Annotated in this window: 230 protein-coding genes, 13 tRNA genes, 4 pseudogenes and 1 other annotated feature (2 of these 248 running past the window's edge); of the genes and pseudogenes, 98 read left to right on the top strand and 149 right to left on the bottom strand. The window is 40.8% G+C overall.

What is annotated here, in order from left to right; all coding sequences use genetic code 11:
- On the bottom strand, positions 1-930 hold the 5' portion of the coding sequence (gene glpD / locus AC4CVD_RS05150; RefSeq protein WP_490752282.1) for a glycerol-3-phosphate dehydrogenase. Its footprint begins 588 nt before the window's first position; the window shows 930 of its 1,518 coding nt (coding positions 1-930); it begins with the start codon at positions 928-930; its stop codon lies beyond the left edge, outside the window.
- A 538-nt stretch (positions 931-1,468) separates the two neighbouring features.
- Here glpD and AC4CVD_RS05145 point away from each other — a divergent pair.
- Positions 1,469-2,788: an MFS transporter gene (locus AC4CVD_RS05145; protein WP_490752280.1), complete on the top strand. Its 1,320-nt coding sequence runs from the start codon at positions 1,469-1,471 to the stop codon at positions 2,786-2,788.
- Positions 2,789-2,960: 172 nt separating this feature from the next.
- Positions 2,961-3,389 (top strand): hypothetical protein, encoded by a 429-nt coding sequence (locus AC4CVD_RS05140; protein ID WP_242760237.1) that lies wholly within the window; start codon positions 2,961-2,963, stop codon positions 3,387-3,389.
- A gap of 25 nt (positions 3,390-3,414) precedes the next feature.
- Here AC4CVD_RS05140 and AC4CVD_RS05135 read toward each other — a convergent pair whose 3' ends face one another.
- Positions 3,415-4,101 carry a class I SAM-dependent methyltransferase gene (locus AC4CVD_RS05135; RefSeq protein WP_490752278.1) on the bottom strand — a complete coding sequence of 229 codons (687 nt, stop codon included), beginning with the start codon at positions 4,099-4,101 and terminating at the stop codon, positions 3,415-3,417.
- 272 nt (positions 4,102-4,373) lie between these two features.
- Entirely contained in the window at positions 4,374-5,222 is an 849-nt protein-coding gene (gene folD, locus AC4CVD_RS05130) for a bifunctional methylenetetrahydrofolate dehydrogenase/methenyltetrahydrofolate cyclohydrolase FolD (RefSeq protein WP_010326278.1), read from the bottom strand.
- A gap of 152 nt (positions 5,223-5,374) precedes the next feature.
- On the opposite strand from folD, the gene AC4CVD_RS05125 reads away from it, so the two are divergent.
- Together AC4CVD_RS05125 and AC4CVD_RS05120 are read left to right on the top strand one after the other, a co-directional pair.
- Positions 5,375-5,448: transfer RNA gene (locus AC4CVD_RS05125), tRNA-Cys, on the top strand.
- A gap of 10 nt (positions 5,449-5,458) precedes the next feature.
- Positions 5,459-5,544 (top strand) — tRNA-Leu (locus AC4CVD_RS05120).
- 140 nt (positions 5,545-5,684) lie between these two features.
- On the opposite strand, the gene AC4CVD_RS05115 is transcribed toward AC4CVD_RS05120, so the two are convergent.
- The 6 genes from AC4CVD_RS05115 to AC4CVD_RS05090 all read right to left on the bottom strand — a co-directional run bounded on the left by AC4CVD_RS05115 (position 5,685) and on the right by AC4CVD_RS05090 (position 9,517).
- Positions 5,685-6,590, bottom strand: coding sequence for a helix-turn-helix transcriptional regulator (locus tag AC4CVD_RS05115; RefSeq protein ID WP_490752276.1), 906 nt, complete (start codon positions 6,588-6,590; stop codon positions 5,685-5,687).
- Between the two features lie 146 nt (positions 6,591-6,736).
- The gene (locus AC4CVD_RS05110; RefSeq protein WP_238953681.1) at positions 6,737-6,967 is read right to left on the bottom strand and encodes a hypothetical protein; all 231 of its coding nucleotides are present in this window, start codon (positions 6,965-6,967) and stop codon (positions 6,737-6,739) included.
- 201 nt (positions 6,968-7,168) lie between these two features.
- Positions 7,169-8,161 (bottom strand): NAD(P)H-quinone oxidoreductase, encoded by a 993-nt coding sequence (locus AC4CVD_RS05105; RefSeq protein WP_490752274.1) that lies wholly within the window; start codon positions 8,159-8,161, stop codon positions 7,169-7,171.
- A gap of 230 nt (positions 8,162-8,391) precedes the next feature.
- Entirely contained in the window at positions 8,392-8,652 is a 261-nt protein-coding gene (locus tag AC4CVD_RS05100; protein WP_004694355.1) for a DUF2798 domain-containing protein, read from the bottom strand.
- A gap of 22 nt (positions 8,653-8,674) precedes the next feature.
- Positions 8,675-8,986 carry a DUF3861 domain-containing protein gene (locus AC4CVD_RS05095; protein ID WP_151836904.1) on the bottom strand — a complete coding sequence of 104 codons (312 nt, stop codon included), beginning with the start codon at positions 8,984-8,986 and terminating at the stop codon, positions 8,675-8,677.
- Positions 8,987-8,995: 9 nt separating this feature from the next.
- Positions 8,996-9,517: a PadR family transcriptional regulator gene (locus AC4CVD_RS05090; protein ID WP_151836905.1), complete on the bottom strand. Its 522-nt coding sequence runs from the start codon at positions 9,515-9,517 to the stop codon at positions 8,996-8,998.
- A 241-nt stretch (positions 9,518-9,758) separates the two neighbouring features.
- On the opposite strand from AC4CVD_RS05090, the gene AC4CVD_RS05085 reads away from it, so the two are divergent.
- A complete protein-coding gene (locus AC4CVD_RS05085) occupies positions 9,759-10,922 on the top strand; it encodes a sterol desaturase family protein (RefSeq protein WP_159128214.1) in 1,164 nt (387 codons plus the stop codon).
- A 119-nt stretch (positions 10,923-11,041) separates the two neighbouring features.
- On the opposite strand, the gene AC4CVD_RS05080 is transcribed toward AC4CVD_RS05085, so the two are convergent.
- The 5 genes from AC4CVD_RS05080 to AC4CVD_RS05060 form a co-directional block, all read right to left on the bottom strand.
- Positions 11,042-11,314, bottom strand: coding sequence for a hypothetical protein (locus AC4CVD_RS05080; protein ID WP_490752271.1), 273 nt, complete (start codon positions 11,312-11,314; stop codon positions 11,042-11,044).
- A 142-nt stretch (positions 11,315-11,456) separates the two neighbouring features.
- On the bottom strand, positions 11,457-13,073 hold the full coding sequence (gene cysN, locus AC4CVD_RS05075) for a sulfate adenylyltransferase subunit CysN (RefSeq protein WP_490752269.1): 1,617 nt from the start codon (positions 13,071-13,073) through the stop codon (positions 11,457-11,459).
- Positions 13,074-13,239: 166 nt separating this feature from the next.
- The gene (gene cysD / locus AC4CVD_RS05070) at positions 13,240-14,154 is read right to left on the bottom strand and encodes a sulfate adenylyltransferase subunit CysD (protein ID WP_004694369.1); all 915 of its coding nucleotides are present in this window, start codon (positions 14,152-14,154) and stop codon (positions 13,240-13,242) included.
- Positions 14,155-14,646: 492 nt separating this feature from the next.
- Positions 14,647-15,675, bottom strand: a complete 1,029-nt coding sequence (locus AC4CVD_RS05065) for an IS701 family transposase (protein ID WP_490752267.1) — start codon at positions 15,673-15,675, stop codon at positions 14,647-14,649.
- 56 nt (positions 15,676-15,731) lie between these two features.
- Positions 15,732-17,177, bottom strand: a complete 1,446-nt coding sequence (locus AC4CVD_RS05060) for a capsule assembly Wzi family protein (protein ID WP_490752265.1) — start codon at positions 17,175-17,177, stop codon at positions 15,732-15,734.
- A gap of 106 nt (positions 17,178-17,283) precedes the next feature.
- Here AC4CVD_RS05060 and AC4CVD_RS05055 point away from each other — a divergent pair, with 106 nt between their 5' ends.
- Positions 17,284-17,985: an IS1 family transposase gene (locus tag AC4CVD_RS05055; RefSeq protein WP_004282344.1), complete on the top strand. Its 702-nt coding sequence runs from the start codon at positions 17,284-17,286 to the stop codon at positions 17,983-17,985.
- Between the two features lie 125 nt (positions 17,986-18,110).
- Here the strand turns inward: AC4CVD_RS05055 and lysS are convergent, their stop codons facing one another.
- The gene (gene lysS / locus AC4CVD_RS05050) at positions 18,111-19,637 is read right to left on the bottom strand and encodes a lysine--tRNA ligase (RefSeq protein WP_078390160.1); all 1,527 of its coding nucleotides are present in this window, start codon (positions 19,635-19,637) and stop codon (positions 18,111-18,113) included.
- 277 nt (positions 19,638-19,914) lie between these two features.
- On the opposite strand from lysS, the gene AC4CVD_RS05045 reads away from it, so the two are divergent.
- Positions 19,915-20,430, top strand: coding sequence for a YqiA/YcfP family alpha/beta fold hydrolase (locus AC4CVD_RS05045; protein WP_078390161.1), 516 nt, complete (start codon positions 19,915-19,917; stop codon positions 20,428-20,430).
- Between the two features lie 27 nt (positions 20,431-20,457).
- Here AC4CVD_RS05045 and AC4CVD_RS05040 read toward each other — a convergent pair.
- A protein-coding gene (locus AC4CVD_RS05040) for an IS3 family transposase (protein ID WP_101495500.1) occupies positions 20,458-21,695 on the bottom strand; the annotation gives its coding sequence in 2 pieces (ribosomal slippage) (positions 20,458-21,359 and positions 21,359-21,695; 1,239 coding nt in all).
- 73 nt (positions 21,696-21,768) lie between these two features.
- Between AC4CVD_RS05040 and AC4CVD_RS05035 the strand changes: the two genes are divergently transcribed.
- Complete coding sequence (locus tag AC4CVD_RS05035) at positions 21,769-22,701, top strand: IS5 family transposase (protein WP_081405714.1); 933 nt, start codon at positions 21,769-21,771, stop codon at positions 22,699-22,701.
- A 134-nt stretch (positions 22,702-22,835) separates the two neighbouring features.
- On the opposite strand, the gene AC4CVD_RS05030 is transcribed toward AC4CVD_RS05035, so the two are convergent.
- Positions 22,836-23,378 (bottom strand): adenine phosphoribosyltransferase, encoded by a 543-nt coding sequence (locus AC4CVD_RS05030; protein WP_058869209.1) that lies wholly within the window; start codon positions 23,376-23,378, stop codon positions 22,836-22,838.
- A gap of 514 nt (positions 23,379-23,892) precedes the next feature.
- Here AC4CVD_RS05030 and rubA point away from each other — a divergent pair.
- The 4 genes from rubA to oxyR all read left to right on the top strand — a co-directional run bounded on the left by rubA (position 23,893) and on the right by oxyR (position 27,216).
- Positions 23,893-24,057, top strand: a complete 165-nt coding sequence (gene rubA, locus AC4CVD_RS05025) for a rubredoxin RubA (protein WP_004694381.1) — start codon at positions 23,893-23,895, stop codon at positions 24,055-24,057.
- 68 nt (positions 24,058-24,125) lie between these two features.
- Complete coding sequence (locus tag AC4CVD_RS05020; RefSeq protein ID WP_490752263.1) at positions 24,126-25,304, top strand: NAD(P)/FAD-dependent oxidoreductase; 1,179 nt, start codon at positions 24,126-24,128, stop codon at positions 25,302-25,304.
- 57 nt (positions 25,305-25,361) lie between these two features.
- Positions 25,362-26,300, top strand: a complete 939-nt coding sequence (locus tag AC4CVD_RS05015; RefSeq protein ID WP_004694383.1) for an alpha/beta fold hydrolase — start codon at positions 25,362-25,364, stop codon at positions 26,298-26,300.
- Between the two features lie 13 nt (positions 26,301-26,313).
- Complete coding sequence (gene oxyR / locus AC4CVD_RS05010) at positions 26,314-27,216, top strand: LysR family transcriptional regulator OxyR (protein WP_490752261.1); 903 nt, start codon at positions 26,314-26,316, stop codon at positions 27,214-27,216.
- Positions 27,217-27,303: 87 nt separating this feature from the next.
- Here the strand turns inward: oxyR and ppk1 are convergent, their stop codons facing one another.
- The gene (gene ppk1 / locus AC4CVD_RS05005) at positions 27,304-29,388 is read right to left on the bottom strand and encodes a polyphosphate kinase 1 (RefSeq protein ID WP_348959611.1); all 2,085 of its coding nucleotides are present in this window, start codon (positions 29,386-29,388) and stop codon (positions 27,304-27,306) included.
- 110 nt (positions 29,389-29,498) lie between these two features.
- Positions 29,499-30,173: a monofunctional biosynthetic peptidoglycan transglycosylase gene (gene mtgA / locus AC4CVD_RS05000; protein WP_490752259.1), complete on the bottom strand. Its 675-nt coding sequence runs from the start codon at positions 30,171-30,173 to the stop codon at positions 29,499-29,501.
- Between the two features lie 77 nt (positions 30,174-30,250).
- Between mtgA and AC4CVD_RS04995 the strand changes: the two genes are divergently transcribed.
- Complete coding sequence (locus AC4CVD_RS04995; protein ID WP_317110325.1) at positions 30,251-31,066, top strand: rhomboid family intramembrane serine protease; 816 nt, start codon at positions 30,251-30,253, stop codon at positions 31,064-31,066.
- Positions 31,067-31,096: 30 nt separating this feature from the next.
- Here the strand turns inward: AC4CVD_RS04995 and AC4CVD_RS04990 are convergent, their stop codons facing one another.
- Both AC4CVD_RS04990 and AC4CVD_RS04985 read right to left on the bottom strand, forming a co-directional pair.
- Complete coding sequence (locus AC4CVD_RS04990; RefSeq protein ID WP_490752256.1) at positions 31,097-33,586, bottom strand: ABC transporter permease; 2,490 nt, start codon at positions 33,584-33,586, stop codon at positions 31,097-31,099.
- A gap of 1 nt (position 33,587) precedes the next feature.
- Positions 33,588-34,316 (bottom strand): ABC transporter ATP-binding protein, encoded by a 729-nt coding sequence (locus tag AC4CVD_RS04985; RefSeq protein ID WP_279665997.1) that lies wholly within the window; start codon positions 34,314-34,316, stop codon positions 33,588-33,590.
- Positions 34,317-34,339: 23 nt separating this feature from the next.
- Between AC4CVD_RS04985 and AC4CVD_RS04980 the strand changes: the two genes are divergently transcribed.
- Positions 34,340-34,969 carry an arylesterase gene (locus AC4CVD_RS04980; protein WP_078425433.1) on the top strand — a complete coding sequence of 210 codons (630 nt, stop codon included), beginning with the start codon at positions 34,340-34,342 and terminating at the stop codon, positions 34,967-34,969.
- Between the two features lie 30 nt (positions 34,970-34,999).
- On the opposite strand, the gene AC4CVD_RS04975 is transcribed toward AC4CVD_RS04980, so the two are convergent.
- Complete coding sequence (locus AC4CVD_RS04975; protein WP_078425432.1) at positions 35,000-35,614, bottom strand: carbonic anhydrase; 615 nt, start codon at positions 35,612-35,614, stop codon at positions 35,000-35,002.
- A gap of 310 nt (positions 35,615-35,924) precedes the next feature.
- Between AC4CVD_RS04975 and AC4CVD_RS04970 the strand changes: the two genes are divergently transcribed.
- Together AC4CVD_RS04970 and AC4CVD_RS04965 are read left to right on the top strand one after the other, a co-directional pair.
- Positions 35,925-36,956 carry an alpha/beta fold hydrolase gene (locus AC4CVD_RS04970; protein ID WP_062034416.1) on the top strand — a complete coding sequence of 344 codons (1,032 nt, stop codon included), beginning with the start codon at positions 35,925-35,927 and terminating at the stop codon, positions 36,954-36,956.
- Positions 36,957-36,971: 15 nt separating this feature from the next.
- Complete coding sequence (locus tag AC4CVD_RS04965; protein WP_490752253.1) at positions 36,972-37,973, top strand: hypothetical protein; 1,002 nt, start codon at positions 36,972-36,974, stop codon at positions 37,971-37,973.
- 49 nt (positions 37,974-38,022) lie between these two features.
- On the opposite strand, the gene AC4CVD_RS04960 is transcribed toward AC4CVD_RS04965, so the two are convergent.
- On the bottom strand, positions 38,023-40,083 hold the full coding sequence (locus tag AC4CVD_RS04960) for a TonB-dependent receptor domain-containing protein (protein ID WP_490752251.1): 2,061 nt from the start codon (positions 40,081-40,083) through the stop codon (positions 38,023-38,025).
- A gap of 174 nt (positions 40,084-40,257) precedes the next feature.
- The gene (gene nfuA, locus AC4CVD_RS04955; protein WP_004981041.1) at positions 40,258-40,896 is read right to left on the bottom strand and encodes a Fe-S biogenesis protein NfuA; all 639 of its coding nucleotides are present in this window, start codon (positions 40,894-40,896) and stop codon (positions 40,258-40,260) included.
- Positions 40,897-41,056: 160 nt separating this feature from the next.
- Between nfuA and AC4CVD_RS04950 the strand changes: the two genes are divergently transcribed.
- From AC4CVD_RS04950 to AC4CVD_RS04940, 3 genes are all read left to right on the top strand, one after another.
- Positions 41,057-41,674, top strand: coding sequence for a rhomboid family intramembrane serine protease (locus tag AC4CVD_RS04950; RefSeq protein WP_058869197.1), 618 nt, complete (start codon positions 41,057-41,059; stop codon positions 41,672-41,674).
- Positions 41,675-41,803: 129 nt separating this feature from the next.
- Positions 41,804-41,971 (top strand): hypothetical protein, encoded by a 168-nt coding sequence (locus tag AC4CVD_RS04945; RefSeq protein WP_004694400.1) that lies wholly within the window; start codon positions 41,804-41,806, stop codon positions 41,969-41,971.
- A gap of 144 nt (positions 41,972-42,115) precedes the next feature.
- A complete protein-coding gene (locus AC4CVD_RS04940; protein WP_490752249.1) occupies positions 42,116-43,663 on the top strand; it encodes a hypothetical protein in 1,548 nt (515 codons plus the stop codon).
- Between the two features lie 89 nt (positions 43,664-43,752).
- Here AC4CVD_RS04940 and AC4CVD_RS04935 read toward each other — a convergent pair whose 3' ends face one another.
- Positions 43,753-45,372 (bottom strand): inorganic phosphate transporter, encoded by a 1,620-nt coding sequence (locus AC4CVD_RS04935; protein ID WP_005399885.1) that lies wholly within the window; start codon positions 45,370-45,372, stop codon positions 43,753-43,755.
- Positions 45,373-45,799: 427 nt separating this feature from the next.
- On the opposite strand from AC4CVD_RS04935, the gene metH reads away from it, so the two are divergent.
- Positions 45,800-49,486, top strand: a complete 3,687-nt coding sequence (gene metH / locus AC4CVD_RS04930) for a methionine synthase (protein ID WP_490752247.1) — start codon at positions 45,800-45,802, stop codon at positions 49,484-49,486.
- 147 nt (positions 49,487-49,633) lie between these two features.
- Here metH and AC4CVD_RS04925 read toward each other — a convergent pair whose 3' ends face one another.
- Complete coding sequence (locus AC4CVD_RS04925) at positions 49,634-50,203, bottom strand: hypothetical protein (RefSeq protein ID WP_490752245.1); 570 nt, start codon at positions 50,201-50,203, stop codon at positions 49,634-49,636.
- Between the two features lie 20 nt (positions 50,204-50,223).
- Here AC4CVD_RS04925 and AC4CVD_RS04920 point away from each other — a divergent pair.
- Positions 50,224-51,443 (top strand): IS3-like element ISAba19 family transposase gene (locus AC4CVD_RS04920; RefSeq protein ID WP_490752243.1). Its coding sequence is split into 2 segments (ribosomal slippage): positions 50,224-50,500 and positions 50,500-51,443, totalling 1,221 coding nucleotides; the frame shifts between segments, so codons are not numbered across the junction.
- Positions 50,499-50,615, top strand: a sequence feature (AL1L pseudoknot). It overlaps the preceding gene by 117 nt.
- A gap of 36 nt (positions 51,444-51,479) precedes the next feature.
- Here the strand turns inward: AC4CVD_RS04920 and AC4CVD_RS04915 are convergent.
- Both AC4CVD_RS04915 and AC4CVD_RS04910 read right to left on the bottom strand, forming a co-directional pair.
- Positions 51,480-53,267, bottom strand: coding sequence for an AAA family ATPase (locus AC4CVD_RS04915; protein WP_490752241.1), 1,788 nt, complete (start codon positions 53,265-53,267; stop codon positions 51,480-51,482).
- Positions 53,268-53,443: 176 nt separating this feature from the next.
- Positions 53,444-53,812, bottom strand: a complete 369-nt coding sequence (locus tag AC4CVD_RS04910) for an endonuclease domain-containing protein (protein WP_490752239.1) — start codon at positions 53,810-53,812, stop codon at positions 53,444-53,446.
- Between the two features lie 80 nt (positions 53,813-53,892).
- Here AC4CVD_RS04910 and AC4CVD_RS04905 point away from each other — a divergent pair, with 80 nt between their 5' ends.
- Positions 53,893-54,096 carry an amino acid transport protein gene (locus AC4CVD_RS04905; RefSeq protein ID WP_148826465.1) on the top strand — a complete coding sequence of 68 codons (204 nt, stop codon included), beginning with the start codon at positions 53,893-53,895 and terminating at the stop codon, positions 54,094-54,096.
- A gap of 2 nt (positions 54,097-54,098) precedes the next feature.
- Here the strand turns inward: AC4CVD_RS04905 and AC4CVD_RS04900 are convergent, their stop codons facing one another.
- Positions 54,099-54,557 (bottom strand): hypothetical protein, encoded by a 459-nt coding sequence (locus AC4CVD_RS04900; protein WP_490752237.1) that lies wholly within the window; start codon positions 54,555-54,557, stop codon positions 54,099-54,101.
- Positions 54,558-54,693: 136 nt separating this feature from the next.
- Positions 54,694-55,914 carry an MFS transporter gene (locus tag AC4CVD_RS04895; RefSeq protein ID WP_490752235.1) on the bottom strand — a complete coding sequence of 407 codons (1,221 nt, stop codon included), beginning with the start codon at positions 55,912-55,914 and terminating at the stop codon, positions 54,694-54,696.
- Between the two features lie 104 nt (positions 55,915-56,018).
- On the opposite strand from AC4CVD_RS04895, the gene AC4CVD_RS04890 reads away from it, so the two are divergent.
- Positions 56,019-56,801, top strand: a complete 783-nt coding sequence (locus AC4CVD_RS04890) for an AraC family transcriptional regulator (RefSeq protein WP_490752233.1) — start codon at positions 56,019-56,021, stop codon at positions 56,799-56,801.
- A gap of 14 nt (positions 56,802-56,815) precedes the next feature.
- Here the strand turns inward: AC4CVD_RS04890 and def are convergent, their stop codons facing one another.
- Positions 56,816-57,301 carry a peptide deformylase gene (gene def / locus AC4CVD_RS04885; RefSeq protein ID WP_004694417.1) on the bottom strand — a complete coding sequence of 162 codons (486 nt, stop codon included), beginning with the start codon at positions 57,299-57,301 and terminating at the stop codon, positions 56,816-56,818.
- Between the two features lie 213 nt (positions 57,302-57,514).
- Here def and AC4CVD_RS04880 point away from each other — a divergent pair, with 213 nt between their 5' ends.
- On the top strand, positions 57,515-58,792 hold the full coding sequence (locus tag AC4CVD_RS04880) for an MFS transporter (protein ID WP_114837784.1): 1,278 nt from the start codon (positions 57,515-57,517) through the stop codon (positions 58,790-58,792).
- Between the two features lie 70 nt (positions 58,793-58,862).
- On the opposite strand, the gene AC4CVD_RS04875 is transcribed toward AC4CVD_RS04880, so the two are convergent.
- The 3 genes from AC4CVD_RS04875 to pnuC all read right to left on the bottom strand — a co-directional run bounded on the left by AC4CVD_RS04875 (position 58,863) and on the right by pnuC (position 60,360).
- Positions 58,863-59,372 (bottom strand): DUF2505 family protein, encoded by a 510-nt coding sequence (locus AC4CVD_RS04875; RefSeq protein WP_490752231.1) that lies wholly within the window; start codon positions 59,370-59,372, stop codon positions 58,863-58,865.
- Between the two features lie 134 nt (positions 59,373-59,506).
- A complete protein-coding gene (locus AC4CVD_RS04870) occupies positions 59,507-59,776 on the bottom strand; it encodes a hypothetical protein (protein ID WP_114837785.1) in 270 nt (89 codons plus the stop codon).
- An 8-nt stretch (positions 59,777-59,784) separates the two neighbouring features.
- On the bottom strand, positions 59,785-60,360 hold the full coding sequence (gene pnuC / locus AC4CVD_RS04865; protein WP_005399896.1) for a nicotinamide riboside transporter PnuC: 576 nt from the start codon (positions 60,358-60,360) through the stop codon (positions 59,785-59,787).
- 199 nt (positions 60,361-60,559) lie between these two features.
- Here pnuC and AC4CVD_RS04860 point away from each other — a divergent pair, with 199 nt between their 5' ends.
- The 3 genes from AC4CVD_RS04860 (at position 60,560) to AC4CVD_RS04850 (ending at position 62,924) form a co-directional block, all read left to right on the top strand.
- Positions 60,560-61,357: a crotonase/enoyl-CoA hydratase family protein gene (locus tag AC4CVD_RS04860; protein ID WP_004694428.1), complete on the top strand. Its 798-nt coding sequence runs from the start codon at positions 60,560-60,562 to the stop codon at positions 61,355-61,357.
- Positions 61,358-61,424: 67 nt separating this feature from the next.
- The gene (locus AC4CVD_RS04855; protein ID WP_114837786.1) at positions 61,425-62,333 is read left to right on the top strand and encodes an alpha/beta hydrolase family protein; all 909 of its coding nucleotides are present in this window, start codon (positions 61,425-61,427) and stop codon (positions 62,331-62,333) included.
- 6 nt (positions 62,334-62,339) lie between these two features.
- Positions 62,340-62,924 carry a TetR/AcrR family transcriptional regulator gene (locus AC4CVD_RS04850; RefSeq protein ID WP_078425416.1) on the top strand — a complete coding sequence of 195 codons (585 nt, stop codon included), beginning with the start codon at positions 62,340-62,342 and terminating at the stop codon, positions 62,922-62,924.
- 8 nt (positions 62,925-62,932) lie between these two features.
- Here AC4CVD_RS04850 and AC4CVD_RS04845 read toward each other — a convergent pair whose 3' ends face one another.
- A complete protein-coding gene (locus tag AC4CVD_RS04845) occupies positions 62,933-63,451 on the bottom strand; it encodes a hypothetical protein (RefSeq protein WP_078388432.1) in 519 nt (172 codons plus the stop codon).
- A gap of 295 nt (positions 63,452-63,746) precedes the next feature.
- Here AC4CVD_RS04845 and AC4CVD_RS04840 point away from each other — a divergent pair, with 295 nt between their 5' ends.
- The gene (locus AC4CVD_RS04840) at positions 63,747-64,193 is read left to right on the top strand and encodes a GNAT family N-acetyltransferase (RefSeq protein ID WP_078388431.1); all 447 of its coding nucleotides are present in this window, start codon (positions 63,747-63,749) and stop codon (positions 64,191-64,193) included.
- 32 nt (positions 64,194-64,225) lie between these two features.
- Here AC4CVD_RS04840 and AC4CVD_RS04835 read toward each other — a convergent pair whose 3' ends face one another.
- The 4 genes from AC4CVD_RS04835 to AC4CVD_RS04820 all read right to left on the bottom strand — a co-directional run bounded on the left by AC4CVD_RS04835 (position 64,226) and on the right by AC4CVD_RS04820 (position 68,223).
- Positions 64,226-66,100 carry a sensor domain-containing diguanylate cyclase gene (locus AC4CVD_RS04835; protein ID WP_490752228.1) on the bottom strand — a complete coding sequence of 625 codons (1,875 nt, stop codon included), beginning with the start codon at positions 66,098-66,100 and terminating at the stop codon, positions 64,226-64,228.
- A 131-nt stretch (positions 66,101-66,231) separates the two neighbouring features.
- A complete protein-coding gene (locus AC4CVD_RS04830; protein ID WP_004981094.1) occupies positions 66,232-66,570 on the bottom strand; it encodes an FKBP-type peptidyl-prolyl cis-trans isomerase in 339 nt (112 codons plus the stop codon).
- 49 nt (positions 66,571-66,619) lie between these two features.
- Entirely contained in the window at positions 66,620-67,150 is a 531-nt protein-coding gene (locus tag AC4CVD_RS04825; protein WP_004694442.1) for a YaeQ family protein, read from the bottom strand.
- 71 nt (positions 67,151-67,221) lie between these two features.
- Positions 67,222-68,223 carry a CobW family GTP-binding protein gene (locus AC4CVD_RS04820; protein ID WP_490752226.1) on the bottom strand — a complete coding sequence of 334 codons (1,002 nt, stop codon included), beginning with the start codon at positions 68,221-68,223 and terminating at the stop codon, positions 67,222-67,224.
- A gap of 475 nt (positions 68,224-68,698) precedes the next feature.
- Between AC4CVD_RS04820 and AC4CVD_RS04815 the strand changes: the two genes are divergently transcribed.
- Complete coding sequence (locus AC4CVD_RS04815) at positions 68,699-68,902, top strand: hypothetical protein (RefSeq protein WP_004694446.1); 204 nt, start codon at positions 68,699-68,701, stop codon at positions 68,900-68,902.
- A gap of 245 nt (positions 68,903-69,147) precedes the next feature.
- Here the strand turns inward: AC4CVD_RS04815 and AC4CVD_RS04810 are convergent, their stop codons facing one another.
- Together AC4CVD_RS04810 and AC4CVD_RS04805 are read right to left on the bottom strand one after the other, a co-directional pair.
- Positions 69,148-69,669 carry an acyl-CoA thioesterase gene (locus tag AC4CVD_RS04810; protein WP_004694449.1) on the bottom strand — a complete coding sequence of 174 codons (522 nt, stop codon included), beginning with the start codon at positions 69,667-69,669 and terminating at the stop codon, positions 69,148-69,150.
- A gap of 303 nt (positions 69,670-69,972) precedes the next feature.
- A complete protein-coding gene (locus tag AC4CVD_RS04805; protein ID WP_114837458.1) occupies positions 69,973-70,971 on the bottom strand; it encodes a patatin-like phospholipase family protein in 999 nt (332 codons plus the stop codon).
- A gap of 138 nt (positions 70,972-71,109) precedes the next feature.
- Here AC4CVD_RS04805 and chrA point away from each other — a divergent pair, with 138 nt between their 5' ends.
- The gene (gene chrA / locus AC4CVD_RS04800; protein WP_114837459.1) at positions 71,110-72,300 is read left to right on the top strand and encodes a chromate efflux transporter; all 1,191 of its coding nucleotides are present in this window, start codon (positions 71,110-71,112) and stop codon (positions 72,298-72,300) included.
- 49 nt (positions 72,301-72,349) lie between these two features.
- Here the strand turns inward: chrA and AC4CVD_RS04795 are convergent, their stop codons facing one another.
- The 3 genes from AC4CVD_RS04795 to AC4CVD_RS04785 all read right to left on the bottom strand — a co-directional run bounded on the left by AC4CVD_RS04795 (position 72,350) and on the right by AC4CVD_RS04785 (position 76,981).
- Positions 72,350-73,825 carry an alanine/glycine:cation symporter family protein gene (locus tag AC4CVD_RS04795; RefSeq protein WP_078388425.1) on the bottom strand — a complete coding sequence of 492 codons (1,476 nt, stop codon included), beginning with the start codon at positions 73,823-73,825 and terminating at the stop codon, positions 72,350-72,352.
- A 74-nt stretch (positions 73,826-73,899) separates the two neighbouring features.
- Positions 73,900-75,141 carry a sodium/glutamate symporter gene (gene gltS / locus AC4CVD_RS04790; RefSeq protein ID WP_004981109.1) on the bottom strand — a complete coding sequence of 414 codons (1,242 nt, stop codon included), beginning with the start codon at positions 75,139-75,141 and terminating at the stop codon, positions 73,900-73,902.
- A 505-nt stretch (positions 75,142-75,646) separates the two neighbouring features.
- Positions 75,647-76,981: a DcaP family trimeric outer membrane transporter gene (locus tag AC4CVD_RS04785; RefSeq protein WP_114837460.1), complete on the bottom strand. Its 1,335-nt coding sequence runs from the start codon at positions 76,979-76,981 to the stop codon at positions 75,647-75,649.
- A 586-nt stretch (positions 76,982-77,567) separates the two neighbouring features.
- On the opposite strand from AC4CVD_RS04785, the pseudogene AC4CVD_RS04780 reads away from it, so the two are divergent.
- A pseudogene (locus tag AC4CVD_RS04780) lies at positions 77,568-78,018 on the top strand (nitroreductase family protein); the annotation flags it as partial.
- Between the two features lie 75 nt (positions 78,019-78,093).
- Here the strand turns inward: AC4CVD_RS04780 and AC4CVD_RS04775 are convergent.
- A pseudogene (locus AC4CVD_RS04775) lies at positions 78,094-79,292 on the bottom strand (multidrug effflux MFS transporter).
- A gap of 142 nt (positions 79,293-79,434) precedes the next feature.
- Here AC4CVD_RS04775 and yccS point away from each other — a divergent pair.
- The 4 genes from yccS (at position 79,435) to AC4CVD_RS04755 (ending at position 85,969) form a co-directional block, all read left to right on the top strand.
- Positions 79,435-81,609 (top strand): YccS family putative transporter, encoded by a 2,175-nt coding sequence (gene yccS, locus AC4CVD_RS04770; protein ID WP_005399911.1) that lies wholly within the window; start codon positions 79,435-79,437, stop codon positions 81,607-81,609.
- A gap of 85 nt (positions 81,610-81,694) precedes the next feature.
- On the top strand, positions 81,695-82,255 hold the full coding sequence (locus AC4CVD_RS04765; protein WP_490752223.1) for a hypothetical protein: 561 nt from the start codon (positions 81,695-81,697) through the stop codon (positions 82,253-82,255).
- Positions 82,256-82,428: 173 nt separating this feature from the next.
- A complete protein-coding gene (locus AC4CVD_RS04760) occupies positions 82,429-85,095 on the top strand; it encodes a PepSY domain-containing protein (RefSeq protein ID WP_114837462.1) in 2,667 nt (888 codons plus the stop codon).
- Between the two features lie 94 nt (positions 85,096-85,189).
- Positions 85,190-85,969, top strand: a complete 780-nt coding sequence (locus AC4CVD_RS04755) for a YdcF family protein (protein WP_278344900.1) — start codon at positions 85,190-85,192, stop codon at positions 85,967-85,969.
- A 17-nt stretch (positions 85,970-85,986) separates the two neighbouring features.
- On the opposite strand, the gene AC4CVD_RS04750 is transcribed toward AC4CVD_RS04755, so the two are convergent.
- From AC4CVD_RS04750 to AC4CVD_RS04690, 13 genes are all read right to left on the bottom strand, one after another.
- Complete coding sequence (locus tag AC4CVD_RS04750) at positions 85,987-86,448, bottom strand: DUF2750 domain-containing protein (protein WP_004694470.1); 462 nt, start codon at positions 86,446-86,448, stop codon at positions 85,987-85,989.
- Between the two features lie 85 nt (positions 86,449-86,533).
- A tRNA-Val gene (locus tag AC4CVD_RS04745) sits at positions 86,534-86,609 on the bottom strand.
- Between the two features lie 88 nt (positions 86,610-86,697).
- Positions 86,698-86,774 (bottom strand) — tRNA-Asp (locus AC4CVD_RS04740).
- A gap of 50 nt (positions 86,775-86,824) precedes the next feature.
- Positions 86,825-86,900, bottom strand: a tRNA-Val gene (locus AC4CVD_RS04735).
- A 63-nt stretch (positions 86,901-86,963) separates the two neighbouring features.
- Positions 86,964-87,040: transfer RNA gene (locus AC4CVD_RS04730), tRNA-Asp, on the bottom strand.
- A gap of 11 nt (positions 87,041-87,051) precedes the next feature.
- Positions 87,052-87,127: transfer RNA gene (locus AC4CVD_RS04725), tRNA-Val, on the bottom strand.
- 68 nt (positions 87,128-87,195) lie between these two features.
- A tRNA-Asp gene (locus AC4CVD_RS04720) sits at positions 87,196-87,272 on the bottom strand.
- Positions 87,273-87,285: 13 nt separating this feature from the next.
- Positions 87,286-87,361, bottom strand: a tRNA-Val gene (locus AC4CVD_RS04715).
- 21 nt (positions 87,362-87,382) lie between these two features.
- Positions 87,383-87,459, bottom strand: a tRNA-Asp gene (locus AC4CVD_RS04710).
- 49 nt (positions 87,460-87,508) lie between these two features.
- A tRNA-Asp gene (locus tag AC4CVD_RS04705) sits at positions 87,509-87,585 on the bottom strand.
- Between the two features lie 25 nt (positions 87,586-87,610).
- Positions 87,611-87,686 (bottom strand) — tRNA-Val (locus AC4CVD_RS04700).
- 312 nt (positions 87,687-87,998) lie between these two features.
- Positions 87,999-88,496 carry a cell wall-recycling L,D-carboxypeptidase ElsL gene (gene elsL / locus AC4CVD_RS04695; RefSeq protein WP_010326245.1) on the bottom strand — a complete coding sequence of 166 codons (498 nt, stop codon included), beginning with the start codon at positions 88,494-88,496 and terminating at the stop codon, positions 87,999-88,001.
- A complete protein-coding gene (locus tag AC4CVD_RS04690; RefSeq protein ID WP_058869166.1) occupies positions 88,496-88,888 on the bottom strand; it encodes a YbaN family protein in 393 nt (130 codons plus the stop codon). The genes elsL and AC4CVD_RS04690 overlap by 1 nt, the downstream gene beginning before the upstream one ends.
- Positions 88,889-88,985: 97 nt before the next feature.
- On the opposite strand from AC4CVD_RS04690, the gene AC4CVD_RS04685 reads away from it, so the two are divergent.
- The 3 genes from AC4CVD_RS04685 to dapE all read left to right on the top strand — a co-directional run bounded on the left by AC4CVD_RS04685 (position 88,986) and on the right by dapE (position 91,418).
- Positions 88,986-89,864: a DUF1853 family protein gene (locus tag AC4CVD_RS04685; protein WP_078388414.1), complete on the top strand. Its 879-nt coding sequence runs from the start codon at positions 88,986-88,988 to the stop codon at positions 89,862-89,864.
- Between the two features lie 157 nt (positions 89,865-90,021).
- Positions 90,022-90,168, top strand: coding sequence for an entericidin A/B family lipoprotein (locus tag AC4CVD_RS04680; protein ID WP_010326244.1), 147 nt, complete (start codon positions 90,022-90,024; stop codon positions 90,166-90,168).
- A 116-nt stretch (positions 90,169-90,284) separates the two neighbouring features.
- Positions 90,285-91,418 (top strand): succinyl-diaminopimelate desuccinylase, encoded by a 1,134-nt coding sequence (gene dapE / locus AC4CVD_RS04675; protein ID WP_490752220.1) that lies wholly within the window; start codon positions 90,285-90,287, stop codon positions 91,416-91,418.
- 65 nt (positions 91,419-91,483) lie between these two features.
- Here the strand turns inward: dapE and AC4CVD_RS04670 are convergent, their stop codons facing one another.
- The 3 genes from AC4CVD_RS04670 to AC4CVD_RS04660 form a co-directional block, all read right to left on the bottom strand.
- Positions 91,484-91,939 carry a hypothetical protein gene (locus AC4CVD_RS04670; protein ID WP_114837795.1) on the bottom strand — a complete coding sequence of 152 codons (456 nt, stop codon included), beginning with the start codon at positions 91,937-91,939 and terminating at the stop codon, positions 91,484-91,486.
- Positions 91,940-91,943: 4 nt separating this feature from the next.
- Positions 91,944-96,398 carry a hybrid sensor histidine kinase/response regulator gene (locus AC4CVD_RS04665; protein ID WP_490752218.1) on the bottom strand — a complete coding sequence of 1,485 codons (4,455 nt, stop codon included), beginning with the start codon at positions 96,396-96,398 and terminating at the stop codon, positions 91,944-91,946.
- Positions 96,399-96,563: 165 nt separating this feature from the next.
- Positions 96,564-98,636 (bottom strand): methyl-accepting chemotaxis protein, encoded by a 2,073-nt coding sequence (locus tag AC4CVD_RS04660; protein WP_490752216.1) that lies wholly within the window; start codon positions 98,634-98,636, stop codon positions 96,564-96,566.
- 149 nt (positions 98,637-98,785) lie between these two features.
- Between AC4CVD_RS04660 and AC4CVD_RS04655 the strand changes: the two genes are divergently transcribed.
- On the top strand, positions 98,786-99,667 hold the full coding sequence (locus tag AC4CVD_RS04655; RefSeq protein ID WP_019767920.1) for an IS982 family transposase: 882 nt from the start codon (positions 98,786-98,788) through the stop codon (positions 99,665-99,667).
- On the opposite strand, the gene AC4CVD_RS04650 is transcribed toward AC4CVD_RS04655, so the two are convergent.
- The 3 genes from AC4CVD_RS04650 to pilG are packed head-to-tail and all read right to left on the bottom strand — an operon-like array spanning position 99,638 to position 100,992.
- Positions 99,638-100,204 (bottom strand): chemotaxis protein CheW, encoded by a 567-nt coding sequence (locus AC4CVD_RS04650; protein ID WP_490752214.1) that lies wholly within the window; start codon positions 100,202-100,204, stop codon positions 99,638-99,640. The genes AC4CVD_RS04655 and AC4CVD_RS04650 overlap by 30 nt on opposite strands.
- Positions 100,205-100,209: 5 nt before the next feature.
- A complete protein-coding gene (locus AC4CVD_RS04645; protein WP_004694491.1) occupies positions 100,210-100,578 on the bottom strand; it encodes a response regulator in 369 nt (122 codons plus the stop codon).
- A gap of 30 nt (positions 100,579-100,608) precedes the next feature.
- Complete coding sequence (gene pilG, locus AC4CVD_RS04640) at positions 100,609-100,992, bottom strand: twitching motility response regulator PilG (RefSeq protein WP_004694493.1); 384 nt, start codon at positions 100,990-100,992, stop codon at positions 100,609-100,611.
- A gap of 280 nt (positions 100,993-101,272) precedes the next feature.
- On the opposite strand from pilG, the gene AC4CVD_RS04635 reads away from it, so the two are divergent.
- From AC4CVD_RS04635 to AC4CVD_RS04620, 4 genes are all read left to right on the top strand, one after another.
- On the top strand, positions 101,273-101,911 hold the full coding sequence (locus tag AC4CVD_RS04635) for a hypothetical protein (RefSeq protein WP_078425398.1): 639 nt from the start codon (positions 101,273-101,275) through the stop codon (positions 101,909-101,911).
- A 57-nt stretch (positions 101,912-101,968) separates the two neighbouring features.
- A complete protein-coding gene (locus AC4CVD_RS04630; protein WP_114837842.1) occupies positions 101,969-103,096 on the top strand; it encodes an efflux RND transporter periplasmic adaptor subunit in 1,128 nt (375 codons plus the stop codon).
- Positions 103,097-103,116: 20 nt separating this feature from the next.
- On the top strand, positions 103,117-106,221 hold the full coding sequence (locus tag AC4CVD_RS04625) for an efflux RND transporter permease subunit (RefSeq protein WP_114837843.1): 3,105 nt from the start codon (positions 103,117-103,119) through the stop codon (positions 106,219-106,221).
- A gap of 95 nt (positions 106,222-106,316) precedes the next feature.
- Positions 106,317-108,035 (top strand): proline--tRNA ligase, encoded by a 1,719-nt coding sequence (locus AC4CVD_RS04620; RefSeq protein ID WP_114837844.1) that lies wholly within the window; start codon positions 106,317-106,319, stop codon positions 108,033-108,035.
- 59 nt (positions 108,036-108,094) lie between these two features.
- Here the strand turns inward: AC4CVD_RS04620 and AC4CVD_RS04615 are convergent, their stop codons facing one another.
- The 6 genes from AC4CVD_RS04615 to AC4CVD_RS04590 form a co-directional block, all read right to left on the bottom strand.
- Complete coding sequence (locus tag AC4CVD_RS04615; RefSeq protein WP_234951385.1) at positions 108,095-109,390, bottom strand: hypothetical protein; 1,296 nt, start codon at positions 109,388-109,390, stop codon at positions 108,095-108,097.
- A gap of 24 nt (positions 109,391-109,414) precedes the next feature.
- Entirely contained in the window at positions 109,415-111,700 is a 2,286-nt protein-coding gene (locus AC4CVD_RS04610; RefSeq protein WP_490752211.1) for a DUF6160 family protein, read from the bottom strand.
- A gap of 26 nt (positions 111,701-111,726) precedes the next feature.
- Entirely contained in the window at positions 111,727-112,410 is a 684-nt protein-coding gene (locus AC4CVD_RS04605) for a hypothetical protein (protein WP_490752209.1), read from the bottom strand.
- A 9-nt stretch (positions 112,411-112,419) separates the two neighbouring features.
- Positions 112,420-113,862 carry a hypothetical protein gene (locus tag AC4CVD_RS04600; protein ID WP_490752207.1) on the bottom strand — a complete coding sequence of 481 codons (1,443 nt, stop codon included), beginning with the start codon at positions 113,860-113,862 and terminating at the stop codon, positions 112,420-112,422.
- A 237-nt stretch (positions 113,863-114,099) separates the two neighbouring features.
- Entirely contained in the window at positions 114,100-114,669 is a 570-nt protein-coding gene (dcd, locus tag AC4CVD_RS04595) for a dCTP deaminase (protein WP_004694514.1), read from the bottom strand.
- A 114-nt stretch (positions 114,670-114,783) separates the two neighbouring features.
- Positions 114,784-115,377, bottom strand: coding sequence for a LysE family translocator (locus AC4CVD_RS04590; RefSeq protein ID WP_490752205.1), 594 nt, complete (start codon positions 115,375-115,377; stop codon positions 114,784-114,786).
- 360 nt (positions 115,378-115,737) lie between these two features.
- Between AC4CVD_RS04590 and AC4CVD_RS04585 the strand changes: the two genes are divergently transcribed.
- Genes AC4CVD_RS04585 through AC4CVD_RS04575 form a run of 3 tightly spaced genes read left to right on the top strand, consistent with a single transcriptional unit; the run spans position 115,738 to position 119,227 of the window.
- Positions 115,738-116,748 carry a TAXI family TRAP transporter solute-binding subunit gene (locus AC4CVD_RS04585; RefSeq protein WP_490752203.1) on the top strand — a complete coding sequence of 337 codons (1,011 nt, stop codon included), beginning with the start codon at positions 115,738-115,740 and terminating at the stop codon, positions 116,746-116,748.
- The gene (locus tag AC4CVD_RS04580) at positions 116,745-117,218 is read left to right on the top strand and encodes a DUF1850 domain-containing protein (protein ID WP_490752201.1); all 474 of its coding nucleotides are present in this window, start codon (positions 116,745-116,747) and stop codon (positions 117,216-117,218) included. The genes AC4CVD_RS04585 and AC4CVD_RS04580 overlap by 4 nt, the downstream gene beginning before the upstream one ends.
- Positions 117,215-119,227, top strand: coding sequence for a TRAP transporter permease (locus tag AC4CVD_RS04575; protein WP_490752199.1), 2,013 nt, complete (start codon positions 117,215-117,217; stop codon positions 119,225-119,227). The genes AC4CVD_RS04580 and AC4CVD_RS04575 overlap by 4 nt, the downstream gene beginning before the upstream one ends.
- Before the next feature lie 56 nt (positions 119,228-119,283).
- Here AC4CVD_RS04575 and apbC read toward each other — a convergent pair whose 3' ends face one another.
- Complete coding sequence (apbC, locus tag AC4CVD_RS04570) at positions 119,284-120,561, bottom strand: iron-sulfur cluster carrier protein ApbC (RefSeq protein ID WP_490752197.1); 1,278 nt, start codon at positions 120,559-120,561, stop codon at positions 119,284-119,286.
- Positions 120,562-120,877: 316 nt separating this feature from the next.
- Between apbC and AC4CVD_RS04565 the strand changes: the two genes are divergently transcribed.
- Entirely contained in the window at positions 120,878-121,207 is a 330-nt protein-coding gene (locus tag AC4CVD_RS04565; RefSeq protein WP_490752195.1) for a hypothetical protein, read from the top strand.
- Between the two features lie 44 nt (positions 121,208-121,251).
- Here AC4CVD_RS04565 and AC4CVD_RS04560 read toward each other — a convergent pair whose 3' ends face one another.
- From AC4CVD_RS04560 to AC4CVD_RS04545, 4 genes are all read right to left on the bottom strand, one after another.
- Entirely contained in the window at positions 121,252-121,716 is a 465-nt protein-coding gene (locus AC4CVD_RS04560) for a hypothetical protein (protein WP_201950644.1), read from the bottom strand.
- A gap of 149 nt (positions 121,717-121,865) precedes the next feature.
- Positions 121,866-122,666, bottom strand: a complete 801-nt coding sequence (locus tag AC4CVD_RS04555; protein WP_490752193.1) for a hypothetical protein — start codon at positions 122,664-122,666, stop codon at positions 121,866-121,868.
- A gap of 52 nt (positions 122,667-122,718) precedes the next feature.
- Positions 122,719-122,991 (bottom strand): hypothetical protein, encoded by a 273-nt coding sequence (locus tag AC4CVD_RS04550; protein ID WP_490752192.1) that lies wholly within the window; start codon positions 122,989-122,991, stop codon positions 122,719-122,721.
- A 5-nt stretch (positions 122,992-122,996) separates the two neighbouring features.
- Positions 122,997-123,422 (bottom strand): hypothetical protein, encoded by a 426-nt coding sequence (locus tag AC4CVD_RS04545; RefSeq protein WP_490752190.1) that lies wholly within the window; start codon positions 123,420-123,422, stop codon positions 122,997-122,999.
- 148 nt (positions 123,423-123,570) lie between these two features.
- Here AC4CVD_RS04545 and metG point away from each other — a divergent pair, with 148 nt between their 5' ends.
- Entirely contained in the window at positions 123,571-125,631 is a 2,061-nt protein-coding gene (metG, locus tag AC4CVD_RS04540; protein WP_490752188.1) for a methionine--tRNA ligase, read from the top strand.
- Positions 125,632-125,697: 66 nt separating this feature from the next.
- Here metG and AC4CVD_RS04535 read toward each other — a convergent pair whose 3' ends face one another.
- Both AC4CVD_RS04535 and AC4CVD_RS04530 read right to left on the bottom strand, forming a co-directional pair.
- On the bottom strand, positions 125,698-126,372 hold the full coding sequence (locus AC4CVD_RS04535) for a restriction endonuclease (RefSeq protein WP_490752186.1): 675 nt from the start codon (positions 126,370-126,372) through the stop codon (positions 125,698-125,700).
- A complete protein-coding gene (locus AC4CVD_RS04530) occupies positions 126,369-126,554 on the bottom strand; it encodes a hypothetical protein (protein WP_490752184.1) in 186 nt (61 codons plus the stop codon). The genes AC4CVD_RS04535 and AC4CVD_RS04530 overlap by 4 nt, the downstream gene beginning before the upstream one ends.
- A 193-nt stretch (positions 126,555-126,747) precedes the next feature.
- Between AC4CVD_RS04530 and AC4CVD_RS04525 the strand changes: the two genes are divergently transcribed.
- The 3 genes and pseudogenes from AC4CVD_RS04525 to AC4CVD_RS04515 all read left to right on the top strand — a co-directional run bounded on the left by AC4CVD_RS04525 (position 126,748) and on the right by AC4CVD_RS04515 (position 128,579).
- The gene (locus AC4CVD_RS04525) at positions 126,748-127,071 is read left to right on the top strand and encodes a helix-turn-helix domain-containing protein (RefSeq protein ID WP_171406382.1); all 324 of its coding nucleotides are present in this window, start codon (positions 126,748-126,750) and stop codon (positions 127,069-127,071) included.
- A 37-nt stretch (positions 127,072-127,108) separates the two neighbouring features.
- Positions 127,109-127,501 (top strand): annotated as a pseudogene (locus AC4CVD_RS04520) (transposase family protein); the annotation flags it as partial.
- A gap of 112 nt (positions 127,502-127,613) precedes the next feature.
- A complete protein-coding gene (locus tag AC4CVD_RS04515) occupies positions 127,614-128,579 on the top strand; it encodes an MBL fold metallo-hydrolase (RefSeq protein WP_490752182.1) in 966 nt (321 codons plus the stop codon).
- Between the two features lie 104 nt (positions 128,580-128,683).
- Here AC4CVD_RS04515 and AC4CVD_RS04510 read toward each other — a convergent pair whose 3' ends face one another.
- From AC4CVD_RS04510 to AC4CVD_RS04495, 4 genes are all read right to left on the bottom strand, one after another.
- On the bottom strand, positions 128,684-129,364 hold the full coding sequence (locus AC4CVD_RS04510) for a DUF799 domain-containing protein (protein WP_151837190.1): 681 nt from the start codon (positions 129,362-129,364) through the stop codon (positions 128,684-128,686).
- Positions 129,361-129,738 carry a DUF4810 domain-containing protein gene (locus tag AC4CVD_RS04505; RefSeq protein ID WP_490752180.1) on the bottom strand — a complete coding sequence of 126 codons (378 nt, stop codon included), beginning with the start codon at positions 129,736-129,738 and terminating at the stop codon, positions 129,361-129,363. The genes AC4CVD_RS04510 and AC4CVD_RS04505 overlap by 4 nt, the downstream gene beginning before the upstream one ends.
- A gap of 13 nt (positions 129,739-129,751) precedes the next feature.
- Positions 129,752-130,423 carry a CsgG/HfaB family protein gene (locus tag AC4CVD_RS04500; RefSeq protein ID WP_058869141.1) on the bottom strand — a complete coding sequence of 224 codons (672 nt, stop codon included), beginning with the start codon at positions 130,421-130,423 and terminating at the stop codon, positions 129,752-129,754.
- A gap of 110 nt (positions 130,424-130,533) precedes the next feature.
- Positions 130,534-131,157 carry a LysE family translocator gene (locus AC4CVD_RS04495; protein WP_005399945.1) on the bottom strand — a complete coding sequence of 208 codons (624 nt, stop codon included), beginning with the start codon at positions 131,155-131,157 and terminating at the stop codon, positions 130,534-130,536.
- A gap of 445 nt (positions 131,158-131,602) precedes the next feature.
- On the opposite strand from AC4CVD_RS04495, the gene AC4CVD_RS04490 reads away from it, so the two are divergent.
- Positions 131,603-133,222 carry an oleate hydratase gene (locus tag AC4CVD_RS04490; RefSeq protein WP_490752178.1) on the top strand — a complete coding sequence of 540 codons (1,620 nt, stop codon included), beginning with the start codon at positions 131,603-131,605 and terminating at the stop codon, positions 133,220-133,222.
- Positions 133,223-133,368: 146 nt separating this feature from the next.
- Positions 133,369-133,824, top strand: a complete 456-nt coding sequence (locus AC4CVD_RS04485) for a DIP1984 family protein (RefSeq protein WP_490752177.1) — start codon at positions 133,369-133,371, stop codon at positions 133,822-133,824.
- Between the two features lie 206 nt (positions 133,825-134,030).
- Here AC4CVD_RS04485 and AC4CVD_RS04480 read toward each other — a convergent pair whose 3' ends face one another.
- Complete coding sequence (locus AC4CVD_RS04480; RefSeq protein WP_004694549.1) at positions 134,031-134,234, bottom strand: NF038215 family lipoprotein; 204 nt, start codon at positions 134,232-134,234, stop codon at positions 134,031-134,033.
- Positions 134,235-134,780: 546 nt separating this feature from the next.
- Between AC4CVD_RS04480 and AC4CVD_RS04475 the strand changes: the two genes are divergently transcribed.
- The 5 genes from AC4CVD_RS04475 to AC4CVD_RS04455 all read left to right on the top strand — a co-directional run bounded on the left by AC4CVD_RS04475 (position 134,781) and on the right by AC4CVD_RS04455 (position 140,381).
- On the top strand, positions 134,781-135,329 hold the full coding sequence (locus AC4CVD_RS04475) for a TetR/AcrR family transcriptional regulator (protein WP_058869137.1): 549 nt from the start codon (positions 134,781-134,783) through the stop codon (positions 135,327-135,329).
- A 13-nt stretch (positions 135,330-135,342) separates the two neighbouring features.
- The gene (locus tag AC4CVD_RS04470) at positions 135,343-136,992 is read left to right on the top strand and encodes an MFS transporter (protein WP_114836888.1); all 1,650 of its coding nucleotides are present in this window, start codon (positions 135,343-135,345) and stop codon (positions 136,990-136,992) included.
- Between the two features lie 32 nt (positions 136,993-137,024).
- Positions 137,025-138,185 (top strand): HlyD family secretion protein, encoded by a 1,161-nt coding sequence (locus AC4CVD_RS04465; RefSeq protein ID WP_114836864.1) that lies wholly within the window; start codon positions 137,025-137,027, stop codon positions 138,183-138,185.
- A 62-nt stretch (positions 138,186-138,247) separates the two neighbouring features.
- A complete protein-coding gene (locus AC4CVD_RS04460; RefSeq protein WP_490752174.1) occupies positions 138,248-139,117 on the top strand; it encodes a 1-aminocyclopropane-1-carboxylate deaminase/D-cysteine desulfhydrase in 870 nt (289 codons plus the stop codon).
- A 64-nt stretch (positions 139,118-139,181) separates the two neighbouring features.
- Positions 139,182-140,381, top strand: coding sequence for a BaiN/RdsA family NAD(P)/FAD-dependent oxidoreductase (locus AC4CVD_RS04455; RefSeq protein WP_490752172.1), 1,200 nt, complete (start codon positions 139,182-139,184; stop codon positions 140,379-140,381).
- Positions 140,382-140,403: 22 nt separating this feature from the next.
- Here the strand turns inward: AC4CVD_RS04455 and AC4CVD_RS04450 are convergent, their stop codons facing one another.
- From AC4CVD_RS04450 to AC4CVD_RS04435, 4 genes are all read right to left on the bottom strand, one after another.
- The gene (locus AC4CVD_RS04450; RefSeq protein ID WP_490752170.1) at positions 140,404-140,556 is read right to left on the bottom strand and encodes a hypothetical protein; all 153 of its coding nucleotides are present in this window, start codon (positions 140,554-140,556) and stop codon (positions 140,404-140,406) included.
- Between the two features lie 167 nt (positions 140,557-140,723).
- Positions 140,724-140,915 carry a hypothetical protein gene (locus AC4CVD_RS04445; protein WP_490752168.1) on the bottom strand — a complete coding sequence of 64 codons (192 nt, stop codon included), beginning with the start codon at positions 140,913-140,915 and terminating at the stop codon, positions 140,724-140,726.
- 60 nt (positions 140,916-140,975) lie between these two features.
- On the bottom strand, positions 140,976-142,682 hold the full coding sequence (locus tag AC4CVD_RS04440; protein WP_490752166.1) for a mechanosensitive ion channel: 1,707 nt from the start codon (positions 142,680-142,682) through the stop codon (positions 140,976-140,978).
- Between the two features lie 163 nt (positions 142,683-142,845).
- The gene (locus tag AC4CVD_RS04435; RefSeq protein WP_490752164.1) at positions 142,846-143,124 is read right to left on the bottom strand and encodes a hypothetical protein; all 279 of its coding nucleotides are present in this window, start codon (positions 143,122-143,124) and stop codon (positions 142,846-142,848) included.
- Positions 143,125-143,411: 287 nt separating this feature from the next.
- Between AC4CVD_RS04435 and AC4CVD_RS04430 the strand changes: the two genes are divergently transcribed.
- From AC4CVD_RS04430 to AC4CVD_RS04410, 5 genes are all read left to right on the top strand, one after another.
- Positions 143,412-143,834, top strand: a complete 423-nt coding sequence (locus AC4CVD_RS04430; protein ID WP_004694572.1) for a hypothetical protein — start codon at positions 143,412-143,414, stop codon at positions 143,832-143,834.
- Positions 143,835-144,403: 569 nt separating this feature from the next.
- A complete protein-coding gene (locus tag AC4CVD_RS04425) occupies positions 144,404-145,348 on the top strand; it encodes a transporter substrate-binding domain-containing protein (protein ID WP_010326225.1) in 945 nt (314 codons plus the stop codon).
- A gap of 68 nt (positions 145,349-145,416) precedes the next feature.
- Positions 145,417-146,160 (top strand): amino acid ABC transporter permease, encoded by a 744-nt coding sequence (locus AC4CVD_RS04420; RefSeq protein ID WP_004981232.1) that lies wholly within the window; start codon positions 145,417-145,419, stop codon positions 146,158-146,160.
- On the top strand, positions 146,160-146,843 hold the full coding sequence (locus AC4CVD_RS04415; protein WP_490752161.1) for an ABC transporter permease subunit: 684 nt from the start codon (positions 146,160-146,162) through the stop codon (positions 146,841-146,843). Before AC4CVD_RS04420 ends, AC4CVD_RS04415 begins: the two co-directional genes overlap by 1 nt.
- Before the next feature lie 14 nt (positions 146,844-146,857).
- A complete protein-coding gene (locus AC4CVD_RS04410) occupies positions 146,858-147,583 on the top strand; it encodes an amino acid ABC transporter ATP-binding protein (RefSeq protein ID WP_010326224.1) in 726 nt (241 codons plus the stop codon).
- Between the two features lie 63 nt (positions 147,584-147,646).
- On the opposite strand, the gene AC4CVD_RS04405 is transcribed toward AC4CVD_RS04410, so the two are convergent.
- Complete coding sequence (locus tag AC4CVD_RS04405) at positions 147,647-148,369, bottom strand: carbonic anhydrase (RefSeq protein ID WP_010326223.1); 723 nt, start codon at positions 148,367-148,369, stop codon at positions 147,647-147,649.
- A gap of 725 nt (positions 148,370-149,094) precedes the next feature.
- Here AC4CVD_RS04405 and AC4CVD_RS04400 point away from each other — a divergent pair.
- Entirely contained in the window at positions 149,095-150,282 is a 1,188-nt protein-coding gene (locus AC4CVD_RS04400; RefSeq protein WP_058952170.1) for an ammonium transporter, read from the top strand.
- A gap of 70 nt (positions 150,283-150,352) precedes the next feature.
- Here the strand turns inward: AC4CVD_RS04400 and AC4CVD_RS04395 are convergent, their stop codons facing one another.
- Complete coding sequence (locus AC4CVD_RS04395; RefSeq protein WP_005399962.1) at positions 150,353-151,045, bottom strand: HAD family hydrolase; 693 nt, start codon at positions 151,043-151,045, stop codon at positions 150,353-150,355.
- A 164-nt stretch (positions 151,046-151,209) separates the two neighbouring features.
- Here AC4CVD_RS04395 and AC4CVD_RS04390 point away from each other — a divergent pair, with 164 nt between their 5' ends.
- On the top strand, positions 151,210-151,920 hold the full coding sequence (locus AC4CVD_RS04390; protein WP_005399963.1) for a phosphatase PAP2 family protein: 711 nt from the start codon (positions 151,210-151,212) through the stop codon (positions 151,918-151,920).
- Here the strand turns inward: AC4CVD_RS04390 and AC4CVD_RS04385 are convergent.
- The 5 genes from AC4CVD_RS04385 to AC4CVD_RS04365 all read right to left on the bottom strand — a co-directional run bounded on the left by AC4CVD_RS04385 (position 151,910) and on the right by AC4CVD_RS04365 (position 158,204).
- Positions 151,910-153,226, bottom strand: a complete 1,317-nt coding sequence (locus AC4CVD_RS04385) for an ATP-binding protein (protein ID WP_490752158.1) — start codon at positions 153,224-153,226, stop codon at positions 151,910-151,912. The two genes, AC4CVD_RS04390 and AC4CVD_RS04385, sit on opposite strands and share 11 nt — an antisense overlap.
- A 1-nt stretch (position 153,227) precedes the next feature.
- Positions 153,228-153,908, bottom strand: coding sequence for a response regulator transcription factor (locus AC4CVD_RS04380; RefSeq protein WP_490752156.1), 681 nt, complete (start codon positions 153,906-153,908; stop codon positions 153,228-153,230).
- A 3-nt stretch (positions 153,909-153,911) separates the two neighbouring features.
- Entirely contained in the window at positions 153,912-155,570 is a 1,659-nt protein-coding gene (locus tag AC4CVD_RS04375; protein WP_010326219.1) for a phosphoethanolamine transferase, read from the bottom strand.
- A gap of 111 nt (positions 155,571-155,681) precedes the next feature.
- On the bottom strand, positions 155,682-156,806 hold the full coding sequence (locus tag AC4CVD_RS04370) for a porin (RefSeq protein ID WP_490752154.1): 1,125 nt from the start codon (positions 156,804-156,806) through the stop codon (positions 155,682-155,684).
- A gap of 141 nt (positions 156,807-156,947) precedes the next feature.
- Positions 156,948-158,204, bottom strand: coding sequence for an MFS transporter (locus AC4CVD_RS04365; RefSeq protein ID WP_490752152.1), 1,257 nt, complete (start codon positions 158,202-158,204; stop codon positions 156,948-156,950).
- Positions 158,205-158,340: 136 nt separating this feature from the next.
- On the opposite strand from AC4CVD_RS04365, the gene AC4CVD_RS04360 reads away from it, so the two are divergent.
- From AC4CVD_RS04360 to AC4CVD_RS04345, 4 genes are all read left to right on the top strand, one after another.
- On the top strand, positions 158,341-158,970 hold the full coding sequence (locus AC4CVD_RS04360; RefSeq protein ID WP_005399968.1) for a 1-acyl-sn-glycerol-3-phosphate acyltransferase: 630 nt from the start codon (positions 158,341-158,343) through the stop codon (positions 158,968-158,970).
- A gap of 65 nt (positions 158,971-159,035) precedes the next feature.
- Positions 159,036-159,953, top strand: coding sequence for a patatin-like phospholipase family protein (locus AC4CVD_RS04355; RefSeq protein ID WP_004981268.1), 918 nt, complete (start codon positions 159,036-159,038; stop codon positions 159,951-159,953).
- A 97-nt stretch (positions 159,954-160,050) separates the two neighbouring features.
- Entirely contained in the window at positions 160,051-160,524 is a 474-nt protein-coding gene (locus AC4CVD_RS04350; RefSeq protein WP_005399969.1) for an NfeD family protein, read from the top strand.
- Between the two features lie 15 nt (positions 160,525-160,539).
- Positions 160,540-161,397 (top strand): SPFH domain-containing protein, encoded by an 858-nt coding sequence (locus AC4CVD_RS04345; RefSeq protein WP_005399970.1) that lies wholly within the window; start codon positions 160,540-160,542, stop codon positions 161,395-161,397.
- Between the two features lie 141 nt (positions 161,398-161,538).
- On the opposite strand, the gene AC4CVD_RS04340 is transcribed toward AC4CVD_RS04345, so the two are convergent.
- Together AC4CVD_RS04340 and prpF are read right to left on the bottom strand one after the other, a co-directional pair.
- Positions 161,539-162,450: a polyprenyl synthetase family protein gene (locus AC4CVD_RS04340; RefSeq protein WP_005399971.1), complete on the bottom strand. Its 912-nt coding sequence runs from the start codon at positions 162,448-162,450 to the stop codon at positions 161,539-161,541.
- A gap of 315 nt (positions 162,451-162,765) precedes the next feature.
- Positions 162,766-163,956: a 2-methylaconitate cis-trans isomerase PrpF gene (gene prpF / locus AC4CVD_RS04335; RefSeq protein WP_490747938.1), complete on the bottom strand. Its 1,191-nt coding sequence runs from the start codon at positions 163,954-163,956 to the stop codon at positions 162,766-162,768.
- Between the two features lie 331 nt (positions 163,957-164,287).
- Between prpF and AC4CVD_RS04330 the strand changes: the two genes are divergently transcribed.
- The 3 genes from AC4CVD_RS04330 (at position 164,288) to AC4CVD_RS04320 (ending at position 167,207) form a co-directional block, all read left to right on the top strand.
- Positions 164,288-165,640, top strand: a complete 1,353-nt coding sequence (locus AC4CVD_RS04330) for an amino acid permease (protein ID WP_005399973.1) — start codon at positions 164,288-164,290, stop codon at positions 165,638-165,640.
- Between the two features lie 79 nt (positions 165,641-165,719).
- A tRNA-Arg gene (locus AC4CVD_RS04325) sits at positions 165,720-165,795 on the top strand.
- A gap of 167 nt (positions 165,796-165,962) precedes the next feature.
- Positions 165,963-167,207, top strand: coding sequence for a tyrosine-type recombinase/integrase (locus tag AC4CVD_RS04320; protein ID WP_490752149.1), 1,245 nt, complete (start codon positions 165,963-165,965; stop codon positions 167,205-167,207).
- A 53-nt stretch (positions 167,208-167,260) separates the two neighbouring features.
- Here AC4CVD_RS04320 and AC4CVD_RS04315 read toward each other — a convergent pair whose 3' ends face one another.
- The 6 genes from AC4CVD_RS04315 to AC4CVD_RS04290 form a co-directional block, all read right to left on the bottom strand.
- On the bottom strand, positions 167,261-168,253 hold the full coding sequence (locus AC4CVD_RS04315; RefSeq protein ID WP_490752147.1) for a phage late control D family protein: 993 nt from the start codon (positions 168,251-168,253) through the stop codon (positions 167,261-167,263).
- Positions 168,244-168,453 carry a tail protein X gene (locus AC4CVD_RS04310; RefSeq protein WP_119064391.1) on the bottom strand — a complete coding sequence of 70 codons (210 nt, stop codon included), beginning with the start codon at positions 168,451-168,453 and terminating at the stop codon, positions 168,244-168,246. The genes AC4CVD_RS04315 and AC4CVD_RS04310 overlap by 10 nt, the downstream gene beginning before the upstream one ends.
- Entirely contained in the window at positions 168,454-168,912 is a 459-nt protein-coding gene (locus tag AC4CVD_RS04305) for a phage tail protein (protein ID WP_490752145.1), read from the bottom strand. It abuts the gene before it with no gap.
- Positions 168,912-171,272, bottom strand: coding sequence for a phage tail tape measure protein (locus AC4CVD_RS04300; RefSeq protein WP_490752143.1), 2,361 nt, complete (start codon positions 171,270-171,272; stop codon positions 168,912-168,914). Before AC4CVD_RS04300 ends, AC4CVD_RS04305 begins: the two co-directional genes overlap by 1 nt.
- Before the next feature lie 91 nt (positions 171,273-171,363).
- On the bottom strand, positions 171,364-172,257 hold the full coding sequence (locus AC4CVD_RS04295; RefSeq protein WP_428871822.1) for a KilA-N domain-containing protein: 894 nt from the start codon (positions 172,255-172,257) through the stop codon (positions 171,364-171,366).
- Between the two features lie 111 nt (positions 172,258-172,368).
- Positions 172,369-172,533, bottom strand: a complete 165-nt coding sequence (locus AC4CVD_RS04290; protein WP_428871823.1) for an Arc family DNA-binding protein — start codon at positions 172,531-172,533, stop codon at positions 172,369-172,371.
- A gap of 110 nt (positions 172,534-172,643) precedes the next feature.
- Here AC4CVD_RS04290 and AC4CVD_RS04285 point away from each other — a divergent pair, with 110 nt between their 5' ends.
- Positions 172,644-172,895 carry an Arc family DNA-binding protein gene (locus AC4CVD_RS04285; protein WP_428871825.1) on the top strand — a complete coding sequence of 84 codons (252 nt, stop codon included), beginning with the start codon at positions 172,644-172,646 and terminating at the stop codon, positions 172,893-172,895.
- Between the two features lie 40 nt (positions 172,896-172,935).
- Positions 172,936-173,166 carry an excalibur calcium-binding domain-containing protein gene (locus tag AC4CVD_RS04280; RefSeq protein ID WP_428871826.1) on the top strand — a complete coding sequence of 77 codons (231 nt, stop codon included), beginning with the start codon at positions 172,936-172,938 and terminating at the stop codon, positions 173,164-173,166.
- Positions 173,167-173,228: 62 nt separating this feature from the next.
- Here the strand turns inward: AC4CVD_RS04280 and AC4CVD_RS04275 are convergent, their stop codons facing one another.
- The 34 genes from AC4CVD_RS04275 to AC4CVD_RS04110 all read right to left on the bottom strand — a co-directional run bounded on the left by AC4CVD_RS04275 (position 173,229) and on the right by AC4CVD_RS04110 (position 196,007).
- Positions 173,229-173,840, bottom strand: a complete 612-nt coding sequence (locus AC4CVD_RS04275; RefSeq protein WP_428871827.1) for a hypothetical protein — start codon at positions 173,838-173,840, stop codon at positions 173,229-173,231.
- Between the two features lie 270 nt (positions 173,841-174,110).
- The gene (locus AC4CVD_RS04270; RefSeq protein WP_348958082.1) at positions 174,111-174,386 is read right to left on the bottom strand and encodes a phage tail assembly protein; all 276 of its coding nucleotides are present in this window, start codon (positions 174,384-174,386) and stop codon (positions 174,111-174,113) included.
- Between the two features lie 3 nt (positions 174,387-174,389).
- Positions 174,390-174,899: a phage major tail tube protein gene (locus AC4CVD_RS04265; protein WP_163123752.1), complete on the bottom strand. Its 510-nt coding sequence runs from the start codon at positions 174,897-174,899 to the stop codon at positions 174,390-174,392.
- A gap of 12 nt (positions 174,900-174,911) precedes the next feature.
- Complete coding sequence (locus AC4CVD_RS04260; RefSeq protein ID WP_490752139.1) at positions 174,912-176,105, bottom strand: phage tail sheath subtilisin-like domain-containing protein; 1,194 nt, start codon at positions 176,103-176,105, stop codon at positions 174,912-174,914.
- A 76-nt stretch (positions 176,106-176,181) separates the two neighbouring features.
- A complete protein-coding gene (locus AC4CVD_RS04255; RefSeq protein ID WP_490752137.1) occupies positions 176,182-176,592 on the bottom strand; it encodes a hypothetical protein in 411 nt (136 codons plus the stop codon).
- The gene (locus tag AC4CVD_RS04250; protein WP_490752135.1) at positions 176,589-177,548 is read right to left on the bottom strand and encodes a phage tail protein; all 960 of its coding nucleotides are present in this window, start codon (positions 177,546-177,548) and stop codon (positions 176,589-176,591) included. Before AC4CVD_RS04250 ends, AC4CVD_RS04255 begins: the two co-directional genes overlap by 4 nt.
- Positions 177,548-178,078: a phage tail protein I gene (locus AC4CVD_RS04245; RefSeq protein ID WP_490752133.1), complete on the bottom strand. Its 531-nt coding sequence runs from the start codon at positions 178,076-178,078 to the stop codon at positions 177,548-177,550. Before AC4CVD_RS04245 ends, AC4CVD_RS04250 begins: the two co-directional genes overlap by 1 nt.
- Positions 178,075-178,992, bottom strand: a complete 918-nt coding sequence (locus AC4CVD_RS04240) for a baseplate assembly protein (protein WP_490752131.1) — start codon at positions 178,990-178,992, stop codon at positions 178,075-178,077. Before AC4CVD_RS04240 ends, AC4CVD_RS04245 begins: the two co-directional genes overlap by 4 nt.
- Positions 178,989-179,321 carry a GPW/gp25 family protein gene (locus AC4CVD_RS04235; RefSeq protein WP_250316196.1) on the bottom strand — a complete coding sequence of 111 codons (333 nt, stop codon included), beginning with the start codon at positions 179,319-179,321 and terminating at the stop codon, positions 178,989-178,991. The genes AC4CVD_RS04240 and AC4CVD_RS04235 overlap by 4 nt, the downstream gene beginning before the upstream one ends.
- 5 nt (positions 179,322-179,326) lie before the next feature.
- The gene (locus AC4CVD_RS04230) at positions 179,327-179,851 is read right to left on the bottom strand and encodes a phage baseplate assembly protein V (protein ID WP_490752128.1); all 525 of its coding nucleotides are present in this window, start codon (positions 179,849-179,851) and stop codon (positions 179,327-179,329) included.
- Complete coding sequence (locus AC4CVD_RS04225; protein ID WP_490752127.1) at positions 179,848-180,423, bottom strand: hypothetical protein; 576 nt, start codon at positions 180,421-180,423, stop codon at positions 179,848-179,850. Before AC4CVD_RS04225 ends, AC4CVD_RS04230 begins: the two co-directional genes overlap by 4 nt.
- Positions 180,408-180,917, bottom strand: a complete 510-nt coding sequence (locus AC4CVD_RS04220) for a phage tail protein (RefSeq protein WP_119064371.1) — start codon at positions 180,915-180,917, stop codon at positions 180,408-180,410. Before AC4CVD_RS04220 ends, AC4CVD_RS04225 begins: the two co-directional genes overlap by 16 nt.
- Positions 180,914-181,243 (bottom strand): head-tail joining protein, encoded by a 330-nt coding sequence (locus tag AC4CVD_RS04215; protein ID WP_119064369.1) that lies wholly within the window; start codon positions 181,241-181,243, stop codon positions 180,914-180,916. The genes AC4CVD_RS04220 and AC4CVD_RS04215 overlap by 4 nt, the downstream gene beginning before the upstream one ends.
- The gene (locus AC4CVD_RS04210) at positions 181,243-181,551 is read right to left on the bottom strand and encodes a hypothetical protein (RefSeq protein WP_279698862.1); all 309 of its coding nucleotides are present in this window, start codon (positions 181,549-181,551) and stop codon (positions 181,243-181,245) included. Before AC4CVD_RS04210 ends, AC4CVD_RS04215 begins: the two co-directional genes overlap by 1 nt.
- A 45-nt stretch (positions 181,552-181,596) precedes the next feature.
- Positions 181,597-183,576 (bottom strand): phage major capsid protein, encoded by a 1,980-nt coding sequence (locus tag AC4CVD_RS04205; protein ID WP_490752124.1) that lies wholly within the window; start codon positions 183,574-183,576, stop codon positions 181,597-181,599.
- On the bottom strand, positions 183,577-185,136 hold the full coding sequence (locus AC4CVD_RS04200; protein ID WP_490752122.1) for a phage portal protein: 1,560 nt from the start codon (positions 185,134-185,136) through the stop codon (positions 183,577-183,579). It lies immediately after the preceding gene.
- Between the two features lie 3 nt (positions 185,137-185,139).
- Entirely contained in the window at positions 185,140-185,685 is a 546-nt protein-coding gene (locus AC4CVD_RS04195; RefSeq protein WP_348958063.1) for a hypothetical protein, read from the bottom strand.
- A gap of 111 nt (positions 185,686-185,796) precedes the next feature.
- Complete coding sequence (locus tag AC4CVD_RS04190; protein ID WP_490752120.1) at positions 185,797-186,126, bottom strand: hypothetical protein; 330 nt, start codon at positions 186,124-186,126, stop codon at positions 185,797-185,799.
- The gene (locus AC4CVD_RS04185) at positions 186,119-186,958 is read right to left on the bottom strand and encodes a hypothetical protein (protein ID WP_490752118.1); all 840 of its coding nucleotides are present in this window, start codon (positions 186,956-186,958) and stop codon (positions 186,119-186,121) included. Before AC4CVD_RS04185 ends, AC4CVD_RS04190 begins: the two co-directional genes overlap by 8 nt.
- Before the next feature lie 2 nt (positions 186,959-186,960).
- On the bottom strand, positions 186,961-187,206 hold the full coding sequence (locus AC4CVD_RS04180; protein WP_131230003.1) for a hypothetical protein: 246 nt from the start codon (positions 187,204-187,206) through the stop codon (positions 186,961-186,963).
- 76 nt (positions 187,207-187,282) lie between these two features.
- Entirely contained in the window at positions 187,283-189,283 is a 2,001-nt protein-coding gene (locus AC4CVD_RS04175) for a phage terminase large subunit family protein (RefSeq protein WP_490752116.1), read from the bottom strand.
- Positions 189,276-189,779 carry a terminase small subunit gene (locus AC4CVD_RS04170; RefSeq protein WP_279698867.1) on the bottom strand — a complete coding sequence of 168 codons (504 nt, stop codon included), beginning with the start codon at positions 189,777-189,779 and terminating at the stop codon, positions 189,276-189,278. Before AC4CVD_RS04170 ends, AC4CVD_RS04175 begins: the two co-directional genes overlap by 8 nt.
- Before the next feature lie 62 nt (positions 189,780-189,841).
- Positions 189,842-190,435: a hypothetical protein gene (locus AC4CVD_RS04165; RefSeq protein WP_490752114.1), complete on the bottom strand. Its 594-nt coding sequence runs from the start codon at positions 190,433-190,435 to the stop codon at positions 189,842-189,844.
- Between the two features lie 6 nt (positions 190,436-190,441).
- Positions 190,442-191,059 (bottom strand): lysozyme, encoded by a 618-nt coding sequence (locus tag AC4CVD_RS04160; protein ID WP_490752112.1) that lies wholly within the window; start codon positions 191,057-191,059, stop codon positions 190,442-190,444.
- Complete coding sequence (locus tag AC4CVD_RS04155; protein WP_279734059.1) at positions 191,059-191,427, bottom strand: hypothetical protein; 369 nt, start codon at positions 191,425-191,427, stop codon at positions 191,059-191,061. The genes AC4CVD_RS04160 and AC4CVD_RS04155 overlap by 1 nt, the downstream gene beginning before the upstream one ends.
- Before the next feature lie 60 nt (positions 191,428-191,487).
- A complete protein-coding gene (locus AC4CVD_RS04150) occupies positions 191,488-191,907 on the bottom strand; it encodes a Mor transcription activator family protein (RefSeq protein WP_490752109.1) in 420 nt (139 codons plus the stop codon).
- 88 nt (positions 191,908-191,995) lie between these two features.
- Positions 191,996-192,430 carry a hypothetical protein gene (locus tag AC4CVD_RS04145; protein WP_119064341.1) on the bottom strand — a complete coding sequence of 145 codons (435 nt, stop codon included), beginning with the start codon at positions 192,428-192,430 and terminating at the stop codon, positions 191,996-191,998.
- The gene (locus AC4CVD_RS04140; RefSeq protein ID WP_490752107.1) at positions 192,423-192,785 is read right to left on the bottom strand and encodes a hypothetical protein; all 363 of its coding nucleotides are present in this window, start codon (positions 192,783-192,785) and stop codon (positions 192,423-192,425) included. Before AC4CVD_RS04140 ends, AC4CVD_RS04145 begins: the two co-directional genes overlap by 8 nt.
- A complete protein-coding gene (locus tag AC4CVD_RS04135; protein ID WP_078388967.1) occupies positions 192,782-193,045 on the bottom strand; it encodes a hypothetical protein in 264 nt (87 codons plus the stop codon). The genes AC4CVD_RS04140 and AC4CVD_RS04135 overlap by 4 nt, the downstream gene beginning before the upstream one ends.
- Positions 193,042-193,650 carry a restriction endonuclease gene (locus AC4CVD_RS04130; protein ID WP_490752105.1) on the bottom strand — a complete coding sequence of 203 codons (609 nt, stop codon included), beginning with the start codon at positions 193,648-193,650 and terminating at the stop codon, positions 193,042-193,044. The genes AC4CVD_RS04135 and AC4CVD_RS04130 overlap by 4 nt, the downstream gene beginning before the upstream one ends.
- A complete protein-coding gene (locus AC4CVD_RS04125; RefSeq protein ID WP_201951271.1) occupies positions 193,647-194,489 on the bottom strand; it encodes a phage replication initiator YdaU family protein in 843 nt (280 codons plus the stop codon). Before AC4CVD_RS04125 ends, AC4CVD_RS04130 begins: the two co-directional genes overlap by 4 nt.
- Positions 194,486-195,217 carry a phage antirepressor KilAC domain-containing protein gene (locus AC4CVD_RS04120; RefSeq protein ID WP_224466545.1) on the bottom strand — a complete coding sequence of 244 codons (732 nt, stop codon included), beginning with the start codon at positions 195,215-195,217 and terminating at the stop codon, positions 194,486-194,488. The genes AC4CVD_RS04125 and AC4CVD_RS04120 overlap by 4 nt, the downstream gene beginning before the upstream one ends.
- Before the next feature lie 45 nt (positions 195,218-195,262).
- Positions 195,263-195,754, bottom strand: coding sequence for a phage regulatory CII family protein (locus tag AC4CVD_RS04115; RefSeq protein WP_063454637.1), 492 nt, complete (start codon positions 195,752-195,754; stop codon positions 195,263-195,265).
- 58 nt (positions 195,755-195,812) lie between these two features.
- Complete coding sequence (locus AC4CVD_RS04110) at positions 195,813-196,007, bottom strand: helix-turn-helix domain-containing protein (protein ID WP_063454636.1); 195 nt, start codon at positions 196,005-196,007, stop codon at positions 195,813-195,815.
- A 113-nt stretch (positions 196,008-196,120) separates the two neighbouring features.
- On the opposite strand from AC4CVD_RS04110, the gene AC4CVD_RS04105 reads away from it, so the two are divergent.
- The 3 genes from AC4CVD_RS04105 to AC4CVD_RS04095 all read left to right on the top strand — a co-directional run bounded on the left by AC4CVD_RS04105 (position 196,121) and on the right by AC4CVD_RS04095 (position 197,707).
- A complete protein-coding gene (locus AC4CVD_RS04105) occupies positions 196,121-196,813 on the top strand; it encodes a LexA family protein (protein WP_490752101.1) in 693 nt (230 codons plus the stop codon).
- 68 nt (positions 196,814-196,881) lie between these two features.
- Positions 196,882-197,064, top strand: coding sequence for a hypothetical protein (locus AC4CVD_RS04100; RefSeq protein ID WP_279734069.1), 183 nt, complete (start codon positions 196,882-196,884; stop codon positions 197,062-197,064).
- Between the two features lie 94 nt (positions 197,065-197,158).
- Positions 197,159-197,707 carry a PH domain-containing protein gene (locus tag AC4CVD_RS04095; protein ID WP_297424345.1) on the top strand — a complete coding sequence of 183 codons (549 nt, stop codon included), beginning with the start codon at positions 197,159-197,161 and terminating at the stop codon, positions 197,705-197,707.
- 147 nt (positions 197,708-197,854) lie between these two features.
- Here the strand turns inward: AC4CVD_RS04095 and AC4CVD_RS04090 are convergent, their stop codons facing one another.
- Positions 197,855-198,178: a hypothetical protein gene (locus AC4CVD_RS04090; protein WP_317455338.1), complete on the bottom strand. Its 324-nt coding sequence runs from the start codon at positions 198,176-198,178 to the stop codon at positions 197,855-197,857.
- A 156-nt stretch (positions 198,179-198,334) separates the two neighbouring features.
- Between AC4CVD_RS04090 and AC4CVD_RS04085 the strand changes: the two genes are divergently transcribed.
- The 13 genes and pseudogenes from AC4CVD_RS04085 to AC4CVD_RS04025 all read left to right on the top strand — a co-directional run bounded on the left by AC4CVD_RS04085 (position 198,335) and on the right by AC4CVD_RS04025 (position 207,506).
- On the top strand, positions 198,335-198,706 hold the full coding sequence (locus AC4CVD_RS04085; RefSeq protein WP_178904635.1) for a YfdP family phage-associated protein: 372 nt from the start codon (positions 198,335-198,337) through the stop codon (positions 198,704-198,706).
- 271 nt (positions 198,707-198,977) lie between these two features.
- A pseudogene (locus AC4CVD_RS04080) lies at positions 198,978-199,487 on the top strand (DUF2303 family protein); the annotation flags it as partial.
- 223 nt (positions 199,488-199,710) lie between these two features.
- A complete protein-coding gene (locus tag AC4CVD_RS04075; protein WP_490752098.1) occupies positions 199,711-199,983 on the top strand; it encodes a hypothetical protein in 273 nt (90 codons plus the stop codon).
- A gap of 23 nt (positions 199,984-200,006) precedes the next feature.
- Complete coding sequence (locus tag AC4CVD_RS04070) at positions 200,007-200,690, top strand: hypothetical protein (RefSeq protein WP_490752096.1); 684 nt, start codon at positions 200,007-200,009, stop codon at positions 200,688-200,690.
- A gap of 120 nt (positions 200,691-200,810) precedes the next feature.
- Entirely contained in the window at positions 200,811-200,960 is a 150-nt protein-coding gene (locus AC4CVD_RS04065; protein ID WP_490752094.1) for a hypothetical protein, read from the top strand.
- A gap of 109 nt (positions 200,961-201,069) precedes the next feature.
- Positions 201,070-201,417, top strand: coding sequence for a hypothetical protein (locus tag AC4CVD_RS04060; RefSeq protein WP_490752092.1), 348 nt, complete (start codon positions 201,070-201,072; stop codon positions 201,415-201,417).
- Positions 201,414-201,722, top strand: a complete 309-nt coding sequence (locus tag AC4CVD_RS04055) for a hypothetical protein (protein WP_490752090.1) — start codon at positions 201,414-201,416, stop codon at positions 201,720-201,722. Before AC4CVD_RS04060 ends, AC4CVD_RS04055 begins: the two co-directional genes overlap by 4 nt.
- Positions 201,722-202,216 carry a hypothetical protein gene (locus tag AC4CVD_RS04050; protein WP_490752088.1) on the top strand — a complete coding sequence of 165 codons (495 nt, stop codon included), beginning with the start codon at positions 201,722-201,724 and terminating at the stop codon, positions 202,214-202,216. The genes AC4CVD_RS04055 and AC4CVD_RS04050 overlap by 1 nt, the downstream gene beginning before the upstream one ends.
- On the top strand, positions 202,209-202,598 hold the full coding sequence (locus AC4CVD_RS04045) for a hypothetical protein (protein ID WP_490752086.1): 390 nt from the start codon (positions 202,209-202,211) through the stop codon (positions 202,596-202,598). Before AC4CVD_RS04050 ends, AC4CVD_RS04045 begins: the two co-directional genes overlap by 8 nt.
- The gene (locus tag AC4CVD_RS04040) at positions 202,595-202,798 is read left to right on the top strand and encodes a helix-turn-helix transcriptional regulator (RefSeq protein ID WP_119064304.1); all 204 of its coding nucleotides are present in this window, start codon (positions 202,595-202,597) and stop codon (positions 202,796-202,798) included. The genes AC4CVD_RS04045 and AC4CVD_RS04040 overlap by 4 nt, the downstream gene beginning before the upstream one ends.
- Positions 202,799-203,623: 825 nt before the next feature.
- Positions 203,624-204,685, top strand: coding sequence for a 4-hydroxyphenylpyruvate dioxygenase (gene hppD / locus AC4CVD_RS04035; protein ID WP_087010368.1), 1,062 nt, complete (start codon positions 203,624-203,626; stop codon positions 204,683-204,685).
- Between the two features lie 164 nt (positions 204,686-204,849).
- Positions 204,850-206,250, top strand: coding sequence for an amino acid permease (locus AC4CVD_RS04030; RefSeq protein ID WP_004981288.1), 1,401 nt, complete (start codon positions 204,850-204,852; stop codon positions 206,248-206,250).
- Positions 206,251-206,279: 29 nt separating this feature from the next.
- Positions 206,280-207,506 (top strand): amino acid aminotransferase, encoded by a 1,227-nt coding sequence (locus AC4CVD_RS04025; RefSeq protein ID WP_490752083.1) that lies wholly within the window; start codon positions 206,280-206,282, stop codon positions 207,504-207,506.
- A 252-nt stretch (positions 207,507-207,758) separates the two neighbouring features.
- Here AC4CVD_RS04025 and AC4CVD_RS04020 read toward each other — a convergent pair whose 3' ends face one another.
- A complete protein-coding gene (locus AC4CVD_RS04020; RefSeq protein WP_490752081.1) occupies positions 207,759-208,547 on the bottom strand; it encodes an IclR family transcriptional regulator in 789 nt (262 codons plus the stop codon).
- Positions 208,548-208,765: 218 nt separating this feature from the next.
- On the opposite strand from AC4CVD_RS04020, the gene fahA reads away from it, so the two are divergent.
- The 3 genes from fahA to AC4CVD_RS04005 are packed head-to-tail and all read left to right on the top strand — an operon-like array spanning position 208,766 to position 211,306.
- Positions 208,766-210,049: a fumarylacetoacetase gene (fahA, locus tag AC4CVD_RS04015; protein WP_490752079.1), complete on the top strand. Its 1,284-nt coding sequence runs from the start codon at positions 208,766-208,768 to the stop codon at positions 210,047-210,049.
- Positions 210,050-210,070: 21 nt separating this feature from the next.
- Complete coding sequence (maiA, locus tag AC4CVD_RS04010) at positions 210,071-210,709, top strand: maleylacetoacetate isomerase (RefSeq protein WP_426977296.1); 639 nt, start codon at positions 210,071-210,073, stop codon at positions 210,707-210,709.
- A 21-nt stretch (positions 210,710-210,730) separates the two neighbouring features.
- On the top strand, positions 210,731-211,306 hold the full coding sequence (locus AC4CVD_RS04005) for a VOC family protein (protein WP_490747942.1): 576 nt from the start codon (positions 210,731-210,733) through the stop codon (positions 211,304-211,306).
- A gap of 277 nt (positions 211,307-211,583) precedes the next feature.
- On the opposite strand, the gene AC4CVD_RS04000 is transcribed toward AC4CVD_RS04005, so the two are convergent.
- The 9 genes from AC4CVD_RS04000 to AC4CVD_RS03960 all read right to left on the bottom strand — a co-directional run bounded on the left by AC4CVD_RS04000 (position 211,584) and on the right by AC4CVD_RS03960 (position 220,718).
- Complete coding sequence (locus tag AC4CVD_RS04000) at positions 211,584-212,648, bottom strand: ArsO family NAD(P)H-dependent flavin-containing monooxygenase (RefSeq protein ID WP_490747943.1); 1,065 nt, start codon at positions 212,646-212,648, stop codon at positions 211,584-211,586.
- Positions 212,649-212,804: 156 nt separating this feature from the next.
- The gene (gene arsH, locus AC4CVD_RS03995; protein WP_490752077.1) at positions 212,805-213,509 is read right to left on the bottom strand and encodes an arsenical resistance protein ArsH; all 705 of its coding nucleotides are present in this window, start codon (positions 213,507-213,509) and stop codon (positions 212,805-212,807) included.
- Positions 213,510-213,514: 5 nt separating this feature from the next.
- Positions 213,515-214,558, bottom strand: coding sequence for an ACR3 family arsenite efflux transporter (gene arsB, locus AC4CVD_RS03990; protein WP_490752075.1), 1,044 nt, complete (start codon positions 214,556-214,558; stop codon positions 213,515-213,517).
- A gap of 4 nt (positions 214,559-214,562) precedes the next feature.
- A complete protein-coding gene (locus AC4CVD_RS03985; protein ID WP_490752074.1) occupies positions 214,563-215,036 on the bottom strand; it encodes an arsenate reductase ArsC in 474 nt (157 codons plus the stop codon).
- Positions 215,037-215,042: 6 nt separating this feature from the next.
- Positions 215,043-215,363 carry a metalloregulator ArsR/SmtB family transcription factor gene (locus tag AC4CVD_RS03980; RefSeq protein ID WP_004981310.1) on the bottom strand — a complete coding sequence of 107 codons (321 nt, stop codon included), beginning with the start codon at positions 215,361-215,363 and terminating at the stop codon, positions 215,043-215,045.
- Between the two features lie 57 nt (positions 215,364-215,420).
- On the bottom strand, positions 215,421-215,855 hold the full coding sequence (gene arsC / locus AC4CVD_RS03975) for an arsenate reductase (glutaredoxin) (protein ID WP_490752072.1): 435 nt from the start codon (positions 215,853-215,855) through the stop codon (positions 215,421-215,423).
- Between the two features lie 228 nt (positions 215,856-216,083).
- Positions 216,084-217,112, bottom strand: coding sequence for an IS701 family transposase (locus AC4CVD_RS03970; protein ID WP_007116247.1), 1,029 nt, complete (start codon positions 217,110-217,112; stop codon positions 216,084-216,086).
- A 327-nt stretch (positions 217,113-217,439) separates the two neighbouring features.
- The gene (locus AC4CVD_RS03965) at positions 217,440-219,158 is read right to left on the bottom strand and encodes a GMC oxidoreductase (RefSeq protein ID WP_490752070.1); all 1,719 of its coding nucleotides are present in this window, start codon (positions 219,156-219,158) and stop codon (positions 217,440-217,442) included.
- A gap of 114 nt (positions 219,159-219,272) precedes the next feature.
- Positions 219,273-220,718: a coniferyl aldehyde dehydrogenase gene (locus AC4CVD_RS03960; protein ID WP_490752068.1), complete on the bottom strand. Its 1,446-nt coding sequence runs from the start codon at positions 220,716-220,718 to the stop codon at positions 219,273-219,275.
- 153 nt (positions 220,719-220,871) lie between these two features.
- On the opposite strand from AC4CVD_RS03960, the gene AC4CVD_RS03955 reads away from it, so the two are divergent.
- The gene (locus AC4CVD_RS03955; protein ID WP_490752066.1) at positions 220,872-221,891 is read left to right on the top strand and encodes an AraC family transcriptional regulator; all 1,020 of its coding nucleotides are present in this window, start codon (positions 220,872-220,874) and stop codon (positions 221,889-221,891) included.
- Positions 221,892-221,992: 101 nt separating this feature from the next.
- Here the strand turns inward: AC4CVD_RS03955 and AC4CVD_RS03950 are convergent, their stop codons facing one another.
- The gene (locus AC4CVD_RS03950; protein WP_490752064.1) at positions 221,993-222,817 is read right to left on the bottom strand and encodes a transporter; all 825 of its coding nucleotides are present in this window, start codon (positions 222,815-222,817) and stop codon (positions 221,993-221,995) included.
- A gap of 699 nt (positions 222,818-223,516) precedes the next feature.
- On the opposite strand from AC4CVD_RS03950, the gene AC4CVD_RS03945 reads away from it, so the two are divergent.
- The gene (locus tag AC4CVD_RS03945) at positions 223,517-224,743 is read left to right on the top strand and encodes an OmpP1/FadL family transporter (RefSeq protein ID WP_490752062.1); all 1,227 of its coding nucleotides are present in this window, start codon (positions 223,517-223,519) and stop codon (positions 224,741-224,743) included.
- A 329-nt stretch (positions 224,744-225,072) separates the two neighbouring features.
- Positions 225,073-226,230, top strand: coding sequence for an OmpP1/FadL family transporter (locus AC4CVD_RS03940; protein ID WP_419381336.1), 1,158 nt, complete (start codon positions 225,073-225,075; stop codon positions 226,228-226,230).
- Between the two features lie 81 nt (positions 226,231-226,311).
- Here the strand turns inward: AC4CVD_RS03940 and thrH are convergent, their stop codons facing one another.
- On the bottom strand, positions 226,312-226,929 hold the full coding sequence (thrH, locus tag AC4CVD_RS03935; protein ID WP_078426022.1) for a bifunctional phosphoserine phosphatase/homoserine phosphotransferase ThrH: 618 nt from the start codon (positions 226,927-226,929) through the stop codon (positions 226,312-226,314).
- A 202-nt stretch (positions 226,930-227,131) separates the two neighbouring features.
- Here thrH and AC4CVD_RS03930 point away from each other — a divergent pair, with 202 nt between their 5' ends.
- On the top strand, positions 227,132-227,866 hold the full coding sequence (locus AC4CVD_RS03930) for a phosphoadenylyl-sulfate reductase (protein ID WP_058869094.1): 735 nt from the start codon (positions 227,132-227,134) through the stop codon (positions 227,864-227,866).
- Positions 227,867-228,028: 162 nt separating this feature from the next.
- Positions 228,029-229,408, top strand: coding sequence for a WS/DGAT/MGAT family O-acyltransferase (locus AC4CVD_RS03925; RefSeq protein WP_125274523.1), 1,380 nt, complete (start codon positions 228,029-228,031; stop codon positions 229,406-229,408).
- 66 nt (positions 229,409-229,474) lie between these two features.
- On the opposite strand, the gene AC4CVD_RS03920 is transcribed toward AC4CVD_RS03925, so the two are convergent.
- Positions 229,475-229,507 carry the end of a PA1571 family protein gene (locus tag AC4CVD_RS03920; RefSeq protein ID WP_162841312.1) on the bottom strand. It continues 141 nt past the right edge of the window, so 33 of the gene's 174 nt are visible here — the last part of the coding sequence; its start codon lies beyond the right edge, outside the window; its stop codon occupies positions 229,475-229,477.

Below are 229,507 nucleotides of genomic sequence, written 5' to 3'. Positions count from 1 at the left end.
ATCTTCTGGCTGTAATTGAAGCTTGAAGTGGTCATTAATCACATCAATCAAATAAGCCATTTCCTGCTCGGTAATGTGGACATAATTTGCATCACCCTCAAACTCTACGTCAGTGGTACCAATCAGGCTGTATTCATCTAAATAAGGAATCACAAACACAATGCGTTGATCATCATTTTGCAAAATAAACGCATGCTGCTCCAGGTATAAACGCTTCACGATAATATGACTGCCCTGAACTAATCGAATGCCTGCCTTTGGGGTTTGGGACAGTTGTTGTTGAATAAAATCTGTGACCCATGCACCCGTTGCATTAACTAAAGTTCGAGCTTTAATTTGGTAATGTTGTTTTTGATGCTCCAACGTTAGGCACCACACACCCTCCTGCTGAACCGCAGAAACGCATCGCGTTTGTGTCCGAATTTGAGCTCCTAGCTCATGTGCCTGGATTGCATTAACCACCACTAACCGTGCGTCATCTACAGTACAGTCTGAATATTCGAAACCACGTTTAATGGTGTCTTTTAAGGGGCTGTCGACATTAAAATGAACAAGCTCTGAACCCTCTAATGTTTCTCGTTTTGCCAAATAGTCATAGATAAATAAGCCTGAACGAATCAGCCACGCCGGACGTAAATAAGGTAAATGCGGCATAATAAAACGCATAGGATGGATCAAATGTGGGGCTTTTTTTAACAGTACTTCACGCTCTAATAACGCTTCACGCACCAAACGAAATTCTTTCTGTTCGAGATAACGCAATCCACCATGAATGAGCTTACTACTGGCTGAAGACGTATGACTGGCTAAATCATCTTTTTCACAGACAAAAACACTTAAACCACGCCCTACAGCATCATTTGCAATGCCCACCCCATTGATGCCCGCGCCCACAACGGCAATGTCATAAATGGCATCTGTGTCTTGCATATTCACCTCTCTCGTTGAGTTATTGTGTTATTTTTGTTCTTCCCGCTAAACTTAACATCAAAATCCAATCTTATCATATTCCAAAGCCAGTCAAATCAGAGAAAATGCGCTACTTTAAATAAATTAATAACCTTAATCTGTTTTTACAATTTAATTTTTAATTTTCACTATTTAGTGAAAAATTAACCAATTTCCAAACCAAAAAACAACTTTCTCTTTAAAAAAACAACATTTACCATAAAAGAAAAAGCACGATAACTCTTTGTATTTTAATTGACTATTCACATATTACAAAATCACAAGGCTTTGTTTTAGATAAGTAAAATGATAATTTCCCATTAAAATAAAGATATTCATTAGAAAAACTTAACAGCATACAAATCATACCAACATTTAGACTAAAGTCGAATGAAGTCCAAGGATAAGGGGCGTATAACGAAACAGAATTTTTTGTTTAATCTTAAAATATATTGTTTTAACTTTTTCTACTTAAAAAGTTAAAAGATGTATTTTCCGAACTTCTCTTTGGGAAATTTTTGTGACTGATCTATCTCCCCAAGCTGCTCCGGTAAGCATCGATAAAAAGACCCGCTTAAAATCGATTCTCGGTGGTTCAGCTGGCAACTTAGTTGAATGGTACGACTGGTATGTCTATGCCGCATTTACCTTATATTTCGCGCCACAGTTTTTCCCTGAAGGGGATGACACGGTAAAACTTTTACAAGCTGCTGCCGTCTTTGCACTGGGCTTCCTGATGCGTCCTATTGGCGCGTGGATCATGGGCATTTATGCAGACCGTAAAGGACGTAAATCAGGTCTTACCCTGTCTGTATCTTTAATGTGTGTGGGATCTTTGATTATTGCCTGTGCACCTACCTATGCCAGTGTGGGTATGCTCGCACCTGCCTTATTACTCTTTGCCCGTTTATTGCAAGGTTTAAGTGTTGGTGGAGAGTACGGTTCAAGCGCAACCTATTTAACAGAAATGGCTGGAAAAAACCATCGTGGTTTCTTCTCTAGTTTTCAGTATGTGACCCTCATTTCTGGTCAGCTCTTGGCGCTGTGTGTGTTGATCATTTTACAACGCACCATGAGCGAAGCACAGTTATCTGAATGGGGCTGGCGTATTCCATTTTTCATTGGCGCTGTACTTGCTATTGTGGTGTTCTGGATTCGTCGTGGCTTGGTCGAAACCCAATCCTCAAAAGATGCACAAGAACAAGCTAAAAATGGTGGCCCAAAATCAAGTGCACTTGCTTTATTTACCAAATACCCAAAGCAAGCGTTCACCGTAATTATGCTGACCGCAGGTGGAACACTGGCATTCAATACCTTTACTACGTATTTACAAAAATACTTGGTTAACACCTCAGGTTTTGAGAAAACCACAGCAACAGAGATCACCACAGCAGCAATCTTTGTCTTCATGCTACTACAACCTGTGGTGGGTGCACTGTCTGATAAAATTGGTCGTAAACCAATTATGATCACTTTTGGCGTATTGGGTGTACTGTTCACAATACCAATTTTCAACGGTCTAGGTTCAACCAGCAGTCCAACAACCGCATTTATGCTATGTATGAGCGGTATGGTAATTGTAACGGGTTATACCGCAATTAATGCCGTAGTCAAAGCAGAGCTCTTTCCAGCACATATTCGTGCACTAGGGGTTGCCCTACCTTATGCAATTGCTAATACCATCTTTGGTGGCACAGCAGAGCTTGTGGCGTTGAGCTTTAAAAATGCAGGACATGAAAACTACTTCTTTTACTACATCACCTTCATGATTGGTTTATCTCTACTGACCTACATCTTTATGAAAGACACCAAAAAGCACAGCATGATTACCGATTATTAATGCTTAAAGTAAGCATGTAAGTTAAGAAGCTAAACATAAAAAATGCCTTCTCGAATGAAGGCATTTTTTATGTTTGATCAATTTTTTTACCAAAACTTGATCGATTGAATTATCGTGAATTACACCCGTGTATGGCATACTAAGAACAAGAATAATGTTAGGAACTTTTTATATGAAAAATACGTATAAACTTTTAGGCTTAAGCTGTATCGTTTTAGCAGTATCTGCATGTCAAAGCACGCCTCGCCAATACAATGGCAATGTTGGTTATCAAATTGAACATCAATCAGCGTCGAGCGCTACCCTTGCTTATACGCTTGCTGCTCGTAAGAACCAGCAACTCGATGAAAACAAATTACAACGTGCTTGCCAAAAAGTTTTAGGTTCACAAAAAAATTATAAATTGGCGATTTTAAGTATTAATGAAATACCAAACACCGCAGCGGATGTTCCCGAATATGGCCGCCAAATTGGTCAAAGCCGTGCCACTTTTGGATTAAGCAATACACCCGACTTACACCAAGGTGAAAACTTTGCAACACGCGAGTCACTTGAAGCACGACCAAGCACACTCCATGTTGTACGCTATACCTGCTCTTAAGACCTTCTGATATATAAAAAAGGGCTTAGTGCCCTTTTTGAACATTCAAAGTTCGATAAAAACTCACATTGCGAAACTCTGGTGACTCATCTAGATCTGGCCAAGTTGTGGCACTACGCTCATCGAGCTTTATGTATTGCGGATGACTAAAATTTTTAACACGACTATCTGCCACCCACACATCAGGTGCAAACTTTAAAAATTCATCTAAAAAGAATCGATTACATTGGTCATATAAAACATCGGCAGCCAATAGAACATCGACCTGTTCAGATTGATACAAGTCATCCAAATACTCTAGCTCTACATTATTAAGTTCTGCATTGGCACGGCAAGCATCTAAACTAACTGCATCAATATCGCAACAAATCACACGTTTTGCACCCGCTATTTTGGCTGCAATCGCCACCACACCTGAACCTGCGCCAAAATCCAAGACCACCTTATCTTTGACATGATGAGACTCTGCCAGTAACCACTGCGCCATGGCTAGGCCTGAAGCCCAACAAAAGATCCAATATGGCGTTTCATTCCAAATGCGACGAATGATTTCATCATCCAGTTTATCGGTTGGAAATACGGGAGGAATGAGCCACAGCGAAATAGATGTTTCAGGAAGCTGTTGCGCAAGCAATTCACACTGTGGAATCACCTCATGCAGGGCTTGAAGTAAATGTTTAGGTGCTTGAGGAAATTGGAAAGTACAGCTCATGGACATTTTATATTTGTAGAATTTTTTAATAAACGCACGACGGAGTCTTACACATTAAGACGCATGATATGCATAACCTTCGGTTCGACCTACTTTTGTTTCGACAAAAGTAGGCAAAACCATTGCCATTTGCTGAACTCGACTGAAATCATCATTTATTTAATGCTTCGCAGAAACATTTTTATCGAATTTGGTCCGGCCTCGAACAGCAGCAAATGACGATGTCAAGACTCCAACACCAACATAAAACTGATTTTAGAGTCTTATAAAAATTAACCTAAAGCTTTTTCAGCAGCTTCAACTGTTTGACGAATCAACGTGGTAATGGTCATTGGGCCAACACCACCTGGAACAGGTGTGTACGCAGAAGCCACTTCTTCAATACCAACCAATTGAATGTCGCCCACACCACCACCATCACGTGGATGGAAACCAGCATCAACAACCACTGCACCTTGTTTGATCCAATCTTTTTGAATCAATTCCGCCTTACCAACCGCGCCCACGATAATATCGGCTTGTTTCACAAAGTCAGCTAAGTTCTGAGTACGTGAGTGACAGATCGTTACGGTCGCATTGGCTTGAAGTAACATCGCAGCCATTGGCTTACCCAAAATTGCAGAACGTCCTACAACAACAGCATGCTTTCCAGCAATTTCAATATTGTTTTCTTGCAAAATAGTCATAATACCTGCAGGTGTCGCAGAACCATATGCTGCCTCACCCATAGCCATACGACCAAAACCAAGACAAGTTACGCCATCCACATCTTTTGCAAGAGAGATGGCATCAAAACATGCACGCTCATCAATTTGTTCAGGAACTGGATGCTGAAGTAAAATACCGTGAACATCAGGATTTGCATTCAGTTTTTCAATTTCAGCCAACAATTGTTCAGTGGTGGTCTCTTTTGGAAGTTCAACTTTAAGTGAGTCCATACCAACACGACGACAGGCATTTCCTTTCATACGTACATAAGTTGCAGATGCGCCATCGTCACCCACCAAAATAGTCGCAAGAATTGGGGTACGACCTGATTTTGCTTTGAGCGCTTCAACGCGAGTTAACAAGTCAGCTTCAATTTGTTTTGCCAATGCACGACCATCTAAAACTAATGCCACGGCACATCTCCAAGTGTTGATATGAATCAATTTTGCACATAATACATGATAATTTTAAATATTTTTCGCTATATGCTGTTTTTATGCGCATACGAATGAAAGCACTATTGTTTTTTTTTCAGAGCTTGCTAATATACGCATCAACAAGACGCGGCGGGGTGGCAGAGTGGTCATGCAGCGGACTGCAACTCCGTGGACGCCGGTTCGATTCCGACCTCCGCCTCCATCTTGTTAAAGCCCGAGTGGTGAAATCGGTAGACACAGGGGATTTAAAATCCCCCGCCCACAAAGCGTGCCAGTTCGAGTCTGGCCTCGGGCACCATTCTTATACTTCTAAGTATGGTGCATATAAAGAACCCAGCGTTAAGCTGGTTTTTTTATGCCTACAGAAAAAGCATAATACAATGCACAAAAAAAAAGAGAGCACATTGACTCTCTTAAAAATAATATCTCATTCGTTTATCACGATAAGGGTGGTAATAAATAATGTTGCAGATCTTGTTCTAATTTTTCTTGAAAATGAGCTGGCTCAATAATTTTAATGTATGGAATCCAATAGCGCACCAAAGGTAAAAGTTGCATTTCATGGCAAATTTGACAATCAATTAACAAACCACCTGATGCATCTTCTAGTACGATTTGTTGCTCTGGCAATAATAGACGTTGCTTAAAATATAAGGCAACTTCAGGTCGCACCGATATTTTCACCGTTTGCTTATGCTTTGCAAACCAAATCCCCTCACTGAGCTCTAATTGGGTCAAGACCACTAAATGGTGCTCGAAAAGCTCCGACTCATGTACAACCACCTGATTTATTTTACTTAAACGATAAGCACGCAATTCGTCACCTACAGCCGCAGCCAAATACCAACTGCCATGATGATGAATTAATCGATATGGGTCTACATCTCGCAAACGATCATTATAAATAAAACTGATTTTTTGACGCTTGTGAATTGCATCAGCAAAAACCTGAAAATGTTCAGCAAATTGCTGCGCATTTTCATAATAATAACCTTTGGCAGAGAATACTTGATTCGCTCGCTCATCAAGCAGGCCACGTAGAAAAGACATATCTAGAGATGGATAGAGCTCACTGATCCCAGAAAGCTGCGCAAAGTTCTGAATGTCTTGTAGCTTAAAGCGCCCAAGATAAACAGGATCTAAAAAGTACTTCTTGGTATATTCATCTTGAAGTAAAGGCAAATACGTATTGAGACGATCAAAATCTCGCTCTATCGTTCGCGTACTCACCTGAAATTCATGTGCTAGTTCTGCAACCCCTAATTGATATCCAGTATTTAATTTAGTCAAAATATTTGCTAAACGCTCCGCAAGGCGTTCATGTGTTGAAGCTTTACGCTTCATATTGCCCTCGCTGCACAATCAATGTTGTGTCTTTATTTATAGTTAAATGCCTAAGCATTATATTCAATATAAGTCACTGAATAATATTAAGTAAAAGACAAACGGTTAGCTTTCAAGCTATGTCATTTTTTATCAAAAAAAAGCGTTCAATGTTTGTTAGATTTCTTCTTCTTTACAGCGGTTTGCTGATGCGCTAATCGCTCTATATAGCGCTCAAAATGAATTAAGGCTTTATACAACTTGTGTAACTCATCAGGTAAAACACTATTATAGATAACCGCCTTATGCAAGCGCTTGAGCGCACGGAAACCATGCGCATGTGTATATGATGTCGATAAAATTTTCATGACAACCCTCTTTTCTGTTTTATTTTTCATTTAAAACCACGTAAATTTGTCAGGTTTAAATTTAGTTGCAAATTTACACCACGGTTTTGACAGGTTGTGTCGAGCAGTTATCATTTTTAATCTTTGTGAAATTATTTTCTGTTTTCAGTACATTATTTTTATTTTTTGGCAAAATTTTAGGCAAAAAAAAGCTGACACTAGGTCAGCTCTACTTTTTATACTATAGAAATATTACAGAATTTTTACCACAACTTTACCCACGTGCTCACCCGTATCCATGCACGCATGTGCTGCTTGAATCTGATCGAACTCAAAAGTTTGATAAATCATTGGCAAGCACTCACCTTTGGCCCATAGCGGTGCTACATGATCTTGTAAACCTTGTGCAATCTCCGCTTTCTCAGCCGTATTTCGTGCACGCATGGTCGAACCCGTGATGGTTAAACGCTTCATCATAATTTGCCCCAACTTAACCTCTTTGGCTTTTGCACCACCTAAAAAGGCAATATAAACCAAACGTCCATCGCGGCGAAGCAAGTTCAAATTCTTTTCTAAATACGGTGCACCCACCATATCTAAAATGACATCAACACCAGCATTATCCGTTTTCTCATTGATCTCGTGTTCAAAGTCTTGGGTTTTATAATTGATGGCATCTGTCAAATTCGCAATGGCTTGTACTTTTTCATCGCTGCCGACGGTTGCAAAGGTTTTAATATCCAATGCTTTACATAGCATGAGTGCCGTGGTGCCAATACCACTGGTTCCACCATGTACCAACACCACTTCCCCTGCTTTAGCTTTACCCATTTGGAACACATTGGCCCAGACCGTGAAAAAAGTTTCAGGAATAGCCGCCGCTTCCACAAAGCTTACATTTTCTGGAATATGTAAAGTTTGGCTTTGTGGAACCACACAATACTCTGCATAACCACCACCATTGGTCAAACCACAAACTTTATCGCCTAATTTAAACTGGGTAACTTCAGCTCCAACTGCAACGACCTCACCTGCAACCTCAAGCCCCGGCACTTGTGTTACCCCAGGCGGCATTGGATATAAACCTTGACGCTGTAAAATATCTGGACGGTTAATACCAAACGCATGGACCTTAACCAGGACCTCATCTGCTTTTGCTTCAGGGATCGTCACTGTTTCATATGCCAGCTTATCCACACCACCCGGCTCTGTAATAATGACCTGTTGCATCGTTTCTTGTGACATGATTTATTCCTAACTCTTGCGATATTTTTCAAGTTTCATAGACCTATTTGATCATAGAAATAAATTGAAATGAATAACACCGTACTTATGTATAGTCTGAAGCCTATTTTGCTGCGCGATAGCGCTGATCATTGATAAAAAAAGCAAGCTGCGACATCAATCCGACTGCATTCAACATCCCTCTCAAACATCACCTAGAACCATTAGGTCCAGATAAAAAGCACAAGTATTCAGTTGCGTGGCTGATCAGGCAAAGACACAAACTGCATTAGAAATTTACGAACCAAAGGCAAAAACACCATAATCAGAGGAAATGCAATCAGCCAAGATAGACTCCAGCTTTTGAGCCAAAGATGGAAAAAATTATGCACTAAGCCTTTATTTAACAGTAAGTTAAAACCAGAAATAGAACCACTCATCAGGCCTGAAAGTAATAACGGCATTAACCAATTTAAATGTTTGATATGAATTTTGGGGAGCGTGTTGAACATAATCGACCTGAGTAAATAAAAATTAGCTTTGGCTTTGCGTTTTAACGGTTTGTTTTAAAGCTTTCATAAACTGTCCAAAATGGGGCATAAAATCTTTAAAGAGTGGAAGGTTTTTATGCTCTAGCATCACCTCACTAAAGAGCTTTAAACCAACAGTAAATGATTTCGCTGCTTCATCATCATCCAGCATTTGACTGTTTTGAATCACCTGTAACACTTTAAAAATATCGTCGTGGTTATAGGTGTTAAAACTCAAAGTATCTGTATAGTTCGACGGGTTGCCTTGAGCATCTGCAATGTGTTTGAGTATGACTTCATAAGTATGTTGTTTCATTCTGTTTTCCTAGAGACGTGCAATATTCACTGCTGCTTGATCGATTTGTTCTGCAATAGCACGAATTTGTTTAGGGCTCAGCTCACTGTATTGGATCTTGAGCTTTAAAGAAGCTTTGAGGTTTTCCATCGCACGTTTAATATCAAGATATTGTTCATTATTTTGAATTTGTTTACGCGTGTCGAAACGAGATAAAATCTTTTCCACATTTGCTTGCTCAGCCTCAAGATGCTTCAAACCCAAGGTTGTTATACGGTATTGCTTACGTTCAGCGCCATCTAATGCGACCTGAACAAACTGTTGCTCTTCCAAATAATTCAAGGTTGGATAGATCGTTCCTGCACTTGGGCAATAGCCCCCTCCCACAATTTCACCCACCTCTTTAATGAGGTCATAGCCATATTTAGGTGCAAATGAAATGAGATGTAAGGCTAAAAGTTTCATCTGACCCACTTCAAATAGGCGCTGTTTACGTAACACTGGCGCTATTTCCAAATCAGTAAAGGGTTCAACTTTTTGTGCTTTAGACATAAACAAGATACATCTTTAAATTACTAAGATATATCTTAAGTTGTTTTTTAAGAATTGCAACCTCAAGCCCTGAAATAGAACATCAAAATTTAAAATCAAATAGGTAACCGTGAAGGATTACTTGATATTTTTAGATAAGATTGCTGAACAGTTGCAATACCGCTAAAATTTAACTTATGTTGCATGCTCACCCCCTCAAGTGAACTCTGACAAAACTCCTAAAATTCAGAATTAAATTAAAATGACAGATCAACTTAGAAAAAAATTTGAAAACCTACAACTCAATGCTGGGCAAGGCAAGATCAGTGCATTTCTTTCTGTTTCCTTAGGCTTTTTGGGTATTTTTGCTGCTTTATGTTTTTTATTTCCCACTGTGCTCACCACACCAGAGCTACGCCCGCTATATAGCAAACACTATGATGTTTTCTATTATACCTTACTGTTTGGCATTGTAATCAGTGCTGGCTTTGGTACCTATAGTGCGATCATTAAACAGAATAAATATGGTTTTTATGGTTTGTGTATCACCATTTTAGCAGCTATTTTAGGCTGTGGACTGATCAAAGCACCGACATTGCCTGCTCTACCCTTTTATGCAGGTTTTGATTATTTCGTTATTACCTTAATCATCCTTGCTTTAGTTTTCATACCACTTGAAGGATTCTTTGCAAAGAACACTGAACAGAAAATTCTGCGCGTTGGCTGGGTCACAGACATGAAATATTTCATGTTTAGCCATATTGGCATTCAGCTTTTTTCATTTTTAACGGTCATGCCTATTCAGTATTGGATCACACATATTCCCAATAACCCGATTGTGCCTTATGTGCAGGCGCAGCCAATTTGGTTGCAGTTTATTGAGTTATTGATCGTGGTGGACTTCACTACCTATTGGTTACACCGTGCGATGCATGAAGTGAACTTTTTATGGCGCTTTCATGCCATTCACCATTCAACGGAACAAATGGACTGGCTAGCCTCTTCACGCTTACACATCGTTGAAGTGTTAATGACCCGTTTTATCGCAACCTTACCAATTTTTCTGTTAGGTTTTCATACCTCTGCAGTCTTTGCTTATTTGGTCTTTATTTCTTTCCATGCCATTTTCATTCACTCCAACGTGCGTTTCCGCTTTCCCTATCTGCGCTGGTTGATCGCAACACCTGAATTTCATCACTGGCATCATTCTTCTGAAAAGCCTGCGATTGATAAAAATTATGCAGCCTTTATTCCACTTTATGACGTGATTTTTAAATCGATTTACATGCCTAATCATTTGGCCAGTGTATATGGCACCGTCGGCTATAAAATTCCAAACAGTTTTGTGAAGCAGTTTACTTGGCCATTTAAACGTTATGTGAATAAACTGAAAAAGCGCTTAAACAAAGATAATGAGACTTCCTAACAAAACCAATCGATTAACAATCTCAATAATTGAAGCTTGTCTAATCCCTCACCAAAATAGAAAACCTGTATCTCCGCAGGTTTTCTTTCTTTTTCCAAGTCTTGTAAATCGAACTTAAATTACGCTCGCCCTTTAAATTCTTTGACCATACGATCACTCACGTCTTCTGGATAACACAGTGGCGCAGCACTACCGACTCGATTGTAAGCACTACGTTTACCACACCGACTTCCATTTCTTGCAGTATTGTAAGGACAAGGACAATTTCCCGAATACGCTTGTATCGATTGTTGAATAATTTCCTTCTTAATCGCTTCATCACTTTGCGTGGACTGTTTAGCATCAGCAGCAAAAGTTAAAGTTAAACCAATAAATAATAATATTTTTTTCATAATACCCCTCTACAAAAGAGGCATTCTATAGCACTGAATTTTTATTGAAATATCACATTATTTATTTGAATAATATTTATCCATCTAAAATAGAAATAAAAAACCCACCTTACGGTGGGTTCCTTCAAATCAGCTCAATCTCTTATAGACGAACCAATTCAACAATTTTATCAGCTAGCTCTTCAACCGCATCTTGAGTGAATGCGACATCTGTACCGTCGACAAGGTCAGTCACCACAACCACACCTGTTTCACGTACTAGTGCAACCTGATCAGCAGTTAGACCCGCTTTCGCAATCGCAACCACACCTTGTTGAATCAACAAGTTTTCAAGTGCTTGTGCATTTTCTAGGGCTTTCGCAGAGACAGTTACCGCAGCAGGTTTTTGACCTAAACGTGCAGCACGGTCTTCCGCTGTGACAGGGTTGCTATGCGCAGACCATTCCACAGACTCTTCCACCATACCCGCACCAATCGTCACGTTGTTTAAACGGTCGATGAAGATAAACGAACCTGTATAACGACTGTCTTGGTAGCGATCAAATACCACAGGCGCATCAAACTCAACCGTGACATTAGCAATCGCGTTCAGCTCAAGACTATCGACTTGTACTTTTTCCAATGTATTCACATTGGTACGGTAGTTAATTGCAGTCACTTTTGCAGGAACAGTTTGCGTGCCCACTTTTAAGTTATACAACTTACCAATCACCAGCGGTTGATCTGCCATCCAAACCACAGTTGCATTGACCGAACGTGAAATTTCTGGCGCAGCTTGATCTGCACGTACAAGTACGTTACCACGCGAAATATCAATTTCGTCATTCAGCGTCAACGTTACGGCTTGACCTGCAACAGCGCGCTCTAAGTTCCCATCATAAGTAACGATTTCTTTAACCGTCGACGACTTACCAGATGGTAAAGCCACGATTTTGTCACCTACTGATACATCACCCAGCGCAACCGTACCGCAGAAACCACGGAAATCGAGGTTTGGACGGTTCACATATTGCACAGGGAAACGGAAATCATTGGTCACTGAACTGCGGTTAATTTCCACAGATTCAAGCGTACCCATCAACGTTTCGCCTGTATACCATGCCGTATTTGGTGATTTATTGACAACGTTATCACCATTCAATGCTGAAATAGGCGTAAAGATAATGTTGTTTGGCTTACGGTCACCCAATTGTGCCACAAAACCTGCATACTCCGTCTGAATTTCATTGAAGCGCGCTTCAGAAAATTCAACCAAGTCCATTTTGTTAATCGCAACAATAATGTTCTTAATGCCAAGTAAGCTTGCAATATAAGTATGACGACGCGTCTGAGTTTGTACACCATAGCGCGCATCAATCAAAATAATCGCAAGATCACAGGTCGACGCACCCGTTGCCATGTTACGCGTGTATTGCTCATGTCCCGGTGTGTCAGCAATGATGAACTTACGCTTTTCAGTTGAGAAATAACGATAAGCCACATCAATGGTAATACCCTGTTCACGCTCAGCTTGTAGACCATCGACAAGGAGTGCTAAGTCAGGTGCATCGCCTGTCGTACCGACTTTTTTAGAGTCACGAGTCACCGCTTGCAATTGATCTTCATAAATCAATTTTGAATCGTAAAGTAAACGACCAATTAAAGTTGACTTACCATCATCGACATTACCGCAAGTCAAAAAACGCAATAAGTCTTTATTTTCATGTTGTTTTAGATAGCCCAAGATATCTTGGCTAATCAGTTCTGATTGATGAGACATTGCTCAAAACTCCACATATTCTTTAGAAATCGGTTTTTAATCTCTTTAATCCCTCTAAATCTCCCTTTGTTAAGGGAGACTTTCCCCTTTACAAAAGAAGGGCTTTCCCCCTCTCTTAGAAAAAGATGAGCAGCACTGCTGCGCAAGGGGAGAGATTTATCAACAGTTAGAAATAACCTTCTTGCTTTTTCTTCTCCATTGAGCCCGCTTCATCATGGTCAATCATACGACCTTGACGTTCAGAGCTAGTTGCAAGCAACATTTCTTGGATAATTTCAGGTAAGGTATTTGCCGTTGACTCCACTGCACCCGTAAGTGGGTAACAACCAAGTGTACGGAAGCGTACCGATTTCATTTGTGGAACTTCGCCTTCTTTTAAAGGCATACGTTCATCATCAACCATAATCAGGGTACCACTACGCTCAACCACAGGACGTTCTGCAGCTAAGTAAAGTGGAACCAATGGAATGCTTTCCAAGTAGATATATTGCCAAATATCAAGCTCAGTCCAGTTTGATAGTGGGAATACACGAATACTTTCACCTTTGTTCACTTTACCGTTGTAGAGATTCCAAAGTTCAGGTCGTTGGTTTTTTGGGTCCCAACGGTGTTTCGAGTCACGGAATGAATAGACACGTTCTTTCGCACGTGATTTTTCTTCATCACGACGCGCACCACCAAATGCCGCATCAAAACCGTATTTATCAAGTGCTTGTTTTAAGCCTTGAGTTTTCATGATGTCGGTATATTTTGAGCTACCATGGTCAAATGGGTTAATGCCCGCATCTTTCCCTTCTTTGTTTTGATGTACGATCAAATCAAAGCCATGGGTTTTTGCCATGTTGTCGCGGAAAGCAATCATGTCTTTAAATTTCCAGCCCGTATCTACATGTAGAAGCGGAAATGGTAGCTTGGCAGGATAGAACGCTTTTAGCGCCAGATGCAGCATGACTGCTGAATCCTTACCAATAGAATAAAGCATCACTGGGTTCTCAAACTCAGCAGCTACTTCGCGGATAATATGAATACTCTCAGCTTCAAGCTGTTTAAGATGAGTAAGTCTTTCCTCATTTAATGACATTGACAGCACCAACTCACAAAAATCGTGTACTTATTACACTTTTAAAAATATATATTCATTATAAAGATTTAGTTATACACACTATTGCTTGTTTTATTATATTTATATGCAAAAACCTCATATAAAACAAAATTGATAAGATCTATAAGTTTTATTCAATGATCATAAATCCCTAAATACACTCAAATATTACATCAACTTCATTCAAAGTATTCAGCCTGTTCACCCTTCCATGCTTCGATTTTTCATCTATGTTTCTGCTTGGCAATACATTTACAAAGACCTAAAGTCGGTTTCATTTAGGTTCTATGTATATGACTTACCAAACTCTCAATCTAGAAGACTAAAAATAACACTCAATACAAAACAGCTTGTTGATTTTATATATCAACATGATACCAAAGAAAGTTAAGCTAATTGCACAAGCCATAAAAAACCCGCAATAAATGCGGGTTCTATCACTCTCAAATATTAATTAGGACTTACGCAGTATTATTTATAGATTCTCTGTGGTAGCAGATGATTTTTATCGAGAATAAAGTCATCAATGAAGTTTTTGATCATTGGTCTAAATAACTTCTTCTGCCAACGATATACATTTTCAAAGATCCGCTCAAACTGGTTCTTTTGTATCTCAACGTAGGCCATCAAGGCTGAAAAAATATGATTCGAAATCAGTTTAGATCGTCTTACTTGAAACTTTTCAATATGACAAACCTGTTTAATCACTCGGTGATATTGTTCTATTTTCCAATGACTTGAATGTAATTCATGAAAACCCTCAAAGGACAATAAATCATCTTCATCTTGATGCACAATATAAAACCTCTGCTGTTCTTTTAACTGAGTCTTAAATAATTGTACAAAGCCAAAATCTTTGAGCCAGACCACTTGACCCTGATGGAAATTTGGCAATAAACGCAGTTGAAACCATTGTCCTTTTTCTGGGGAAACCTTACGGTTACAGTCGATACCAAACATAAATCGAATACCATATTTTCTTATGGTTTTTAGATTTCCAGTCGATGAATACCAACTATCACCTGTAATAAATTGAATCTTTGCACCCCAACTGAGTACTTCACTTAACATATCCATAAAGTAATCATTCTTGGTTTTACTTTCAGATTTGTCATAAATTCGGAAATTAATTGGAATATTTTGACCATTCTGATCTGTCGCATACAAGGTAATGAGATTAATACCCTTGACGGATCGGTGGTGTTTGCCTGACCAAAAATAGCTAACCAAGTCCATATGTTGACTATAGGGTTTATCTAAAACAGTATCATCAATACTGACTATAAGTTTATTATTATCAATATGTTGAATTGCTTCTTGATATAGGTCGTGAGGTGTGTAGTCTTCACGTTCTAGAAAGCGATTTACACTATCATGCGAGATGTTATAAGTCTCGGCAAGTTGTGTGCAGCTAATAGAGTTCGGTTCTGTCATGAGAAAGCCCATATAAATGGGTAGTGTACAAGTTGCTGTAGAAGCATGTTTAATTCGTCTGATCACAGATACTTTATAAAGTATTTTAATACTTTTTTGAATCCGTCAATGCGTAAGTCCTATTAATAATGAAAAACGCTTTTATCTAAAGGTATTTCTATACCAATCGATGCACCAGCATCATTACCATGTAAATCAGAATCACTGAACCAACCATTAATTTTGATTGGTACAAATGATCTTAAGTAATGTGACCAAGTTAAATCGATAGCTTTAATATCATCTGTTTCAGGAAAGGCTGCATTGGTAATACGGCCAGATTGATTAACCTTTGCAAATAATAATCGACCATTTAAACTATTCATTGGATCAAATCGAATATCTCCACCTACAGAAATCATCTCACCATCACCACCCATAGCATGCCCCAATGGGAAACCATGTTGGTAATAACCATCGGTATAAGTTGAATGATTATATGAAACCCCTAACGCGTCACGGTTGGTACGAGTATCAGCCCATTCTGTATAAAGTTGATATGGCATGTTTTTAAAAGATGACGAATAATCTACGCCAGCAAGATACATTTTTTTAGAAGGTAAGCCACCAGCTTCATCTTCACCTACATATTGCCCATACAGACTCATAGGTACATTCAACAACTGCTGAAAATTCAATCGAGCATCAAAACCAGCAACTTGGTTAGATGGATCTGGTTCTCCAGTCCCACCATTGTCTTTATTTCCGACAAAAGCATCCCATAATGAACTTAAACTTTCAGGACGACCTTCTCCGCCCCATTGAAAAGCACGGGAAGCACCTAATTCTAAATAAGGTAAAGGTTGTGCTGTAAGACGTAATCCCACTAATTTAGCATCAGGTACAGCAGAATAATCATCTAATTGACCAGCAAATGCTTGATACTGCCAAGCGCCAATCCATGACAACCATTTTGTTTCAAAAGCTGATTGATCTGCACGTTGAGCCGTAAACCCATAAACTGGACGGCTTGCATCGCCACGAATTAAGCTGCCATCATGTCCTGGGCCCCAATATGTTGGTATCTGACCTGCAACTACCCATTGATTCCACAATTTTCCTGCAATATATGAACCTTCAGCATTGACATCATGGCCATTATCAATTTGAGGGTCTTTTTCTCCATTAACTCTAAGTCGAACATCCCAATTTTCACCGCCGGCATTAAATTCCAAACCTGCTTGGTACTGTGCTTTTTCTTGATCACCAAAAGCTTGCGGAATTTCTTTTTGATCACTCTCAGCAAATAAACGTGCTTTAAACATCGCGTTCTCACGATCGAGATGAGCTCGCACTGACTCAATAACTTTTTGCTGAGCAGAAGTCGCTACTTTAGCCTGAGACAATACTCTTTGAATTTCATCACCACTCATTGGCCATGTTGATGTGCTAACTTGTATCACACCCTGCTGATTTAACCAGTTTAGATCCGTTCTTAAATTTTGATCATTTAAAACGAGACCTTGAGCAAAGATACTCGTTGTTGCACCCATTAGCACAGCGATTGCAAGTGTTTTTTTTAGAAACATTCCGTTTTATTCTCAGGACTTAAAGCTAAGTGTTACCTTATTTTTTTGGTGATGTATCAAAAAGTATGCTAAAAAAAAGCAGGTTGAATTTTGATAAAATAGAGAAATGCAAATAACTCTAGAAATCAAATGTCCAACCTGCCTCAGTGACAGTATAAAGAAAAATGGCATCAAAGTAGATGGGAAACAAAACTACCAATGCAAAGACTGCAAACGTCAGTTTATTGGTGACCATGCTCTGAGCTATCTAGGATGTAATTCTGGCATTACTCGTAAAATATTACAGTTAATGGTCAGAGGCAGCGGTATACGAGATATCGCTGAAGTTGAGCGCATTAGTATCGGTAAAGTCTTACGGACTTTAACTGAATCGGCCTATCAAATTCAGCCTAAACAAAGTCATTATGAATCTCTCGAAGTAGATGAATTCTGGACTTTTGTTGGAAATAAAAATAATAAACAATGGCTTATTTACGCTTACCATCGAGAAACAGGTGAGATTGTTGCTTATGTTTGGGGTAAGAGAGATTTAGCTACAGTCCAAAGGTTGAAGACAAAGCTTAAACAATTAGGTATTCACTACACCCGAATTGCAAGTGATCATTGGGACAGTTTCATCACTGCTTTTAAAAACTGCAAGCAAAGTATTGGTAAGTTTTTTACTGTAGGAATTGAAGGTAATAATTGCAAAATAAGGCATCGAATAAGGCGTGGTTTTAGAAGAAGTTGTAATTTCTCCAAAAAGCTTGAAAACCATTTTAAAGCCTTCGACTTAACCTTCTTTTACATCAATAATGGCTTCATTTAATGTCAGCATACTTTTTAAAACACCACCATTTTTTTTATATCTTTTTTTCAAGCTTTTCTATTTAGTAATGTTGTAAAGATCAATAAAAAACCCGCAATAATACGGGCTTTTATGTTCATATCAACTTAGTTTTTATGACGCATGTGTGGGAACAGAATCACATCACGAATACTTGCTGCATTAGCGAATAACATGACTAAACGGTCAATACCGATACCCTCACCCGCTGTCGGCGGTAAACCATACTCAAGTGCTTCAACAAAGTCTGCATCGTAGTGCATTGCTTCATCATCACCTGCGTCTTTTTCTGAAACCTGAGCTTGGAAACGTTCAGCTTGGTCAATCGGGTCATTCAACTCTGAGAAACCATTTGCAAGCTCACGGCCGCCAATAAAGAACTCAAAACGGTCCGTAATGTGTGGGTTATGATCATTACGACGTGCCAATGGCGATGTTTCAGCTGGATATTCTGTAATGAAAGTCGGTTGACGTAGCTGAGTTTCAACAGTTTCTTCAAATACGATGGTTTGAAGTTTGCCCAGACCAAAACCTGGTTTTACCTGTTCTTTCAGCTCTTCTTGCACAAATTTTGCCAAGAATTCACGATCATTGACATTTTCAGGCGTGAACTGTGGGTTGTGTGCAAGAATGGCATCAAACATCGAAATTTTCTTGAATGGACCTTTGAAGCTATAAACTTCTTCACCATAAGGCACATCAGTTGAACCCAAAATTTCCAGTGCTAAACGCTCAAGCATATTTTCGGTAAGTTCCATCAAGTCTTTATAGTCTGCATAAGCTTGATAGAATTCAATCATGGTGAATTCTGGGTTATGACGCGTCGAAACACCTTCGTTACGGAAGTTACGGTTAATTTCAAACACACGCTCAAAACCACCAACCACCAAACGTTTCAAGTAAAGCTCAGGTGCGATACGTAAGAAAAGTGGCATATCCAAAGCATTATGATGCGTTTCAAATGGACGCGCTGATGCTCCACCTGGAATCACATGCATCATCGGTGTTTCTACTTCCATGAAGCGCTGTTCAGTTAAGAATGCACGAATGCCTGAAACCACTTTGGCACGAATTTCAAAAGTCTTACGTGTTTCTTCGTTCACAATTAGGTCAAGATAACGCTTACGATATTTAACTTCAGTATCGTTTAGACCATGAAATTTATCTGGAAGTGGACGAAGCGACTTGGTTAAAAGCTCAAAGTGTTCGATATGTACATAAAGGTCACCCTTACCTGAACGACCAATATAACCTTTCACCGCGATAATATCGCCAAGATCTAAACTCTTAATGGTTTCTAAAGTTTCTGGTGATAACTCTTTACGCGCCACATATAACTGGATACGACCCGTCATATCTTGGATCACGATGAATGAACCACGGTTCAACATCACACGACCCGCTACAGACACATAAACATGCTCTGCTGCTTCAATTTCTTCTTTGCTTTTGTCTGCAAATTGATCTTGTAAGTCTTGCGCATAATGTTCACGTTTAAACGTGTTTGGCCATGGGCTAGTGCCCGTTTGTTTGGCTTGATCTTCAATCTGCTTTAACTTGGCATGACGCTGTGCAATTAAATCGTTTTCGGAAATGGTTTGTTCAGAAGTCGATTGAGCGTTTTGTTGCGTCATCTCTGCCTCGTATATGTATTAAAAAACGGAAGTTGCATAGCATAGCAGAATTCCAGACGAATGAGCATCATCAAAAACCACGCGGTATATAAAAAAGTATACATCCTGTTTATTTCAGAGCTAAGACACCCACCGTATAAAAGGTCTGTCTATTTCTTAGACCAAAAGCTAACTTCATTTCACGGTCAATCTCTCTACAATGGACATTATAAATCGTGGAAAAGTAAACTTTTCTCCACTCATAAAATAATTTAGTTTTTTAATTGAATGATAAATCATGAGCAGATGCGAATCTAAAATTTTGTTTTTGCATGGATTAGACTCCTCTCGCGAGTCCACTAAGTTCCATGCCATTGATGCAAAGCAGAAATTTTGTATCGATATCGATTATCGCTATCTCAATTTTTCTACCGTAGCCAGTTTCTACGACGATATTATTGAAAAAATAAAACCTGAGATTATTGTTGGGCATTGTATTGGTGCGTATTGGGCATTGAAAATGTCGCTGCTACATCAAATTCCATGTGTGATTGCCAACCCACGCTTAGCGCCTGACTTTCGCGATGATTACCCGAGCATTAATGAGACTGACTTAGACCACAATGTACCGCAAGTGGCCTACTTGGAGCTGGGAGATGAATTAATTGATATGTATGCAGCACAGGAAATTTTAGAAAATTATATGTTGATTCAAGCAGTTGAAGGTGGACACCACCGATTACTTAAACCTGAAAATATTAATCAACTGATTGAACATCTAGAACAACAATATTTATGTCTTGTCCTGAAATAGATTGACAGTATTCCACTTCAAACCGAGTTAAGCAATTAGCTCGGTTTTAGTTTGCTCATACATCTGATTCGGGGTGTTCATATTTAAACTTAAATGTGGTCTATAGTAATTATAAATCATGATAGATTCCGTAATTAAGTGATCTAACTCCTTCATGGTTTGACATCGTGTAGTTAAAAACTCCTGCTTTAATATTCCATTAATCCGCTCTGCTAATGCATTTTGATATGAGAAACACTGTTTCGCAAGGTATCCATCTGTCATGGAAGGACATATCCCATAATGGCGCAATGCCGATTGATATAGCTCAGAGCAATACTGAGAGCCTCTGTCTGAATGATGAATCATCCTAGTCGCTCGATCCGTCACATGCTGCATCGCCATATGTAGAGCCTGCATAACATTCTCCGCACGCATATCATTCGATAACTTATAACCTTTAATCTGACGGGTATAAGCATCTGTCACCAATGATAAATAATGTACGCCTTCAGCACTCTCAACATAAGTAATATCACTAACAAAGACTTCGTTGGCTTGCACTGCTGAATAATCCTTTAATAAATTTGGATGCTTCTTCATCCAATGCTTGCTATCCGTAGTTTTTGTATAGCGACGCTTGGGGCGAATCAATAAATTATGCTCTTTCAATATTTTAAATAACTGATCCCGTCCACACTTTAAACCACGCTGCAACAATTTGCCTTTAATAAGCCAATACAACTTACGTGTTCCGATACTTGGCATGAGACAACGATATTCCATAACCAACTCAAGTATTTGTTCAGTTGCTTGTGCAGTCATTTGAGCACGTTTTTCTGCTTGATAATAAGCTTGTCGGGTGATTCCCAACCACTGACAATAACGTGAAACGCTTAGTCCTCTTTGGCTTTGCCAATCTTTGAAACGTGCTCGGTATACTTTTTTCCAAGATCAGTCCCACATTCTTTATCAATGTGATAAATCACATCCTGAATAAATTCAGTTTTAAGCTTTTCTGCGGCTAACTGCTTTTCTAATTGGCGGATTCGTTGTTGGGGTGTTAATTGGCGTTTAGAAGAAGGCGGCATATTCGAAGTCCAGTCCTGTTGTCCGTGCTTGCGTAACCATACCAGCACAGTTGATCTTCCTTGAATACCATATTTTGCCTGAGCTTGTTTATAAGTAATTTGCCCTTTTTCTACTTCATGTACAACCATCATTTTAAAGGCAAAGCTATAATCACCTTGTGTACGTTTAACTCTTTGTTCTCGTTCATGTTCCATAAAATAAGCCTCTTAAAGGGGCTTTGTTGCACAAACCTATCTGTAAAGGGTTTTTCAGCGATATAATTTTCAAATGAAGAAGCCTACACACAAAATCTACCGCACAACCAATTGGCCCGCATATAACCGAGCACTCATGAGTCGCGGAAATATTGCCATTTGGTTTGATCCTGCTACGCAATGGTATGCGCCATCAAAAGGCAAACAAGGGCGAAATCAAACCTACTCCGACGCAGCCATCCAATGCTGCTTAATGATTAAATCCTTATTCCGTCTGTCTTTACGTATGGTCACTGGCTTTGTGCAAAGTCTGATTAAACTTTGCGGATTAAATTGGATAGCTCCAGATTACACCACGCTTTGTAGAAGACAAAAGCATATTGATATTGTAATCAGCTACCAAAAAAGTAGCGATGGGCTGCATCTACTCATGGACTCTACAGGCATGAAGTTTCTAGGTGAGGGCGAATGGAAACGCAAGAAACATGGACCTGAATATCGTCGCCAATGGCGTAAACTTCATATTGGTATAGATGCTAAAACCCTACAAATACGAGCAGTTCAGCTTACAACCAATAATGTCAGTGATTCACAGGTGCTTGGTGATTTACTTAATCAGATTCCACAAGATGAGCGGATTGACTCTGTTTATACCGATGGAGCTTATGACACCAAGCAATGCCGTCAGGTCATTGCAGATCGGCAAGGGCATGCGGTGATTCCACCTAGAAAAAATGCGAAACCATGGAAAGATACAAAGAGTAGCTCGCTAGAGCGAAATGAATTACTTCGAACAATTAAACGTTTAGGCAGGACACTATGGAAAAAATGGTCAGGCTATCATCGGCGAAGTTTGGTTGAAACTAAGATGCATTGCATCAAATTATTAGGAGATAAACTCAGTGCAAGGAGTTTTGATAGCCAAGTGAATGAGATCCATGCACGTGTAGCAGTCCTTAACAGATTTACGGAATTAGGTCGACCACTTACCCAAGTTACGCCTTAAATTTGGCTCAATTAGGGGCGCTTTGCATTTCAAATCTTTGTGCAACAAAGCCTCTTAAAGGTGTAAACTTATTTCAGGACGGGACATTATATAAATAAAAAAAGCCTTGGATGTCCCAAGGCTTTTTAATCTGCTTACGCCGCAACAGATTCTGGTTTCGATTTGTCATCTAACACTGACCAAATCTTTAAACCTAAGTCAGCATGCAAATCAGGCAAATCAAGAAAAATACTAGCACCGAGCACTTCATGATTACATTTTGCCACCAACTGTTTAACGGCTTTTAATGTACCACCCGTCGCTAAAACATCATCCACAATAATCACTTTTTGCGATGGGGTATTGGCTGCCATTTCTAAGCGGTCTAATCCATATTCCAAACTATAACCCACACCCACTACCGGTGGTGGCAGCTTGCCTGCTTTACGCACCAACAATAAACCTTTACCTAAACGTTGTGCCAATAAGCTCGCAAGCACAAAACCACGCGCTTCTACAGCAACAAAACTGTCTACTTCCGCCAACTGCTCAGCAGGAATACTTGCAATTAACGCGTCGGTTAAAGGCTCAATATTGCTCATAAACAATGGCGTTAAATCGAAAAAGCAAATCCCAGGTTTTGGAAAATCTTGGACCGTACGAATGTGCGACCACAACGTTGTAGACAAGTTGTTCATAGGAGATCAATAAAATTTGAAAAGGAATAGATGAATTTTACAGCTTTATCTGTTAAAAAAACAGTCAGGCACTGGCTATGCACCCGACTGAACAACCCAAATATTTATGTAAGTTATTGTTTTTAATTAAATCATTTATTTAACAAATATTAGGTATAGATGTACTCAATATTAAAATAGCAATTTAATTCTACATTTGCATCACGACCATAGTCTATATTTTTAAGGATTTTAAAAGACTAGCCGATTGAAAAAACACATCTTTTGACTTGCAATCATCTATATCTTTCACACATTCGCAAAATGCGATCTGGTTTTAAATGATACGTTTTGTCCTGATCATCGCTTTTAGCCGATAGATTCAATCATTAAACTCCGATATTTACTTTACATTCGTATTAGAACTGCGTAAAAATTTAGATTAGCGAAGTATGCTAACAACTCAGATGAATAGCAGCTTGCGTAATGGATTATTTTGCTGAACCCTTTCTTGTTCAGCGTTTTGGAGAGTCAAATGAAGAAGTATCAATGCATCGTTTGTGGATGGATTTATGACGAAGCAGAAGGTTGGCCACAAGATGGCATCGTGGCGGGAACGAAATGGGACGATATCCCTGACGATTGGACTTGCCCAGATTGCGGCGTGTCAAAAATCGATTTTGAAATGGTTGAAATCTAATTCATAGTGTTAAAGACCATGCTGCATGGTCTTTTTTTACGTCTTTAAAATAATCTCTGGAGAACCTTATGCATCCCATCGTCATCATTGGCTCTGGTATGGCAGGCTATGCTGTAGCACGTGAATTTCGCAAGCTGAACCCTAAACAAGAGCTGCTTATGCTATGTGCAGATGATGCGACTAATTATGCCAAACCAACGTTGTCGAATGCCTTTGTTGCCAACAAAGCGCCTGAACAAATTGCTTTGGGTGATGCAGAGAAAATGGCAACACAACTGAAAATGCAGATTGCCACGCATACTTGGGTGAAAGAGATTCATGCTGAACAACAACAGTTAACACTTGTTAAAGATGGCGCTGAATCTACACAGCCCTACTCTCAATTGGTTTTAGCGGTAGGTGCAAACCCAATTCGCTTAGCCATTGCGGGCGATGGAAGTAATGACATTCAAGTTGTAAACAATCTAGACGACTATAAAACCTTTCGTGCAGAACTTGAAAAACGTGCAGACAAACGTGTAGTCATTTTAGGTGCAGGTCTCATCGGCTGTGAATTTGCCAATGATTTACAACATACAGGCCATCAAGCTACCGTCATCGACTTGGCAAACCAGCCTTTGGGTCGTTTATTGCCAGCGCATGTTTCAAGTGCCTTTAAAGAAAACCTTGAAGCAACGGGTATTCATTTTGTCCTTGGCACCACAGTTGAAAAAGTGTCTAAAATTGAAAATGGTGACTATGTTGTGACCTTAGCCAATGGTCAGTCTTTGGTCGCAGATGTAGTGTTATCTGCGATTGGCTTACAACCAAGCATTTCCCTTGCAAAAGAAGCAGATATTCAAACTAGCCGTGGGATTTTGACCAATGCACAACTTGAGACCAATCAGCCGCATATCTACGCGGTCGGAGATTGTGCTGAAGTGAACGGACTCTTGCTGCCTTATGTCATGCCGATCATGCAGCAAGCACGCGCTTTAGCCAAAACCTTAAATGGCGAGACCACTGCGGTGCATTACCCTGCTATGCCTGTAGCAGTTAAAACACCGGCTGCGCCGCTCACTGTTTTGCCTGCGCCAATCGATGCAGAGGTGAACTGGGAAACTGAGGAATTAGACGATGGCATGATTGCCAAAGCCCTAGACAGTCAAGGTACACTTCGCGGTTTCGTACTGCTCGGTGCAACCGCAGCAAAACAACGTTTAGCATTAACAAAACTGGTTCCAGACTTGATTCCAGCACAGGTTTAGAGTTTAAATAAAAGGACATTTATAACAATAGATGTCCTTTATGTGAGGATTACAATAATGAATAGCGCACTCCAATATAATCTTTCACCCTATACCTCTTTCATGCGCGAAACTAAAGTCGACTTAGGCAATGGCATTGAACTCCATGTCGAAATCGGTGGCGAAGACCATCATCCGACCATTGTTTTGATCATGGGCTTAGGAGCGCAGCTGTTATTTTGGCCTGACTTCTTCTGTAAATCTCTGATTGATCAAGGGTTTCGTATCATTCGCTTTGATAACCGCGATATTGGTTTATCTTCAAAAATTAAACATCAAGGTCCCCGCTTAAACACCCTCAAACTGATGGGGCGTTTTGCTTTAGGTTTAGATAACCGTGGTGCACCTTATGACTTATACGACATGGCTGACGATGTGGCACTGCTTTTAGACCGTTTAGGTTTAGATGAAAGTTATGTGATTGGTGCATCCATGGGTGGTATGATTGGGCAAATTCTAGCAGCGCGTCACCCACAAAAGGTCAAAAAGCTCGGCCTAATGTTCACCAGTAACAACCAGCCTTTACTGCCGCCGCCTTTTCCAAAGCAACTCTTTAGTCTAATTGGTCGACCTGAATCGACCGATGAAGAAGGAATTGTGAGCCACTCTTTGAAAGTGTTTAAGATCATTGGCTCGCCTGATTATCACAATCCAATCGAGTCAATTCAGACTTCTCGCAAATTATATCGCCGAAGTTATTACCCTGCGGGTGTACTTCAACAGTTTTTAGCAATATTATGTACAGGTTCTTTATTGCAACTGGACAAACAGATTCAACAACCGACCCTTGTGGTACACGGTTCGCGAGACCGTTTACTCCCGCCTAGTCACGGAAAGGCCGTTGCAAAGGCAATTATGGGTGCTAAATTTGAATTAATTGATGGAATGGGGCATGATATCCCACCGCACTTCATTCCAAATCTTAGCGAATTATTTGCACAACACTTTAAATCATAATCATTAGGACACTATGGCTGCATTACCATCCTTAAGACAGCTGTCATATCTCGTTACACTGTCAGAAACGCTGCATTTTACTGAAGCTGCACGCCGTTCATTTGTAACCCAATCGACTTTGTCGGGCGGGATTATGGAGCTTGAACGCCTACTCGGTGGCATACTTGTAGAACGTGATCGCCAAAATGTGCGCTTAACTCCTCTAGGCGAGCAAGTCGTTGCTCGTGCTCGTGTTCTACTGGCAGATGCTCAAGACCTGATGCGTTTAAGCCGAGAAATGAGCGAGCCTTTAACTGGTGATTTACATCTAGGTGTTATTCCAACCATTGCGCCATTTATTCTGGCGCAATTGTTAGATGAAGTGCATAAGCAACTCCCTAAAATTCAACTACATTTACACGAAGCGCAAAGTGAGAAAATTGTAGAAAAACTCGAACATGGCAATTTAGACATGGTCGTTTTGGCTCTACCTTTTGATACACGTGGCTTAAAAGTTGCCGAAGTCGCAAAAGAAAGTTTGTTTTTGGTCTGCAATAAATCAGATATCGCAAGCCAAGCCAAATCGCTGGATGACTTAGACCTTTCGCGTTTAATGTTGCTTGAAGAAGGCCACTGCTTACGTGACCACACTTTAAGTGCCTGCCCTATTGGTGAGCGTAAAAACGATCATCGTTTAAAAGCGAGTTCTTTACCGACCCTTGTGGAAATGGTATCGGCTGATCTTGGTTTTACCTTATTACCTGAAATCGCAATTCATACCAATATGATTAAAGCGAATCCAGATTTGATGGTTAAACAAATTGAAGCTGCTCCAAGCCGTATCTTGGCTTTGGTGACACGTAAAAGCACCCCGCTACAAAGCGAGTTTGATGTGCTATTACAAATCCTGCAAAAAATTACTCAAAATCTGCACTAAGCTTATTTTTGTGCATAAAAAAGGAGTCAAACATGACCCCTTTTTTTGTGCCTAAATCTTTAGTCGACTCAAGCACAACCCCTAAAGTTATTTAATCACATCTAGCAAATAACGCTGTGCATTATGCTCGGATTCGCCTTCAGCAGGTGTCGCACGGAGCCATGTTCCATCGCCCTGTAGTAACCAAGCTTGTTGATTATCCTGCAAATAGGTCAACAAACCTTGCTGATAAATACGTTTTTTCAAAGCAGGATCTTCAATTGGGAAACAGGCCTCAACACGATTAAATAGATTTCGGTCCATCCAATCGGCACTCGAACCATAAATACGCGCATCGCCATTATTACTAAAATAGAAAACACGCGTATGTTCTAAGAAACGCCCCACGATCGAACGTACACGAATATTTTCCGAAAGCCCTAGCAAGCCCGGGCGTAGACAACAAATTGAACGAATAATGAGATCAATTTGTACACCTGCTTGTGATGCCTCATACAGCTTATTGATCAGTTGCACTTCGGTTAATGCATTCACTTTCACAATAATTTGTGCTTTCTTGCCCGCTTTGGCATTGGCAATTTCATCATCAATAAAATTGATCAGTTGTGCATGGAGCGTAAACGGCGCATGAAGTAGCTTTTTCAGCTTCGCCATTTTCCCCATACCTGTCAATTCTTGGAAAATACGGTGTACATCTTCACACAACTCTTTATCGGTCGTGAGCAAGCCATAGTCGGTATAAATACGCGCATTACCCGCATGATAGTTACCCGTTCCCAAGTGTACATAACGAACGAGTTTATTATTTTCACGGCGTACCACAAGAATCATTTTGGCATGGGTTTTATAACCCACAATGCCATAAACAACTACTGCACCCGCTTCTTGTAGCACATTTGCCACTTCGATATTTGACTCTTCATCAAAACGCGCACGCAGCTCAATCACTGCGGTGACTTCTTTCCCATTACGCGCCGCTTCTGCTAAGACCTGTACAATTTCAGAGTCTGCACCACTACGGTATAGGGTTTGTTTAATCGCCAACACTTGTGGGTCACGTGCCGCTTCACGTAACAAGTTAATCACAGGTGCGAAAGACTCAAACGGATGATGTAGTAAAATATCCTGTTTCTGCATTGCAGAGAACATGCTTTCCGACTTTTTCAACACCTTAGGAATAACAGGAATATGTGCGTCATACCGTAGATGTGGGCGTTTAAAATTGGACAATAAACGCGCCAAGTTCACAGGTCCTTCAACTTTATACAACTGCTCTTGATGCAGATCAAATTCATCTAGCAAGTAATTATAAATATGTTCTGGACAGTTTTGTGTAACTTCCAAACGTACTGCTCGTCCAAAACGACGTGAACTTAACTCACCTTTCAGTGCTTTGGCTAAGTCTTCAACATCTTCGTTGAGCGCCAAATCAGCATTCCGTGTGACACGGAACTGATAACAGCCTGTTGCTGTCATCCCTGGGAACAAGTCAGAAACATGCTCATGGATGATAGCTGAAAGCATCACATGATGCTCTTTTCCACCTGTGAGTTCATCCGGTAGACGAACCACACGTGGCAATGAACGTGGTGCAGGAACAACGGCCAAATCAATCTGACGACCAAATGCGTCTTTCCCTTCCAAAGTCACAATAAAGTTGAGACTTTTATTCACTAAACGCGGAAATGGGTGCGCAGGGTCAAGGCTAATCGGTGTTAAGACAGGTGCAACCTGTTCTTGGAAATATTTCTTCACCCATGAAGACTGTGCAGGCGTCAGTTCCCCACGGCGTAAGAAGCAAATGTCTTCCTCACGTAGTTTCGGCAGAATTTCATCATTGAGAATACGATACTGACGTTCAATTGCAGCATGTGCAGTTTGCGAAATTTGGTCGAGTACTTGGCGTGGGGTTAAGCCATCGGGGCTACGACTTTCATTACCCAGATCCAACTGTTCCATGACGCCTGCAACACGAATTTCAAAGAACTCATCTAAGTTACGTGAAAAAATCAGTAAGAAATTCATCCGTTCTAACAGCGGATGTAAAGGATCTACGGCTTGTTCCAATACACGTAAATGGAAATCTAATATCGATAACTCACGGTTAATATAGCGATCGTTATACGCGTATTCAGGTTGTAGTATCGGAGATGTGCTTGCTGCCGTATTCATAGCTAACCTTTGATTATTTGAATGCGTTTTATCATGATAAGTATGCTTCAATTTTGTGACAATTTCATAAAAAAAAGCCCTTAAATTTGGGCTTTTTCACATCAATCAAATTAAGGGATATCGCTATAGCGCATATACTTTCGAATCATGCGCTCACGGTTTTGTAACTTACGGTCATTTTGATGATCTTGGTAGTATTTCGGATTGGGTAAAATGGCCGCTAAAAAGACCGCCTGCTCTCGGCTTAAGCTACGTGAACTTTTACCAAAGTAGTGTTGGGTTGCAGCTTCCACGCCATAGATATTATCGCCAAACTCCACCGAGTTCAGATATACCTCTAAGATGCGTTCTTTGCTCCACATCCGTTCCATCATCCAAGTTGCAACAGCTTCCTGACCTTTACGAATGAATGAACGCTTGTTATATAAAAATAAGTTTTTGGCCAATTGCTGAGAAATCGTCGAACCACCCGCAACCACTTTGCCCGTGTCATTATTACGCTCAAGCGCCGCTTGAATCCCATCCCAGTCAAAACCATGATGTTGCATAAATTTGCCATCTTCAGCTGCAACAATGGCTTTTTTCATGTACTCACTGATCTCGTCATAATCACGCCATTCATGTTGAATAGGCTTAGATGGCTCAGACCAATAATCAATCCGCATAAACATGGTGGTTTCCACTGGCTTGTAACGCCACCACGCTAGGCTTGCAAAAATCCACAACTGTACCAAAAGCACTAAGCTGACAATGACTAACAAACTACGAACAATAAAAGCTTTCATGCCAGTGGCTTACTCCAAAAATCATTTTTATTCATGCTAAGCTTGGGCAAATATAGCAAAATTTTAGCAAGAATAGCATGACCGAGCTTACACCTCCGCAAATCAAAACAAAATTCGACGTACATTTATGGTGGATTACTGCCGTCATTATTGCCGTGAATGTTGGGCTGTTTTTTTGGCAAGTCCTGCATGGCATGGATGTCAGCAATCCAAGTACGGCTGATGCCATACGCTGGGGAGCAGACTATGCACCGCTCACCTTCTTGGCTGAACCAATGCGTTTATTGAGCAGTATGTTCTTTCATTTTGGCTTGGTTCACCTCATGTTGAACATGTGGGCGTTGTATATTTTTGGCAGTGTGTTGGAGCAAATGTTTGGACGTGTCTATTTTCTTGCGCTATATGTTCTTGCTGGTCTCATGGGTAGCTTGCTCAGTGGTTATATTGCCATTCAAGACAGTTATGAACTAATTCGTGTGGGTTTAGCAAAACCTGAACTATTGCCTAGTGTCGGTGCAGGGGCTTCCGGTGCCGTCATGGGACTGGGGGCAGCACTGACGGTTCTATCGCTCCTGCCGATGCTCCCACAGCAACGTTTTATTTTAGATAAAAAGACTTTGCTCATCGTGATGGGTATCAACTTAGCCATGGGCTTTATGATTTCAGGGATTAACAATGCCGCACATATTGGCGGCATGTTGATGGGTGCTGTTTTGGCGGCACTTTGGTATCTCTCCCAAAAGACGCAGCAGCGTTGGATTATGCCGCTGAGCCTTGTTTTGGCAGCCTGCGGTTCGTATTGGTTTTACTTACACTGCCAAAACCTTGTGGTCTATATTCAACCCTTATGGTCAGAAGTGTTAATGATGATGCGTCAACAGCTCAATTTCTAAGATTCAACGCTTAAGATATTAAGAGATCAATCACGATTGATTGATCTCTCTCAAACTTTGTAAAGGTGGAATCTCACTGAGATAACTTAAGCGATAACGCCCAATCAGCGCGCAGAGTAAGGTCATGAACAATGGTAAAATGAGCCAGATTTCCCAGTGTGGCTGAATGGCTAATCCCATGCGATAACATGCGACCGCACTTATCGCTTCAGCAAATAAACAAGAAACCACACCTGCCATAAAACCAATAAAGCCAATTTCTAGACTGAGCATGCTTCTGAGTTTTTGCTTGGAACCACCAAATGAACGTAATAACGCCACTTCACGTTTACGCTCATCCATAAGTAAGTTCAGGCAAGCAATTAAAACCAGAATACCTGAAATACTCACTAAAACCGCAAGGATCGTGACAATCTGCACCAACACCGTCACGATGCGCTTAATTTCATCTAAAATTAAACTGACATCAATAAAGACGGTATTGGAAAATTGTTGAATAATGCTGACCAACTTCGCTTTGTCAGAATCGGGTACATAGAAACTACCCAAATAACTGCCCGCATTTTCATCCATAGTGTGGGGCGTAAAAATAAAGAAGAAGTTTGGGCTAAAACTTTCCCATTCTACAGTTCGTAAGTTTGCCACTTTGGCGTGAATAACGCCCTCTGGTAAGCTAAAGGTCAGTTGATCCCCTACTTTTATCCCAAGCTCTGTTGCAGTATTGGCTTCTACCGAAACTTGTCCTTTTTCTGTCAGGTTTGATGCGCCAGAGATAATCACATTATCTTTAGGATAACGGTCTGCTTGAGTCAAATTTAATTCACGACGCAAGGAATTATTTTGCTTCACCAAATCCTCAGCAAAAGGCTGTCCATTTTTGGCAATCAGTCTACCTCGAATATTCGGATAGAGCGGCGTACTGTTCCAGTGATTCTGCTCAATTTGTGCTTTTAATTTAGGCATGTCAAAAGGCGGTAAACCATAGACAAACTGATTCGGGGTTCCCGCAGGAATTTGCTGCTGCCAACGCTCTAACAAATCGGTTCGTAATACAGCTAAGACCGTAATTAAACTAAGTCCCAAAGCCAAAGCGGTAATCTGAAATGCAGTCTGGTAAGGCGTGCGGACATAAGCAGAAATCGCATTTTTTAAGCCACGGATAAACTTCAAACTCAGCCAGACTACAGTGTATAACACTACACATAGAAGGATAATTGCACCAATTATCATGGCTGTCAGTACCATGTTTTCAGTCAGAACGATACTAAACAGAACTAGGCTAGCCGTTCCTGCGAGCAACATCCAAAACATAGCCGAAACCGATTTTTCTTGACTGCGAATGACACGGATCGGTGGAGTATTTAACAGTTCCCAAAAACTCGGTAAGACAAAACCCAGAAGCACTACGGCACTGGTCAACATGGCAATCGGAATCGGCCCGAGCAGCATATCCCAAGCTGAAAACGCAATACTTAAGTGTGGAATCAGTTGTAACATCAACTGTAACAGGCCATAACCCAGCCCTACCCCCACGGCACTCCCGACCAGCATCGCAAGCAAGAACACCACACCCAACAAGCTGAGATAAGCCCAGAGAATTTGTGACTTCGCCGCCCCCATACAACGCAATAGCGCAATGTGATCTTGATTTTGTTGTACAAAGCGCTGACTGGTCAAAGCAATCGCAATTCCACACAGCAAAATCGTTAAGATATTCGCCAACTGCAAAAAAGTGTCCAAATTTGCAATTGGTTTCATTAAACGGGTATTACCCTCACTGGCATTGCGTAGGCGTAAGCTGTTTTGTGGCTCTTCAGCATTGACACTTTGAGCTGCCGCATCTACGTCCATAGGTGCTGCATTTTGCTTCTTAAAATTTGCTTCAAACTGCTGGGTATTTTGTGCTGTACCTGCCATCAGTAAACGATAGTCAATGCGACTACCGACTTGTATGGCATTGGTCTTGGCAATATCTGCTTCAGAAATAATCACCGTTGGCGAGAACCCAGAAAAGCCTAACTCTTGATTGGAATCATGCTCAATCAAGCCTGTCACCTTAAAAGTACCATCTGCAATATTGAGTTGATCGCCCAGTTTAACCCGTAGCAAATCCATAGCACGCTGACTCAACCAAGCTTCACCTGAAGCAATATGCTTCGCAGCAGGCTGAATGCGTAAATCTCCACGCAGAGGGAAGGCTTGATCGATGGCTTTGACATTGACCATAACAAACTGATCATCGGTATATGCCATCGAACTAAAGACAGTGACTTCGGATTGTTTTAAATCGAGAGCTGTCGCTTGTGCTTTCCATTTCGGATCGAGTTTTTGACTGTCCGTTAGAACCAAATCCCCTGCTAGCATCTCAGCGGCTTGCAGCGCTACGGCATTTTGAATTTGCTCATTACTAAACTTCAGCGCGGTCGTTGCACTGATCGCGAGAATCAACGCAATAATCAATAAATACACACCGCTACTTTTAAAACTTTGCTTCAGCAATGGCTGAAATAGAGAATTCATTTTATCCTCCCGTTCGAGGATGTTCGATCAACTGACCATCGAGTAATTCAAAATGACGCTGGCACTGTTCTGCAAGCGTATGGTCATGCGTCACTAAAATGAGAGTCGTACCCAACTCACGGTTCAATTGAAATAATAGCTGCTCAATTTCTCGCGCAGTTTGACTGTCTAAGTTTCCTGTTGGTTCATCGGCAAAGATAATTTTTGGTTCAGCAATCAGCGCACGGGCAATTGCGACGCGCTGCTGCTCCCCACCCGAAAGTACCTTCGGTGTTTGGGTGGCCTGTCGCTCTAATCCAACCTTTTGCAACAAACTCAAAGCACGTTGCTCCGCTTCAGCGAAGTTAAATGATGGATGAAGCCGTAACGGCAGCATCACATTTTCAACAGCAGTCAGGTGTGGTAGCAGTTGAAAGGACTGAAACACAAAGCCAATATGCTTTAAACGCACCTGTGCACGCTGTTCTTCATTGAGCTTGGAAATACTTTCACCACAAACGATTAACTCACCACCGCTAGCCTGATCTAAGGTCGCCAAAATACCCAGTAAGGTAGACTTTCCTGAACCTGAACGTCCTGTAATTGCGACTTGTTCACCTGCTAATATGCTCAGACTCAAATCTGAGAAAATGGTCAGTTCTTTTTGCGGAAGTTTAATCTTTTGTGTCAGTTGCTGGGCAGAAATAATCACTTGTGGCATGATGCTTACATCACTATGAACTTGGGTCATAACATCCCTATATGCAAATATTCATGCAAAATCGCAAATTTAAAAAACGTATCAGTTCATACTTGGTTTTGCTTGCACTGTGCCTAAGCCCCACTTGGGTTTTTGCAAAAACCGTGATGGTTTTAGGAGATAGCATTAGTGCAGGTTATGGCATAGAACCACAGCAAGCATGGGTAAATTTACTGCAAAAACGGTTAGACCAACAGTATCCGAAACAACACAAAGTGGTCAATGCCAGTGTGAGTGGTGAAACCACCAGTGGCGCTTTGGCTCGTTTACCCAAACTGTTGCAAACGCATAAGCCAAATGTGGTGGTGATTGAGCTTGGCGGGAATGATGGGCTGCGTGGTCAACCACCTCAGATGATTCAAAAAAATTTAGTGCAACTGATTCAACAGAGTCAAAAAGCCAATGCCACCGTGGTTGTCTTGGGAATGAAAATGCCACCAAACTATGGCACAGCCTATAGCAAGGCATTTGAAAATAATTACAAAGTGGTTAGTCAACAATACAAAGTGAAATTACTGCCCTTCTTCTTGGAAGGTGTAGCGGGAAATAAAAGCCTGATGCAAAAAGACTTGGTCCATCCAAATGGCAAGGCACAAGCTATTTTATTAAATTTAGCTTATCCCTATATAAAAGGCGCTTTATAAAGCGCCTTTTATTCTGATCATATCCGCTGATCAGAAGTCAAAAAAAACCACTTCACCACTTTCAAGTGAGTACTCAGCGCCAACCACTTGTAACTTGCCTTTGGCAATCAAGCTTTCAAGCACAGCTGAGCCATGACGTAACTGATTTACAGAGGCAAATACATTTGAACGTACTGCGTGTTTAGACAGTTTGTATAAATCATGTTTCAGTTCAGTTTGCATCAAGGTTTCAACCGAAGGACGGACACGGTTTACAATCGACATCAAGTTTGCAGATGGTGGGCTATCTGGGTTCATCAGGGTGTCAATGGTGGCTTGAATCGCACCGCAATGGCTATGACCAAGTACCACAACTACTGCACAGTCATAACGCTCAGCCGCAAATTCAACACTGCCAACTTGCGAAGGTGCAACCACATTTCCTGCAACACGAATAACAAACAGATCACCCAAACCTTGGTCAAAGACCATTTCTGCAGGCACACGAGAATCGGAACATCCGAGTACAATGGCAAATGGATTTTGGTCTTCCGCCATCTCTGCTCGTGCTTGGTGAGACAATTGCTTATGGTGGGTTGTCTCACCCGCTACAAAACGTTGGTTACCTTGTTTTAGACGGCTTAAAGCTTCTTGAGCTGTTAGCATTCCCTTTCCCACTCGGTTGTTATTAAGTTGGACTAGTTTAATCCCAGCGAAATTGATTGTCACTTGCAAAAAACATAGCGACTTCTTTTTTTGCTTAATTTTAAATTTGCATTTTATCTCAAACAAATCGTTATGCAGTTCACACTTTATCCAAATGCAGTATATCCTTTCAAATAAATAATTAATGACATTTGCATGAAAGCTATTAGAATCAAACAGACCTGTAAATAAACATAAAAACCATTCAAAATCAGAGCATTTTTATCTTATTCGGTCAGTTTTTTCATTCATCTCCGTTTAAGGATGAACCATGATGATGCGCTCAAAATCCGTCTTGAAACAAAGTTTAAAGGCCGGTCTATTCGCCTTAGCTTTGTCATTTCCTTTCGCCAGCCATGCGGTCGAAAATACCATCATCAAAGACAAACTCAGTTTACAAAGCTACCTTCTACAAGAACGCGTCACCGCCGGCTTAAAAACCAAAACACTTAAAGTGGATGATATCGTTTGGAGCTATAACGAAGGCGGTGCCGTTGATAAGCCAACGATTTTGCTGATTCATGGTTTTGCTGGAAATCGAGACAATTGGAACCGTGTAGCACAGTTTCTAACGCCTTATTACCACGTGGTTATCCCTGACCTTCCAACCAACGGCGACACCAAAGTCCCAGATGATTTTGATCTCTCTATGCCAAATGTCACAGAGCGACTCCGTCGTTTTGTTGAAGCTATTCATATACAAGATAAGCTGAATGTTGCAGGACATTCCATTGGTGGTTCAATTGCAACTCTATATGCCGCACAATACCCTTTTGACACGCAAAGTTTGTTTTTATTGAACAGTGCGGGCATTTATAAAAACGCCAACACCAACTATGCCAAAGACCCTCAATATTTAAAGCACTTGATTGTGAGCAAGCCGGGCGATTTGGATGATGTGATGCAACGTGTCATGCAAACCCCAATCAAAATGCCCTATTATTTAAAACGCGCCCAAGAAAAACAGTTAATTACTCAGGCTGAAAAAAACAGTAAAGTGATTGATCAATTGGTGACCTTGAACCGAATTTATACCACAGACTCCTTTGCTCGAGTGACCCGAAATATTGAAGCACCCACCCTCATTTTGTGGGGTAAGCAGGACAAAATTATCAATGTCGAAGTGGCGAATGAGCTCAAATCCTTATTGAAACGTGCTGAAGCTCCTGTCATCCTTAACAATGTTGGTCATATGCCACTTTTGGAGGCAGAACAAGCAGTTGCACAGCACTACCTGCCTTTTCTTGCAAAAACACAAAAGTTAAAAAATCCATTGGCTGATAAACTGATTCCACTAAATTAATTTTGTTGAGTACGTATGCAGAAACACCCGATGATTGAGCAACTCATTGAAGCTCATCTTAATTTTTTAGATCATGAGTTTTCGCAAGCAAGTACCGTACAAAATGAATTCATCCTATTTTATCACTGGTTTAGAAAACAAACTTTGCAGCAACTGTGGAGCTTTGAAGACATCAATGCGCTTTTGCAAAAACAAATCCTAGCCACACCTGCGACCGAGCATCTAATTTCACAAATTGCAGAGCACATCAAGTTTGCTTTAATTCATCCCATCAATGAATCAACAAAAATTGCCGATGTGATTCCTGTACTTACCATCGACAAAATTGCGCAGTATGTCGCGAGTAAAAGTGGGCACCGTCAACGCCTGATTAAAACTGTGGTAAATAACCCAGCTTTTTCAGCCATGATTACCCAGCTGATTCAACACTCGATTCAAGACTATTTGAACAACTCTGTGATGACTAAACGTGTGCCGGGTGTTTCTAGTTTTATGAAAATGGGCAAGTCCGTACTGGAAACCGTCACAGACTCAAACCTAAATGACACTATTGGGCATTATTTACAAAAGAACATCTTAAAACTCAGTCAAATGAGTGAACAAGTGTTAAATCAAAACTTTAATGATGAAAAGCTATATTACTTTCAAGCCAACCTCTGGCACAAAATCAAAGATATGCCTTTATCAGTTTTGAAAAATTATATTGAAGTGCAGGACTTGCCTCAAACTGTCGCTATGGGGCACGAAATTTGGGAGCATATGCGTCAAACCGACTATCTGCAGCAACAGGTGCATGATGGTGTTTACGCTTGGTACATTCGCAACCAAGAACTTTCTCTTGATTTACTACTACGCGACTTAAATATCGACGAAGCCTTAGTCCAAAATCAACTTCAAGATTTGTTGAACCCTATAATTCAAGAGCTCATTCATTCTGATTACTTACGTGATCGAGCACGCTATTATTTAGAACAGTTTTATTATTCTGACCAAGCACAGAGTATTTTAATCCCCTAAATAAAAAGACCCGTTGAAGAAACGGGTCTTTAATTCTAATTTCTATGTATTAGAAATTAGCAACAAAACTTACACCATAGCGACGACCATCTAAAGTTTGCTCGCCATCAGCATTCTGTGCAGTTTCATCTAACACATTATAAACACCAAATTTACCTTTGAAGTTTGGTGCAAATTTATAGTTAAAACCAACATCGAGGAAGTTATATCCAGGAATTGGGTCAGACATACTTGAACGACCTAAATACGGTGTAGTTTCTCCGCGCACATGTAATCGGCTCCAAATATTCAAAGCATCGGTTAAGTCATGATCTACTGTTACATTAAATACATGTTCAGGCATGCCATTTAAAGGCTGCCCTTTAAATTGACCTGATTTAATTTCTGTATCTGTAAACGTATAATTTGCAGTTAAGGTTGTATATTCAGCTAATTTGGCATCAAATGTCACCTCTACACCACGTAACTCAGCTTTACCAATGTTTTCACGTGTGCTGATAAATGCAAATGGAATACCGTTTTCAGAACATTTCCACGTTGAAACATCATTACGGTTGTAGTCAGCATTACCCGTTGAATCACATTCACGAATTTCTTCAATTCGATCTTTAAACTGAGTTAAATAACCTGTAATAGAGGTATTAACGTAATCATTGTTCCAGTAAAAACCTAATTCTGAAGTAACAGTTGATTCTGGTTCTAGGTCTGGATTTGCTTTAATAATTCCTCGACCCGTTGTTGTTGGAGAACCACTTCCTCCTGTCACACTATAGAAGCCGTCAGTCACAGAACGAATATCTGGTTGTTTATAACCTGTAGAAACCCCACCCTTCACGGTAAATTGGTCAGTAAAGTTATAAACACCATAAACTCTCGGAGAAATATTTCCTTGATATAGTTCATCATGGTCATAACGAGCCCCAAGCGTTAAATTAAAACGATCGGTTAAACTCCATGTGTCTTCTAAGAATGCAGCAGCTGACCAGCGTGTCAATTCATCAAACTCTGGAACCAACGGATTTCGGTTTGTTGCTCGATCTAACAAACTTTCATCTTTATAATACCCACCAAAAGCCAGTGTATGATTACCTAACAACCAATTCCACTGTGTATTTGCAGTCCATGTTTCTAAATCAATACCCTTCGTTCCCACGACTGTATTTTCACGATCTGGGTTTTTAGAATTTTCATATTGAATATAAGATTTACTATCCAAATTATCGGTATATCGCCCATTATGCGTTAAGGCATAAACACTACGTATATTTCGACTTGCAGAGTCAGTACCTGTTGCCGCAACCGTTTTACCTGCCGTAGCCTCAGACTCTTGTGTGAAGAAATTTGCCTCTACAGCTAAGTCGTGTTGATCATTAAGCACATAAGTTAAACGTGAATTTAAACTTTCCGTTGTATGGCCTGTAAAACCACCTAAATAAGAGTCTTCTTTTCTCTCTAAACGATTTAGACCTAACTGCAAGCCAACTTTATCTTGAATAATCGGCCCTGCTAAATAAACAGAACCATTACGAATGTCTCCAGAATTATTTTTATCCTGAATAGTTGTGCCTAACTCAACATTCCCAGTCCAAACATCCGTCACCTTTTTAGTAATAATATTAATTACACCACCCATAGCATCAGAACCATACAATGTAGATGCTGGACCACGGATAATTTCAATTCGCTCAATGGATGCAACTGGAGGAAGAATATTTTTCTCCATACCATAGTCATCGCCATTTGGGTTAACGTCTTTAGAATATTGACGCTTTCCATCGACTAAGAACAAGGTGTAATTCGAAGACATTCCTCGAATACTAACTGTTTGACTTGCATTTTCACCCGTAATAACAACACCCGGAACACTTCTCAAAACATCTGTAATATCGTTATATTCACGTTTATCTAATTCTTCACGGCTAATCACAGTAATTGATGCTGGTGCTTTTGAAACATCCTGCTCATAACCCGTTGCCGATACAACAATCGTCTGTAATTGTGTTGCTTCTTTCTCTTTTGTTGTTTCTACAACGTCATTTGCCATCGCAAATGAACTCATTGCACCTACAACCGCTAAAGCTAAAGTTGATCTCGTCAGATTTTCACCCATAACGCATACACCCAAATACAAAAAAAGGAGAGATTGTGTAAATTTCGTAGGGCATTTTAACAAATGATAAACATATTGCAATTAATATTAATAATTATTCTCAGTTATATTTTAGCTTTAGATAAAATATAACCCCCTAATTTAAGGAGGTTATTTGGTAAAATGGTTTAAAAATTATTTGAAGTACGCGCCTTCTGCCTGCGTATGATCCGTCTGGTCGATAACACGACGTAACTCAGGAATGTGTTGTTGCAGAGTCGTTTCAACACCTTGTTTCAAGGTGACATCAATTGCTGAGCAACCTTGGCAACCACCACCAAATTTCAATACAGCCGTTAAACCATGCTCTTCATCTTCAACAACTTCAACCAATGCACAGTTACCGCCATGACCAGCTAGACCTGGGTTAATTTCAGACTGAAGAATGTAAGTAATACGCTCTTCAATCGATGCATCAGGACCAACGCGTGGCACTTTCGAATTCGGTGCGCGGAATGTCAATTGCCCACCAAAACGGTCTTTATTGTAATCAATCACCGCATCCAACAAATATGGAATAGACGGTGTGTCGATATATGCAGGAAAGTCTGGATAATCTTGACGATAATCAGTTGGGATCACTTCTTCAGGCGCACTATATGCCATACAACATTCAGCACGTGGTGTACCCGGATTTTCAACAAATACACGTACAGCAATGCCCGGTGTATTTTGTTTTTCTAATAAATCACGTAAATACTCTTGTGCAGTCGGAGTAATCAATAAGTTTGGAATTTCCTCTGCAACTGCAGTGCTGCTGTTCTCAGTCGACATAACAATCATTTCCTCAAGCTGAAGTTGCTATTTTAACTGAAGATGCGGGGTAATTAAAAAAAATCAACCAAAATTGTCGGATTTATTGTGAAAGTTCATCTTTTCGCTCAATTTAATGGCATTATGACCACAAGATAGTTATATGCAGAACATCTCAGAAATGTTGGATTTACCTTTTAATCATACAGTTACGATCATTATTATTACGGTGATTATTTCTATGGTGGCATTTTCAAATCAGAACGTGATGAACCGACTGATTTTCTGGCCTCCTGCGATGCAACGTGGACAATACGATCGTTTTATTACCCATGGCTTTATTCATGCCGATGGTATGCATCTCCTGTTCAATATGTTCACCCTGTTTTTCTTTGGTAGCATCATTGAAAGTTTTTACCGTCAATACTTCTATGAGTTAGGTTTTGTTTTGTTTTATTTGGGTGGCTTAATTTTTGCCATTTTACCAAGTTATTTAAAACATAAGAATGATGTGCGCTGGGCAAGCCTTGGTGCTTCTGGTGCGGTCTCTGCGGTATTGTTCGCTTATGTGTTGTTTGAACCTTGGAAGCTGATTTTTGTGTTTTTTATTCCCGTACCTGCGATTATTTTTGCAGTGTTGTACGTGGCATATAGCATCTGGTCAGGTAAAAAAGGCAACTCCAACATCAATCATAGCGCCCATCTTTGGGGAGCTGCTTATGGGGTCATCATGACCTTAATTTTAGAGCCGCGTCTTATTCCACACTTTCTGAACAAATTAACCCAGTTACCTATTTAAAACTAAACCCCTAGATTGCAAATGGATTGCATTCATACGCGTATAAGCTCAGTAACATTTTTTCACAGCAACGGGTGGTCCTAATTTTTACAATGAACATCAGGACCACAATAAACCAAGGAAATTGCGATGAAAATAATGTCTATATTTGCAGCCTTGATGATCAGCCTCAGTTTTACAGCCTGTGCGGTACACACCCCTGAAGGGAGTATCATCGTCGATCCTGATCGTTCTTATTATCCTCATGGCCAAGGCGATTTCTGCCCACCCGGACAGGCCAAAAAAGGTCGCTGCTAAACTCAAAAGCCTTCTATTCAGAAGGCTTTTTTATTACATATATTTTTACATAAATTTGGCATGAAATGCCAAGCAGGAATTTGATTTGGCATAGATAATGTTTACAACTGTATATAAATAGCAAATGCCAGTGAGATTTCTTGCATGTCCAATCCCTTAGATGGTCTTCAATTTCCAATTTACTCGAAAACAAAAAAAGTTAGTACCTCACGCACAGGGAAAGAGATTATTGCAGAGGCCTTAGCCAATGTTGATCATCAAACCTCTGTGGCCGCACTTACAGAAAAAAACTGGCGTAAACTCTATCCATGCTATTTTAAATCCTTAGTTGAATTTGGGATTCGCAATCAAATTGCACCGATTCAAATTGCGCAAGATGGGCTCAACAAAGCACAGAATGTGTTTGAGTTTTATCGCGATGGCCAAAAGCATCTCCTCAAAGATGTAATGTCACTTAAAACGACACCGCTACACACCATCAAACTCAAAGGTGAAAGTGATGCTGCACCTGAGTGGTCAGTGCCTTATAAAGGCCAACAACTCAAAGGAGGTGCTTTACTTGCACAAATCCAAACGTGGTTAGATGCAGGTGTGATTGAACCCAGTCATGCTGAAGCACTGATTGCCTGTGTGGAACATCCTGAATGGTTTGATTTATCTGACCGCACTATGGTTTTGTTCGGTGCGGCATCTGAAGCTGGTCCACTCACATGGTTAGCCCAATGGAAAGCCAATATTGTGGCGGTTGATTTACCCAATAGTCGTGTATGGGGCAAAATTTTAGACACGATCCAACACGGCAATGCCACGTTATATGCCCCATCAGTTGAAGCTTTGAGCGCGGAAACACCTGCGTCTGTGCTTAAAGAAAAACTTGGTGCGAACTTACTGACACAAGTGCCTGAAATTGCACAATGGTTAGTACAAAACCCACATCAGTTAGATTTGGCTGCGATTGCTTATTTGGATGGTGAAAAACATGTCCGCGTTTCCGTTGCAATGGATGCGATCATGCAATATGTCAGTGCACAAAAAGCAGATACCAGTTTGATGTATATGTGTACACCTACCGATGTCTATGCAGTTCCAGAGGAAGTCATTACAGCGTCTGAGCAAAAGTTCAGTGGTCGCTCTAAAACGCAGCAGATGATTAGCAAGAGTATTTCAACCCTCAGCGGGCAACTGTTCTTTAAGAAAAACTTACATGAGCTCGTCGAGTCGGATAATGACAAGTCTTATGGCATCACCGACTGTTTAGTGATTGAGCAAGGGCCGAACTACGCATTGGCTAAACGTATTCAACAGTGGCGTGCAATACTTGCTCGATCAGAAGGTCAGCGCGTCAGCATCAACATTGCACCATCAACCACCACGCATTCCGTCACCAAAAATCCACTGCTCAAAGCCGCATTTAATGGGGCGAGCTTGTTTGATGTTGAAGCCTTTAAGCCTGAAACGACCAATGCCATCATGGCAGCTTTATGGATCCATGACCTGCGTAATCCTGCGTCTGTAGCTAACCCAGAGGTCAAACTTGAACATCCTTTAGAGCTGATGATGCATGGTGCAAACCATGGTGGCTTATGGCGTGTAGCTTATTTAGCACGTACTGCACTGCCCTTTGCAGCACTTTATGGCTTTGCCGCAGATAAACTACCTTTAGACAAAGTCTGGGCGAAGTTCAAAAAGTAAAATATGAACAGCATCGTTCATAAAATACAGAGCTAAAAAAAAACGCTACCTTAGGTAGCGTTTTTTTTTATTGGTTTTTACCAATCAGATTAAACAAACTGTAGGAACAACCAAAACAAACCACCTGATAAACAGATTGTTGCTGGCAAGGTAAAGATCCAAGCCGAAAGAATGGTTCTTACTGTTGCAAAGTTCAGACCAGACTTGTTTGCCACCATGGTCCCTGCAACCGCAGAGTTCAACACGTGAGTGGTCGATACTGGCATACCAAAGCCATCCGCGGCTGCAATCGTGGTCATCGCCACCAACTCGGCTGACATGCCTTGACCATAAGTCATATGGTTTTTACCAATACGCTCGCCTACAGTCACGACAATACGCTTCCAGCCCACCATCGTACCTAGACCTAAAGCCAATGCTACAGCCACTTTCACCCATGTTGGGATGTACTGTAAGAATGAATCAAGGTTACTACGATATTCTTTTACTGTCTTCTTGCCCGCTTCAGACATCGCCGGCAATTGATCCGCTTTATCCAAACGTTTGAACGCTGTCGTGCTTAAGTACATGTCATTACGTAGTGCAGAAACTTCAGCTTCAGGAATATCTTTAAGATCTCCATAATGACCAACACGCTCACCCAAATGATCTGTCAAACTAGCTAAAGCAGGTACAACTTCTGGGGTCATTTCTTTGGTTTGAATATACTGCGTGATCACCGTACGGGCTTTTTCATCTGCAATATCGTTATGATTCGGATAAATCACAGCCGCCGTTTGATCTGAAAGTTGAGCAAATGACTGAATGTGCTGTGAATCTAAATTCTTATTTAAAGAATAAGCCAAAGGCACGATACCAATCAAAATCAGCATGATTAGACCCATACCTTTTTGACCGTCATTTGAGCCGTGTGCAAAACTCACACCGGTACAGGTAAAAATCAAAATAGCACGAATCAGTGGCGGTGGTGGTTTGTTACCTTCAGGTGGTTGGAACAGTTCCAGTTGTTTCTTAAAGATTTTTTTCACCAATAAGAACAATACTGCTGCAAAAGCAAAACCGATCATTGGTGAAAACAGTAAAGCTTTACCGACCTTAATCACCTGATCCATATCGACACCCGAAGCACCACTGCCTGAATGCATCAGGTAGTTCATGATGCCCACACCCAAGATTGAACCAATCAAAGTGTGTGAACTTGATGCTGGAATACCCAAGAACCATGTGCCCAAGTTCCACAAAATCGCAGCAATCAACATGGCAAATACCATGGCAAAACCTGCGCCTGAGCTGACATTCATAATCAACTCAACGGGCAGCAACGCAATAATACCGTAAGCCACTGCACCACTTGCGACCATAACCCCAAGAAAGTTACAGAAACCTGCCCACATCACCGCAACAGGTGCAGACAGTGCATTGGTATAAATGACCGTTGCAACCGCATTGGCAGTATCGTGAAAGCCATTTACAAACTCAAAACCCAAAGCAATAAACAATGCCGTTGCTAAAAGGATTAAAGAGTAAAGATTCAGTGCAGGAACATGCGATAAGTCAGCAGAAAGCTGAAAGCCAATATAAATTAGCGTTGAAATAATGACCGTTAAAAACACCGGCATAAAAAATTTCGGTGTAGGTACGTGCACATTCGTCGACTTGACCTGTGTCACGTGCACCTGATCTTGGACGGGAGGAATATTAGAATTCATGCAGACGGCTAAAGAGGATATCAATATCCCCTATTGTTCAATTTAATTGTGACAATTATATGACAAACGCGTGTCACATGAAGCCAATTTTTTCATAATTGGCTTATTTTAGATCAGCAGTAAATCACCTATAGGCTTTGAACGCACTGTGCTGGCTCAAAATTTAATTTTTCGGTGCGGATTACGCTGAATTATTTTCTTACATTTGGCTGTACTGTCTGTAACAATCTGCTCTAATCAATATTTTTTCATCTCTATTTATTCTGATCTATTAACATAGCGGTTCTATATTTCACTTTCGTGAAAACTAAAGCTAAATCAGCCTTTTTTATTTGCCATATAGCCAATACCACTTGAATTAGGCATCAATCAACCTGCTTTTCTGCTAAAATATTGCACGTTTTGAAAACCTGTTTGTGAGTTTTGAATGTCTACACTTGCCACCTTAAAAGCACTTCTTGCCGAGCGCATCCTTATTATCGATGGTGCAATGGGTACCATGATTCAGCGTCACAAGCTCGAAGAAGAAGATTATCGTGGTGAGCGCTTTGTAGATTGGGCTTCTGACCTCAAAGGCAACAATGACCTTTTGGTGTTGACTCAGCCACAAATTATTCAAGGCATTCATGAAGCTTATTTGGATGCGGGTGCAGACATTATTGAAACCAACAGCTTTAACGGCACACGTGTTTCGATGTCGGACTACCACATGGAAGACCTCGTTCCAGAGATCAACCGTGAAGCAGCACGTTTAGCGCGTGCAGCATGCGACAAATATTCAACCCCAGATAAACCACGTTTTGTTGCAGGCGTACTTGGCCCAACCTCACGTACTTGTTCTATTTCACCAAATGTAAATGACCCAGCGTTCCGTAACATCACCTTTGACGAACTCAAAGAAAACTACATTGAAGCAACCCATGCCTTAATCGAAGGTGGTGCAGACATCCTCTTGATCGAAACCGTATTTGATACATTAAACTGCAAAGCGGCGATCTTTGCTGTTAAAGAAGTATTCAAACAACTTGGTCATGAACTGCCGTTGATGATTTCAGGTACCATTACCGATGCATCCGGTCGTACTCTTACAGGTCAAACCGCAGAAGCGTTCTGGAACTCGGTGCGTCATGGGGATTTACTCTCAATTGGTTTTAACTGTGCGCTCGGTGCGGATGCCATGCGCCCACACGTTAAAACCATTGCTGATGTTGCTGATACATTCGTCTCTGCCCATCCAAACGCAGGTTTACCAAATGCCTTTGGTGAATATGATGAAACCCCAGAGCAAACCGCAGCCTTCATTAAAGAATTTGCAGAAAGTGGTTTGATCAATATTACAGGCGGTTGCTGTGGTACGACGCCTGATCATATCCGTGCCATTTACAATGCAGTTAAAGACATTCAGCCACGTCAGATTCCAGAAACCAGACCTGCATGTCGTCTCAGTGGTTTAGAACCCTTTAATATTTATGATGATTCCCTGTTTGTTAACGTCGGTGAACGTACCAACGTTACAGGTTCAAAAAAGTTCCTACGCTTAATCCGTGAAGAAAAATTTGCTGAAGCTTTAGAAGTTGCACAACAACAAGTCGTTGCTGGCGCACAAATTATTGATATCAACATGGATGAAGGGATGCTCGATTCGCAAAATGCGATGGTGCATTTCCTCAATTTAGTTGCATCTGAGCCTGATATCTCTCGTGTACCGATCATGATTGACTCATCAAAATGGGAAATCATTGAAGCAGGCCTAAAGTGTGTTCAAGGTAAGGCTGTCGTGAACTCAATTTCCTTAAAAGAAGGTTATGACGAGTTTGTCGAAAAAGCACGTTTATGCCGTCAGTACGGTGCAGCGATTATTGTCATGGCCTTCGATGAAACTGGTCAGGCAGATACCGCAGAACGCAAGCGTGAAATCTGTAAGCGTTCTTATGATGTTTTAGTCAATGATGTTGGCTTCCCCGCTGAAGATATTATTTTTGACCCGAACGTGTTTGCAGTGGCAACAGGGATTGAAGAACACAACAACTATGGCGTCGATTTTATTGAAGCCACAGGTTGGATCAAACAGAACCTACCGCATGCCATGATCTCGGGTGGTGTCTCTAACGTCTCCTTCTCCTTCCGTGGTAATGAACCTGTACGTGAAGCGATTCACTCGGTGTTCCTTTACTATGCCATTAAGCAAGGCATGACCATGGGTATCGTGAACGCGGGTCAAATGGCGATTTATGACGATATTCCAAAAGAACTGAAAGATGCGGTTGAAGATGTTGTACTGAACCAAAACCAAGGTGAATCAGGTCAAAACGCCACAGAAAAATTGCTTGAAGTGGCAGAAAAATTCCGTGGTCATAGTGGCGCGCAGCGTGAAGCTGAAAATCTTGAATGGCGGAATGAGTCGGTTGAAAAGCGTCTTGAATACGCACTAGTAAAAGGCATCACTACCTATATCGACGAAGATACCGAAGAAGCCCGCCTCAAAGCCAAACGTCCTCTTGATGTCATTGAAGGCGCATTGATGGATGGTATGAACGTGGTCGGTGATCTATTCGGTTCGGGTAAAATGTTCTTACCGCAAGTAGTAAAATCTGCACGCGTGATGAAACAAGCTGTGGCATGGCTGAACCCGTACATCGAAGCCGAAAAAGGCAATGCACAATCTAAAGGCCGTGTTTTGATGGCAACCGTAAAAGGTGACGTACATGATATTGGTAAGAATATCGTGGGCGTGGTCTTGGGTTGTAATGGCTATGACATCGTTGACCTTGGTGTAATGGTACCTGCGGAAAAAATCTTGCAAACCGCGATTGATGAAAAATGTGACATCATCGGTTTATCTGGTTTGATTACCCCATCTTTAGATGAAATGGTGTTTGTTGCCAAAGAAATGCAACGTAAAGGCTTCAACATTCCATTGTTGATTGGTGGTGCGACCACCTCTAAAGCGCATACCGCAGTCAAAATTGACCCGCAATATTCCAATGATGCAGTGATTTATGTCGCCGATGCTTCTCGTGCAGTCGGTGTGGCAACTACCCTACTCTCGAAAGAAATGCGCGGTAATTTTATTGCCGAGCATCGTGCTGAATATGCCAAGATTCGTGAACGTTTAGCCAATAAGCAACCAAAAGCAGCCAAACTCAGCTATGCCGAATCAATCGAAAATGGCTTTAAAGTCGATGTGAATTATGTGCCACCAATTCCAAATACAATGGGAACACATGTACTGACCAACTACCCACTTGCAACATTGGTGGAGTATTTTGACTGGACACCATTCTTTATTTCTTGGAGCTTGGCAGGTAAATTCCCGAAAATCTTAGAAGATGAGATTGTCGGTGAAGCTGCAACGGATTTGTATAATCAAGCACAAGCCATGCTCAAAGATGTGATCGAGAATAATCGTTTCGATGCTCGTGCTGTATTTGGTCTATACCCTGCTCAACGTACAGGTGCAGATACAGTCAGCGTGTTTGACGAAACAGCGCAGAAGGTTACGCATACTTTTGAACACTTGCGTCAGCAATCTGACAAAGTCACAGGCAAACCGAATTTATCTTTAGCCGACTTTATTAGCACCTCTAAAGACAATACCGACTATCTCGGTGGTTTCACGGTATCAATCTTTGGTGCAGAAGAATTGGCGAATGAATATAAAGCCAAAGGTGATGATTATTCTGCAATCTTGATCCAGTCTTTAGCGGATCGTTTTGCCGAAGCATTTGCGGAGCATTTGCATGAGCGTATCCGTAAAGAGTTTTGGGGCTATAAAGCTGATGAGACTTTGGGCAATGAAGAGTTAATCAAAGAAAAGTATGTCGGTATTCGTCCTGCACCAGGTTACCCTGCTTGTCCTGAGCATTCTGAAAAAGCAGTGTTATTTGACTGGTTAGGTTCAGAAGCGAAGATTGGTACGAAATTGACTGAACACTTTGCAATGATGCCCCCTTCTTCTGTCAGTGGTTTCTATTATTCACACCCTGAAAGTGAATACTTTAACGTGGGCAAGATTTCTCAAGATCAGCTTGAAGATTATGCAAAACGTAAAGGCTGGACACTGGATGTAGCGAAGCGTTGGTTAGCACCGAATTTAGATGATTCTATTGTTTAATTTAGAATAAAAAATCTCCCCTAGCCCCTCTTTTTCAAAGAGGGGAAATGTCATGTGATTAAATAAATTACGTGACAGTTTATCCTTGAACAAGTTTTAAAGTACTACTTTAAAACGAAGTGTAAGAAGGGAGGTTGAGAAGGATTGTTAATTAATTCCTGTTATAAACCTCAAGGTATCTTTTGCATAACCATGCAAAGTCGAGAAGTCTATACCTTGAATACAAGTATCAAAGCCATCAGCATGATGATAAGTTTTCGAAAATTCATTGATTGACTGAATTTCAGCCAATCTTTGATTTTTATCAAATAAAGGGCTTTTTACATTTTTTTCTTCTCTGATCATTGTAATCATATTTCCTAGCCAGAGATCCTCAGTAAAAGTCTTTGGAAATAGAAATCTTAAATATGCTTCAAGAATTGGCCGCAAAGATCTTGCTATTTCAGCTTTTTGTTCCTCTTTTCCAGCATGAACAAAGTCCCAAAGCTTATAATATTCCTGATAATAAGAATGTAAAACATAAGAGTCAAAATTTTGGCGCACAACTAATTTACTATTACAGACTTTATTACTATTTGCATCTAAAGGATCAAAATCTATTAATCTAGTTTCAACTTCATAACACTTCGCAAATTTTGAAATAGCACTTAATTTATTTATATCTGAAAGAAAAAATGGATCATGACTTGAACCGTACCGGGTTTGTCGGAGAGTCAATATTCTGAGAAACTATCCCGATGACAAAATTAAAATATACCCCTGAAATCAGAGAAAGAGCGGTTCAATTACTAATTGAATCTGAAAAAGATTATCCTTCTACTTGGGCAGCAATCACAGCTATTGCTCCTAAAATCGGTTGTACTCCTGAAACATTGCGTGTTTGGTATTTAAAGCATCTGGATCAACTAAATCCTGCCAAAGTACAACAGATATCTGACCAAGAAAAAATGAAGCAAATGGAACGTGAAATTAAAGAATTAAAACGTGCCAATGAAATTCTACGCAAAGCAGCCGCTTTTTTCGCCCAGGCGGAGCTCGACCGCCCACACAAATAATGGTGGATTTTATCCATAACAATAAAGATCGATATGGTGTTGAAGCGATTTGTAGAATTTTACCTATCGCACCTTCAACCTATTACCGGACTTTAGATCTCGCGGACAATCCAGAACATCGAGCGAAACGAGATTTACATGACTTGCATCATGCTGAACAAATTAAACGAATTTGGAAGGAAAGTTCAGGTCGATATGGTGTACGTAAAGTCTGGCAAAAATTAAAACGTGAAGGCTATATTATTGCACGCTGTACAGTTGCTCGATTGATGCAAAAGCTAGGTATACAAGGTGTTTGGCGTGGTAAGAATAAACAAACTACTCGTAACCGAGATGACCAAAAACGGGCAGATGATTTAGTGAAACGTAATTTTAATGCTGATCATCCAAACCAACTATGGGTGGGTGACTTTACGTATATTCAAACTCATTCAGGCTGGGTATATACCGCATTTGTTATTGATGTGTTCTCACGAGCAATTGTTGGATGGAAAGTATCTACACGGATGAATACAGATATGGTGCTCGATGCATTGGAGCAAGCATTGCACGATCGAGGTATGCCTAAGAATGTGATTCATCATTCAGATAGAGGTGTTCAATATCTTTCTATTCGCTATACCAATCGTTTAGAAGCTGCAAATTTACGAGCATCAGTCGGTACAACTGGTGATTCATACGATAATGCTCTGGCTGAAACGGTGAATGGCTTATACAAAACAGAGGTGATTGAATATTTAAAAGCAGATTGGCAAGGTTTAGCAGATGTACAACTTGCGACACTAAACTGGGTATATTGGTTCAATAAAAAGCGTGTACACAGTGCACTGGGTTATGTATCGCCTTTTGAGTTTGAAGCAATGTACTATGATAAGATTAACCCGTTAGGTCAGGTGGCCTAACTTAAATAAAAAAATCTCCGACAAACCCGGTACGGTTCAACTTAAAACAAAGGCTTGAAACTCTCTTTCAACCAAGTACTGAATTTCTTGAATCGTAGCCATCCTTCTATGCTCGTCTAATGAACTCATTGGATCATCAAAAAATATGATTGACGGTTCGAAATTTTCATCCTTAAATTTAGATAGAAAAAAAGCAAGGGCTAAGGCTGATTTATCTCCAGAACTTAAAACTCTATCGAAAATTATCTCATTATGACTTAAAATTGATAGTTCCTGATCTAAAAATGTAATTCCGTAAGATATACGGCTTGCACCTCTATGCCCTTTGTTATCTTTTTCGAACTTACTAAGCCTAATCATTGAATTAAATTTCTTTAATAATTCGTTGATTCCATCTTTATACTTCTCAATAAGAATCTGTTGTTCTTCTAGAACCAAATCTCGTAATTCAGTCATCGATTTTGTTTTAGCATCTTTATCTATCTTATATTGACTAAAATTGTCTAAATCAGAAATTACTTCATTTGAAAAACGCAACTTTGAAAACCTTAAATCTGTAATTTTTTGATTAATATCTTTACTCTCATCTTTAGATAAAGTAGCCAAATACTCATCAACTCTTTGATTAAATAACGAAACTTTATCATTATAATCAGTAAAATTAGATTCTTCATAAACAACTTTCAAAAGTTGATCGAACTTATCAAAATTAACATTTACTAAAATATCTTTTTCTTTCTTCTCGATCAGATTTCTTACTTCATGAAAGAAAAGCTTGTAAGCATTTTCCAATGCCTTTAATTCATAAGTAAAATCTAATGTCTCTATCCTATCTGCCCATATTTGCATCAGATCAATATTTGTAACTATTATTACTTTTAATTCATCAATTCGTATTCCAATTTCATATGCTTTTTTCTCAAAATTTGGATATTTTTTTAGTTCAAAATCATCACAAGCTTGTTTATACGATTCAGTTATAAACTCACTATAAAAACTAAAGATAGGTGAGTTATTTAAGTTCTGAGCACAAAATGGACAACTATTAGTATCAGTAACTAAATCTAGACCATCTTTGATCCAATGCTCATCTTCTTTTTTTAAATGTTCACTCATATGCTGAGTGACTTTTTGTTGAGCAACTTGAGATATCTTCTCTAATTTAGATTCAAATATATTTTTATCAAAAGATGGAGTAACAAAACTTAATAATGTGAGCCTTTTCCTTTGTCTATACAAATTAACTGATTTTTGATCGTGTAGTTTTTCATTTAATTTATCAATTTCTAAATCAATATTCTCTTGAAATTTAATTTTTCTTATCTGTTCTATAGTTTTATTACCAAACTGTGACTTTAGCTTTGCTTCCAATGGCTGCATTAAAGTTGTTAAAGTAGTTATTTCACTTTTTAATTTATCAACTTCTTTTTGTTTATCAACTGATACTTTTCCCAAACAAAAATCATAATAGTTTACTAACTGAGAGCTTTCCACTCCATTTGAAGAATATAAGTTTTCATCTACAAAATCTTGATTGAAAATATGGAATTCAGGAGCTTGGTCTAAAGTAGTCAATGTAATGTTTTTACCCTTGACTATAAAATTAAACAAGGGTTCTTTTTCCGTCTCCAAGGGAGCTAATTTCTTGATCTTTGCTATATCTCTTTTATTAATTAAGTCTAGAATTTTTGTTAGTGTCGATTTTCCAGCTCCATTCCTTCCGTAAATTAAATTTAACTTACCAAAATCATTCTCTGAACCACCTTTACTACCAGTATGTTGCCATTGTTTTACATTCTCTAATTTAATAATTTTCGTAAACACTGAATCTTCTCTTTTTAAAATTTTGAATTAATTCTATACAATAATTAGAAAAAAACTAATAAATTTCATTTAAATATTTTAAATCCTCCCCACCCCCTACTTTAAAAAGGAGGGAGCCTCACGTATCAAACGCCATCATCAAATTCACGACAAATCCCCCTTAGAAAAAGGGGGATTTAGGGGGATTCCAATCTTAGGTTAACAACACAATAAATCTTCTCAACCACCCCATCAATCTCAGTCAAAATCTGCCTATTATCAAACCTCAGCACGTTCAACCCCAACTGCGCCAAAGCTTGATCCCTCGCCCGATCAGCCTCCAACCCTTCTGCTGTGTAATGCTGCCCACCATCACACTCAATCACCAAATTTGCAGCAGGACAATAAAAATCGACGATAAAATTGAGAATCGGCTTCTGTCTATAAAACTGTAGCCCTAAAATCTGTTTACGTCTTAATCTCTGCCATAATAGTTGTTCAGCATCAGTCATATTATTACGTAAATCACGAGATGGCTGTTTTAAGTTCTTATTGTAGGGTTGCATTACGATGCTCTTTTTTAAATATTCTTTTAAGAATCTTGGCATAATATCTAGCAGAAAATGACAATGCACGAAACATCATCATGAATTCAACCCAACTTTTCCTCGGTGTAATCTTTAGTTCAATTGGTTTAGGCTATTTTCTCTATGGCAAAAAACAAAAAATGACCGTACCCTTTGTAGTCGGTCTGGTTTTAATGGTTTTCCCTTACTTTATTGAAAGTAACGCATTACTAGATGGTATCGGCTTACTTTTATCTGCTGCTCCCTATTTTTTACGTTTTTAATATCATTCAAAATCAAGTTGTTCGAATTGAATCTCCACCACATTCCAGTGATGCATCATCTCCCGTAGTACAATAAAATAAATCAAACTAGAAAGACCGTCATCAGCCACCTTAGACACATAGTATTCCCTGCGCTCAACAAATGTATTGAAAGCACTTTCAAGTTGCACACGGTCAATCTGCTGCTGATCTGAAAAAAATAATGCTAAAACCTTTTGGAATAATACATCTGAAGTCATGGCGGTCTTAGGTTGGGCATACTTCATCTGAACGGATTCTAAAAGCTCTTCAATCACATAAATCATCGACTCAATCGCAAGTTCATCCAGCAACCCATGACGCATACTCTTTGACTGTATAAAGCTTAAACCTTGATCTAGCAGGATACGCTGTCCATCCATTTCAAATGAAAGTTGGTCTAGTCCTAATGAAAATTTGAGTACACCATTCGGATCAGTCATTACATCAATCCTCTAAAATCAAAACACACAACCCTAGTGCATTTATACATAACAATAATCATCAGGCCCAAATACAATCACGCCATCTTCGTTTTATAAGATAGCGCGATTAAAACTGAAGGTCAGCCGTATTCCGTTAGTTTGCTTGAGTCTTCGGTAAAAAGAAGGTCGCCAAACCGAGTAAAGGCAATAACGAACACACACCAAATACCCATTCAATGCCTTTGAGGTCAGCCAAATAGCCCAACCCTGCTGCGGCAATCCCGCTTACGCCAAACATTAAACCAAACATGAGCCCTGCAATCATGCCAACTCGTCCCGGAACGGCTTCTTGAGCATAGACCACCATTGCGGCAAAGGCAGAAGACATGACTAAGCCGATGATCACCGACAAGATGGTCGTCCAAAATAGATTGGCATGTGGCATCATCAACGCAAATGGCGCCATGCCGACAAAAGACACCCAAATCACCGCTTTACGCCCAATTCGGTCTCCAATCGGTCCTCCTGCAAATGTACCTAAAGCCACCGCCGCCGAAAAGGCAAACAAATGCAACTGTGCGCTTTGTAAACTGAGCTGAAACTTGTGCATTAAATAAAAAGTGAAATAGTTACTGATGCTGGCGATGTACGTAAATTTGGCAAACATCAACACACAAATGGTCGACAGCGCGATGACGAGTTGACGCCCATGTAGTTTGCTTTGCACTTGATGCGCACGTGCTGCCAACTGTTTTTTACTGTGGCTGATGCTCCAACGGCTGACACCGAATAGCACCCAAATCGCCAGTAAGGCAAATACAATCAACCATGCCACGGCATGCTGTCCAAACGGGACAATGATCAGCGCCGCCAATAAAGGCCCAATCGCTGTACCTGTATTGCCACCGACCTGAAAAGTCGATTGTGCTGTGCCAAAGCGCCCACCCGAAGCCATTCTCGCCACACGTGAGGCTTCAGGATGAAAGGTTGAAGACCCGACACCAATCAATGCCGAAGCCATGAGCAGTACAATAAAATTCGGAGAAAAAGCCAACAGTAAAATGCCGCTAAAAGTCACTACCATGCCGAGTGGCAATAGATAAGGTTTCGGATGCTTGTCGGTATAGAGTCCAATCCAAGGTTGCAGTAGCGATGCCGTAATTTGATACACCAATGAAATCAGTCCCACTTGCGCAAAGCTTAAGGAAAAATTGGTTTTCAGCATCGGATAAATGGCTGGCAAAACGGCTTGAATCAAGTCATTGAGCAGATGTGCAACCGCCACAGCTCCCACCACTTTTATGATCATGCCTTGTTGTTGCTCATTGATCGTAGCTTCGCCCATACCTTCTTTCATTTGAATTGAAGACGACATACCTCGCAAACTCCATGTATTTTTCATCAGGCATTGATTGTAAAATGTCACTCATAAGACTATCTTCCAATAATCATTGTATAACCGACAAATTTAAACCACACATGCCAAATTCTCTGATTCAAACCGAAATGTCCGAATTGGTGATTGGACTCTCTTCTGAGCATACCTATCGAGAGATTACCCCTGCGCATACACATTCGCGGGCGCAGTTTCTGTATGCTTCGACAGGGATGATTCAAGTGTTCACCCCGAATCATGTCTGGATCGTGCCGCCGATGTGTGCGCTATGGATTCCAAACCATGTTGAGCACAGTGTGATTTCATTAAGCCGAGTTAAACTCAATACTGCATTGGTTCAAGCCGATGCGGCTGCACTGCTGGGGCAACATTGTTTTATTATTCGGGTCAGCAAGTTATTGCATGAACTGCTCATTCGGCTCAATGCGATTGAACACATTCCACCCTCCGAGCTGATCAGCTCTGATGAACTGTCTCGATCTTTACAGATTTTAATTTTTGATGAAATTCATAAAGCCAATCTGTTGCCGATTCAAATTCCGTGGCCACAAGACAAACGCTTAATGAATATTTGCCAAGCGCTGTTAAGTGCACCCGATCAGTTAAAAGATTTAAGCACATGGGCTGATGAAATTGGCACCAGCTCCAGAACCTTGATGCGCATATTTCAAAAGGAAACCGGGCTGTCTTATCGGGCATGGGTTCAGCAAATGCATATTGCCCATGCCTTAAGTAAAATTGCCAGTGGTGAATCTGTTGCGCAGATTGCAAGATCTCTTGGCTATAGCAATCCAAGTGCGTTTAGTAGCATGTTTAAACGTCATTTAGGACAGACCCCGCAACAGTTTAAATATAAAGATGAATAAAATGACACTCGTGACTAAGCACTCAGGCGATCGACAAATAAAATACCATTTAGATGGTCGATTTCATGCTGCACTATGCGCGCAGGAAAACCTTCAAAAGTGCTTTCCATTACTTCACCAGTCAAAGTGTGATACAGCACCTTAATGCTTTGCGCACGCTGTACCTGACCGCGTTCATTCGGCACACTTAAACAGCCTTCTTCACCTAAGGTCGTTGCTTGCGAAAACTCTAAAATTTCAGGATTGACCATGACCACGGCGTCCATTTCTGGTGCATCGGGATAGCGTAAATTTGGCCGTGAAGCCACAATAATGACCCGCTTTGAAATATAGACTTGTGGTGCAGCAATGCCCACACCGCTCCGCTCTAACATGGTCGCAATCATGGCAGAAGCCAACTGCATGAGCCAGTCGCTATTAAATTCTGCATCTGCGACGCGAGCAGCTTTGAGTCTTAAAATATCTTCACCACGTTGTGCAACAGGTAAAATGACACTCATACACAAATCCTAATTTTTATACCTATTTATTCTTTTTATATCATAAGCTTTTTATCTCGCCTGCGTTATAAATTTACGTTGACCGTCAAATCAACAATGTTGATTCATGTATAATTTTTAGTTCAAACCCAGTAAAAAAAGATTGATTATTCATTCAAAAAAGACTTCTTTAAAATCAAATATAAACCTTTATTCAGCTTTGGAAATATACGCATGGATGCAACACCACGTTTGACCAGAGAAGACAAACGTACCCTTGGGCTGTCATCACTCGGTGGTGCACTTGAGTTCTATGACTTTGTTATTTATGTTTTTTACGCCAAAATTATTTCTGAGCTATTCTTTCCCGCAGGGCTCAGCCCATTTTGGGCCATGCTAAATACTTACGGTATTTTTGCCGCAGGTTACTTCTTCCGTCCACTTGGCGGGGTGGTCATGGCTCACTTTGGTGACCTCATTGGTCGTAAGCGACTCTTTAGTTTGTCTATTTTACTCATGGCTTTACCCACCCTCATGATCGGGGTCATGCCAACTTTTGAAACAATTGGGTATGCTGCGCCGCTGCTTTTGCTCCTTATGCGAGTGATACAAGGCATTGCAATTGGTGGAGAAATTCCAGCGGCATGGACATTTGTTTCCGAACATGTCCCATCTGAAAAAATTGGTTTTGCCAATGGCTTGCTCACAGCAGGTTTGTCTCTCGGCATCTTGCTCGGTGCTTTAATGTCACTGTTCATTTCTCTTCAGTTTAGTGAAGCAGCTATACATGATTGGGCATGGCGTATTCCCTTTATTGTGGGCGGTATTTTTGGCTTAGTGGCCTTGTATTTACGTAGTTATTTGAAAGAAACGCCTGTATTCAAAGCCATCCAAGCACGTAAAGAGCTGTCTAAAGAAATGCCGGTGAAACAAGTCTTAGGCAGCCATAAAACCGCCGTGGTGATTGGCATGCTCTTGACCTGGTTCTTAACTGCTTGTGTGGTAGTCCTAATTTTAGCCATGCCAAACTTACTGACGGGTGCCTTTGGATTTGAACGTAGCGATGCTTTTCAAATGCAAAGTGCTGCGATCATCATGCAAATGTTGGGATGTATACTCGCTGGGACATTGGCAGATCGTTTTGGTGCAGCCAAGGTCTTGATTTTTGGCTCGCTCGGTGTCGCCGCTATCGCAACCATTTTCTATCACAGTTTAGGTGCGGTCAGTCCAACTACGGTGTTTGCACTGTATATGCTTTTGGGATTCTTTTCAGGCACGGTAGGGCTTGTGTCCTATAGCATGGTCAAAATGTTCCCTGCTCCAATCCGCTTTTCGGGCATTTCGTTTTCCTACAATGTCGCCTATGCTATTGCAGGAGGCATCACACTGCCTTTGGTTCAATGGCTCAGTCTCTATAGCAACATTGGCGCGATGTATTATATTTGGCTGGTCTGTTTGGTTTGCTTCTTCACAGCTTTGGTTTATCGAACTCGGTTCGAGACGAAGCACTAAAATGATAAAACCCTTCAATCGAAGGGTTTCTTTTTATGCAAGCTACTTTGAAAACATGAGGTCAAAGCCTTTAGCTTAAGGTTTCTGCATGCAGATTTTGGCGCAGTTCATCTTCCACAATATCAAGCTCGATTTGGCTAAACTTACGAATTTCGCCTTCAGCATGTTTTTCTAACATACCGCCAATTAATGGCACTTTCACTTTTACCTTCCATTCCAGTTGAAAGTGAATCTGCTTATCATTACCCGATACACTACGTTGGCACACAGCTTCTAAAGGTAGGTTAGGGTCTAAACGGACTTCCGAGCTGAGCACAACTAAATTGCTGACGTCGGTACGTTGTAAACGAAATGCATTTTTTAGAAATTTCTTCGCAATATCGGGAATATTGACATCCAAATTATACGCGCGCTTAAGGGTATAAATATCGCCAACTTTATTCGACTCCAAAATTTCCAACTTCTCCCCAGGAATACGACGACAAACATTTTCATGTAAGCTGATATTGGCTGCGAGTCGACGGAAGTCATCCAACGAAACACCGTTGATGGTGGCATTGACTACAAACTGATGTGCCATAACATTAAATCCTTTATTTTTTGTTTTTGTAAACATCCATGCCCTGATCAGGACTGAAAAACTGGATCTCGTCATCCTGTAGAAAGCTCAAATATAGACGATGATCCAGCACCGACTATACCGTGATCTAGATATCAATGTGCACCATTCTGTATGACAATATCATCTGCAATATAAATAAAAACCACGCGCTCAAAACAGGCCAAGCGAATATCAAAATGCTCGGCCCCATCATCCAGTCCTGTAACCGCCCAACTTGCACTGCTGGGTAAATCACCCAACCAAGTGGCCTGATAAAAATCCGCAACCGAAGCAAAGTCCAAATATTGCTTTGGACTTCCCTTTAACCGTTCGATGACCGACTCAAATTGAGCCAATTGTGCGTGTTTAAAATCAATCAACATTACCTAGCCTAAACACTTTTTAGCTGTTGTTTATGGCGTACCTGAGTCCATTGCCACCAGCCAAAAGCTGCCAAGCCAACAAAGCCTGCATATAAAGCCGCGGTTAGGAACAAATCTTTATAGATAAACATACCAACATAAACAATATCAACAAATACCCACAGCACCCACGTCGCAATATGTTTACGACTGGTCCAATAGGTCGCCAACAGACTAAACGCTGCGAGCTGCGCATCCAATAGCGGTACAGCAGCATCGGTCAAATACTTTAAGCTCAAACCAAATACTGCACCAGCCGCAGCGGCAAGTAGCATTTGCAAAATCACTTGCCGAGCTGTAATCGGTTCAATCCGAATCTCATGATCTTGTTGTTTACCTTTGAGCCAGTGATAAAAACCGTAAAAGTTCACCACTACAAAGAAAAACTGCAAAATGGTTTCGCCATACAACTTATAGGTATAAAACAAATAGGCATATAACAAGAAAGCAGCGAAGTTAAACCACCAACACCACATATTGCGCTTAATGGTCAACGTCACCCCAATTAAGCTAATGATGACTGCAAATATTTCAAGGCTAGACATGGTTCAACTGGTATTCAAAGAAGTGCTGCTATTATGAAAAAAAACTCAATAAAGGCAAGACAATTCCGCTCAATCTAAACGTCGCTCTTTTTTCGGGGAATCGGATCAAACTATCGAGTCACAGAATGAATACGCATAAGTTTTGACAGTTTTCTAACAATCGTTTAAAAACTTATAAAACGATGTAGGAATAATCAAAATGTCAGAACAACAAGGTCGTGTCAGTCGCGAAGTTCGCGGTTCGTTATTTTTAATTGGTTTAGATCGCGCAGCCAAGCGCAATGCTTTCGATAGTCATATGATTCATGACTTATCACTGGCCCTCACCGAATATGAGGATGATCCTTCACTGCGCTGTGCCGTGATTTTTGCACACGGGGAACACTTTACAGCTGGGCTTGATTTGGTTGAGTTGCAACCCAAACTCACTGCAGGCGTTTTCGACTTTCCCGCGTCACAAATTAACCCTTGGGGCACCAGTTCAAGACCTCGTACCAAACCCGTGGTTGTGGCACTCCAAGGCTTTTGTTTTACCGCGGGAATTGAACTGATGCTCAATGCCGATGTGGTGATTGCCGATGCCAATACACAATTTGCCCAAATGGAAGTGCAGCGCGGTATTTTACCCTTTGGCGGTGCAACGGTTCGCTTTGTACAAGCGGCGGGTTGGAACAAGGCTATGCGCTATCTACTCACAGGTGACAGCTTCAATGCTCAAGTAGCTTTCGATCTCAATTTAATTACCGAGGTCGTAGAAGCATCCACGCCAAATGCTGCATTAGAACGAGCATTGGCCCTTGCAGAATCAATTGCACATGCTGCTCCACTCGCCGTTCAAGCCACGCTGGCTTCTGCACAACAAGCAGTACAACATGGCGCAGACTATGCCTTTGCACATTTACAAGAGCACCTCAGCCCGCTACTCAAAACCCAAGATGTCCAAGAAGGTGTCATGGCAATGCTGCAACGCCGCCCTGCTCAGTTTAAGGGACAGTAAAGCAAGGGCAATAAAACTTAAAAGTCTGGAACCCACTTTAGTATTTAACAAAAAAGAAGAAACGATAATGCAAGCCACCGCCCATTTAGATTCGACCCCAATAGAGAAACAAACTGTAAAATTTTCAGCAACCGATGGTTATGTACTCGTTGGTACACGTTATCGTTCATCTGAGCCGATCAAAGCCAACATCATTGTTGCCAGTGCAACAGGTGTACCACAGCAGTTTTATCGCCGCTTTGCCGAGTATGCAGTAGCGCTAGGTTATCAAGTCCTAACTTTTGATTATCGTGGTGTGGGGCTTTCTGCACCGAAGCAACTCAAAGGTTTCGGCATGTCCTATTTGGACTGGGGGCAGCTAGACTTGTCGGCTGCCATTGACTCTATCCGCAAAGATGGCAAACCTATTTTTGTGGTTGGACACTCTTATGGAGGCCAAGCACTCGGTTTAACCCACAACCATGACCAAGTCACTGCGATGTATTGCTTTGGCACGGGTGCGGGTTGGCATGGCTATATGCCGTTTCGGGAGAAAATGAAAGTACATGTCATGTGGAATATTATTTTCCCCCCGATGGTTGCACTAAAGGGCTATCTGCCTTGGAGCCTGCTTAAAATGGGTACCGATTTACCTGTGGATGTCTACACACAGTGGCGAAAATGGTGTAAAAATCCGACCTACTTTTTTGCAGATCCAGATCAGCAACACTTGCAGGAACAATATGCACAGGTCAAAACTCCAATCTATGCTGTTTCAGCACTGGATGATGACTGGGCTTTACCCAACTCAAGGCACGCATTTATGCAGCATTATCAGCATGCGAACATGCATTATCTCAATATTGAAGCCAGTGACTATGGCTTGAAAGAAATTGGACACATGGGATATTTCCGCCAAGGGGCCGAAGCCATCTGGGAAGATATGCTGAACACTTTCAATGGCTATTTATCATTACCAACCACTACGGAACGTTAAAGCTCTATGCGCCCACAAAAACTGAGTAAAGAACAAATCCAGTTGCATTGCATGCAAACCTTTAAAACCCATGGTTATGCAGGCACCAGTATGGATTTACTAGCAAAGTCTTGTGGGCTCAGTAAAGCGGCATTTTATTATTATTATCCCAATAAAGAAGCTTTGGTTTTAGATATTTTGCAAGTCAGCCAGCAATACTTAAACCATAAACTGTTCAGCATTTTGTGTGATACGCACTTGGAGTATTGCGTTCGCTTTGAACACTTGCACCAGCAAGCTGTCCGCTTTTTTAGTGCGGGTGTTCAAGGTTGCTTAGTCGGAATGCTGTCTTTGGAAATCCCGCATTTATCCGAACAAATTCATCTCAAAATTCAGTCGATTTTTCAAGATTGGGAATTGGCGTTGTTACACTACTTTCAGCAAGTCATGCCTATTGCTCAAGCTGAGGTACTGGCCAAAATCAGTGTTGCCGATTATGAGGGGGCAATCTTAATGACACGCTTAAAACAGGATGACTTCTATCTAACTCATGTTGCAGAAAGAATTCTTAAGCAGTTATCCATAGCTGTGATGGACGCTGTGGAGGCTTAAGCAAGAGATCAATCCCGAGTACGATAGCTTTTTTTATGCTCGCATCCACTGCGGTCAATATGCGTATAAAACATGCCATAACGACTTACATAATATTCAAGCGACTGATCATAAAAGCTCCAAAAAATAGACCATTCATTTAAATCCATTTTGCGAATTTGCGTCTGGGTTTTCGCAGGCATTTTGACCAATAATGTGCTTTGCATTAACGTTGCATCTTCTTCGACCGTGAGCAATATCGCTTGATCTAAAAATAGAGTCGCCACGTCATCGAACAGCTCTTGTTCATAAGCATCAACTTCAATAACACGCTCAACCTGAGGTGCTCTATTGGTATGCGTTGCCATTTGCACAGATGCTGCTTCCGATTCAACCACTTTTTTTTGTCGCTTCAGAAAGCGGTGCTTTTTTTGAATTTTGATTACAATAATAGATGCCGCAACCAAAGCAATGAGTATGCAAATCATCAGTAAAAATGTCGCCATGCCCTGCTCTCGTAACCAGTATTCCCTTTTAAAATACAGCATTATCGCTCAAATAAACACCAAATTAATTAAAACAGACTACGTATGAACTCAAATGCTCAATTCGATGACTTGTAATTGGGTATTGATTCTCAGACCAATTCAAGTGATTCAACACATATTCGCACAAACGTGAAAGGCATCACGATATGTGATTTTTCACTCACAAAATCACTATAAAAAATAATTAACTTAGTGCGATTGAACAACAAAGTTACATCCGTACTAACAGTAATTCAATTTAATAAATACAGTCGCTAGCATGAAATAGCTGTTTCTATAGCTCTAAGAAGAAAAGATGATACGGGCAGCCCAACTTCAGGACATTCCTGAAATTTTAAATGTCGTGCACGACAGTATTCGATCATGTATCAAAGACCATCATCGCCATGAAAGTACGATTCAAATTTGGCTAGAAAATAAAACCCAATCCAACCTGATTATGTGGATGCACTATAACGACAGCTGGGTTTATGTACTCAATCAGCACGTAGTGGGTTTTATTATGGTCAGTGATCAAGGTCGTATTTTACTCAATTATATTTCATCCGCTGAACAACAGCGCGGTATTGGGAAAGCCTTATTAGAAACCGTTATTGAACATCTTAAACGTAAAAAAATTCACCAAATTAGTTTAGAAAGCACCCAAACAGCATGCTCTTTTTATCAAAAACATGGCTTTCAAATCCATGTCCAAGACATTCCAAATCCCAAAATGGTGACCATGGTTAAACTCTTATCCTAAGGTTTATTAACAGAAGTATGACTCAACTAAATTCACTCATTTTCATAGGATTCATTGGGCATTTTCATCTGATCACGGCCCGCTTCTTTGGCTTGATAAAGCTTTAAATCGGCCGCTTTCATAAGGTCATGAATATTGGCATAAATCGTTTCATGATCCATCCACGACACCCCCATACTCAAAGTTACATAATCTTTGCCATCTAGGCGGTTATGATGCTCAAAGCGCGCACTACGCACTGCATCTAAAACGGTTTGCATAATCTGACTAATAATCGCAATTGGGACATTATATAAAACAATGGCAAACTCTTCCCCACCATAGCGTGCTAAGTAGGCATTATGTGGCAGTACTGCACCAATCACTTTGACCAGATTTTGCAGAACTTCATCGCCCTTTAGGTGCCCATAGAAATCATTATAATTTTTGAAATAATCGACATCCATCATGGCAAAAACCAAAGTTGCATGACTATTTTGTTGTGTTTCAATAAAGCGCTGCTGAATTTCCTGATTCAATGCACGCCGATTATAGGCGCCTGTTAAGGCATCAATTTGAATTTGATATTCGAGTTTTTCATTTAAGTCATGTAATTGAGAGGTGCGCTGTTGCACTTTTTGCTCTAAAGAATCATTCAATTCAATTAAATTATTATTTAAACGTTCGGTATGGTAAGTCTGATAAGCATAGTTACGTGATTGTCGGAACATCACCAAAAGTGCATACAGACTGGTAGAGATAAAAGATAGATGAATAGAATCAATCACATGTAGCGTTAGTAAAAAGTCATGAATGACCGATATACACAGCAATACCACGGCGTATAAATTGATTTTCGAATATTTTTGTTTGGTCTTTAAAGTAAGGTAAAAACCATAGGCAAAATTAAGCAAAATAACAATACTGAAAAATGCGCTATAAAAAGCCAGCTGCTCAAAAACAACTTGCTCGGATAACAAGGTAATGACGATATTCAAGGTCAAAACCAAAATGGAAACGGTATAAATCCAACGCTGTAAATAGTACTGATTGAGCAAATACATATAGCTCAAAAAAAATATGACCGCTAAATAGATAAATAAATATTCTAAACGTATGCCCCACAACCAGTTGATATCTAGGAAGGTCGTATAAGCATATGGCGCAGTAAAAAGATTATGTAAGGCAAGAAATAAAATAAAAATACCAAAAACAAAAATACTTTTACTATTCCGTTCATCTGAACCACGGAACATCGAGAACATGATGGTGAACATTCCTACACCAAACACCACGCCACAGATCATGGCGATACTCATCATCAGTTGCTGATAATGTCGATTAATCGTTTTAGCAATGCCAATATGCATGGGGCTTTCAAGGCCGCCGCGTAAATTGTTAAAGTTTGAGGCTTGTATACTTAAAGTAAAATAGGGGCTGTCAGGGACAAAATAAGCAATCCGCGGTGCATTTTCTGTTTGCTGTGCTCCCGCATTATCCGCGACATCCCCTAAACGAACTAAAAAATCGCCATTGAGATAAACCCGATAAGCACAATTTTGATTGGGGATATGAATGGCTAGCCTTCGGCCAATAAATTCATCCGGAATTTTGAAATGACCGACAAAAGTCCCATAACCCGTATTACTGCCTGTAAGTTCTTGAAATGAAATTGGCAATTCGGTAGTTTTAGAAGGGAGTTTACGATTAGGCTGAGAAATCAGCTCTTGGTCATAATAAGACCATGTACCTTTTAAATAACTGGTGGTTTGTTCGGTGAATTGAATGTCATTGACATTTTTTTGATGCAAATAATACTGCGTGGGCTCAGCTTCATATTGTGCCCACGTCGAAGGTATCAAACTTAAAACCAGCAAACAGCTTAAAACAAACCCAAACAAAGACCGTTTGCTCAATGAGCTATACAAAAGCGACTCTTCCCTTAAATACGCTCTGCCTAATAATTAATCTACAAATGTTTTTCTTAAAAACCAAGTGTTTTTACAAATGAATCAAATACATCCTTGTAATTGACTCTTTTATTTATCAATATTTTTGATTAATCACGTGTTTTTACATCATACAACTCAATTTCAAAAATCAAATTTGAATTGGCAGGAATAATATTACCCATTTTACGCTCACCATAAGCCAAATGTGATGGCACGATGAGTTTACGTTTACCACCCACTTTCATGCCCATAATCCCTTGGTCCCAACCTTTAATGACACGGCCTGTCCCAATCACAGTTTCAAAGTAGTTCCCGCGGTCTAAAGATGAGTCAAATTTGGTTCCATCTTCTAACCAACCCGTATAATGCGTGGTGATTAAAGCACCTTTAACCGCTTCTTTACCTTCACCGACAACCAAATCAATAATTTCTAATTCTGCGCTCATGTTTTCGCTCCCAACCTGTTCAATCAATAAATCTAGTTAAACTGCATGCTTATTGCAATTTCGTCCATTCAATAATGGCTTGTGCATGGTCACCAATTAAGGTCCACTCACCATCCATCACATTCAACTGAAGTTGCATGGTACGCTCACACAGGGCCTGAACTGCTTCAGTACTTGCAGTCGACAACTGCCAAATTTCAACATTGTTCAATGTCTTCAACTTACTGTTGCGCTTATACCATTCATCGACCGCTGTGCCATAAGTGACAATCGCCACTTGCTTACAACGTGCACTGGCTTTTTTCACTTTATCTTCGTCTGGGCTGCCCACTTCAATCCATTTCACCAACTGACCCGTGAGGTCCTTTTCCCACAGCGCAGGCTCATTGGTTTCAAATAAGTCTTTGGTAAACTCTAAAGCTTCATCCGCAAAACGTGCAAACGCTAACAAACGCACCATCAAACGCTCAATGGTTTCTGAAGGATGCAATGCCAAAGTCAGTTGATAGTCCCCATATTGGTGGACATCCATATTGGCAATATTCAAATCTGCCTTATAAATTGTAGCTTTAAGCGCCATACATACCATCCTCAAATTTGCCGACTAGCATATAAGATTTCGGCTTTTTTTGCTTAAAACAATTTAAGTCATTACTCAATGCGGCATGCAAAAAGTGCACTTTCAAACCTTATCCAATCTCTTTCATTTTGAACAATCAATTCAACTCGGTTATCAATCCCTTCTTCAACATCTTGATAGTTAAATTGTTCAGGATTGAAATTAAATGCCTTCCACCCCTGATTGGTATGGAAAATTCCTTTAATCCGTCGCCAATCTTGCTGTTCACAAAGTAAATCTAATAAATCGTAAAAGTCAAAAACCCAACGCTTCGGCATTTTCCAACCTGCAACACTATAACCTTGCGCCGTTTCTACATAGTGATACGGCAACTGTTTAATCTCAGGAAAATCTTGTTGAGTCGCTTTCAACTGTTGCTGAATGTTCAGTAAAGGCTGCTTTAGTCGTTTTGTTCCGATGTACTCAAAATCGATTTGCGCAAGCTCAATCTTGCCCTGCTCTGCCATCAGCCACTGCTGAGCATAAGGCTGATATTCGGTTTGCAGTTTTTCAAGAGCATCTTGATCTGTTTTTTGCATATGAGCTTGATGCGAAACCACCACAATCTGCGCCGCTTTCAATTGATCCTGATAGAGATTTTGTGCTGTCCATGCATGATCATGTAAACGCGAACCATCCAGCACGGTGATCGGAGCACGCATGTGCAGGGTCGAGTGCCAATGTGGCTCGGTCAGTTGCTCCAGTAACTGTGCTGGATGTCCCAAGCCTGTGGGTTCAATAAACAGCCGATCAGGCTTTTGTTCTGAAAGCAAACGAGACAGTGCTATTTGCATCGGTAGTTGGCTGCTACAACATAAACAACCACCGAGTAATTCTTTCACCGCATAGCCTTCCGCTTGTGGCATGAGCTGTTGATCTACGCCAATTTGCCCAAACTCATTCATCAGTACCGCCCAAATTTCATGTTCCGGTTTCTGACCTAACAAATGCATGAGCAAAGTGGTTTTACCTGCACCAAGAAAGCCCGAAATAATATGCGTAGGAACCGCCTGCGGCATCGACATCAGTTTCAAAATTTTATACCTAGCATGGAATATGATAAAAACAGCACAATAAAATAAGCCTTTATCTTAATTTAAATAACCAATTTTCTCATCTCAAATCCATGGCATCGAACACTCAGCATTCAGTTAGCTGACATTTCATTCATTTATACCCCTATTGGACAAACTTCCTTACATTTTACTCAATACTGAAATTAGGGTTTCGCACTTAATTCGCATGCTTTGTACAGTTTATGTGAGTTTTCAAACATCCATATTGATCATTAATTCTTCTTTTTATCTCAATCTATTCACAAAAAACTTCTACTTGTTACTTAAAGCTCACTATTTTTTCATCATCTGTAGTTTTAGGTAATGTGCACTTTTCACATTGTTGCTTCGATTGAACCGCAGATATTCAGGCGATAGCATGAAGCTCAGTTCAAATTGATGTGATGATCAGTCTGAACTATTTTTATCTATAAAATATAAGGATGCCAAAACCATGAAACTTTCTCACTTAATTATTGCAACATCTTTAACAGCTGCGAGCTTTGCAACTTTTGCTGCACCTCAACAAGCGCCAGCTCAAGAAGACAAAGTTGTAGTATCAACCCAAGAAACAGCTGAAACTACAGACTTAAGTGCAAATGCACCTGCTTCGGAAGCATCAGCAGAACAACCGAATCAAGAAAAAGCTGCTAAATAATTGAAATTTTGAGAGATCCAGTGGCTTTACTCTCCTGCTGGATCGCAACAACTTTTTAGCGTCACTTGAAACCAAGATATATCCTATCTTGGTTTCTTTTTATTTATGTGCATTGACTATAGCAGTTCGAGATCAACAGGTGCAGAAAGCCAAATTTGCATAGTTTTCCCATATGAGCTTCTATTCAAAACATCAACGTCAGACATAAAAAAAAATCCCCTATGTTGGAGATCTTTTTTTTAAACTTAACTATGCGATGCTTTTTTATAAATACTGCACGAAGGATGATGGTTCTCTTGTAAGCGCGCGACCTTACGTTGTTCTGCCGCTTCAAAACGACAACGCTTCCAGTCATTGTCCAAATTCAACGCAGGAATTTGTTTTGGCTTACCATTTTCATCTACCGCAACCATGGTGAAGTAACAGCTATTGGTATGGCGTACTGTACGCTTTTGAATATTTTGTGCTTCAACACGAATACCAATTTCCATTGAAGTACGACCAACATGGTTCACACTTGCCAAGAAAGTCACTAACTCGCCGACATGAATCGGCTCTTTAAAATTAACTTTATCAACCGATAAGGTCACCACATAACTTCCTGAAAAACGACTTGCACACGCATATGCCACTTGGTCTAACAGTTTCAAAATGGTGCCACCATGCACATTTCCTGAAAAATTCGCCATATCAGGTGTCATTAAGACCGACATAGTGAGTTCAGACTGGTCATCCGCAGCCGCAGCAATTTGATCTAATGGGGACATCGCGTTCTCTAATTGGTAAGATAATAGGATATGTGACATTTATTATATCGGTTTTGAACACTAAATTTGGTAACAAAACCATCATTATTATTTATAGTGATTTAAGTATCATTCAAAAAAATATATATAAAGAAGACTAAGCGTTTGAATCTATAGGCCTTCTTTAAATTTTAATTTATTCAAAAACATTCTCGCTGTGATATTTTCGTCGCACATAAATGGCTTTGAGCCTGATCCACTGTATTTCGAGTTATAGAGATATATAAAAGCCCATTCAGGCTTTTATTTCTACATCGCGCCAGATCAATGCGTTCTTACTTGAATACTTTGAATATTCAATTTTTGCTTATAATTTTTCTGCGCAAAAACTTTTTGAATCTGTCCTAACTGTGCAACGGTTGCATCGACCCCAGCTTGCATGGTCAACTCACGTCCGCTGACATCAAAAATATGTACTTTCTCACGCAAGTCTGGCTGAATCACAATATCTGCATTTTTCAACTCTATTTGCGCAAGGTTCTTTTGCATAATATTGATATTTTGGTTAAACAGCCCCCAGACATTTGACGTTTCGGTATACAGCGGCTGCGCCAAAATATCGACCGCAATAATAATATCTGCCCCTAACTTACGTGCCACATCAACAGGTACAGGGCTGACTAAACCACCATCTACATATTCATCAGTACCAATCTTAGTTGGAATGAACATACTCGGGATCGATACCGATGCCCGAACTGCTTGCCCAGTATTGCCATAGTTAAAGACGACTTTTTTGCCTTCTTTTAACTGCGTCGCCACCACATACATCGGGATAGGTAAGCGTTGAAGTGGAATGTCGTTCACTTGTTCATTGACATAGTCTTCAACTTTTTGACCATCAAAGAAACCTTTCATGTCCAAACGGATATCGCGCACATCATTGGCTTTCATATTCAGCGCAATATCACGAATTTGATTGGCATTTTTACCGCTAGCATACAGTGAACCGACGATACTACCGGCACTGGTTCCCACGATAAAGTCGGGACGAATCCCCGACTGCTCTAAAACTTGAATTGCGCCAATATGTGCATAACCACGTGCACCACCACTCCCCAACACCAAGGCAATGATTGGGCGGTTTTGTTCTTTTTTGAGCTGTTTAAAGTTAATCTGGTTGAGTCGCTCTTGGGGTTCCCCTGACTCAGTTTCGGCTGAAAAAGCCTGATTTGGCGTTTCTTGAGCCACTTTGGGCATGCTTTGACAGCCTGCTAAAGCGAGCAATGTAAACGACATAAGGCTAAGTTTAATGTTTAACATGATTCACCGAGGTTGAGATAGAGCGAAGTTTTCCAGCAGCATAGTGTATGAAAATCAGCAGTCCAAGTACTGTTGTTTTTCGTAAAAGCGTCATATTTCTCTATTATAATCTGTTTCAATTTTTCAGTATAATTCAACATGCACACTCAGCAGCTCATTCGCATCTTTCTGCATTTTTTAAAATTGGGCTGCTTGTCTTTTGGTGGCCCTGCTGCTCATTTGGTGTTTTTTCACCGACATTTTGTACAACAACTTCGGTGGTTGAGTGATGCTGAATATGCCCAGTTGGTTGCTCTCGCACAATTGCTCCCAGGACCGACCAGCAGCCAAGTGGGTATTGCCATTGGTTATCAACTCCAAGGCTACCGCGGTGCGTGCGCGGCTTGGCTCGGTTTTACTTTGCCGTCTATGCTCCTCATGGCATGTTTTGCGGTACTGGGTCAGCAGTATTTCAATCAACTCAGTGCGATGACACTACATAGCATTCAGTTGATCGTTTTTGCTGTGGTGGTCTGGGCCTTTTGGCAAATGTTGACAAGTTTCTGCAAAACTATCTGGCAATATGTGCTGATGTTACTTAGCACCTTGTTTCTTTACTTTGTGCCATGGTCATTCAGCCAAGTCATCGTCATCTTTGTTGCTGCTCTCGTCGGTATTTATTTCGCATCAGATTCGACATCAAAGCTTCAAGACAGCAGCTTAAAATCAAAAGTCCAAGCTAAGCGGGCTTATCTTTGGCTGATTGCCTTTGTTTTGCCTTTTGTAGTTTTTATAGTGTGGCATTCATCTTCTTCACTCGTCTCACAGAGCCTGTTCAGTTTTTACCAAGCAGCATCTTTGGTTTTTGGTGGTGGGCATATTATTTTGCCACTTTTACATCAGGACTTCGTCGTCAGCCATATTTTATCTGCCGAACAATTTGACTTAGGTTATGCGCTGGCTCAACTCATGCCCGGCCCCTTATTTAGTTTCGCCAGTTACTTAGGTGCTTTATTACCTTTAACGCCATTTGTCTGGCTGAATGTGGTTCTAGCCACTTTAGCAATCTTTCTACCCTCATTCTTTTTAATCTTTGCAACCTTGCCCTATTGGTCTTGGCTTATGCAGCAAGCTGCGATCCGGAAAGCCGTGATTGGGATCAATGCGGCAGTGGTAAGTTTACTGCTGTGTTTAGTGATACAAATGGGACAAAGTTATTTCAAGCATTGGACTGACTTAGTTTTTGTAATCGCTGTTATTTTAATGCTTCGAACCAAACTCCAGATTTGGCTAAGCCTGATTTTAAGTTTTGCACTCTATCAGCTGTTGTTTTCTTTAGCGGCTAAATAGCCATAAAAAAGCCCCTATCAATGTAGAGGCTTTTTTATGTACTAAATAATTACCAAATATCTGATTTCACTTTGTCTTTAAATTTAGGATGGTTATCCAATTTAAACACTGGCTCTTTCACACCTTGTTTCAGCTGTGCCAAATAGTCTTTTAACAGCATCAATAAGAATGGTGTTAACAGCAAAATAGCAAACAAGTTAATGGTGGCCATGATACCCATGAACAAATCCGCAGTGTTCCAAATGAGAGGCACGCTCATCACTGAACCGAGATATACCATAATCAAAACAAAGATACGGAAGACGAACATCACCTTGGCATTGTTATTGATAAATTGCACATTCCCTTCAGCATAGGCATAGTTACCAATGACTGATGAAAAGGCAAACATGAACAAAATCGTTGCAAGGAAGTCATCACCCCAAGAACCAATTTGGCTCTCTAAAGCCATTTGGGTGAGCGCTACGCCTTCAAAGCCCGCATCATGATAAAGTCCTGAGGCCAAAATAATAATCGCTGTACATGAACACACCACGAAGGTATCCACAAATACACCGAGCATTTGTACCAAACCTTGGTTTACAGGGTGCTTTACATCCGATGCAGCTGCCGCATTCGGTGCTGAACCCATACCTGCTTCATTAGAGAATAAACCACGTTTAATCCCCATCATCATTGCCATAGAAACCATCGCACCGAAGAAACCACCAGCAGCAGCTTCAAACTCAAAAGCTTTAGAGAAAATGAGCTGGAAGATATCAGGTAAAATAGCGTAATTAATTACGGCAATATATAAAGCAACAGCCAAATACAACAAGGCCATCAATGGCACAAAACTTTCTGCCACTTTGGCAATACGTTTGATTCCACCAAAGATAATCATCGCAGTCAGCAAGACTAAACCTAGTCCAACCCAAGACACCACAATATGAATGCCGCCGAGTTCAAATGCTAGATTGGCTTTATCCCATCCCCATGCATGTGCTGTTGCACCTGTAATTGCATTGGCTTGTACTGCGTTAAACACAAAACCATAGGTTGAAATAAGCGCAACAGCAAAGACTACACCCAACCATTTTTGTTTCAGGCCTTGGGTAATATAGTAGGCAGGTCCACCACGGAACTGTTTATTTTCTTGGTCGCGCACCTTGAACAACTGTGCAAGAGATGACTCAACAAAAGCCGAACTCATGCCTAAAAATGCAGTGACCCACATCCAAAATACTGCACCCGGCCCACCAATCGCAATTGCGATCGCAACGCCCGCAACATTACCCACACCTACACGACTAGCAAGCCCAGTGACAAAAGCCTGAAAAGGTGTAATGCCATGATCATCATCACATTCCTTACGGCTTGATTTCATGACCTTGATGCTGTGCAAAAATAAGCGAACCTGTACTGCACCCGTAATTAGGGTGTAAAACAAACCGACCGCAACAAGGAAAATCACCAAAAAGTCCCACAGAGGTCCATTCAGTGTATTCACCCACCCGAGTAATGTTTCATTTAATTGATCATTCATCTCGATATCCTAATTATTGTGAGAGACCTGAAAGCAAAAAAGCCCTAGTTTCCTAGGGCAAATTGCATTTCCAATTAGTTAAAATATTGCAAAATAGACTGAATGACAGCCACGTTAATCAAGTCTACAAAGAATGCGCCACATAAAGGCACAATTAAGAATGCCTTGTGCGAAGGACCATACATGTTGGTAATCGCCTGCATGTTTGCAACCGCAGTCGGGGTTGCACCCATACCAAATCCACAGTGACCCGCAGATAGCACCGCAGCATCGTAGTTTTTACCCATCACACGGAATGTCACAAATGCAGCATATAAGCCCATCGTAATTGTTTGTGCACCTAAAATTACCACAAGCGGACCTGCAAGGTCAGCCAATTGCCATAATTTCAACGAAAGCAAAGCCATCGCAAGGTACAACGACAATGATGCATTACCAAATACATCAATCGCACGGTCAAAGATTTGAACTTTGAAAATACCTTCCAACACATTACGTAAAATCACACCACCTGCAAGCGCCCAAACAAAAGTCGGTAACTCAAGCATTGTGCCTTTCATATGGCCGGTCATAAAGTCAGCAAAAGCCAAACAGCCTGCAAACAAACCTAATGTGGTAATCGCATTATCCGCAGTGATTAAACGCACACGATGTGGATATTCAAACGGTACATATTCTGTTGAATTAATATCAGTCAGTGGAGTGTTATCACTCTTTTCAATTTGTTCATTGGTACGTGGTGTCGCCAATTGATAACGGTTAATAAGTAACTTCGCTAAAGGACCACCAATCAAACCACCAATAATCAAACCAAATGTCGCACTCGCCATACCCAAAGCTAATGCACCTTGGATACCATGTTTAACTTCTAGAATTTCACCCCAAGCACCCGCAGTACCATGACCACCAGTTAAGGTAATTGAACCTGCAATCAACCCAATAAGTGGGTCAATGCCCAATAAAGTTGCAAGGCTAATGCCGACAAAGTTTTGCACCACAATAAATGAAGCGACAGCCATCAAGAAAATAATCAGACCGATCCCACCCTCACGCAATTTGGCAAAGTTTGCACTTAAGCCAATTGAGGCGAAGAAAATCAGCATAAAACTTGTTTGCAATTCGCTACTGGTCGTGATGCTATAGCCCCAAAGACTATGCACAACCAAGGAGATAATCGCTGCAACTAAACCGCCTGCGACAGGCTCAGGAATGTTGTAGCGTTTCAAGAAACCAATTTTATTTACCAAGAAGCGGCCAAGTAACAAAACAATGACAGCAGCAATCAAGGTATAAAAAGCGTTAAAAGTAAATTCCATGACAATTGTCCATAAAGCGGATGCTTAGATTTTGTTATCTGGCTAATAAGCCACCGAATTCATTGATACTTCAAGAGATATTTCGTAAATCTGAGACAAACTCAGTCTTGCGTATGGAAATTCAGGCAATGGGTAAATTGGTAACAAACTAAGCGATCTGATGCATAACATGTTCAGTTCTACACAATGAGTAAACTGAAATAACGTAATGCCCAATAATGTTTGGACACAGATACGGTTTTTTGAAAAAAATCACAAAACCGCCCCATATTGGCTCAAAAACAAGCAATAAATGCACAATATGGGCGAAAGACGGACATTATGCAGATTTTTTATAGATAATCTTTATTTTTTTACAATAATTTCCAACTATTTCACTTATTTTTTTCTGACCCAATACTTAAGTCTATATTCAAAATGTATTTAGTCTGTATAAATTTCTCGACTAAAACAGAACAGGAGCCTAAAGCTCCTGTTTTTAAACTACAACTATATCACCACATGATTAGAAGCTGTATTTCGCCATTAAGCCAACACGGTTATCTTTTTTGCTTTCACCAGCAAAGGTATCACGTTTACCATTGATATATTCAACACCTAAGTCCAATGGCTTAACTGGTGAATAGATGAAGTTAATCCATGCTTGATAAACTTCTTCATTCGCAGCAGTATTTTTACGCTCGTAATTTATACGCGCGTAATCAGTACCATCATTTGCAAAGAGTGCGCCATAGGCTAAAGTTGAACGTAATTTCTCGTTGAATTTATACGTACCACCCACTTGTACACCAAACGCTTCATTTTGCTCGATATTGCCATTCACTGGATTTACATAAAATGCTGTATTGCTTCCGTATAAGTAGTTGCTATTGCCCTGTACATAGGACACATCAGCACTTAGTTTTAAAGGATCAATCACTTGATAGTTTACACCAGCAGCTAAGCCCCAACCTGTTTTATCATCACCAGATGATTCAGACTTATAGTGCTCCACTAAACCACGAACAGATGCATTCGCTTTGCCATCTGCAAAACCTTGCGTTAATTTCGCAGTTAATACTGGTAAGCTATATTTCACATCTGAACTAACAGTCTCCCTCTTAGTTACACCATCAGTCGTGGTAACTTTAAGCTGGTTTGCTGAACTATTCCCTTCTTCCGCAGCAATAAATAATTTCGTTGCAGGCGCCAAGTTAAAACCATAACGTACTTGTGGAAGACGGTTTGTACCACCACCCACGTTGGTCCCAAAGTCAATCATTTCTGGTGCATGGTTAGACAGGAAGTTAGATGTAGTTTGACCAAATAACCAGTTGTTATAGGTTAAATATGCATGACGAATACGAAGGGCTTCATTTGTTCCAGCGAAGTCGACTTCTACTTTACCGCCCAATTTGTTATCACCAGCCACATTGGTATTGAAATCTAAACCTAAACGTGTCGTTTTTGCTGTTGCACGAAGTTTGTCTTTAGTTTTACCATCTGAACTTGCAACTTTGTTAAAGTCGTCATCTTGACCTTCAATAATGTAGTTTGCATCGCCACGAACAAAACCATACAGGTTAATGTCTGCGCCAGACTTAGATTTGAACGAAGACAGTGGAGATTCAGCTTTTACAGGAGCTGGCTGTGCTTTGACTTGTTGAATCTGAACGGCTTGTTGTTGTTGAACTTGTTGCTGCTGTTGCATCAATGCTTTTAGCTCTGCAACTTCGGCACGTAACTGAGCGAGTTCTTGTTGTTCTTTGGTTGCAGCATGAGTTGTTGTCATCATCAGAGCAGCCACACTAAGTGCTAGGCTTTGAGCGATAAATGGCTTTTTATTGAGGGCTAAACGCATACACAAACTTCCTTTATTACATTGTTAATAGTGAATCAAAAATTCCATTTCAGTAAAATTTTTTGCACAAAAGACCACTCCGTTTTGGTCTTTTCATATGCAAAGTAATCTTATAAAGATGAAAAATCGCACATTTCGATGTTTTAAGATATGACCTTTTATTACTCTTGCCACTAAAGTCTAATGCACACAATTTCAAACTATAATTGATGTTATTCGCGATTGGCTTTGAAGCATCAAATTACAATTTAGACAGACTTTTGCAATAATTAAGTAACAATTCTTCATATTTTCTTAAATATAGACTGAGTTTTATTTAAGATCTATATTTTTTTCTTATAACTAAAGTCTTAGTCTAATAGATAGCCATCTATGCGCAATGATGGGTCAAAATCACAGCTTTGCACCAAAAAAGCCTAACTATTCAGACTATTATTGAGCATAGTGAATGAAATATTATCCGATACGAATACACGATTATGGCAAATAGATGTGCTCATAGGAAAACTCCTAACAAAATGTTTGAGCAAACTCGTCAAACTCAATTTAGACCGTCTGAACATCCTGAAAAAACATCTAATAATAAGAAACTTTTGCATATTATCCAGAAAAATGGATTTCGCCTTTTATTGAGCACCGCAGTGAAAATGGTTAGGGCTCGTATGGCTTGCTTAATATTCAAAAAGCTGAAAAAGCGAAAATCGCACAGCTGCAATCATGTAATGACCAATTTTTTGATACACCTGTTGGGCTATTCTTAATAGTTAATCAAGCTATGAGCATCGGCGCGAAATGAATTTGTAATGATGATGAAAAATGTCATGATTGCAGCCAAAGTACGGGGCTTAGACACTTGCCCACAAGCCGCATGGAATCATCTTCATGCTCTCGTGCTGAATATACTTGGTGCTGCACAATTTGAAGAATTGGTCTGCGGCATGACGATGGGTTATGCGGATCCTGAGCAGATCGTCAATCGCTTTATAACACCACGCGTACCAGTTGAAGATTTTGCAGTATTCTTAAACAATGAGTGAGATTTAAAGCATTTATTTAAATATAAAAAAGAGACTAAAATGAGTCTCTTTTTTATATAGTCACGACTTAAATTTTTAGGCTTTTTCGTGCTCAAGCTTAAACACATAATACAAAACCAAAGCCACAAAAATAGCCATGACAATGGCCATATTCAAAAGTGCCGACCAGAGTAGAAAATTAAGAATCACACCACAAAGTAGACCACAACCAAATTGCATACTGCCCATAATCGCACTGGCCGTTCCTGCCCGTGCACCCTGCTCAGACATTGCAATCGCCATGGCATTTGGCCCTGTAAAACCGATTGCTGCGACAGCGAGAAACATCCCTGCACATACGATATATAACGGCGCATGCGTCATGCTACCCGCTACCAACAACAACCCCACACCAGCTAACTGCAAAAAACTGCCTAATTTTAAGCGCTGAAACACACTTAACTTTTGTGCCAGACGTTTATTTAAGGTCGAGAACAGCATAATCCCAACTGCATTAGCACCAAAGGCATAGGCAAAAACTTGCTGACTTAAGCCGTAACCATCCATCAGAATGGCAGCAGAAGCACTGATATAGCAAAAGAGTACAGCCCCAGCAAAACATCCAACAAACATCGGACGTCTAAAGCTCGAATCTTGCAGAATCGCCCCGTAGAGATTTAAAACTTGGTTAAAGTTAAGCTTTAAACGGCGCTTCGGGTCTAAAGTTTCTTCAAAGAAAAAGTGTACACAGCACAGGCTTCCCAAACCAACGACCATCAAAAAGGCGAAAATACTATGCCAACTACTGAAACTCAGTACCAGCGCGCCTAAACTCGGTGCAATAATCGGCGCGATGGTGGTCACGATCATCATACTGGCAAATGCTTGGGCTGAGGCTTGCATATCTAAACGGTCACGAATCGCAGCACGGGCAATCACCACACCTACACAACCGCCTAAGGCTTGTAAAACCCGAGCGGCAATGAGACTCCACTCACTGTTTGCAAACACACACAGGAAACTGGCAATAATGTAGAGACTCAGTCCAAAATACAGCGGTTTTTTCCGCCCAATTCGGTCACTTACTGGCCATAAATCAGTTGTCCAATAGCCAAGCCTAAGAAGTACGCAGGTAAGCTGTTGGCCACCATTTGTGTGCTTACCCCGAAATCATCTGCCATTTGTGGCAAAGCAGGTAAATACATATCAATAGACAGTGGACCAAGCGCAGTCAGTGAGGCAAGTAAGAGAATCCAAGCGTTGGAATAGACCGCTTTTTCCTGTGTATTCGACATAGGATTAATTTATGTTTTTTGAAAGAGAGTTTGCAGACAAGTTTACACGCTCCATAGTATGATTTATACCAGAGCAGGTGAAATTTCACATATTCTCATATTTGAAAATTGTCCAACCCTAAGCGACAAACAAAGGTGCCCTTTGAAAGCATGGCTGACGAGTCTAAAACAGGCTACTTATAATACAACCTTCATGTATAACCTCCGCATGGTCATTACTTTTGCAGGGACTGCTTTTGTTCCATATTTTATGGGTTTTCAACTGGCAACTATTCCACTGACACTCGGCGCAGTTGCTGCGGGTTTAAGTGATATTGATGACCGCTTTTCCGTGCGGATCATGAATTTAATTTTTACCTATATTGGCTTTTTCATTACCGCAACGTCGATTTACTTTTTATTTCCACATCCAATTTTATTCGCACTGGGTCTAATCGTTTCGTGTATTGGTCTAATTTTACTGGGCTCACTGGGACGTCGTTATGCCACCATTTCCTATGGTTGCTTAGTGGTTTCCGTTTACTCCATGCTCGGTGTCGGACTTTTTGACAACTGGTATACACAACCATCTCTGCTGGTGATTGGAGCAATTTGGTATAGTGTTATTTCAACTATCAGTTTTCTGCTCTTTCCCGTTCGTCAGGTTCAAGACAATCTATCGAAGTGTTATTCCTCACTCGCCGATTTTCTGTTTGCCAAATCCAACCTCTTTGATGTCGATATGACAGCTAACAGCTATCAACAGAGCATGATTGAACTATCGTTGGAAAATGGTAAATTAATTGCAATTTTCAACGACATGAAAACCGCCCTACTCACCCGTTTAAAAGGTGACCGTGGACAACGAGATACCCGTCGCAGTCTGCAATATTATTTTGTGGCACAAGATATTCATGAACGTGCAGATTCAGCACATATTGACTATCAAAAACTGGCGAAAATTTTTCAACACAGCGATATTTTATTCCGCTTTCAACGAATTTTATCTATTCAAGCCAAAGCCTGTAAAGACTTAAGCAGCAGTATCTTAAACCGGCAAACCTACACCCATAATAAACGCTTTAAACATGCATTTGAAAACCTCCGTTTATCACTAGAAAAGCTCAGAGACGAACAACAATATGACCAAATTTGGGTCAATGCTCTGTTTTCGCTGTATCAAAACTTAAAGTCGATTGATGCGCAGCTACGTAACTTAGAAACTGAACGCAATATTAAGCTCGATAAAACCAAGCATATCGAAAGCCAGCTCAAAGATGATGACCTGAAAGGCTGGGATGACATTAAAGTTCGGATTAAACAACATCTCACCCCAGAATCGGTGTTATTTCGGCATGCGATTCGTTTGTCTATCGTGCTATTAGTTGGATATATCTTTGTTCAAGTCACCAACATTGAATATGGGTACTGGATTCTACTTACAGCACTATTTGTCAGTCAGCCCAACTTCAACGCAACCAAACGTCGTTTACGTTTACGTATCGTAGGGACGTTGGTCGGAATCATTTTAGGGTATGCCGTGTTGTACTTTGTACCTTCGATTGAAGGACAACTTCTCGTATTGGTCATCAGCGGAGTACTTTTCTTTGAGCTTCGCAGTAAACAATACGCTCAAGCCACCGCTTTCATCACTATCTTGGCGCTGATTAACTTCAACTTAGATGGTATGGGATATGAAGCTGCCCTTCCGCGCATGATGGATACCTTAATTGGCTGTGGTCTGGCATGGTTAGGCGTGAGTTTCATTTTCCCAGACTGGAAGTTCCGTCGCCTCCCCCGCACAATTTACCGTTCGCTTTCCGCGCAATGTGATTATTTAGCTGAGGTAATTGAACAGTATAAGTCTGGACGCAACAATGGCCTGAATTATCGCGTGGTCCGTCGTGCGGCACACAATACAGACGCCGAAGTTGCTTCACTCATTTCCACTTTAGCCACCGAGCCCGACTTTGACCCAACGCAAAAAAGCTTGGCGTTTGAGTTCTTGTGCCTCAATCATACTTTTATTAGCTATATAGCAGCGTTGGGGGCTCATCGCGAAAAAATTGACGACCCAGAAATTTTAGAATTGATGGATCGCGCTTTTGACAATATCCAAGGTGCGCTCCTGCGGGATGAAATGCCTGATTTAACTGCCCAGAATATGCTACAGACCATTCGTCAGCGTTTAAGCCAAAATAATGAGGAAGATCAGAAGGCATTGATTATTTTACAACAGCTTTCCTTGATGTTTAGCATCTTGAATCAGTTCAGTCGGTTGAAGCAAAGTTTAAGCCACGAACGGGATCATGAGGCCACAGAACTAGCTTCATTATAATTTGGGTGATTTTGGAACAATATACTCACTGAAATGCTCTAAATGATGCTAAACTTTTTGCAGTTTTAAATCTGTTACTTTCACTATGACCGCGAAAAATTTATACGCTTATACTTTACAGCCTGTGACCTATGAAATCACTGAAGCTGAACAACGCGATGCTCAATTAAAAATTTGGCGTAGCACAAACAAAATTAGCATGAAAGCTAGGATCATCATGGCTGTCGTTACAGCCCTTTCGATTCTTGGCCTAATTTTACTCAAGAATTATTCAACCATCTTTTGTTGGGTCGCAATCGCCTGCGTCGTGGTTTACCTTTTAGTCCGTAAGTTCGGTTTAGAATGGTATGTGAAACGCAAAATGAATGAATTTCCGGTTCAGGAAATTAAAGGCATTCGTTTAGGTGTACAACCTCACGGTCTAATTATGCGCCAGCAAATGGGTATACAAGAAGGTGTCGGTGCAATCGGTTGGAAAGATATCTACGAATGGTACAACACACCTGAGTTTTTGTTGATTAAATTCAAAATGAAAGGCCAAGAAGGTGCATATATTCTGCCAAAACGCATGGATAGCAAAAACTTCTCGTTTAATACGATTCGTAAACATTTAAAAGAAACAGTCGGTGAAGCGCAGCCACTTTAAGTCCTGTCTTTCTCTTCTTTAAAAAAACCTCCAACTTTTGGAGGTTTTTTTATATACCAAACCCTCGAATATAAATGATAATGAGAATAAATATTAATTGCTAAATCCATATTATCTTCTCAATCTTCAGGTATAATTTCCGCACAACAAATCGCTCACCATTAAGTATTGCCATGTTTAAAAAAACATTTTTCCAAGTGCATTGGTTTTTGGGAATCACTGCGGGTCTTATCCTGTCGCTTATGGGCCTCACAGGGGCCATCTATTCTTATGAACAACAAATCTTAAAATGGATGAACCCAAATAGCTATACCGTTCAAGCAACACAAAACCATAAATTAACTCCTGCTGAGCTGTATCTACATTTCCAAAAACAAGATCCTGCCATCAAAATCAATAGTATTACGATTGCTCAAGAACCGACCACTTCAAGTACGGTCAATATCGAGAAAGAAGGCGCACGTCGTGGTTATAACATGATGGTGAACCCGTATACTGCTGAAGTCTTACCCGAAGTTAAAGGCCGTGAGTTTTTTAACTTTATTCAACAGTTACACCGTAATTTAACTGTCGGCCCTGTCGGTAAACAAATTACTGGCGCTTGTACCCTCATGCTTATTTTCTTTGTATTGAGTGGTCTGTACTTACGTTGGCCCAAACGTCATTCCATCAAACAATGGTTTTTTATTAAACCTAAATTGAAAGGGCGTAACTTCATTTGGGATTTGCATGCTGTTGTTGGTACTTGGGTGGTGATTTTTTATCTGATCTTGGCCTGTACAGGACTGTACTGGTCTTATGATTGGTGGCGCGATGGCATGTTTAAAGTCCTTGGTGTTGAGCGCCCACAAGCACAAATGCAAGAAGGACCCCGTCCAAATGCTGGTGCAGCTCAAGGCCCACGTGGCGAACAGGCTGGTGCTCGTGGTGGCGAATCACGTGAGCAAGGTCGTGGCGGCCCACAAGGTGAGCACACTGCACGTGGCGAACGTGGGCAAAGCGAACAACATGGTGAGCGTAAAGGCTTATCTCCAAAACAAGTGCAAATTGCTTTAACCCAAACTTGGACAGGATTTAACGCACAAGTTGGTCGAGACTATTCAACCCTGACCCTAAATATTCCGAAAAAGCCTGATGGTACACTTGAGCTTTCATTTGTAGATGCAATTCCACAGCATGAGCGGGCGAGAAACTCAGCGGTCTTCAATTATCAAACTTCACAAATTGAAAAAATGGAGTTGTATGAGCAGAAGAAGCTGAATGAAAAAATCATGAGCAGTATGCTTCCTGTGCACCGTGGTAGCTTCTTTGGCCCAATTTATCAATTCTTTGCCATGTTTGCATCACTGATGATGCCACTGTTCTTTGTAACCGGTTGGATGCTATATCTAAAACGTCGTAAGCAGAAGAAACTCACTCAGCAAGCCCGTGGTGGAGCATTGAATGTTCCGGTTGATCCACATGCGAAACCATGGCTCATTGCCTATGCAACTCAAACGGGTGTTTCTGAGCAAATCGCTTGGCGTACTGCAACCAGCTTACAAGAAGCAAGACAACCTGTAAGTGTTAAAGCTGTGCAACACTTAACACAGGATGACTTAAAAGCTGCTGAGCAAGTGCTTTTTGTTGCAAGTACTTATGGCACGGGTGAAGCACCTGACTTAGCCAGTAGTTTTGAAAAGAAATTTTTAAATACAACTTTGGATTTGTCACACCTTCACTATGCCGTGTTGGCTTTAGGCTCTCAAGAATATCCTGACTCCTATTGTAGTTTTGGACATCGTATTGACCGTTGGTTAAAAGCCAATGGCGCACATGCTTTGTTTGCAACCATTGAAGTCAACAACGCAGATAACAATGATATTCAACGTTGGAACAGTGCTCTTGCCTCTGCAACCAAACTTGAGCTTCAAGCCATGAATATTGACAAAACCTTTGATCAATGGAATTTGGCACAACGTGAAGTACTCAATCCAAATAGTGTCGGAGCACATGCTTATAATATTGAGCTAAAAACCAACTTCGATGCAACATGGCAAGCGGGTGATATTGCTGAAGTTCAACCAGGTAACAGCACAGCACGTATCCAAGCATTTATGCAAAAGCATCACATTGCAGCACAGAGCATCGTTGAGTCTTTAGCCATTTCGATTGAGCAAGCGCTTGGGGATAAGAACCTCAACACAGAGATTGAGCCTTTTGCCAATTTGGAACATTTACTGGAACAGTTGAGCCCTTTACCTACACGTGAATACTCGATTGCAAGTGTACCGACTCAACAAGTGTTACGTTTGGTCGTACGCCAACAGCAAAATTCAGAAGGTGAACTGGGCTTAGGTTCTGGTTGGTTAACCCAACATGCCGAGCTTCAGCAACCTATCGCACTACGTATTCGTACCAATGAATCTTTCCACTTGATCAATGACAACCGTCCTATCATTTGTATTGGAAACGGCACAGGCATCGCTGGTTTAATGAGTCTACTCCATGCACGTACCCGCCTAGACTATACGCAAAACTGGTTGATCTTTGGTGAGCGTCAACGTGAACATGATTTCTTCTATCAAAGTACGATTGAAGCGTGGCAAACCACAGGCATGCTACAACGCTTAGATTTAGCGTTCTCACGAGATCAAGCAGAGAAAGTTTATGTACACCATAAACTACGTGAACAAGCCACTGAGCTTAAAACATGGGTTGAAAATGGTGCCGTAATTTATGTCTGCGGTAGCATTAATGGGATGGCGAGCGATGTCGATGCGGCGCTAATTGAAATCTTAGGTGAAGAAAAATTAGATCAACTCCGTCAAGAAGGTCGTTACCGTCGCGATGTTTACTAAACACTAAGTCTAAATGAAAAAACCGAGCCACAGCGCTCGGTTTTTTCATGCGTAAATTTGCTAGAATCATGCAAACGATAACCCACAAGCCTGTATGCAAAAATCAAAAAGAGTCATTAGTTTTATTATCGGGTCATTACTGTTCGCAGACGGCTTGTATTTTGTTTTACAACTACGCTTTAATTTTGGCACCCTCTTGCCCTTATTGATTGGACTAGGCCTGATCATTTATGCACTCGCTTATCCTAAGCTTATCGCCTATATTCAAACCAATACAACCAGACAATCAATATGGCGTTGGGCTTGGGCGATTTTCTTTGTTTGGGTTTTTAGCTTAGTTATTTTCTTCGTCTTTTTAGGGTTTTCAAATCAACAAAATACCCCTCATGTCGCTGCACCCGCTATTGTAGTTCTTGGCAGTGGTCTGAAGCATGGCAAACCGAGTCCAACATTGGCCAGCCGTTTAGATCAAGCGGCAAGCTATGCCAAGCTACATCCCAACAGCATTATGGTCGTCAGTGGCGGCCTATCCTTTCAGCAAAAAAATAGTGAAGCTGAAGCAATGCGACAATATCTGATTGATGTACACCATATCCCAGCACAGCGCATTTACACCGAAGATCAAAGCACCAGTACCGAGTTAAATCTGATCAATAGTAAAAAGATTTTAGCCAAGCAGCATATTTCCCTACAGCAACCGATTGCTATTGTGACCAGCGATTTTCATATCCCCCGTAGCCGTGCTATAGCCATACGTCAGGGTTATCAAACGCCTATCATGATCAGCGCTCAGACACCTCTTGCCACTCGCTATAATGCATGGTTACGTGAGTATTTTGCATATTGGAGTGGTTGGCTACTCAATGAATACTAAAATAAAATCCTCATGAATTAATGAAGACGGATTGTCCGTGGCGACGGTAATTGTAATTGTTTAAATAATTCAGGCTTCTGCATCGAAAATTGATATAAATAGTTTTTGATATCTAATAACAATTTTTCTGGTGCAACCAAGACATTTTGCCCTTCGGGGCTTAAGTTCATAGAGACCGTAGTTTTTTCTGAACGTAAGAATGGAATCACTTTTTCGACTAAATCGCTGAGACCAATACTCTGGATTTCGTAGCCCGCCCAATTATCTTTTACCAAAAGCTGCGCTAAACCTTTACTCTGCCACATCGCAAAAGAACGTTGTCCAGTCGGCGTAGCACATAAAGCCCAGCCATCTTGATATAAGGCTATAACATGACCTTGATGCACGATAGTTTCGATAAAAAGACGATAGATTTCAAGAGGATCGTAAGCAGTATTTTGATTTTTAGACGCAGCTTTGCGTTGATATGGGTTTCTCATAAATCTGTCATATTTTAAAATTATTATTGCACAGAAGTGTATGAAAACAGCTTGAGATAAGCAAGGCTTTTACGACAAGGGAATATGGTGGGCGCTGACGGGATCGAACCGCCGACATTCTGCTTGTAAGGCAGACGCTCTACCAACTGAGCTAAGCGCCCTTGAGAAATAAAAATAGCATCGCTATTTTTATGATGCAAGAAAGAAATCTTGCTTGATTCCATTTACTAGCACAAGGGATCTAGAAAATGGCGCAGCGGACGGGGCTCGAACCCGCGACCCCCGGCGTGACAGGCCGGTATTCTAACCAACTGAACTACCGCTGCAACGGTAATTGCGAATGCAATTAGGGTCATTAAGCTTTACAGCTTGAATATGGTGGGCGCTGACGGGATCGAACCGCCGACATTCTGCTTGTAAGGCAGACGCTCTACCAACTGAGCTAAGCGCCCTGATTAAGATTGTCAATCTTAGTTTTCAAATTTAAGCTCAGGGACTTAAATTTATATTTTAAATGGCGCAGCGGACGGGGCTCGAACCCGCGACCCCCGGCGTGACAGGCCGGTATTCTAACCAACTGAACTACCGCTGCGTCGTAAAATATGGTGGGCGCTGACGGGATCGAACCGCCGACATTCTGCTTGTAAGGCAGACGCTCTACCAACTGAGCTAAGCGCCCTGATTAAGATTGTCAGTCTTAGTTTTTAAACTCAAGCTCAGGAACTTAAGTTTAATCGATTCTTTGAATGGCGCAGCGGACGGGGCTCGAACCCGCGACCCCCGGCGTGACAGGCCGGTATTCTAACCAACTGAACTACCGCTGCATCGCAAAAAATCTGGTGGGCGCTGACGGGATCGAACCGCCGACATTCTGCTTGTAAGGCAGACGCTCTACCAACTGAGCTAAGCGCCCTCATTAAGGATTCTGTATAAATGGCGCAGCGGACGGGGCTCGAACCCGCGACCCCCGGCGTGACAGGCCGGTATTCTAACCAACTGAACTACCGCTGCACTTACACAAAGTCACTAATGTGGTACAAACAATATTAAAAATCTTAAGTGGCGCAGCGGACGGGGCTCGAACCCGCGACCCCCGGCGTGACAGGCCGGTATTCTAACCAACTGAACTACCGCTGCACGTAAGATCTTTAACGTAAAGGCTTGGTGGGCGCTGACGGGATCGAACCGCCGACATTCTGCTTGTAAGGCAGACGCTCTACCAACTGAGCTAAGCGCCCTTAACGTCTTTATCGTTTGTGAGGTGCATTATAGAGAATCTTTACAGGCTGTCAAACGCTTTTCGGCTTGTTTTCACTTTTTTGCAATCGAGTGATTAAAAAATAGGTCAAATGGCATAAAAACAAGTATTTTCTGTATGTTATTTAACATATTTGCGAAAATTAAAATGATTATTCGCTAAATTTATTTTCCTCAAAATACACTTTTTCTATGATTAATCCCCTTCTTCTACTCAATATTCATATTTTAAATTACAGCGTTGAATACTCAATAAAATAAGCTTGCATATTTTTTAACAGCTATTTTTAGATTTAAAGTTTATGTTCGGAAATATAAACCAGTGCATTGCAATCAATTAGTTCAAATAACTCTATGACATCCGTATTACGCATACGAATACAGCCATGCGACATCGGCATCCCCATTGGTTCGCTATCAGGTGTTCCATGAATATAGATATAACGTTGATAGGTATCGCAGCCTTCCCCACGATTGAAGCCCTCTTCTAAACCACTCAGCCATAAAATCCGAGACAAAATCCAGTCCCGTTCAGGAAACTGGTTGGCTAAATCGGTGTCGTATACTTCCCCAGTAGGCTTTCGAGCAATAAAAACGGCATTTTGCGGTTGCTCAGCACCATGCTTTTCAGCAACCAGATGCCAACCTCGCGGCGTTTTACCACTATTTTCAGTTTCACCCATGCCATTTTTTCCCGATGAGATCAGATAAAATTTATTCTTTTTAGGCAGCGTTAAAGTTTGTTCAGCCAGATCAATCAAGACGTCTGCATCAGCAATTACATAAGACATCAGTTGTCCTCTATTTGTTTTTTATCTATTGATATATTGGGTTCTGGGCGTAACCATAACCATATTGCGACAAGCAGCATGGTGGTATTGGTAAATAATTTCACTAAAAATGGTGCATTGGTCAGTAGCATGATCATTCCACTGATCAACATCATGATACTGGCAAACCATTTCGCTTTACGTGGTACAGTTCCATTGGCACGCCATGCTCTTAACGTTGCACCATATTTAGGATGGTTGAGTAACCAAGCATCCATTTGTGGCCAACCTTTAGATGCAGCCCAAGCTGCCAAGATCAGAAAAACAGTTGTTGGCATACCCGGCAACAGTGCACCGATAAAGCCTAGGATGACAAAGATCACCACTAAACAACGCCAAAACAACGTTTTCATACCACTTTCCTGAGCACCGAATTGCGGTAGTATAAAGTGTTTTTTAATTTTATCCGTTGTCCTTCTGCATATTTAGCTTCTTTTTTAAGGCACTCACATGCATCTCATTTCACAGCATCAGTTGTTCGAACCTTGGCTCCAATTCAAACATCCATTGGTTCGCCAGTTAGCTTTTGCTGTAGCAAGTCCAAACATTTTGTCTGCGTTGCCATCAGAGCTCGATATACAACATACTTTTCATTTTCATCCCTCACAGATCTGGCAACAGCACTTTCAAACCTATTTACCTCGCCTTAAACAGCTCGATCAAGGCCCTAAAGAACTTGAAGACTTTATGGCTCAGTTGAAAAGTACCCGTCTAGGTCTACGCTTTGAAATGTTCATGTGGTTTTGGTTACGGGATCATCGCTATCATGCATATGAATTATTGGGGCATAGTATTCAAATCATTGATGGGGCACGGACTACAGGTGAGCTGGACTTTTTAATTAAAAATACCGAAACCAATCAAATCGAGCATTGGGAAGTCGCGTTGAAATATTATTTGGGTGAAACAGATCTGAGCTTAACCACATGGTATGGGTTGAATCGTACCGATACTTTAAACCGAAAACTAAAACACTTTACCCATAAACAGTTTCAATTCCAGCAAGCTTTAGACACAGACATTCAGACGCGCTTTTCCGTTTTAAAGGGGCAACTCTTTCTCCCTCTAACAAATGGTTTCACGGCAGTTGATGCTTTAAATCAATACTCCCTTCCCAATTGGCTCAATCCTGACCGTCGACTAGGTACTTGGGGTAACATCATTCCAACGACCGACTTAAATTACTATCGCCTACAGCGTCAAGAGTGGATTTGCCCAAATGCGGAAGTCAGCAGCGAAAATGCACATTGGTGGACCAATGGCCTGTACTTACAAAATCAAAACAATCAGTTTTATATGTACCGAAATCCAAATTTGATTTTAACTTGATTTTGCAGAAGTTAGTTTATACAAAAATACATAACGCAACATACGCTTACTCATCTCCTGTAAAACGATGCTATTGTTTAAAGTGTTTATTTTTTAATCTTAAACAACATCAGAACAAAATCATTTGATGAATACACTAAAAATTTTGGAGACAGCGATGAAAAAAATTGTTTTAAGTTCACTAGTGATGCTTTTTGTTTTAACAGGCTGTAATACCGTCAAAGGTATGGGTAAAGATGTCTCTTCAGCAGGTAATGCTGTATCACATACCGCTGAAAAAACCCAAGATGAAATCCGCAAGTAGTTAATATTTGCATAAAAACCTTATCAATAGATAAGGTTTTTTTATTGCTAAGTTTCGCATTCCAGAGATTAATCGCCTATTATAGTGCCGACTGTTTTATTGACTTTGAAATGCGCATGACCTCTTCTGCTACTCTCGATTTAAGCCTCCAACTTTTACGTCAGCCATCGGTTACACCTGTGGACCACAACTGTCAAAATATTATGGCTGAACGCTTAAAAAAAATTGGTTTCAACATTGAGTCTATGCGCTTTGATGATGTTGATAATCTATGGGCACGAAAAGGTACTGAAGCACCTGTATTCTGCTTTGCGGGTCATACCGATGTCGTTCCTACAGGTAATTTAGATGCTTGGAACTCAGACCCATTTGCCCCTGAAATTCGTGATGGCAAGCTTTATGGTCGTGGCAGCGCAGACATGAAAACTGCCTTGGCTGCAATGGTGGTTGCTTCTGAGCGCTTTGTTGCGAAACACCCAAATCATAAAGGCTCAATCGCGTTCCTCATCACCTCAGATGAAGAAGGTCCATCGATTAATGGCACAGTCAAAGTGATCGAGACACTCGAAGCCCGTAATGAAAAAATGAAGTGGTGTTTGGTGGGTGAACCTTCAAGTACACATCAACTGGGTGATATTGTTAAAAATGGTCGTCGTGGTTCACTTAATGCAGTACTGACAGTGAAAGGAAAACAAGGTCACGTGGCTTATCCACATTTGGCGATTAACCCGATTCACATGGCCTCTAAAGCCGTTGCTGAACTTTGTGATACAGTTTGGGATCAGGGCAACGAATACTTCCCTGCAACCTCGTTCCAAGTGTCCAATATTCAAGCTGGCACAGGGGCAACCAATGTCGTCCCAGGTACCATGACCGTGACTTTCAATTTCCGTTATTCAACTGAATTGACCGCTGAAGAATTAAAAGCACGTGTTTTAGAAATTTTGGATCGTCATGGTTTAGTCTACGACATTAAATGGACACATTCAGGCTTACCATTCCTAACACCAGTGGGTGAGTTGGTGAATGCGGCTAAAAATGCCATTCGTAATGTGACTGGTGTAGAAACTGAGCTTTCAACCTCAGGCGGGACATCAGATGGTCGCTTTATTGCTCCTACAGGTGCTCAAGTACTTGAACTTGGTGTTCTCAATGCCAGCATCCATCAAATTGATGAGCATGTGAATGTCGCTGATCTTGAACCACTTGCTGAAATTTACGAAAAAATTTTAGAAGGCCTTTTGGCATAAGCATTCAAACTCACATAAAAAAGGAACTCAGTTGAGTTCCTTTTTTATTACATTCAAACTTAAGCTTAAAGACCTAAACTCGCCTGAATTTTATTTAAATTCGGTACGTGATAAGTCTCATCCCCCATACGGACTAGCTGGAAAATGGTGGGATCATTCACAGGGCTTTCATCATCAACAATTTCAGAAATACGCAAACGAATTGACTTCGGCATTTCATTACACATCAAAGCAAAGCGCTGAGAAGCATCATCCCCCTCAATCACCAGCGCCACGCCTTCCGTTTGGTCGGGACGGTTGATGGCATAAACAGGCAGATGAAGATCATGCCATTCCACCGTTTTCACTTGCGTATCACTATCGAGTGCAGATAGAACAATATTTTGCGGCAAGAGCATGGGGTTTTTACCATGACACTCAATAATATAAGCATCAATAAAACCTGTTGATACTGTAATCAGATATTGCAATTCTTGCTGACTGATTTGCTCATTCATGCTCTTTGAAACATTTGCGTTCATTTATTTACCCCTGCTTTTCAGCCAATAGTTGCTGAATGTTGGCAAGTAATTCTGCCTCTTGGAATGGTTTGCCCATGTAGTGTGTCACGCCCAAGCTGAAAGCACGTTCACGGTGTTTTTCACCCGTACGCGATGTAATCATAATAATCGGCAAGTTCTGGTGAATTTCGTGGTGACGAACCAAGTTCGTTACTTCGAAACCATCCATACGTGGCATTTCAATATCCAGCAACATCAGGTCTGGTTTAACGCTCTCAAGCTGTTCCATCGCATCGACACCGTCTTTTGCTGTCACAATATCAAAGCCTTGACGCTCTAATAAGCGCGATGTCACCTTACGTACCGTGACCGAGTCATCCACAATCATCACTAAACGACGTGTATCCTGATGGCGACCAAAGTCACGGTGATCAACTGCATGCGTCACACGCTTGGTACTTAAAATCTGACGTGCAATGTTCTGACCATCTAAAATCAAACACACATGTCCATTACCCAAAATCGTTGCACCAGCAATTGCACCAATGCTGGCAAACTGTTGCCCAACTGGCTTCACTACAATTTGCGCACGTGAACCAATCAACTGATCGACCAATAAGGCAATGGTTTGTCCACTGTTGCCTTTAATCAACAACACCGGCAATGAATGTCCAATATTACTCAAACGCGGGATCGGCTGATTGGATAAAAACTCAGATAAATAGCGCAGTTTATAACTCACACCATCAATTTTGAATTGGTCATCTTTGCTGTGGAAATACTGATCCAATGCTGTTGGAGCAATACGCACAATACGATCAATCTGCGCCAATGGAATCGCATATTGTTGATCACCTGCTTTTACCATCAAAGCATCGCTCACCGCTACCGTAGTCGGTACGCGAATAATGAAGGTCGTACCGAATCCAATTTCCGATTCAACCGTGACATGTCCACCCAGTGCTTTAATTTCACTTTGTACCACATCAAGACCAACACCACGTCCAGAAATTTGCGTCACTTCTTTGGCCGTACTAAAACCCGGATGGAAAATAAACTGTAAGATTTCCTGTTTATCTAGCACTTGATCGGCTTTAATTAAACCTAGGTTTAGCGCTTTCGCTTTAATCGTGCTTTCATCAATACCCTTACCATCATCTTTAAAGCTGACGATAACGTCTGTACCTTGACGACTAATGTTCAGTTCAATTTGACCTGTCGCTGATTTTTTCGCAGCGCTACGTTGTTCCCCATCTTCAATACCATGGTCGATTGCGTTACGTAGCATATGCTCAAATGGTGTAACCAAACGTTCAAGAATCGTACGGTCTAATTCACCTTCAGTGTTATGAACGACCAATTCCGTTGGACGGTTCAAGGTTGAGGCGGTCTGACGCACAATACGTTGTAAACGCGGCAACATACGTGAGAACGGCACCAAACGTGTCCGCATTAAGCTTTCTTGAATCTCCGCTTGAATACGGGATTGTTGTAATAACAAGCCTTCTGCATCACGAATTTTTTCAGCCAAAGTGCTCTTGAAGTCGACTAAATCCGAAGCTGATTCGGCTAAGGATTTAGACAATTGATTGAGCGATGAATATTGGTCCATTTCCAAGGGGTCAAAGTCTGCGTAGCGCGAGTTTTCAGAACCGTGCTTCGCAATAATTTGACTCTCAAGCTCGCCTTCCATTCGACGCAACTGATCCGCCAAACGCTTAATTGCAAGCTCCATCTCGTTCAAAGTATTGCCGAGTTGACCTAAGTCCATCTCGATACGCGAACGGTTAATTGCATTTTCACCTGACAGGTCGATCATTTTTTCAACCAAATCAGCTGAGATACGGATCATCTCATTACCGCCATCCAAGTGAGTCGTTTCTTTCCACTCACCCAGCATTGCTGGCGGCTCAGTACCATCACCCTGCACAAACTCAAAACTTGGTACCGCATTGAGTAAATCAATTTGAGTTACACGCGTAGGTAATTGTGCAATCACATCCACATAATCAATAGATGCTAAGCTATTTTTCAGACCATCATAATTACTAAAATCACGTTTGAAGATGGCTTGTTTTAACCATTCAAATGCGGTTTGCAATAATGGGTCATACACGTTTGAACTGAAATTATGTACAGCAAATTGCTCAAATGTGGTTTCTAATTCATAAGCAATCGCACCAACAGGTTCATTCACCGCCATACGCGCGCCGCCTTTTAAGCTGTGCGCAGCACGTTGCAATTGTAGTAACACACTACGGTCACTACGTTGTTCAGTCCACTGTTTCAGTAAGCCATCCGTAGTCGCTAAAATTTCTTCAGCTTCTTCCAAGAAGGTTTCTTCAACAATTGATAACAGACTGGCTTCTTCTTGGACAAGTGACGGAGTATCCAGCTGTTCAACGACAGTAACGTCAGTGTTTTCAACTACACTTGACGCTTCAATTGCAGTTGCTGACTCAACCGCAGCTGCCTCAGCTTCAATCGTTCTATCTATATTAGATAAAGGTTCTTCAACTGCCGCAACAAACGCTTCAACTAAAGGCTCGGATGCTGTAGTTGTAACAGTCGTACCCTCAACCAAGCTCTGAATGTTATGCAGTACATTGATAGTCGCTGTTGCTGGATAATCAACCTTCTCCGTACGAATGACCTGAATTCGGTCTGCGACGTCATCCTGTACTAAGCGTATGATGCTGATCAACTGTGGTGTTGTGGCAATTTGCTGACGAATCACACGCTCATAAATAGACTCTAATTCGTGTGCAATCGAACCAATAAAAGGTGCAGAAATCATATTGGCACCACCTTTTAAGGTGTGCAAATAACGCATTAAATTATTGAGTGCCGCGGTATCATTGCCATTTTTAGACCAAGTATTGAGATCCTGATCCATCCCCATCAATAATTCTTCGGCTTCTTCCAAGAAGATATCAAGCAAATCATCATCAAAATCGGTATTGGCTGTATTCGATTGCTTGTACTGATGATCCAATGCAATTTGCTGCGAAATCTGCGCAAGATCAAGGCTTGGTTGTAAAGTATTTCCAGAAACAATAGCCTCAGCAACAGGTTCAATTACCGTCGTCGAAGTCGATTCAACATCTTGCTGTACGAAGGCCATTAATTCATTCAGAACTTTATGCACTTCTTCAGTCAGAATGACGCGCTGGCCCGCAGCTAAAGTGTCAAATAAATGGATAAATTCTTGATGTGCCTGACCAAATAACTCGTATGCATAATCTACATTGAGTAATTCTGGCTTTTCCAGTAAGGCTTGATAACCAGCATATAGCTCAGAAGTAAAGTCATGAATTCCTTGTGCAGCACGGTTATTGGTGAATTCCAGCAATTGTTTTGCTTGTTCACCTAAGTGCTGAATATATTCAGGATATTCAACCTTAGCACGCTGATCAAACTCAAACTCGGCATCAAGCAGCAGATCAATATTTAACTCGATCAGCTTCGAGACCATACCTTGTGGGTTCAGTTCATCGTCTACGTCTTCTATACTGAAACCATAGTTATCCCAAGCCGTACTGAACGTAGCATAAATCACGTCAAGCTGTTCGTTCGTACCACGCCCAAGCACATGTAAATAGTCACGTACAAATTCAGCATATTGGGTGAGTAAAGAGATTTCCTTCGAAGTAGAAACGATCTCTTCTTGAACCAAAGTTTTAAATAGATTTTCAACTTTTGAGCTGGCATTAAAGACATGCTCAATTTGCGCCATAGACGAACTACCGCGCAATGTATGTAAAGCCCGGATTAAACCATTGTAATCTTGTACTTTGGTTTCATCTGCATTTAAGAACTGATCGATAGTCGCTAAATGGTCTTCCGCTTCTTCAATGAAGATCGCTAAAGTTTCTTCAAGGACATCATGTACTTGATCATCCTGTTCAGATGCGTCTGCAACTTGCGGCTCAGATTCAGCCACTTCGATATCTCTCAGCTCTAATCCCGTCACGACATCATTACTATTTAGATGATTAGACAGTTGTAGCAACTCTTCTAGAGCAGGTTCTAAACTTTGATTTTGTTGTAATTGTTGTCCAATTAAAACCAATGGACGAAGATCAAGATCAATTTCCTGTACCGCTTTGAATATCGGATACAGTTTAAATTGATACAGTTTGAATACTGTTTTAGCGAATTTTTGAACCGTTGCCGTGAGAGGCACAGCCCCTGAAATCACACGATTTAAGGTATCTTCAACCGCCCATGCTGTTTCACCTGCTGACTTTGCCCCCACCATACGACCAGAGCCTTTTAAGGTATGGAAGTGACGACGTATGCTCAACAAAGTTTCTTGATGTGTCGGTTCAGCGTACCACTTTTCAAATAATGGATCTAAGTCAACGAAGATTTCTTCAATTTCTTCAACAAAAATTTCAAGAATTTCTGCATCTTGATCTAGATAACTATCTTCCGGAAGCGTTGTCGTTTCAACTAAATGTTTTAATATTTCTTTCATAGCTAAGGCTTCTTGCGTTGTCAGCTACCCAAAAAAGGTGCATAAACTTCATTATAACCATCATCCCAAACCAGTCTTTTTGCGCAAACTAATTGAGTTGATGTGTATCCTGATTTTGGTATGCCACTCAGACAATGAGCAGCATACCTCCCCCAAAGCAAGCGCTTAATCAGGCAGTTTAAAGTCTGTTACAGACTCACGTAACGCTTCCGCCATGTTCGCAAGTTCAGAGACTGAACGTGCTGTATCGAAAGTCGCAGTGGTAGTTTGTGAGGTAATTTCTTGTACGACGTTCATCGTAGTTGCAATATGACCTGCAGACGCGGATTGTAGCTTTGCGGCATTCGAAATGTTTGCAATCAATTTCGCCAAATTACCCGATACGTTTTGAATCTCATCCAGTGCAACACCAGCATCCTTAGATAAGTTCGCACCACGTACAACCTCAGACGTGGTTTGTTCCATCGAAATTACAGCTTCGTTGGTATCGGTCTGAATGGTTTTTACCAGTGTTTCAATCTGTTTGGTTGCTGAAGCAGAACGTTCTGCAAGACGCTGTACTTCATCCGCAACTACGGCGAAACCACGACCTGCTTCACCTGCCATCGATGCTTGGATCGCTGCGTTTAAAGCCAAGATGTTCGTTTGGTCGGCAATATCGTTAATCAAGGCAACGATGTTACCAATTTCTTGCGAAGATTCACCCAAACGTTTAATACGTTTAGAGGTTTCTTGAATCTGCTCACGAATGATATCCATACCTTCAATTGAACGGTTTACAACGTTCGCGCCATTTGCAGCAATTTTTACTGAACGTTCTGCTACCACCGCTGATTCTTCAGCGTTTGAAGATACTTGGTCAATTGACATTGCCATTTCGTTAATCGCGGCAGATGCACCCGCAATTTCTTGCGCTTGGTGTTCAGATGCCTCAGCTAACTGGTTAGTAATCCCCTGTGTACTTGCCGTATATTGTGCAACCTCTTGAGAGGTTTCAGTAATACGCGATACAAGATCACGTAATTGGTCAATTGCGAAGTTAATCGAGTCAGCAATTGCATCCGTGAAGTCTTCAGATACCGTTGCATATGAACGTAAGTCACCATCTGCAAGATCGGCAATCTCATCCAGTAAACGTAAAATCGCGTTTTGGTTACGGTCATATTCATCTTGTAGACGAGATACACGTTTTTTATCTGATTCACCACGAAGTACAAGTAATTTAAATACACAGAATAAGAAGGCAATCAGGGCTAGAATTAGACCTAAGGCAGGAATTGCAATCGCTAAACCTGTACCAACTGACAATTTGTTCAAATTGCTTAACAATGCATCCGACTGTTCAAAAATCGATGATGACGCTTGGCGTACTTTAACGATTTGTGATGAGTTCTTTAAAACGGTTGCTGCTGCTGACTTCAGTACATCATCATATTCAGATTGAATACTGGTTAAAGAGTCACGCATTTCAGGGTCATTAATACGCTCTACACCTAAGTCCGCACTGCCATTTAACTGTGCGTTTAAGTATGACGCGAAGGTTTCTGTATCTGAGCTAAAATCATCCGCAGATTCACGCGAGTTGTCTGAACCCGTTAATACCGAACCAATTGAACGTAGGATACGTTCCGCGATGAATACTTGGTTTTTTGCAATCACGACTTGGTTGGCTGGCACATTTTGACGTGCCATTTGGTCAACCATTAAGTTGTACTCTGCCTGAATCCCCGGAATACTTTCACTAATCGCAATGTTGGTATCGTAGAGTTGGTTAATGATTTTTTGTTGCGATGCAATTAAATCAATATTTTCAGAAACTTTTTTCCACTGCGCATCTACTTCACGCAGTGCATCTGTACTCGCGTGAATATCTTTTACTGTTTCTAAGTTTTCAGCAAAAGACTTTTGTGATTCTGTCAGTTTTTTAATGGCTTCAGGGGTACCTGATGCTGTTGCTTCAGTTGCCTGACGCGAAATCGTTTGTGATAAAAGACGTAAATCACCCAAGCTACGGGTGAATTCGTTATTTCGAGGTACGCTATAGAATAGGTACAACAATAAGAAAATTGCCAGTACGATACAAAATGCCGCACCCAAAATTAATGGCTTGGACTTTTCACTATCACCAAATACACGTGAAAACTGTTCCGTCTGTGATTGAAGTTTTGCTACTAAAGCATTTCCACCTGAGCGGTTACTGCTTCCATCCGTATTTTTCTTTTTAAGTTTAAAGCCCATGCAGCTTCTCCCCGATTTACGCCCTTATAATTTCGCGCGCGACAATGATATTAATTTATAAATTTTACGCGAATCTCAACTTTTTAAGTCTTTGAAATAAAAAGGACATAACCCAATTTAATTTTCGACTAAGAAAAGCAAAGCAAGTTATGTCCATTTACGAATTTATCATTTCTGTATTTTTAATCATAGAGCAATTTTACTCAGCGATTGTCATTCAACCTTTAAGAAGTAGAGGATTTCCACCCGCTTTAAGTGATATTGAAATTCTTACTATACAAATTGTGGGAGAGTTTCTTGGCTTAGATTCTGATAAAAATATCTGGTTCTACTTTAAACACAATTGGTTTGAATGGTTTCCAAAATTAGGTTCCTATCCTAATTTTTGCAAACATTGTGCAAAATTATGGCATGTAAATCAACAGATTATGTCACAACTAAAATCTGTTTTCGGTTTAGATAATATTCATTTTATCGATGGCTTTCCTATACCTGTTTGTCGTTATGCTAGAGCAAAAAAACATAAAAACTTCAAAGAATCTGCAGGTTTTAGTTATTGTGCGGCTAAACAAGAAAAATATTATGGTTTCAAAGGACATATCGTTATTAACTTTTCAGGAATGATTACAGGCTATACTTTTGCTCCAGCTCATTGTGATGAACGTGATGTTGCACCAGAAATTACTCAAGATATTCAGGGATTACTTGGTGGTGATAAAGGATACTTAAGACCTGAATTAAAACACTATTTTAAGTACCAAGATATTGATTTACAAACACCTTATAGAAAGAACATGACTGATAGCAGGTCTAAGGAAGCTATGGCGAGGCTCATGAATGCTCGTAGAAAAATTGAGACTGTTATAGGTCAATTAACTGAACGATTTCACATTCAAAAAGTAAGAGCTAAAGATTTATGGCATTTAACGCATAGAATTACGCGTAAGATTCTTTCACATACCATTGCAGTAATTTTAAATACACGATTAGGAAATCCACCTTTACAACTGGAAAGCCTTATTCAAAGTTGAGATTGGCGTAAATTTTATAGATGCGTTCATATACTTTGGATTGTCTAATAAGCGACTGAATAAGAAAACATGCCATTGTTGGTTGTGTTGGTGAAAATACCCTTGGCAATATTCTTTTAAATTCCGATCTAAATCTTCATGTTTAGAAAAGAAACTCTTCTTATTAAAGTGCTGAATCCCCAGAACCTGATCTACAACTAAACCGACATAGTGGTCATTATGACTAATACAGAGTACTTTTTGAGTCGGTGAATACGCACTACGATGCCCAGATACATAGTGCGCTAAATCGGCAACAGAAAGTAAACGTCCTCGAATATTGGACAAACCCACAACCCAAGGTTGAGTATTTGGCACTAAGGTATATTTCGGAGGATAAATTACCTCTGCAACTTCACCTAATGGCGCAACGAAATATTGCCCCATCATCTCAAAAGCAATGCCCGACCAGCGGTTTACCTCATTTTCGTTTGAAACGTAGTTTTTATTACCACGTTTAGCAAGTCGAAGTAATTCGATAAATCCATTTGCTGCCATAGAGCTTATCCTGCGTTCAGGTGTTGCTTAATCACATCAATCAGTTGGTTTTCATCAACAGGCTTGGTTAAATAATCACACGCACCTTGACGCTTACCCCATACACGGTCTGTAGCCTGATCTTTAGTACTGACGATCACTACGGGAATGTGTTTTGTTGTTGCGCCACGCGCAATTTGACGGGTTGCTTGAAAGCCATTAACGCCTGGCATCACCACATCCATCAAAACAAGATCAGGAAGTTCAGCTTGAGCCATGGTTACACCATCGGCACCATTCGACGCTTCAATCACTTCAAAACCGTGTTTCCCCAAAATTTCTTTAAAGCGGAATGTCTCTGTAGGTGAGTCATCCACAATTAAAATACGCGCCATAATTTTTTCCCCCAATTACACTTATATTATTTATGCTGAAACGTGATTACGAATCGCATTTAATAATTCATCTTTACTAAACGGCTTTGTTAAATATTCATCTGAACCGACAACACGCCCTTTGGCTTGGTCAAATAGACCATCTTTGCTAGAGAGCATTACGACAGGAATATTTTGATAATTTTGTGAATTTTTGATTAATGCACACGTTTGATAACCATCTAGTCGTGGCATCATAATGTCGACAAATACGATATCAGGATTGGCTTGAGCAATTTTTGACAATGCGTCAAAACCATCGACTGCAGTCACCACTTCACAACCTTCACGTTGCAATAATGTTTCAGCTGTGCGACGAATGGTTTTTGAATCATCAATGACCATTACTTTTAGATTCTGGAATTTATCGTCCATTTAATATGACCCTTCCCATTTTTAGAATGTTTGTAGAAACAGATTCGTAGACGCTTTACAAGTTACGTACACTTTTAACATATATTTACTTATATTTTCAACGAACAGTTTCCGCATAAAACCACACTTCATCTTCTTTTTAAGAACGGCTTCACACTTTCCTATACCCGTCGATTTTTTTTTGACTGATTATATTTTTTATTCCTAAATTTAGGACTAATATAGCACTATTTATTGCTTGTAAATAAGTAATTTAGTCAACTTTAAACTGGGGGTATCGATGCTTAGGGAGTTTAATCACAAACTTGCTTTGATCGTAAAAAAAAGGATGACTGCGAAAGTCATTTTGCTGGCTTTGCTAAGTTTGCAGACCATCTCGATTATGGCCGATCCACCTAAAGCGGTCTGGTATCGATATTACGACAGTAAAGGCATCGCAAACGTCAGTAGCAGTGTCACCCCCAACCATATTCGTTATGGTTATGAAGCACTCGATAGCAACATGCAAGTGATTCAACGGGCACGTCCATACAACGCAGAAAAAGATGCGCAATATGCGCCACAACGTGCAGCAGCAGCCAAGCAGCGCGAGTCAGATCTTAAATTAAAACGTGCTTATACCAACAGCCAAGTCGCCACTCAAAAACGCAATACTGCCCTTTCCTATATCTTAAAACAGATTAAGTTTCAGCAAGATGAATTAAAACAATTACAGAATGACCGCATTGGATTCTTACGCCAAGAAAAAGAGAACATGCGTAAAGGCAAAAGCAATCCGAAACTACTCCAAGATATGATTGATTACAATTCCAAAAATATTGTGATGAAAAAAGAGCAAATACAATCGTTACAAAGTCACTATCGTAATACCAAGGCTGAATACGACAGAATTATTGCTCGTTTAAAAACACTTGAATAATCTGCGTCTTATTTACAGTGTGCTGACATTCGCCGCTAGACCAAAGGATTTGACTCAATGCAGGCTGCACCATGTATAAAAACTAAATTAAGCCGCCAAGTGCTCCCTATTTTTAAACTCAGTCCGCTGTGTTTGTGCTTACTCCTCTCGGCCTGCCAAAAACAAGACGAGGCCACATCTCCGACTTCATCTACAGCTAAAATCGAGCTGATCGCAGAAGACTTGGTCCAGTTCCAAGAAGGGCCTTCTATCCAACGTACAGCCTTTACTGGCACCATTCGAGCCGTCAATCAAAGTTCCATTCAGGCTCAAGTGACAGCGACAGCCACCGCCGTCTCCGCTCAAGTTGGACAAGCTGTTCAGAAAGGGCAAGTACTGGTTCGATTGAACAATCAAGATAATGCTGCGCGTCTTGCCCAAGCTCAAGCCAATCTTGCATCAACCCAAGCCCAAGCCAATCTTGCAAAAAGCATGGTTCAAAGAAAAAAACGTTTACTCGATCAGGGCTTTATTTCTAAAGTGGAATATGAACAAAGCCTTGTGGACTATCAAGCTCAATTAGAAAATGTTCATGCGCAACAAGCCAATGTTGATATTGCCGAAAAAGCGGATCGCGATGGCACTATTTTAAGCCCGATTTCAGGAGTTATTACTCAACGTCAGGTAGAACCTGGACAAACAGTATCCGCAGGACAAACCCTTTTTGAAATCATTGACCCGAGTCATTTAGAAATACAGGCCAAAATTCCAAGCGATCTACAAGCCGCTTTAAGTTTGGGAGAAAAAATTGAATATCGACTGCAAGGCAATCCTCAAAAACTGACAGCCAAACTTATTCGTATTTCCCCGATTGCTGACCCCACAAGCCGTCAAATTGAGTTTTTTGCTCAGCCAATGGAAAGTATTAATTCATTGAGTATCGGGACCTTTGTGGAAGGCGACATACTTGGTTCACAGTCCATCACAGGCCAAATTATCCCACTGGATACCATTCAAAATATACAAAATTCGCCTTATGTTTGGGTGATTCGCCACAATAAAATTGAACGTGTTCACATAAAAGTATTGGAACAACGCTATAGCAACAACAGTGCTGTGGTACAGGGACTACAAACCGGCGACCGCATCAGTCGTATAACGTTTAATGAAAAAGATTTGCATCAAATGGTGACAATCAATCCATAAAATAAGAAAAGGTTGTTGCTATGTGGTTAACCCGTATTAGTGTGAAATATCCTGTTTTTACCATCATGATGATGTTCTGTCTGATGGTTTTAGGCTTAGCCTCTTGGCAAAGAATGGGAGTTGAGGAGTTTCCTGATGTCGATTTCCCCTTCGTGGTGGTTTATACCACTTATCCAGGGGCATCGCCTGAAACAGTTGAGTCTGAAATCACCAAGAAAATGGAAGATCAAATCAATACTATTTCAGGTTTAAAACAGGTCATCTCTCAATCTAGCGAAGGCTTGTCGACCATTATTGCTGAATTTGATCTCGATGTTTCTTCCGCTATAGCCGCGCAAGATGTCCGTGATAAAATTGCACCGGTCACCGCTGAGTTTCGAGACGAAATTCAAGACCCAATTGTTGAACGTTACGACCCTTCTGCCAATGCCGTGATGTCAATTGTATTTGAATCACAAAACATGTCACTAAAAGAGCTCAGTTCTTATTTGGATCAGCGTATCGTTCCACAATTTAGAACCGTTTCTGGTGTCGGGACAGTCAACTTATTGGGTGATGCCCAGCGACAAATTCGCATACAGATTGAACCCCACAAATTACAAAGTTTTGGGATTGGTATTGATCAGATCATCAACACGCTAAAAGCTGAAAATGTCGAGGTTCCGGGTGGAACGTTGAAACATGGTAACAGTGAACTTGTGGTCGAAATTAAGTCTAAAGTGATTCATCCTTTAGCCTTCGGCGATTTGGTGATTGCCAATAAAAATGGTGTACCGATTTATTTACGTCAAGTTGCAAGCATTTCAGACAGCCAAGCCGAACTTGAGTCAAGTGCCTATTTAGATGGTAAAACCGCTGTTGCGATTGATATTTTACGCAGTTCCGATTCAAATGTAATTGACGTGGTCGACGGCACTTATGAGACCTTAGCAGATATTCAAAAACAGTTACCTGAAGGCACCACAGCAAAAGTCGTGGTAGATTCATCCAAAGGCATTCGTAACAGCATCACCGATGTTGCACGTACGATTATTGAAGGTGCAGCTCTTGCCGTTTTGATTGTCCTGCTGTTTTTAGGCTCATTCCGTTCCACCGCCATTACAGGCATGACGTTACCGATTGCTCTCCTTGGCACTCTGACGTTTATTTGGATCTTTGGCTTTAGCATCAATATGATGACCTTACTGGCACTATCACTCAGTATTGGTCTACTCATTGATGATGCGATTGTGGTCCGTGAAAATATTGTGCGACATGCAGACATGGGCAAAGACCCTGTCGCAGCAGCCCTTGATGGGACCAAAGAAATTGGACTCGCTGTTTTAGCCACTACCTTAACCATTGTTGCGGTGTTCTTACCTGTGGCATTTATGGGCGGTATTATTGGTCGATTTTTCTATCAGTTTGGCGTAACCGTCAGTACTGCTGTGCTGATCTCCATGTTTGTCAGCTTTACTTTAGATCCAATGCTATCTGCGCATTGGGCTGAACAGCAAAATCCACATAAGCCACCCAATCGAGTTAAACATTTTTTCAATTGGATTTCTGGCAAACTAGATAATCTCAGCCATGGCTATGAGAAATTACTCAAGCTTGCTCTGCGCTTCCGACTCATCACCCTCATGATTGCTGTGGCTTCACTGTTCGGTGCATTAGGCTTATCTAAACTGATTGGAACAGAGTTTGTCCCTGTTCCAGATAAAGGTGAGATTCGGATTAAGTTCGAAACACCTGTCGACGCCTCTTTGGAATATTCACAAGCCAAACTGCTGCAAGTCGATAAAATTATTCAGCAGCACCCTGACGTTCGAGCAACTTATGCGGTGATTAATGGTGTTACGGATCGTGGTAAAAACCATGTCAGTATTCGCGTAACCGTTACGCCACGTACAGAACGTAAGAAAAGCTTAACCGACTTAAACAATGAGTTCCGTCAACGCCTACAACAAGTGGGTGGCATTACCGTGACCTCAATTGCCTCGGCAGATGAAACGGTATCGGGCGGACAAAAGCCCGTAATGATTTCCATCAAAGGTCCTGACTTAGCCGAATTGCAAAAAATATCAGACCGCTTTATGACAGAAATTGCGCAAGTCAAAGGCATTGTCGACTTAGAAAGCTCACTTAAAGCCCCTAAACCGACTTTAGGCGTGCATATTAATCGGGTCTTAGCCAGCGATTTGGGGCTATCGGTCAACCAAATTGCCAATGTCATTCGCCCACTGATTGCAGGGGATGATGTCACCACATGGCAAGACAACAAAGGCGAAACTTATGACGTTAACCTGCGCCTAACTGAAAATGCGCGTAGCTTACCTAGTGATGTACAAAACCTTTACCTCACATCGCAAAAAATGGATGCCAATGGTCAAGCTTTATTGATTCCCCTTTCTAGTGTTGCACATTTAGAAGAAAGTCTGGGGGCATCGCAGATTAATCGTCGCGATCTAGCAAGGGAAGTCTTAGTCGAAGCCAACACAGCAGGTCGTCCTGCAGGCGATATTGGTGTAGATATTAAAAAAATTGAAGACAACTTTGACCTTCCAGCAGGTTATAGTTTTGACACGCAAGGTTCAAACAAAGACATGGCTGAATCCGCAGGTTATGCCATGACCGCAATCACCTTATCCATTGTGTTTATTTATATTGTGCTAGGTTCTCAGTTTAATAGTTTTATTCACCCTGCGGCGATTATGGCTTCCCTACCACTATCATTGATTGGGGTGTTTTTAGCGCTCTTCTTATTTAATTCCACCATGAATTTATTTTCCATTATCGGCATTATTATGCTGATGGGGTTGGTGACGAAGAATGCGATTCTATTGATCGATTTCATTAAAAAAGCCATGGATCACGGCGTTGATCGTTATCAAGCGATTATTGATGCGGGTAAAACACGTCTACGCCCTATTCTGATGACCACAAGTGCCATGGTGATGGGCATGGTGCCTCTGGCTTTAGGGCTAGGTGAAGGGGGGGAACAAAGCGCACCTATGGCACATGCAGTGATCGGCGGTGTCATTACATCGACACTGCTGACCTTGGTGGTGGTTCCTGTGATCTTCACCTATTTAGATGACTTTAAGAACTTTATGCTGCGTCAAGTACGTAAAACCATGTCATAATAATCAACATTTTTCTGAGGCGGTGTCGACATGCCTCCTCATTTTTTATCGTATAATCTTTGACTTTCAAAGTTTAAAATTTTAGGACAGTTTCCATGCGCGCGAGTCGCTTTTTATTTGCAACGTTAAGAGAAACCCCAAATGACGCAGAAGTGATTTCACATCAACTAATGCTACGTGCTGGGATGATTCGTAAATTGGCTTCAGGTTTATATACTTGGCTGCCGATGGGCGTTCGCGTATTAAATAAAGTTGCAGCGATCGTTCATGAAGAAATGAACAATGCGGGTTCACTCGAAGTCCTGATGCCCATAACTCAGCCAGCGTCTTTATGGGAAGAATCTGGTCGATACGTCCAATACGGCCCTGAACTGCTTCGTTTCAAAGACCGCCATGGCAACCCTTTCGTACTTGGTCCTACACACGAAGAAGTTATTACCGATCTTGCGCGCAATGAACTCAAAAGCTATAAACAATTGCCTGCAAACTTCTATCAAGTACAAACCAAATTCCGTGATGAAATTCGTCCACGTTTTGGTGTAATGCGTTCACGTGAATTTATCATGAAAGATGCTTATTCTTTCCACGCAAACCAAGAATCACTGCAAGAAACCTATGACATCATGTATGGCGCGTACTGTAAAATCTTTAGCCGTTTAGGTTTAGATTTCCGTCCAGTACAAGCCGATACAGGTTCAATTGGTGGTTCAGGCTCACATGAATTCCACGTGTTAGCATCAAGTGGTGAAGATGATATCGCCTTCTCGACTGAATCTGACTATGCGGCAAATATTGAAATGGCTGAGGCCGTTTTAGTCGGTGAACGTGCAGCGCCAACCAAAGCATTAGAAGTTGTCGATACACCAAATCAAAAAACCATTGCAGACGTCTCTAACTTCTTAAAATCTGATCCTGCACACTCTGTCAAAGCCTTGTTAGTGCAAGGTATTGCAACCGAAGAAGGCCAAGCAACACCTGTAGTGGCATTGTTCTTACGTGGCGATCATGAGCTTAATGAAATTAAAGCGGAGAAGCATCCACGCATTGCATCACCATTAACTTTTGCAACAGAAGAACAACTTGCTGCACTTGGTTTAACCGCTGGTTTCTGTGGACCACAAGGCTTGGTAGAAAAAGGCTTAACGGTCATTGTCGACCGTGCTGCATCGGTACTGTCTGACTTTGTTGCGGGTGCAAATGAGGTTGATAAACACGTGACAGGTCTCAACTGGGAACGTGATGCACAGTTCACCGAAGTTTATGACTTACGTAATGTGGTTGAGGGTGATCCGTCTCCAGACGGTAAAGGTACGCTGCAAATTAAACGCGGTATCGAAGTGGGTCATATTTTCCAACTCGGTCAAAAGTACTCAGAAGCTTTGGGCTGTAAAGTTCTAGGTGAAGATGGCAAACCATTTACGGTAACCATGGGTTGTTACGGTATTGGTGTAACACGTGTAGTTGCATCTGCAATTGAGCAAAACTTTGACGAAAAAGGCATTATTTGGCCTGCGGCAATTGCACCATTTGAAGTTGCCATTGTGCCTATGAATGCACATAAGTCTCCACGTTCTTTAGAAGCAGCTGAAGCACTGTACGCTGAACTTACGACAGCAGGTTATGATGTATTGCTGGATGATCGTAACGAACGTCCAGGCGTGAAATTCTCTGACCTAGAGCTTACAGGTATTCCTCACCGTATTGTGATTGGTGAGAAAGGCTTGGATGCAGGTACTTTTGAATATAAAGGCCGTCGCGATGCTGAATCTGTAAACATTTCTAAAGACGAGTTGTTAGCGAAAATTGCAAAATAATTCATTTTAGAATAAAAAATCCCGCGTATATCGCGGGATTTTTTTATGACGTTATATATTTAACAGAACTTTAATCCACCGTAGCAGTTCGATCGAAAGTTTTGCCCTTGTAAGCTTAAATTAGTCAGTGGGAAATCTAAAGTTGTAGAATTCATTGGAACATTACCAACTGCTAAGTCACTCCCCAAAGCACACTGAAAAAGTAAATCTCCACATGGCCGTGGATGCTCAGTTAAATCTTTATTAATGCCCGCAATGGTTTGTTTTAAGACTTCATTGGTAATTGCTACTTTAGTGGTTGGGCTTAAGCTGCCTAGCTCAACTTCATCCTCCATCGCTAGCCACCATCCTTTATTCGCACCAACTGCAGCCCCTGTCCATAAGATATCTTGTGATTGCAAGGATAGTGATGCAGGGTTGTTTAAATACAGCGCATGTATTAAACCTAAACTCTGATTCACAGTGATATCGGTTTTTAATCCCGTGATATTCCCTGTTACCTGCTTATTCAGAGGCACGCCGCCGAGTACTGTTGCAGTAAGAGGACCTGAGAAATTGATTTGTCCAACAGTACCGCTTCCTTTTAAAGTTACATCTTTCATTCGAGTTCCTGACACAATTGTCGAATTGATAGTAAAAGGTGCTGTGGTTGAACTCAGGGTTAAATTATAATTATCGGATGTGTAATCCAATGTTGTCGGAATAAATAAAATTGTTCCTGTAACCTTCCCTTTAATTTGTAAACCCGTATCTGCATACGTCATAGTACGAGCTTCTGTTACAGCAGTACCTGAAGCTGTTTTAGTTTTCATATAACCACTAAAGGTATTAATGCCGTTTGGCGTAGAAGTATTCTCTGTACCAAGGGTCATTAAACCTTTAATCTTTTCAGCACTGACACGAAAACCGAGTACTTCACGTGTTGCTGCTGAGGTCGGATTTTTAATGGCGAACTGAATAAATGGATTTGTGATTAATGCCGAAGTCGCTGCGCGCTGATCCGATGTATAGTTTGGATCATCAGGTAGTCCACTTAAACCAATATGATCAATATCAATATCACAACTGTTGGCTCGAATTGAATTATTGTCGCCACCACATCCCAATTGAAGCTTTTTAATATTGGCATTCAGCTCCAATTCCGCACTAAGGGCTAACTTATAAAAACCAATGTTCGATTGATTATATGCTTTTCCTTGTGCATCGGTTGTATTCGTCCCCTGCTGAAACTCTAGATTCATCAAAGATTGACCTTCAACTTCTGACAATTCCTCGTCATTTAAAGCGGTCATCGCATAACTTTGACTCAAACCTAAAGTCGCTGTGATTAAAATTGAAATTAAAGACTTATTCATTTTATTTATTCCTTGTCATCCTTTTTAGCGCGGTGTAATCCCTAATGTGCTACGCATAGCCCCACCCGTAATAGCAATATCGGCAACCTTCTGCATGGTACCTGTTGGAGACAATGCGACCTCCGTCCTAAAGGCTGCTCCTTGTCCACCTGCTAATGCCTTATAGTTAAATTGCACTTGATTATCTATGACCACTGAGTCCTTTTGCATATGAATTTTGCCATTCAAACCTAAGTGACCTTGCATTTTGTTCAAGTTAAAACTTGAGGTTTTTGTTGTTGTTCCATTGCTATCGGTATTACTGAGGCTAATAAAACTGCCTTTTTTACTTTCATTACTCAGGTCTGTACTACTCAACGTATTAAACTCAAAATTGGATTTAAATGACAGATAATTGCTTTGCGGTGTTCCGCCTACAGCCTCAAGTCCTGGAATAATAAAGAGTTCACCTTTACCATCCAACATAAAAGCAATCGATGCGAGAACATCATCTTTTTTGGCAAAGTTATTAATCGGTACGACTTCTTTGGCACAACTATTTACCCCTGCTGGACAGTTATATAGTGCACCCGGAAGCTGCCCGATTGCGATTTCCGCATTGGCAGCAAACAATAAGCTATCGGCTTTGATATAGATTTCATTTTCATTAAAACCAATCACACCATTGGCTTTAAAATATGAGTCAATATTACGTAAGCCTGTATAGTAGTTAACTTCTTCGCCATGCTTACTCATCGCACCATCAATGACGATAATAGACGTTGTTTTAGGGTTGCCTTGACTATCTTCACCGTAACCATCAGTTGATACTGCGATGTCATAACCCAACCCATCCTTCACTGTTCCAGCGGTATTGGTATATTTCTTGGCAAAAAATGCTGCATTGGCATTTAGGTTATAAATTGGAATACCTAAGCCCCATGTCCCTTCGTTAGTATTGTTTACCACAATAGAATTATCTGAAATAAAGCGAGCTTTACGTGCAATGGCTTGAAAATCGAGTCCACGTACAGCAATAAAAGCCATATTTGAAGCATTGCCCGTTGGTGATGGGTTATAAATCAACTCATAGTTTTGCGCACCCAATATCGTCTTAATTTGGTCATTGACTACAAAACCCATTGAGTTGGTGCGAATGTTATTGATATAAATCTGGCCAAAATCAATATAGGCATTTTGACTGTTTATTGCTGAATTGGGGTCAGTAGAAGTACGTACATTGAGCGGTGATAAATTTGAAAACTCGATGGCGTAACTGCCTGTACCAGTGTGTCCTAATTCAAACGTTGTTGGCGTGCTAGCACCAAGCAAACTATTCCCTGCACGGGTAAAGTCAGCCGATACATTTAAATGTAAGCCACCCGCATTCTTAAAACCATAACCTGCAGATGCAACCACCTCATTTTCTTGAACATTACCGTTAACACGGTTGACCGTATTAAACTTAGCAACACCAGTTTGGTCAGCATTCAACGCGATCTTGCCATTGGTTAAAGCACCCGATGCCCCTATTCGAATTAAGTTTCGATGAGTCGAGTTTACTGAGCCATAACGTAAATCAACGTTTAACCCCGGATTTGTGGCATTACCTACACGACTGTCATGCACATCAGTTTTATCTTCCACTCGACCTAAAACAACAATATTATCGCCAATACTGCCCTTTGAAGTGAGAACCACACCTTCCGTTTCATCGATATAAAGATATCCATCAGCAGATAAATTGAAGTTGAAATCTTTTAAGGTTAAATCTTGATTATTCTGTCCATAACTAATACTGGCATTCTGTAATTTAAAATCTAAATGCACCTTTGAGTCGCGGTTAAACAGACCATTCGTCGTTGCTAAGTACACTTCAAAAGGTGAAATAGTTGAAAGCTTAAAACTTCCTAAATTTTGATCCGTTTCACCCGTTGCACAATTTGGTGAACACATCAGCATGATTTGGGCAGCCGTTGCGGTAAAAGGTGACACACTTGCAGAGAGCTGAATACCAACCCCTTGCGTACCATTGGCTAATTGTGTTGTTCCCACATCAAAATCGAGTTTGGTTTTAATGTTGTTATAACCAGTCGCCGTTTTTACTTCAATATCATGTAAACCCAGTTTAATCGGTGTTTTTCCGATTTCCGCTGGATCGACCCAATTCAATTGTTTAATGTCAACTTTTGAAGCTTCATGGGTAATTGAAATACCATCTTGACCCGTCACATCACTTAAAATCTGATCATTCAAAGCTTGTAATGCATAACTTTGATTCGCTGCACAGATACACAGTGTCAGAAGGTTTAGTTTTATTATTTTATACATCTCAATATCCTTTTGAAACTATGTGTCTAACAGCGGCTACCCGCAGTGCCCGAGCAGTTATAGCTAAAGATTTTTAGATTTCCATCCAGATGTAAGTTTCCGTGAACATTTAAGCCCATAAAGCCTTGTTCCTGACCTTTATCAAAAGTTGGTACAGTTTTACTCGTACCATAACTGTTATACGTTGAGGTATTGAAATATCCATTTTCACCACTTTCTACTGAAAGGCTGGCAAAACCTAAGTTACGAATTTTAAGGGGTTTATCATCGAAAAACTTTAACAACATTGCAGTTTGTGGCTTACCTTCTTTATTCAGAATTGTGGTACCTTCCAGCGAAAATTTATCAATTTGTATGGTGCCTTGGAACTGCTTAAACACCAGCCATTTTCGTTGCCCATTTTCCTTATGATTATTTGGGGAAATGGAGATACGACACAGTTCTAATAAAGCGCAATCTTGATTTGCGCGCATTTGATAATAGGCTTCAGTGACAATAGCTCGCCCATTTGCATCTACACCATTGATCCTAGAGATCGTATTTAAACTCATATCATTGGCATATTGGTGGTTGATCGATAGGGTTAAGCTCAAATCTGCACCACCCTGTCCAGTCACACCGACCAGCTCCTTATTATCCAAATCTACCAAACCCGCTTGAGACAACATGGATACCGACATCAACATGGTTACACATAGTTTTTTTATCATGTCAGTATCCTATAACCCTGTGGTCTTAATTTTTAAGTGTTGGATCAATACACCATCTATAGCAACTGAACCGAGATTTACAGGAACTGCTGTTCCAGTCCCACGGAATACGACACCAGTAGATTGTGTCGCCGTATTGGCTTTGAGCGTATTGGTGGTCGGATCTCGTGTCACGCTACCAATCGAAATACTGCTATGTGTTGCGTTATTCCCTTGGTACTGAATCGCGGTACCCCCTGTCCCCGTTTGAACAAAATTCGAACCACAATAGGCCACATTACAGGTTGATCCTTTATAGTCAGCATTGTTTCCACCCTGTACATCTGGGTAGTAGGTATAAATCTGCTTATAAATCTCAGGCACATTCGGAATACGCGTGACTTCGAGAATAATATTGCGTCCTTCCGAACCTACAACAAAAGGCTGATACATATTACCCAAGACCAAGTTAATATTTGGGCTGTATAAATAAAGTCCCTCACTCGCATCAAAAATTGGAGCCAATGAACGATCTAATGCGGGTGTGACTGCCGTACCGTCGTTGGTCGCAGCTGTGCTCAGTCGAAGGACTTTAGCATTCAATAGCGCTTTATTTGCGTCATCGTTGGCATAGACCAATCCAGATGGATCATCATTGGTATTGATCCGAAGTAAAGCGGCCATCCCAAACGTTTTATTTTGCTGGTCTAGGGTAGATGCTTGCGTTTGAAACATACGAACCTGTGAGCTATTTAAACTCAATCCATTGGCAACCGCCTGTAAACGTATTCTTTGGTTTAAACTTAAATCAGGATCCGCAGCCGCATTGGTTGTTGTCGGTGCACCAGTGATAGGGTCCACTTTATTTTGGGAGTTCCAACTTCGTGAAAAAGCATCCCACCATAGACCTAATTTAATATTATTATCTGCGTCACTCGCTACAACCGTTGCTAAAGGCGCTTCTAGCCCTAGAAAGCTCACATCTGAACTTGCATTCGATTGATGAAACTGTTTAATCCCCGTGGCTGTGCCAGCGCGAAATAACCAAGGGTTAACATCACTTCCCCATGTGAAGCCCTGATTGCTGAAACGACTATTGGCATTATTATCAGACCGTGAAAGTGCTAAACCATAAATAAAGATGTCCGCTTTGGTTCGTTTCGTGGTCAGATCATCGGCATTGGTATATTTGGAGTAGTTCTCACCCACAGGAATAATACGAATAAAGCCCGTGTCGTATTGTTGTGGATTGGCCACGCCACGGTTATAACTAGAAGCCGTGGAGAGATCATTAGCCCCTTGAAACACCATCTTGAAGTTTTCAGGAAGTAACGCAATGCCTTCACCCGTAGTATCCGCTAGATATTCATCGGAAAGTGACTCAAGGGCAAATGTAGGCTGCGCAAGCATGAATCCGACAAGACTAGCTAAACAGGATTTTTTCAATCCTGCGGGATATATACGATTCGTCATCTCGACCATCCTTATTATTCGATGCTCCGCATCTTTATGTACTACATCCTTTGCTTGGCATTCTACTCTGCGCACTATAATTTTTATTTGCGTCAACCAAAGCACTCTATTTCATAATTGATTATGCTGAAACTCAGCACAAATGCAAAACCAACTGTCCGATAATATTTATTTTCCGATGAATGAATTGACATAAAAAAAGCGGATCAATGATCCGCTTTCTTGAATATCAAAAACTTAGGTCTTCGGTAAAGTCACACCTGTTTGACCTTGGTACTTACCACCACGGTCTTTATACGATGTTTCACACACTTCGTCAGATTCGAAGAACAACATTTGTGCAACACCTTCACCGGCGTAAATACGCGCAGGTAAATTCGTTGTGTTCGAGAACTCTAAAGTGACATGACCTTCCCACTCAGGCTCAAGTGGTGTGACGTTTACGATAATACCGCAACGTGCATAGGTCGATTTACCCAAACACACAGTCAACACATTACGTGGAATACGGAAATACTCAACGGTACGTGCTAAAGCAAATGAGTTCGGCGGAATAATACAAACATCAGCTTCAATGTCGATAAAACTTTTATCATCAAAGTTTTTTGGATCTACAATTGCCGAGTGAACATTGGTAAAAACTTTAAACTCACGTGCACAACGAACATCATAACCATAGCTCGACACACCATAAGAAATGAGTTTTTGACCATTTTCATCTAAACGAACTTGGTTTTCTGCATAGGGTTCGATCATGCCGTGTTTTTCGCTCATTTCGCGAATCCAACGATCGGACTTAATAGCCATTTATTCTTTCCAAAAAAGCTTAATTTCAATAATTGCGTTGTACTTTAACTGAAATCGCTTTCAATGAAAATAAGCGCGTTTAAGTTCGCAAAATTTCTGGCTTTAATTACTAAATTAAAAGCTTAAAATCGCAGAATAGCTCAGCGGAATCGAAAAACTCATCAAAACCAGCGATGCTGTTTTTTGCAGGTTAGATTGGTTCAGCCAACGAATTTTATTGCTCGCTAAAATTGACCCGATAAAAGTCCAAAAGAAAGCAATTGGAACAATCAAAACCAAAAACAGCGACATATGTGACAAGTAATAATCCAGTTTTGTCCACGCAATAGTCGGGAAAATGGCAGAAGCAAACAATAATGCTTTAGGGTTGAATAGTGTTGCCAAAAACAGTTCACGTGCCCGAATAGTCGGTTGATTAAAGCTCACTTCAGCATCGGCTGTACGCCATAATTTGATGGCCAAATAAATGATATAGCTTGCACTGAACAGTTTTAAAATAGTCGGCAATAAAGGCAAGTGTACGGACACTTTTCCAATAAGGAAGCCCCATGCCGTGATTGAAATGAGATAGCCAAAAGCTTCTGCTGGAATGAGACGCAAAGATTTACGAATACCGACTTGAATGCCCGAAGAGGCAAGTAAGGTATTGGTTGGTCCTGGAGTTAAAAGAATGGTTATCACTAAACCAATAAAAAACCAAGTGACCATATTCACAGACCCACATATATATAGCTATAAGCGTAATGACTTGCCTTGCTGAAAGCAATCAAATTTAGTGAACCGTGATAACAGTTTTTTAATTTTCATTCAATACTTAACATAAATAACGTATAAGCCCCTTACCCAATCTAGCTTTCATAAATATGACGCCATATGCTTTATTCTTTTTTCAAATCAATGATTTTATAAATCAAATAGACATAACTAATGAAAAAAAACTATTCAAATGATTTTTAATCAGTTACTTTTTAAATCATGCGTATTTTTATTCATCAATCTGATCACGCTAAGTCAAGGATAAAAGAGCCAAGTGAATGGCTTTGAAGATAATAAAACGAGGAAAAGTATATGAAAAAATGGACTCAACTCACGCTACTTTCAATTGCACTTGCAGGTCTAGGAGCATGCTCAAGTGACAATAAAACCACGACTTCAGGCGATGCTCAAACCGAAACCAATGCACAAGCATCCGACAAACTCCAAAGTAAATTTGTCAACATAGCGACAGGCGGCGCATCTGGCCCATACAATGTGATTGGCACCAGTTTGGCTGAAATTTATAATAAAACCTACGGTGTAAATTCAAAAACCCAAACCACAGGTGCATCGGTAGAAAATCTAAACTTACTCAAACAGAAAAAAGTCGAAATGGCTTTTGTCATGAGTGACAGCTTAACTGAAGCACTGAATGGCACAGGCAGTTTTGCCAGTGGGAAAATTGATAATGTCCAACAAGTGGCAGCACTTTATCCCAACTATGTGCAAATTGTGGCGTCAAAAAAATCAGGCATTAAAAAGCTTGAAGACTTAAAAGGTAAACGCATTGCCGTCGGTGCACAAAACTCAGGGGTTGAAGTTAATGCGCGCACCCTCTTAAATGGTTTTGGTATTACTTACAATGACGTGAAGGTCGACTATCTAGGCTATGCAGAAGCCGCGGATGCTTTAAAGGGTGGAAAAATTGACGCTGCATTCTTAACCAGTGGTATCCCCAACTCATCCTTGATGGAACTGCAACAAGGTTTCGATTTACAACTGGTCGGGATCGATCCTGAGAAAGTGAAACAAATCGCCAAAAACCAAACCTATTTCCTATCTCTAAATATTCCGAAAGGCACTTATGGTAATGCAGAAGATATTCCAACTGCGGCCATTATGAATGCTTTAGTGGTACGTTCCGATCTTTCTGAAGGTGATATCTATAAACTGACCAAAACCTTCTTTGATAGTTTAGGACAATTGGCCAACTCACATCAGGCAGCGACAGAAATTAATCTGGAAACGGCTCAAAAAGGCGTGGTTGCTCCGCTACATCCTGGGGCTAAGCGTTATTACGACGAACTCGCAGCGAAAAAATGAAGCTGAAAAAAAGTGCAGTGTTTACTGCACTTTTTCTACTCGGTTTATGCGGGCTGTTGTTCTTACCTGTTCGCTATAGCGAAGTGTCTGTTGCTCAAATGCAGTGCCGAATTTCAACAGCACAATTTAGTTTGCAGTGGAAACATTCAGTTGAAAAAACTCGTTGGATTGAAAACTATCAACGGGAGCAACAGCACTTTATATTGCGCTACACCGACCTGATTTCTTTCGGTGCAGGCACACCGAATGACTATCCCATCATCTTTCAAAAAGACGGTATAGTCAGAATGAAAGTTAATCGGCGAATTGATCAAATCAACTGGATCATTTCCAAGAATATGCAAGGCAGTATCATCATTCACCAGCGCGTCTGGCCTATTTTTCAACAATATCCAGATTACACCTTGGTGCAAATTACAGCACAACAACAGCCCTTGTGGAAAGCATGGCAGATCGGAGAATGCCGATGACTCAAAATGAAGAAAAAGTTGCCCCTGAACAATTAGACGAGCAGCAACAACAAGCCATTTTAGAAAAATTTGATCGTGAGTCAGTGACTCGTTCCCCAAGCAACAAGTCTGTAGCATGGTTCATAGCGGCGATTGCTATTTTCTATTCCTTATTTCATTTATTTATTACCTTTAATCCACTACCCGAACTGATTCAACGTTCCGCCCATGTCGCTATTGGTTTGGTTTTGATCTTTCTACTTTATCCTGCGCGTCAGTCCAGTTCACGACAAAGCATCCCTTGGTTGGATTGGTTACTTGCCTTAGCCTCTTTAGCAACCTTTTTATACCTTTGGAAAGAATATCAATCCATTATGACCACGCGTGGGGGGATTCCAAACACCTTAGATATTGTTTTTGCCATTTTAGCCGTGGTGCTGGTGGTTGAAGGTGCTCGGCGGGTCATGGGGTGGATGCTGCCTATTTTAGGTTTAGTCTTTCTGTCTTATCCGTTTTTTAGCCACTATGACTGGGTCCCTGATCGTTTATTGACACGTCCATATAGTATTAGTGATATTTTCGGGCAAATGTATTTAAAAACCGAAGGACTTTATTCTTCCGCAATCGGTGCTTCAGTCACTTTTATTTTCCTGTTTATTTTGTTTGGTGCTTTTCTGGCAAAATCAGGCATGGGAAAACTGTTTAATGATCTTGCAATGGCACTTGCAGGACATAAACAAGGTGGCCCTGCAAAAGTTGCCGTCATTTCCAGTGGATTTATGGGCAGCATTAATGGCACAGCAGTGGCCAATGTCGTAGGTACTGGTTCATTTACCATTCCCCTGATGAAAAAAATTGGCTACCACAAAAATTTTGCAGGTGCTGTTGAAGCCAGTGCCTCTGTAGGTGGACAAATTTTACCCCCGGTGATGGGAGCCAGTGCCTTCATTATGGCTGAAACTACGGGTGTAAGTTATGGCACCATTGCACTTGCAGCCACCCTTCCAGCTTTACTCTACTATTTAGGTGTGATGGCGCAAGTTCATTTCCGTGCTGGTAAAGACAATTTAAAAGGCGTACCGAAAGCGGATTTACCACGGGTTAAAGATGTCCTAAAGCAGCGAGGGCACTTGCTTATTCCAATCGTGGCTTTGGTATTTTTCCTCTTTCAATCCATTCCTGTCAGTTATGCCGCGGTCTACACCATTGTCTTAACTGTGATTGTGGCGAGTTTCCAAAAATCGACCCGTATGGGCTTCAAAGAAATATTAGAAGCGCTCGCCGATGGTGCAAAACAATCCCTTTCGGTCATGGCAGCCTGCGCTGTGGTAGGGATTATTATTGGCGTGGTGAGCCTGACCAGCTTTGGCTCTGTCATGACCTCTTCGATTATGAGCATCGGTGCAGGCAGCCTATTTCTAACGCTGTTCTTTACCATGATTGCATCGATGATTTTAGGTATGGGGCTTCCTTCGATTCCAGCCTATATCATTACCGCGACTATGGCTGCACCCGCTTTGGCAAACTTTGATATTCCCACACTGGTGGCGCATATGTTTGTGTTCTACTTTGGTCTGTTTGCCAATATTACTCCCCCTGTCGCCTTAGCCGCCTTTGCAGGTGCGGGAATCGCAGGAGGCGACCCAATGCGCACAGGTTTTCAAGCCTTGAAGCTTTCTTTAGCGGGTTTCATTGTCCCGTTCCTGTTCGTCTATAACCCTGCCATGCTGATGATTGATACAGCCAATGTCGCAGTCAATGCACGTGAGTTTGCTTTTCCTGCTTGGACGACTATTGTGAGTATTGTCTTTACCTCAGTGGTTGGGATTTTGGCACTGGGTGCAGCAGTTGAAGGTTACTTTAAAGTTGGTTTGAACTGGTTCTGGCGGATTTTCTTAGGTGCAGGTGCTTTATGTATGATTATCCCTGAAACTGTGACTGATATTATCGGGATTGTGATGGTGGTGATTGCGATCAGCATTAATATTATGCAAGCCAAAAAACAAAATCAGTCCTATTCACTCTCCTAAAAAAGCAAAAAAAAGCCCAACTTAATGTGTTGGGCTTTTTTTCATTTATGGCTGATTTAGAAAATACGGGTCTGGTCTTTTTCAGCCTGAGGCAGTGCGGCTGCAATTTTTTCAGCAATCTGCATATAGCTGTCTGCTGCACTGTCTTCCACTAAAACAGAAGGCTTGCCTGCATCCGCATTTTCACGGATTTGTACATTTAAAGGCAAACGTCCCAACAGCGGAATAGCATATTGCTCCGACAGTTTATCACCGCCACCCGTACCAAAAATTTGCTCTTCAAATCCACAATTTGAGCAAATATGGGTCGACATATTTTCCACAACGCCCATGACTGGAATGTGTACGCGGTTAAATAGCTCAATGCCTTTAGTCGCATCCATAAGTGCCACGGTTTGCGGTGTGGTGACAATCACCGCACCTGTCACAGGAATACGCTGCGCAAGCGTCAACTGAATATCGCCTGTACCCGGTGGCATATCAATCATCAAGACATCTAAGTCAGGCCATAAGGTTTGATTGAACAATTGCATCAACGCCCCTGTCGCTTTCGGCCCACGCCAAGCCACAGGAGTATTATGATCACCTGTTAAATGCCCAATCGATAACACTGCCAAACCATAGGCATCTAAGGGTACAAAATTTTCCGCTTCAATCATCGGCGTTTTGCCCGCATTGCCCAACATGGTCGGAATACTTGGACCATAAATGTCCGCATCTAAGACCCCAACTTTTAAGCCGAGCTTTTGCAAAGCAAGTGCAAGGTTTACCGTGGTTGTGGATTTGCCCACGCCCCCCTTGCCCGAGGACACCAAAATCACATTTTGAATACGCGGATGCTTCGGCACATCACGTTGTTGTGGCGCTGCTTTTTGAATGGGTGGATTGTTTGGATCAGTTTCAACGGGTTGTGCAGCAACTTGGGGTGCTGAGCCTGAAGCATCAATCACTGGGGGTAAATTGCTTTTCGGTGCAGCCTCTTTTGCTTGGCTTGAACAGCTCTCACCTTCAGCATGCTGATGTCCACAGCCACCGGACTTTTCTTTATGTCCCGTTTTTTGTTGAATCACATGCATGTTTAACTCTTTGATACCGCATGCTTCAAGCGCAACCGCCAAATCATCATGAATATGTTGTAAATCATCGGCTTCGGCAGGAAAAGTATTGATGGTAATTTGCAGAATATTGCCCTGCACATTCACTTGAGTAATGCGGTCTTTCAACGCATGGTTTGAATTGGGCAAGATATAGTTTTGCAGTACTGTTTGGATTTCTTCTTCCTTTACCTCCTGCGCAGGAGAAAAAACTGATTTAAGAGAAGAAAGCCACGACATATATGTACTCCAAATTCGAGTATTCAGCTGAATGCTATAGTTTAACCACAAAACGAACTTAGGTTAAGTTCAGTATTTATGGATTATGCCATGAAATTTAGTATTCCTAGCTTTTTAGTTGGTTTTATACGCTGAATACCAAAGGGCGAAGCTTAGTCGCTTAAGCTAACTAAAAAAATAAAATCGGTGAATTGGATCCTATTTTAACGTAAAGAATTGTAAGTACAATCCAATCTCCCCATTTAAGGTGATGTTATTGCATAGCAAAATATCTATATTCTATTGTTCTATCTTGACGCGATTTGGGGAGAAAAAAATGAAACTTTGGGCCGTGGTTGTTTTGGCTTGCACCATATCTAGCTTTAGTTTTGCAGATACATCAACCAATTCATTTAAAACCCCTGCGGGTCAAACGGTGACTATCGGTGATCAAGTTCAGGACATGCAGAAAAAAATCGATTTATCGCCAATTTCTATGTCCTCTACCCCAATCAGCAGTGCGCCGAATGGCCCACTTGAGACGGTATATGTATATGAAATTGCAAACTATCGTTACACCATTCGCACCGTGAACAATCAAATTCAGAGCATCATGTGGTTTAATTTAGACGCAGACCCTGCACTCAGTACACAGTCTACGCCATAGTATTCGCAAATTCGGAAAAATCGACATTCGCCGTTTCAGACGGATTAAGCTTGGTCGTCTTTTTTAAACTTTTGCAGTGTTTCTGTGGCTTTCTTTTTCAACTCGTCAAACTTTTCAGTGGCTTGCACCTTAAATTCTTCCAGTTTAATTTCGGCCTCATGCTTTAACTCAGTGGCTTTAAGTTTCGCCTCATCCAGTTTATGCCCTGCTTCAACTTTAAAATGATCCAATTTTTCCTGCGCGACTTGTTTCGCGTGCTCAGCTTTGGCTTGTGCAGACTCCAACTTTTGCTCAAAAGCGGCATCACCTTCGGCTTTACTTTCTGCTGCGTTCTGCTTTAAGTCAGTCAGCTGCTTTTCAGCATCAAGCTTAGCTTCAGTGGCCTGATGCTTAACATCTTCCAGTACTTTCTCGCCTTCGAGTTTTGCCTCTTGCGCTTTCAACTTCAAGTCTTCGCCCAACTCAGTCGCTTTGGTTTTTAAATCATCGAGTTTATTGTCATTCGTCATGTCACAGCCCTCTTTCGTACTTAAAGTTTTGCTTAACTCAGAGTTATACCTTGCTTTTTAAGTGCTGACGTCATTTGCATCATTTGGAAACAATAGCTGTACAGGATGCATCAATTTAAACTCCATCCTGTACCACTCAACGGAAGAGACTAACGCTTTAAAGTACTGATAAAACTGATGACCGCAAACAGCCAAATAAACAAAATGAAACTGCGTGCTTGCGTGAAATGGGTCACATCCGCACCGTGTACCATATTATGACGGCTAGCGGTGACACTCGAACTCGCATCCATTTTCAATGCTTCAAGGCTCAGAAAATACGGATTGATTTCACTGGCAATTTTAACTTTATGCCATAGGCTTTTGACTTCATGGCCTTTCAAACCCGGCACGATTTTATACACATCGACAAACTTGGTTTGATTTTGCTGTAAATAGCCATGTTCAATCAGCGCATCCGTCAAAATTCCTTCTATTTGACCATAAAGAACTGTAATACAACCGGCATAACACTGCTGTTGATACAGTTTTAAGGTTTCTTCAATCACGCTGCGACGTTGGGCTTGGAATGCTCCCAAATCCATCGCGTCGTAAGCGTCAAGCAAAGTCGTTTGGAAATAGTCCGTTTGAATTAAATTGGGCAATTGAAACTTAGTCATATCCGCTTCTTTTTCATGGGCTATTTGCCAGAAATACAACAGATTGAGCAAGTCATTGGCTATTGGTTCATCACTTTCATACTCAAGCTGATCGGCCATTATTGCAAAGTACGGATCTTCAGACTCGAGCTGACGAAGCGACTCGACCAATTGTGCATGAGCTTGACTACCCATTGAAGCAAGATATTGTTCAGCTTGTTGTAAAAGTCGATTGCCCAGTAGTTTGGTCGCTTGTGGATTTTGCGGAATTCGGGTTACGGGTTGGTCGAAATCAAAATCATCATCGATCATAAATTGATACTCTTTAATATTCTTAAGAGGTTAAAAAAGAAAACTTTTGAAATCATAGACTATTTAATTTATTGTTTTTTAATTTATCAAGCTCTAATTCAGGATCTATATTTTCATTAATCATATTTAGTAAAACTATATTAGAAAACATAATACAAAAACTTGCATTATCAATATGTTCAATCAAATTAGAATCTATAAACTTTCGTTTAGCTGCGTCATGTACAAGCTCATGTCGTAAATTAAATAAAAATTTTAGAGATTGGAGGTACTTATCTTCGTAAATGGCTATTTTTTCAGGCATATTTTTGAATCTAAATTGCATACCATTTAAAGAACTCCAAAAACCTTTTTTAAAAATTTAGAAAAAACTCTCTCTATACTTTCAATATTTTGAAAAGACAAACCATTTGTTACAAGTTCACATGGATGAATCATATTCACATGCATATCAACCAATTCATTAATATCATATTTATTTTGATGAATGTGCTTCAATGGCTCTTTGATAAATTCAGAATGGCAAAGTCTAAAAATTGTATCCACTATATCCTTATAGTAGACCTCTACTGCACTTATAAACGATATGACAATTGATCTTTCAATTAAATGACTAAATTCGTTTTCATAATTACTTTCTAATAATTGCTCACTGGCGGTAGAACATTCTATACATACATTACAGAAATTTTTTATGGGTTCTGCCCCTCTTTCTACTCGATTATTTCTATATTGTTTTATTTCTTGTATACGCATAAGGACTATTCAAAAGATTAAACTCTCGTGATTGTAGCCAACAATCTTATAAGTTTGAAAACTTTTCACCGATTCACTTGTGCAAGTCGAGGCTATCTAAGGTAAAATCGTTGACCTTATATAAAATACGAATGAGAGAGTCATATCCGTGCGTAATATTTTAGTCACTAACGCCCTACCATACGCCAATGGCCCCATCCATATGGGACACTTACTCGGTTATATCCAAGCAGATATTTGGGTTCGTGCCATGCGTGCAATGGGACACGATGTGACTTATGTATGTGCGGATGATGCTCACGGTACAGCCATCATGCTACGTGCCGAAGCGAATGGTATTTCACCTGAAGATCAAATTGCCAATGTGCAAAAAGAACACATCCGTGATTTTGACGGTTTTGGCGTGCATTTCGACCATTATGATTCAACCCATAGTGATGAAAACCGCTCTCGTGCTTCTGAAATTTATGTGAAAAACCGCGAAGCAGGCAATATTGCCATCCGTCCTGTCAACCAGCTTTTTGACCCTGAAAAAGGCATGTTCTTATCGGATCGTTTCATTAAAGGCACGTGCCCGAAATGTAAGTCGGAAGATCAATACGGCGATGCGTGTGAAGTCTGCGGTACAACATACAACGCGACTGAGCTTTTAAACCCGAAATCGACTTTAAGTGGTGCGACGCCTGTAGAAAAATCTTCAGATCACTACTTCTTTAAACTACCGAATTTCTCAGAATATTTACAAAAATGGACACGTGACCAAGGTCGCTTACCTGTCTCAATTGCCAACAAACTGGATGAATGGTTTGAAGCGGGTCTATCCGACTGGGATATTTCACGTGATGCACCGTATTTCGGTTTTGAAATTCCAGATGCACCAAACAAATATTTCTATGTTTGGGTAGATGCACCGATTGGTTATATGTCGAGTTTTGAAAACTATATCAAAGCGAAACGTCCTGATTTAAGTTTTGACGACTTTTGGAAGAAAGACTCTGACAAAGAAGTCTATCACTTCATTGGTAAAGACATCGTTTACTTCCACGCGCTGTTCTGGCCTGCAATGCTTGAAGGTGCAAACTACCGTACGCCATCAGGTTTATTCGTCAATGGTTTCTTGACGGTGAACGGTCAGAAGATGTCGAAGTCTCGCGGGACATTCATCAAAGCTGAAACGTATTTAGAGCATTTAAATCCTGAATATTTACGTTACTACTTCGCGTCTAAACTGTCTGATAAAGTTGAAGACTCTGATCTGAACTTGGATGATTTCGTTCAAAAGGTAAACTCAGATTTGGTTGGTAAAGTGGTCAACATTGCCAGCCGTTGTGCAAAATTCATCAATACCAAGTTTGATAATAAGTTAAGTGCAACTTGTGCAGAGCCTGAATTGGTACAAAGCTTTATTGATGCGGGTGCTTCAATTGCCGCTCAATACGAGTCACGTGAGTTCTCTGCTGCAATTCGTGAAATCATGGCGCTTGCAGATAAAGCCAACCAATATATTGATGAGAAAAAACCTTGGGCTTTAGCTAAAATTGAAGGCGAAGAACAGCAAGTACACGATGTATGTTCGGTCGGGATTAACCTATTCCGTCAATTGGCTGTGTACCTTGCACCTGTACTTCCAACCTTAGCAGCTCAAGTGCAAGCGTTCTTAAAACTAGACCGCTTTGACTTTGCTTCTGCTCAAACAGCATTGGTCGATCATGAAATTGCATTGTTCCAACCTTTAATGCAACGTGTAGACCCGAAAGCGGTTGCAGCAATGGTCGATGCATCTAAAGACTCTTTAGCGGCTGCGGCTGAACCTGTAAAAGTTGAGAAAAAGAAAGAGAAAAAAACTGCACCTGCGAAAGTTGAACCTAAAGTAGGTGAAGCAGAGATCATTGGCATTGAAGACTTTATGAAAGTTGACCTACGTGTCGCTGAAGTTTTAGAAGCTGCAACGGTAGAAGGTTCGGACAAGCTACTTCAATTGACTTTAAATGTCGGCGAAGCTGAACCACGCAATGTATTCAGTGGTATTCGTGAGTTCTACCAACCTGAAGACCTTAAAGGTAAATTGGTGGTCATGGTCGCTAACCTTGCACCACGTAAAATGCGTTTTGGTATTTCTAACGGTATGGTGCTTGCAGCGGGTAATGGCGAAGGTGTTTGGGTGATTTCACCTGAATCTGGTGCTAAAGCTGGTGATAAAGTTTCTTAATATTTTAAATGCTAGACAAGAAAAGCCTCTACGTTGTAGGGGCTTTTTTAATTTTAAATAGATAGCTTATTTTGAACGTAATTTTAGAAAATCTTGAATGATTTGTTGAAAACTTTTATCTTCTACACCTTTCATCGATTGAGCAATTTCATTCCAAGTTTTTTGATTAAGATCAGGATCAATTAAATTAGGTTCAAATACGCCATCTTGCATCATTTGATATTCCGCCTTTAAAATTTTCTCATCTAACCAATTAAGGTTTAGATTTAACCATTGAACTAATTCAATAAAATCCTCAGCTAAATCATTTCCAACTTTTTCTACCATATGAGTTTGTAAATCAATTGGATATTTTTGAGTTCTAGCTTCCTCCAATACATCGAATACTGTTGTTAACAACCAAGCACCTGAAAAGCATGCAACTTCACCAAGTTCACCTCTTAAACCATAATCTTTTCGGATTCTTTTTTTATGTGAGAAATACCTGATATGCAGCAATCTTGCTCTACGAACATAAGTATCAAGAATTTCGTTCTGAATATAATTCTTACTAAGAGTGACAAACTCCTCAAACGTATATAGTTGAATATTTGTATTTTGACATGCCTCAATTGCTCCAGACTGAAATCCAACTTGTGAAATAATAAATCCTTTATCTGCCCCAATATCATCAACAATTGTTCTTAAAGCTAATACTTTTTCTTTTGGAATTTTTGTCTGCCAATATTTAGCTTCTATCACCCACTTAATATTAGGTGTTTAGTCCCTAAATATTTTGAAGTTACATAAACATCTAAATCATGTTCTGTCCTTACGCCTCTGATTGTTTTGTTTGTTTCAGCTTGCACACCTAAACTTCTAAAATGTTCTGCAATTTTTTCCTGAAAATTGAACCAATCTTTTTCCATGACGTCATTATTCATATCAAATTTCAATTATTTATATATTAGACTTCCGTCATAAATCAAAAAACGTACAATTTATTTGATCTTAAATTAATCAGCAAAATTATTTAATTCAAGAGATAATCCTTGGATGAAATTCAAAGATATTCAAAAATTATCAGACGTTAAGTTTCGTAGGCTTACCGGTGTTAGTTGGGCTACATTTAACCTCATGTTGGCCGAGCTAAATAAGCAGTTACCTCGTCATATTGGTAAAGGACGACCGCATAAATTACCGTTGGAAGATCGTTTGCTCTTATGTATAGAATATTGGAGAGAATATCGAACATTTTTCCATCTTGGTATGAGTTACGGTGTATCTGAAACGAGTGCAATTCGTATCACACGTGTTATTGAAGATACCTTAATCGGTTCTGGAAAATTTAACTTGCCAAAACAACTTCCTAATCGAGATGAAGTGGATTGGGAAGTTGTTGTGATTGATGCAACTGAAATATTAGTTCAACGTCCAAAAAAAACAGAAGAAATGGTATAGCGGTAAAAAAAAGCGACATACCTTTAAATTTCAGTTATCTATGCACTATACAACAGGTGAAATACTGAGTGTATGTGGAAGTCATGGAAGCATGCATGATTTTAAAATATTTAAAAAAAGCATGAGGAAATTAAAATTTAAGCCCTTTTTTATCGTTGATAAGGGGTATTTAGGGATAAAGAAATTGGGTTTTGGATGCCTCATGCCATCTAAAGCAAAGAAAACTGAAAAACTAGATTCTGAATTAAAAAAGTTAAATAGAGAGATTGGTCGTAGACGAATTCAAGTAGAGCATGTATTTGGAAGGATGAAATGTTTTAAGATTTTATCTTGTGTATATAGAAATCGTCGTAAAAGATTAAACCTGCGGTTTAATTTACTTGCTGGCATATACAATTTAGATTGGGTGAAAGATAAACAATTAAATTGATTGAAAAATGATTTATGAAGGAAGTCTATTGTATCAATTGATCTATTAACCCAACACAAAAAATCCTATCATGATAGAAACAACCTATCCCTTTAAAACTTATAAGAAACTTATGAAGACTTTAAAACCACTTTTTCTCGCTTTAACCCTAAGCACAACAGCCATCACCACCCAAGCTGCCGAATCTTCCATCCCCCAACAAAAACAAGTCTCAGGCTATTACCAATACCAAGCAGGTGATGTACAAATTACAGCCCTGCTCGATGGCACCAACTTCATGTCACCGAAGCTATTTCAAAATACTCCAGAAAAAGAAGTACATGAAATTTTAAAGAAATACGCTGCCGATCAAGCCAAAGGCGTACAAACCTCAGTCAATGCCTTCCTCGTGAATACAGGTCATTCGCTGGTTTTAGTGGATAGCGGCGCTGCGAGCTGTTTTGGCGCACATTTGGGTTCAGTGTTAAGCAACTTAAAAGCATCAGGCTATCAACCAGAACAAGTCGATACCATCTTACTGACCCATCTACACCCAGACCATGTGTGTGGTATTAGCCAAAATGGAGCGGCAAACTTTCCAAATGCCACAGTGTATGTCTCGAACGATGAAGCCAACTATTGGCTAAACCCGAAACAGGTCGAAAAGCTCCCGAAAGAAAAACAAGCAGGTTACTTAGGAACTGTTGAAAAAATTAAACAAGCCATTGCGCCGTATCAAGCCAAAAACCGCTTCAAAACGTATCAGTTGGGCGATCAAGTTCAAGGCTTTAAAGTGATTAATACCGCGGGGCATACACCCGGACATTTTAGCTATGAGTTAAAAACCAAAGATGAAACGATGGTATTTATTGGTGACATTGTGCACTCTCATACTGTGCAATTCGACAAACCAGAAACCGCAATCGATTATGATATCGACCCGAAAAAAGCAGTACAAACCCGCTTAAAGCAATTTGCGGAATATGCAAAAGGCGGGCAAACCATTGCAGCACCACACTTACCATTCCCTGCGATTGGACATATCTATTCGGCAGATGGGAAAAGCTATCAATGGATTCCTGTGCATTTTAAGGATTAATTTATACGAAAATCGTCTCTTCTTTGGGCTGCGAGTTAAAAGTCACTTCAAACCAAATAGAAGTTTGTTAAATCATAAAAATCCCCTCATTTGAGGGGATTTTTTTACTGCTGTGGACTCATCGAGTTTTGTACAAAATGCGGAGAGCGAGGTCCATATAGCAACCCTTTTTGCTGCATCAACTGTGGAGCATACAACTGCGTACTCACACTGTTAGACAGTACATAAGCCTTGTCAGATAAGTGATTGGAAATTTGGTCAATCAAGGCACCCACCAACATCCCGACCAGACCTGCGTTGCTATTATTATTGGCTTGTTGGATTTTTTCCTGACCTTCCCATAATAATGCTCCGGTTTTTAAATCAACCAATTTCGCCTCTACCGCAACGGTCGAAACGGATTGAATCACCTGATACTTAGAACCATATTCTTTAACTTTGACATACAGCGCAGCATCCGCTCCAAAAATTTCATTGAGTTTCTGAATTGGAATTTGCTGCGCATCATAGCCATTGGTTACGCCATTTTCTTTAAATAACGTATCGACCACAGAAATAGGGAACACATAATAGCCCGCTTCTGCCACAGGTAAAGTCACGGTAGACCAATATCCATAGGTTGCCCGTGTATCGGGTGACTCATTCACAGGCGGCAACACCAAAATGGATTTTGGCATATTGGCATGATATGCAGATAAGTCACGTTTACTTTTAGGTGTCGTAGCGCAACCAGTGAAGAGTGTCACAGCAAGGCCAAGCACGCATAGCTTTTTGAAATGTTTCACTTCGCACTCCCTGCCGCAGACTGGGCTGTCATTTTTTTCAAAAGACGATCCATTAATACTGTCGACTCTGGGTAGGTTTGGCGTTCAAGTTCAAAATACTGAACGGCGCGTGGCCCATTATTGATATTTAAATTCAATAAACCCAAATGCGCATACAAGCCCGGAGGCACTGCTGCATTTTTGGCTTTGGCTTTTTCAATATCTTTTTCAAGTTTGCCAATCTGCTCTTGTGGAGAAGTCTTTTCTGGCAAACTCAACATCAAATAGGTTTGCTGCGGGTATTCGCCCCAGCTGTATAACGATTTTGGCGCTGAAACACAGCCCACCAAAGTCATGGTGTAGATCGCACCTAAAACCAATACGATTTTTTTCATTGATTCAAACCAGTTACTGCGCAGACCACTTATTGGTTTGAATATCCAACACCAAATTATTAACCGCTTCACGCACAGCCAAATCTAGAACTTTACCGTTTAAAGTTGAGTCATAAGAAGCGGTAGAGCCAAAACCTAAAATTTCACGTTCACTGAGTGCATACTCGCCTGCGCCTTGCACAGAGTGAACAATTTCAGCTGTTTTTACATCGACAATATTTAAGTTCACTTTGGCATAAGCAATTTGGGTTTTACCACGGCCCAAAATGCCAAACAATTGATGATCACCGACTTCTTTACGGCCAAATTCAGACACGTCGCCCGTTAATACATAACGTGCGCCTTTAATGGCTTGAGAGGATTTAGTAAAGCCTGCTTCTTGTTGTAATTCAGCAAGATTGTCACGATTTAGGACAGAGAAATAACCCGATTGCTGTAAATGCGTTTCTAAAATGGTTTTCGCCTGACCACCTAAACGGTCAACATTGTCTGAAAAAATGCCACGCATGTAGCTTGAGCGGTTGTCAAATTTTCCTACAGAAACAGGCGTTTTAGTGCCAGCGTATTTAACGGTCGCCACTGCCGCTGTTACTTGCGGTGATTGAATTGTTTTTGACGTTTCTGTTGTTGAACATGCAGATAATGCTAAGCCACTCAAAACGGCCAAAAATATAGATTTATTCAAAATTTATCCCTCAAATCTTTAATTTAAAAATCATTAAAAAATCAATGGGATTATAACCATTTAGCTTTTAGTTACCTATACAAAATCCAGTTTTGTTGTTGTAAACCTTATCACTTCATGCCAAAAATAAGTTTCAAACCCAACACCGTCATTACGGCCCCTGCTGCGCGGTCAAATACGGCTTTAAACTTCAAATACACACGGCGCGGCTTTTCAGCAGATAATGCCACTGCAACCAACGAACACCAACCCGCATCAATAAAGAAACATAGGATAGGTAGTACAAAATAGTAATAGGTTGGGATTTCTTTGGGTAAAAGTGCAGTAAAAATACTGGCTAGAACAATCGCAATTTTAGGGTTGGAGAGCTGAGTAATTAAGCCAGTCATAAAGGCACGGCGTAAAGTCATTGCTTTTGAGCTGGAATGATCTGCCTCAATCGGCTCTTTAGCATGTTTAATAATTTTAAACGCGAGCCAAAGCAAATAGATCCCACCACAAATTTTTAAGGCCAAATACGCTGACGGCACTGCCAACAAAAAGGCTTGTAAACCAAGTACAGCCAACAGACCAAAAACAGCTGCGCCTGTTCCAGTTCCCAATGCGGTAAAGAGGCCATGCTTTCGAGAAATCGCAATCGAATTTTTTGCTACATAAATCGACGTCGGTCCAGGGCTCATTGCGCCTAACATTAATGCAAAGGCAATCGAGCCCAAAATCCAAAATGATTCCAAGAGTGACCTCTAAATTGAGAGAATTTATCAGCTGCGATTTTACGCTAAACAAAGTTTTTACGATATTCACTTTATCAGTTATTTTTCACATTTATATCGTGATCAAGCCACAGCGTGTACATCCATTATATTTTTTAATGATAAATAAAAAGCCTATTTTTAAGGAAATTTGGCATAGGCCATAGTGAAAACAACAATAGAGCAATTACTCAACAATAAACTTCAACATCAGTTATTTAGATCATATTCAATTTTAATAAAAAGACAAATGTGTATTAAAAATAGCCATCATGTGCTTATTTTTGATTACAAAATATAATGGGGGAATTGCTTCCCTTTTCATACATTTTTCATATATAAAAAGACTTACTATTTATAAGGTTTTATTTCTAAAAACCACATTTTTTAACTTCATAATTTTTAACATCATAATTACAGGTGAACCATGCAAAATAAGAAGCGCACCCCATTAGACGCGCAACAATCCCATCTTTGGATCATTGGTGGTGGTATCGCAGGTATGGCTGCTGCTGCATTTGCGATTCGTGATGCCAAAGTTCCTGCCAAAAATATCCATATTTTAGAAGAACTCGATATTTCAGGTGGCTCGATGGATGGCGGACATACACCGCATGCCGCGCAAGCTTGGGTAACACGTGGTGGGCGAATGCTGACCGATGAAACTTATTTGTGCCTATGGGACTTATTTTCCAGTATTCCATCATTAGAAGATCCAAACGTTTCGGTACGTGAAGAATGTCGTGAGTTTAATGAACAAGTGAAAACCCATGCCAATGCACGTTTGATTGATGCCGAACATGTCATTGCGGATGCGGCAAAGCTTGGGCTGAATACGCTACATCGTGCACAGATGCTGCGCCTCTTGGCTTCAAAAGAAGAAAAAATTGGTAGCCGCCGCATTGATGAGTTTTTTGATGAGGCTTTTTTTGAAACCAATTTCTGGCGCATGTGGCGCACCACTTTCGCTTTTCAAAAATGGCACAGTGCAGCAGAGTTAAGACGCTATTTCTTGCGTTTTATTCAAGAATTGCCACGCATTCATACCTTAGCGGGTGTCAAACGTACTAAGTACAACCAATATGATTCGATGATTCTGCCCCTACAGCGTTGGCTAGTCGCACAAGGCGTCAATGTGCGTTTTGGACACTATGTTACAGATGCGGATTTCATTACCAATGCTGAAACTCAAGAGCGCCATGCCTCGCGACTATATGTACAATTGCCTGAAGGCTCAGAGCAAATTAATCTGAAAGCCAATGATTTAGCTATTTTCACTTTAGGCTCTATTACAGCAGACTCACGTTATGGTGGTAATCATGACGTGCCTGCCCTCATTCGTCATCGAGAAGACCATGGCTGGACGCTTTGGGAAACTCTGGCACAAAAAGCCCCAGACTTTGGCCGTCCAATGACTTTTTATGGCAATGTCGATGAACATAAGTGGGAGTCTTTCACGCTAACTATGAAAGATGACGTGTTGCTTAAACGTATTATTGACTATACGGGAAATGAACCAGGCACTGGCGCACTGATGACTTGGTATGAGTCAGGTTGGCATTTATCCATTGTGGTTCCTGCACAGCCACACTTTGCTGACTTACCTGAAGGTTTATATACCTTATGGGGCTACGGTTTCCAAATTGACCATATAGGCGATTACATCAAAAAACCAATGTCCGAAGCCACAGGGCAAGAAATTCTAACAGAACTGATTAAACAGCTCGGTTTTGACGACATTTTAGATCATGTTTTGGCAACCACCAATGTAACCACTGCCATGATGCCATATGCCTCTGCCCTATTCGCCTGCCGTAAACTGGGAGATCGTCCTCAGGTGATTCCTCAAGGCTCACAAAACTTTGCTTTCCTTGGACAGTTTGTGGAAATTGAAGACGATGTGGTCTTTACTGTGGAATATTCAGTTCGTGGGGCGATGCTTGCCATTTATGAATTCTTTGGGGTGGAACGTGAAATCCCTGAAATTTACAATGGTCTGCTTGATCCGAAAGTCGGTTTGAAAGCTTTGGAAACCGTGTTCCACTAAACTTCTAATCTATAGCGATAAGAGCATGCTTCTATGCTCTTATCATTTTTGAGCAAAATTTCACTTCTTAGAATTACAAAACTCGCTTGCAGCTTTGATTGCACAGAGGCAGCATAAGATTCACCTAAAACTTTAAAAACAAATCTATGAAACTAGCAGAAGCACTTTTATTGCGTAGTGATTTACAAACCAAACTTGCCTCTTTACAACAAAGGATCAACAATAATGTGCTAATCCAAGAAGGCGATGAACTGAGTGAAGACCCCAATGCGCTGATTGGTGAGGCCTTTAGTGTAAATACAGAGTTACATCATCTGATTGAAAGAATTCATGCGACCAATGCTCAAGCTAAAACCAGCACGGGTCAATCCATGCTCAGTGTTTTAAACACACGTGATTTGCTCACACAACAGCATCGTATTATTCAACAGGCCATCGACAGCTCACGACGTGAAAATGGTCGTTATAGTTCGAGTGAAATTCGCTGGGTTAAAACCATTACGGTTGCAGACTTGCAAAAACAAGCCGATGCAATTAGCCAGCAACTCAGGCAAAATAACTTAGAGATTCAAGCTTCAAATTGGCAAATCGAACTGATCTAGCCAATTTGAGCCATAACAGTTTGGGCATATTGGGCGAGTACAAGGCCTTTTATACGTTTGTAAGGCTTTAATTCAACAAACGTTTGCAGGAAGTAAGACGTCTACTTCACATTTTTACAAATCTGACGTAGCACAATGCATCTTTTATACTGCACATCGCACTTTGCACCACCATGTACTGACAATATGCCTCCCTATTTCACCTATTAGTACGTATCAGCCTGTGTAGGCGTTTTCTGATTAAAAGCCATTTCTTGTGATGGTAGTTTATAGTCACGATCATGCACAGGAACACCACCAATAATCATGGTACGAGCCTCAGTTCTAGGCTGATTCAAATCCTTTTTTGCATCACACGCGGTCAGTTGAGTGAGCAATAAAACCAATACTAGGGTAGATAAGGTTTTCATCATATCCCCCTCATTTATCATTATTGTTCTTTCAGCATAGCACTTTTATTTTTCCAATCCTATCGACTTTGTTACAACTCTTATCCATCTACATGAGGGTTCTCTGCGAATTTTCTTTATAAAATAAATATCAATCATTTATAGATAAAACAATAACATGAATGATTTAAGTTAACCCAAATTCGATCTAAATATTTATTCGATGTATTGAAAAAACTATCTTGGCGGAGTCTTATCTTGTTTTATTCAATTTCTTCATCAGCCTGCGGCTCGCCCTACTTTTGTTTAGGCAAAAATAGGCAAAACCATTGTCATCTGCAAAACCTGTTCATTTCTTGGATTTATTAAAATATAGCGAATAAAACATTATCTTATTTACACCATGCAGGTTGCAGATGACGTTTCCGAGTCGCCTATTTCTTATCGAAATTAGATTAAATTAGAAAAAGACAACCTGATTTACAAAATCTTACAGGATTGAATATTTACAACGGACACTTTTGTCCGTTAAATAATAGCACTTCCAAATTAAATGAAATAATCACCATGACCAGTCGTCAACAGCGTGCTGCACAAAACCGCGAGGAATTGCTGGAAGCCGCAGTTCAGGTTTTTCGCACACATGGGATAAATGCGCCCTTACAACAGGTAATTGATGCAGCCAATGTCGGACGGGCGACGTTTTATCGTAATTTTGATGACCGTCGTGCCTTGGTGATTGCACTCATGGAACAAGCTTTGGAACGTCTCGCAGTTCGTGCAGAAGCGTTTTCGCAGTATGAAGATGGTTTTATTCGTTTAATTGAAAACCATGTCTATAACTTACCGTATTTAACTGCGCTGATGGAATATTGGCGGGTGATTGAGCGGAATGACCCCGTCATGGTCGATATCTACGCACGCCGCGATGCGATTTTACAGCCTTTAATTGATCAAGCCATTCGACACGGCGTATGCCGCCCCGATTTGACCACTCAAGATTACGCCATGATTACGGCCATTTTAAGGACTTCATTCCAAGGGCTGACCGATATAGAGCAACAACAACTTGCACAACGTGCGATTGAGCTCTTACTCAATGGTATTCGGGCATAAAAGGTCACCACTCATGACACAGCCACCGCGTTTACTCGAACCCGCGCCAAACTGGACTGCCGAAGAAAAGCCAACCTTGCCAGGCTCTCCTGCCGTGATCGCGCACTCCACGCCTAAGCGTTTCATATATTTTTTTATTGGTTTGTTTGTCGCACTATCTGCAAGTCTCAGTAACGGTTTCATTACCGCAAATTTGCCCTTAATTCAGGGTGAATATGGACTAACACCCTCTGAGGTGGCATGGATTCCTGCGGCTTATGTGATGGCTAACGTCAGTGCTAACCTGATTCTGTTTAAAGCCCGCCAACAATATGGCCTGCGTCTATTTTCTGAAATTGGCCTACTGATTTTTATTGTAGTTTTGGTTTTACACGTCTTTGTACATACATTTGAAATGGCCGTACTGGTGCGTTTTATTAGTGGCATGGTTGCAGCACCTCTCAGTTCTTTAGGTATGTATTACATTATGCAGGCCTTTAAGCGAGAAAATTTTGGTCGCAGTATCTATTTGGCTTTAGGCTTTCAGCAGCTTGGTATTCCCTTGGCATGGATCATTTCTCCGTATCTTATTGACGTCAATAACTGGAATGTCCTGTACACCTTTGAAATTGGTTTAGCGCTGTGCTGTTTCGCCATGGTGGTGTCGCTTAAGTTGCCCCGTAGTTTAAGAATTGCTGTTTTTGAAAAGCAGGACTTCTTCACCTTTGCCCTGCTTGCGCCCGGTTTTGCCTTTTTGTGTATCGTACTGACCCAAGGGCCTATCTTGTGGTGGTTTGAAGTGAAATGGTTGGCATACCTTTTAATTGCAGGGTTCAGTCTGATTGTGATCGGTTTGGTCTACGAGCATTATCGGGTCAATCCACTGATTATGACGCGTTGGCTAGGGACATCATCCACGCTTCGTTTTATCATCGGCGCTTTTGCAATTCGCTTCTTAATGTCGGAGCAAAGTTATGCGGCCGTGAGTTTTCTCAAAACTATGGGCATGGGTCCCGATCAATTTGTCCCGCTCTATGTGGTGATCTTTTTAGGCATCGTGTCTGGTACCTTATTTAGTGCCATCACCTTTTCACGTGAACGGATTATTTGGCATCTGCTGTTAGCCGAAGCTTTGGTATTGATTGCTTGCGGACTAGATTTTCACCTCACCAGCGATATTCGCCCTTCTAACTTCTATAGCAGTCAGTTTTTGGTGGGCTTTGCCAGTGGTGTGTTTATTGGTCCACTCTTGATCACGGGTATCTTAAGCGCCATGCAAAAAGGCCCTACCCATATTGTCACATTCATTGTTTTATTTTCAGCGACTCAAACATTTGGTGGCTTAGTTGGTTCATCGTTTTACTCCACCTATCAACAAGTCCGAACCCAAAACTATCGTGCTGAGATGATTCAACAGCTACCCGAAACCAATCCATTGATTGCACAGCGCCTTTTAGCGTATCAACAAAGTTCACATACTTACACACTCGATCAGCAGTTAGAGCAACAACAAGCCTTAAAAAATCTCAATCAAGTGGTGACTCGAGAGGCTCAAGTACGTGCCTATAACGATGTGATTAGCTTTAATGGCGTTGTTGCCATGCTGTTGTTACTGTGGGGGACATTCCTGATTGCACGAAATCAATATCAACTGCGACAACAAGCGAAAGTCGGTCCCGCCTAATGCCATTGCTCCCTATTTATTGAGAAATTGTTATGTCTGAAGATCAAAAACCAGTAGCTCCCGCTGAAACCACTGCAAGGTCTGAAAATGCCTCTCAGCCTGAACAGCCCGTGGCAGCAGCAACACCGATTACGCCGCCTTCGAGTAAACTAATTCCAACTGCGAAACGCACGCTGATCTTGATGTTTTTAATACTGATCATCGGTATCGGCATCATTTTATGGGCATGGAAAATTGGGCCATTTGACAGTGCCGTTGAGTCAACAGACAATAGCTATATCAAAGGCAAAACCACGGTGCTATCTTCGCAAATTAATGGCTATGTCAAAGATGTATTGGTCAGTGATTTTGATCACGTCAAAAAAGGACAGGTGTTGATGCATATTGATGCCACGACTTATGACCAAAAAGTCACTCAAGCAGAAGCTGGCGTGGATCAAGCGCAGAATGCACTATCCAATCAAAGCCAAAGTATTGCACAGCGTAAAGCCGATATTGTGGCGGCAGAAGCCAAGGTCGAACAAGCTCGAGCAGCGTACCAACTGTCATTGGCACAACAGCAGCGCTATCAACAGTTAGGAGACTCTGGCGCAGCGTCTAAATCGGAACAAGACAAAGCCTTTGCTGACACACAAAATAATTTAGCCTTAATGCAACAAGCACAGGCCAATGTCTTGGTGGCAAAAGAAGCGCTCAAAACCGCACAAGTGGCTGAAACAGGACTCAAAGCGCAAGTAACCAATGCCGCTGCACAACTGGATCAAGCTAAAACCACCAAAAACTACAGCAGCATTATCGCCCCGATGGATGGACAACTGGGTGAAGTGAACCCACGCGTGGGACAATATGTGGCAGCAGGCACACAGTTGCTCTATCTGATTCCGCAGCAAACTTGGGTCACGGCTAACTTTAAAGAAACTCAAATTGCCAACATGAAAATTGGACAAAAAGCATGGTTTACGGTGGATGCCTTAAATCATCAAAAATTTACAGGTCATGTCGAACAGATCTCCCCTGCCGCAGGTTCAGAGTTCAGTGTGCTTAAAGCTGATAATGCGACAGGTAACTTTACCAAAGTGGTACAACGCATTGCGGTACGGATTGCAATTGATCCGAATCAAACGGGCATTGAAAATTTACGCCCAGGCATGTCCGTAATTAGTTCAGTCGATACGCATGCAGCAAAGGATTAATCCTGTGAAAAAACGCCATTTTTCACTTACACTAAGCACCCAACCTGATTGATAAAAGTCCTATGTTTGAACAGATTGCGCAGTCCATTCCCTATCAGCACATCAGTGTTGGCGGGATCAATATCAGCATCAAACGTTTAGACTTGGTCCATCCACACATTTCAGGCAATAAATTTTTTAAACTCAAATACAACCTGTTGGCAGCGCAGCAACAAGGCTATAAAAAATTGCTGACTTTTGGCGGTGCCTATTCCAATCATATTGCTGCGACTGCCTATGCAGCACAGTTATTTGGTTTTGAAAGTCTAGGCATTATTCGAGGCGAAGAACTGGCCTGTAAACCCCTGAATACAACTTTAAATACAGCACAGCAATTCGGCATGCAATTGCAGTTTGTGTCCCGTGAAGCCTATCGTCAAAAGCAAAATCCAGCATACTTAGCACAGTTACAACAAGATTATCCTGATTATTATGTGATTCCCGAAGGGGGAACCAATCCCCTTGCCATTCAAGGCTGCACAGAAATTCTCTCTGATGAAGATCGACAAAATTACGACCTGATTTGCTGTGCAGTCGGTACAGGTGGCACCATTGCAGGCCTCATTGAAGCCAGTACTTCACAACAGCAAATTTTGGGCTTCTCCGCGCTCAAAGGCGATTTCCTTACAGCAGAAGTGCAGCAACTAACCAAAAAAAGAAATTGGCAAATTACCGATCAATATTGTTGTGGCGGTTATGCCAAAACCACGCCTGAACTACTGCAATTTATTCAAGACTTTGAGCAGCGCTATCAGATTCCATTGGAACAGATTTACACAGGCAAAATGCTGTTGGGCTTAACCGATTTAATTCAAGAAGGTTCATTCCCCAAAGATCATCGTATTTTGGTGATTCATTCAGGTGGGTTACAAGGTCGTTTAGCCGCACTTTAGATAGTCCTGAAAAAGCAAAAAAGATGGTCTATAATGCCCTGCTTTATTCTCCCGTGAGTGTGTCATGTCCGCAAATCAATATGATGTCTTAGTTTTAGGTGCAGGTGCATCTGGCTTAATGACAGCCTATATGGCAGCTCAACGTGGACGTAAAGTGGTGGTGGTAGAAAAAGCCAATAAAGTCGGCAAAAAAATTCTCATGTCAGGTGGGGGTAAATGTAACTTTACCAATCTGTATGTCGAGCCAAGCAACTTTATTTCACATAATCCACACTTTGTGATTTCAGCCCTCACTCGCTATACCAATTGGGACTTTATTGGAATGGTTTGTGAGTACGGCATTGAATATGAAGAGCGTAAACACGGTCAGCTGTTCACCCTAAAAGGTGCCAAAGAAATTTTAGCCATGCTATTGAGCGAGTGTGAAAAAACAGGTTTGGTCGACATTAAAACCAACTGTGAAGTAAAAGCAATTACCGCACTCGATGAGCAAGGTTTTCAAATTGCCACGACACTAAGGTATTTTGAAGCCGAATCTGTGGTCATTGCGTCGGGTGGTTTATCTATTCCGACCTTAGGTGGCTCAGGTATTGGCTATGAAATTGCAAAGCAATTTGGTCACCATGTTTATCCAACTCGCGCAGGTTTAGTGCCTTTTACCTTTTCAGATAGCTTTAAAGAAGTGACCACACGCTTAAGTGGCAACGCGGTCGATGCGACTTTATCGAATGACTTAAACGCTTTCACCGAAGCCCTTTTATTTACCCATCGTGGGCTCAGTGGGCCAAGCTCGCTACAACTGTCGAATTATTGGGATGTAGGACAAAGCTTCAAAATTGACTTCTTGCCAAATGTGGATTTGCACGACTACTTAAAAGCCAAGAAACACAGTCAACCCAAAGCCCTACTGCGTACTTTACTGGGTGAACATTTCCCGAAAAGTGTGGTGGTTGAACTGCAAAATCTGATTTGGCCTGAGCTGGCTGAAACAGCGATTGGCCAACTGTCGGATGAAAAACTGGAGCACATTGCAACGCGCTTACATGCGTTTGAAGTCAAGCCATCAGGAACCGAAGGTTACCGTACTGCTGAGGTAACTTTAGGCGGTGTAGACACCACTGAAGTTTCATCGAAAACCATGGAAAGTAAAAAGCAAAAAGGCTTGTACTTTGTTGGTGAAATATTGGATGTGACAGGACATTTGGGTGGTTTTAACTTCCAATGGGCATGGTCATCTGCGCATGCCGCTTCGGAATATGTCTAAGCCATGTACTTAAAACTATAAATTATTCCAAATAGTCAGTGCGTAGCAGTACGCACTGCTTTTGCTTCTGCTGACGGGCAAGCGCTAAGTCCATTTTCGCAATGGCAATATGGACATGGCTCGGCTGGATTACTGAACGTTGCGCCATCAAAGTTTTTTTTAATATTTGGATCATCTGTTTTTTCCTTTTTAAACTGCAATTTATAAAAATAAATCGTGAAATGTCCATGCAGCTATAATAAAAGTATAGGCATTTAAGTATTTCTAATTTATGAAATATCCATATTCCATATGCATTAAACATACCAAATTAAAGTTCATTCAACACTATAGAATTTTGTATTATTTTTCATCAGTTTTATCCGCATCACGGCCTTCAGTTGCCACAGTCGGTATTCTTTCAGCATTGGTCTGCTTTATCTCACTAGTCTTCGGTTTTGCAAATACAAATTTATAAGCACTCACAAAAAATCCAACCGTAATACCAGCGATGATGATTGGGGCAAAGTATTTATTTGGGGCTTTTTTTGACATCGGTTTACTCCAATAAAAAACACCAACCACCATCAGTGGTCGGTGTTTAGGGTGATTAATTTAGTCTGGATCTTTGGGATGAACATCAATATCTTGCTCAGCTTCACCCGTTGAACCAAAAGGTTTATTTAAAGGTTTATGCGCAGGATCGACCTCTGCTGTAGTTGGAATATCATCTGCATGTTGATATTCCTCTGCAACCGTTGGTGTATCCATTTGCTCTTTCAGTGAGGCATGCTCTTCTTTGCCTTGTGCGGATTGTGTGCTTTCAGCTTTGGCCTGATAAAGTGGATTCGGTTGCGTACCTTCTTTTTTGGCTTTATCTAACAAATCGGTCAAAACCCGTTCCGCAGGTTGACGCCCACCGAGACCAAAAGCCAGTGCAAATGCAATGGCAACTGCCCCAAGCGTTAAGCCAAAGGCCAAATTCACAATGGAATCTGCGATACCCATTGCCCGCAAGCCCATCGCCAATACTAAGCCAATGATCAAGACACGTACAATGTTCGCCACCCAACGAGAGCTGTTGTATTCACCACGCTCAATCACCTGAGCAACCAAGTTCGCCAGCCAGAAGCCCACGCCCAGAATGACTGCACCTAATAGGATGTTTGCACCAAACTGGATAGACATCGCAATCAAACCACTGATCTGTTCAAAGCCGAGTCGATTTGCTGCTTCAGAGACCGCAAATAACATGGTAAAGAACACAATGAAATAACCCACGACGCAAGACGCTTTGGTGTTTCCTAAGAAACGTTGCAAGCCAACTTTGTTTGGAATGTCATCTACACCTGTTCCCGACAAGACTTCAACCACAAGACTTGCGACAAAACGTGACACCACATAGGCCAAAATTAAAATTAATGCCGCTGCAATGATGTGCGGAATTGCATTCATGATTTCATACAGCATGGCCGTCGCTGGTTGAGAAATTGCATCAATGCCTAAAGCTTCAAACGCAATAATCAGCGCTGTGATAATAACCATTGCAAAAACAAAAGATCCGAGCACTTTAGCCAAATCTGAGTTTTTAAACAGTCCTACTTTTTCAACCTGTTTTTGTACATCTAGGCTTCTCAATAAGCCCTCAATAATGCCCCGTACAATTTTGGCTAAAATATAACCTGCAAAAACAATTACACCCGCAATAAAGATATTTGGTAGATACAGTACGGCTTCATTGACCATATTTTGGATCGGAAAGAGCAGCCCAGTCAGACCGAGTATCGACAAAACAATGGGTAAGAATAGTAATAAAATCAACCAATAGACAATTTCACTGATGTTTTGACTCAGCGTACTGACTCCGACATCCTGACTGAGTTTTTCATCTAACTGAGTTCGATCCAATCCTTTTTGTAAACCCACTTTGACCAGCTTTGCCACAATCCAGCCAATAAAGCCCACAGCAACAGCAGCCAACAATTGTGGTATAAACAACAAGAACTGTTGAACCATATTACTAAATGGCCCACTTACACTGGTGAGATTGAGAACATTGAGTGCACCGATCACCGCAATAATCAAGATGAGCCAAAACACAACTCGAGAAATAATATTTTCAATATTCGAGCGATGGCCAGTAGCACTGGAAAGTTTTTGGTTGGTCCCGAGTTTGGTTAAAACCTTTTTCACAGCACCTGCAATCAATAATGCAATAATCCAACCAATGATCAGGATGGCGATTGCGGACAGGATTGGGTGAAACTGGTCCCAATAATACATCGCATCAAATCGACCCTGATGCCCTACATAATCATTCATTTTGTTCTCCCTCTTGTTGTGTCTACATCACAGCGACCTTTGCTCAACTACAGATTTTAGTTTTGAAGTGATTGTCTGCCATGAGGTATGAATGAGAAATGGAATACCTTTTGATGACTGCTAAAGAAAAAACCCCTGTACATTACAAGGGCTTTAGTCACATTTAGCGGTCAGTTGCAGTCGCTGTATTGCTATCGTTGGCTGTCGCTTCGTCACCTGCTGTTGCAGTGGTACTGTTATTTGGTGTTGCAGGCTCTGCACTCGGATTCGGATGACCTGGAGGCGCCTCAGTCGGATTTGGCTTGGTATCTGCAAACATATAAAATAATAATGCGATTAAGAAAATTCCGACCAATGCCAATATATACACGGGCACGCGTTTTTTCTTCTGCCGCTCCTCTGGCGTTTGTACATGGGACGGTTTATTGAAATCATGTGTCATAGCTCCCCCTCAATTTTCTATTATCAAGTTGTCGAATTCTCATACTAACAACTGCTTGTGTAGCATTGTGTTTCAAAGCATAGTGAGATAGTAAACAAGCGCTTTATCTTAAGATAAATTATTATTTTATAAGACTTTAAAAATACTCATTCATCTGTCAATTCAGTGTTAAAAGTCATATAAAAAGTATTTCACCTAGGCATAGACAAAAAGAGTCTGGCGAACAGCGCTCTTCAACTGAATTTGCGCTATAATTATGCACCTTGTTTTAGCTGTTTTTGGACTTTATGGCATATCGTCAACAAAGTGTAACGCTTGATTTAGACACTGATGTTACGCACCAATGTCATTTGCACTACACGCGAGACCAACATCTTATTGGTATTATTGAATTTTCTAAGCCTAGTTATATTCTAAAATGGGGCGATCTGGAGTTTTTCCGTCGTCGTACTGAAGAGTTTTCAGTGATGCCTTTTCCTGAATGTGTCAATGCCATGATTATTGACATTCGAAATGTGCAAGCCTTTTTAGACAATGAAACACCCATCATTCCTTGGCGCTTACTGGAAGAAGAATGTCCTGTGCGTTTAGTTGTACCTCAAGACCGTTTAGATCACTATATTGGACTGTTTGAGCCAACATGGCTGACGACGGATATTGAAACGGCTATTTCTGAAATCCGTGAATATATGGATATGTTTGTGCACTAAGCACTTCTTGATACACACCTGCTCATCTCCTCCCCTTGCGATTGTGCCCCGTCATTTGTTCATAACGTACAGTCGCTTTTATTTTTTAGTTTTTAATCCTCTGCGGAAAGCGTAGGACAGTAAAACCGAATCTAACTGACCTTTATATACTGCGTCATAAAACAGTTCATCTTCAAAATAAAGCACTTTTCTTTTTTATTGCCGTTTTAGCATGTTCTACACGAACAAAAGCCATTCTGTCATGCATGCATAACGAAACGCATAACCAACCCTATAGCATTAGACATTAGCCCAATAAAATGAATTAGAAAACTTGAAATGGCATGCATTATGCATAATTTTATTTTTTAATATCAGAGGAATATAGTGATGCACTTATTTAAAGCATGATTAACAAAATATTAAATATCCCTCTTGAGCAGCAAAAGCAATCTCGATTAAGATGCAGACTAAGCTGTAAAAAAATACCATAAAAAGAACATCTTTTGCACAGAATAAAGCTTTAACCCAATTCTGACGTTTTTGATAAAAACAATGCAATTGATGCTGCAAACAAAAGGAGTTTGTACATGACCATGCAACGTAATCTTTCTGCTCTATTTTGTGCAAGTGCACTTGCGCTGAGCCTCAGTGCATGTAGCGACAACAAAGCACCTGCAACGGATGCAGCTAGCACTGGCGCAGATGCTTCACAGTCAGGCACTTTAGATAAGATTAAAAAATCAGGAACCATTGTTTTAGGTTACCGTGATTCCTCTATTCCATTCTCCTATATCGCAGACAACCCAAATCAACCTGTCGGTTATGCACATGATTTACAGCTCAAAGTGGTTGAGGCTGTTAAACAAAAGCTGAATATGCCTGATTTAAAAGTTCGCTATAACTTAGTCACCAGCCAAAACCGTATTCCATTGGTTTCAAATGGCACAGTCGATCTTGAATGTGGTTCAACTACAAACAACAAAGAACGCCAGCAACAAGTTGATTTTTCTGTGGGCTTCTTTGAAGTGGGTTCGCGTTTACTTACTGCAACAGATTCAGGCGTGAAGGACTTTGCTGACTTAAAAGGCAAAAAATTAGTGACGACAGCAGGGACAACCTCTGAACGCTATATCCGTCAGCATGAAAAAGAACTCGGTATTGGTGAAGTGATTTCTGCCAAAGACCATGCTGAATCATTCTTGATGCTCCAAAGCGGTCGTGCTGCTGCGTTTATGATGGATGACATTTTACTTGCTGGAGAAAAATCGAAAGCCAAAGATCCAAACAAGTGGCACATTGTCGGTACAGCACCAATTCAAGAAGTTTATGGCTGTATGTTACGTAAAGGCGACACGGGCTTTAAACAAGTGGTTGATGATGCAATTAAAGCCACTTATAGCTCAGGTGAAATTAACAAAATGTACAACAAATGGTTTGAACAGCCAATTCCACCGAAAAACATTAACCTGAACTTTGCTATGTCAGACCAACTTAAAGCCTTAATTGCAAACCCACATGACCGTGATCAGTAAACGATAAAGGAAAGATTAATGTTCACTCAGGCAAAGTTTCTTTGCCTGACCTATTTTAGGGGATTGTCATGAATTATACCTGGAACTGGGGCGTCCTTTGGCAATCCACAGGCGTCGGAGATAGCACCTATCTCAGTTGGATTTTAATTGGTTTAGGCTGGCTGGTTGTTATTGCCATTGTGGCTTGGAGCATTGCAATGGTGCTCGGAAGTATTCTCGGCATTATGCGCACGCTTCCCAATAAAACCGCACGTGCTATCGGCACTGGCTACGTCACCATTTTTCGTAATGTACCGCTACTGATCCAATTATTTATTTGGTTTTATGTGGTGCCGAATTTCTTACCTGGCCCGATCAAGTCATGGTGGATTAATGATTTAAGTGCAGGAACAACAGCACTGATTTCAGCCAGTATCGGTCTTGGACTGTTTACCGCAGCACGTGTCTGCGAACAAGTCCGTACAGGCATTGAAGCCTTACCTACAGGACAAGTCAATGCAGGTTATGCCATGGGTTTTAGTACCGCACAGCTATACCGCTATGTCATTTTACCGCAGTCCTTCCGTACGATTTTGCCGCCTCTGAGCTCAGAGTTGACCAACTGCGTCAAAAATACTTCTGTAGCCTCTTTAGTTGGGGTCTCCGAGATTATTTCGCAGATGAAAACCATCAGCGAATATACGCAGAACACCATCGAAATCTATACCTATGTCACGATTATTTTCATCGTTATCAACGTGTGCTTAATTACCTTAATGACGCTGCTTGAAAAACGTTTGCGTGTCCCAGGTTTAATTGCAGGAGCTAAATAATGGAATGGCTCACCGCATTTACCCATGATTTGCAGTTATCTGCACCCGCCCTATGGCATGGTTTAAGTATCACTTTAAAAGTGGTCATCATCGCCACCATTGGTGGTATTTTCATTGGCACGCTGTTGGCACTGATGCGTTTGTCTTCAATGCGCATCTTGAATTTAATTGCCCAAGGCTATGTCAATTTATTCCGCTCGATTCCTCTGCTGTTGGTATTGATGTGGTTCTACTTTGCTGTACCGTTCATCTACACCACAGTCACGGGAAATTACCTGACCATTGATACCGCTTTGGTCTCAAGTATTGTAGCGTTCATGCTGTTTGAAGCGGCTTATTTCTCGGAAATTGTACGTGCAGGGATTCAATCAATTCCTAAAGGACAGTCTGCCGCGGCTTATGCACTAGGCATGACCTATGGTCAGTCCATGCGTTTAATCATTTTGCCGCAAGCCTTTCGTAAAATGACACCGCTGCTGTTACAGCAAACCATCATCTTATTCCAAGACTCGACCATGGTGTACGCCATTGGCCTACTCGACTTCTTCCGCACCAACTACGTGCGGGGCGATTTGATGTCTCTATTAACGCAATATATTTTATTTGCAGGCTTGGTGTATTTCAGCATCAGTATGCTAGCCACATATGCCGTAAAACGATTACAAAGGAGGTTAAGCGTATGAGCGACCAAAAAGTAATGATTGACCTCCAAAATGTCAGTAAATGGTATGGCGATTTTCAAGTATTAACCGATTGCACCACACAAATTTGCCAAGGTGAAGTGGTGGTGGTCTGTGGTCCATCCGGCTCAGGCAAATCGACCCTGATTAAAACAGTGAATGGACTGGAAGCTTTCCAACAAGGTCAAATCACCGTCGATGGAATTCCCATCAAAGACCCTAAAACAGATTTGACCAAATTACGTAGTCGCGTGGGCATGGTGTTTCAGCACTTCGAGTTGTTTCCGCATCTCAGCATTACTGAAAATTTAACCATTGCCCAAATTAAAGTATTGGGACGCTCTGAAGCTGAAGCGAAAAAGAAAGGCTTAGGCTATTTAGAACGGGTTGGGCTGAGTGCACATGCACATAAATTTCCAGCACAACTTTCAGGTGGACAACAACAACGTGTCGCAATTGCCCGTGCATTAAGCATGGATCCGATTGCCATGTTGTTTGATGAGCCTACATCGGCGCTTGACCCTGAAATGATTAATGAAGTTCTTGATGTGATGGTCGAGTTGGCACATGAAGGCATGACCATGATGTGTGTCACCCATGAAATGGGCTTTGCCCGCCAAGTCGCCAACCGTGTGTTATTTATGGATCAAGGTAAAATTGTTGAAGACTGTAGCAAAGATGATTTCTTTAACACCAAACGTGGTGATCGTGCTCAACAGTTCTTAGACAAGATCTTGCACTAGTACAGACGTCTTATCCCACCTTAAAAAAAGCAGATCATACGATCTGCTTTTTTAATTCACGCTCTAGTCTAAAACCAAGCGCGCATTGGTGGCTTGAACAGGACGATTATTCGGATACCCCATCAGTGCAGCGAAGTTTGTGATTTGCTGTGCTGATGCCTGCTGAATATCTTTTAAGACCACCCAACGTACACCTTCAGTACACGGCGGTGTCGTGAGCGAACCATTAAAGCGGTAGTACTCGCGATGTGTCGGCAGAAATTGATCTGCGTTTAAATTGAGTGCTTTTTGGGGTTGCCTATATTGCTGCCATAGTCCATCAAGTGCTTGATTCTTTTTCCCTTGTTCATACATCACCGCAACCACAGCCAGCTCGCCTTTTTCAGAAGCATGAACTAAATGTAATTCCATCGGAAAACTTTTGCCGTGGATCGTATTTTCAGAAGGGCTATGTAAATGCATTTGTAATAATTGAAATCGTTCTCCCTCTAAACTTAAATAACTGCCTTGCTGAAAATTGGCTTGTAAAGTATGAGGAAGCTTCACGATACTCGTTGCAGCCGTTTTATAATCAAAATCAAGTGGTGCAAGGTCTGCTGAAATCACATGCTCGATATTAATGGGCGATTGATTATGCCCCGCACAAGTTTGGTATTTGCTATTGAGCTGGCTCCAATACTGCGGTGCTGTTTGTGCTTGATAACTCCAATCCGAAATTACTTCACTACTGGCCCAAGCCATCACACATGGGAGACCAAACAATGTTGCTATTAGTTTTTTCTTCATCATAATCCATCAAAAAATATCAGTTTAAAACGCCCCAATATCCTCTAAGAAATCACGCTCAAGCAGCAAAACCTAAAATGCCAATTCTGCTGCTTGTCTTTGTTTTTTGTGCAAACTCTGTAATCATCACTTTTCAGCAAAAAGCCAATATTGCCCGACTATTTTTTCTCGTTGTAGATGAAAAATGCTGAAATAGGACTGATCATATATGACAATAATTACAATTAATTACATATAGTTATGTGATTATTCATGTTTTATCTGTGATAAATTAAAATAAGAATGAGAAAATACAATCATGTTTAAAATTTTTCACTGATGCACAATCAGCACGCACATCTCATGGCATGAGCGTTCCCAAAGAGAACAAAGCAACGGAGACTCAGCTAACAATAACTGCTAACCGAATTTTTTTATCATTTTTTTGTGTTGCTACTTTTTGGGTTTAACTCAAAAGATAAAATATACACCTGTATATTTGAAATAAAAAAAAATTAGATAAACATAATATATTCATAAACTTAATATTAATTTATATTTTAACCCATGCACCACTGCAATGCACAAACACCATCATGGTGCACACTTTTGCTTTATATCGAGTCTTGTTATTTTTAAGCAAAACTTAATCAATATTTCCTTTTTGCTGAGATCTTCACGAAATTACAGGCATCAGTATACTGAGTTTCTTTTTGCAAAATTTTGCACTCAAATGGAACCTAAACATGCAAAATATTGACTTACTTTTTCTTCTTCTTGGTGCGGTTTTAGTCCTTGCCATGCATGCGGGCTTTGCTTTTTTAGAACTAGGGACAGTTCGTCATAAAAATCAAGTCAACGCTTTAAGCAAAATTTTAACGGACTTTTCACTTTCCGCAATTGCCTACTTCTTTGTAGGTTATTACATTTCCTATGGACACCATTTTTTCCATATCGGGGATACCTTAGCAGCTGATCATGGTTATAACCTGATGCGCTGTTTCTTCCTGCTCACTTTTGCGGCCGCAATTCCAGCCATTATTTCAGGCGGTATTGCCGAGCGTGCCAAAATGCGCTCACAAGCGATTGCAACCGTGTTATTGGTGGCCTTGGTTTATCCTTTTTTTGAAGGAATCGCATGGAATGGCAACTTTGGTTTACAACAGTGGCTACAAGATACTTTCGGTGCAAGTTTCCATGACTTCGCAGGTTCAGTGGTGGTACATGCTATGGGAGGTTGGATCGCTCTGGCTGCTGTGGTTCTACTCGGTGCACGTGATGGTCGCTACAAAAAAGATGGTCGTGTCAGTGCGCATCCTCCTTCGTCCATTCCGTTCTTGGCTTTAGGTTCATGGATTTTGATCGTGGGTTGGTTTGGCTTTAATGTGATGAGTGCACAGCGTTTGGATGCTATTTCAGGACTGGTGGCGATTAACTCACTTATGGCCATGGTTGGCGGAACTTTAGCAGCCAACTTCGCAGGAAAAAATGACCCTGGCTTCTTACACAATGGCCCTTTAGCTGGTCTCGTGGCAATTTGTGCAGGTTCAGATGTCGTACACCCGATTGGGGCATTGGTGATTGGCGCTATTGCTGGACTGATTTTTGTCAAACTTTTCACCTACACCCAAAACAAGCTAAAAGTCGATGATGTACTCGGTGTATGGCCTTTGCACGGCGTATGTGGTGCCTTTGGTGGGCTTGCAGTCGGGATCTTTGGTCAAAAATGGCTTGGTGGTTTGGGCGGTGTTGCGATGATGTCACAGCTGATTGGTACGCTCTTAGCAATAGGTATAGCTGTTATTGGTGGATTGGTGGTCTATGGCGCTTTAAAAGCCACGATGGGCATCCGTTTAAGTCAAGAAGATGAATTTCGCGGTGCAGATTTATCTATTCATAAAATCTCTGCCAACTCAGATGACAGTATGTTCTAAACACATTTCCACTTTAATGCGGCTCACATGGGCCGCTTTTTTTATTCGTATTGAACATGATAAGAGGCTTTTAGCGCTCTAAATAATCAAAAATCTCGGACAATGCCGTGATACTCGGTGCAGACATCTGTACTGAAGGAACATGAAAGCCTGATAACCACAGTGCTTGCATTCCTGCCTGCTGTGCACCTTGTACATCATTGATAGGATGATCACCGATAAATAAACACTGCTCCACATCAACAGCCAGTTGCTGTGCGGTGTCAATAAAAATATCAACTTCGGGTTTGGCTTGGCCAAACAATCCAGAACTATTGATCACATCAAAATAATGCTGAAAACCCAAGCCATTTAATATAGACAGCCGTGTGGCATGACCGCCATTTGAAATAATGGCGAGTTTATATCCAGCTTGCTTTAGACGGGTCAGTGTTTGCTCAGCCTCAGGCATTGCCACAGCACTACGACCAAACTGTTCAAACCAAAAATTGCTTAACGCTTCTAAATGCGGAGCCACCTGCCAGTTTAACTCCTGTAGCAACGCATAAGCCACCGAAGCACCGATGCTGGGATGGGTTAAATGCTCTTTTAAGGGATAACCACCATTGTCAATCCGATTCACAATCGACTCAACCTGTTCCACATCAACGCAGTTAAGTTGGCTTTGATAGATGTCGACAAGGCTTTGACTAAAAGCCGCAACACTTCGCCCACGATGCGTCAAGGTATTATCCAAATCAAATAGAACAGCACGTATCGACATGTTTAAACCTCATGTATTTGAGAGCAAATGTAACACTGAACCGACACTTTGTATTCGCCTTAAAACGATAACCAAAGCACAGATCATGCTAAAGCAGATGAAACAGGGTTTATGTTAAGCCTTGTTTAAGCTAGCGCTGTTGGAATAGCGCTTATTTTCAGAACATGGCCTCACTTGTGTCGGATCAGCAACGTTTTTTCATCCTTCAGTTTTTTATTTTGACGCTGGGTTTTGCCGTATTGTGGCTGCTCTTCCCTGTGGCGGGCACCATCGACTTACAACTGATTCACCCCTTTATGGATCAAACTGGTCATTTTCCACTAAAGCGTGACTGGGCCTTAGCAGAACTGAATCATCGTTATGTTAAAGACATCATCATCGCAGTGTATGTAATTTATTTACTGAAATGGCTCGCTTCGTATAAATGGGCTGCGTTCAAACCCCGCCGTTGGCAAAATGGTTATTTCATTGGCTTAGTCCTCATCAGTACCAGCCTCATTGGGATTTTAAAATCACAATCCGCACATGCCTGTCCATGGGACATGACTCTAGCCACGACACATGATTTCTTTTGGGACTTATCTGCCAGCGCAGGACATTGTTTCCCTGGTGGACATGCCGCGACAGGTTTTGCGCTCTTTGTGGGATATTTCGTATACCGTCTAAATGAACCCAAACGCGCGTGGTTTTATTTGCTTGCTGCCCTGATTTTAGGCTTTGTCATGGGTTGGGCGCAAATGATGCGGGGGGCGCATTTCCTTAGTCACAATTTATGGACGGCATGGGTGATTTGGCTGGTCAATGTACTGGCATATGCGCTGTGTTATAAACAGTTTACACTGTCCAGCCCAACTCAAGCCGAAACTACAGCTTAAAGATCACTTGAACTTGTAAGCCGCCCAATCCTGCACTTTGTCCAAAGTGCAGTTTGGCGCCAATTTTTTCTGCGGCTTTATCGACAATGGACAAGCCCAATCCACTGCCGACTTCCAGATGGTGATGTACGCGATAGAAACGCTTTAAAATATGATCATAAAGTTCTGGCTCAATGCCCGGTCCACTGTCTTCAATTTGAACAATGGCTTGCTGATCTTGCTGATAAATAGAGACATTAATCACACCCTGTTCAGGCGTATATTTAATCGCATTATCCAAGAGATTATAGACAATAGAATGTAAGGCTGAACTTTGAGTTTCTAGCCAAAGTGCTTCATGCTGTTCCAAGCCTAAATCGATGCTTTTGGCTAGCGCCAGCTCCATCAGTTGCTCCATACATTCAACCGCCACATCACTTAGCCCTAGCCTTTGTGTCGGTTCTAAACTTGGTAAGGAAGCATCCTGTTTCGCCAAATTGAGCAGTTGTGACACCAAATGTTGAGTCCGAATTAAGCCTAAACTTAGGTTTTTTAAGGCTTGGTGTTCTGGAAACTCATGCAGCAAAATTTTCATTTGCAAATTCAGTGCTGTAATAGGGGTTCTGAGCTCATGCGCTGCGTCGGCAATAAATTGCTTTTGTTCTTTTTGCGACAGCGAAATGCGTTCAAATAAACGATTCATTTCATTAATGGTCGGAAGAATTTCCAGTGGATAACCGTCTGGCTGAATCTCACTCAGTTCATATGGTTCACGCTGTGCAAGTTCCGCTTTAAACTCATCTAAGGGTTTTAGACTACGTCCAATAATCCAACTCAGCCCCCATAAAGCCAAAGGCATAAACAGTAAATATGGAATCAACATATTGGCCGCCAGCTCTAAAGCCAGCTTTTGTCTTACACTGCGCTGCTGACTGACTTGAATCTGGTACTTTTCTGTTGGCAGCACATAGGTATTCCATAGCCCCTGTGCCGTGTGATGGGTATAAAATCCAGCTTTTTTAACGGGTTGTATTAATAAATCAAACCCATGTTGCCATTGTTCAGGCAGTCCATACGACCAGACATCTACAAATAAATCTTCTTCGTGATAGTGTCTGTCCGCTTCAAATTCACTCTTAATTGGAGCGGGATCATGCGCTGCAACACGCTCTGCCAAATTACGCATTTGTGCATCGAGGATCTCATTGGTCTCTTCAAGGGCAATGCGATACGCTGCAATCACCAACAAACAGCCCATCACAATACTAAATAAAGAGGTATAGGTAATTAGTTGACGCTTTAAGGAAACAGGAGTCGGCTTCGCCATTTTATGCTTCAACCTGCCCCAAACGATAGCCTAAACCTCGAATGGTACGGATAAAGTCTTTGCCAAGTTTGGCACGCAAATGGTGAATATAAACTTCAATGGTATTGCTGTTAATTTCCGAATCAAGGTCATAGAGCTTTTCTTCCAAATTGGTTTTGGAAAAAATTTTATTGGGATGACTGACCAGAGGAATTAAAATAGCCCATTCTCGGTTCGACAAATCAATGGTCTGCCCTTTGTATTTGGCTAAGTGCAAATCTTCATCTAACTCTAGACCTGCATAACTCAAAGTCTGGCTTTGTTTTTGCTGTTTTAACGCGCCACTACGACGTAATAACGCATGAATACGTGCCAGCAACTCATCAAACTCATAAGGCTTAATTAAGTAATCATCCGCACCATGGTTTAAACCATCAACTCGGTTTTGTAATTGATCTCCTGCCGAAATAATCAGCACAGGCAAAGTCGGATAAAGCGAGCGAATATTTTTTAGGACCTGCATCCCATCCATCATCGGCAGGCCCAAATCCAACAACACCACATCAAATGGATATTGTTGTAATTGCTTTAAACCATCAAAACCATTGTTGACCCATACCACATCAAACTGCTGATAACGCAGCAGCGTTTGTGTGGACTCTGCAATCATAAAATCATCTTCAATAATCAATATTTTTGACATGGTCTAAGCGCTCGCTTTGGTCGCAGTACAGTGTTCTAACATATTATTTTTTGAATCAATCACCGTACTTTTTACCCCAAGTAAACTCAGTAAGCTTGGGAACAAATGATCTTGGCTTAATTCTTGGCTTTTTTGTTGCCCTAAGCAAGCGATTTGTTGCGGATTCTGCTTTTGCCATGTTTCTGAAAACCACATCAGCATCGGTACGTGGGTCTGTTGACTCGGTGCAATAGCATAAGGTGAACCATGTAAATACAGACCGTGCTCACCAGTCGACTCACCATGGTCAGATAAATACCAAAAACCTGTTTCAAAGTTTGAGTTTTGCTTCAATACACCAATCAGTTGACTCAACACATGGTCGGTATAAACAATGGAGTTGTCATAACTATTTTTCAGCTGTTCAGGTGTGCAGGCTTGAATGGCATTGGTTTCGCACATCGGTTGGAAAGGCTGAAACTTAGGCGTTGAACGCTTATAGTAAGCTGGTCCATGACTGCCCATTTGGTGTAACACAACTAAACGTGGCGTTTTATCATCAGCCGCAATACCAGCCATATACGCTTTTAAGCTATCCACCAAAATTTCATCGGTACATTCGCCATCGGCTGAACACCATTTTTTCTGTATCGGTTCTGGAATTTTATACTGCTCAACCCGATCACAAACGCCTTTACAGCCAGAGTTATTGTCAATCCATGTCACTTTGTAACCAGCACGCTGTGCAAGATCTAATAAACCTTCACGGTGGTGCGCTAACTGTGCATCATAGTTTTCACGTGGCATGCCTGAAAACATACAAGGCACAGAAACCGCAGTGGCTGTCCCGCAAGAACTGACTTGATTAAAGTTGATGACATTGAGTTTTTCCAGCTCAGGATTGGTCTTTTTCGCATAGCCATTTAAAGAAAAACTTTCTGCACGTGCCGTTTCACCGACCACCAAAACCATCAATTTCGGCAAGTTTTGCTGTCCGACTTGCTTCACCAAATGAGCATCTTCACCATAAGTCACCAACGGTAAATGCTGCTGTGGTCGATTCTTTTTATAATACGACAGGGTTGAACTGATCGCATTTTGCGGTGAAATCATCCCTTTGAGATCACGATGCTCACGGAAAATCGCGGCATAATCAACAAAGAAAATAAACAACATGCCTGCAATCAGTAAAATAGAAACTGCACTACCGAACAGCTTGTGCAATAACACGGTTTTAAAAGGATCACGGCGGATTTTGACCTTAAATAAAACCACTAAAGGTAGTACCACCATCGCCCCAATCCACAGCACAAGACGCCATGACAACAAGTCGCGCACTTCATTTCCATCGGTTTGCATCATGTTTTGAATTTGATCTGGTGTGATCGAAACGCCTAAACTGTTGACAAAATAGGCACTCATTCCACCAATGATGATCAATAACGCAGCCAACCCTTTAGCCATCGGCCGCCACTGTAACAGCTGAAAAACCAAATGATAAAAAGCCAACACCACCAAAATGGTAGCGCCGATAAAGGCATAAGCTTTGAAACCGTGATACGGTGTAAGCAACTGAACTTGCTTGTAGAACATCACGTTTAAAACCACGGCTAACCACAGCGCCAAATAGATGTTAAAGCGCGAAAGTGAAACTTCTTTAAAAATAGACTGCAAATTGAACATTTTAAATCATGTCTTGCTGAGCGGATGCCCCAATGTAGTTTTCTAAACTTAAAACTCGCTTAAATAAAAAAGGCACTGTCTGTGCAGCGCCTTTTTTCTATCACTTAAACATTAAAATTTGTACTCGATGCCCGTACCTACTACAGGTTGTTTGGTTTCAAATGATGCTTGTTCAAGCGTCAAAATCCCTGCGTAACCATAAGCTTTAACTTGCTTAGTAAAGGCATAATCAGCACCTGCAATAAACTGCTGTGCATCAAAGTCATCTTTAGATGTTTTAAAGCTGGTTGAGTTTTGACTGTACTGCGCTTTCACTGTCCAAGCTTTGGCAGTCGGTAAGTTATATTCAGCCCCAACCAACCAGCCTTGTGCATCGTCTATGGCAGCCGCGGCAGCATCATTGCCTTGTACATCCGCCACTTCAGAAGTTTGATATAAGGCTTTCAGTGCCAAACCATTATTCAGATTTACTCGACCAATCGCGCGTAAGGTATCTGCTGCTGCAAAAGCACTGCCTGCCACCCCGCCAGTCACTTCAGGCACTGACGCATTCAAAGTGCCACGTCCTGCAAAGGTTGACGGAATGGCCTTATCATAACCAACCCCTGCAACAAACTTTTTACTGTCATAGACCACTGATGCTGACCAAGCATCGCCCAGACCACGCCCTGCAACTTTTGCCCCGCCTTTAGATTTTTCAATACCACCAGCTTCACCTGTTGCTAACAGTGCCGCAGCTTTCAGTTTACCTGCGCCCACTCCCCAAGCAGGTGTTTCATAGACCAGCACGTTATCGACTCGGTTTTCACCCGTGAAAATCCCCGCCACATCGGCTTTGTTGGCCACATAGTTATTAAAGGTATCTACCACTGAAGACAGTTGTTTAACGGGGGTATCAATTTTACCGACTTTCAATGTGCCAAGTTTCTGGTCTTGTAAGCCAACGAGTAAATTACGCGGAACGAAAGTATCCGTGCTACCACCATTGTCCACATAGAAGGTAAATTCAGCTTGGTATAGTGCATTTAAGCAATCTGTCAGCTTCTCTTCGCCCTTTAACCCCAAAAAGGAGTTGTTAGAATTCAGCTCGACCACATCGCGGTCTTTATTTGGCGAAGCATTGTCTTCAGGTAAATAATCGGCCGTGACATCAATTTCACCATAAAAAGTAGGTGCTGCGAATGTTACCCCTGCCACTAAACTTAAAGCGATTGCGGCTGCAATTTGTGTTTTCATTATCGAAATATCCTACGGTAAATTTGTTACAAATATTACCGTTCAGACATATATGACAGAACAATTAAAAAATTATTTAGTTATATTTTTTAATTGTTTATGTCACTATTTAGCACTTTTTATGATTTATTTATGAATGAATTATGAAAGGTCTGAATGCATCGCAATGCCACGCCATTTGAAGATAAACCACATGCTCAACATCGCAATGACTACAATCATACACAGATAATTAAAATAGCCGAGCCAATCTCCCAATAGACCGCTCACACTATACAAACCGCCACTGACAGTAGCCATCAGCGCCACTTGAAAAGTAAAGTCCGTACCTGCCAGATGTTTACGACTGTACTGCATCACTAGGGTGAGCATGACCACCAGCAGCATCGATGAGGTCATATCTTCAAAGGCATTAATCAGATAAATCAACCACGGCTGAATACTGTGCTGGTTTTCATATTGAAAGGCTAACCATGTATAAGCCGCCAGACTGAATATTTTAAGCACTGAATACAGCACTAAAGCCGTGGCACGGCGAATCAACTTCAAACTATAGCCCGCAAGTCCTGCACCCATTAAGGCGGCACATGCACCCAGCATGGTGACATAAAGCCCTATCTGAGAAAAACTCAGACCCAAATCGACCATTAAAGGCTTCAAAAGTGGCCCTGCTAAACCATCCGCTATTTTAAAGCTCAATAGCACTGCTAACCATGCTGTGAGTACGGGACTCTGGACAAAATAAGCCAAATAGTTTTTGATCTGTTGGAATTTAAAAGATGTGGTCTGAGCTGCTGAAACTTCTCGATGTTTTGGCTCTGGATAAATTAAAATCGGCAGCGTGTTTATAAAGACAATTGCCGCCAGCATCAAAAAAGTGGTCTGCCAGCTCAGCCAATCTAGTGCCCACAAGATTGCCCCACCACCGACAATAAAACCCAGACGCGATCCAATCACCTGAAAGGTATTGCCCCAGTTCTGTTGCTCCCCTTTTAAAATATTGACCGCCAATCCATCGGTTGCAATATCTTGCGTTGCCCCTAGCAAATTCATACTCAGGAGGCCCACAAAGAAAGCCCATAAATAAATAGGTTGATTTAATCCATCAATCGGGAGGAAAGATAGTCCGATCAGCACCAGCACCGTAAGGAACTGTAATGGAATAATCCAACTACGATAGTGGCCGAAACGGGTGATCCCAAAATGATCTAACACTGGTGCCCAAAACACTTTGATCGACCACGGCAACATCAGTAGTCCGAAGCCCCCAATCTGTGCCAGTGACACACCCTGTGCTCTTAAAATGACAGGCAAGGCATGGGTCATAAACCCAACAGGTAAGCCCTGCGCCCAATACAATGAAAACAGCAAAATATATACATTGCGAGTCTGTAGCATGCTGTTCCTATATACATGGATTGGTCAAAATGTTCATCTGAGATCGGTATCCGTTCACTTTTTTTGCCAATGAATTCAAGCCAATCAGTGCTTATGATGAGATGATATACATCTTGGTCGATTGAGTATAATAACAATGAACCAATATTTTCCAGAACTACCAGATCAAGTTCCAAGTCGTAACTCGTCTACATTCACTCGCGCTATTTTTAAGCAGCTCTTTTTAGCGCAAGGTTGGCGCTTTGTTGGCGAATTTCCCAACCTCCCCAAAGCCGTTGCAATTATTTCACCGCATACCTCAAATATCGATGCATGGCATGGTTTTACAGCTCTATTGGGCTTAGGCCTGCAAATCACCATTTTTGGCAAGAACAGTTTGTTTCATACCCCGCTGAAACCTTTACTTGAGTGGATTGGCGTCATACCAGTCAATCGTAGCCATGCCCAAGGTTTAACCCAAGACATTATCGATATTATTCACAGCAAAGAAAAAATTTGGGTCGGTATGGCACCTGAAGGCACACGTAAGCAAGCGGAATCCATCCGTAGTGGCTTTTATCACATTGCGTATGGTGCACAGATTCCAATTGTGATGTTTTCCTTTGACTATGCACAAAAAACTATCCACTGCTTGGGTGTGTTTCATCCTACTGGGGATTTTGAGCAAGACCTAGAGCATATTTTAGATCTGTATATCGGCAAATTTTCAGCGAAAAACCCAAAATGGTTGGCCAAGCCTTTACAAAAACGCTTAAAAAATAGCTAGTAAATCAAGATCGAATCTGCTGAGATGTGCACCATTATTTGTTTTGCGTTTTAGTATTTTTGACCATGAATTTTGCTCGTTTATCTCTGATTGGTGCACTCACACTGACTATGGCAGGATGTGATCTTGCATCAAAGAAAACACCAACAACAACTCCCATTCAAGCTCGCGAACCTGTGATTGCGATTGCACTCGGCGGTGGCGGTGCCAAAGGTTTTGCACACATTGGGGTGCTTAAAGTTTTAGAGTCGCATGGTATTAAACCTAAAATTGTCACGGGAACCAGTGCGGGAAGTTTTGTGGGTAGTATCTATGCCAGTGGTAAAACGCCTTTCCAGCTTCAGCAAATTGCCTTGACCTTAAAAGAATCGGACATTCGAGACTTAACCCTCAACTCCCAAGGGTTTGTTCAAGGTCAAAAACTGCAAGACTATGTCAACAAACACGTCGGCAACAAACCTATTCAACAGTTCCCTATCCGCTTTGCAGCGGTAGCAACCCGTCTCGACACCGGACGTAAAGCCGACTTTATCAAAGGCAATGCGGGCCAAGCAGTACGTGCTTCATGCAGTATTCCGAACGTTTTTGTACCTGCAGTGATTGGTGGAACCAAGTATGTTGATGGCGGTCTAGTCAGCCCAATTCCAGTCAAAACAGCCAAGGACATGGGTGCGGATATTGTGATCGCGATTGATATTTCAGCGCGCCCTGTCGGCAACAAACCCCTCAATATGTGGGGCTTGCTCGACCAGACCATTAATATTATGGGGCAGCAAAGCATCAATGAAGAATTGAGCCAAGCGACTGTGGTGATTCAACCCAAAGTCGGACACTTGGGCACTTTGGACTTAAAAGCCAGCAATCAATCTATTTTAGAAGGTGAAAAAGCTGCACAGCTCAAAATTAAATCGATTGAAAAAGCCATTGTCGATTTTAAAAAGACCCCAGCTGCTTTTAAACCTGCCCCTAAAGCCAAATTCTAAAAAATTTGATTTTTAATATTCAAAGACTTATTCATCTGCTAAATTGATATAGATGCTTCTGCATCTATATCCCTATAACGAATATATGAGTAGATGTATGGAATTTGCTTTTGAGCCTTGGCACTGGTTTGTATTGGGCGTTCTGTTAATCCTATCAGAGCTGATTCTGCCTGCTTTTGCCGCATTGTGGTTCGGTATTGCGGCCATTATGGTCGGTATTCTGTACTGGATGTTCCCCATGATGGGCGTTACCACGCAGTTTGTGACGTGGATTATTTTGTCGATTTTATGCACTTTACTTTGGTTTAAGTTTATTAAACCGCTTTCGACTGACAAAACCAAAGCAGGACTGTCTCGCGAAGCAACCATCGGTCAAATTGGCATGGTGATTCAAGCCAGCCCTGAAAATGAACACATTCGCGTTCGCTTTCCCATTCCAGTACTCGGTTCAGATGAATGGAACTGTCGTACTTTAGATAAAGTCCAAGTCGGTGACCGAGTGCGTGTCGTTGAAATACTGGGCAATGATTTAATGGTCAAAGCACACCTCTCAACCAACGAAAATAGATAAAAGTGAGTTAAGCATATGTCTGGTGGATTTATTGTCGTTTTAGCAATTTTGGCTTTTGCCGCTGTCACCATTTTTAAAGGTGTCCGTATTGTTCCACAAGGTTATAAATGGATCGTGCAACGTCTGGGTAAATACCACACCACGTTGAATCCAGGTCTCAACTTTGTGATTCCTTATGTCGATGAAGTGGCTTATAAAGTGACGACCAAAGACATTGTATTAGACATTCCCTCTCAAGAAGTGATTACCCGCGATAATGCCGTTTTGCTCATGAATGCAGTGGCCTACATCAATATCACTGCACCTGTAAATGCAGTGTATGGGATTGAAAACTATACATGGGCCATTCAAAACTTAGTGCAAACATCACTACGTTCTATTGTCGGTGAAATGGATTTGGATGATGCATTATCATCGCGCGATCACATCAAAGCTAAGCTTAAAGCGGCTATTTCTGATGACATCTCGGACTGGGGCATTACTTTAAAAACCGTTGAAATCCAAGATATTCAACCGTCGCAAACCATGCAATCTGCAATGGAAGCTCAAGCGGCGGCTGAGCGTCAACGTCGTGCGACTGTGACCAAAGCAGACGGTGAAAAACAAGCAGCGATTTTAGAAGCTGATGGTCGTTTAGAAGCGTCTCGTCGTGATGCAGAAGCACAAGTGGTCTTAGCAGAGTCTTCTCAGCGTGCCATTGAAATGGTCACTTCGGCTGTGGGCGACAAGGAAATTCCTGTGGCTTACTTGTTGGGCGAACAATATGTCAAAGCGATGCAAGACATGTCTAAATCGAACAATGCTAAAACAGTGGTGTTGCCAGCCGATATTTTAAGTACCATCCGTGGTGTTATGGGACGTAAAGACATCTAACTGATGCTTGATTTGATTGAATGAGGACAGCTTTCGAGCTGTCTTTTTTATTGTGGTTGAGGAAAAACTCAAGCCTCTAAGAAACAAGCATTAAAAAAAGAGGACAGGCTATGTCCTCTTTTTTAATCTAAACACTGAAACTTAGCTTTGGCGAGCCAATAAAAACTGTGAAATCTGATTAAGTTCTGCTGCCGCATCCATTGGGAAATAAGCCAGAGCGGCAAAGGCTTGATCATGCAAAGTTTTGGCATAGTCTTGTGCAGACTCAAGTCCCATCAAAGCTGGATAAGTCGATTTTTCGACTTGCTCATCCTTCCCTGCGGTTTTACCCAGTACATCTGTATTTGAAATGATATCTAAAATATCGTCTTGCACCTGAAAAGCCAAACCAATTGCCTGTGCATATTCGCGTAACTTTGGAATCGCTTGATCGCAACCGTCAAATACAGTCACCGCGGCCATCATCACCGCAGCAGAAATCAATGCACCCGTTTTATTTCGATGGATATTTTCAAGTGCAGTCTGATCGACACGTTTACCTTCGGCTTGCAGGTCAAGGACTTGGCCACACACCATTTTAGAGCTCGCTGTCGCTAAAATTTGCATCTGCTTCAGTACAATACCTTGATCAACCACTGGGCCAGCATCAAACAGACGGCTACCTAAAATTTCAAATGCCATGGACTGTAAGATATCGCCCGCAAGCAAAGCCGTATCTTCACCATAAGCCACATGACAGGTCGGCTGACCACGACGCAAAAGATCATTGTCCATACAAGGCAAATCATCATGTGCCAAGGAATAACAATGAATCAGTTCCACAGCTACAGCGGCGCGGCGCACGGCAGCTGCATTATTGTTTGGATTTAAATGTGCCGTGGCATAGCACAGCGCAGGACGCACACGTTTTCCACCTAACATGACCGCATGATGCACGGCACTCTTTAACGGTTCCGGAATTGAAAAAGCATCAAGTGCAGTCAATAAATCATCGTGAATACGTTGTTGAGCCTGTTGAAGTGCATTTGCTGATACGTCGGTTAGTGCTGACACATTCGCCTCGAATAACAATAGGATAAATTAATCTGGTACTCAGTTTGCCTGAGCCGATCATTTGAAATGATCTGTTGGCATGATACTGCTTTCTGCCCGCTTTCTCTATGCCGAAAGCACAAACAAGGCACAGTATTCTATTAATTTTTGCAGACGAGGTGATAAGAATGACTTTTCTACTATTTCAAGCAACCATTACACAAGCAATCAAGCTCTAAAATTCACTGCTCATGGTCTTAGTTATTTTTAGCCTTCTTATCACAGACCTAGAGTTGACATAAAAAAGCCTCTACAGAGAGAGGCTTTTACATAGCACTACTCCAAGCTTTCCGCTGGAATACGCACCCAACCTTCCATCAACACGCGAGCACTACGACTCATGACAGCTTTTTTCACTACCCACTGACCCTTTTCTTGTATCGCTTGCGCTCCCACACGTAAGGTCCCTGAAGGATGACCAAAACGAACGGCTTCACGTGCTCCACCTCCCGCGGCCAAATTGACCAAGGTTCCAGGTATCGCTGCTGCGGTACCAATGGCAACAGCCGCTGTACCCATCATCGCATGGTGTAATTTACCCATAGAAAGTGCACGAACCAATAAATCGGTGTCTTGCTCTGTAATGGTTTTACCACTCGACGAGACATATTGTTTTGGCTTAGAAACAAAAGCAATTTTAGGCGTGTGTTGACGACTGGCAGCTTCAGAAATGTCTTGAATCAGCCCCATCTGTTTTGCACCATAGGCACGAATGGTTTCAAAACGCGCTAAAGCTTTAGCATCGCCATTAATTGCGTCTTGTAATTCACTCCCCGTGTAGCCAATGTCTTCTGCATTTAAGAAAATGGTCGGAATACCTGCATTGATAAACGTTGCTTGAAAGCAACCAATCTCTGGAACCTCTAAAGTGTCAACCAAATTCCCTGTTGGGAACATTGCACCCCCATCTTCACCATCATCGGCTGGATCTAAAAATTCAATTTGCACTTCTGCAGCTGGGAACGTCACGCCATCCAGTTCAAAATCACCTGTTTCTTGAACTTGGCCCTGCGTAATAGGTACGTGTGCAATAATGGTTTTTTGAATATTCACCTGCCAAATGCGGACTGTGCAGATGCCATTTTCGGGAATACGTGCAGCATCGACCAAACCATTTGAAATCGCAAATGAGCCTACAGCAGCCGTTAAGTTGCCACAGTTTCCGCTCCAGTCGACAAAAGGCTGATCAATCGACACTTGCCCAAATAAATAGTCGACATCATGTTCGGGCTGTTGGCTCTTCGCTAAAATCACCGTTTTACTGGTACTCGATGTTGCACCACCCATACCATCAATCTGCTTTGCATAAGGATCCGGGCTACCAATTACACGGAGCAATAACTGATCTCGAACGCGTCCAGCCTGTTGCGCAGCTTCTGGGAGATCATCTAATTTAAAGAATACGCCCTTACTGGTCCCTCCACGCATATACGTTGCTGGAATTTTGATTTGCGGTGCAAAACTCATTTTTATTGAATCCTTCATATTTATCATTGTGTTAAGTCAAAAGATCTGATTTAACTTAGGATCATCATACCTTTTTTCCCTATGCCTACGTAAAATACAGACTTAAGTCTAAAAAAACATCATTTGTGAACGTCCGGTTTCCAAATAAAATTCCCAATTTGATAATTTAAATAAAATTAATATATTGATTCGTATGTTTTTTATTTACAATTCATTACACATTATTTTTCATATGAATAATAACTTTTTTTCATGAATTTTGAGCTACTATGCGATTTCTTCACGATCTATTACAATCGGAAACACTTATCCATTGTCGGGCTGAAATAACTTGAATAAAGAGTCGTCTCAACTTCAGCGTGGCTTAAAGAACCGTCATATTCAATTGATTGCCATGGGCGGCGCAATTGGTACTGGCTTATTTTTAGGTTCCGCACATGTGATTGAATCTGCTGGCCCATCCATTATTTTGGGCTATGCAATTGGCGGTTTAATTGCATTTCTAATCATGCGTCAACTCGGGGAAATGATCGTTGAGGAACCTGTAGCTGGTTCTTTTAGTCATTTTGCAAACAAATACTGGGGCAAATTTGCAGGCTTTTTAGCTGGTTGGAACTACTGGATTCTATATGTTCTGGTGGCCATGACCGAGCTTACCGCTGTTGCGAAGTATATCAACTACTGGTGGCCCCATATTCCTGCATGGGCATCTGTTCTCACCTTCTTTGTGATCATTACCTTAGTCAATTTAGGTAATGTGAAATTTTATGGTGAATCAGAGTTCTGGCTAGCTATTATCAAAGTCACGGCTGTCGTCGCCATGATTGTTTTTGGTCTTTATCTTTTGGCTACGGCAGGTACAGATTCTACGGCTTCATTCAGCAACCTTTGGTCACATGGTGGTTTCTTCCCGCATGGTGTTGAAGGTCTATTCTATATGCTTGCCTTCCTCATGTTTGCCTTTGGCGGTATTGAATTGATTGGTATGGCTGCAGCAGAAGCTGATAATCCACAAAAATCAATTCCTAAAGCAATCAACCAAGTGGTATTTCGTATCCTCATTTTCTATGTGGGTTCATTGACCATTTTGTTATCGCTTGTACCTTGGAATGAATTGCAACTTGGCGGCTTAGATAAGAGCCCATTTGTAATGATCTTCAGTCAATTAGGTATTGGTTGGGCTGCGCATTTACTGAATTTTATTATCTTGACTGCAGCACTTTCTGTATATAACAGCGGTATGTATGCTAACAGCCGCATGCTGTTTGGTTTAGCACAGCAAGGCAATGCACCTAAAATATTCAGTAAAACCAATAAGCAAGGTGTGCCAATTCCGGCAGTCTTGTTCTCTGCATTGCTCATTTTCGGTTGTGTACTGTTGAATTATTTTGCGCCAGAAGATGCTCTCAGCAACTTAATTTATATTGTTGTTGGCGCTTTGGTATTGAACTGGGCCATGATCAGCTTAACTCATCTTCAATTTATGAAGGCCATGAAAAGCGAAGCGAAAAAACCATTATTTCCTGCACTTTGGTCGCCTTTCAGTAACTACCTTGTTCTTGCATTTATTGCTGTAGTGCTTTACATCATGTGGACTCAAGGTTTAAGCGGCGCTGTGATAATGATTCCAATCTGGATCGTATTAATGTTCGTTCTATACAAAATTTTGTATAGAAAAGCATAAAATATTCATTTTTAAATAGTTATTGTTTCGGCAATAACTATTTTTTTTGATTAAAATCAGCTACATTAACCGCACTTTTGCGCTCTTAGCTTAACTGGATAGAGCAGTTGCCTCCTAAGCGACCGACGTGGGTTCGAGTCCCGCAGAGCGCACCATTTTAAGGTCTATGGTCAGCCACCATAGTCCATAAAGCATAGTGAAATCAATTGATCTGGCGGGTTTTATATCGTTTAATAGTCCATGATAGTCCACCATAACCCAGTATTTTTCACGGTATCTTTTACGGTATGAGTGAAGATACCGCAAAAGTGATACCGCAAAAATGCCTAAAACCGTTGTGCCACTTACCGATGCAAAGATAAAAAGAGCTAAATCAGAAGATAAGCCAACCAAACTATCAGATGGCTATGGCTTGTATCTTTATATTGACAAGAACCAACAGAAATTTTGGCGTTTTGATTATTCCAGACCATTCACTAAAAAAAGAAATACTTTAAGTTTTGGGCCATATCCTGAGGTAAGCCTTGCTGAAGCAAGACAGAAACGTGAAGATGCACGCTCTCTCATAGCACAAGACATCGATCCGCATGAAGAGAAAAAGCGTATCATTCAAGAACACATTTTGTCTGAGAAAAACACCTTTGCGGGTATTGCTGCGGAATGGGTTTCTAAACAAAATTTGGCTGAGTCTACGATTAAAGGTCAAGCTCGTCTGCTTGAAGTTATTAACTCATATATCGGTAAAAAACCGATAGATAAAATTACACCTGTTGAGGTGCTTAATATTTGCCGTTTCTATGAAAAACAAGACAAGCTCGAAACCGCAAAAAAAGTAAAAGTAAAATGCGGTCAAATCTTTAGATATGGAGTTGCCACTGGTCGTTGTGAGCGTGATGTTACTCAAGACCTAAGAGGCGCATTGAAAGCACCTCAGGTAAAGCATTTATCCGCGCTTACAGAAGTATTTGACTTTGCTCAGTTGCTTTATGATATTGATTTCTACGAAGGAACTTTTATTACAAAGACTGCGATAAGAATCGCACCTCTCGTATTTGTTCGTCCGGGCGAATTACGTCATGCAAAATGGGCTGATATAGATTTAGATCTAGGCACTTGGTCCTACACACCACCAAAGACTCGCAGTAAAACTGGTGTTCAGCATATTGTCCCACTATCTAAACAAGTTGTTGAAGCGTTAATCGATCTGCAACCCATCACAAGATGCAGTGAATTCGTTTTCCCTGCGATTACCACGCAGTTAAAGCCAATGTCTGAAAATACCATCAACCAAGCGCTCAGGAGAATGGGTTATACATCTGAGCAGGTATGTGGACATGGTTTTCGTGCATCCGCTCGAACAATACTTGAAGAAGTCTTGGGCTACCCTATTGAGATTATTGAACAACAGCTTGCGCACAAAGTTAAAGATATGCATGGTCGTGCTTATAATCGAACTAAACACTTGGATAAGCGTAGAAAAATGATGCAACACTGGTCTGATTATTGCGATGAAATCAAAAATAATTACTCTAAATCTCGCGAAGTTAAAAGCCGTGAAATTATGTAAACCACATTTTTACGGCCCTACGGAATAAGATTGTAAATCCACTCCAACTACGACTATTCTTCCTCTTTTAAGCTTTTTACACCATTAACAGATGTTTTAAAACCAACGCTCTTATCAATATTATGCGCGCATTGCTCAACAATCCAATCTCCAGCAATACCCTCTCTAAAATTCACAAGTGTTATTGGCATTTCTGCCGAAATTTGAGGATTACCTGGTAAATTTAAACTTAACTTTTCCTCATCACGGCGCGCTTGATCAAGTGATGCTTGGGCAGCTGCGTATGCACTTTTCTCATCTTGATAAGTATGTCTTAATCTTTTAACTGGCTCACCATCACCAACTTTCACCTCATGCTTTTTAGCGCCCTTTTTATCATGCCAATAAGCAATCACAGTACCCGCGCTATCACTTGTACTTGATGTCATTTCCCAGTCGCTAACTTCTTCTTTTGCTAACGTCAGAGTCGGTAAATCAATATCACCACGCTTCACAAAAAGCAGTTTCCCGCCTGCGGGTTTGCAAACAGCATCATAGCGTTTGGCAATACGTAGTAAAAAGTTTAAATCTGATTCATCCGACTGGTCAAAATGAGGAAGCTTTAGAGCCGACACCGATTTACTCACAATAGGCTCTAGACCATGCTCTCTTGCGATCTTCGTCACGACAGCAGAGATCGTCGTACCTTTCGGCCATGAGCGTGTTTTTTGCGAAGATAACGATGTCATTCCGCTTTTACTTGTCAATTGAGGTACAGCACGACCACGGATCACCATTTTTTCAGGTGGTCCAGATAACGAAACTTCACTAACAATAAAAAGCCCCATATCAACCATTGCTAAGTCGTATCCCATAGAGATTCTTAACTCAGCCCCTTTTTTGGGTAACTCAATAGGGCGAATAGGATCATCAATTAAAGATATTTCACAAGTATCTGATTCATAGCCCGTGCCATCAGTAATAGAGATATATTCATACAAATCTGAAATGATGCTGGTGATATCAGTTTCATTCGCAATGACAGAGAAGCAAGGTTTTAATCCCATAATTTCACCTTCTGCTTTTCAGTTGATTGTGTTACTTCAGGCAGCTCAATCAAAACACCCGCAGGTAAAATTGCTGGATAATCTGTAATACCAAAATTCGCTTCAATGATGTTTTCCACGACTTTGTTGTTCGTGTTTCCATAATAGCGATAAGCGATTTCATCTAAAGTATCACCATCTTTCGTTGAATATTGAGCCATTTATATACCTATTGCATTCATTAGTGTGCCAAGTAAACCTAAGCGCTCAGGACTATCAGAGTATTTACGCATATTCACTGTAAATTCTTGCCGGCGAGGAACACCAAAAGCAGCAAACCTAGTCTGGCCTTCTGTAATGCTATTGATGACCCAATAACCTAAAATTCTACCTGTACCACTCACAAGTAATTGAGGTTGTCCTGTTGCAGCCAATGCTCTTAGGTCGTCAATTTGCCCCGTACCACCTTTAAACTCAGGGTAAACTACGCCTGTTAATGAAATTGCATCTTCACCCGGTCCTAAATACTGTAAGTTATCCCAACCGCCAAAAACCGCTTGTTCTCCCCACTTATAATTTGTGGTTCGATTCAGTTCTTGATATGCAGCTGTATAAATACAAAACCTAAATGTTCCCAACTTCATCATTGAGAGGAATGTACCAAAAATTTGACCGTCCATTATTGTGCATACCCCGCATCGATCATTGAGCCACGTTGGGCAACGGCATTCGCACTCTTCAGTTTTTGCATCACCAAATTGGCAATTTCATTTGGATTTTGTCCTGGTGCGGCGGTCACAGTGAAAGACTGTGTAATGTGTTGCTGTGGTGCAATACTCTTAGTATTTGCACCACGAATCTGAGGAGCTGGCCCAGCAGTACGATATGGCACGGCGCGAGATGCTTGAGGCTTCTTCTGCTCGGATGCTCCCAAACCAAAAGTACTTTTAACCGAACCAAAAAAACTTCCAACACTGGACGCCTTATTTGCCAGATCCGCGACTTGGCCAATCACCCCACCAATATGTTTATGAATCCACTCAAGTACACCCATAAGCGCTTTTGCAGGTGCCAAAGCAATGTTGATTGCTCCACCAACAATCTTGCCAAAGGATTCACCCGCACTTGTAGCATTTCTTAACTGTTCATCCGTGGCCTTTGTTGGCGCTATAAGCTTCATAAACCAGTCATAGACAATCCCAATACCATTACCAATCATTTGAATTACTGGCTCTAGCCAAGACATCGATTTATATAAATCTGTAAAAGATGCAATAACAGGTTCAAGTCCTTGTTTTAATCCAGTCCAAAAACCACTAAAGAACGCTTTGATGCGATCCCAATATTTGTAGATCAAAACACCTGCTGCGACAGCTGCTGCAGCAGCTATCCCCCACGGCGTGCGTAAAAGAATAAAACCAACCTGCTTAACTATTGGAACAACCATACCGAATGCGGATTTCAATAAACCTACTGGATTAAGTAAAGCTGTAAATACTCTCCCTGTAATACCACCAGAAGCAGACAATTTTACAAATTCACTAGATAAAGATAAAAATGGTGATTTAATAGCAAGGATTGCTAGACGAGCCGCTAATAAGCCAACTTTAAATGCACCTAGCGCTACAACTGTGGTCACTATAAATTTAGTTAGCTTAGGGTGCTCTTTAGACCAATCTGCAAATACAGAAACGACATTTCCAACACTTGCCATAATTGAATTTACTGCAGGTAAAAGAACACTTCCAATATTGACAGCTAATTCCGAACCTCGGTTTTTAAATGTTTGCCACTGCGCCTCTGTTGTCTCCATTCGAGCCTTAAATTCTCGACTCATACTTCCACTTGCATCGCTACTTGTAGAAAGGCGCAATTGTTTTTCTAACTCGGCCCTATTCTCCATTAATTTAGAGACTGTATCCCAATGTTCAGCACCAAATAAAGTTGTAACAGCATCAATCTGTGATGTTTGACCATCCTTAGCAATTTTAGGAAGCTTCTTGATCTTATCCATTACTTCAAAAATAGTGCCGATTGCATCAGTTTGCATTCCACGACCCAATTGACCAGTCGTCAAGCCTAATTCTTCAACCATCGCTCTAAATGGTTTTGATTGTGTATTTGCAGCACCAAGTTTTGAGAACACGGCATTAATTGCTGTTGCTGAAGTTTCAGCTTTTTCACCAAGTGTAAGCAATGTTGAACCCAAGGCAGCTGTATGCTTGTCTGATATTTTAACCATGGACGCTGTACCACCCACGCGTTGCATAAAATCAATAATATCTTTACCGGATGCAATCGCTTTATCATCAAGATAGTTAATGGTATCGGCTAAATCATCAATATTCTTGATTGGGATTTTATACATATTGGCAATCTTACCCATGTCTTGAGCAAGTTGATCAACCGGCAATTCAAATGCTGTCCCCATCTCAGCAACAACTTTTGTAAATTCAATTACATCTTTTTTGGCCACACCCATTTTTAATGATTCAGCAACCATAAGAGCGATTTCATTTGTGGCAATTGGTAGTTCTCGTCCAAGCAATTGAACTTCTTTCTGCATATTAAAAAAGTCTTTGGTTAGCTTCCCGCTTTCATCCCGCGCACCATCTAATTGTTTTGCGATGCCAAGCATTGCTGTTTCAAACTTAGCAGCCATCACAATAGGCGCACCGAATGAAACTGCAGTTGCAACAGTAGATCCGATTTGACTTGTGAGCTCATGAAGCTTTTGTTGATTTTCAACTCTTGATGCTTCGACTTTTGTTAATTTTTCTTGTGCACGCGTTAAGCGCTTCAATTCATCAGTAACACCAGAGTACCGTGCACGTAAATTATCAACATTTTTACCCATGCTTCCGAATGTGCGAATAGATTCGCCTAGCATAGATTGCTGTTTTTTAACGCGCTGAATTTCAGACCCAATTTTACCGAGCTGTGATGTGGTACTTCCTATCGCAGTGCGTAAAGAGCCTGCAACTTCACCACCAATCGTGATGATGGCATTTAATTTCTTATTTGACATTGCATCTGACACAATTAAACCAATGTGCCATTTTGTTATTTTTAATGCCTTTTATTCATTATTCACTTATGCAAAGAAAAACCTCCCGAAGGAGGTTTGTGTTTTATTTGCGCTTGTAATCTAATGCCATGCGTTCTGCGGGGTTTAGATGCCATTGATAGTAATCCATCCGATCACGCTGCTTCTTCAACTCGTCTTTATCTATGAAATGAAAAGCAAACATTGCACCATCCTGAAAGTGGTCATGCACCGCGCCAGCCATGTGCGGGCTAATAGTGCGAATAGCCTCACCAAACTCACGCCACCACTCACGAACCCAAAGCATGTGCCAAGCTAACCCTTGCACTGATTGATCGTAGTGTCGATCTACCGCAATCAAGTCTTGTTTTGGCTCAACAATCTTAGCCTTTAACTCCATTGTTTCTAAATAATGCACTGCTTCAGGAAAATGAATAGCTAAAAGTTCCGCATAACGTGGGATTTTAAAGTGTCGATTATGGCGACTCCACATTTCAGCATAAATCTTACGCTCACCTTTAGATCGACGATCTACAATCTCATGTAATAAAGCCTGTTGCTCAGGTGAAATGGATTTTCTATCGCTAATCTGCCATTGCATAACCATAGCATCGTAAGCACGAATAACCATTAAATGGAATTTTGCGGAGATCCACATTGCGTATGCGTAAACCATTTCCTTAACCGCGTACGTACCACGATTATTACCACCATTAATTACTTTTACAGCACTTCTCATATTTGAGAAGTGGTTGTTTTCACAAAGGCTTATATCTGAGCATTGCTCAATTTCCTTAATCAACTCCTGTGTTTGTTCAACACGCAAAAAGTTAGAAGGTTTGTGCTTAGCAAGATTACCACTCGCCTTATGCAAATCAGCAAGTGAATATCTACCTTCATCGTCTTGGCGAATAGCAAATTCACCAATGACTAAGGGCTGGTTGTTTGGACTTGAGAAATTTTGTGTTAAATTAGACATAGTTCTAATCCTATTGGTTTGGGTTAAACAACACGAAAGCGCATTTGATTTCTCAGGTCAGGGTGCGCTTTTTTGTTGTCTGCTGTTCGGTCAAATTGACCGAAGTTGATTTCATGCTTTCGCACTCTCTTTTCGTTCTTTTGCTTCAAGCCATTCTTCTATAATCAGATTTAACTGAGCCGTTACTGATCGTTTTTCATTTTTTGCATGAATTTTTACTTTATCCACGTTCTCATGTGGCATGCGGAAATTCATTTGCTTATCGGTTCTCGCCATTTCGAATCTCTGTAATATTACAGTGCTAATGCTAATACGGTGCTAATATTGATGTCAAGCACCGTACTAACATATTCTTACAACCTACAGATAACTTTTGATATTACACAATGGCTAGAACTGACCCGCAATTCAATCTACGAGTACCCGCTGAATTGAAACAACAGGTAGAAGAGGCTGCTAAATTGAGCGGTCGATCAATTAACGCTGAAGCTGTTTATCGCTTAGAGCAAAGTTTTAAAAATATTAATAAATCTCTTGATGATTTGAGTGCTGATGAACTTATATATTTTATTTTCAATAAATTAAACTCAAGAGGACTTCATCTTACGGTAGAAGAAGTCGCACGCATTAAAAAATAATTTAAATATACATCTATTGCTTTTATTCTTTGGAGACACAATGAAAATCATCCTACTTACACTGCTAATAATACTACCCGCTACAACAACCTTTGCCGCAGCGAAAAAATGCAAAGACTTTTCTACTCAACAGCAAGCACAAAATTGGTATGAAGCACGCAAAAAGTCAGGTCAAGCAGGATGGAAAAGCCTAGATCGTGACGGTGATGGTAGAGCCTGTGATTGTCTACCTGGTGGTAATGGTAAAAACTGCCCCACTAAGAAAAAATGATAGCAGATCAAAGCATTTTCTATGATGCTCAAATCTGAGCATCATTTTTACTTCTATTAAAACTATCTAATCTTGCAAAAATCCCCAGTAAACTGAGCACCTTCAAGACAAAAATTTAAAAAAGTCTCACTCCCAAGCCTATTATTAGCTGAGTACTCAGCAAACTTTAGAAAATTAAAATATGTTGTACTCCCATCACTATTAAATTTCATAAGCTCTGGGTAATTGTACTTTAGTGTATAAAGTTCACTATCATGTTTGTTGTTGTATTTATCGACTAGGGTCACATTCTGCATAACATTAAATTGTTTGAGATCGGTAACATTCTCTTTCTTTAATGCATCAATGACCTTCTTAGCATTTTCCGCAGTGTGAACGACTGTTAAATAATCTGTGGAATCATGTGCTTTCAATCGAATATTGATAATTTGATTATTAAAAAATTGAGCGTCTTGAATTTCATCTTCAATTTCATCAAGCGATTCAATAACAGCCTGTATTCGATCAATAGGCGTATTATCTGACACACTCAACTTTACTGATTCTGTAATTTTTTTGATTTTCTCAGCATTATCTGCCGCAACTTGTTCTTGCGTTTTTGGCGTCTCATCAGAGGAACATCCAACCAATACTGCAATTAGAAGTACTAGAATGCAATTATTCAAAGCCCCCATATATAACCCTATTCTTATCAAGTAAAAGTGCCAACATCATAACAAAAAACAATCATATTCAAAAATAAAGGGCCGCATCTCAAATGCCACCCTTTAAGATTTCCAAATTTCAAATGAGGAATTAGAGAAAGCACCCTAAGGTGCTTTATTCTCTTGGCAATCCATCACACCACCAAACCAATCTTGAAATTGGTAATCTCTCAATTTCAGTCAATGACCATGATGTAAATGATGATAGTGCAATTACATGCTGACGAATGTTATTTGCACTTAAGATGTAAAAAGTCGATATGAATCCTGAATGCGACCATAATCACGTAAACCCAAACCTTTAATAAAATCGGGTTCAATTTCGCAAAGATTTGCAAACATCGTAATTTCTTGTTCAGCACTGGACTTACCTTTGCTTTGTAATTCAGCTGTCAGTAAATCTTGTACTGTTGGCTCACGCATATCTACAAATTGAATGCCACCATAAGGACGACTTAATTCAATTGTGTTTTTGCCCTCACCTTCCTTAATATAATCTTTTTCTTGATTTTCCATCTTTTACATTCCTAATGCTGAGCGAATATCTGCAAGCACATCTGTACCGTTAATAATACGAACCATGTTAATCACATCAACTTCATGGATAACCTGACCACCAATCGTTTGCTTGTAATATGTCAAAGACAAGTCATATTTATCTTTAGGTGCTTCACCAGCTTTTGATGTGCCTTGGTTAATTTTGACAATTTTACCCGTCAAATTATGAACCACGGCTGTTACTGTGCCGTCAAATGACTCCATTGCCTCACGTACTGTAAATGAAGTTTGACTACCTTCTTTCACACCAAACAAAGACAAGACATCACGGTCATGCGCATTCAAAGTAAAGTCAGCAACTAACTTTTCCATCCCCATTGTGATATCAATCGGGGCATCCATACCACCAGCGCGGTATTCTTCAGTTTGTAAAGACAATTCAGGCATATTGGCTTCATCTGTATTACCAGCATAGCCACGACCATCAACAAATAAATTAAAATTCTTACGAATATCCTTTGCTACACCCATCTCAAATACTCCTTAAGAAAAAATCTCTTTGATATAGTCATTAACCAAGTGAGAACGGAAAATAATATGCTCGGCTGGATACACTGGCGTAAAGTCAAAATCGAAATAGATTTTCCCTTGTGCGATTTGATCTGCTGAATTTAGATCAGGGTCTGCCCAACAAGAACCACCCAAAATAGCACCGATGTTTGTGAGGTAACGCAAGTAAGCATTCACACCCTCAATCACATCATCTACATAAGTTTTTGTAATGCCACGATCTACAGCCCAAAGGTGTGCAGCTTTTAATGATTCATCAATCATATCTGCTGTACGTACAACACATAAGAATGCCCATTTTGAATCACTTGAAAGTGTGCGGTTGCCCCAAAGACGATAACCCTGCTGACGAATAATTGTTGTGATATTTTTTTCATTGAGCAAATTAGCACGACAATTCGCGTCGCCCATTGCAAAATCAATTGCACGAGCAGTACCAACAATACCGTTAATTTCTTGGTTAGACGGAGACCACCACCAACCACGATCATTATCTGATTTAGCAATCAGACCCGCAACACAACCACTTGCCCATTCTTGTGAAGTTTCACCGTCAACTGATTTCAAAACCTTAGGATCGACCAAAAATACACGCTTAGAACCAAAGTCTTTCGAGTATGCAATTGCATCTGCATCATTGGTATTTGGTCCATCGGCAACAATGACTGCTGTTAAACGCTCTGCAATACCAATCAATTCCGCAACAACTGGATTTGATGTAGCTGGTGTTTCACCGACTGCTTCTGTACGCGTATGTGTAAAACCAGGTGCAATTAGAATTTTAGGGACAAAGCCCGTGATGTTTTCAGATGCTAAGAATGCATGCACACCTTCATATGTACCAGTGTTTGCATCAACACCACCAATTACATTTGCTAATGTAGCTGGTGCTGTTTCCTCTTCATTAATACGCACAACAATAACCACGGCGCCAATTTGATCAAAAATTGAATCAAGCGCTTGTGGCAATGTTCCTTCTGCACCAAGCTTAGCTGCAAGCGTGCGTGACCCCGCAATTAAAACAGGTTTGTTCAGTGGAAAAATTAAAGGATCAGCTTCTGGTGCAGACCCGATCAAACCAATAGTGGAACTACGTACAGTTGTAATGGGACGTTCACCACCATCTGCCGTGGCGTTTTGAATCCCATGTAAAAATAAATCGCTCATTAACCGCAATCTCAGTTGAAGATTTTAGTCAATTTTTACGCTTTAAGCAGAGCTTTTCATTATTCACAATTGTGACTTAAAAAGTCACACACAATTCCCAAAACTCATCAATTTCTAAATCAGTTTTACCTAACATGTCACGCATAACATCAATGCTGGGGTCTGTGCGAACAAAATTCGTTGCTTCTTTAAAGCCGATCATCGTTAATTCACGTGTGTATTCATCTTCAATGAGCATGATTTGAGCTTCAATATCAGATGATTTATAGCCATATTCAAGCATGCCACGCATAAATTGATAGCGTGTTAGTTTAGGATATTGTGAACGTTTCAATTCAAGCTGTTCTTGCTCTGTCATATATTTTTCAGGAAAAAGATGGCGATCAATTTCAGCAATAGTCATTGCCGTAAATTCGTCTGTCACATGATCTAGTTGATCAACCAAAAATTCATAAATACGCCCATCTTTTTTATAAAAATGTCTCATAATTCGATCTCACTCCAAAATCTAAAACCACTTGAACCAACTGTGCCATATTCAGCTTGTGGAGGAACTATCGCGTATAGAGTTTTAAACTGACTATCCTCATTTGAACCTGTCGCATATCCCCATTGCACATTATCTACATTTAATTGCATTGCACTTGATTGATTAGACTTACCAATCGCAACAAATTTTGATCGAGGACCTGTATTTTTATAAATCGTATTAATTGCTCTGCTTGCAGAAACATCGACTCCATTTTTTCCTACAGAAGTCCAAATCAAACCTAAATGTGATGGTGTAATGACCTTAGAAGTATCTAAGCTAGCTTGTACTTCCTGATCTGTGGCAATTTGTACAATGCCTTTTTGAATAGTTGATGCATCAGTTAAATCGCTAGCTTCTAATTTTCCATCTTGTAACTCTTTGACAGTTTTTGCTGAAGCGACTTTTGTTGAATCGTTGGTTGTTAAGTTGTCTACGATTTCACTGCGCTTAATATAATTATCATCAATCCATGCCTGTGTTGCATAGATTAAAGACTCATCCAATGTCAATTCAATAACAGAACCATCAGTTACATTTTGAGTAAAACGAAGTCGATATTCACTGACACCACTAGGGTCAGCTACCTTTTCAAATGGTGCATGTGAACCATGTGAAATCAACTTTCCATTGGCAATAATGCCCATTTCACGAATTGTAAAGCCACCAACCCCAGATGGAATAATCGTTTCAATAACAAGCCAATTGGAATTTGTTACATGTCGTTCATACTTAGTAACAGCTTGACGGTGAACTTCACGAACTAAAGATGTTCGTGCCTTATTTGGCGTTGGTACTGAACCGTTACCATCACCAAAAGCAATATGAGTGATATTCAACTTTGTATTTGTGGCGATAGCATTTGCTATTTCAGCATCGCCTAAATTAGTTGTGACATTATAATACTCAGGCATTATGACCTCGGCTCACTTATATACGTTAATGCTGTTTGATGCACAATAAGGTTGCGTATCGTTAAAATTGGGTTAATTGTTACGGTAAGGTTTGCTAAATGCCGTGATGCTGCTTTTGATTCCGAAACTAAGCGATTAATTTCAGCGTATGTTTCTGCATTTAAACTTTTGCCAATGACGTTTAGCTCTAAATTAAAAGTGCCCTGCACTAAATTAGGTACCGCTTTAAACCACTCAATTAAGTTCACTTCATAACCAAAGGGTTCTAGTGCACGTTTAATTGCTGCTGGCGTGCCTTTTAAACGATGTAAAGCTCGTGATTCTTTAATGACTTTACGTTTTAACGCTTCTTGCCAGTTCTCATCCCAATAGTCGACTGACTTTTGCCATGCGATAAATGGTAAAAACTGCGCTGGTACCTGATCGATATCTTTGATGATACGAATTGATGGTAAATCAAAAGCATCTTTACCTGCTTCAGCAAATTTTCTTTCTAAGTCTGTGGAATTTGGAGGAAGTAAACTTGTCAAATCACACCTCCAACCGTAATACTTTTTGTGGTGCAATATGGATGGTGATAATTATCCATTACCAAATCTGCTGTCGGTGAAATAATTTGTACTCGCTCAATCCCATCTACATGCAATGCAGCATAAATTGCAGATAGGTAAATACTTTCACCGTTTTTTTGAGCATTTTTAATGTATTTATCTAATCGAATATTTGCAGCTTCAAGAAGCAAAACATCTTCAGCATTTTTACCCACATATAAAACTGCTTCAATTTGGTAATTTGTGGCCAAACTAGATTTTACTGTTGGTCTATCACAGATAGGACGCACATGATCAGGATCTAATGCAGCTTGAACAATTGAAACCAACTCTTCTGATGCTTGCCCATTGATACTATCAACCTGTGTAATCACAACATCTAATAAATATGGATTCTCAGGCTCTGATCGGACTTTAATACCATCTACTCGACCATCTGCCGATAATGTGAAATAACGGTACGCATTTGCAGATCCAGCCGTATTCATACCATCAAAGGACAAAATACAACGCTCACGCAATCGCTCATCAGATTCATACACAGCTTCAACTGGTGGTATTGCTGTGTTATCAGCAGGCGTGACGACTAAGCGTGTTAGCCCGTATTCTGTTAAAGCCAAATGATCTAAATCTGATTTTTCCGCATAAGCAAGCAATAAAGATCTAGCGTCAGCATTGCATTTTGCTTGATACAGCATTTCCAGATATGCATTTTCTTGCAGTAACTTCACTACTGGTTCAGATTCACGTTGCAATAACTCTCGTACTGCTTGCTGTTCAGATGCATCATATAGAGATATGAAGCTTTCTTTTCTTTTTGTGAAAATAGCTTCGTAGCTTAATTCTGTGATTAAGCTAGGCGGTAAAAGCTGTGAAAAATCGACTGTACTCATTTGCCCACCACAATCCCATCCAATTGAACAGTTTTTCCATCAAGTTTGTATTTACCAGTAATTCTTAGAACAATCTGTCCTACTACTGCGCTCGTTACATCTACAGCACTAACCACCAGACGATCTTCCCACTTCATTAATGCTTCAGCTGTTTCTGCAACAATATCAACCACTGTGCTTCTGTTAATTGGTGCATCAATTAACTCAAATAATCGAGAGCCATAATCACGGCGCATCACACGCGAACCAATCGGAGTATTTAAAATGTCTGCTATGGACTGTTTTAAATGCTCCAATCCTGTTAATTCACGACCCGTTTCAGCATTCATACCCATTAGTTCACCGCCCCAGTATTACCACTGCCAGTTTGAACACCTTTATGTGAATGGTCTTTACCAATGCTTTTACCTTTATGTGTTACATCAGAACCATTAAATTCGGCTAAACCATTTACAACCAATTCGCCATTAATCACAACCTTGCCACCCGAAGAGGAAAGATCGATATTTAATGTATGACTCGCCTTGTTGTATTCGACCACAGTCCCATCTGTATAAATATGCTTTGGGTTTTCACTATCACCAGCATTCGGAAAGGCGTCTTGAGATATCGCAAATGCAATAACACCTTGCGATAAATCACCCGATGGAGATAACACCAAAACTTGCTCGCCTTTGGTATAACCACCATTCCATGAACGATCTGCTCCAGCACGTGATTTAGCCCACTCAAGACCCGATACCAACTCACCATCAAAATTTACTGTTGCAGTACCAGCGGCTAAATCAACGCTATCTACACGACCTATCTTTATAAGGTTTGCAAGGATGCGATCCATCTGTGCTAATGCATAACTCATGGCAGTATCTCCTGATAAGCACTTGAATGAGCGCTACCAATTTCAGGCGACCAACCAAACCATGCTGTAGGCGTCACACCTCCAGATTTCCAAATACTTTCACCAATATGAATAGGTATGGAAAAATCCACACGCCAAACATCAAACCGATCAAGTCCTGGGTAAAATGCATCTTCGGTCACATCTAAAAGAGTTAATGGACCTGTTTTTAATTCATGAAAATGTTTGTTTTTAAAAAGGTATTGAGCGAGTTTTAAGGCAAGTGCTCTTACCTTTAATTTTGCAAAAGTTGGATTGTCTTGTTCTTTTTCCATTGCATCAATAACAACGCGCGCTTCAATGCGAGCAAACATAGGCAATTGCTCTGTACCTGCATCTTCTTCCAGATTCAATTCAAAGTCAGGAACCTCAAGCAACAATGCTGGTAAATTTTCTTTTTTTAATGGCGAGCGTTCATTTTCACTTCGATAAAATTCAATCAACTTAAAATCATCTTTAAATTGATCTGAAAGTTTTTTTACAATGTTCTCATGCATTGCAACGATGTCTGTGCCTTCTATCGCATCTGCCATTTCAATTCATGCTCCAAAACTTTAAAAAATTGCTCTTGGTACCCATTAGAAAAAGCCTGTCCATCTAAATACGAGTCTGCTTTTTCTTTAATTTCTAACGTTTGCTTTTCAAGTGGCAAACGCCCTTTTCCTTGTCTTTTAAAAACTTGACCTTTAGCAATAAAAGCACCGTCTCGCTTATGTTTGCCAGCAGTTACGCCACGTTTAGTTTCACGTGCATTTAAATGAATCAATGATATTTCGTTTAAGCCATACCAAAGATTGATTGTCCAACCTGTACTTGTTTTTAGAATCGTCGTCTTACGCATTCTTCTGCGTAAAACCTTCTGCATAACTTGAAGCTCTGCACTCAAACCTTTTACAGTTCTCGTTTGAATCCACTTGGCCATCTTATTTAAAGTACGGCTTAATGCAGCATTAACTTGTTTTTCTGTAGGCTCTAACTCGGCAATAATTGATTCAATGCCTTGAGCACTAATATCAAGAGAAATCATGCATTCACTTCAAGTTTAAGAATGGACATTCCAGTACCGTCTTGCTGTGGATATGTCATCACGTGAAATTTGCGACCGTCGGGAAGTAACAAGTCATCACCACGCGCCACACCTTTCACATCACTTGATTTACATGTAAAGCGTGGCTGAGCATCGTCAACTTCATATTCGCCAAGCTGAGCATTTAGATATGGCTCATCAAATATGCCTGTTACCGGCTTATCATCAGACCCATCCGCAAACTGAATCGTTGCGGTAATAGCAAAGCCACCTACCGCATCAGTTTGTAGGAAAACGTCTAAATTTTCCCAACTCGGCGAAGTCATTATTCGTCTTCCGCAGCTGCTTGAATCGCTTCGATTAACGCATCCTTGGTAAGCGATGCATCAAGTTCAATTTCATATTCATGCAGTGCAAATTCAACCAATTGAGCTTTTGTCATTTTAGCCAAATCAATCTCTTCATCCCCCTCTTGGGTGAAATCAGTTGCTTCAACCAATACGCCACGACCACGCGCCAATAAATCTTTTGCAAGATCTTGATCAACTTCAACTTCAGCGCCTGCAACACGAATTTCACCATCAATTGCAACAGCGGAAGTTAAAGCGATAACTACAGTTAGTTTCTTAACCATTTTTATATGCCTATATAAAGTCTAAAGACAGGTTAGAAACCAGCATTAAGCTGGTTTCTTGCCATAGCAAATTGATGCAGTATTGCGAAGAATGAAATCAACGTCTTGGAAGCCAACAATGCGCACGCCACCTTTAGCACTTGATGAATACGGATCGACAGTAATATCAAGACCACCCCAAAGTGCGATGATTAAGTCGGCAAAGTTACCGAAGAACACATCACCATTGGCAATTTGATTGGTTACTTCTGTGCGGTAGCCGTTCATTGTATTGCCTGCTTCCCAGATTGTACTTTCTGTACCAGATCCAAAACGCGCTGTTGTTTTTGCATGACCGCGCATTGCTGCGTTAATCACATATGCCATACGGTCTGCTTCTGCATTATCAGATGCAATTTCAGACTCCATTTTCACCAATTCAGCAAAAGTAGGATTATCCGCAGCAAAATTCACGGCGTTAATGCCTGAAATGTTTTTAAGTCCTAGTGGCTGATTTGCAGACCCTGAACCGTAATAAGCAGCATGGTCAATTTTCAATGCGATTGACCGGTTTAAATCATTCCAAACCAAATCTTCTGCTGCTGGAGAGCTTTGCTGTAAAAGCTTACGTGTAATCTCAACACGGCCACCAACTGTTTTAGGAGATGCTTTTAATTGTGAAGTGGTAGGATTTGAAGCGCCAACCTCTTCATCTTCACCCAACCAATATGCTGTTGAGCCAGCGGTTTGTTTTGGAATATCAACATCACCTACCAAACCACCCATCACATAACCAAGACCCATGATTGATGTACGGTTACGAAGCATGTCAATAAACATGTCTGCACGATGGTCTTCAGCAACAATGCTTGCGCCAGAGCTTGAAGTACCGCCCTTTTCAAATGCACGATTTAATACATCACTTGGCACCAAAATACCTTGTGCAGTACGGCCATACGCTTTTTCAGCTTCACGGCTACATTCCATTTCAAAAGCAGCTGCTTCTTTATCTGCTTGTGTTGCATTTGGAAGTAATGCACGAATTGCGCGGACCAAGCTAAAACGCTGAACTTCCGAATCAGACAAGCCAAGGTTACTATCACGCGTTTGTTCGCGTAACGGTTTGCTTTGTTTTTTATGGGTTCGTTCTAAAATTGCAGCTTGCAAATCTGTTGCTGTTTTATTTTCATCAATAAATTGACGAACCAAGTCACCCGCACCAAAACGCTCACCTAAAGCAATAATATCGCTTACACGTTTGCGCTCTGCTTGCGCGCCTTGCTCTGCTGTATCATCAACAGCGCGAACCAATTCGATTGCACCAAAACGCTTACCTTCTGCGTCTACTTGTTGACGTACTTGGTTGCCCTTTTCGTCAGTAAAATATTCCCAATTCATAATGTGTGTTCTCTGTTGATGAGGAATTTGAGTATTGTTTATTTTTTCATTTTGCAAATTCGCAGGTGTGTTTTCATTATTCACAATTGCAGAACGCCCCACCCCTACTGTGATATCCGCAGGTACAGATACAAGTGAAATCTCATAAGGCTCCCAATCTGTAATGAGATAGACATCATTATCATCACGTGTTTCTTTTAACTTGGCACCGAGTACGCGATAACCCACAGATACATGCTTACGAATACCATCTTTAACATCTTGAAAAATCTCTTCTGCATGTGCTGAGCGCCCAAAACGAACTACCGCACGACCCTTACGATCTGCATCAATGCGCACAGATTCAACAACACCTACCTGATCATCCCAATCATGATTCAGCAACAAAGAACCACCAATAATGCGGTCCATACGCATAGCGCCAGCACTATGATCTAGTACCTCAAAACCAAACCAACGCTGAACCTCCACTTCACTTGAAAATGAAAGCTCTACAGTGCGCTTTTCTTCATCAATTGAAGCGCGCTCAAAAGTAAAAGAACGCGTTAATGCCTCCTTGTTAAATTCAGGCAACACAGTGTTTGAAGCATCACGTGTAAAATAGGTACCAGCCAAAGCCATCGCTAAATTGATACGGTTAATTTTCATTTACATACCTTCCTTTGGACGACCTACCGCCCCTGTTTGTTTGCGCCCCATGCTGGCAAGCACCATTTCTTCTGCGGTTTCAGCAGAAAAACCTTGATTAATGTATTCGTCTTTCATTGTTTTTAAATCACGCGCGGATTCTGCCCACACGGTTTGCGGATCTTTACCTTGTTCGCGAATTACAGAGCCTGGTGAAGTCAGCATGTTATTTTTTGCTTTTTCAGCGGCTGCTACTTCGCTTGATGGATCGATCCACGTCCAACGACGTGCTTGCCAAGAAACCTTGCTTAATCGGTCAAGCTCCAATGCCTGATATGAAGAACCATTTTTTTTCTTAATATGGCCTTTCAATAGCGAATATTTGAGCCATTCAAAAAATACAGGCTCAATCAGTGTTTCAATTAGCCATTGTTGTAGTTCTTTCCAGTGTTCGCGCTCATCCAATGTGCCCTGACGAATACTTGAGAAGTTGACGTTTTCCAAATCTGAAGCAAGGTTGTTATATAAAACCCCCATACCTGCCGCCATCGATCTAAGCATTGCTTTGTGAAATGGTAGAAATTCACCTGTTGGATAATTTGGCGACCACTCTTTTAACTCTGCCCCCTCGGGTAGCATCGGAAATTCACCCGCTTGCGATTCAATTTGAATCTCATCGTCTTCTTCAAATTTAGGACCGAAACCCTCACGCCACTGAATAAAACCCATTTTGTTAGCGGAAACACGTGCATTCACAATAGCTGAGTCTTCAAATTCTGAAATTTGATGTAATCGGAATAAGCTTGTAGAAGTCCAAGGCAAGCCACGCTTTTGCCCAACCATGTCTTCTAAAAATCCATGAATTACATCAGAAGCTTCTACACGAGTGTAATTGTTAGTCGCTGTTCGATAGTAAACATCATCACCATCTGTAGCATTAAAGTAATATGCGATTGGCTTGCCATAAGTATTAAACTCAATGCCTTGGCGAATAAATCTGCCATTTTTCAACTTAGCGTTGTAATCAATTGGACAACGTTGTGCATCAATCAGCTGTAACGAAAACCCCCACGGCCCAGCGTCACCACCGCGAACGATCCGTGCAAAAAATTCACCATCCTTGGCAGCCGAAACCACACAAGTACGCTGAATAGAGCGCCATGTTTTCTTTGATTGGATGTCGCAGTTTTCTTTTTTCGACCACTCAGACCAAGCAAACTCAAGCGCATCATTGGCTTGTGCATCAAGTTTACCTGCGGAGTTTTTAACTTGTGCTTGAAGTGTCACACCAGTAGGGCCAACAATATTTTGGTGCACCATGCGAACATAGTTTTTCGCATAGTCATTGTTTGAGCATTGCTCACGACTACGTGCCACTAAAATTCTTTGATTTCGCTCAACAACAACATCAGCACTGATTGGCATAGATGGCCATTTGCTATTTAAGCGACTTGAAACAGCGGCTTTAAAAGAGCGAACCATATTTCGATATAGTTTTTTGGGCTTGTTCACAGTTACGTCATTCAATTCTGTAACGTGTGGAGTTCTGATTTGGTCTTCTTTCTTTATTAATCCAAACATGGCTTACCCCAAACGCACACGTAATGTTTTACCGAACATGCTTTTGCCGGATAGCTTTGCTTCTTCACGGCTCACTTCTGCTCGATACTGATCACGTAGTTTCTTTAAAGTTTCTAGTGGTGTTCGATATAATTCACGGTTGTTAATTCTGTATCGTTCTTGGTCAAGAGATGCACGCCCTTCAATAGTTGCCTCAATTGCATCTAATGTTTTACGTGCATGACTTCTTAAATCTTGGCTTGTAGATATCGCTGCCAAGTCTGCTTTAATCTCAACAGCGCCAGCTTCAAGCTCGTCCACCTCACCTGTTTCAGTATGAATTGCTCGAAGTGAATAGCCGTAATGCCCCGCTTTGTATTCTTTAGTAACCAAAGCTGAAATATTGAAAATATGCATATTGCCCTGTGGCTCTGCCTGCATATCAATTGCATGAGCACCACGTAAATAGGCGTGAATTGTCCAATCGGAGGCAGGGTAAGCGGTCAAATTCAAACTAAATTTAAACGTAGTACCTGCTTTGATTTGGTTTGGAAATTGCTGACCACTCATGTATTTTTAACCAAAAATGCGTGTTTTCTTGGTCTTATCATTATTTTTTAGGCGTTTTTTTTCATTATTCACAATTGCAAAAAAAGCACCCTTTCGGATGCTTGTAAAAATTTAAACTTCTTCTTGAACTTCCGAGAGCCCCAATTCACTCAATGCGGCTTGCCAGTTCTCTTGACTATTTCCATCTAACATCAATCGTTCATACAAATGCTCAAGTGCAGGTGATAACTCAGCAGGGATAATCTGTGCTCTCAATTCATCATCACTGAATACGGCATAATCTTCAGGCTTCCACCATGAATTACAACCCCAATATATGCCATCTTCACCTTGCAATTTTACAGAGAGATTGTTAGACCCGCATCCGTACAGTTCTGCAATCTGATTAATCGCGTCTTTGTGGGCATCAGGAATGATATTTACAACGCTTAAATTAAACACTTAACGTCACCCCTGTATTTTTAGCAATAGCTTTCTCTAGTGCAATGGTTTCACTATCTGTCGTTAAACGTCCGATACCAATTAAGCTGTATATATGTCCGTTGAAAGGGAGTGAAGTTCCTGCGCGTCTGCCGATATAGAGTGGATGATTTCCGAAAGTACCCCCACTTTGGTTAGCAGTGTTCATACCTTCTAAGTCCCCGTCAATAAATTGCTTTACAAATGGGGCTGCTCTATCAGCAACACCTCGAACCACGTTGCTAATCGGTGATTGGTAGTTTGCTGAAGATTCAGCAGCAATATTATAGTTAGTACCAGTAGAGCCGAAAGTCCAGTATGGCCCTGTTGCGTTGATACTACCACCATACAGCCTAAACCCTCCCGGACTTGAGGAAGTTGTGCCCAGTTCAAGCACAACTTTTGCAAGTTCATTCAACTTTCGCACAGCAGCAATCACAGTCACTTTATCTGTGCCTGTAAAATCAATGCTATTCGTCTGCAAGAAGTCATCAACACCATCAAACTCTAAATAATTAGCACCTGTTACAGCGTTTTGACGAAGAATAGGACGCGCTGCTGATACAGTTTGGTAGGCGTGATTATTACGTCCTGACTTATCCAAAATCAAACCCACAGGCTGCCCCACAGCCGTAACCGGCACAGTCCCTGCTGCATCCTGAAACATAGTAGTTAGATCATTCGGGTCATAAGCAAAGCCTTGTTCATTGTTGGCGAATAGTTTGCGAATTAGTGAGTGTATGGTTTCATTAACAAAAATGGCAGCTTTACCAGTTTTAGGCTCAATAGCTGCTCTTGAATTGACGATAGCCATAATTAACCTCGTCTTAATAAAACATCACCACCAACAACCTTGATGTAATGCCAGCTTTGCTGTAATACAGATGAATCATTAATAGCCAAATCTACAATCTTGACCCAGTTGACTTGATCGTGACTCCCATACACAGCACTCGCTGTTGCTGTTGATTGATATGTATATAGAGATGACAAGCCTTTTATTTTGTAAATTTGACCATTTTTAAGAGTAACTAGCTCAGCTGGAGAGATTTCAGTAACCATTTTATTTACTCAAATATAAAATTTGAATGTAGTCAAAGCTAACTTTGAAATCATTATTCAGTTTTGTTGTTGGTATTTAGGACGGCTTCTTATTTCCAAATATTCGTTTTTTCTTAACCACAGCACTCTTGATAGCTGGCATGACTATTTTTGCTTGTGGCTTTTTAACAACCTTACGTTTAACAACAGTTTTAGGCTTAGATTCGGTATTCTCTTTATTTTCAATCACAGGTTGATTTGACACATCTATTGATACACGCTCAGCTACACGCTTTAAATTCGGCTGCATAATTTTTAAAGCAGCCAAAGCATATACACGACAATCCAGTGCTTCATTTCGTGCTCGATCTGGCTTATGCCATTCACGTATTGGCTGTCCTTTCACATAACGAATAATCAATTTTTCAGCTGTTAATTGTCGGTACCACTCCATTTCTCGGTCATGTGGAAAGTGACAATATCCTGGTCCTTTCTTTTCCAAATCTAAACGGCGCATGACTGTCAGTTTTGCTTCGTCGACCCCGACAATAAATAAATCAATTTTTCGTTTATCTTTACCTGACTGTTTACGCTGAGGGCTTTGCACAATCGGCATCCCCCAACCTGCACGCCCTTTAATCGCAAAGACTTTTCTGTTTCTACGGCTCTTTACATATTCATAAGCCCTTTGTGTATAGCCAGCGGTACCACCCGTATCTAAACATGCAGCCGAAACACTCAGTTGTGCACCCGATTCATGCAAATACGTAGCTTCAAGAATGTCGTCTAATTCTTCCCAGATTTCATCACCCAGCGGATCACCCCAAAGTACACGGTAATCAATAGACCAACTTTCCTCACCGACTCCCCAAGCGACAATCTCAAGTTCTAAACGATCCATCTGCATGTCGATACCACAAGTTAGATAGACACCTGCGTTCGGCACACGTGCGACATATTCCTCAGCACGCAATTGAAGTATTTCAGGATCTGCCTTATCTCCATTTTCTTCATAAGTTTCACCCAGTGACACATTTACAAATACCTGTAAATCATCAAGTGTCAATTTATCCAAATAGGATTGCACGATGTCACGCATCTTACGGAATGTAGAAAGCATCTCTGGTGCGTGAAAGCTAATATGCCCCTTAAAAGGCTTTTCGGCTTTCCAACCATGACCAAGTTTTTCAGCATTGCGAATCGATGCAATGCGCTCACCATCAGACCAAATGTCACCACAGCATTCGCAGCGATAACCTGCAGTTTCCACATCATGCTCTTGGTCTAGATCTTCTTTTGCATCTTGAATGTTAGTAGATTTACGGCCTTGCCAAGTCACATTTTCCCACCTTAAAAATTGCGCTTCATTGCAATGTGGGCATGGCACATAGTAACGGCGCATATCGCCTTGCTTAAATGCATTTTCAACACGGCTTGCACCTGCAATGGTTGGTGTGCTTGATTCAGTTCTTAATGCTTGGTCGCCAAATGTTGCTGAACGCTGAGCAAGTAATTCAATTGGATCACCTTCTGCCGTTGCCTCCATGCCGTCAATTTCATCGGCATGCGTAATTGGTGCAGAACGTGAGCGCAATGTCTTTGGAGAACCTGCCCATGAAAACATCAACCACCCGCCAACATAAGAAATCATGCGACTGTTATTCACACCATCACGGCTACGAGGCTTGGCCATCTTTTGAGAAATAGATTTGTTCGCTTCAATCATTGGACGAAGCTTAGTTTCTAGAAAAGTTTGCACATCGCCTTGTGTTGGCTGTACGAATATTTGTGATTTAGGCTCATGAGCAATGAAATAACCGGTTGCGCACTGCTGAATGGTAGTTTTACCAAGCTGTGCGCCTGTCATGTAGGTAATACGACGAACACCATATTCTTTAATGGCGTCAATCATCCCTCTTTGATAAGGTGCGTTATCAAAATTAATAGGACCCGGTATCGCATTACCCACAGGGATTTTAATATTTTTTTCTGCCCACTTGCTTGGCAAAATATCTGGTGGCGGTACCAGATGATGCATAGAGCGTTTTACAGCATCTAAAACAGATCCGTGATTACTGAATATAGATAAATCACTCAATCTCTTCCTCCTCCAGCTCCTCTTCCGCTGAAGTTTCAAGCGCCAAGACCAATTCAGCTTTTAATTTCTCTTTAAAAGCTCTTTCATCAGTTTCACCAAGTAGCTGTAAAACGGCACGCTGCGGCACATTCATAATATTTGCACGTATAGCAGCAAATACCATTGCTTGAGCACGCTCAAACTCTGCAATTAATGCAACCTCACCTTTTTTTGTGGCCAACTCTAATTCAGTAAGTTCTGTTTTTGCTTTTTGCTCACGCAATTTTAATTCTTCGAGGTCATCTGGAATGCCACCTGTTGCTCGATCAACTGCTTCGTCTTGGAGCCATGATGAAATTTGGGCTGTATTAAACTTCCATTCTTGCCCCTTTCCATGACCACGCACTACTACTGGGCAGCCTTTTTTTACCCACGAATCAACGGTTGTTAAAGCAACCCCAAAAACCTCTGCAAGCCCTGCTCTACTTACGTTTTGACCCTTTACAGCATTCGTCATGACAAGACATCATCCAAACCTATTTATATTTAAGAAGTAGTAGTATGTTGCGATTTTGAAATTCACACAGATATGAAAACCTGCGAGGTCTTTGCCCCCGCTTGGGGTGCCCCTCTGGAAGTACCTTGGGAAACTATTTTTTCTTTGGAATCAGTTGTTTCGGTCTGACCGTTGCATAAGGCTCTGTCCTGCTGGATCAGCGCTTGAGCACTCTTGAGTTGCTCTGCTACGGCGTCTGCTCTTGCGGCATACCGAATAAGAAATTCGACATCTGTGTCGTGAAGTCCGCCTGTTGTGGCTGCATGATGACTGACGGTGCTGTCGGCAACGATGGACACATCGGGACATTTCTTGGCTTTGAGTGAGTCGCGCAAGCTGAGATTGTTAGCGCGATACTCATCAATAAGAGTTGTTTCATTGTGCTGTAATTCCTTAATCTTTTCAAGGTACTTAGTCTCAAGTTGCTCTTGTTTTTTGTAACTATTACGCTCACGATTTAACGCATTATCAGCCTGTGTTTTAAGGTCTTCGAGCTGCGTCTCATAAGTCTGTATTTGTTCTGATTGAGCACTGTTATATCCATAGTCATAACAGCACCAACCAATGAAAATACTGGTCAGTAAGAAGCCAAGAGCAACAATGAGTTTGATGTTCATATCGACCTACTTCAAAAATAGGAGTTTTTCTTTAGCACGGCGGTTCACTAGCCCGTTAATGACTTTGCCATTGTCATAGATCCAACGGTCGAACTGATTGGCAGCTAATCCAAACTTTGATTGGTTGATTAGCGTCAGCATGGTGCTTTTCACAAATGCTGTCTCGCCAACGTTGTAAACGAATGAAGCCAATGCATCGAATTGGTTTTGATTGAGTTTTACTTTGATGTATTTATCAAGGCATGCATCCACCCATTTGCAATCGTTCATCAGCCATAAGTTTGCTTGGCCTTGGGTGCAGGTATCACCTTGTTTGACGGTTACACCATTTGGATACTTGATCGTTCCATAGCCAATCGTCCAAACACCGCCAGTATCTTTATAAGCTTGGTTCCGAAAGCCTTCACTTTCACGGATGATGGAATAGCCATAACCTGAAATATCAAAATGACCACTTACAATATTGGTTAATGAAAACCCGATCAGCGTTGCGAATGTTGTTAAGCCATGGCATGCAATAATTTCATCGCCAGCAATCACTTGTGACTGCTCAAGCTTTCCGCCTGACATTGATCGTAACCATGAATATGCCTGTGCAACTTGACTCGATTGATCAATACTCATCACTTACCACCCCGCTTAAACCAGTTTTTCATCATTTCTATGAAAAATGATGTAAATCCGACCTGCTTATATGCACCCGATTTAATCCAAGCGAAGAACTCTTGTAAGACCAACCCACCAAGCGCTCCAGTCAAAAAACCAATACCACCCGCATGACTCGGTGCAAGCGCCGTGTAATGCATAATGAGTAAAGTGAGGTAATGTGCCGTAAATGCACCCGACAGTAAAAACACGGCGTAGTCTTTGGGTGTTTTAAGCTGCTCTTTGTTATATCGAGTTGCCACAACCGCCCCCATCAAACCTGCAATCCAATACTGAAAATCGCTCAACAACTTCAACACAGCGACCCACCATTCATTTCCACCCATTTTTCCAAACACCTTTTTAATTTTCTTTATTGTTTAAGAGTGCAAATTATTTTTCATTATTCACAATTTAAAAGTCATCTGCTGAGTGTTTAATTCCGCTTCATAGATTCTTGATACAATTCGTTCAGTCACATTAAAAATATTTGCAAGCTCTTGAATACCCAAACCGCTTTTAATCATTTGACGAATACCATTATCTCGTGCTTTCAGAATGAGCTGTTTGCATTGAGCTAATACAAGCAACTCCCCGCCAAATTCTTTTGAGAGTTTTTCCGCATCTAGGTAGCCAAGAGTTTTTACAAGGAAATGATTCATTTCGAGCCTTTTCAGTGTTGGCACATAAAGAAATAATTGCCCCTGTCCTGCACGTTTTTCTGTTTTATATCGCGGGCATTGACTGACAAGATAAAGCGCATTTTGTCGACCAATGACCTCAGCAATACTTCTTAAATCCCCATTTAAATCATTAATGCGTTCCATATCAGTCCTTTTGGTGTCTAGCTATACGGTGAAATACCAACATTTCTGCATCACGTGTGTTTTAGCGCTGCATTAATCCCTATTCCCCTCAAAACTTCGCAAATCTTTTAAAAACCAACATAGCTGCATCACGCGCATGCTCATTCGTACGTTCAATCCAACCGGTGCGCTTTTTAAATACATCGGCCTTTGTTTTGGTTGCATTGGCTGCTGGATGAATCATTAAGTAATTCAACCCTTGCTCCTTACACCAATCTTCCCAAATCTGCGCATCACGCTTTACCGATCCAACACCTTGTGCTTTCTCACGACCACCAGTGAACCAGGTGCGCTGCCGAGCATCTTCAATGAATAAACAGACGTTTTCTTTTCCATAGTGCACAACAAACTCAAGCGTGCGACTCATGGCCTGAGTAATCGTTAAGGATCTAACTTCAAATAGTTCACCACCATTGCCTTTGTCTTCTGCCACGGCGTAGCCTGTGTTCACACCTGTATCGATGCCAATGAGATACTTAGTCATTCAATACAAACTCCCCATCACCTTTGCAAAAACACACATAGCCAACTTGAACGGTTAAATTGCGGTACCCGATGCCTTTGTCAAAATCAAAAAGCTTATCGCCGTGTATAAATCTCAAGTTTTTAAAGAATGGTTGTGCTGTAAAAAATGCTTCAAATTCTTCAGTGCGATCCACTAGTGGGATAATCTCCACATCTGCAGTAAAGCAACTAAAAGGCGTTCCATCATCTAAACGCCCAAATACCCGACCATCTTCAACACGATCCAATACACCGTACCCAGTGAAGCGTTTGCCTGAATAAATTGTTGCTGATTCACTTACGAAATCTACTTTTACGCGATCGCCTTTATTCATCCCTTCACCTCAAATAACTGTTTAGCTTTACCACTCAGGTAATATCGATTTTCTAGGCCTTCACTGTGTTTTGCATACAGAAGCCCCATCTGAACCAAATTTTTTAAATAGCGCTGTACAGCACGTTTCGTCACCTGCGGCATTACCTGTAGCTGTATTTCTGATGCTGTTGCTACTGATGTGTTTTTAACAACTAAAAGAACATCGATTCCACGCTCTAGCACGGCGGCGCTATTGAGCTTTGAAAATGCTTGATTCACGCTTCACCCCCAACACGATTAAACGTCTTCCCTATTCTTGCTGCCAGCTCAGGTGGGCAAGGAACACCAGTACGGTTTCGCTCATGATTGTCGAGCTGCTTTGGAGCCTTAGGCTTCACCCACATTTCTTGCGGCTTGCCACTAGCCTTAGCGCGGCGTAGGTAATCCATATAAATATCTTTGAAAGCGAAATGAGCCGATTTTTGCCCTTCTGCTGTCAGTACATGGCGAACTTCATCAAGTACACGCTTGGTCAGCGTTGTGATCTTCGTTTGTGGATCTGATTCAAACTGCATGGCCTTTGCCCACGCCATATCAGCAGTCCACCAATCACCGCCCTGTTCACACCAGCTGCGGAATGTCGGTAAATTCTTCGGGCACCACTCCTCAGAGTTCATACGAGTTAAACCACGTGCGATATCTGCTGGGGTTAGCCCATTTAGGACTGTGCATGCCAATTGGCGAAGTTCTTCATCCGCATAAACTTCAAAGTTTTTCGTGAATGCTGATCCGTAAAGATCACTCATGCGCTGAAGAACCATGTCCGCTACTTCAACTGGGAAATCAATCGCAAATGCTTGCTCAAATAATTGGATATTGCTCATGCGCACTCTCCTTGAACATCACGCATTGGCGCTGGTTGATTTGCTTGGTTGCCAAAACGACGGCGCTCCAAAGGTTGTTGAACTGGTGCGGGTGTATTCTTCGGTGGGTATACGCTTTGGTAGCTACCGATGATCGAAGACTCCAAGGATTGATTTGCCCCTACACCAAAACCAATTAATTTGTTGATCAGCAACTTCACGGCGTTTTCAGTCAGAGGTTTTTTGATGCTGTTGCGCATGTCCACAAACTGAATCCACAAATCACGATTTACATTCGCTGGTAACTCAACCGCTTTTGGATCGAATTGATTTTGCTTTTCCGCTTTTGGTTTTTCAGCCTTAGGTTGTTCAGGAACACTCTTACTTTTTTTATTTATTTTTTTATTTTGTAGAGTGTCTTTTGATAGTGTCTTTTGTGTGTAAAGAATTTTTACTAGCGGTGGTAAAGATTCTTTACTAGCGTAGTTAAATTTCTTTACTAGTAAAGATTTTTTACTAGTGCTTTCAGGTAGTAAAGAATTTTTACTAGGGAAAGACATTTTCCAACCAACAACGCATTCGTCATTCAACTTAAAAGTATTGCCATGAATGGTTGATCCGCACTCAATTACCAAACCTACTTGAATGAGTTCAGCAATTGCTTTTGTGACTGTAGGACGGCTCTTGCCTGTCATCTTTTGGAACTGGCTTAGAGAAATCGAATCATGCTCTTTGTACCAGCCACGTGTCTTACGACAGATGATCAAATACAGCTTTGCTGCAACATCCCCAATTTGACAAAGAACGTCGTCTACAAAGGCGTTAGGCACCTGAAAGCTGTTAGGAGTGAATTGACTCATTTGTTTAATAACCCCGCAGCAGCAACGAGTGCCGTTAATCTTGTTAATCCAAAGGCTGTAATGCGTGCTTGGGTGTAAACCTTGTCACCCTCTACACATGCAATCACCTGTGAAACCTTGTTTACCATTACCTTTTGCTCTACTCGTTGTGCATATGCACATAACCGTCGGTGACGGCTGTTTTCTCTAAATACCCAGCGCTTCTTCAACATGAAGTCAATGAGCTTTGATTCTTGAATGCCGATGGTCTTTGCTGAATCACGGATTGAATACGTGTTTACCGTGTCTGCAATCACATCCATCACCTGTGCCTTGGGCTCTAACACGGCGACATGGTCCTTAAGCGCTTGGTTTTCTTGTTCAGCAGCTAATGCCAATTGGATTAGATCCATTCGACTGAGTTCGACAGGCTTTGCAGCTTGGCTTTCCAACTCATACCAACGCTTTACCAGGAGCGCCGTGAATTGAGGGCAAAGCTGTGCAACCACGGTAATGCTGTCTAATTTCCCTTGCTCACCGCTAAAAACGTATGCATCAGAGAAGCGATTAGGGCTAAGTGACTGTTTGTTTTCAACTTTCGCCATTGGCGGTAGTTGAATTACGTCCTTATTAGCTAAACGCTCAATAGAAAGCTTCACATTGCGCGGTTCTGTATGAACAATCTGAGCAATTTCAATGTGATTGATTGAACCTGTAATTGCTTGTGGTATACTTATTGGCATATTCATAAAGATTTACCCTCTGAATTGAATACAAAAGCCTGATCCCCAAGATCAGGCTTTTTCTATTTGCAAAGCTGATAAATACTTAGCGCACTCGCCTTTCATGGCTTTGCGTAGTGATTGAATCTTGAGTTCCATTTCTTCTAGGATGTGATCCGTCTCATCCATCTCCGCGGGAGTCACAACACCGTCTTCCAATGCATTCAAAACTTGTTTGTTTGCTGCACCATTTCCAACATTCATACCTAGCAAAGACTCCAAAACGCTTAAGTGGTGCTCTTTACCATCAGTATTTTCTACAGGAACCAACATCAAACCGATTTTGTGTGCCCAAACTTTTAAAACTGCTGGATTTTCTGTGTAGGTCAGCATTGCTTCAAAAGCTTTCAGGCTTGGCAAATGCGTTTCCATATTTGGGTTTGCATAATTCAAAACAGTTTTATGCGATACACCCAATACATCTGCGACATCTTTAGGGCTTACACCTGTAGATTGATGGACCATCTTATGCAGCGCTGTTTTTGTTTCTTTACTAATGTCCATATGTGAATCCTTGAATTTATTCACGTTTACCTATTTGGTGGAATTCGTGAAAATGAGGTTATTGTGCTAATGGCTGTGCAGAAAGTTTCTCAATCACCAAGTCGAGAGCCTTGCCTTTTTCGTACTGCACACTTTGCTGGGTGTCTTTTAAAATTCGTGAAACTGAACTTTGATTGATTCCAGTTTCATCACTGATTTTTTGCTGTGTGTAGCCGTGCGCGTGTAGAAACTGAATTTTCTCTTTAAGAGTCATTACTAATTACCTGTAACTTCATTTTCATTATTTTATGCATGTTTGCATAACTGTCAATGCATAAGTGAGTTATTTCTTTTTAATTATGCTTTTCCGCATAAAATAGGTGTTAAATGATGGTTGACATTGCTATGAGCTATATAAGATCCAATATCGATTACTTCCTTGATAAGCACAGAACAAATCCAAATGATCTTGAGCAAAAGAATCCAAGGATTAAACAATCTACGCTTTTCCGAATTCAAAGCGGGGCTACAAAAGATCCGCGCAGGTCTACGCTTGAACCATTTGCTGAGTGGGCAGGAGTTTCTGTAAGCGACCTATTTGAAAAAGATTTTCGTCAATTAGGTAGCTCCACAGGATTTGATAACAATGTTGATCTATCGCAAAAAATCCCATTAGAAGGTCGCCCTATTCCAGTTATTTCATGGGTTGCGGCAGGCTCACTTTCTTCAATTGAGACCGTTTTAAAAGACACTGAAATTGATGAATGGCTTCCACCAAATAAAGATTGTGGAAAAAGTGGTTACGGCTTAAAAGTTACTGGAATGTCAATGTCACCCTTCTTTCTTCCAGATGACCGTATTTATGTAAATCCTGAGGTGCAAACTTTTGATTTACAAACTGGCGATTTAGTCATTATTGCGTGCTATGGAGAAACTGAAGCTACCTTTAAAAAATTAATTATTGAAGGTGATAACAAGTACTTACAGCCGTTAAATCCCAACTGGCCAGAGCAGATTATTAAACTTAGCGAAGATTGTAGATTGGTTGGCAAGGTTGTTGGTTTGTATCGAAAGATTTAAAAAATAAAAGCCGCTATATGCGGAGTCAAATTTGGCGTGCCGAGTAATTTAAGCAGCAAGGAAACAAAATGGATAACTCAAAACTACCTATCAATCAAATTATTGAAAAATTAAAACAAGCCTCTGAGAGTAAGCAAGGAATTACTCTAAATTCAGATGAGGTTGTTGAGTTATATGAGGAGTTTAAAGACCTTGTATACATACCTGTTTTAAGTATGGAAGAACTTGCTGAGTTAAGTAAAAAGGATTAAAAACGGAAGCTAACCCATTTTTTAATAAGCATGTAGAAAATATAACGATTCTGCATCATATTCCGTAGAGCCATAATTTTTAAAAGGACAAAGCATGCCAAATTTAGAAGAAATCAAACAACAATTATCACATGTTAGTGGTATGGAAAATCTCTTCGGTAGAAAAGAAATCAAAGAACTACCATCTATCCTATGGGATGACGAAATTGTCGAGGGTATGATTACTGGGACATACAACAATGGTTTAGGTGCCTTATTTGTTACGAATAAACGATTAATATTTGTAGATAAAGGATTGTTATTTGGTTTAAAAGTAGAGGACTTTCCTTTAGATAAAATAACATCTGTTCAGTATGAGACAGGATTATTATTAGGAAAAATTACTATCTTTGCTTCTGGTAATAAAGCTGTAATTAAAGATACAGATAAAAATTTGACTAGAATATTTGGTGAAATTGCTCGAGCTAAAATAGAAAACTTTAATAAAAAACCAGAGACTACAAATACTCAAAAATCATCAGAAAATGTTGAGCTAAGTATGGAAGATAAAATTCAACATTTGGAACGCCTATTAAAACTAAAAGAGGCAGGTATTTTGACCGATGAAGAATTAGCTACACAAAAAGCAAAAATTTTAAATTAATTGTGAACCCGACGCAGCCATTAAGACCTGATCGGGTGGAGAAAAGAATGAAAGCTTTGCTAATTTTAAAAAATCACAATTTTAACTTAAATCGTTTTAATGAGCTTGCAGGAGTCGAGTCTTCCAAAGGTTACGAGGTGTTATCAACTAGCGTTTTTCTATTCGAGCTTGAGCACGCTTCTCATCTTCTAGCAAATATACAAAGTTGGTTAAACGATCAAGAAAAGTCTTACCATGTAATATACCTTCCAAGCGAACCTGTAATGTTTCAGTATCCAAACAAGGATGTTTCAAATTTTGCAAATTTGATTGACTAGTTACCAGTTCATAAAGAGCATCAACGGATTGCTTGATCTCGTCAGGATTGGTTACACCAGCATCAATCAATTTACACATCACTTCATGTCGCCATGCCTTTAATTCTGGTGGCACATCTGTTGGAAGCACACTAGCTAAATTTTCAAAATCCATAACAAACTCCATCCAACCCACCCCAGCGGTGGGTTTTCTTTTGCTAATTAAATCATAATTAAAAAAATAATGCACATTTGCATAATTTTATATTGCATTAAATAATGCAGATATGCATAATTTATTCACACACCAACCCAATGTGAGTAAACCAAAATGACAAAACAAACCTCCTTTTGCCAAACCCTTAGCAATTTGCAACATGGTTATTCGCTTCAAGAACTTGACCAATTGCTTACAGAAGCGCTTCAAGCATCACAAGACACAGGCAAGGTCAGCAAAGTAAGTGTGACCTTGACTATCAAGCCTAATGGCGCTGGCACATACAAAATCACAGACGACATCAAGTCGACGCTTCCTAAGTTTGAAAAAGAGGCAACGCTATTGTTTACAGATGGCGAACAGCAACTTGTTCGTGAAGATCCACGCCAACAAAAATTAAAACTTGAGCAAGTTCAGTCAAGTGGCCCAATTGATCTGAAAGGCATTCCTGCCGATTCAAAACCACAAATTAAACCACTTAATTAATTTTTCCTTAACCCATCAACCTCACTATAAACAGGTGCTTTATGAATAACGAAACAAATCAAAACAACGATTTAGATGCTTATCGTGCAGGTCAGCTTTCACAACAATATGCAAATACGAATCTTCCGTTTGTTGTGGTGCCAGGCGAAGGTAAAGTTCACACCTTCCCTGAAACCCTTGATCGCCCTTTACAGCTTCAGCAAACGGTAAGCTTGCATACAGCTAAAGACTTCATTGGTTACGTAAATCGTTCGCTGATAAAAATTCAGTCATTTTCGTTAATGTCCTTGGCGGGAAAATCCAAGCTGTTCTTGATTACCACGAAGCAACACCTGTTGATGAATATGGTTCTAATGCAAAGCAACGTCTTTGCTCTCATAAAGCCATCTTCAATGTCGAACAAACACCTGAGTTCAAAAAAATCCGTGATAAATCGGGTGAATCAATGTCTCAGTCTGACTTTGCACTGTTCTTAGAAGATGTAATGCCATACATCAATCAACCAGCAGCTGCAGAACTCTATGAAATTGTCAGCACCTTGTCTGCAAAAACCAGTGTCGACTTTAAATCAGGTGTTCGTACTGACAATGGTCAAGTATCTATCACTTATAACGAAAACATTGATGCCAGCGCAGGTCGTGAAGGCAAATTGAATATTCCAGAGCAAATTGTATTTGGTATTTAGGTTCACCGTGGCGGCAGTCACTATGCCCTACCTGCTCGTTTCCGCTACCGCATTAAAGATGGCAATTTGCGCATGTGGTATGACCTTGATCAGCTAGAAAAAGCTATCGAAAAGTCTATGGAAGACACAGTTACTTATATTCGTGAAGGCAAAGTGATTGATAACGGTGATGGCACTGAAACAGCTCAATTAGGTGTTCATTCACACGTAACAATTTTGGAAGGCTCTGTTAGCTAAATAACAGACATTAAAAAGCCCTGATTACTTTGCACGGCGATCAGGGTTCTTTGTAAACACTTGCACGCTTACGGGGCTAATTATGAATCAACGCGCATCGCATAGCAAATTACCTGAATTTGGCGCAACCAAAAGCCAAACTTCTGCAATCCTCTACCAAGAACCGACCTTGGAAGAAACCAAGCCACAACATAAACCAGTTATCGAGTTCGTAAAGAACTTTGCAGCAAGCACCCTGCTGATGATCAGTATTTTCAGTATTTGTTTAGTTATTTTGAAAGGCTGTGCCGATGATGTTGAACATCAAAAAGCCATGGCTGTTAAACACCAATTGCAGTTTGCGTCTCTAAACTAATTTTCAAACATAGGAATATAACAATGCCAAACCATGTGACTAATAAGATTGAGATCACTTCTGCAAATGCAAAAGATGCACTTGATTTCATGCGTACAGATGCATGTGAATTTGACTTCAATAAAGTCATTCCAATGCCTGAAGCTCTAAATGTTGAATCAGGATCTCGTACTGATGCTGCACTCGCATATGCTTTGTCTGAAGGCTTTAAGTCAGAGATTACAGCTAATCAAATTGAGAAATACTTCGAAGATGGTTTTTTCTCTTCAAAAGAAGATGTAGTTATACGTGATCTAGCAACCGCTCAACGTCTAATTAATGACAAATCCGAAACCCCTGAAAACCTATTAAAGCTCGGGCAACAGATCATTTCGAACGTAGATAACCACGGCGCTAAAACTTGGTACCAATGGGCGATCCCAAACTGGGGAACGAAGTGGAATGCATACGATGTGAATGTGGCAGATGCCCAAGTGACTTTTGATACCGCTTGGAACTCACCTATCGTTGCTCTGGACGCATGGATTGCTCAATTTAAATTAAGTTGCACCGTTAAAGCTTTTGATGAAGGTCATAATTTTTGGTTCATTCGAAACTACAAAGACGGCGTACTTGAATCAGAAAGAGACACTTTAAAAGAAGATTGCGATTCCTTATGCAAAGAGCTCAAGGGATATGACCCATCCGAAGAAGATGAGGATGAGTGAGTCACTAAAATGAAAAAAGTCCCTAAACGACACATGGACCAATTCACGATGTTTTTATCTGTTGTTGGTTTTACCTAAAAGACAAATGCTGATGGTTCTATCACTTGTATAAATCCCAAAATGCCGAAAGAGCGCAGACAAATCGTGCTATGGCAGAACGGAAAAATGAATAAAGCATGTCAGTTGCTTTGGTGGGATTTTCTAAATCACTGGTTACTTATCGGCAAGCAATTTATTGAAGCGCTGAATAAGAAGATTGAGGTGGCGTGATAGGTATTCGCAATACTTAAAACGCGATAAATAAATATTTCGAGCAATTATTTGCGCAATTTAAACCAAAAATCAGGATTTTGCGCAGATGTTTGCTCAGGAGAGTGTGATGGATATTCAGAAAGAAAAAATTGCTCATGAAAAACACCTGCTTTCACAAGGTGTGGATTTCAAATATTTGCCGAATATTCAATATAGCGAATTGGAAAATGTTTATGAGCTAATTGAATGGGATGAAGAATATAGCGAAGCCCTGAATGAAATTAATTCAAGCTGGTGCACATGGCAAGCAGCCAAAGCCCAAGCGGTGCCAGAGGTAAAAGATATTGGCAATGAATTGCAATCATGGGTAGCTGTATGGTCGTTTAAAGCAAGACATGATCGTGAAGACTACATTGTTGTAGACGCAAACCTTCTTGCTGAAAAAATCGAAAAACTAACTGGAGCGAATGCGTGATGGATTTGCAGAAAGAAAGAGAAGCGTTTGAGAAAGAATGCAGACTACTTTGCTACAAAGGCAACATGGTTATGTCAAACCTAGGCAGCTTTTACAATAACGAGCAAACAAACTGGATGTGGCAAATGTGGTTGTCAGCCAAAGCCCAAGCGGTACCTGAAGGGTTTGTTCTTATGCCAATTAAGCCAACTAAAACAATGGTTATGGCAGTTGTGAAAGAGCATGAAGGTGATGCCTTTCTACCGTATAGCTTGTATGACGCTTATGTGAAGCAAGCCATGATCGAAGCACAGGGGCAGAAATAATGCAGATGTATTTTGAAATAACCGATGCAGAATCTGTGGCCAAACTTGATAAAGCCTTAGAGCCAATTAATACCTTTGATTCAAAGTTACACGCATTGCAGAAAAAATATGGTGCTGACACGCCTTATGTCTTTAACTCGCTGGATCGCGGTATTGAGTTTAGTTGTTTTTGGTTTGAAAAATATCCGCTTCACTTGGACACAGAAAAAGAGTTCAAGGTTTCAAGTGAGAAATATAAAACAGGTTGGGAGATACGTCCGCGCAAAAGTAATAAGAAATTCTATTCTGAATTTATGGAAGGCTTGGAAGGTGTGAATTACAACGGTCTAAAGGCGATTTTATTTAACAATGAAAAATGCCGACCAAGTATCTCTTACACGAAAAGAGGTAATGCTTATTACATTGACTCGACTGTGAACATTGCTCTGCCACACAAGGAACTAACTGCTTCGCAATATAAAAGCTTGATCAATGAGGATGAGGCCAATGACTGAAATTCAACAAACAAATATTGCAGTAGCAACGTACATCATTGACGAGTTGTACAAAGAGAAGCCTTTTAATTTGGTGTTAGATGCAGGTCAGACAGGTTCTTTATACAACATTACAAGCGAGTCGCATCACCTACACAGCGGCTTTGTTCGTAAGCTAGAAGCAACTTTAAGACAGCGCGTAAATAATGGTACTGGCGTGATTCTTGAGATTAATTGCAATGCTGATTTGTATTACCACGTGCTGAGTAGTTATATCGCAGAGCATCAAAAGCCTGCAAACAACATCGATCAATTCATCCAAAGCGGTGAATTTGATAAGGCTTTCCGTGATGTGTTTGGGTTGCCGATTGGTGTGGTGAAGTCTTTGGGAGAGGTGTCATGAGCGATCAGTCAACAAAATTATTGCCAATTGATCAAGTTATAGCAAAACTTCAAATTGGCAAGTCAACCATTTATAAATGGATCGAGCAGTGTGAATTCCCTCAACCAATATTACTGGGTACTGGAAAGCGCAAAATAGCTCGATGGAAAGAATCTGAACTTGATGAATGGATTTTGCAACACAAAGCCAAGGCCTCCTAATAAGAGGCTTTTTAAGGTTATACGGAATAATGAGTACGTTTATTTTTTACGGTATTTTTTACGGTATATACAACCAATTAAAAATATTAATTATTAATTATTAGATTCTTAACCATATCATTCGAGTCCCGCAGAGCGCACCATTTTATATTTGTTTTCAATCTCTCTAAGCCTAATCATAAACACTAAAAATTCAATTCATCGCGCCCAGATACTAATAATCTCCTTCAATCTTGGGCGCTGATTCAACAGCCGCTCAAGTTAATGCAAAAAATTCAGCGTGATCAAACTTGCTCGCGGCGACACCTACATCTGGGTTTTCAAATCAGGTTTTAGTAAGTCAAACTATTCTTGATCTTTTGCAATTAATTTTCGTGCTCAAATCAGTTGCTTGGCTGTTTCATTTTCAAATAGCTGTTCTCAACAGATGCACGGAATGAGCCAAATTTCATACCCAATTTTTCCCTTCTATTTTAGTCCTATAGCACAGATTTCATCCTGAAATCTTGGTATAACAAAGCTCCCCTATTTTAAAACATATTTTTATGAATAATATTAATTTAATTTATAGGTCAATCGTTTACCAATTTTATTTATTGCGTAATTAAATTACGTATTGAATAATAATTTAGATCAAGTATGATGAATTAAAACTCCTACACTTGTTCACTCAACATTAAGAATGCTGCTGAACAGGTGCCCCATGTCAGACAAACGGATTTGTCTCTCTCGCTCTAGAATTGTAGCGACCAGTCCGTTGGCTCTGAAAGGAATCGTTAAAAAGATAAGCAATAGGATTGCTTAAAAAAGAAATGAGGACGTTGTATGAATGAATTAGCCAACCCATTAGAACTATGTGGATTCGAATTTATTGAATTTGTTTCTGAAGATGGTCAGCTAGATGCGGTGTTTGAAACCATTGGGTTCAGCAAAGTGGCAAAGCATAAGTCTAAAAATGCGTATTTATGGCGTCAGGGCAAAATTAATATCATTCTAAATTATCAGCCTGAATCGTATGCAGCTTATTTCTATAAAGAACATGGCCCTTCTGCCTGTGCAATGGGTTTCCGAACCAAGAATGCGGCAAAGGCATTTAAAAAGGCGATAGAAATTGGTGCTGAACCAATTTACAACCAAGTTGGTCCGATGGAGCTAAATATCCCAGCGATTAAAGGGATTGGTGGCTCTCCTATTTTCCTCGTCGATTGTGACATTTACCAAAATGACTTCATCTTCTTTGATGATGTACCATCCCATCCTGTCGGCACAGGTTTATATGAAATCGACCATTTGACCCATAATGTGTATAAAGGCCGTATGCAGTATTGGTCTGATTTCTATGAAAAGATTTTTAACTTCCAAGAAATTCGCTACTTCGATATTAAAGGTGAATATACTGGCCTGACGTCCAAGGCACTCACGGCGCCAGATGGCAAAATCCGTATTCCGCTCAATGAAGATTCGGATAAAGGAAATGGTCAGATTGCCGAATTTCTCAATGAGTTTAACGGTGAAGGCATTCAGCATATTGCCTTCATTTGTGATGACCTGATTAGCACTTGGGACAAACTCAAAGCTTTAGGTGCTAAGTTCATGACACCTCCACCAAATACCTATTATGAAATGCTAGATGAACGTTTGCCTAACCACGGCGAACCTGCTGATGAGCTACAAAAACGGGGCATCTTGCTGGATGGCAATACTAAAGACGGTAATAAGCGCCTCCTCTTGCAAATTTTCTCTCAAAATATGCTAGGCCCTGTCTTCTTTGAATTTATTCAGCGTAAAGATGACGACGGTTTTGGTGAAGGCAACTTTAAAGCGCTATTTGAGTCGATTGAACGCGATCAAATTAAACGTGGCGTTTTAGATGTATCTAAAGCTTAAACGATTTCTAGAATCTCCCTGTACATATAGTTTTATGTACAGGGAAATTTAACTTTTGTGCAAGAACTATACTCGTAAAATTAAAGTCTGCTCCGATGACAATATAAAAATAACTAAACATCATCATGGTTCAAGGCTTTATCTCACATGGATGAAGAATAAAAATGCAGCACATTGAACAAGGAAACCTGAAAAAAGGTTTAAGTAATCGTCATATTCAGCTCATCGCCCTCGGTGGTTCTATCGGCACGGGGCTTTTCCTCGGTATTTCACAAACCATCAAACTCGCAGGACCTTCTGTTATTTTAGGCTATGCCATCGCAGGCCTTATTGCCTTTCTCATGATGCGCCAGCTCGGTGAAATGATTGTGCATGAACCCGTGAGTGGTTCTTTTAGTCATTTTGCTTATAAATACTGGGGCAAATTTGCGGGATTTATGTCTGGCTGGAATTATTGGGTACTGAATATTTTAGTGTGTATGGCTGAACTCAGTGCTGTCGGCCTCTATATCCATTACTGGTGGCCTGATATTCCAACGTGGGTTTCTGCTTTGGGTTTCTTTATTTTCATTAATGTCATTAATTTACTGCACGTGAAATTATTTGGTGAAATGGAATTTTGGTTAGCCATTATTAAGGTCGTGGCAATTATTGCCATGATTGCTTTTGGGAGTTACTTGCTGGCTAGCGGTAGTGGTCATAGCCAGTCTAGCTTACAAAATTTATGGCAGCTCGGTGGCTTCTTCCCCAATGGTATTACAGGCTTAGTGATGGCTATGGCCATGATTATGTTTGCTTTCGGTGGAATTGAACTGGTGGGCATTGCAGCAGCAGAGACAGATAACCCTCAGAAAACCCTCCCAAAAGCCGTCAATCAAATTGTTTACCGCGTCTTGTTATTTTATATCTTAAGCCTAGTCGTAATTTTGTCACTTTATCCATGGAATATGATGGCTGAAGGCGGTAGTCCTTTTGTATTGATTTTCGACTCTCTAGGCAGCCAGACCGTGGCCGCTGTTTTAAATTTTGTAGTTTTGACTGCGGCTGTTTCTGTCTATAACAGCACCAATTACTGTACCAGCCGAATGCTGCTTGGTCTGGCACAACAAGGCAATGCCCCAAAATTTTTAAGCAAAATTAATCCGCGTGGTATTCCTGTAAATGCCATTATGGTTTCAGCTTTCTTTACTTTAATATGTGTTCTGATTAACTATTTATTTCCTGAAAAAGCATTTAACTTACTCATGATGCTGGTCGTAGCGGCTATTGTGATTAACTGGGTCGTGATTTCTTATACACATTTAAAGTTTAAAAAAGCCATGAATCGCATGCAGGTAAAAACTCACTTTCCAAGTGTGGCCTATCCATTTACCAATTATTTATGTATTGCCTTCATGGCGAGTATTCTGCTCATTATGAGTCGTAGCCCAGATATGCAAATTGCAGTTCTCATGATTCCAGTCTGGATTGCAATTTTACTGACGGCTTATCTCTTTAAACGGAAGCAAGAAGATCATGTTGCGTTGCTTGAAAAAAGTAAAATCACTTCCTTACCAGAAGCGTAATATCGTATTTATCATATTAGGATGTATTCATGTTTCAACATATTGATGCCTATGCAGGTGACCCGATTCTTTCTCTGATGGAGGAATTCAGCAAAGATACGCGCCAGAATAAGGTCAATCTCAGTATCGGACTTTATTATAATGAAGATAATATCGTGCCGCAGCTACAGTCGGTTCAAAAAGCCTATACTCATTTAATTCCTGACTATGACAAAGTCCGAGTCTATTTGCCGATGGATGGGCTCAAGAGCTTTAATCAGGCTGCACAAGAACTCATTTTCGGTCAGGCTAGCCCTGCCCGTCAGCAAGGACGTGTCGTCACCATTCAGACTTTGGGTGGTTCTGGTGCACTCAAAGTGGGTGCAGACTTCTTGAACAAATACTTTCCGCAGTCCGATATCTGGGTCAGTCAGCCGACTTGGGAAAACCATATTGCGATCTTTAATGGCGCTGGTGTTCAAACCCATTTCTACCCTTATTATGATGCGGACACCCATGCCGTAAATCTAACTGCGATGCTAGATACCTTAAGGCAGCTACCTGCTCAAAGTATAGTACTACTGCATCCTTGCTGTCATAACCCAACAGGTGCAGATTTAGCACCTCATGAATGGGATCAAGTGATTGAGGTTCTAAAAGCAAATGACTTGATTCCTTTCTTGGACATGGCCTATCAAGGTTTTGGTCAAGGCTTGGAACAAGATGCTTATGCAATCCACGCGCTAGATCGGTCTGGTATGAACTTTATTGTCAGCCATTCTTTTTCCAAGATCTTTTCCTTATATGGTGAGCGCGTTGGTAGCTTGAGCTTTGTCTGTGATGACGCAAACATTGCCCAAAATGTATTGGGCCAGCTTAAAGCGACAGTCCGTCGCATTTATTCTAGCCCAGCAGCCAACGGTGCGTTATTGGTGAGTCAGGTATTAAATGACACAGCGTTGTCTCAGCTATGGCAGTCTGAATTAGAAGAAATGCGTCAGCGCATTTTACTGATGCGTCGCTTACTTGAAGATAAACTCAGTCAAGCTTTACCAGATATGGACTTTAGCTATCTGACCCAGCAACAAGGCATGTTTAGTTATACAGGCTTAAGTGCAGAACAGGTCGATTTGCTGAAAGACGATTATGGTATTTATTTAGTCCGCAGCGGCCGTATGTGTACTGCTGGCCTGAATTTAAACAATATTGATTATGTGGCTGAGTCGATGGCGACTGTGCTTAAAGCGGCAAGTTCCGCTGAGTCTGTGCTTGCTTAAAATATATCATGTTCACTTAGGCTTCTCACTCTAGGGTTAGAAGCCTTTTTTATCGTTATTTTTCAGAACTTGAATCCAGGCAACCTAAGTCTAAGGGTTTCAGCTTAACTATCTATTTCATGCCCCCTTTCTTTTAGACAGTGCGGCAAAAAAAATCAAATATTTCGACTGTCTGACTCCGCAACCCCATAAAAAAATCCACCAGAGGGTGGATTTAAAACTTAATTCATCTTTTCAATGTAATCGACGCTTTTATATAGCAGCAGCTGGACGAAATAAAGCCTCGATCTGTCGCTGTACGCCAAGTACATAATCAATTGCTTGCTGCATTTGTCCTTCGGGTAACTGATCTTCTGTGCCAATACAAGTAATGACATGATCCAGTTGCTGCGTGAAATTAAAGACTGGAATACTAATCGCATTGATCCCAGCCATCATATCTCCTGTGACTGAAGCATAACCTTGACTCAGGATTTTCGCTTTCAGCTCTAAAAAATCTTCCCAATTTGCAGGATACTGCTCTGACTTAACGCTACTTTCCCATTCTTTTTCCAATAATGGCTTGATGATGTGCTCAGACTGATAGCAGGCATGCAAGCGCCCTGTCGCAGATTTCAGCAGAGGCATGCGTGAACCGACTCGGGTAATAATATTAAAGACATGGTTAGATTCTAGAGACTGAACCACGACCGCGCCATCGGCAAACCATTTACTGACATGAATACTGCAATTCAGATGTTGCTGAATGTCCTGAATATAACGCTGGCTTAATTCCAGCATATCTGTTCGTTTGAGTGCATTCACCCCAAAAGCATGTGCACGCTCACCTAAACTATAACGCCCATCCGTTAATTGCTGAGCATAGCCTTTACGAATCAAGCTCACCACATAACGGTGTACTTTAGCCGGATGCATGGATAAAACTTCGGACAGCTCTTTTAACATCATCGGTACATTATGTGCAGTTAATGCATCTAATACGGTTAATCCAACTTCCAGAGACTGAACCCCTCCCTGTATTTTTTCTTCCTCAACACTCATCGCTTTACCCTACATAGCTGCATTAGTTGTCATAACTCCATTGGTGAATTGTACTACTTAAATCAAAAATGTGAGCCATCTAAACCTGACTCTCTCATTCAGAGTAGTATAGCTCAACAATTTACACTATTCATAAATAAATTATTTATTGCGTAATTTTAAAATATAAGTATGATTCTATCTAGAACTTAAATTTTCCACGGAAAGGATCAATATCCATGAGCAAACGCCTGAAGTCATTTGTTGAAATCGCTGCACATTCAGATTTCCCACTAGAAAACCTGCCTTATGGCATTTTTAGTGAAAAACACAATTCGCAGCCTCGTGCTGGCGTAGCACTGGGAGAATGGGTAATTGATCTGGCGGTACTGGAAGCGCATGGTTATTGCAAACTAACAGATGGCAAACTGCTCTTTAATCAGCCGACACTGAATTTGTTTATTGAATCAGGTAAAGCCAATTGGTCTAAGGTCCGCGCAGAATTACAAGCTTTGTTGTCTGCAGATAATCCTGAACTTCGTGACAATCAGGCTCTGCGTGATCAGGTTTTCTTCAAACAATCAGATGTCAAAATGCATATGCCTGTACACATCCCAGAATATACCGATTTCTATTCATCTAAAGAACATGCCACCAATGTCGGTTGCATGTTCCGTGACCCGAAAAATGCGCTGCTACCCAACTGGTCAGAACTCCCTGTTGGTTATAACGGTCGTGCCAGCTCAGTTATTGTGAGCGGCACTGACATTGTCCGTCCATCAGGACAAATCAAGCTGCCAGATTCAGAACGTCCTGTATTTTCTGCTTGTCGTAAACTCGACTTTGAACTGGAAACTGGCTTTATCGTAGGTAAATCAAGTCAGCTGGGTCAACCTGTTCCAATTGAAAACGCTTGGGATCATATTTTCGGTATGGTGCTGTTTAATGACTGGTCTGCTCGTGACTTGCAGCAATGGGAATATGTACCACTTGGTCCGTTTAATGCCAAAACTTTTGCGTCGTCTATTTCACCTTGGATTGTGACGCTGGAAGCACTTGAGCCATTTAAAACCAGTTCGCCTGAACAAGAGCCGAAACCTTTGGCTTATCTGCGTGAAGACAACAGCAGCAATAGTTATGACATTCATCTTTCGGTTGAAATTCAGCCTGAGAATAACGACCAGAGCAATGTGATCTGCAAAACCAACTTTAAATATATGTACTGGTCCATGGCTCAGCAGCTGACACATCATACGATTGCGGGCTGTAACTTACAGGTCGGTGATTTGATGGGTTCAGGGACCATTTCAGGGCCAACCCCAGATTCTTATGGTTCATTGCTCGAAATCACATGGAATGCCACCAAACCTTTAACGCTATCAAATGGCGAACAGCGTAACTTCATTCAAGACGGCGATACCATCATTATGAAAGGCTATTGCGAAAAAGATGATTTGCGTATTGGCTTTGGTGAAGTCAGCGGCAAAATTCTGCCAGCAGTGGATTTTGGTTTTACCCAATAATTGCAGACTAGGATCTTGCCCATGAAACTGTATACCTATTTTCGTAGTTCTGCGGCTTACCGAGTTCGTATTGGCCTGAATTTAAAAGGTCTGAATGCTGAACATGTCCCTGTGCACTTAGTCAATAATGGCGGTGAACAGCATAGTGAAAGCTACCGTCAGATCAATCCTAGTGAGCTGGTGCCCACATGGGCAGAGCAGGATTTTGTTCTGACTCAATCGCTAAGTATTCTTGAATATTTAGAAGAAAAATTCCCAGACATGGCCTTGCTCCCTCAAGACTCGCAGCAACGTGCTTTGATCCGTGCATTTAGTTTGAGTATTGCCTGCGATATCCATCCACTCAACAACCTACGGGTACTTCAGTACCTGACGGGTACATTGGAAATAAGTGATGCGCAGAAAACAGCTTGGTATAAACACTGGGTTTTAACGGGCTTTAAGGCCCTTGAAACACAGTTGGAACAGTCAAATGGCAAATTCTGTTTCGGCAATCAGCCCACCCTAGCAGATTGCTGCCTGATCCCACAAGTCTATAACGCGCTACGTTTTAATCTTGATTTATCGGGTTATCCAAAAATTTGTTCGATCTACACCCATTGCAACAGTTTAGAGGCCTTTCAACACGCTGCACCCGAAATGCAACCTGAAGCTGCTTAAGTTTTTTATAAGGATATAAAAATGACCATTCAAATTGAAAAAATCCACCATGTGGCCTACCGTTGTAAAGATGCCAAAGAAACGGTGGAATGGTACAAAAAGAATCTAAACATGGATTTCATTCTCGCCTTTGCTGAAGACCATGTACCATCAACCAAAGCCTTTGATCCCTATATGCACCTATTCCTAGACGCAGGAAATGGTAATGTTCTGGCTTTCTTTGAACTGCCAACCCAGCCTGAAATGGGCCGTGATGAAAACACCCCAAAATGGGTGCAGCACATTGCACTCAAAGTCAAAGACCGTCAGGCACTGATTGATGCTAAAGAACACCTAGAAGCCAATGGCATAGAGGTCTTGGGCATTACCAATCATGGTATTTTCCACTCAATTTATTTCTTTGATCCAAATGGCCATCGTTTGGAATTGGCTTATGACGATGAAAAAGCACCACAAAAAATTGCCATGATTACTGAACAAATGAAATATGACATGCTGGAAGAATGGAGCAAAACCAAACGCGCGCCGCAGCATACGCATTTCCTACATGCAGATGAATTAAGCCATAACTCTCGTACCGCCAAACTAGATGCTTAAATCTGGCAATTTGATTTGTGCTGATGGTGAATGCCTTAGAGGCAAGTTCAACGATGATAAAAAAACGCAAAGCAGCTTCGGCTGCTTTTCTGATTTCAATAGATAGGTTTTCTTATTTTAATTAGCTACTTAGAGTAGCTTAAATCTCCTATCAATCATCAATAATTGCTTTCCATTTGCTTCACGGCGAATTCTATTTCCGTCCTCCTCCGTATCGAATCAAATCGAATTGTTCATGCATGAAACCTGTCTATGCATCCCTTTAAACTTATACGTTTTAGCTAGTCAAGTAGGCAGCAATTTCATCAGCCGCAGCTCTTGCTGTTCTGGACACTCCAATTAAAGTCGCCGATGCCATGCCTGTCCACTCACCATAGCCAACCAACCATAAATTATTTACTTTCATTGAACGCCCATTATGGACAGCAACCGTTTGATCAGGTTCTACCACATCAAGACTTCTTAAATGATTCAGTGAAGCTTTGAACCCTGTACACCAAATCACAGCATCTACGGCTTGTGTTGTACCATCCGCCCAAACAACTGAATGTTCTTCAAATGCATTAAACGGTTCTCGGCTATGTAATACGCCACGTTCACGGGCCTCTTTGACAGTGTCTATCATGACAATATCACCCAGACCACCTACAGGCTGATTGATCACTTTACCTTCCTGTTGGGCTTTTAAACGCTCCGTTGCCCGAAGAAACAAGACCCGCCCATCAACATCATCCGATAAAAATTGAGGTGGTGTTACTGTGACCCAAGTGGTATCTGCAACTTTTGAGACTTCAGCAAGAATTTGTGCACCAGAGTTGCCACCTCCAACCACGATCACTTTTTTATTGATGAAAGGCTCTGGATTTACGTAATGAGCTGAATGTATTTGTATCCCTTCAAATCGCTCATGTCCTTCATAATGTGGAATATAAGGTTGACTCCATGTTCCTGTAGCACTGACCACCGCTTTAGCTCGCCAATATTGTTCGCCAGCATACACATCTAAATAGTCATCTTTTTGTTCAATATGATCGATATGGACTGGCCGAATGGTCGGAAATTGATAGCGTTGCTCGTATGCCAACAAATACTCGATCACTTCATTTCGCGTTGGGTAGGTGTGTTCAGTCGTTGGCATCATCCAACCCGACAACGAACTCCATGTATGCGGTGAAAAAAGACGTAGCGACTGCCATGCATGCAGCCATGCACCGCCAGCTTGCGATTGATCATCTAAAATCACAAATGAAACTTTTTTACGTTTGAGAAAATAAGCTGTAGCAAGTGCCGACTGACCACCACCAATAATAATCACATCGATTTCTGCTTGTAATTGAGCCAAAGTATCGCTCCCATTCTTTATTATCATAATCAAACTTAAAAACCCAGCCTGCTCAACAGACTGGGCTTATTTCATACAATTTTCAAGCGTTTAAATGAGCTTTTCAAATGCTCAATTGATCAAGATACTTTTCAACATCTTTGATCATCTAAAAATTTATAAGCTACGTTGATTGACACGCTTAGATAATTCTTCTGCCGACTCTTTTCGTTCTGAATAACGGTTTGTGAGGTACTGACTCTGCCCACACGTCAGCAGAGTGAATTTATACAGCTCCTCCATAACATCGACAATTCGATCATAAAAGGCTGAAGGTTTCATTCGTCCATCTTCTTCAAATTCCAAAAAAGCTTTGGGAATAGACGATTGGTTTGGAATCGTGATCATACGCATCCAACGACCTAAAATACGCATCTGGTTTAAGCTATTAAAAGACTGCGACCCCCCACTCACCTGCATCAAGGCTAAAGTCTTGCCTTGGGTTGCACGAATTGCACCACCTGCCAGTGGAATCCAGTCAATTTGCGATTTGAAAATTGAACTCATTGAGCCATGACGTTCCGGCGAGCACCACACCATGCCCTCTGACCATGCCAAAAGTTCATGTAGTTCTTTGGCTTTTGGATGCTCCATATCCGCATCTTCAGGTAAGGGCAAGCCCTTAGGATGAAAAATTTTCACTTCAGCGCCAAACTGCTCCAAGATACGACCAGCTTCCATCACCGCCAATCGGCTGTATGAACGCTCACGGTTAGAGCCATAGAGCAGCAAAATACAGGGTGGATGATCTAGCACTTTGGCCTGTACTTTTTCTAAAGTCGGCTGATCCAAAAGATTCATATCTACATTTGGGAGAGTCATAGAAATTACACCTCTGCTTTAAAAAACTTTTTTCTAAGCCACAAAGACACACTGACTAAAGCAATCAGCACAGGCACTTCAACCAATGGTCCGATCACCGTTGTAAAAGCGACTGGCGAAGCTAAACCGAATGTGGCGATTGCAACGGCAAGTGCTAATTCAAAGTTGTTTCCAGCCGCAGTAAAAGAGATTGCTGCTGTCTTCGGATAATCATTGCCCATCCATTTGCTCATAAAGAAGCTAATAAAGAACATCAATACAAAGTAAATTGTTAAAGGAATCGCAATTCGTAAAACATCCATTGGCAGGCTTACAACATCACCACCTTTTAGGCTAAACATAGCCAAAATCGTGAACAGCAAAGCAATCAAACTTAGAGGACTGATTTTCGGAATAAACTTGGTTTGATACCACTCCACGCCTTTTTGTTTCACCAAAATTAAGCGCGTTAAGAAACCTAATAAAAACGGAATACCGAGATAAACCAAAACAGCATGGGTAATGGTCCAAAAATCAACATTGATCACTTGCCCTGCAACGCCAAAATAAGGCGGTAAGAACGTCAAGAATAACCAAGCATAAGTACTAAAAAACAAAATCTGAAAGATACTGTTAAAAGCGACCAATGCTGCGACATATTGATTATCACCACAGGCCAAACCATTCCAGACTAAAACCATCGCAATACATCGTGCTAAACCAATCAGGATTACGCCTGTCATGTATTCGGGATAACTCTGCAAAAATATGATTGCCAATGCAAACATGAGCACGGGAGCGATCAGCCAGTTTTGTACTAAGGATAAAGTTAGTGTTTTCTTATCCTTAAATACTTGCGGCAACGTCGCATAGTCCACTTTTGCCAGTGGCGGATACATCATCAAAATCAAACCTATCGCAATCGGGATATTGACTGAATCCACACTCATTTTATCCAAAGCGACAGAAACTTGCGGAAAGAACACACCTATCGCAATCCCCAACGCCATAGCAATAAAAATCCATAGGGTTAGGTTTTTATCTAAAAATGACATTTTAGAAGCAGACATAATCTTACTCAATATTTGAAATTTTATTGATTTCTGCAATCAACTCAGAACGAGAAAGTGTGTTTACATCCAATGCAAATAAAGCATCCAAACGTTTATTAATATGATCAACCGTGACTAAAAAAGCGTTGAGCTTTTCTTCTTCAGGCAGATCTAAGTGAGATGGATCAGACAAGCCCCAATGTGCCTTGATCGCTCCACCTAAATACAGTGGACATGCTTCTTGTGCTGCCGAATCACAGACGGTAATCACAACGTCAGGTTGGTATTGTTCGCAGTCATCAATCGTTTTACTCCACAAACCTTCAGTTGAAAGACCTAAGTTTTCCAGAGTTTCAATGGTCAATGGATGCACCTGTCCAGATGGTTTGCTACCTGCACTGTAAGCTTTCCACCCTTCAGGCGCACGACTATTAAACAGCACTTCTGACAGGATGCTACGACAACTGTTTCCAGTACACAAAAAAAGGAATTTCATCTTGTTCTACTCGCAATAACTATTGATTTGTTGAAATGATGGAGCAACTTTTGGCTGTAAATCAGCATTTTTAAGGGTGTTAAGTACGTCTATACACCAAGTGGGTAAATTGGGATTGAGACTGTAATACACCCATTGCCCTTGGCGACGATCTTGTAAAAGACCAGAAGAGCGTAATAAGGCTAAATGCCGTGAAATCTTGGGTTGGCTCAGCTGTAATTTTTCAGTCAAATCACAAACACACTGTTCATTATTCCCAAGAACCAACATAACAATGTTGAATCGCGTTTCATCAGCCAAACATTTAAAGAAATTGATTTGATCCATATTTTTACTCACTCAAACATATGGATATATCAATATTCACATATATCCATGAAATTTTTATTTCAATCTCTGCCCATTCGCATCAATCACTTGCTCACCGTCTTCTTTAGTGAAAGCACCCTTTTGCGGTAAAGGCAAAATCTCCAGCACAATTTCAGAAGGACGACTTAAACGAGTTCCTCGTTCAGTCACCACGAATGGACGGTTAATTAAAATTGGATGCTGCAGCATAAAATCTAAAAGCTGTTCATCCGTCCAGTCCTCACGGCCCAACTCGAGATCACGATAAGGATCAACATTCTTACGAATCGCTTCTCTCACCGTTAAACCTGCATCCGCGATCATTTGAATCAGTTCATTTTTAGATGGAGGATTGACAAGATATTCAATGATTTCAGGTTCAATATTGGCATTACGAATTAATGCTAATGTATTACGTGATGTACCACATTCAGGGTTGTGATAAATCTTAACTTTTGGAGTAGCAGACATTTACTCAAACTCAATTGAATCTTTATATATATTTATATACGAATAATCATATATATGCAAATCCATATTTAAAGAATGAAAAATGATCTTTTTGGAATATATAGTGATCGAATGAGCATGTTAAAATTAGATAAAATACAAGATTTAGAGGTCAAGCTATGGAAACAGTCATGATTACTTTGATCATAGTGATTATTTTGATTTTACTAGTCTAGGACTTACGCACTATTATTTATAGATTCTCTGTGGTAGCAGATGATTTTTATCGAGAATAAAGTCATCAATGAAGTTTTTGATAACTGGTCTAAATAATTTCTTCTGCCAACGATATACATTTTCAAAGATCCGCTCAAACTGGTTCTTTTGTATCTCGACGTAGGCCATCAAGGCTGAAAAAATATGATTCAAAATCAGTTTAGATCGTCTTACTTGAAACTTTTCAATATGACAAACCTGTTTAATCACCCGGTGATATTGCTCTATTTTCCAATGACTTGAATGTAATTCATGAAAACCCTCAAAGGACAATAAATCATCTTCATCTTGATGCACAATATAAAACCTCTGCTGTTCTTTTAACTGAGTCTTAAATAATTGTACAAAGCCAAAATCTTTGAGCCAGACCACTTGACCCTGATGGAAATTTGGCAATAAACGCAGTTGAAACCATTGTCCTTTTTCTGGGGAAACCTTACGGTTACAGTCGATACCAAACATAAATCGAATACCATATTTTCTTATGGTTTTTAGATTTCCAGTCGATGAATACCAACTATCACCTGTAATAAATTGAATCTTTGCACCCCAACTGAGTACTTCACTTAACATATCCATAAAGTAATCATTCTTGGTTTTACTTTCAGATTTGTCATAAATTCGGAAATTAATTGGAATATTTTGACCATTCTGATCTGTCGCATACAAGGTAATGAGATTAATACCCTTGACGGATCGGTGGTGTTTGCCTGACCAAAAATAGCTAACCAAGTCCATATGTTGACTATAGGGTTTATCTAAAACAGTATCATCAATACTGACTATAAGTTTATTATTATCAATATGTTGAATTGCTTCTTGATATAGGTCGTGAGGTGTGTAGTCTTCACGTTCTAGAAAGCGATTTACACTATCATGCGAGATGTTATAAGTCTCGGCAAGTTGTGTGCAGCTAATAGAGTTCGGTTCTGTCATGAGAAAGCCCATATAAATGGGTAATGTACAAGTTGCTGTAGAAGCATGTTTAATTCGTCTGATCACAGATACTTTATAAAGTATTTTAATACTTTTTTGAATCCGTCAATGCGTAAGTCCTATAGTCATATTTTATAACAAGAAAAAATAAACTATGGCTTTTGGGTTTACGGATAGACTCAGTAATGCCCCCCAATTAATCGGTAAAAAGGTAAGATAGCTTTTCGCTCTCTTCTTAGCTTAGGAATTTCTGAATTATAGCCCATAAAATCAGCAACGCCCTCTAACGCTGTCATACAGCGTTAGAGGGATAATGATCTCAAGATTGTATTGCTTCGGATGTCAAATTTGCCTTATTAGGCACCATCACCAGCCCAAACCATATCCACTTTTTTAAGCATTACTTAATGCACTGGCTAAATCCCCACTACCCTTCAAATCAGACACCTGTCCCTCCAAAGGCTGACTAAATTCAATACGCTGAATCTTTGCTGCCCGCTCTGCGGAGAACACTGGAATTTGACTCATCGCAAATTCAGACAGTGCGGTAATGGTCAGTGAGGGATTCACACCTAAATTTCCAGGTACAATCGAACCATCTAATACGCGTAAATTTTGATAACCAAAGACTTGACCAGTGAAGTCCACAACGCCATTCGACTTGTCATTGCCCATCGCGACACCACTCATAATATGTGCTGTCGTTGGCGTTCCCAGTAGAATTTCAGTAAGAGCAGAACCCGGTTCTCCACCTAACTTTTGTGCAATCATTTTAGTGGCTTCTTCGGCTGCAGGGAATGAAACGGTGAGTGGCGTGTCCCCTTCTTTTTGCACGGCAGTAATACTATTCTGGAACAGTCGATACCACTTTCTACGCCATTCAAAATGAATAAACGCTTCAGACTTTTGCATCACCAATAAAATAATAGAGTCTTTGGCTTTACCCTTATAGCGTAGTACTTTAAAAGTTTTTAAGGGATGCAACAGTGTAGTGAACACAAACTTTATAAAGCGCATAAAGCCCTGACCAGTCACCATCGGCACATATGGAATATAAATCCATGAAGCATCTGCACCTTCAGGAAAACGTGTGACCTCAATATTGGTATCCGCATCGACTGAAATAAAGGAACTGATTGCCACCCCATCATCCAGTTTTTTTCCTGTGTTGTTCACTGTGGTCAGGGTTTCCGAATTCGTCCGAACCTCCTGTCCTAGCAATGAAGAAATATTGGGTAAAGTCTTATGCTGATCACGCATTTTTAACAACATCGGTACCGTACCCATCACCCCCGCAGATAACACTACCCCACGACTGTGCAAACTATACTGACGAACTTGTTTCCCAAGGGTTTCTTTGACTATTACTTCGTAACCTGCGCTACCATCTTCATTCAGTGGTTTAATTTTCACCACTTCTGAACTTGGACGAATTTCAACGCCATTACGCTCAGCAAAATACAGGTAATTTTTCATGAGGGTATTTTTGGCATTATTACGACAGCCCAACATACAGCTGCCACAATAAATACAGGAGTTACGATCTGGTCCATCTCCATTGAAATACGGATCTTTCGCTAATTGTCCTTCTTGACCAGCTACTTGCGAAAAGAAGACCCCCGTATTCACCGTTTTAAATGAATTTGCATATCCAATTTCACTCGCAACTTCTTTTAACGTGTCATCTGCAATATTGGTATAAGTATTATTCGCTGTACCCAACATACGTTGAGCGAGACCATAAAACGGCTTTAAGGTTTCTTTCCAGTCTTTACGAATCTTGGTCCACGCCTCAGACTCAAAAACAGCATCAGGTGGAATTAAGTGTACATTGGCATAAATTTGTGACCCCCCACCAACGCCTACCCCATGCAAAATGGTGGTTTTACTGGTGAAAGTAAATTGCATCGTACCTCTGAATCCCAGTTCAGGCCACCACAAATAGTTTTTGGTGTCTAAATTTGTAGTTGGAAAATCCTTGTCTTCACGGCGTAATCCTTTCTCCAAAATCAGGACTTTATAGCCTTTTTCACTGAGGCGTAAAGCACTGACCGATCCACCAAAGCCTGAGCCGATCACGATTTGATCATAATCAAAATCTTTATTCTTCATCCTATTAACTCCTTTAATAGTTTTATTTTTCTGTTTTTAAATACACCAATCCCTTCACCTCAGGATATCCATATTGAAGTGAAAAGTGATGTTGAGGTTTTAAAATTTAGGCACTTATGATTTGATGCGTATCAATAAATTCAACAGCCAATTGGCAAATTTTCCGTAAGGCGGCGCGAGAAACTTCAAGCTTGAAAAACCCGCCTGATAAAACACAGGACGCATTTTGGAAAAAGTCAAAAAGCCTTCATAGCCATGATAGTGCCCCATCCCGCTGGCACCGACTCCACCAAATGGTAAGTCATGCTGCCCGACATGAAATAAGGCATCATTGACCGAAACCCCGCCCGACATAACTCTGCTGATATAAAATTCGACTAAGCTTTTGTTATTGCTAAATGGATAAAAGGCCAATGGACGATCACGCTGAACAATATAGTCAACCACATCTTCAGGCTTTTGGTAGGTTTTGACCATCAAGATCGGGCCAAAGGTTTCACGCGTATCAATTTCCATCTCATCATTACTGTTCAAGACCAAAGTCAGTGGAAATTTTCGTGTCGCAGCATCAGGCTCTTGCTGATTTAAATTAATCAAACTTGCCCCTTTGGCTTCAGCATCTGCCAAGCTATGCACTAAGCGTTGAAATGCACGCTCATCAATCACAGAAGTATAATCTTTGCTATGAATATCAGGCACATGTTCCTGCACCCAAACTGATGCCGCTTGAATAAACGCTTGTAACCTCGACTCATGTACAAATAAATAATCGACATTGGTACAAATTTGTCCCGCATTAAACTGTTTCACAAACATAATGCGTTCTACAGCTTTCTCAATAGGGTATTCAGGGTCAATCACCGCAGGAGATTTACCACCCAGTTCCAGAGTCACAGGGGTTAAGTTTTGTGCTGCAGCAGCCATGACTTTACGCCCTGTCGCACCAGAGCCAGTAAACATCAAGTGATCAAACGGCAGTTTTGAAAAAGTGATGCCCACTTCACCAGTCTCATCGAAAATCTGTAATTTTTCCGCTTTAAAATATTTGGGGCTTAACTCAATCAGTAATTCAGCCAAATGTCTTGAATTTTCAGACATTTTAACCATAGCCGTATTCCCCGCAGCAAACACGGCTGACAACTGTGAAAACATCAAATTGATGGGAAAATTCCACGGCACAATAATTCCAATCACCCCCAGCGGCTGCGGAATCACACGGTTTTTTGCACCAAAATACAGGCTATGATCGACATGTCTTTTTTGTACTTTAGTCCATTGCTTCAAATGTTTGATGCTGCCGTTAATGTCATCCGTGACAGTAATAATTTCTGCCAATAAGGTTTCATGACGTGAACGATTGCCATAATCACGATTCAGGGCGTCAATAATTGCTTCACGGTGATCGTTAATCAATGCTTTTAAATTCAGTAAATGTTGCTTACGTTGCGCAATCGTTTCAATGCCTTGTTGATGAAAGCTTTTGCGCTGTAATTGAAAACAATCGTGTAATATCTGTTCTATCACTGTTTGCTCGATATGAGACTGAACCGTAAGTTGCATATGCTTTTCCTTTCACGGCTAAAAATGGTGATTCAATACTTCTTTTCTATGTTGGTTGAGATAATCTCTTATCCTACTTTAACAAATGACTTGAATTACGCTTGACTTTTTAGGACACTAAATTGATCTTTTAGGACAACACGGAATGTTGTAATGGGAAGTTATATTCGTGCAGCCAGCCTCGGCGGTTTTGAAGACTTAGTCCGTAGTTATGGCATAAACCCTATAGAAATCTTGAAAGAGATCGGGATTTTACCTGCTTTACTCCGCGATCCAGATTCATTTATTCATTATGATCATTATTTAAATTTATTGGAAAAAGCGGCCTTAGCCTGTCAGGATGACTGCTTCGGTTTAAAACTCGGCGCACTCCAAAATATTAGCACAATCGGTTTGATTGGCGTCTACATGTCCCGACAAACGAGCATACTTGAAGCCTTAAGCGTGGCGCAAAAATATGTCTATTTACATGCTGAAGGCATTGTCTTCCACGTCTCGCAACATAATGCTCTGCTCTGTAAGCTGAACTTTGTTCGATTAAGTGAATACAACACCGATGTACCACAAAAATCACAACTGGCCATTTGCCTTGTCGCGAATATTTTAAAAGATTTGATTGGTCCACAGTGGCATGCAGAAAAAATTTACTTCAAGCAAAAAACACCGCAAAAAGGGGCTCAAACTTTCCAAGCACATTTTTCATGTCCAGTGGAATTTGAAACCGATGAGGATGCGCTTTATTTTCCTGCAAGCTTTTTAAGCTACAAACCCTATAATTTTAATGAAGATGCCATTAATCAACTGATCGTACAGCAGCTTGAAACACAAAGCAGCACCAAAACTGAAGACAATACCGCACTGATAGAGAGTTCAGTCCGCATGTTGATGGCGACAGGAGACTGCAGTATTGAAAACATCGCGCTATGTATGGGCATGCATCCGAAAAAGCTTCAGCGTGCCTTAAAAATACAAGGAACAACCTATCGAGATATACTTGAAAATGTCCGAAAAAAAGAAGCGCTTCGTATGCTTGATGCAGGCAATGTGAATTTGACAGATATTGCTCTACAGTTGGGCTATGCAGAGCTATCTATTTTCAGTCGCAACTTTAAAAGCTGGTTTGGCGTTCCCCCAACCGAGTTAAAAGCCAAAACTAGAAGCCATATTCTGTGACTTCTGGTTTTGCTACTTTGTTAAATCGAAAGTGCCCAAAGGATTCAAGCATCTAGTTTAAATCCGTTGCATGTCGCACTATTCAATGCATACTCAATTGATTATTTCGGGAAAACAAAGGATGCGACCAAGCGTGCCCCCCAACCTTTCGGGCTGCCTTCAGTATCATCAACCCAATATCGAGCACCACCGCCCACACTAATCGCCTGACCATTTAGGCGAATTACTTTGGTCACAGTCATATTGACAGGAACTGTGGCTTCTTCTGCATTCCAGTCATATGTCGTTTCAGTATTCAATGCCACCGTCGTACTATTTGGATAAGTGTAACTAATAAAAGGTTGCACAAAGGTGCTACTGATCGCCTCTGCATCATCTTCATGCTCTACTCCCCAAATATGGTTTGCCAATGCACCAAATGTCCAACCATGACTTTGCTTCAAAACGACAAAAGTCGGGCCAGCACCGTATTGATCTGCACCCAAGGCTTTTTCAGAAGCGGTTGGAAATAGAAAGGCCGGGCCTATGCCCCATGTAACCCCACTATCCGATGTTTTCGAAGGAGAAAAGAATAGGCTTTGCACAATGTCACCCACACCCCAATCGTCATCACGCCCCCCTTCATTATAAATTTGATAATTTACAGGTAATACAGTACGAGAGATCAGATTCCAATTTTCATTTAACTCAATCGGAATGACGGGCTGGATATTGAGTTGGTAACGCTCTATATTTTCAGCCGCACCAATGTTTTCATCATAATTTAATTGGAATAGCACACTGACCAAGTTCGCGACAGGATTTGATAACTGTTGGGCCAAATCTGCACCATCGTCGGCATAAGCCTGAGAAGCTCCTAATCCTCCCAAAATGCTAAGAAGAAGCAAGCCTTTTATTGCTCTAGGATTGAAAGAAAAATTATTCATGTACTTATCGCATCCTTCTAATCATTTATGGTTCACAGTAGAGCGATAGCGAACTAAAACTCTAACTTTTTTAATAAATTGTGCTTTTAACGGTAAACAAACTACAGTGTATTTAAGTCAAGATTGGGAGCTGATTGCACAGCTTAATGACCATCTGTCTTCATTCATCTATATTTAAAACTAAAGATTTTTGTTCTTAACATTTGATTCAAATCTATATGTTTTTTATAACACAACGCAATATAACCGCAACAATTATCATTGCTGCTGTAGACAATATTAATCATGTAAAAAACAATAACTTGATCTTCTAAAGAAAAATAATCGACAAATGATCTATAAAATATAATTTTGTATTATAAAACAGCAAAGAAAAACAGTGACAAAAGTCACAAAAATAATTTATTTTCACGCTCAATTGATTAAAATTTAATCAAAAAATAAATTTTATATTTCAAATTATATATATATATATTTCATCAACTTAAGTTATAAAAATGTGTTTTTTTAGTATAAAAACTCTATTGTGATTATTTTTTGAACTGATTAGTTATATCTAGAGCATTTACTCTTATTTTAATTGTGCTATTTTTGTGACACGGAGTAACAAATGATTTCGGTTAACCGACTTCTCCAAAAGCCAAAAAACATAAACACAAAATGAGCAACAAACATTTGCACCTCAAGGAAAGACGTAGAATGAAATTAAAGACATTAACGACAGCAATGATTTTAGCAACTGTACCAATGACGGGGGCATTTGCCGCTGCTCTAGATCGTTCAGGTCAGTCAATCTCTGCATTCTTGCAACCTGGTAACTATTTTGAAGCAGGTATTTCTGTATTAGATCCAGATGTATCTGGTAAAGCTAATGCTAATGGCTCATCACTATCTGACATGGGTGATGATTATTACTTCCCTAGCGCGGCACTAAAACTACAAGTTACTGATCACTTCTCGTTTGGTTTACTTTACGATCAGCCATTTGGTGCTGATGCTACGTATTCAACTACTGATTCAGCTTTAGCGCTAAATGGGTCAGGATTATTTCATAATGGTACCGAGCCAACTGAAGTTGAAGTAAAGTCACAAAGTATTTCAATGATATTTGGCTACCAACCAACTGAAAACTTTAATTTCTATGCTGGTCCTGTTTATCAAACCATTGAAGGTGATGTTCAACTTCGTGGCTTAGCATACGGTGGAAGTGCTACTTTTGGTGGCTATAATGCAAGTATTAAAGAAACTGGTGATATTGGCTGGTTAGCTGGTGCGGCTTTTCAAATTCCTGATATTGCATTAAAAGCATCTGTTACATATCGCTCTGAAATTGAGCACTCTGTAAATGTTAAAGAAAGTTTTAATTCAGCTGGTCTATTTGCTGGTTTAAATGCAGCACCTTCTCTAAATACAGATATCACGACCCCACAATCTGTAAACCTAGATTTCCAAACAGGCATCATGGCAAATACAGTTGCTTTTGCTAATGTTCGTTGGGTTGATTGGTCAAATTTCTCTATTCAACCTTATAAGTTTGGTTTAGCAAGTAAAAATGCACTTGTACAAAGTCAAAGTGGTAAGCCTGAATTTGATCTTGTTGCATATACTGACGACCAAATTTCTGCAACAGTAGGTGTTGGACGTAAGTTAAATGATCAATGGGCAGGTAACGTTTCTGTAGGTTGGGACTCTGGTGCAGGTAATCCTGTAACCACGCTAGGTCCAACAGAAGGTTATTGGAATGTAGGTTTAGGTGCTCAATTTAGCCCAACACCACAAACTTTCATTGCTGGCGGCGTGAAATACTTTTGGTTAGGTGATGCTAAAGCCCAAACTGGCGCTCAGTTTGATACAGCAGGTTATGTAGCAGAATTCAAAGATAACCATGCAATCGCATACGGCCTAAAAATGGGCTACAAATTCTAATTATTAATGCTGAAAAAACCATCTGTAAAGATGGTTTTTTCTTTTTCAACAATGACATCTACGCTCTTTTTTATACACTTGTGATTCATTTGAGCAACAAATAAACACTTAAACATTTTGCATAATATTCAATCAGCCACTCAGCATTTAAAAATAAATCCATATAAATCATAAAATTAATATTTTTTTTTAGTGTTTTTACTCTACACAAGTATATTTTTTAACTTTTCAGTTCATTTTACAACCGTAGTTGAGCATTTACTCTTTTTGTATTTATGTTACTTTTCGTGCCAATCACTTACTTAAAGCTACAACAAGGAATGTTCCCTATGAAGCTTACAGCTCTTAGCTCGGCTATTTTGCTCAGCTTAATCCCAACAACTTCTGTCATAGCTGGCGGTCTAGATCGATCTGGGCAATCAATGTCTGCTTTTTTTCAATCGGGCAACTATGCTGAAGCTGGTTTTACAGTAATTGATCCAACTGTAGAAGGTACCTCTACAGTTGTTAAAGATGAAAAAATCAGTGATATGGGAGATGATTACTACTTCCCTTCTGCAGCGATTAAAATACAGCCAACCGATAATATTTCACTAGGATTATTATATGATCAGCCTTTCGGTGCTGATGCAACCTACTCATCAACAGCAGGTACATTTGGTAATGGTACGGAAGGAACTTCTGTTGAAGTTCATACTCATAATCTAACAGCGCTGATTGGTTACCAACCCAACCAAAACTGGAACTTTTATGCAGGTCCCGTATATCAAACAGTTGAAGGAAAAGTTTCATTACGTGGTGCTGCATACGGTGGTACTCGTCTATTAGGTGGCTACGACATAGATCTCAAAGAAGATGATGCTTTCGGTTGGATCGCAGGTGCCGCATACTCTATCCCTGAAATTGCACTTAGAGCGGCTGTCACTTATCGCTCTGAAATCAAACATGAACTTGATACTTCAGAAACATTTGCCCTACGTGCTGTTGCTCGTCCTAACTCAAACACAGAAGTTGTTACACCTCAGTCTGTAAACATTGATTTGCAATCAGGTGTCGCTAAAGATACCTTAGCTTTTGCAAATATTCGCTGGGTACATTGGGATCAATTTGCAGTTAAGCCAACATATTTAGCTGCTGCAACACAAGCTGCAAGAGGTAAAGCACAAAATCTAATCGACTATTCAGATGATCAGTGGTCTATTACAACAGGTCTTTCTCATAAGTTTAATGATAAATGGGCTGGTTCAGCTTCTGTTGGTTATGACTCTGGTGCAGGCAACCCTGTTACGACTCTTGGCCCTGTAGAAGGAAACTGGAGTATTGGATTAGGCGCTCAATATAGCCCTGCACAAAGCTATTTCATTGCTGCTGGCGTACGTTACCTATGGCTAGGTGATGCAAATGCACAAACAGGTGGGAATGTTGTTGGTAGCTTTGAAGATAACAGTGCCCTTGCATATGGTATGAAAATTGGCTATCGCTTTTAATTAATCAATGTTAACTAACATTGAAATTCAATAAAAAATGGCGCTAATGGCGCCATTTTTTATTATTTTAAAATCAATATATTAAGCTGGAATATCACGAACTGAGGCATTACGAATTGCCTCTTTTAAAGCTTCATAACCATGAATTGCAGGGAATTGTGGGAATTCTTTAATCACATTTTCTGGTGCATCAAACAAAAAGCCTTTATCCGCTTCACCCAGCATAGTGGTGTCGTTATAAGAATCACCTGCGGCAATAACACGGTAATTTAGTCCATGCAATCCTTTAACTGCTTCACGTTTTTGGTCAGGTTGGCGCAGCTTATAGGCTGTAATCATACCCTTTTCATCAGTTTCTAACTTATGGCAAAAAATCGTTGGCCAGCCCAGCTGTTTCATTAATGGGTGCGCAAACTCATAGAAAGTGTCTGACAAAATAATCAGCTGAAAATGTGTACGTAACCATTCAACAAATTCTTTTGCGCCTGGAAATGGGCCCATCTCAGCAATGACTTCTTGAATATCATTTAAACCTAAACCATGTTCTTTTAATATATTCAAACGCTGCGTCATGAGCACATCATAATCAGGAATATCACGTGTGGTTGCTTCAAGCGCTTTAATGCCTGTTTTTTTAGCAAAGTTAATCCAAATCTCTGGAACTAACACCCCTTCTAGATCAAGGCAAACAACTTCCATGAATACTCCCTTTTATTTACGTGGAAAAATTTTGAACTATCATAGCTTAATATTTGTCTAATGCATTGCTGTTTTTTAAATCTATTTTTTTCATAAGCATTTATTTTTTAGTGATAAGTGGTTTATTTCAACTCTATTAAAATGCACAGCAAATAACGTAATATAGGTCTTGTTAGATTCCAAGCCTATTGCCAGGATACTTATGACAACCATTCCAACTATTGATCTTGTTGATGCTCTCGCAGCTGAATATGCAGACAAATCACCAAGTGAAATTTTAGCACTTGCACTGAATCAAACGGGTGAAATTGCCATCTCGTTTTCAGGTGCAGAAGATGTCGTACTTATTGATATGGCTGCTAACTTAGGTAAACCTTTTCGTGTCTTTAGCTTAGACACAGGACGTTTACATGCAGAAACCTATCAATTTATCGAAACTGTGCGTAAACACTACAACATTAATATCGAAATTTGCTTCCCAGAAGCAGATGCCGTTCAACAACTGATCAATGAAAAAGGTTTATTCAGCTTTTATCAAGATGATCATAAAGAGTGTTGTGGTATCCGTAAAGTTCAGCCTTTACGTAAAAAATTAGCGACTTTAGATGGTTGGATTACGGGTCAACGTAAAGACCAAAGCCCAGGCACACGAACTGAGATTCCAGTTATTCAAGCAGATGCAGGCTTTTCAGGCGAAGGCAAACAATTGATTAAATACAATCCTCTTGCCAACTGGTCCAGTGCCGATGTGTGGAGCTACATTCGCATGATGGAAGTGCCTTATAATCCATTGCATGAGCGCGGTTTTATTTCTATTGGCTGTGAACCATGTACGCGTCCAGTGTTACCAAACCAACATGAACGTGAAGGACGTTGGTGGTGGGAGGAAGCGACACACAAAGAATGTGGCCTACATGCAGGTAATTTGAAAAAGTAAAGATCAAAACCACTGCAAAGCAGTGGTTTTTTCGCAACCAATGGATACACACAAAGCGCTCCCATTGTTAAAAAAAATCGATATACTAGCTTTAAGTTCTATAATTCTAACAAGATTGCTCATATAGGAGCGGTCAGATATTGCAGTGAGGCAATCCAGACTATGCGTCCATTACATCCGATTGACTTTATTTTTTTATCACTTGAAAAACGCCAGCAACCCATGCATGTCGGTGGATTATTCTTATTCCAAATCCCGGAAAATGCACCTGCCAGCTTCATTCAAAATTTAGTTGCAGATATTCGTAACTCCAAATCTATTCCTATTCCTCCATTTAACAACAAACTCAACGGCTTATTTTGGGATGAAGATGAAGAGTTTGATCTTGATCACCATTTTCGTCATATCGCACTCCCACAACCGGGGCGTATTCTTGAACTGCTCACCTATATTTCACAGGAACACAGTAGTTTAATTGATCGCGCTAAACCGTTATGGACCTGTCATATTATTGAAGGGATTGAAGGGAATCGTTTTGCCATGTACTTCAAAATTCACCATGCGATGGTGGATGGTATTGCGGGTATGCGTTTGGTGGAAAAATCATTATCACAAGATCCAAATGCAAAGAGTATTGTACCACCTTGGTGTGTTGAAGGCCCTCGTGCGAAGCGTTTAAAAGAACCGAATGTTAGTCGCTTTAAGAAAATAATGAATGGCGTAATGGGCCAGCTTGGGTCAACACCACGTGTCATGTATGAGTTGTCACAAACAGTCATGAAAGATATGGGACGTAATCCTGATTATGTTTCAAGCTTTCAAGCACCCAGCTCTATTCTGAACCAACGGGTTAGCTCTTCGCGCCGTTTTGCAGCACAATCTTTTGAGTTTGACCGTTTACGTCATATTTCTAAAAGTTTGGGTGTCACGATTAATGACATCGTACTGGCGATTTGTTCAGGTGCCTTGCGTGAATATCTTTTGTCCCAAGACGCACTTCCTAAAAAGCCTTTAATTGCCATGGTACCTGCCTCTGTTCGCGATGATGATTCGTCTATGTCGAATCGTATCACCATGATTCTGGCAAATTTAGGCACGCATAAAGAAGATCCACTAGAGCGCCTCGCAATTGTTCGTCGTAGTGTGCAAAATGCCAAAGAAAAGTTCAAACGCATGAACTCAAACCAAATTTTGAACTATAGTGCGTTTGTTTATAGTGCTGCTGGTCTCAATATTGCCTCAGGCTTACTGCCTAAGCGCCAAGCGTTTAATCTGGTAATTTCGAATGTTCCTGGCCCACGTGAACCATTGTATTGGAACGGGGCACGACTCGATGCACTATACCCTGCCTCAATCATTTTAGATGGTCAGGCACTCAACATCACCATGACCAGTTATTTAGATAAACTTGAAGTTGGTTTGACGGCTTGTCGAAATGCGCTGCCGAAGATGCAGAATCTACTCACACACTTAGAAGAAGAGATTCAACGCTTTGAAGCGATTGTGGGCGTCGAAGGCCCAAAGTTGCAAGCGGTCAGTTGATGCCGCAAAAAAACGAATCAGAAATACAAGAATAATCAATAAAACTAAGGGGCTTCGATAAGCCCCTTAGTTTTTAATGCTACGACATTGTTTTAATAA

This window comes from Acinetobacter sp. LipI_23, from assembly GCF_058243045.1.
This window is presented reverse-complemented; position numbering and strand designations above follow the sequence as displayed.

Excerpts from the sequence above, each read along its gene's own strand:
- AC4CVD_RS04415 (WP_490752161.1), top strand. The coding sequence starts at position 146,160 with ATGGAATGGCTCACCGCATTTACCCATGATTTGCAGTTATCTGCACCC.
- AC4CVD_RS05080 (WP_490752271.1), bottom strand. The coding sequence starts at position 11,314 with ATGAAAAAAATATTATTATTTATTGGTTTAACTTTAACTTTTGCTGCT.
- AC4CVD_RS04650 (WP_490752214.1), bottom strand. The coding sequence starts at position 100,204 with ATGGCAGCAAATGGATTTATCGAATTACTTCGACTTGCTAAACGTGGT.
- AC4CVD_RS03955 (WP_490752066.1), top strand. The coding sequence starts at position 220,872 with ATGGGAAGTTATATTCGTGCAGCCAGCCTCGGCGGTTTTGAAGACTTA.
- AC4CVD_RS05055 (WP_004282344.1), top strand. The coding sequence starts at position 17,284 with ATGCAAATAACTCTAGAAATCAAATGTCCAACCTGCCTCAGTGACAGT.
- AC4CVD_RS04840 (WP_078388431.1), top strand. The coding sequence starts at position 63,747 with ATGATACGGGCAGCCCAACTTCAGGACATTCCTGAAATTTTAAATGTC.
- AC4CVD_RS04155 (WP_279734059.1), bottom strand. The coding sequence starts at position 191,427 with ATGGGTGGAAATGAATGGTGGGTCGCTGTGTTGAAGTTGTTGAGCGAT.
- AC4CVD_RS04205 (WP_490752124.1), bottom strand. The coding sequence starts at position 183,576 with ATGAAAATTAACCGTATCAATTTAGCGATGGCTTTGGCTGGTACCTAT.
- AC4CVD_RS04505 (WP_490752180.1), bottom strand. The coding sequence starts at position 129,738 with ATGAAAAAAATCGTATTGGTTTTAGGTGCGATCTACACCATGACTTTG.
- dcd (WP_004694514.1), bottom strand. The coding sequence starts at position 114,669 with ATGGCTATTAAGTCCGATCGTTGGATTCGCGAAATGAGCGAAAAACAC.
- AC4CVD_RS03980 (WP_004981310.1), bottom strand. The coding sequence starts at position 215,363 with ATGGATCAAATCAATTTCTTTAAATGTTTGGCTGATGAAACGCGATTC.
- AC4CVD_RS05135 (WP_490752278.1), bottom strand. The coding sequence starts at position 4,101 with ATGAGCTGTACTTTCCAATTTCCTCAAGCACCTAAACATTTACTTCAA.
- gltS (WP_004981109.1), bottom strand. The coding sequence starts at position 75,141 with ATGGAATTTACTTTTAACGCTTTTTATACCTTGATTGCTGCTGTCATT.
- AC4CVD_RS04065 (WP_490752094.1), top strand. The coding sequence starts at position 200,811 with ATGCCGAAAGAGCGCAGACAAATCGTGCTATGGCAGAACGGAAAAATG.
- AC4CVD_RS04475 (WP_058869137.1), top strand. The coding sequence starts at position 134,781 with ATGACCAGTCGTCAACAGCGTGCTGCACAAAACCGCGAGGAATTGCTG.
- AC4CVD_RS04455 (WP_490752172.1), top strand. The coding sequence starts at position 139,182 with ATGTCCGCAAATCAATATGATGTCTTAGTTTTAGGTGCAGGTGCATCT.
- AC4CVD_RS04060 (WP_490752092.1), top strand. The coding sequence starts at position 201,070 with ATGGATATTCAGAAAGAAAAAATTGCTCATGAAAAACACCTGCTTTCA.
- AC4CVD_RS04785 (WP_114837460.1), bottom strand. The coding sequence starts at position 76,981 with ATGCGTTTAGCCCTCAATAAAAAGCCATTTATCGCTCAAAGCCTAGCA.
- AC4CVD_RS05015 (WP_004694383.1), top strand. The coding sequence starts at position 25,362 with ATGAATAGCGCACTCCAATATAATCTTTCACCCTATACCTCTTTCATG.
- AC4CVD_RS04235 (WP_250316196.1), bottom strand. The coding sequence starts at position 179,321 with ATGAATGCTGAAACGGGTCGTGAATTAACAGGATTGGAGCATTTAAAA.
- chrA (WP_114837459.1), top strand. The coding sequence starts at position 71,110 with ATGCACACTCAGCAGCTCATTCGCATCTTTCTGCATTTTTTAAAATTG.
- AC4CVD_RS04870 (WP_114837785.1), bottom strand. The coding sequence starts at position 59,776 with ATGTTGATTGATTTTAAACACGCACAATTGGCTCAATTTGAGTCGGTC.
- AC4CVD_RS05030 (WP_058869209.1), bottom strand. The coding sequence starts at position 23,378 with ATGAACAACTTGTCTACAACGTTGTGGTCGCACATTCGTACGGTCCAA.
- AC4CVD_RS04435 (WP_490752164.1), bottom strand. The coding sequence starts at position 143,124 with ATGACACATGATTTCAATAAACCGTCCCATGTACAAACGCCAGAGGAG.
- AC4CVD_RS04795 (WP_078388425.1), bottom strand. The coding sequence starts at position 73,825 with ATGAATGATCAATTAAATGAAACATTACTCGGGTGGGTGAATACACTG.
- AC4CVD_RS04025 (WP_490752083.1), top strand. The coding sequence starts at position 206,280 with ATGTTTCAACATATTGATGCCTATGCAGGTGACCCGATTCTTTCTCTG.
- AC4CVD_RS04385 (WP_490752158.1), bottom strand. The coding sequence starts at position 153,226 with ATGGCGAAGCCGACTCCTGTTTCCTTAAAGCGTCAACTAATTACCTAT.
- AC4CVD_RS04765 (WP_490752223.1), top strand. The coding sequence starts at position 81,695 with ATGACCGCGAAAAATTTATACGCTTATACTTTACAGCCTGTGACCTAT.
- AC4CVD_RS04630 (WP_114837842.1), top strand. The coding sequence starts at position 101,969 with ATGCAGGCTGCACCATGTATAAAAACTAAATTAAGCCGCCAAGTGCTC.
- AC4CVD_RS04665 (WP_490752218.1), bottom strand. The coding sequence starts at position 96,398 with ATGAAAGAAATATTAAAACATTTAGTTGAAACGACAACGCTTCCGGAA.
- AC4CVD_RS04560 (WP_201950644.1), bottom strand. The coding sequence starts at position 121,716 with ATGACGAATGACAATAAACTCGATGATTTAAAAACCAAAGCGACTGAG.
- cysD (WP_004694369.1), bottom strand. The coding sequence starts at position 14,154 with ATGTCATTAAATGAGGAAAGACTTACTCATCTTAAACAGCTTGAAGCT.
- AC4CVD_RS05115 (WP_490752276.1), bottom strand. The coding sequence starts at position 6,590 with ATGAAGCGTAAAGCTTCAACACATGAACGCCTTGCGGAGCGTTTAGCA.
- AC4CVD_RS04880 (WP_114837784.1), top strand. The coding sequence starts at position 57,515 with ATGGATGCAACACCACGTTTGACCAGAGAAGACAAACGTACCCTTGGG.
- AC4CVD_RS05045 (WP_078390161.1), top strand. The coding sequence starts at position 19,915 with ATGAGCAGATGCGAATCTAAAATTTTGTTTTTGCATGGATTAGACTCC.
- AC4CVD_RS04290 (WP_428871823.1), bottom strand. The coding sequence starts at position 172,533 with ATGGCGAGAACCGATAAGCAAATGAATTTCCGCATGCCACATGAGAAC.
- AC4CVD_RS04670 (WP_114837795.1), bottom strand. The coding sequence starts at position 91,939 with ATGAACGCAAATGTTTCAAAGAGCATGAATGAGCAAATCAGTCAGCAA.
- AC4CVD_RS04110 (WP_063454636.1), bottom strand. The coding sequence starts at position 196,007 with ATGACTCTTAAAGAGAAAATTCAGTTTCTACACGCGCACGGCTACACA.
- AC4CVD_RS04605 (WP_490752209.1), bottom strand. The coding sequence starts at position 112,410 with ATGATAAAAAAACTATGTGTAACCATGTTGATGTCGGTATCCATGTTG.
- AC4CVD_RS04980 (WP_078425433.1), top strand. The coding sequence starts at position 34,340 with ATGCAAAATCGCAAATTTAAAAAACGTATCAGTTCATACTTGGTTTTG.
- AC4CVD_RS04965 (WP_490752253.1), top strand. The coding sequence starts at position 36,972 with ATGCAGAAACACCCGATGATTGAGCAACTCATTGAAGCTCATCTTAAT.
- AC4CVD_RS04130 (WP_490752105.1), bottom strand. The coding sequence starts at position 193,650 with ATGAGCAATATCCAATTATTTGAGCAAGCATTTGCGATTGATTTCCCA.
- AC4CVD_RS04440 (WP_490752166.1), bottom strand. The coding sequence starts at position 142,682 with ATGAATGATTATGTAGGGCATCAGGGTCGATTTGATGCGATGTATTAT.
- AC4CVD_RS04050 (WP_490752088.1), top strand. The coding sequence starts at position 201,722 with ATGCAGATGTATTTTGAAATAACCGATGCAGAATCTGTGGCCAAACTT.
- AC4CVD_RS04040 (WP_119064304.1), top strand. The coding sequence starts at position 202,595 with ATGAGCGATCAGTCAACAAAATTATTGCCAATTGATCAAGTTATAGCA.
- AC4CVD_RS04460 (WP_490752174.1), top strand. The coding sequence starts at position 138,248 with ATGTTTGAACAGATTGCGCAGTCCATTCCCTATCAGCACATCAGTGTT.
- AC4CVD_RS04935 (WP_005399885.1), bottom strand. The coding sequence starts at position 45,372 with ATGAATTCTAATATTCCTCCCGTCCAAGATCAGGTGCACGTGACACAG.
- AC4CVD_RS05090 (WP_151836905.1), bottom strand. The coding sequence starts at position 9,517 with ATGTCTAAAGCACAAAAAGTTGAACCCTTTACTGATTTGGAAATAGCG.
- AC4CVD_RS04410 (WP_010326224.1), top strand. The coding sequence starts at position 146,858 with ATGATTGACCTCCAAAATGTCAGTAAATGGTATGGCGATTTTCAAGTA.
- AC4CVD_RS03930 (WP_058869094.1), top strand. The coding sequence starts at position 227,132 with ATGACAACCATTCCAACTATTGATCTTGTTGATGCTCTCGCAGCTGAA.
- AC4CVD_RS04645 (WP_004694491.1), bottom strand. The coding sequence starts at position 100,578 with ATGGCGCGTATTTTAATTGTGGATGACTCACCTACAGAGACATTCCGC.
- oxyR (WP_490752261.1), top strand. The coding sequence starts at position 26,314 with ATGGCTGCATTACCATCCTTAAGACAGCTGTCATATCTCGTTACACTG.
- AC4CVD_RS04120 (WP_224466545.1), bottom strand. The coding sequence starts at position 195,217 with ATGAATATGCCAATAAGTATACCACAAGCAATTACAGGTTCAATCAAT.
- AC4CVD_RS04905 (WP_148826465.1), top strand. The coding sequence starts at position 53,893 with ATGAATTCAACCCAACTTTTCCTCGGTGTAATCTTTAGTTCAATTGGT.
- AC4CVD_RS05105 (WP_490752274.1), bottom strand. The coding sequence starts at position 8,161 with ATGTCACAAGAAACGATGCAACAGGTCATTATTACAGAGCCGGGTGGT.
- AC4CVD_RS04375 (WP_010326219.1), bottom strand. The coding sequence starts at position 155,570 with ATGTTCAATTTGCAGTCTATTTTTAAAGAAGTTTCACTTTCGCGCTTT.
- AC4CVD_RS04490 (WP_490752178.1), top strand. The coding sequence starts at position 131,603 with ATGCAAAATAAGAAGCGCACCCCATTAGACGCGCAACAATCCCATCTT.
- AC4CVD_RS04825 (WP_004694442.1), bottom strand. The coding sequence starts at position 67,150 with ATGGCGCTTAAAGCTACAATTTATAAGGCAGATTTGAATATTGCCAAT.
- AC4CVD_RS04580 (WP_490752201.1), top strand. The coding sequence starts at position 116,745 with ATGAAGCTGAAAAAAAGTGCAGTGTTTACTGCACTTTTTCTACTCGGT.
- AC4CVD_RS04910 (WP_490752239.1), bottom strand. The coding sequence starts at position 53,812 with ATGCAACCCTACAATAAGAACTTAAAACAGCCATCTCGTGATTTACGT.
- AC4CVD_RS04220 (WP_119064371.1), bottom strand. The coding sequence starts at position 180,917 with ATGATTTCTCTTGATATTAGTGCTCAAGGCATTGAATCAATTATTGCC.
- fahA (WP_490752079.1), top strand. The coding sequence starts at position 208,766 with ATGAGCAAACGCCTGAAGTCATTTGTTGAAATCGCTGCACATTCAGAT.
- AC4CVD_RS04815 (WP_004694446.1), top strand. The coding sequence starts at position 68,699 with ATGAAACTTTCTCACTTAATTATTGCAACATCTTTAACAGCTGCGAGC.
- AC4CVD_RS04350 (WP_005399969.1), top strand. The coding sequence starts at position 160,051 with ATGGAATTTGCTTTTGAGCCTTGGCACTGGTTTGTATTGGGCGTTCTG.
- AC4CVD_RS04165 (WP_490752114.1), bottom strand. The coding sequence starts at position 190,435 with ATGAACATCAAACTCATTGTTGCTCTTGGCTTCTTACTGACCAGTATT.
- dapE (WP_490752220.1), top strand. The coding sequence starts at position 90,285 with ATGACCTCTTCTGCTACTCTCGATTTAAGCCTCCAACTTTTACGTCAG.
- AC4CVD_RS04445 (WP_490752168.1), bottom strand. The coding sequence starts at position 140,915 with ATGTCAAAAAAAGCCCCAAATAAATACTTTGCCCCAATCATCATCGCT.
- AC4CVD_RS04975 (WP_078425432.1), bottom strand. The coding sequence starts at position 35,614 with ATGCTAACAGCTCAAGAAGCTTTAAGCCGTCTAAAACAAGGTAACCAA.
- AC4CVD_RS04260 (WP_490752139.1), bottom strand. The coding sequence starts at position 176,105 with ATGAGCGATTTATTTTTACATGGGATTCAAAACGCCACGGCAGATGGT.
- AC4CVD_RS03985 (WP_490752074.1), bottom strand. The coding sequence starts at position 215,036 with ATGAAATTCCTTTTTTTGTGTACTGGAAACAGTTGTCGTAGCATCCTG.
- prpF (WP_490747938.1), bottom strand. The coding sequence starts at position 163,956 with ATGAGTTTTGCACCGCAAATCAAAATTCCAGCAACGTATATGCGTGGA.
- AC4CVD_RS04555 (WP_490752193.1), bottom strand. The coding sequence starts at position 122,666 with ATGATCGATGATGATTTTGATTTCGACCAACCCGTAACCCGAATTCCG.
- AC4CVD_RS04995 (WP_317110325.1), top strand. The coding sequence starts at position 30,251 with ATGACCGAGCTTACACCTCCGCAAATCAAAACAAAATTCGACGTACAT.
- AC4CVD_RS04230 (WP_490752128.1), bottom strand. The coding sequence starts at position 179,851 with ATGAGTTATGCATTAGCACAGATGGATCGCATCCTTGCAAACCTTATA.
- AC4CVD_RS04470 (WP_114836888.1), top strand. The coding sequence starts at position 135,343 with ATGACACAGCCACCGCGTTTACTCGAACCCGCGCCAAACTGGACTGCC.
- AC4CVD_RS04215 (WP_119064369.1), bottom strand. The coding sequence starts at position 181,243 with ATGACTTCGCCGAGTTGGGAAAATTTAGACGTTTTCCTACAAACTGAT.
- AC4CVD_RS03925 (WP_125274523.1), top strand. The coding sequence starts at position 228,029 with ATGCGTCCATTACATCCGATTGACTTTATTTTTTTATCACTTGAAAAA.
- AC4CVD_RS04485 (WP_490752177.1), top strand. The coding sequence starts at position 133,369 with ATGAAACTAGCAGAAGCACTTTTATTGCGTAGTGATTTACAAACCAAA.
- AC4CVD_RS04565 (WP_490752195.1), top strand. The coding sequence starts at position 120,878 with ATGAAACTTTGGGCCGTGGTTGTTTTGGCTTGCACCATATCTAGCTTT.
- AC4CVD_RS04680 (WP_010326244.1), top strand. The coding sequence starts at position 90,022 with ATGAAAAAAATTGTTTTAAGTTCACTAGTGATGCTTTTTGTTTTAACA.
- AC4CVD_RS04530 (WP_490752184.1), bottom strand. The coding sequence starts at position 126,554 with ATGAATAATGACGTCATGGAAAAAGATTGGTTCAATTTTCAGGAAAAA.
- AC4CVD_RS04760 (WP_114837462.1), top strand. The coding sequence starts at position 82,429 with ATGTTTAAAAAAACATTTTTCCAAGTGCATTGGTTTTTGGGAATCACT.
- AC4CVD_RS04145 (WP_119064341.1), bottom strand. The coding sequence starts at position 192,430 with ATGACTAAGTATCTCATTGGCATCGATACAGGTGTGAACACAGGCTAC.
- pilG (WP_004694493.1), bottom strand. The coding sequence starts at position 100,992 with ATGGACGATAAATTCCAGAATCTAAAAGTAATGGTCATTGATGATTCA.
- AC4CVD_RS04970 (WP_062034416.1), top strand. The coding sequence starts at position 35,925 with ATGATGATGCGCTCAAAATCCGTCTTGAAACAAAGTTTAAAGGCCGGT.
- metH (WP_490752247.1), top strand. The coding sequence starts at position 45,800 with ATGTCTACACTTGCCACCTTAAAAGCACTTCTTGCCGAGCGCATCCTT.
- AC4CVD_RS04585 (WP_490752203.1), top strand. The coding sequence starts at position 115,738 with ATGAAAAAATGGACTCAACTCACGCTACTTTCAATTGCACTTGCAGGT.
- AC4CVD_RS04195 (WP_348958063.1), bottom strand. The coding sequence starts at position 185,685 with ATGAGTGGTCAGCAATTTCCAAACCAAATCAAAGCAGGTACTACGTTT.
- AC4CVD_RS04425 (WP_010326225.1), top strand. The coding sequence starts at position 144,404 with ATGACCATGCAACGTAATCTTTCTGCTCTATTTTGTGCAAGTGCACTT.
- AC4CVD_RS04250 (WP_490752135.1), bottom strand. The coding sequence starts at position 177,548 with ATGCCTGAGTATTATAATGTCACAACTAATTTAGGCGATGCTGAAATA.
- AC4CVD_RS04310 (WP_119064391.1), bottom strand. The coding sequence starts at position 168,453 with ATGGCTCAATATTCAACGAAAGATGGTGATACTTTAGATGAAATCGCT.
- ppk1 (WP_348959611.1), bottom strand. The coding sequence starts at position 29,388 with ATGAATACGGCAGCAAGCACATCTCCGATACTACAACCTGAATACGCG.
- mtgA (WP_490752259.1), bottom strand. The coding sequence starts at position 30,173 with ATGAAAGCTTTTATTGTTCGTAGTTTGTTAGTCATTGTCAGCTTAGTG.
- AC4CVD_RS04635 (WP_078425398.1), top strand. The coding sequence starts at position 101,273 with ATGCTTAGGGAGTTTAATCACAAACTTGCTTTGATCGTAAAAAAAAGG.
- AC4CVD_RS04525 (WP_171406382.1), top strand. The coding sequence starts at position 126,748 with ATGTTGGCCGAGCTAAATAAGCAGTTACCTCGTCATATTGGTAAAGGA.
- AC4CVD_RS04685 (WP_078388414.1), top strand. The coding sequence starts at position 88,986 with ATGCATCTCATTTCACAGCATCAGTTGTTCGAACCTTGGCTCCAATTC.
- AC4CVD_RS04070 (WP_490752096.1), top strand. The coding sequence starts at position 200,007 with ATGCCAAACCATGTGACTAATAAGATTGAGATCACTTCTGCAAATGCA.
- AC4CVD_RS04690 (WP_058869166.1), bottom strand. The coding sequence starts at position 88,888 with ATGAAAACGTTGTTTTGGCGTTGTTTAGTGGTGATCTTTGTCATCCTA.
- AC4CVD_RS05095 (WP_151836904.1), bottom strand. The coding sequence starts at position 8,986 with ATGAAACAACATACTTATGAAGTCATACTCAAACACATTGCAGATGCT.
- AC4CVD_RS04590 (WP_490752205.1), bottom strand. The coding sequence starts at position 115,377 with ATGGTCACTTGGTTTTTTATTGGTTTAGTGATAACCATTCTTTTAACT.
- AC4CVD_RS04420 (WP_004981232.1), top strand. The coding sequence starts at position 145,417 with ATGAATTATACCTGGAACTGGGGCGTCCTTTGGCAATCCACAGGCGTC.
- AC4CVD_RS03940 (WP_419381336.1), top strand. The coding sequence starts at position 225,073 with ATGAAGCTTACAGCTCTTAGCTCGGCTATTTTGCTCAGCTTAATCCCA.
- AC4CVD_RS04660 (WP_490752216.1), bottom strand. The coding sequence starts at position 98,636 with ATGGGCTTTAAACTTAAAAAGAAAAATACGGATGGAAGCAGTAACCGC.
- AC4CVD_RS04890 (WP_490752233.1), top strand. The coding sequence starts at position 56,019 with ATGCCAAATTCTCTGATTCAAACCGAAATGTCCGAATTGGTGATTGGA.
- AC4CVD_RS04280 (WP_428871826.1), top strand. The coding sequence starts at position 172,936 with ATGAAAATCATCCTACTTACACTGCTAATAATACTACCCGCTACAACA.
- AC4CVD_RS04860 (WP_004694428.1), top strand. The coding sequence starts at position 60,560 with ATGTCAGAACAACAAGGTCGTGTCAGTCGCGAAGTTCGCGGTTCGTTA.
- AC4CVD_RS03945 (WP_490752062.1), top strand. The coding sequence starts at position 223,517 with ATGAAATTAAAGACATTAACGACAGCAATGATTTTAGCAACTGTACCA.
- AC4CVD_RS04020 (WP_490752081.1), bottom strand. The coding sequence starts at position 208,547 with ATGAGTGTTGAGGAAGAAAAAATACAGGGAGGGGTTCAGTCTCTGGAA.
- AC4CVD_RS04360 (WP_005399968.1), top strand. The coding sequence starts at position 158,341 with ATGAACCAATATTTTCCAGAACTACCAGATCAAGTTCCAAGTCGTAAC.
- AC4CVD_RS04365 (WP_490752152.1), bottom strand. The coding sequence starts at position 158,204 with ATGCTACAGACTCGCAATGTATATATTTTGCTGTTTTCATTGTATTGG.
- elsL (WP_010326245.1), bottom strand. The coding sequence starts at position 88,496 with ATGTCTTATGTAATTGCTGATGCAGACGTCTTGATTGATCTGGCTGAA.
- AC4CVD_RS04275 (WP_428871827.1), bottom strand. The coding sequence starts at position 173,840 with ATGGGGGCTTTGAATAATTGCATTCTAGTACTTCTAATTGCAGTATTG.
- AC4CVD_RS04390 (WP_005399963.1), top strand. The coding sequence starts at position 151,210 with ATGGCCTCACTTGTGTCGGATCAGCAACGTTTTTTCATCCTTCAGTTT.
- AC4CVD_RS04160 (WP_490752112.1), bottom strand. The coding sequence starts at position 191,059 with ATGAGTATTGATCAATCGAGTCAAGTTGCACAGGCATATTCATGGTTA.
- AC4CVD_RS04305 (WP_490752145.1), bottom strand. The coding sequence starts at position 168,912 with ATGGACGGTCAAATTTTTGGTACATTCCTCTCAATGATGAAGTTGGGA.
- AC4CVD_RS04100 (WP_279734069.1), top strand. The coding sequence starts at position 196,882 with ATGGATAACTCAAAACTACCTATCAATCAAATTATTGAAAAATTAAAA.
- AC4CVD_RS04185 (WP_490752118.1), bottom strand. The coding sequence starts at position 186,958 with ATGGCTATCGTCAATTCAAGAGCAGCTATTGAGCCTAAAACTGGTAAA.
- thrH (WP_078426022.1), bottom strand. The coding sequence starts at position 226,929 with ATGGAAGTTGTTTGCCTTGATCTAGAAGGGGTGTTAGTTCCAGAGATT.
- AC4CVD_RS04075 (WP_490752098.1), top strand. The coding sequence starts at position 199,711 with ATGAATCAACGCGCATCGCATAGCAAATTACCTGAATTTGGCGCAACC.
- AC4CVD_RS04610 (WP_490752211.1), bottom strand. The coding sequence starts at position 111,700 with ATGTATAAAATAATAAAACTAAACCTTCTGACACTGTGTATCTGTGCA.
- AC4CVD_RS04085 (WP_178904635.1), top strand. The coding sequence starts at position 198,335 with ATGACAAAACAAACCTCCTTTTGCCAAACCCTTAGCAATTTGCAACAT.
- AC4CVD_RS04845 (WP_078388432.1), bottom strand. The coding sequence starts at position 63,451 with ATGCTGTATTTTAAAAGGGAATACTGGTTACGAGAGCAGGGCATGGCG.
- AC4CVD_RS04895 (WP_490752235.1), bottom strand. The coding sequence starts at position 55,914 with ATGTCGTCTTCAATTCAAATGAAAGAAGGTATGGGCGAAGCTACGATC.
- AC4CVD_RS04850 (WP_078425416.1), top strand. The coding sequence starts at position 62,340 with ATGCGCCCACAAAAACTGAGTAAAGAACAAATCCAGTTGCATTGCATG.
- AC4CVD_RS04655 (WP_019767920.1), top strand. The coding sequence starts at position 98,786 with ATGTCCATTTACGAATTTATCATTTCTGTATTTTTAATCATAGAGCAA.
- AC4CVD_RS04620 (WP_114837844.1), top strand. The coding sequence starts at position 106,317 with ATGCGCGCGAGTCGCTTTTTATTTGCAACGTTAAGAGAAACCCCAAAT.
- AC4CVD_RS04575 (WP_490752199.1), top strand. The coding sequence starts at position 117,215 with ATGACTCAAAATGAAGAAAAAGTTGCCCCTGAACAATTAGACGAGCAG.
- AC4CVD_RS03965 (WP_490752070.1), bottom strand. The coding sequence starts at position 219,158 with ATGAAGAATAAAGATTTTGATTATGATCAAATCGTGATCGGCTCAGGC.
- hppD (WP_087010368.1), top strand. The coding sequence starts at position 203,624 with ATGAATGAATTAGCCAACCCATTAGAACTATGTGGATTCGAATTTATT.
- AC4CVD_RS04450 (WP_490752170.1), bottom strand. The coding sequence starts at position 140,556 with ATGATCCAAATATTAAAAAAAACTTTGATGGCGCAACGTTCAGTAATC.
- AC4CVD_RS04270 (WP_348958082.1), bottom strand. The coding sequence starts at position 174,386 with ATGGAAAATCAAGAAAAAGATTATATTAAGGAAGGTGAGGGCAAAAAC.
- AC4CVD_RS04125 (WP_201951271.1), bottom strand. The coding sequence starts at position 194,489 with ATGAGTCAATTCACTCCTAACAGCTTTCAGGTGCCTAACGCCTTTGTA.
- nfuA (WP_004981041.1), bottom strand. The coding sequence starts at position 40,896 with ATGTCGACTGAGAACAGCAGCACTGCAGTTGCAGAGGAAATTCCAAAC.
- AC4CVD_RS04480 (WP_004694549.1), bottom strand. The coding sequence starts at position 134,234 with ATGAAAACCTTATCTACCCTAGTATTGGTTTTATTGCTCACTCAACTG.
- AC4CVD_RS04380 (WP_490752156.1), bottom strand. The coding sequence starts at position 153,908 with ATGTCAAAAATATTGATTATTGAAGATGATTTTATGATTGCAGAGTCC.
- AC4CVD_RS03950 (WP_490752064.1), bottom strand. The coding sequence starts at position 222,817 with ATGAATAATTTTTCTTTCAATCCTAGAGCAATAAAAGGCTTGCTTCTT.
- AC4CVD_RS04315 (WP_490752147.1), bottom strand. The coding sequence starts at position 168,253 with ATGGGATTAAAACCTTGCTTCTCTGTCATTGCGAATGAAACTGATATC.
- AC4CVD_RS04030 (WP_004981288.1), top strand. The coding sequence starts at position 204,850 with ATGCAGCACATTGAACAAGGAAACCTGAAAAAAGGTTTAAGTAATCGT.
- AC4CVD_RS04900 (WP_490752237.1), bottom strand. The coding sequence starts at position 54,557 with ATGACTGATCCGAATGGTGTACTCAAATTTTCATTAGGACTAGACCAA.
- AC4CVD_RS04295 (WP_428871822.1), bottom strand. The coding sequence starts at position 172,257 with ATGTCTAATTTAACACAAAATTTCTCAAGTCCAAACAACCAGCCCTTA.
- AC4CVD_RS04095 (WP_297424345.1), top strand. The coding sequence starts at position 197,159 with ATGCCAAATTTAGAAGAAATCAAACAACAATTATCACATGTTAGTGGT.
- cysN (WP_490752269.1), bottom strand. The coding sequence starts at position 13,073 with ATGTCTCATCAATCAGAACTGATTAGCCAAGATATCTTGGGCTATCTA.
- arsB (WP_490752075.1), bottom strand. The coding sequence starts at position 214,558 with ATGTCTGCTTCTAAAATGTCATTTTTAGATAAAAACCTAACCCTATGG.
- AC4CVD_RS04395 (WP_005399962.1), bottom strand. The coding sequence starts at position 151,045 with ATGTCGATACGTGCTGTTCTATTTGATTTGGATAATACCTTGACGCAT.
- AC4CVD_RS04985 (WP_279665997.1), bottom strand. The coding sequence starts at position 34,316 with ATGACCCAAGTTCATAGTGATGTAAGCATCATGCCACAAGTGATTATT.
- AC4CVD_RS04615 (WP_234951385.1), bottom strand. The coding sequence starts at position 109,390 with ATGAATAAGTCTTTAATTTCAATTTTAATCACAGCGACTTTAGGTTTG.
- AC4CVD_RS04355 (WP_004981268.1), top strand. The coding sequence starts at position 159,036 with ATGAATTTTGCTCGTTTATCTCTGATTGGTGCACTCACACTGACTATG.
- AC4CVD_RS04285 (WP_428871825.1), top strand. The coding sequence starts at position 172,644 with ATGGCTAGAACTGACCCGCAATTCAATCTACGAGTACCCGCTGAATTG.
- AC4CVD_RS04090 (WP_317455338.1), bottom strand. The coding sequence starts at position 198,178 with ATGGATTTTGAAAATTTAGCTAGTGTGCTTCCAACAGATGTGCCACCA.
- AC4CVD_RS05085 (WP_159128214.1), top strand. The coding sequence starts at position 9,759 with ATGACAGATCAACTTAGAAAAAAATTTGAAAACCTACAACTCAATGCT.
- AC4CVD_RS04405 (WP_010326223.1), bottom strand. The coding sequence starts at position 148,369 with ATGAAGAAAAAACTAATAGCAACATTGTTTGGTCTCCCATGTGTGATG.
- lysS (WP_078390160.1), bottom strand. The coding sequence starts at position 19,637 with ATGACGCAACAAAACGCTCAATCGACTTCTGAACAAACCATTTCCGAA.
- AC4CVD_RS04550 (WP_490752192.1), bottom strand. The coding sequence starts at position 122,991 with ATGCAATTTAGATTCAAAAATATGCCTGAAAAAATAGCCATTTACGAA.
- AC4CVD_RS04805 (WP_114837458.1), bottom strand. The coding sequence starts at position 70,971 with ATGTTAAACATTAAACTTAGCCTTATGTCGTTTACATTGCTCGCTTTA.
- AC4CVD_RS04465 (WP_114836864.1), top strand. The coding sequence starts at position 137,025 with ATGTCTGAAGATCAAAAACCAGTAGCTCCCGCTGAAACCACTGCAAGG.
- AC4CVD_RS04105 (WP_490752101.1), top strand. The coding sequence starts at position 196,121 with ATGATGGTTGACATTGCTATGAGCTATATAAGATCCAATATCGATTAC.
- AC4CVD_RS05060 (WP_490752265.1), bottom strand. The coding sequence starts at position 17,177 with ATGTTTCTAAAAAAAACACTTGCAATCGCTGTGCTAATGGGTGCAACA.
- AC4CVD_RS04115 (WP_063454637.1), bottom strand. The coding sequence starts at position 195,754 with ATGGACATTAGTAAAGAAACAAAAACAGCGCTGCATAAGATGGTCCAT.
- AC4CVD_RS04345 (WP_005399970.1), top strand. The coding sequence starts at position 160,540 with ATGTCTGGTGGATTTATTGTCGTTTTAGCAATTTTGGCTTTTGCCGCT.
- AC4CVD_RS04600 (WP_490752207.1), bottom strand. The coding sequence starts at position 113,862 with ATGACGAATCGTATATATCCCGCAGGATTGAAAAAATCCTGTTTAGCT.
- maiA (WP_426977296.1), top strand. The coding sequence starts at position 210,071 with ATGAAACTGTATACCTATTTTCGTAGTTCTGCGGCTTACCGAGTTCGT.
- AC4CVD_RS05100 (WP_004694355.1), bottom strand. The coding sequence starts at position 8,652 with ATGTTCAACACGCTCCCCAAAATTCATATCAAACATTTAAATTGGTTA.
- pnuC (WP_005399896.1), bottom strand. The coding sequence starts at position 60,360 with ATGTCTAGCCTTGAAATATTTGCAGTCATCATTAGCTTAATTGGGGTG.
- apbC (WP_490752197.1), bottom strand. The coding sequence starts at position 120,561 with ATGTCGTGGCTTTCTTCTCTTAAATCAGTTTTTTCTCCTGCGCAGGAG.
- AC4CVD_RS04320 (WP_490752149.1), top strand. The coding sequence starts at position 165,963 with ATGCCTAAAACCGTTGTGCCACTTACCGATGCAAAGATAAAAAGAGCT.
- AC4CVD_RS03960 (WP_490752068.1), bottom strand. The coding sequence starts at position 220,718 with ATGCAACTTACGGTTCAGTCTCATATCGAGCAAACAGTGATAGAACAG.
- arsH (WP_490752077.1), bottom strand. The coding sequence starts at position 213,509 with ATGACTCTCCCAAATGTAGATATGAATCTTTTGGATCAGCCGACTTTA.
- AC4CVD_RS04990 (WP_490752256.1), bottom strand. The coding sequence starts at position 33,586 with ATGAATTCTCTATTTCAGCCATTGCTGAAGCAAAGTTTTAAAAGTAGC.
- AC4CVD_RS05140 (WP_242760237.1), top strand. The coding sequence starts at position 2,961 with ATGAAAAATACGTATAAACTTTTAGGCTTAAGCTGTATCGTTTTAGCA.
- AC4CVD_RS05035 (WP_081405714.1), top strand. The coding sequence starts at position 21,769 with ATGAAGAAGCCTACACACAAAATCTACCGCACAACCAATTGGCCCGCA.
- arsC (WP_490752072.1), bottom strand. The coding sequence starts at position 215,855 with ATGTCTGCTACTCCAAAAGTTAAGATTTATCACAACCCTGAATGTGGT.
- AC4CVD_RS04150 (WP_490752109.1), bottom strand. The coding sequence starts at position 191,907 with ATGGAACGCATTAATGATTTAAATGGGGATTTAAGAAGTATTGCTGAG.
- AC4CVD_RS04140 (WP_490752107.1), bottom strand. The coding sequence starts at position 192,785 with ATGAATAAAGGCGATCGCGTAAAAGTAGATTTCGTAAGTGAATCAGCA.
- AC4CVD_RS04225 (WP_490752127.1), bottom strand. The coding sequence starts at position 180,423 with ATGGCAGATGCGATAGAAGGCACAGACATCGTTGCAATGCATGAGAAC.
- AC4CVD_RS04810 (WP_004694449.1), bottom strand. The coding sequence starts at position 69,669 with ATGTCCCCATTAGATCAAATTGCTGCGGCTGCGGATGACCAGTCTGAA.
- AC4CVD_RS04755 (WP_278344900.1), top strand. The coding sequence starts at position 85,190 with ATGCAAAAATCAAAAAGAGTCATTAGTTTTATTATCGGGTCATTACTG.
- rubA (WP_004694381.1), top strand. The coding sequence starts at position 23,893 with ATGAAGAAGTATCAATGCATCGTTTGTGGATGGATTTATGACGAAGCA.
- AC4CVD_RS04240 (WP_490752131.1), bottom strand. The coding sequence starts at position 178,992 with ATGAGTACAGTCGATTTTTCACAGCTTTTACCGCCTAGCTTAATCACA.
- AC4CVD_RS04855 (WP_114837786.1), top strand. The coding sequence starts at position 61,425 with ATGCAAGCCACCGCCCATTTAGATTCGACCCCAATAGAGAAACAAACT.
- AC4CVD_RS04950 (WP_058869197.1), top strand. The coding sequence starts at position 41,057 with ATGTTGGATTTACCTTTTAATCATACAGTTACGATCATTATTATTACG.
- AC4CVD_RS05110 (WP_238953681.1), bottom strand. The coding sequence starts at position 6,967 with ATGAAAAATAAAACAGAAAAGAGGGTTGTCATGAAAATTTTATCGACA.
- AC4CVD_RS04180 (WP_131230003.1), bottom strand. The coding sequence starts at position 187,206 with ATGGTTACTGAAATCTCTCCAGCTGAGCTAGTTACTCTTAAAAATGGT.
- AC4CVD_RS04045 (WP_490752086.1), top strand. The coding sequence starts at position 202,209 with ATGACTGAAATTCAACAAACAAATATTGCAGTAGCAACGTACATCATT.
- def (WP_004694417.1), bottom strand. The coding sequence starts at position 57,301 with ATGAGTGTCATTTTACCTGTTGCACAACGTGGTGAAGATATTTTAAGA.
- AC4CVD_RS04400 (WP_058952170.1), top strand. The coding sequence starts at position 149,095 with ATGCAAAATATTGACTTACTTTTTCTTCTTCTTGGTGCGGTTTTAGTC.
- AC4CVD_RS04170 (WP_279698867.1), bottom strand. The coding sequence starts at position 189,779 with ATGACGAATGCTGTAAAGGGTCAAAACGTAAGTAGAGCAGGGCTTGCA.
- AC4CVD_RS04945 (WP_004694400.1), top strand. The coding sequence starts at position 41,804 with ATGAAAATAATGTCTATATTTGCAGCCTTGATGATCAGCCTCAGTTTT.
- AC4CVD_RS04370 (WP_490752154.1), bottom strand. The coding sequence starts at position 156,806 with ATGAAAACACAAATTGCAGCCGCAATCGCTTTAAGTTTAGTGGCAGGG.
- AC4CVD_RS05020 (WP_490752263.1), top strand. The coding sequence starts at position 24,126 with ATGCATCCCATCGTCATCATTGGCTCTGGTATGGCAGGCTATGCTGTA.
- AC4CVD_RS04255 (WP_490752137.1), bottom strand. The coding sequence starts at position 176,592 with ATGAGACATTTTTATAAAAAAGATGGGCGTATTTATGAATTTTTGGTT.
- AC4CVD_RS04875 (WP_490752231.1), bottom strand. The coding sequence starts at position 59,372 with ATGGCACATCAGTTTGTAGTCAATGCCACCATCAACGGTGTTTCGTTG.
- AC4CVD_RS04750 (WP_004694470.1), bottom strand. The coding sequence starts at position 86,448 with ATGAGAAACCCATATCAACGCAAAGCTGCGTCTAAAAATCAAAATACT.
- AC4CVD_RS04005 (WP_490747942.1), top strand. The coding sequence starts at position 210,731 with ATGACCATTCAAATTGAAAAAATCCACCATGTGGCCTACCGTTGTAAA.
- AC4CVD_RS04515 (WP_490752182.1), top strand. The coding sequence starts at position 127,614 with ATGAAGACTTTAAAACCACTTTTTCTCGCTTTAACCCTAAGCACAACA.
- AC4CVD_RS04830 (WP_004981094.1), bottom strand. The coding sequence starts at position 66,570 with ATGAGCGCAGAATTAGAAATTATTGATTTGGTTGTCGGTGAAGGTAAA.
- AC4CVD_RS04430 (WP_004694572.1), top strand. The coding sequence starts at position 143,412 with ATGGCATATCGTCAACAAAGTGTAACGCTTGATTTAGACACTGATGTT.
- AC4CVD_RS04960 (WP_490752251.1), bottom strand. The coding sequence starts at position 40,083 with ATGGGTGAAAATCTGACGAGATCAACTTTAGCTTTAGCGGTTGTAGGT.
- AC4CVD_RS04210 (WP_279698862.1), bottom strand. The coding sequence starts at position 181,551 with ATGGTTAAGAAACTAACTGTAGTTATCGCTTTAACTTCCGCTGTTGCA.
- AC4CVD_RS04545 (WP_490752190.1), bottom strand. The coding sequence starts at position 123,422 with ATGCGTATACAAGAAATAAAACAATATAGAAATAATCGAGTAGAAAGA.
- AC4CVD_RS04940 (WP_490752249.1), top strand. The coding sequence starts at position 42,116 with ATGTCCAATCCCTTAGATGGTCTTCAATTTCCAATTTACTCGAAAACA.
- AC4CVD_RS04265 (WP_163123752.1), bottom strand. The coding sequence starts at position 174,899 with ATGGGTGTAGCAAAGGATATTCGTAAGAATTTTAATTTATTTGTTGAT.
- AC4CVD_RS04200 (WP_490752122.1), bottom strand. The coding sequence starts at position 185,136 with ATGTTTGGATTAATAAAGAAAGAAGACCAAATCAGAACTCCACACGTT.
- AC4CVD_RS04625 (WP_114837843.1), top strand. The coding sequence starts at position 103,117 with ATGTGGTTAACCCGTATTAGTGTGAAATATCCTGTTTTTACCATCATG.